Genomic DNA, 230686 nt, shown 5'->3' with positions numbered 1-230686 from the left:
AGCTGAATCCGTGGACGGTGCGCAATGAGCTCGATCGATTCTCCGCGCGGTACAAGTATGAGGATCGCGTTCGATTTCCCGGCGAGGAGAAGGAATATCCTGGCGGCATCAGCTTCACTCATGATATGGGCGTGGCCAATACCTTTTCGCGTCCGGGCTTCTCTTCCTATGAGCTGTACGGCTTGGACGGCTGTTTCTCCCACATGACGCATGAGCAGCTTGTGAACTGGGTGCTCTGCGCCGCCGTTTATACCGAACAAACGGGAGATCGGCAGTGGCTGGCAGGGAATCTTGACATTCTGGCCGAATGTCTAACCAGCATGATGAACCGGGATCATCCCGAATCTAGCAAGCGCAATGGCGTTATGGGACTGGATAGCACGCGGGCGATGGGCGGAGCGGAGATCACGACCTATGACAGCTTGGATGTCTCGCTCGGGCAAGCCCGCAACAATCTGTATCTTGCCGGGAAATGCTGGGCCGCTTACGTCGCACTAGAGAAGCTGTTCCGCGAGAATGGCAAGTCGGAGCTCTCCAATGCTGCAGGCGGGCAGGCGGAAAAATGCGCTGCGACCATCCTGTCCTATCAGACGGCAGAGGGCTTCATTCCGGCGGTAATGGGAGAAGGCAACGACTCCCGGATCATTCCGGCTATCGAAGGACTCGTCTTCCCGTATTATGCCGGCTGCCGGGAGGCGCTGGACGAGAATGGGCGCTATGGCCGTTATCTTCAAGGGCTCAAGCAGCATGTGCAGGCGGTTCTGAAGGAGGGTGTCTGTTTGTTCCCTGACGGAGGCTGGAAGCTCTCCTCAACCAGCAACAATTCCTGGCTCAGCAAGATCTACCTCTGCCAGTTCATCGCCCGCCACTTGCTCGGCTTTCATTGGGAGGCTGCCGGAGCAGCGGCGGACCGCGCACATGTCAAGTGGCTGACGCACGAGTCACTGTCGGTCTGGAGCTGGAGCGATCAGATCATCGCCGGAGAGATAGCCGGCAGCAAATACTATCCGCGCGGGGTGACCGCAATCCTGTGGCTGGATGAATCGGAGGTTGAGCGATGAATAGGGACACGGATCAAGCACGAGCGCTGAAGGAGCTGTTTGAAGATGATTTTCTCATCGGGGCGGCGGTGAATCCGCGAACGATTGGTACCCAGGAAAACCTGCTAACCCGTCACTTCAACTGCATTACCGCAGAAAATGAAATGAAATTCATCAACGTGCATCCGGAGGAAGACCGCTATACCTTCGGGGATGCGGACCGGCTCGCCGACTTCGCCCGCAAACATGGAATGAAGATGCGCGGGCATACGCTGGTGTGGCATAACCAGACCAGCGACTGGCTGTTTCGGAGCAAGTCGGGTGAGTTGGTGGACAAAGCGACCTTGTTCAGTCGGTTGAAGGCTCATATCGACACGGTCGTAAAGAGATACAAGAACGACATCTATGCCTGGGATGTCGTTAATGAAGCCATAGCGGATGAAGGGGAATCGCGATTGCGCTCATCGTTGTGGACGGAGATCGCGGGAACCGAGTTCATTGCGGAAGCGTTCCGATACGCTCATGAAGCTGATCCGAATGCGCTCCTGTTCTACAACGATTACAACGAATCGCACCCGCACAAGCGGGATAAGATAGTCGCGCTGCTTCGCTCCCTCTTGGAGCAAGGGGTGCCGATTCATGGGGTTGGCTTGCAGGCTCACTGGAATCTTTATGATCCGGGACTCGACGACATCCGTGCCGCCATCGAGAAATACGCTTCCCTTGGGCTCAGGCTTCAACTGACGGAGCTGGATCTCTCGTTGTTTCGCTTCGACGACAGGCGAACGGACCTGACGAGCCCTCCGGCCGAGCTGCTGGAGCTGCAGGCCGAGCGGTATGAGGCGATCTTCCGCCTGCTACAGGAATACCGGGCTTCCATTGATTCCGTGACGTTCTGGGGAGCGGCGGACGATTACACGTGGCTTGACGATTTTCCGGTTAGAGGACGTAAAAATTGGCCCTTTTTGTTCGATGAGCGCCATCAACAGAAGCCTGCCTTTCACCGGATCGCCGGGGCGTTTGCGGCAGCCGATTGAAAGCAGGGATAGAGACAAGGCACGGGAAAGGGAACGGGACGAATCAAGCATCAAGCGTCAAGGAGGGGCCAACACGAGTGAATACCTCATATTACGCGTGGCTTCAACATGAGCCCATTGAGGAAGCGAGCCTGCGCGATGCCTGGCGCAGCCTTATCGGAACCGTATGGCTGGAAGAGCCGGTTACCGCTGTTTTGGATACGGCTCTTCGAGAATGGGAGGCCCTCTGCCGGGATTTGCTGGATTTTAAAGGCAGCCATGCCGAGCGGGAGCCGGAAGGGCTGCATCTGCGAATTCGGATATACCCGGAGGTTCTGAATTTCGAAGGCTTCCGGCTCCGGCATCTTCGGACGGGTGAACGCGATGTGCTTGAACTGGCCGGCGGATCGGAGACCGGCATCTTGTACGGCATCTATCATCTCCGCCGTTTAATCTCCGCCGGGATCCGCCCGGAAGACATCGATTTGCGGGAAGAGCCGAAGAACCGGCTGCGGATGATCAATCAATGGGATAATGCGGACGGTACGGTAGAACGGGGCTATGCGGGGCGTTCCATTTTTTATGAGAAAGGCAGATTTGCAGGCCGTTTCGGACGAATTCGAGATTACGCCCGGCTGCTCGCATCGGTCGGGATCAACGCCATCTCCATCAACAATGTCAACGTTCACGAAACGGAAACTCGCTTCATAACCGAGGAAGGGCTTCCGGACGTCGCGAAAGTTGCGGACATTCTCCGCGCTTATGGGATCCGTCTGTTTCTGAGCGTGAACTTTGCCGCGCCGCTGCAGATCGGAGGCTTGCCGACCGCCGATCCGCTCGATGAAGGCGTGATCCGTTGGTGGCGGGAAACGGCGGAAACGGTGTACCGTCATATTCCCGACTTCGGCGGGGTCCTGGTGAAGGCTGATTCAGAGCACCGTCCGGGACCGTTTGCCTATGGCCGCGATCATGCGGACGGAGCCAATCTGCTGGCCGACGCTCTCTTGCCGCACGGCGGGCTCGTGATCTGGCGCTGCTTCGTGTACAACTGCATGCAGGACTGGCGCGACCGCTCGACCGATCGCGCGCGGGCGGCGTATGACCATTTCACGCCGCTCGACGGGCGTTTCCGCGACAACGTGCTGCTGCAAATCAAGAACGGGCCGATGGATTTCCAGGTGCGCGAGCCGGTGTCTCCGCTGTTCGGCGGGCTTGCCCGGACGAATCAGGTTCTGGAGTTCCAGATTGCGCAGGAATATACGGGCCAGCAGCGCCATGTCTGCTTTCTCGTTCCCCAGTGGAAGGAAGTGCTTGACTTCGACAGCTTCGCATGCGGACCTGGTTCAACGGTTAAGGAGATCGTAAGCGGCTCTCTCTTCGGTATGAAGCACAGCGGGATCGCAGCCGTCTCCAACATCGGGATGGATGAGAACTGGACCGGACATCTTCTCGCTCAGGCGAATCTGTACGGCTACGGACGGTTGATCTGGAACCCGGAGTTGACCTCCGAGGAGATCGCCTTGGAATGGTGCCGACTGACCTTTGGGAGCGATGAAGAGACGGTCGCGGCCGTATGCCGCATCCTTCTTAAATCTTGGCCAATCTATGAAAGCTATACAGCGCCGCTTGGGGTGGGCTGGATGGTGACCCCTCATACGCATTACGGTCCGGATGTGGACGGCTACGAATATTCCCGATGGGGGACTTATCATTTTGCCGACCGGGATGGAATCGGCGTGGATCGAACACGAGCAACCGGAACAGGATACACGGCCCAGTATAAAAGGGAGAACGCGGATCGCTACGAATCGCTCGAAACTTGCCCGGATGAACTGCTGCTCTTCTTCCATCACGTACCTTACCGCCATGTGCTGAAATCAGGCAAGACGGTGATCCAGCATATCTATGACACCCATTTCAAGGGAGCTGCCGATGCATATCGCCTGTGTGAAGAGTGGGCTGCGCTTGAAGGTCGAATCGATGAAGAGCGGTTTCGGCAAATTGCGGGACGGCTGGAGGAACAGGCTGAGCATGCGGAGCAGTGGCGGGACGTGATCAACACGTACTTTTACCGGAAATCGGGAATAGCCGATGTTGAGGGACGAACGATCTATTAGCGCATGGTAAAAGACAAAAGAGAAGCTTCTACCTCTGACTAGGCGCAGAGGTGGAAGCTTCATTCGGTTTGCCCAACACAGCTAACTCAGAACGATTACTTGTTCAACTGAACCTGATTATCTTCGACTCCCTCAAGATGAATATAGCTGTGTTCCACCAACTGGTCGATGCTGGTCGTTTCCTTCAGCAGCCCGAGGCTTTGCAGATCCTTGGCGGTGACGGCGAGGGCATCCTTTGCGCCGCTCCCGGACGGACGGAAGTCGTAGGTGGCGAGCACTTCACCGTTCAGCTTCGGATCTCCCGGAACCCATTTCTTGTCGATTTGGATTTGAGCGGCTTCATCGGGATGCTCGGCAACCCAATGCGCTGCCTTTTGGATGGCGCGAGCATACTTTGCGGCCGCTTCCGGATGGTCTTGAATGATGTCCCGGCGAAGGTACGCCACGCAGCAGTATTCGTTCTTGAAGAAGGGATCTGTGGCGGTATTCAAGAGCTCCGTCAGGTTCTGATCCTTCTCGGCGACAACGGCTTGGGGATCGCTGTGAGCGATGGCGTCCACAGCTCCGTTCTTCAGGGCTAGCGGCAGATCGGCCGCCGTATAGTTGACGAGTTCGACTTCCATATTCTTCTCGGTGACGCCGACCCCGACTTTCGCCAGGGCGCGGCGGGCGACTACAGCAGGACTTGAAGCGAGACCGGGAACGCCGATGCGTTTGCCCTTCAGGTCGGCCAGGCTCTTGATCGGGCTGCCCGCAGGAACCAAGATGCGTATGCACCCGGTATGGACGCCGGTGACGAATTGGATATCGAGGCCATTCTCGATCGGCTGGATCATTTTGGCGAGCAGTCCGAAGCTGGCATCGATCTTCTTAGTGGAGATGAGCTCAAGCGAAGTGGTGGAGTCCACCTTGGTCGTCGTGTACTTCAGTCCTTCCTCGGCGAAGAACCCTTTCTCGATGGCAATATGCAGAGCGGCTTCGCACAGCCCGCCGCCAAAGCCGATCTGCAGGACATAATCGTCCGCTTTCGCCGCAACGTTGGTGGCTTGCCCCGCCGAGGCGGATGGTGAGGCGGCGGGTGACGCCGAACTGCTCGCCGAAGCGGAAGGAGCTGCGGAGGATGAGGTTTTGGAGCTTTGAGCGCATCCGGCGAGGCCGGAGGCAAGCAGGGTTAAGGCGAGGCCGAGGGTAGCCGCTTTGCGGATTTTGCGCGCTCGCTTGACTTTCTTGTCTGTCACTGGCGAATCACTCCTTGGTATTTTTGGATGAAAAAAGCTAGAAAGCGGGAATGCGTGAAAGCGAAAATGTGGGAAAAGCGAGTACCCCCCTAAGATGTTTTCGAAATGATTGGCCGGGCCTGGATACTAGCTCAGGCAAACAGCTTACACTTGCCGGCGTATCTCGCCGGTACCTCTCGCAGACAAACTTGGCAGCAGGTTTATCAGTGGCAATCTTCTTTCTCCGTCGCAGCGGCAGCACCAGCAGAATGACTGTCGGTAGAAGGGCTGGAATGGGCGGCATCTGCGGAAGAGGAGCCCGTCGAATCGCTGGAATCGGCTGAGCTGGCATCCGGCAATGAAGTGAACAGCCCACTCGTTGGATCGGTAGAACGGATCGCCGATCCGAAGGATCCTTCCGAAGAAGAGGTACCGGGCGAGGCTGTAACGGCAGGATGATGCCCGTTTGAACTTGTGTCTGTTGCTTTCTTTGGGCCGCAGCCGGAGAGACCGACTGCGGCTGCGACCAAAGTCAGAACGAGGCAGATGACAGCCGACTTACGGACCCTTTGAGTAGGCTTATGCCACTGGGCCGTGCTCATAAGTAGTAAGCCGGTTCTTCCACTTTGCCGGCAAAATCGAGAATTTCCAGAATGCGTGAACGAAGCTGCAGGAATTCTGGGTTTCCTCTTGCTCGTGGGCGGGCGAGCTCCACGGTGATGGAGGTCTCGATCTTTGCGGGCCGGGTGGTCATGACGAGGATGCGGTCTGACAAATAGATGGCTTCGTCCACATCATGGGTGACCATGACCATGGTGGTACCGCGCTCCTTCCAGATGCGGAGCAGCTCTTCCTGCATGTTCATGCGGGTGAAGGCGTCGAGCGCACCGAACGGTTCATCCAGCAGAAGCACCTTCGGATGATTGATCAGCGCTCGGGCGAGAGACGCTCGCTGAGCCATCCCTCCCGACAGCTGGTGAGGATACGACTTGCCGAAGCCTCCCAGCCCAACCAGGCCGAGGAACGTTTGCACCTCTCCTTTCTTCTTCTTGTAGATCCCTCGTGCTTTCAGCCCGAAGGCCACATTGTCTTCGACCGTGAGCCAAGGGAAGAGAGTCGGATCCTGAAAGACGAGGCCGCGTTCGAAGTGGGGAGCCTGGATGGGACTCTCGTCCAACGTGAGCGTTCCTTCATCCGGCTGAAGCAAGCCGGCGATCAACCGCAGCAGCGTGGATTTGCCGCAGCCGGAGGGACCGATCAGAGTGACGAACTCTCCCGGCCGGATCGTCGTGTTCACCCGGCTGAGTGCGGTGATCGTCTCTCCAGACGGCTGGACGAACGTCTTTTTCACATCGCGGATGAGGATTTCACCTTGTACGGCTGACCCGCTTTGGCTGGAGAGCTCGCCCATGGTAGCGATCTTTGCGGCGGATTTGTTAGCAATATCCCGAACTACCATTTGATCACTCCCTTTTGCCAGAGAAGCACGCGGTCGCGGAACTTGAACAGCAGGGTGATGAGCACGGAGAAGCTAATGGCGATGAGCAGCAGTCCGGCATAGACGTTTGCGTAAGCAAGCATCTCCTTCTGCCAGTTGATGTACCAGCCGATCCCGTATTTGACACCAAGCATCTCCGCCGTCATGAGGGCGATGAAGGAAGCGCAAGCTCCATTGAAGATGCCGATGAACATGCTCGGCATGGCGGCGGGAACCCCGACGCGGAAAATTTGATAGCGGGAGCTGGCGCCAAGCGTGCTGGATACCTCAAAATAGGAATTTTGCACATTCGATACGCCGCTGCTTGTCATGACGGTCGTCGGAAACCATACAGCGAACGCGATCATGAAGACACTGGCGGAATAGCTGGTCGGAAAGACGACCAGTACGACCGGAATCCAGGCGGTTGCAGGAATTGGACCGAGCGCTTTGATGATCGGATTGATCCAATACGCCCATTTTCGGCTGAAGCCGACGCTGATCCCTGTTGCCAGTCCGGCTAAGGCTCCGAAGAAGAATCCGGTGAAGAGGAGCTTGGCGGAATGGCCGATGCAGGTTGCAAGGAAGCCGGAATCCTCGACGATCACCGCGAGAATCTTATCGAGCGGCGGAAAATACAGGGCCGGAAGCAGAGTAGTCTTGAGCGTGAAAGCATTGAGCACATTTAGGAAGGTGATGGCGACCGCCAGAAAAAGCGATTGATGGCGATAAGAGGACGTTGGTTTGCGGCGCACCGTGTCCGTAACCGCAAGCCCCAGGGTGATCGCTCCGACCAGAATCAAAAAGTACAGAAAGTAAGGATGCTCTGGCACGAAGATGCTCTTCGACGGCAGCAGCAGGTGAACCAAGAGCGCGGCGGCGGCAGCCAGAGGAGGCAACCAGGACCGCCAGGTCTGCAGGCGGGTCAACTGAGCCGGCCGGGCGAACGCTTCTTCCGCTTCATCGAGCTCCTTCACGCTCACGGACTGAAGAGAGGATGGTCGTTTGCCGGGGTTATCCTTGACGGCTTTCGTTCTCTCTTCCAAGGGAATCGTTTCCGTTAAGTCAGCCAAGTGAAGATCTTCGACTGAACCAGCCGTCGTCTCTGTTGAATGACTCGAACGGGCCGCTCCGGCCGCCGCTTCGGCGGGAACAAACAGGGGAGACTTCGAGTTGCCCATGTCTTCTTGCTCCTTTCTCCGATCAGGCGAACTGGGCGGAAGGGGAATCTTCCTCCAGAAGAGCGGCCTGATCGATATAATGGAAGGGATTTTCTGAATACCAGGATTGTCGATAAGGTAACTTGGTATTATGGCCCAAATTGACGTTGTACGCCGGATTTCTCATCATTCGGGCAACGCGGGTCGCGACTTCGAAGACGCCTTGATAGCCGAGATAATCGTTGCTTTGCCCAAACAGCGGGAAGATCGGAAAGCCCTGCTTGGCGGCGGAGCTGTTGCAGCCGTTATGCCCTACAAACAGATCCGGCTGCAGCCGATTGAGGAGATTAGCCTGCTCAAATACTTGGCCCGCCCCAATGTTGAAGACGGCTTCCTTCGCTTCCGGTACGTCCTCCAGGAACTCATCGAGCAGGATTTCCCCGAATTTGTCAAAATGGTATCCCCTAAGCCCGATCACTTCCATTCCGAGGTTGTGAAGCAGCTCGGCTGTGGTCATGATGCGGATTTCGCCGCCGGTGAGAAACACCTTTTTGCCGCTGAGCTGACGCCGATAAGGCTCAAGAGCTTCGTTCAACTCCCGAGTCTCCGCCGCGATGAACCGTTCGGCCCGCTCCTCGATGCCAAAGAAGGAGGCGATGTCGCGAATCCATTTGTTCGTGTTGGCGATTCCGATGGGAATGGTGCGGAGGACGAAAGGAACGTTGTATTTCTCCAGGAAATGCTCTACGAAATAGTCGTCATGGGTCGCGCAAATGCTGACGTTGAGAGCTGCCTCGTACGAGTCGGCGAAATCGTCTGGATGGCTGAAGCAGGGGAGAATCCGCACGTTCAAATCCAGGGCATTCAGGATGCGGACCAGTTCCACCTCGTCCAGCCGGCTCATGGAGCCGACATTGAGCAGGTTGACGGTGCGGCTGATCCTGGCTTGCCGTTCGGCCTCCACCAGTGGATCTTCGCCTCGTACTGAAACAGGAAGTTCGGCTTTCCGTTTGTCTTCGCCGACCAGATTGCGAAGAATTCCGTGATAGACGGCATCATACGCCGTCGCCTGGATCTTGGTCCGGAAGCCCTCGCAGTGAATCGGCACGATTCTCGCGTTCACCTGCCGCTGCAAGTCATCCAATACGCTGTCGATATCGTCGCCGATGAGAGCTGGCACGCAGGAATTCATCACGAGGATCGCTTCCGGACGGAATTCCTTCTCGGCGAGAAGAACGGCTTCGCGGAGCTTCTTCTCTCCGCCCTGGATAACGTCCACCTCGTCGAGATTGGTGTTGATCCAGCGCAGTCCGCGCGCCGAGGTGCTGCGCAGTTGTTGGAACACCTTGTTGATGCCGGCCATCTGCAGCATGTTCGCCCCGCAGCCGCCCGGACTGTGCACGATGACGACGGAATCGCGCATGGAGGCGACCATGCCGAGGCTCAGGCTGAGCTGGCAGCCTTGGGTCTGCGAGAAGGTGCGCTTCGTGTTGAACAGGCAGCCGCCTTTCTTCGACTGGCCGGACAGATCGCAGCAGGAGCCTCCATATGCTCCGCAAGCGGCGAGCCGGTCTTCGCGGATCGGCGGAGCTTTTTGATCGAGATAATCCATGGTGGAAATCACTCCTTATCGGATGGTCTGAGATACGGATGGAAGTCGCGACGAGCGTCAGCGGTGAGCGACAACGAGGCTGATGAGGTCCTCGGCCAGCGTCAGCCCTCCCTTGAAGCCGGTATAGGCGCGATTCAGCACGACACGGTTGGTGATCGGATAACTGACGGCGAGAAGCGGCACCTTGAACTGCTCGGCGACATCTCTCTCCATGACGCTGCCGACGATGAAACCCGGGGTAAAGCCCTCATAATATCTCTGGGCATTCGATTGAGGCCAGTGACGGTTGATATGCTTGGGAACGTTCGCGCCGTTCGGATCGAAGACGACCTCGGGCTGCAGACCGGATCGGTAGGCGGTAAAGTTGCCGCGCACACGTTCCACCTGATCGTCCTGGAGCGTGTCGGTCACGATGGCGAGCTCCGGCAGCCAGCCGAGATCGTCGGCAAGAAAGCGCGTGACGGCCTGGGCGTAGTTGACATCACCGACCACGGTGGCGTAGCGTTGAAAATCCAGGTCGTTATACGAGTCGGACAATCTCTGCAGGTAATCGTAGTAAAACCTGCGCTCTTCGGAGATCACCTTGTCGACCTGCACCGGATCAAGTCCGAGCGCAAGGCCTACAGCAAGCAGGAAAGCCGTCGTTGCATGATCGCCGATCGGGAGCGGCACCGTCAGAAAGGGAACGCCATGGACTTCCTCGAAGGTCTCTGCGGACGCTTGCCCGTATACCTCAGAGACGACAATATTAAGGGAAGCCGACGCAGAATAACGCAGGTTGTCGATCGTTTCCCCCGTTCCGAAAAAGGTATTGACGCGAAGACCGAGCTTCTCCAACAGGCCCTTCAGGGCATCGATATTGCCTTTCCAGAACACGTCCTGGAGAGGAACGATGCCGAAGAGGTTTACCGTCGCCGCGTCCTTGACTTCTGCCGGTTCGACAAAGTCGCGGATGAGCGCCTGGAGGACATCGTCATAGCCTTTATAAGAGTTTCCCTTGAAGCTGGTCGTTTCCGTTCCGAATACGGGATGCTCGCTGCCTGCGAATCTTTTCACAACCGCATGCACATCATCGCCGATCATCTCCACCATGCAGCCGGTGACGACAAAATAGAGATCCCCGTCCATGACCTTGATCGTATTCTCAATCTGCTCAGCCAGCCGCTCCTCGCCTCCGAAGACGATGTCTCGCTCCGAGACGTTGGAGCTCGGCAGGGTATTGCCTCCGCAGTAGCTGCCCCCGTGATAACCGGAGGCTCCGCTGAGAGCCCCGGCCAGATTGCCTCCGCAGCCCGGCGAGCTGTGCAGGATGGGAATGGCCCGGGGCAGCGCCTGTACGGTGCCGATGGCTCCGCCCAAGGCGCAGGTAAACCGCGGTCTTTCTACGACTTGACTCATGTTCTCCTACTCCTTTCCGCCTTGCGATGTCTTATCAGGAGGTACCGATGAATACCGATCAACTCAAGCTCGAATGCTGAACGTTTGTTGATCGGATGCTTATGGGATGGGGGGGAGACTACTGATTGAATAAGGACTGCTGATTGAATATGGACTGTTGATTGAATAGGTGGAGACTCTTGCGACAGGCATTAAGCTCGTGCCGGCTCCTGAAAAAGCACAGTCGACAGATAGCGCTCTCCGGTATCCGGCAGCAAGACGATGATCGTCTTCCCGGCGTTCTCCGGCCGTTTGGCTACTTGCACCGCAGCGAAGGCAGCCGCTCCCGAGGAGATGCCGACGAGCAGCCCTTCCAGTCGGGCCAGTTCCCGCGAGGTCTCCAAGGCTTCCTCGTTCTTGACCTTGTAAATTTCATCGATGACTTCGGGATTGAAGGTCTTCGGCACGAATCCCGCTCCGAGGCCTTGAATTCGATGCGATCCTGAAGCGCCACCTGATAGAACGGGGGAGTCGAAGGGCTCGACGGCGACGATCTGCACATCGGATTTGCGTCCCTTGAGCACTTCGCCGACGCCGCTGACCGTGCCGCCAGTACCGACGCCTGCTACGAAGAGGTCCACGGTACCGTCCGTATCCCGCCAAATTTCCTCCGCCGTTGTCCGGCGGTGAACTTCCGGATTGGCTGGATTGTTAAATTGCTGCGGCAGGAACGCATTCGGAATCTCCGCCGCGATCTCTTCGGCTCGGCGCACCGCGCCTCTCATGCCTTCCGCACCGGGCGTCAGGACCAGTTCGGCTCCCAGCGCCTTGAGGAGATTCCGTCGTTCGGTGCTCATCGTCTCCGGCATGGTCAGGATGAGCCGGTATCCGCGTGAGGCCGAAACGAAGGCTAGCGCGATGCCCGTGTTGCCGCTCGTCGGCTCGACGATGACGGAATCGGGATGCAGGAGCCCTTGCTCCTCGGCCGCCTGGATCATGGCGAGGCCAATGCGGTCCTTGACGCTGCCCGCCGGATTGAAATATTCCAACTTGGCGATGATTCGTGCCTTTACGCCCTGCGCTTTGTTGAAGGCCTTCAGCTCAAGCAGAGGGGTGTTGCCGATCAGATCCGTTAAACTAGCGGCGATCTTAGCCATCTCCAAGACACTTCCTTTCCTGTTTTAAGAGGGGCAGCGGCAAGTCGCTCATATACCTCTACCACCAACACTCCAACACTCGCCTAGCGCCAAACAGCTTACAGATTGCCCGCCGCCTGCGGGGTGAGAATCCCGCTTTCCAGCTGTACAAGCTGCTCACCCCATTTGGCTGCCCATTCTCTCAGCTCGCTCACTTCCATCGGAGCCGGAACGCGGGAAACCTCGTGCTCGTCGATTTTTCGGGCGAGTTCGCGGTAGATACGGGCTTGATGAGAGTCCGGAGCCGCCTCGATGGTCGTTTTTCCTTGCAGCTCGCTTTGGGTTACGGTCACGGAGCGCGGGACGTATTCCACAACCTGGGTATGAGTGCGGCGGACAAAATCGTCGATGATATCCTTGGAATAAGGAGCGTTGATCGAGTTGGCGATCACGCCGCCAAGGAGGGCGCCTCCGGCGTTGGAATATTTGTGGATGCCCTTAAACAGGTTGTTCGCGGCGTAAACGGCCATGAAATCGGCTGAGGAAACCGTGAAGACATGCTCGGCGATCCCTTCCCGGACCGGGACGGCGAAGCCTCCGCAAACCACATCGCCCAATACATCGTAGATGACGTAGTCGAGATCGAGCTCCTCGAACACCCGCTGCTGCTTGAAGAGCTGAACGGCGGTGATGATGCCCCGGCCTGCGCAGCCGACGCCGGGAGCGGGACCGCCGGCTTCCACGCAGTAGATGCCGTTGAAGCCTTGGAAGATGACATCATGCGCATTGATCTTCGTCCTCTCCCGCAGGGTGTCGAGAACGGTGGGAATATACTGGCCGTCGCGCAGGGTATTCGTCGAATCGCTCTTGGGATCGCAGCCGAACTGCATCACCTTGTAGCCGGCGACGGACAGGGCGGCGCTGATATTCGAGGTGGTGGTGGACTTGCCGATGCCTCCTTTTCCGTAGATGGCGATTTGTTTGACTTTTTTGGGCATGTTAGTCACTCCTGTTCGTTTGGTCGTGATTGTTTGTACAAGAAACTCGATTGACGAGAGCGGGAAGCGGACATGAAGCGCGGCAGTTACGTCCGTTCCCGAACCCGATCGAGGTAACGAACGAGCTTCTCCAGGGCATTCGGAATGGAGTCGGCAATTTCAAACGCCTTGACTCCTTGTTTGGCGAGGATTTTCTCTGCTCCCGGACCGATCCGCGCCACCAGAGCGAAGCTGCAATCCGCAAGTGCGGCTGCAGAAGCAAGCAGGGAGTCTTCTTCATGCGAGCCGTAACCGCAGGCTCGCTTGACCTCTCGTTCTTCGATGCATGCCGCCTGGCCAGAGCCGTCAATCTGGTAAATAAGAAACCGTTCCGCCCGGCCGAAATGCTGGTTGATGCGCACCCCGTCCAGACTGGCAACGGCGACTTGATAAGTCATGGAAGCTTACCCCCTCCTTTATTCTCTAGTGCGCTGTCAGCTTGAAAACCGTGGTCTCCGCACAACTTCCCATATCGAATGACAACGATTCATATTCATACGATTAGGGCTGACAGCGTACTAACCCGATTATTTCGCAATCAGCCGTGGGAGAAGGTCTCCTCCAGAGGATGATCATAGAGAGCGGAGGCCAAATCTCGCCCCGCTCCCGGAATGCCGCAGGCGTCGGCCCGGCATTGCTGGCAGTGCCGGAAGACGGGAAGGTAACGTTCCGCCGCTTCCCGGGCTTCGCTCAATTGGAAGCAGTCGGGAGCGGGAATGTGGATCATCTCATGCTGTGGAATGAGCGGGATGATATTGATCAGGGAAGCTCCTTCCGCGGCCGTCCGGCGAGCGATCTCTTCGACATGCCACTCGTTCACACCCGGGATCAGCACGGTGTTGATCTTGATGACCAATCCGGCGTCCGAAGCGCGCCGGATACCCTGGAGCTGAGCGTCGATCAAGGCTTCCACCGCTTCCCTTCCTTCAAGCAGCCTCCCGTCCAGCACGATGCGCGAACAGATCTGCTCCAGGATGACCGGATCTACTGCATTGACGGTCACGGTTACCGTCGCGACGCCGGCTTGAACGATCCGTTCAACCGAACGGGCGAGAAGCAGTCCGTTTGTGCTCAGGCAGTGGATTAGGCCGGGATGCTCCTGCCGGATCCGTTCGAAGGCCTCAAGCGCATGAGGCGTGGCGAGGGTATCGCCTGGCCCGGCGATGCCGGCTACGGTGAGCTCCGGACAAAGCTTCAAAGCCTTCCTCACCACATCGGCCGCCTTCTCGGGAGAGAGAAGGCTTCGGGCTACTCCCGGACGCTTCTCTTCTTTGTGAAAAGCGCGTTTGCAGAACTTGCAGGAGATGTTGCAAGCCGGGCTGACCGGCAGGTGAAGGCGACCGTGCTTGAAATGACCTTCGGCGCTGAAGCAGGGATGTCTGCGTACCAGGTGGCCGAAGGGGTCATCCGCGGTGCGTGCGGTGCTCGTCGACGAGTCCATGAGGCTGCTCCTTTCCTTCGGCAAACGGATTACGCAAAAAGGCCGGACTCGCCGCTTGGTCGAAAGCGGTAGGAGTCCGGCCTCTGGTGATCCAGTCGGCTCGGTGTAGGTTTAATTCTTACTTATCCAATGAGATTTAATGGGATAATCGTAGGGCATAGACCTATTCCTGTCAATGAGAGAAGCCAAGTTGTCACGAGTCTGTAAAATTGAAAATTAAAGGGAGAAGTGTGAGACAATTATCATTGACGAGTGGCTGGATTGACGCATTGATGCATCATTGAGTTAACGTGTCGAAGAATGGAGCCGAGTCTTTTCGGAGAAAGGCTGCTCCTGAGGGTACAGAGAGACTGGAGAACCGTAATCCAAAGACTCACGAGAATGCGGAGGGCGGGCTCTGAAACGTGTAACGGGCGCTCTAAGGCACAGAGGGCATTGCATGTCATCGGTCAAGACTATGATCATTTACACGGGGCAATACTAGCCAAGAACATGTCGACTCAAACGTTGGTTTCTGCAATCGGTTTATACGAGCATTGTCCCAGGTTCATTCCGAATTCGCAGCGAAACTCTATCGAAGGAGGCCCTCTCCTATGAAAATCATTTGGCTCTATGGAGTTCTGTTGTTGCTCGCATCCGCCATGGTCGTCTTCATCGATTTGCTGTCCGGGATGAGTTGGTTTTCGGTGTTTCACCCTATTCTCTATCTCTTTCGCACCACATCGATCCAAGAGTCCATCGCCATCGTTTGCTTTCTGGTCGCTCCACTTGTGGCTGCCTGGGCAGATACGCGCAAGAAAAAGCACAATCGGAGGACGAAAGGCTAATCCGTTGTTATCTTCGTATCGGCATGGGTACGATCGACATTACGGCTTCACCGGTAAAGTCCGAATTTCGTCCGTACCCGGTCGACCACAGCCAGAATGGCTGGTATAAGCACATTCGTAACCGGCAAAATGTAGGCCATGGCCACTTTTCCTTCATCCAGATGGATGACGTAATTTTCGGCACTGATGAGAGAGGTAAACAGAAGAACCACGCCGATCGGAACCGCCAACATCCGGAAATCCTGAACGTGAAATAGGTCTGCCGCCAGGATGCAGGCGCCAAAACAATAAGCCGTCGCCTTAAAAAAGACACAAATGATCATGGCCAGCATAACGAATGCATCGAGGCGCTGAATGAAATTCGCTACATTCACGAGCGAAATGGTGGTGAACAGAGGAAACGTCGTTCGTCCGTAGATGTCCTCGCCGAGTACGGATATTTCGATCGCATGCGTGAAGCTGAGGAGCAAACCGCTTGTCAACATCGCAAGCAAACCCGTTTTCCTCGCGGATTTCGATTTCGATAGATAGGGCAGCAGGATTGAGAAGAGGAGGGTCTCCCCAAAGGGGAACAACCAGATATCGGGGTAGGCCGAACTCAGCGCTCCTTTCCAGTCCTGCATATGCAGAGGGAACAGGTTGTGCAGCTTCACCAGACCGGATGCGATCACGACAAAATTGCAGATGATTCCAATCATAGCGATGACGAAAAGATAGATTTCAGATGTTCTTCCGAAGACGTTGACCCCCTTCCTCATGAAATAAACAATCGCGATAACCATTATCGCGTTCATGAACAGGATCGGTGTTTGGTCGTAATAGGCGGATAGCAGGAGATTTCCCGATTCCCGTAAATTTCGGGAACCGTTCAGCAAAAAAAATGAAATGTACAACAGACTCAGCGCAAAACCGATCCACTTGCCCATTATCTTTTGCATGCAGCTGCTGAAGCTTGCACCCGGATGCCGGCGATGTAAATCGCTGAAAATCAAAAATAACAGCAAACCACCGGGAAGTGCGAGCAAAATGGACAACCAGATGGCGTGCCCGCTCTCCAGTCCGATTGGAACCACAAGCGCCGTCCCGAGTTCAAACAAGATCATCAAGGCGAAAAGCTGTTTGGGGCTGATCGTTTCATTTGTCATCCGTCAGAACACTCCAGACGAGAGCGGAAAGCCGCTCGCGGTTATTTTGCGGAATAGGGATTTAATCTCATTCCGGTGGTGCGGATATGCGCTTCGACAGCGACATCGAGTACTCCGCTTGCGAAGGCGGAATCCCAATTCTCCCCAACCTTTTTCCACTCTGCCGGATGAGCTCGTTTCAATTCGTTGCCGAACTTAAAGGGATCGCTCTCTTTCTCCTGAGCGGCTTGAATCGTCCGGATAACCTCGTCTTTCGTCTTCTTTTCCAGCTTTCTCTCCAGGATGGCGATGGTTTTCCGGTCGCTCAGGTTTACATCGAGCTTGGTTTCCGTTATATTCCCTTCCTCCAGGATGCTTACTTGAAAATGGGGAACGCCTCCCCGCATGCTCACCTTGACGTTTGTCTTCGAAGAGAAAATGTTGACGGCAATTGCTTCTGCTTGATCTTGATTGTCGATGTTTACAACGGTTTCCTTCAGCTTGTCCAAAACCGTCAAGGTTCCTCTGGCCTCATGACCGTCGACCCAGCGCGTCAATTTCCCTTTTTTAAACACACCCATACCGCTCATGACGACGACGGAAGGCAGCTCCGTTTGTTCCAAGTCCTTTTTTTTCTTGCCACCTTCTTTGTCTCCGATAATCCGGACGCCGCTTATGATCGTGTCCCCTTCTCCCGTAAGCTGCTGGATGACCTCCATGACGTCGACACTGTTGTTTTCTCCCCAAACCTTGGATGTGATCTGGTTTTTTTTTACTACTCCAATCGAAGGAACATTGTCCGCCGGAAGCAAAATCTTTAAGATAGACGCGGCATCCGTTCCCCTTGAAACAAGTACGGCCGTGTTCAGCCGGAGTTCATGCGAGCGTTCGAAAATGTCAAAAACGGTTCCCAGACCGTCCTTTGCTAACTCTTCTCCAAGGATCACGAGCTGGCAGTGAGCAAAGAAAAGCTGCCGGGATGTTTTCTTCGAGGCTTTGCGCAAAGCTCCAAACAACGTTTTGTCGGTGGCGGTGTTTATGATGATTCCCGCCCCTCCCACGGAGCTTTCCGGCTTGGATGAAGTGGACGATGGAAGTACGATTTGGAACGAGACGCGATATCCCTCTTGATTGTCCAGCTTGTCGATTCCGAGGCCGCTCACGATCGCGAGGGTATTCAACTCCCTGCTGTTCCAGCAACCCGTGAGCAGGAGAGATAGGCATAGGAAAAGGACAAATCCGCGCCTCCATCGGGCCTTCATCTGGGACCACCTTTTCCCGTACCGTTCTTCGTCCCTTGGTTAGCCGATTTCGATAACGCCTTATGGGAGCGAATTAGCGTATCCGATTGGCCCTTTGAAGAGAAGGGAGCTAGCGGAGACAGATAGGGGGTTCCCAAGAATTGAAGGCTGCACAGATGGGCGCTCAGAATCAAGCCAGCGATAACAATCCCGAAAAGTCCCATAAAACCGGCGGCAAACATGATGAAAAACCGAAGCATTCGCACAGATAAAGCCATGTTGAACGCTGGGGTTGCAAAGCTAGAGATGCCCGTTACGGAAACGACAATGACCATGGCCGAGGATACGATTCCTGCCTGAACCGCGGCCTGCCCGAGCACCAAGCCCCCAATGATGGACACCGTTTGTCCGATGGAGGAAGGCAAACGAATACCGGCCTCGCGGATGACCTCAAATGTGATTTCCATCAGCAGGGCCTCGATGAAGATGGGAAAAGGAACACCCTCCCGCTGTGAGGCCAAGCTGATCAAGAGCGGAGTAGGGATCATCTCCTGGTGATAATTGAGCGCGGCAATGAAAAGGGCGGGTCCGAATAACGAAATAAACAGGCAGATGATCCGCAGCAGCCGAAGCAGGGAAGAGATGTCGTAACGCTGATAGTAATCCTCAACGGTATGAAAAAACATGAAGAACGTCGTCGGTGCAATCAGCACAAAGGGGGTTCCGTTTACAAAAATAGCGATTCGCCCCTCCAGCAGATTTCCGGCTACACTATCCGGCCGCTCGGTATTGAACATCGTCGGGAACGGGGAGTATTTGTTTTCTTCAATCAATTGTTCAATGTAGCCGGATTCAAGAATGGAGTCGGTACGGATCGCTTCCAGCTTGGTTTTCAAGTCCCGCACCTGCTTTTCGTCTGCAATTCCATGAATGTACATGATGGACACATCGGTTTGGGTTACCGAGCCGATCTTCATCGATTCCAGCCATAAAGCAGGATTCTTGATGCGTTTGCGCACTAGCGCAATATTCGTTCCGATCGATTCCGTGAAGGCTTCCTTGGGGCCACGAATCGCAACCTGAGTGGACGCTTCGGTGACCGCTCTTTCTTCCATCCCACTTGTATCGGCACCGATGGCTTGGCTCATTCCATCAACAAGGACTACCGTTAATCCGCCAAGTAGAGCTTCACCTAATTCCGTGAAATTCGAAATGACGACTTCCTTGCCATAACGGAACGCCGCTGCTTTCACTTGACGAAAAACAGGCGCACCCGCTTCCGATTCGGTGGATTCTTTGAGAATCGTTTCGGAGGCTAGAGCTTGCCCCACAAAGGAATCGATCAGCTGCTTGTTCGTAACACCCGCGATGTATACTACTGCGACTTGGACAGGGAGGCTCATCCCATCCTGACTCCGAATGATCAGATCGGAGCTATTCCCAAATGCAGACTTGAGCTGCGCGATAGTTGCATCGAGATCTGAGGAGAGAGGAAGGTGTCGAATGCTCTCTGGATTCGCTGTAGGATGTTCCATCTCTGTCACCTCTTGGGCATACTATTTGCTGCTGGCCCATTTTTATTCAAACTCTGGGAAAAAGACCCACACATCGGCAAGTAAAGGTACACATTTGTTCGTGAAAATCGGAGAATTCTCTAGCATTTTGCAGAAAAACGCTGACAAGCTTTACATATCTTTAAGAATTTGTGGGCAAATGCTTGCGAAACCCGAAATAATCCCGGTATTTGTCCGAATTTATTGCTATTGCATACCATTATAGGTATAATCAATTTTGTTTGTTGGAAAGCAAAGCCCTATTGAACTGGAGGAATGCTATTTTGGGAAAGGCGTTGATTATTGGCGCTGGCGGCGTAGCGAGTGTAGTCGTACACAAATGCTGCCAGAATCCGGACGTATTTGAGGAAATTTGCATCGCGAGCAGGACGAAGGAGAAGTGCGACGCCCTGAAAGCCAAGCTTGACGGAGGACGCACGAAGATCCAAACTGCTCAACTGGACGCCGATAACACGGATGAGGTCATCGCCCTGATCCGCAGCTTTCAGCCGGATGTGGTCATCAATGTCGCTCTTCCTTATCAGGATCTGAGCATCATGGACGCCTGCCTGGCAACCAAAGTCCACTATGTGGACACGGCCAATTACGAACCGCCCGATACGCCGAAATTCGAATACAAATGGCAATGGGCTTACCGGGAAAAGTTCGAGCAAGCGGGAATCACCGCTCTTCTTGGCAGCGGCTTCGACCCGGGGGTAACCGGCGTTTTTTGCGCGTATGCTCAAAAGCATCATTTTGACGAAATTCATTCCATCGATATTCTGGACGCCAACGGCGGCGATCACGGCTATCCCTTCGCCACGAATTTCAACCCGGAGATCAACATCCGCGAAATTACGGCGAACGGCCGCTATTATGAAGACGGCAAATGGATCGAAACCGCTCCGCTGTCCGTCAAGCAGACGTACGATTTCGACCAGATCGGTCCGAAGAATATTTACCTTTTGTATCATGAAGAGCTTGAATCGCTTGCGGTTAACATAAAAGGTCTGAAACGCATCCGCTTCTGGATGACGTTCTCGGACAACTACCTGAATCACTTGAAGGTGTTGGAAAATGTCGGCATGACCTCCATTGAGCCGATTAAGTTCGAGGGTCAAGAGATCATCCCGCTGCATTTCCTGAAAGCGATCCTGCCGGACCCGGCGTCCCTCGGACCGCGCACGAAGGGCAAGACCAACATCGGCTGCATCATTCGCGGCGTGAAGGACGGCAAGGAAAAGACCTACTACGTCTACAACGTCTGCGACCATCAGGAAGCTTACGCAGAAGTCGGCTCCCAGGCCATCTCCTATACGACCGGCGTCCCGGCCATGATCGGCGCGATGCTGATTCTCCAAGGCGTTTGGAAGAAGCCCGGCGTCTACAACGTGGAAGAGTTCGATCCGGACCCGTATATGGACGCTCTGAACAAGCACGGACTGCCTTGGCAGGAAGAACTCTCGCCCGTCATGCTTGACGAGGTGAAATAATGGACATCGACATCCGTTCGCTGCCTTCACCTAGCTACCTCGTTGACGAACGGCTGATTCGCCGCAACCTGGAGATTTTGAAGTCTGTGCAGGACCGCACGGGCGCGAGCATTTTGCTCGCCCAAAAAGGCTTCTCGATGTTCGAGCTCTATCCGCTTATCGGGGAATACCTGAAGGGCGTCACGTCCAGCTCCCTGTTCGAAGCTCGCCTCGGCTACGAGGAGATGAGCAAGGAGGTTCACGTCTACGCTCCCGCATATGTGGACAGTGAATTCGACGAGATCCTGACGTATTCCGATCACATCGTCTTCAATTCGTTTGACCAATGGAATCGGTTCAAGGATAAGGTACAAGCGCATCCGAAGAAGATCTCCTGCGGCATCCGCGTCAATCCGGAATATTCGGAGGTGGCGACGCCGCTGTATGATCCGTGCTATGCCTTTTCCCGGCTCGGCGTCACGCGGGCCAATTTCCGTCCGGAGGAGCTGGAGGGGCTCGACGGCCTTCACTTCCATGCCCTCTGCGAGCAGAACTCCGATACGCTGGAGCGGACGCTTGCCGCGGTGGAGGAGAAGTTCGGGGAGTTCCTACCCGGCATGAAATGGCTGAACTTCGGCGGCGGGCATCACATCACCCGCCCGGATTACGATATCGAGCGGCTCATCCGCTGCATCACGCATATCCAGGATAAGTACGGCGTACATGTCTATCTGGAGCCGGGAGAGGCGATCGCGCTGAACACCGGGTACCTGGTGACGACGGTGCTGGATACGATCGACAACGGCATGAACCTGGCCATTCTCGACACCTCCGCCACCTGCCACATGCCGGATGTGCTGGAGATGCCGTATCGCCCGACCATCATCGGTGCGGGCGCGGCCGGCGAATTCGCCCATACGTACCGCCTCGGCGGGCTGACCTGCCTGGCCGGCGACGTGATCGGCGACTATTCGTTCCCGGAGCCGCTGAAAGCCGGTGACAAGCTCGTCTTCACGGATATGGCGCATTACACGATGGTCAAGAATCACATGTTCAACGGCGTGAACCTGCCGTCCATCGCCCTCTATCAAGAGGGGAAGGGCATCAAGGTCGTCCGCAGCTTCCAGTACGAAGATTACCGTAACCGGCTGTCCTGAACAGGTGGTCGAACATAACGAAGCGCCTTCCCGAATCGATCGGGAAGGCGCTTTTTTTGGATTATTCCTCTTTGTTTGATCCTTCATTTATCCACAGTTCAAGGGTTTCAGCTAACGCCAGCTGTTGAGATAAGATGCTTTTTCCCGTTTGAGGAATATGAGGTTTCAAAGCGATGTTTTCAACGATTTGCTCTTTTAAAATCGTAATCTTGTCTTTGATTTGGGATAGGTAGTGATCCTTCGTTTCCTCAGGGACTAAATCAAGATTCATGATGACGGAATTAAAATCCAAAAAAAGATTTACGGGTTGCTCCGACATCTTCCTCATTAGATTCAGGAAGTATTCTTCTCCTTTCGCCGTGATGCTGTAAACGGCCTTTTCCGGCATTTTTCCCGCTTTCATCACATCACCTTCGATGTATCCCTTATCCTCCAATTGAATAACCTTCTTGTAAATGGAAGGAGTGCTGACTTTGATGAAGCTGGAAAGGTTTCGATGGGCTAATTCCTTTTGGATATCATAAGCCCCCTGTGGTTGCTGTTTAACGAGACCTAAAACGACCAAATCAATGGCTGACATGATGTACCCCTCCGAGCATTGCTATCATTAAAATTAGTATAAAAGGTATTCGTGTCATTGACAAAATACTATAAATTATACTAGTGTAAAATATAGCAAAAATCAATGTGAAATTCTCCATTCTTCACATGAAGCTTGGAACCACAAGGAGGATAAACCATGAAACGGTACGACAATTTTTTTCTGGGTGTTGATAACCTCGGAGAAGCACAGGAATTCTATGGACAGGTTTTAGGTTTGGAGCTGAAATTTAATTTTGCTGAAAAAAGAATGGCAGCTTTCAATGTGGGAGAAGAAGAACCCGCGATCATTCTAAAGGAAAAAAGCGTTTATAAGGATGTAAAGCCCACCATTTGGTTTGTCGTTGAAGATGTACATACCGAATGCAAAAAATTAGCGGATAGGGGCGTAGAATTTTTATCAGAGCCCTTTAGCATCATGACTGGAATGGCCGTGGAATTTGAAGACCCATTTGGAAATCGACTGGGAATAACCGATTATTCTAAGCAGATTCAGAAGTAACGAAAGCCGGTTGCGACCTCCTTTACATGAAGAGTGAAAAGGAGGTATAATCAAACTCATAATTAGTACCAGATACTAATACCAACTACTAAAAAGGCGGTGGCAGAGATGGGGGACGGCGCCAGAGTAACCGCGATCGGCACCTACGTGCCCAAGCGGGTGCTGAGCAACTTTGACTTGGAACAGCTGGTGGAGACGAACGACGAATGGATCGTCCAGCGGACGGGAATCCGGGAGCGGCGAATCAGTCGGCCGGACGAATTCACGAGTGATATGGGCGTGGTCGCCGTGCAGGATCTCATGCGGCGGTACGGAAAGGAGATCCGCGATGTCGACCTCGTGCTTGTAGCCACGAGCACGGCGGACTTTCCCTTCCCGTCGACGGCGGCCATTCTCCAGCATCGGCTGGAGATATCGCCTGCGGCCGGAGCAATCGATCTCAGTGCGGCCTGCGCCGGCTTCGTCTATGCCCTGCACATGGCTCATGCGCAGGTGGCGTCCGGCCTGCATCGTAAAGTGCTGGTCGTGGGAGCGGACGCTCTGTCCAAGATCACGGATTATCAGGACCGCAGCACCTGCATTCTGTTCGGCGACGGAGCGGGGGCGGTGCTGGTAGAGAGCGACGAGACCGATCATTTTCTGGCCCATCATCTGGGCAGCGACGGCGGCGGAGCCCATCATGTGTACCGCGCCGGTTTGGCCGCGAAGGTAAATGAAATTGAGCTGTCGAACAGCGGTCGGTTGGTGCAGAACGGTCGCGAGGTGTTCCGCTGGGCGGTTCGAACGGTGCCGCAAGGGGTTCAGGAGCTTTTGCGAAAGGCGAATGTCTCTATGGAGCAGGTGGACTGGTTCATTCCGCACAGCGCCAATCTGCGGATGATCGAACCCATCTGCGAGCGTCTGAACTATCCGCTGGAGAGGGCGCTGTACAGCCTCGTCGAGTTTGGCAACACCTCCGCCGCGAGCATTCCATTGGCACTCGATCTCGGCATTCGCGCGGGGAAAGTTCGGAACGGAGACACGGCGCTTCTCTATGGCTTCGGCAGCGGGCTGACGCATGCCAGCCAACTGCTCAAGCTGGATCTGGACCCCATGGTAGGAGCGCCCAGCCCCTTGTAATCGGAACCGGAGTGGAACGTCTGTTAGTTCGATGAACCTTCTATAAAGACAAACAGGAAGAATCCCCACCTTGTGTGAAGGAACATGGTGGGGATTTTTTCCGTAAACCTTTTAAAAAACGAGGATAACGCCTTCTACCCGAACTCCTCCCGTTCCAATATTGGAGATTCTGAGCCGGAAGGACCCGGCAGGAAGAACGAATGGCAGGACGACGATGCGGGTCCCCGTCACGGTAATGCTGTTCGTCACTGGCAAGCCGGTCACCGCATTGACGAATTGATACCGGACGACAGGAGTGGCGGTACTGCCGGCCGCCCGGCTTTGGGATACGATCACTTCACCTGTGTTTACGAGTCGTGTTAACCGGAAGGATCGGGTAACGACCGAAGTCCCTGGGAAAATCGTAACGAATAGAAATGTGATCAGCTGACGGATGGTGGTGGTGCTCTGTTTCAGGGCCAATCGAAGGGAACCTTTCATGGTTTCACCTCCGTTCAGTTGGTATAGGGATTCGACAACGTTTTTACGTTCTCAACATGATCGTTATTAGGTTGCGGACTCCCCTATTGAAAAGGATATGTGAAATCATCTATTTGGCTTAGACTTACGAGAAAGATAGTTGAATGATCGGTGATGGAAAAGATAGTCCAAAGGGTACGCTTATCTTGTGAGACATAAGCTTAGTTGAAATGCGAATATTGTTGAAGTCGTAGGAGAATCGTTGTCTTTTCGCCTCTTGGATTTGTAGGTAAAATGGGGATTGTAACCCGCTTCAATCAATCCGAATCCGAGGTGCGACATGCCGAAAAAATTAAGCTATACCCCGCCGGAGAACGGTTATCCTGAATGGAACAACAATCCGGACATCTTCCAGATCGGTCGGATGGATGCTCATGCGTTCTTCCTGCCCTATCCCACGGAGGAAGAGGCGCGGAAGAACGACCGGGCCGCGACGCCATTCGTCCATTCGCTGAACGGCGATTGGAAATTCCATTTCTCCGAGAATCCGGACAGCCGACCTGTTGATTTTTACAAGGAAGGCTTCGACGCTTCCGCTTGGAGCACCATCCCGGTGCCTTCCCATTGGCAGCTGCAGGGTTACGATTTCCCGCAGTACACCAATATTATTTACCCTTGGGTGGGGCATGAGGATCTAAAGCCGCCTTTCGCGCCGACCCGATACAACCCAGTCGGGTCTTACCTCCGCACCTTTACGGTTCCACATGAGTGGAACGGCCAGCCGGTCTTTATCAGCTTCCAGGGAGTGGAATCAGCCTTTTATGTCTGGTTGAATGGAGATCTTGTCGGCTACAGCGAGGATACGTTCACGCCTGCCGAATTTGACCTGACGCCTTATCTGGTGGAAGGGGAGAACAAGCTCGCCGTTGAAGTATACCGCTGGTGCGACGCGAGCTGGCTGGAGGATCAAGACTTTTGGCGTCTGTCCGGGATCTTCCGCGACGTGTACCTCTACACGCGGAAGAATGTTCATCTCTATGACTTCTTCGCCGTCCCTGCACTCGATTCGGAGTATCGGGACGGTACGCTCCGAATCAAAGCACAGGTGCGCAATTATGACGAAACGGATCACGGCTTCGTTCAGCTCGCATGTACCCTCTATGACGGCAAGGGCATTCCGGTTGAGGAAGCTCGGGTCTCTCATAAATTCCGGGCAGCCGGCAAAGGCAAGCAGGAATTCGAGCTTTCCATCGCCGTGGAGAATCCGTTGAAGTGGAGTGCCGAACAGCCGAATCTGTACACACTCGCCTTCGCGTTGAGTGATGAACAAGGCGCTTTGATCGAGGCGGCTTCTCAGCGCGTCGGGTTCCGCACCTTCGAGATCAAGGACGGCCTCATGCGCATCAACGGGGAGAGGATCGTGTTCAAGGGCGTTAACCGGCATGAATTCAGCTGCGACAAGGGTCGCTCGGTAGGGCCGGAAGACATGCTGCGCGATATTCGGCTGATGAAGCGCCATAACATCAACGCGGTCCGCACATCCCATTACCCGAATCATCCGCGTTGGTACGACCTGTGCGATCAATATGGCCTCTACGTGATCGACGAGACGAATTTGGAGACGCACGGAAGCTGGGCGTACGGCCAGCCGGAGCAGGATGAACGCGATACGGTGCCGGGCAGCAAACCGGAATGGACGGCCAATGTCCTTGACCGTTGTAACTCGATGCTCCAGCGGGACAAAAACCACCCGTCCATCGTCATCTGGTCGCTCGGCAACGAATCGTGGGGCGGGCACAACTTCATCCGCATGCACGATTTCCTTAAGGTGGCGGACCCGAGCCGGATCGTCCACTACGAAGGCGTGGGCCAACATCGGGCGAGCGAGGCGGCAAGCGACATGGAGAGCCATATGTACACCTCGCCCGCCAATGTGGAACAGTACGCGCAAATGGAGCGTTTCAATCCGATGCTGCGTCACCTGGGCAACGGCGCCGTCCGCAAGCCGTTCATCCTCTGCGAGTACAGCCATGCGATGGGAAACTCGGTAGGCGGCTTGTTCAAATATGCCGAGCTGTTCGACAAGTATCCGATTCTGCAAGGAGGCTTTATCTGGGACTGGATTGATCAGGCGATCCGCACCAAGACTCCGGATGGAATCGAATACTTGGCTTATGGCGGCGATTTCGGCGAGACGCCGAACGACGGCAACTTTTGCGGGAACGGACTGATCTTTGCCGACGGCACTCCTTCCCCTAAGCTCGCGGAAGTGAAGGCGGTCTATCAGAACATTCGGTTCCAAGCAGTTGATTTGAAGAAGGGAGCCGTGCGGGTGACCAATCGCTTCCTGTTCACCGATCTGGACGAGTTCGAGTTCGTCTGCACCCTGGAACGAAACGGGGAGCTCGTGGAGGAGCGAAGCGGCAGCTATTCTCTGGCTCCACAAGAGGAGGAGACCCTTTTCTTCTCCTGGCCGCAGCCGGAAGCCGCAAAGCCGGGAGATGAATACGTGGTTACGCTGAAGGTCGTCCAGAAGGAAGATACGCTTTGGGCGCTTAAGGGTCACGCGGTTGCCGTCGGTCAATTCGTGCTGCCGGTGCCTGTGGCTGCGAAGCAAGCTGCGGAGGGGCTTCATAACACGGCAAACACGACAGCAGAGGCAAAGCTTGAGATGGGCAGTAAAGGCGGGCGAAGAACTGTACAAGGAGAAGACTTCTTCCTTGCCTTCGACGAAGCGACAGGCGAGCTTGAATCCTTCCAGGTGCAAGGAACCGAGCTGCTTGCCGATGGAGAGGGACCGACTCCTTATTTCTGGCGTCCCTATACCGACAATGACCGCGGCAACGGGCACCATGAGCGCTGTGCGGTCTGGAGGAACGCCGGGGCGGAACGCCTGCCGGTCAGCGTCCAATTCGACGCTTCCGGCGCGGCACTCACCGTCCGTCAGGAGTTTCTTCTGCCGGAGGCCGCGCAATCGCAGGTACGGGTGACCTACACCGTTACCCCCGATGGTCTTGTCCGAGTTCGCCAGGAGCTCACACCCGGACCGGGGCTGCCGGAGATTCCGGCCGTCGGGATGAGATTCCATCTGGATGGGAGCTTCGATCGACTGGAATGGTATGGCCGAGGTCCGGAGGAGAATTACTGGGACCGGAACACTGGAACGTTTATCGGCAAATACGCCTCAACCGTGGCGGAGCAGGTCACCCCGTATCTTCGACCTCAAGAGTGCGGGAACAAGACCGATGTTCGGTATGCCCGGCTCACGAACGCGGCCGGAATCGGTTTGGACATCCACGGCTGCCCTTACGTTGAGCTGTCGGCATTGCCCTACACACCGGAAGAGCTGGAGTCGCACGACCACGCCTACAAGCTACCGGTCAGCAGCCGGACGGTCGTCCGGGTGAACGACAAGCAGATGGGAGTGGGGGGCGATGATTCCTGGGGAGCGCGGACTCATCCGGAATTTACTCTCCATGCCAATCGGACTTATGTGTATGAATACACGCTGAAAGGGATTGCCCGCTAACTAGCGCGGGTTTACAGCCCTCTAGCCATCGAGACAACCGAGCTGAATCGGCCGAAAATCCGGTTGCAGACATGCCTCGGGTTAAGAGCATCGGGCCTTCTGAACCGCTTAACGTCGTGGAGACGCGACATAAGCCGGACAGAAGGCCCTTTTTGTTAGACGAAAATTCGACAAGATTCTGATCTATTCCCGTCGACCATATTTTGCTAGACTTGAGAGAACCACGAAACTAAGGAGAAGATTATGCGCCGTCGTCCTATTTTGTCGATTACTCGATTCATGACCATCCTGATCATTAGCGCTCTGCTGGGCCAACTCCTGCCTCCAAGCCGTGTTCACGCGGAAGGAGTGATCTTTGGAGATTCACTCGTGGAGCAGGTGGTACGCCAGAATTTAGCTAAGGAAGAAGGTCCGATCACCGAAGCCGATCTTCGGCAGCTGGACTATTTGACCATTCCGACCACGGACCACAAGGTGAAGTCGCTGAAAGGGCTGGAGGGAGCCGTAAACATCCAATCTCTGGATCTGGACAACGGCGAGATATCGGATCTCAGCCCCCTGTCCGGAATGAAGAAGCTGGTCCGCATCTCCTTGCACAGCAATCAAGTCACGAATTTGTCTCCGCTGGCTTCGCTAACGGATTTGAAGCACATTGATCTCTATGAGAATAAGGTCAAGGATCTCACTCCACTGAAGGGACTCGTGAAGCTAAAGAGCCTTTCGCTCAGCCTGAATCAGGTCTCGGATCTGTCTCCTCTGGCTTCGCTAACCGAATTGACGAGCCTGGAACTATACAGCAATCCCTACAAGACGATCGCTCCTCTTGGAGGGTTGGTGAAGCTGGAGACGCTTGTCCTGGGAGGCAGCGAGATTTCTGATCTGACGCCGTTGTCCTCGTTGACAGCACTCAAGAAACTGAACCTGTATAACAGCAAGATTAAGGATGTGTCGCCGCTCGGCAGCCTTGGCAAGCTGGAATGGCTGTCGCTTTCCACGAACCTCATCCAAAGCATAGAGCCCTTGCGTTCCCTTGTATCGTTGAAAGAAGTCCGTATGGATGGCAACGAAATCCGGGACCTTTCACCAATCGTTGATCTTCCGCAGCTTACCTATGTCGCGGCGAGCAACAACTACCTGGATTTGAACGCCAAGGAAACGAAGGCGGTCCTGGATTCCCTGCGCAAACGGGGCGTCGATGTCTCGGAGGTTTCCTCCAAGCAAAAAGAGGACATGACCAACCCCGCCAATCAGCATGCTCTCCGTCTGGACTGGTCCTCGCTCGATAACCTGTATGAACGGTATATCAACACGTTTGCTTATGGGAACGGCATCTACGTCATGCCGGTCTCCGGCGGGTACGTGAAGACATCCAAGGATGGGCTCAATTGGAAGCAAACGTACACCGGGATCAATGATTCGTTTATCACGATCATTTGGGGAAACAACATGTTCATGGGCTTCCGCGAAGCGGGACTCAGCACAAGTGTGTGGACTTCCAAGGACGGAGTCACCTGGACAAAGAATGAGAAGGATATTCCGGCACGCTTCCTCCACAGCGCGGTTTGGAACGGCAAGAGGTATGTCATGACCGGCGGGACAATGTCCAGAGGAATTATCGTCAGCTCGGAAGATGGATTAACCTGGACCGAGCGCAAATCGAATGTGGACATGGATTTGAAGGCGGTCGCGTGGGGAAATGGCACGTTTGTGGCTCAAGCCTATGAAGGAGGGCTAGCTGCGGTATCCAAGGACGGCATCACCTGGAAAAAGGTGAAGACCAACCAGCCCAACTACGAGCAGATGTGGTCGATGGCCTATGGCGGCGGCAATTTCGTAGCAGTAGGGGAAGCCACCATCATGATCTCGAAGGATGGGGTGAAGTGGACCAGCGTTCCGACGAAGACGTTTTGGAACAAAATCTTCTGGGCGAAAGACCGCTTCTACGCCTATGGCTTTGAATACATCAACTATGCCACCGATGAAACCAAGCTGATCAACAGCACCTCCAAGGACGGGAAAACCTGGAGCGCAGCCGGGTTCATGAATTCCCCTGTGCAGACTCCGTTCGTCACCCTGCACAACGGCAAGCAGTATATCACCGTGACCGCGAAGGGCATTCAAGCTTCCACGGACGGCATGAACTGGAAGCAAACGTTGAAATATCCCTTCGAGATGCCCAGCGCTTTGATGGACAGTGCGGTCGGAAACGGCAAGCTGGTCATGGTGGGAGGGTACCACGATACTCTTGGCTATGTGAATGCCAGCAACCAGGCGTCTGTTCAACTGAATGCTTCCGGCAAATGGACGTCGGCTAGCGTCAAGAAGACGTTCCCGCTCAACAATGTCGTTTGGACGGGGAAGGACTTTTTCGCAGTCGGTGATTCCGGTAAAATGATGACTTCCACGGACGGGCTGAACTGGACCGCCCTGGTCTCCCCGACCAAGGTTGACTTGACCAAGGCTTTGCTAACGAGTAATGGTACGTATTACGTAACCGGCGAGGAGGGGCTGATCATGACCTCCAAGGATCGCAAAAAATGGACCGTGCTCAAAACGGGTGTAACCAAGACGATCAACTCGATCGAAACAAACGGAAAAACGTTCGTTGCGGTCGGAAAAGAGGGGCTTATCCTCACCTCGGACGATGGGGTGAAGTGGAGCCAGGTCAAGGCCGTGCATAAGGGAGACAATTATGACGTGGTATGGGGGAATGGCAAATTCGTCATTTCGACCTCCAGCCTCTACGTGAATGTCGATTATTCGGTCGCTCTCTATTCCACGGACGGAAAGAAATGGAAAGCCGTTTCGTTTATCGATGGCTATCGCTATCGCGGAGCAGGCAGCGCGCAGTTCGGGGTATCTTTTATCGACAACCTGTTTGTTGCGGTCGGAAGCGAAGGGTCCATCTTCCTGTCGGATGATGCCGAGCATTGGACGAAGCAGACGGTTATGACGAATGAAAGGTGGTTCTATGCAGCCGAGTTCCAGGGTAAGGTCTACGTCTTCGGCGACGCGGGCAAAATCATTGTGGCCGATCTCAAGTCCCTTCGCCGCAGCGCAGAGTAAAGGAGGAGCCTAGCAGTAGATTCGTTTAGGCTAAGGCTCATAAACAACCAAAATGCAGTCCGCTTCTGATGATGGAGCGGCTGCATTTTATTATGCGTATCGAGTACTCTGTCGGCCTTAATCGTGTGGATACGAAGCGGCGCTAATCGGAATGGGAAGGGGAGCGAAAGCCACGGCTTTTGAGTTCACAACGGACTGGTTAGGAAAGGGTAAGGTCATTTCTTGTTCTTGGCCAGGCTGCGGCGGAGGATGCGGTATCCAAGCGGGTCGAGCGGAATGGAAAGCTTGCCTTGATAGGTGGTAACCTTCTCGCCGGAGAGGGCGTCCACCCAATCGTTGGTCTCAATGGGATGGTCGAGGGTGGTCGGCCCGATCGTGTTGTTCATCCAGATCAGAAAATGGCTCTCCTCGTCGATCCGCTCATATACGATCCGCATGTCGTTCATGTCCGCCTTCAGAAAGCGGAAGCGTCCGTCGCGCAGCACCTTGTTCCCCTTGCGGAGGTTGATCAACAGCTTGTAGAAGTCGTACAGCTCGTTGTCCTGCTTCTTCGGGTCCCATTCCATACAGACGCGGCAGGCGGGGTCCGCGCCGCCCTTCAGGCCGACTTCATCTCCATAGAAAATGCAGGGCGTGCCGATGTACGTCATCAGGAATACGATAGCCAGCTTCAGCTTGCGCTTGTCCTCGTTGCAGATCGTAAGCGCCCTCGGCGTATCATGGCTGCACAGGAGATTGAAGATGACTTCATTGGCTTGCTGCGGGTAGCGCATCAGAAGACAGCCCATGTTGTTCGCAAACGTGAAGCCGTCGACCTGGCCGGAGACAAAGAACTCCAGCACCCGGTTGGAGAACGGGTAGTTCATGACCGAATCGAATTGATCGCCGAGCAGCCAGTTGATGGAATCATTCCAGACTTCTCCGATGATATAGGCTTCCGGATTGGCCTCCTTCACCACTCGGCGGAACGAGCGCCAGAAATGGTGATCGATTTCGTTGGCGACATCGAGCCGCCAGCCGTCCAGCTTGATCTCCTCGATCCAAAAACGAGCGACATCGAGCAGGTATTCCTTCACCTCGCGATTCGCCGTGTTGAATTTAGGCATATTGCCATAAAAGCCGAAGGTATCATAACTGGGAATGCCCTCCTTGACCGCGATGGGAAATTCCCGTACGTAGAACCAGTCCGCGAATTTGGAGTCCTTGCCCTTCTCCCGGACATCCTTGAAGGCGAAGAAGTTTTCGCCGCAGTGATTGAACACGGCATCCAGAACGACGCGGATTCCCCGTTTGTGGCATTCTTCCACCAGCTTTTTGAGCAGCTCATTAGTACCAAAATGCGGATCGACGTTCTTATAATCCACCGTGTCATATTTATGGTTGGATGGCGCTTCGAAGAGCGGAGTGAAATAGATGGCGTTGACGCCGAGGTCGAGCAAGTAGTCGAGCTTGTTCAGGACACCCTGCAGGTCTCCGCCCATGCGGTTGCCGTAATCGGGTGCCGTTCCCCATGGCTGCACTTCCTTGGGATCGTTCGACGGGTCTCCATTGCAGAAGCGGTCGGGGAAGATTTGATAGAAGATCGCATCCTTGGCCCATTCCGGCGGAGTAAAGACATCCACCTCGTGGATGTAGGAGTATTCGAAATACCCCCCCGGCGGAGTCGGCTCATTGTGGGTGATGCCGTTCTCGATCATCCAGACGGTTTCGTTTCCGGCGGTGATTTTGAAGCCATAGTTCATCCGTTTGAACAGGGGACGGAATCGACCTTCCCAATAATCGAACAGGGCATCCGAGGCTGTTTTTTGCAGGGGCTCCGTCTTCACCGTTCGGCCCCATGCGTATTTGTCGCCGGTGATGGCATAGACCTGCTCCACATCATTCCGTTTCGTTCGGAATCGCAGGTGAATGGTGCGGCTATCGTAGGCGTAAGCCCAGTTGTTTTTGGTGCCGTGATAAAAAGCCTCTAAGTGCATAATGGGTCATCTCCTCGAACAGGTATGCTGAGCGGATGGGTGAGTTGGCGGCCTTGATCATCGTGTCGTGCAAGTACGAATCAGCCCGAATCATGCGGATAAGTGCAATTTCGGAATCGGACACGCGGCGTATGTAGGAAGGACTTCGCTCGCAGATTGGGCTGTCTCTTAAGTACCTATACCCGCATTGGACAAGTTCAGAATCAGCGGTCGGATTGCACAGAAACAGCGACAAACGTACAATAGGAAAAAGAATCAGGTGGACGAAGAGGAGAAATGGATGATGGCGGAAGCATGGTATGAGAAAAGCTTTGGACAGGATTACCTGCTCGTTTATAAGCATCGTGATATGATGGGCGCTCAAGCAGAGGCGAGCCGGATGACGGGCTGGCTGCATTTAGACCCTGGGTCTCATGTATTCGATCTGTGCTGCGGCATGGGCAGGCATTCGCTTGCCTTAGCCGAGGAAGGCTACCGGGTAACCGGGATGGATCTGTCGGACGTGCTGCTTGAGGAAGCGCGGCGTTTGGATGTCCGTCATCAGGTTGAATGGGTAAAGGGCGACATGCGCGCGGTTCCACTGGAAGGCCCGTTCGATGCGGTGGTGAACCTGTTCACTTCATTCGGTTACTTTGAGACCGATGCGGAGAACGGAGCCGTTCTGCGAGAAATCGGACGCCTCTTGCGTCCAGGAGGTCGATTTCTGCTCGACTTCATGAACGCGCGATATGTAGAACGGAATCTGGTTCCCTACTCGGAGCGGCAGGACGGAGCGGTCACCATCCGGGAAAGCCGCTCGATCGAGAGCGGATTCGTCTTCAAGCGGATCGTCTTGTCCGAACCGGGGAAACCGGAGCGGAACTATCTGGAACGGGTGAGGCTCTATGGAAAGGATGACTTTGAGCGGCTGCTGGCCGGAACGGGTCTCATCCTCGATCAAGTCCACGGCGATTATGAGAGCGGAGCTTACTCCGAAGAGGACTCCAAGCGGCTGATTCTGGTCGGAACGCGGGAGGACAAGTAGATGGCGGGGAGAGCCCTCTATGATCGCCCCGGCGACGAATCGATTATCCGCGTCCGCATCCCGCTGCCGTTTCCGCTGCGCTGGGTCAACAGCTATGTGCTGCCGGATGCGGCCGGGACCGGCTGGTCGTTGATCGATCCCGGTTTAAACACTCCGGAAGCGCGCAGCTTATGGGATCAAATCTTGAGTGAGCTGGGCTTAGCTGTGGATCGTCTCTCGCAGGTGGTGCTGACCCATCATCACCCGGATCATTACGGGCTGGCCGGGTGGTTTCAAGAGAAGAGCGGCGCGCCGGTCTTCTTATCGCCGGAAGGGCGAAGGCAGACCGAGCGGCTCTGGAGAGGCGATGCTCCGCTGACGGAAGAGACGCTTCGACTCTTCGAGAGGCACGGGCTTGCGAAGGCGAAGCTCCCGGAGCTTCGGGATCACCTGGATAGCTTCATCCCGCAGGTTTCCCCGCAGCCGACGATTACGGAGCTTGGCGCGGGGGAGATGATCCGCATGGGCGGCTGGGAGTGGGAGGCGATCCATACTCCCGGTCATGCATTCGGGCATCTGTGTTTCTATCAGGTGGAGGAACAATTGCTGTTCGCAGGAGATCATGTGCTGCCGCGTATATCGCCTAATATCAGCTATATCCCCGGTGAGGACGCGAATCCGCTGGACTCCTACTTGAAGGCGCTGCAGGATATTGCCGAGCGGCCAGTGCGGCTCGTCTACCCGGGCCATCGCGATCCGTTTGCGAATTTGGCGGAGCGGGCAGGCGAATTGATCCTCCATCATGAAGAGCGACTTCGGAAGATGACTGCGATGATGGATGAACCGAAAACAGCTTATGAGCTGAGCGAAGCTTACTTCGGCCGCGAACTGACGATCCATACGCTCCGGTTTGCCCTTTCGGAGACGATCGCTCACTTGAACTACCTGGAAGCTCAAGGGAACGTCCGAAAGGAAGAGCGAGCAGGAAAGCTGATTTACCATGCGGCAAAAGCCCGGACTTAACCGGGCTTTTGCCTATTAGCGTGTCACACGGTGGAATCCGGAACGGTCTTCTTGTCCGGTCAATCCGTAGAAGCCGTGAGAGTGGGGACAGCTGCATCTCCGCTGCGCTCTTGTTCCGCCTTCGCCTGCTGCCGGTGAGCGATGTAGCTGCAGGCCGATGCGGCGATGGCGCCGACGAGATCGTCGAGGAAGGTGTGGCATTCGTTATCCGTCTTGTCGTTCAGCTTGGCGAGAATACCCGGCTTCAGCTTATCCAGGTAACCGTAATTGGTAAACCCGATGCTGCCATATACGTTGACGATGGACAAGGCCAGCACCTCGTCGCAGCCGAACAGCTTCTCGTCGTTCTCGATGAGCTCCTGAAGCGGCGATTCGAGCGTTCCCGCTTCGGCAAGCCGATCCAGCTGAATGCCGAGAAGAACGGCGTTCTGCACCTCGCGCTTGGAGAGGACTCTATTCACGGCAGCCAAGCATTCCTCCTCCGTGAGCTGCGGGTAGTATTCCCTCTGTGCGTCCAGCACGAGCTTTGCGATCTGTTCCAGCTTGACCCCCCGTTCCGAAAGCCATTCTCTCGCCGCTTTCTCCACCTTCGCACTGTCCAGATTGTATTTGACCGCCATTCCGATTCCTCCTTGTGCGGACGTTCTTCGTGCGTGCAATCCCCCTTACATTGTGAGCCAAATCCGGTTATAAAATGCGCCGGGGCTCGTATACATAGAAGGGAAACAAGCACGATATCATGGATCCAAGGAGGAATTATCCGATGAAATTCGGCAAACCCGTCTGCATCCTCTCCGCCGCATTCGCGCTCAGCTTGGCCGCAAGCGGCTGCTCGTTCCGCACCGATGAGTCCCAAGCCATCGATCCGCCTCCGAATGAGGCGGCCGTCATGATGAACCAAACGGAGAATGCCACGTCAGGGGGACAAGCCCTCGCTGCCGGAACGGCCGCCGAGCTGTATGTGAAGGATTCCGGAGGCTTCGTCATTCCGGTCAGCGTACCGCTTCCGGACACGGGCAATCGTCCGCTCACTGCGGTTCAATACCTGATCGATGGCGGGCCGGGAACGGCTCTACTCCCGAAGGGATTTACCTCCCTCCTTCCGAAGGGAACGAAGGTGCTCGGCTTGTCCGTGGACAAAAAGAGTACAGCGACGGTCAACCTGTCGGCGGAATTCACCCATTACAACGCCGTCGATGAACGCAGAATCCTGGAGGCGTTAACCTGGACGTTGACCGGCTTTCCCGGCATCGAGAAGGTCAAGCTGCTGGTGGAAGGCCAACCCATGCCGGAGATGCCCGAGCAGGCTACTCCGCTCGACCAGCCTCTTGACCGCAGTATGGGTATCAACCTGGAAATCGCGCCAGGTGTGAACCCGGGGAGATCCTCGGCGGTGGTGCTGTATTTTACCAACCGGACAGAGGACCAATTCGGCTATTATGTTCCGGTGACGAGGCTCACAAACCGAACGAACGATATCGCCAAAGCGACGCTGGAGGAGTTGGTTAAGGGGCCGGATGTTGCAACCGGACTCATGACCGCACTATCCGCGGATACGAAGGTTCTTGGCGTGAATGAGGCCGATGACCGGTCTGTCATCAGCGCTGACCTCGGGAGCGCCTTCCTTGACAAGGATCAGAAGGCGTCGCCGGAGGCGGTGGAGGCGGTCGTGCTTTCGCTCACGGAGAACACGAAGGCCAAGCAGGTTCAGCTGTCCGTAAACGGGAAGCCGGCGGTGAGCGCAGCAGATAACAAGGCGTATACGGAACCGGTCGAACGGCCGGAGACGATTAATCCCTACAAGAGCTGAGCTTGAAGAGCGAGGGCGCTGACAAAGCGTTAGTCTTACACCTTGATCGTGTGGATACGAAACGGAATTGATCAGCAGGGGAGCCGGATGCAGATCCCTTCGGTTAAGAGTTGTTGAGTACTGCTGAATAATTGGCGGCCTTGGCTGTAAACTAGTTGGTACAGCCTGTCGGGAACGGGCTTTCGATCGGGAGGAGAGGCGGATTCCCATCCGGGGATGCTTTTCCTCCCTTGCTTTGGTAAAATAGCGAATGAAGCGCGGCGCGTCTCCTTACGACGTGCCAGGAAAGATGGAGGATTAAGCATGAGACATGACGGAAGAGAGCAGAATCAAGTCCGGCCGGTGAGCCTTACGCCGAACTTCAACAAACATGCAGAAGGCTCGGTACTGATTGAAGTCGGAGACACGAAGGTCATCTGCACCGCAACGGTCGAAGAGCGGGTGCCCCCCTTTATGAAGGGACAGGGCAAGGGCTGGGTGACAGCGGAATATTCGATGCTGCCCCGCGCCACTCAGACCCGCAACCAGCGGGAAGCGGCCAAAGGCAAGCTGGGCGGCCGCACAATGGAAATTCAACGGCTGATCGGCCGCGCGCTTCGCTCGGTCGTCGATTTGGAGAAACTCGGCGAGCGGACACTGACACTTGATTGCGATGTCATTCAAGCCGATGGCGGTACGCGGACGACCTCGATCACGGGAGCGTTCGTCGCGATGGTCCAGGCCATTCATAAATTGCACGAGGTGAAGCCGTTCGCCAAGTTCCCAGTGACGGATTTCCTCGCATCCATCAGCGTGGGCATCGTCAGCGAAACCCCGCTGCTTGATTTGAACTACGAGGAGGATTCCAAGGCCAAGGTCGATATGAACGTCGTCATGACCGGCAGCGGCAAATTCGTCGAAGTTCAGGGAACCGGCGAGGAGTCGCCATTCAGCCGACAGGAGCTGGAAGAGCTGCTGAAGCTCGCCGAGCATGGAATTCTGTCGGTGATTGAAGAACAGAAGAAGGCGCTGGGAGCTCTGGCGGATCTGATCGGAGGTTGATTCGCGTGTTGGAGCATCCGAAAGTAGCAGGTGGAGATCATCCGCAGAAGATCATCCTCGTCGCCACGCGCAACAAAGGCAAGGTAGGCGAATTCACCGCCCTATTCGGCGAATTGGGCTATACAGTCCGAAGCCTCCTCGACTATGAAGAGCTGCCGGATGTGGTGGAGGATCAAGATACCTTCCTTGGCAACGCGTTGAAGAAGGCTCGAGAAATCGCGGAACGATTGCGCATTTCCGTATTGGCGGATGACTCAGGCCTAGAGGTCGATGCGCTGGACGGAGAGCCTGGCGTCTATTCCGCGCGGTATGCGGGCGAGCCGTGTGACGATGGGGCGAATAACGATAAGCTGCTCCGCGAATTGGCGAAGAGGGCTGACGCGACGCCACTGGATGTCGAGAATACTCCCCATACGTCCGTCTCCGTCTACAGCCAAGCGCGGTTTGTCTCGGTGCTCGTTCTCTACGATCCGGCGAACGGCACCTGGATTCACGCCGAAGGAACCTGCTCGGGATACATCCTCGCCGAGCGGCGCGGCGAAGGCGGCTTCGGCTATGATCCGCTCTTCTACATGCCGGAGTTCGGCAAGACGCTGGCCGAGATGACGATGGCCGAGAAGAACCGCGTCAGCCACCGGGCGAACGCCCTTGCAAAGCTGATCGGGCAATTGAAAGAGAACTAATCCCCCTGCCCATGCCATACATCATGGATGCCCATGAGCAGGTCATCTAAAAAAAGTCTTGGACGCCTTCATCCGCTCGTTCCATAATGGAATTGAACGGAGAGATAGGAGGTTCAAGACTTTTTTGACGTTTCCTGCCTCTGTGCCCGCACATATGCAACCCGCAATGGAAGGGAGATTCATCATCCATGAAGACTCTAGTGATCATCGATGACGAGCCGTCGGTAATAAACGGTCTCACCCGTTACGTGGATTGGCCGACGCTCGGCATTGAGCTGATCGGAACGGCTGATGACGGGGATTCGGGCCTTGCACTCATTCTGGAGCGCAAGCCGGACATCGTCCTGACCGATGTGAAGATGCCGAAGCTGGATGGAACGGAGATGGCGATTCGGCTGAGGAGCTTATTGCCCGCTGCCAAGATTGTCTTCATCAGCGGGCACAACGATACCGATTATTTGAAATCGGCTTTGCAGGTACAGGCTGTCGATTATATCTTCAAGCCGATCAGCCGCAAGGAGCTATCGGAGGTGTTGGGCAAGGTCGTGGCTGAGCTCGACGCCGAATTCCGGGAGCGGGAGCTGGTTAACGTTATGCAGGTAAAGCTGACCCAGAGCATGCCTCTTCTGCGCGAGAAGTTTCTGCTGTCGGCGATCAGCGACGGCATCCACATGGCTCATCCGGAGGAAAAGCTGTCCTTCCTGGAGCTGTCCTTTCTGCAAGCGGAACGCTATCTCGTTCTGGTTGTGCTGCTGGACGATCTCGCGGATACGATGGAAACCCGCTCGGAGCGGGACAAACAGCTGCTCTCTTATGCGGTTCTGAACATCATTCAGGAGCTGATTCATCAGGAAACGGGAGGAATCGCCTTTGAGAAGACGCTCGGCGAATATACGGCCATCTTGACGATCAAGGAAGAGGACGAGACCGCAGAGGACTCTCCTTCGACCGAAAACAGGCTGTTTAGTTTGGCGGAGGCGATTCGGGAGAATCTCGGACGATGGCTGAAGCTGAGCGTCACCATTGGAGTCGGTGAGGAAACGAATCGGCTGGTCGATCTGCCACAGTCCTACAAGCAGGCACGCGAGGCTGCCAATCAGAAATGGTACCTCGGGAAGAATCGCATTCTAACGGTCGACAGCATGGAGGTGTCCGATAGCGGTCGGTATCGTTTGGGAGCGCATTCAGAGGAAGATGTGCTCTCCTTGCTCAAGGCCGGCGATTCCGAAGGGCTGCAAACCCTCTTGGACGATATCTTCAGTCGCTTGGCTCATAACCGCTCCCCGGGCTTTTCCTATGAACGGAATGTCGGCATTCACCTGGTGCTGCTGTCGAGCCGGGTACTCCTTGAAGGGAACCTGCTATCATCCGAATGGGAAAACAAAGAGCTGCAGGTATGGGAACGGGCGCTGAAGCTGGAGACGCTTCAGGAATTAAAAGCCTTGATTGAAGCTTATCTTCTGGATTTGTGCTCGGCCGTTCAGTTGAAACGGCGGGGAAGAACCGGAAGCGTGATCGAACGGATCGAGCGCTTGATCGACGAACGATTCAAGGAAAATCTCACCGCGGCCGACATTGCGGCGGGGGTCTATCTGAGCCCGACTTACGTCAGCCTGCTGTTCAAGCAGGAGACAGGGGAGACCCTCTTCGAATACTTGACGAAGGTGAGGGTCGAGCAGGCGAAAGAACTGCTGAAGGATCCGCAGATCAAGTTTTATGAGATATGCGAAGCGGTGGGCTATTCGGACCCGAGCCATTTCAGCAAGGTATTCAAGAAGATGACCGGACTCACGCCAAGCGCTTATCGGGACCGCCAAATCTAGGAGGATGAAGGGATGTTTACCTTGTCGCATACACTCCACCGTCTGAAGACCTTTTTAAAGGAGCTGGCCCAAGGGCTTTTCGCCGCAAAAAAGTGGATTATCGCTTATCTGCTGCTGATCTTCTTGCCCTCTTCCGTCATTCTCTTCTCCTTCTATCAGCGTTCCTCGGACATTCTCGAGGAGGAGGTCACCCAATCGATGCAGCAGACCCTCAAGCAGGCCTCTCTCAATCTTACCTACAAGCTGGAGCACATCCGGGATACCTCGAACTCCGTGTTCATGAACCAAACTCTCTATAAGAATCTGATGAAGCAGGACCAGATCGTAGCCCAGCTCGATCAATTGGAGAACCTGCGCAATCTCGCCGATACGGCCAAAGCGAACACGGATATTTACCGGCTGAGGTTCTTCGTCGACCCCTCGCGGCTCTATGCGCGGGATAATATCAACGTGTTTCCGTTCGATACGCTCGACAGCTACAAGTGGTATCCAGCCGTGAAGGAAGCAAATGGAACGATCGTATGGACGGGGGTCTACCGCCAGGCTTATACCGATAGCGGGGAACAGAGCGTCTTCTCCGCTGTTCGCCTCCTGCGCAATCCGCAGCAGTTTGACGAACAGGTCGGGGTGCTCTCCGTCGATGTTCCGGAATCGGTGCTCGGCTCCATTCTGGACGAGATGCGTTTCTCTGCTCGCTATTCTCCCTTCCTGCTGGATGCGGATAACCGTGTCGTCTACCGGTCATCCTCCTTGGAAGAGAATCGGTCGGAGAAACAATCCGCGAAGCCTGCTGAATCCGGTGCAGTTGGGGAAGCGGGAAATGCCGAACAGACCAAGCAAACCGTAGATGAGCTGCCGGCCGATGCCCTCCAGACCATCCGGGGCATGCAGGAAGGCATCGTTCCGTTCGGACAAGACGAGAACCGCGGGTATCTGATCTTCTCCACGGTGGGAACGACGAACTGGAAGCTTGTCGCTCCGGTCACAAAGGCGGAGCTGTCCCACCGATCGGCCTCGCAAGGGCAGGCGATGGGGATCGTTACGATCATCGGCATGACGGTCTTATACTTGCTGCTCGCTTTTCTCCTGCTCATGTTCACCGTTCAGGGGATGAAGAAGCGAGTGCAGACGATCATCGGCACCATTCGACTGGAAGGGGTAGAGTGGCTAGAAGAGCGGCGCAGCCTGCCTCCCGGAGATTTCCGTCTGTTGGAGCGGAGCGTAGACCGATTGGTCCGGCGCGTCAACGGGCTGATGGAAGAATCCTATAAGGCCAAGGTCCACGAACGGGAGGCGCAGCTGAAGGCGCTTCAAGCCCAGATCAATCCGCATTTCCTCTACAATGCGCTCGATATGATCAATTGGTCGGCGATCGCTCACGACGCGGAGGATACGAGCCAGATGATCGAAGCGCTCGCCCGCTATTTCCGGCTCAGTCTGAACAAGGGACAGGATACCGTCAGCATTGCAGACGAGCTTGAACTCGCGCAGGTCTATTTGGATATCCAACAGAATCGGTTTCCGTCTACCTTTACCTATGAGATTGAAGAGGGGGCGGGTCTTGAAGGTTATCGCATTCCGAAGCTGACACTTCAACCTCTGGTCGAGAACGCACTTCTGCACGGCATCCGTAAATCATCCGAGAGGCAAGGAGCGATTCGAATCCGAGCCTGGCTTGAAGAGGAGGAGATCCGGCTCGCCGTCTCGGACGACGGAATGGGGATGGAGCCGGAATTCGCCCGCAGGCTCCTGATGGAGCCGCGTCCCGAAAAGCGCGCGGACGGCACGGGAATCTCATATGGCCTGTTCAATGTGAACGAGCGGATTCGCTTCTTCTGCGGCGAAGGATACGGCTTGTCCATCGAGACCGGTCCGGGTGCAGGAACGACGGTTTCGGTTCGAATGAAAGCGATCTCTTTCTTCAATGAAGAAGCAGTAGCCAGAGACCAGAAATAGTAGGTTTACCCTCTACAGGCGCTTAGACGGCTTTCGTATAATGAGGCCATAAGCAAGCGGAGGTGTGACCCGATGAATGCGGAAGTGCAACCCATAACAGAAAGCGGTGTCAGAGAGCTAGGCCGCAAACGCGCGGGCAAGCGAGAGAGCAGGTGGAGATTTGCTTGGCGAAATCGCGACTACTACCTGTTATTGATCCCCGGACTCGTCTTCCTGCTCCTGTTCAAATATGCTCCGATGTACGGCATTGTGATCGCCTTTCAGGATTTCAATATTTTCGACGGAGTGCGCGGTAGCGACTGGGTGGGACTTCAGCATTTTCAGAGGCTGCTGCACTCGGAGGAATTTGCTGCTGTTTTCACCAATACGCTCTTGATCAGCGTCTACAAAATCGTCATTCTCTTCCCGATCCCGATCTTCATCGCCCTCATCCTGAACGAGGTCCGAATGATGATCTTCAAGAGGACGATACAGACGATCATCTATCTCCCTCACTTTCTCTCGTGGGTCATCATATCCGGCTTGTTCGTCACGATCTTGTCTCCCTCCGGCGGACTCGTCAACCACTTGATCGAAGGTCTCGGCGGTAAGTCGATCAACTTCTTCATGAGTAATGATTATTTCCGCAGCCTGGTCGTCTTCACAGCCGGCTGGAAAGAGGTAGGCTGGAACGCGATCGTGTTCATCGCCGCCATCGCCGGCATCGAGCAGGAGCAGTACGAGGCTGCGGCCATCGACGGAGCGGGAAGAATCCGCCGGATGTTCCATATCACGCTGCCGGGTATTCTGCCTACCATCGCCCTGATGTTCATCCTGCGACTCGGCTCCGTTCTGGATGCAGGAACCGAGCAGATTCTCACCATGTACAACCCGGTCGTCTATAAGACAGGCGATGTCATCGGAACGTACGTCTACCGAATCGGGCTCGGCAAGATGGATTACAGCTTCAGCACCGCCGTCGGCCTGTTCAATTCGGTGGTCGGATTCATCCTCGTCATCTCGGGGAATTTCATAAGCCGCAAGCTGCTGAACCGCAGCATCTGGTAGGGAGGGATCGACATCATGAAACGTACGGCTGGAGATTGGCTGCTGGATTCATTTGCTTATATCTTCCTCTTGGTCATGAGCTTGATGATGCTGTTGCCGATTCTGAACGTCTTCTCAAAAGCGGTGAGCGAGGAATGGGCGATCATATCCGGCAAAGTCGGGATTTTTCCGGTGGGCTTTCAATTAGATACGCTGCGGGAGGTCGTCACCTCGACCACCTTCAGCCATGCCTTCCTCCTGTCGGTGGGCATCACCTTCGTCGGCACGATTCTCTCGATTCTTTTTACCGCGGTGACCGCTTATCCGCTGTCCAAACGGTTCCTGCCCGGAATCTCCTTCGTGATGGTGCTGTTCGTTTTCACCATGCTGTTCAGCGGCGGTCTGATTCCGAATTACCTGCTGATGCGCGAGCTGCATCTGATCAATAACCTGTGGGTGCTCATCCTGCCCGGCCTCATCGGCGTCTTCAATCTTCTCGTCATCAAGAGCTATTACGAGAGCTTGCCCGAAGCGTTGGAGGAATCCGCCCGGATCGACGGCGCGAAGACCTATACCATCCTGTTCCGCATCATTCTTCCGCTCTCCATGCCGGTGATCGCGACCATCGCCCTGTTCTATGCGGTCGGCTATTGGAACGATTATTTTGGCCCGATGATCTACATCAACGACACCGCCAAGCAGACCCTTCAGCTTTATCTGCAGAGCGTGGTCATGGAAGCCAATACTTCGACGGCGCTCAACAAGAGCGTAGAAGATATGATGAACATGTCGCCGGAAGGCATCCGCTCCGCTACTGTCATCGCCTCCACCGTACCGATTCTGGTCGTGTATCCTTTCTTGCAAAAGTACTTTATCAAAGGCGTATTGATCGGTTCGGTTAAAGGCTGAACGCTTATGAGACCGCCAAAGCTTCGCCTAAGGTTTACCGAAGGTTCGATTAAGATCCATCCAATGCTTGTCTAAGATCCATCCAAGATCCATTCAAGGCTCGTCTATGGTTTATCTTCGGCGCATCAGAAGTTCCTTAAAAGTCTGCTTGTTCATCCAAATGATGAAATCGCTTCCGCGGGGCGTTTCATAGATAAGCGATTTGGCAAAAAGATTTTACAATGGTAACGATACCTATGGAATGATATGGGAGGGGTAAAAAGAATGGCAATCGCAAACAAGAAGTGGCTGACCTCGCTCTTGTGTTTGGGCTTGGCCGTATCCGTAAGCGCATGCGGATCGTCCAAGGAAAAAGGTTCATCCGCAGATCCGTCGGCATCAACGGGAACGGCTACCTCATCTGCAACGGCATCTGGAAGCGAAGCGAAACCGCAGCTTCACGTCCTCAACATTTGGATGAACGACGATTATAATACGTACCCGGTCGCGAAGCTGATCGAAGAGAAAACCGGGTATAAAGTCAAATACGACATGCTGCCCCAAGACAAGGTGAATGACAAGCTCAATCTTCTGATATCCTCGGGCGAACCTTATGACCTCGTAACCATCGCTGGTGACCGCTCTCTCTATGGCGATTATGCCAAGAAAGGCGCGCTTGTGGATCTTGGGCCGCTCATCGACCAATATGGGCCGAACATCAAAGCCAAGATGTCGCAGGAATCGTTGGATGCTCTGAAAATTGACGGCAAAATCTACGGAATCGGCAATCGCTCCTCGGCATTCGCCAGCTATGGGCTGATGATCCGCACCGACTGGTTGGAAAAGGTCGGCTTGTCCGCTCCCACCACGATCGACGAGTTCACCGCCGTTTTGAAAGCGTTTAAAGAGAAGGATCCCGGTGGCAACGGAGACAAGGGCTACCCCTTTACCATTACCGGCGAGAGCCCGATGGTGGCGGACCTGATGGGCGCCTTCAATCTGGCCAATTACTGGACGGATGTGGACGGCAAGCTGGTTCAACCGCCGCTGAATCCCGGGTTTGAGGGATACTTGACCTACATGTCCAGTCTGTATAAGGATGGCTTGCTGGATAAGGAGTTCGCTGTCAACAAGGATGCCACCATGAAAGAGAAGTTTACGAGTGGACGAATCGGTGTTGCTCCTCTCGCATGGTGGGATATTCCGACGGTGACGGACGCCCTGCAAAAGAACTTCCCGGACGCCAAAATCGCCTTCCTGCCAGCTCTGAAGGGTCCGGACGGCAAGCTCGGGTTAGGCATGGGCGGAGGGTTCGACCGCATCTCCTTCATCCCGAAATCCTCGAAGAATCCGGAAGATACGATCAAGTGGATCAACGCCAAGCTGGAGGACAATTTGTTCAAGGAGATCGCCATCGGCGAAGAAGGCAAGCATTATACGTACAAGGATGGGGTATACAGCCCGATTCTCCCGACGTTTACCGATGAGCGCAATCAAGCCAACAACTATTTGACCGGCATCGACGAGAAGAACTACCCGACCTACTGGCAAGCTCGGGTGCAGAAAGACATGAGGTTGTTCGAAGGCTTTAACTACTTGAACAATGTGCTTCCTGCCGAAGCTCGGCTGGTCGATCCCGTCGCACTCGCTCCTTCCATGCCGATCAACTCAAAGAACAGCGCAGCGATTGGGCAATTGCTAAACGATTATTTGGTCAAGGTCTTCGTAGGCGAGGAGCCGGTTTCAAGTCTGCCGAATTTCGTGAAGAAGTTTAACGCCGAAGGCGGTCAGGACAACTACGACGAAATGAACGCTTGGTATACGACCTTAAAGAAATAACGACATCAGGACAGGAATGCGAATAACGAGCTTCCAAGGCATGGACGGCTGCCGTCGCATGCCTTGGAAGTCTACACTCGGCAAGAGGAAGGAACGGTTGCCCATGAGCAGCTACGCCATGAAAACCAAAGAGATCCCGCTTCACGATTCCTATGAAGTCATCGTCGTCGGGGGAGGACCTGCCGGCTGCACGGCCGCTGCCGCAGCGGCTCGGGAAGGGGCGCGGACGCTTCTGATCGAAGCCACCGGCAGCCTCGGAGGAATGGGGACGAATGGCCTCATTCCAGCTTGGTGTCCTTTTTCGGACAAGGAGAGAGTCATCTATCAGGGGCTTGCCCTTCGGGTATTCGATTCGTTGAAGGCGGTCATGCCCCATGTCAAGAAAGAGGATGTCGATTGGGTGCCGATCGATCCGGAGAAGCTGAAGCGGATCTACGACGACTTGGTCACGGACGCGGGTTCGGACGTTCTCTTCCAAACGTCTCTGGCGGGTGTAGACACGGATGGAAGCGGGAGTGTAGAAGCGCTGATCGTTCTGAACAAGGGCGGTCTGCAGGCTTATCGGGCCGATGTCTATGTGGACTGCACAGGCGATGGCGATGTGGCATCTTGGGCCGGTGCGGAGTACCAGATGGGCGACGAAGTAACTGGTGATTTGCAGCCGGCCACCCACTGCTTCGTGCTCGGCAACGTTGATGAGTATTCGTATTTGAATGGCCCGGTTCTGCACGGCGATAACCCGCAGAGCCCGATCTATGAGATTCTGCGTTCGGGCAAGTTCCCGCTGATCCCGGATTCGCATCTATGCAATAATCTGATCGCGCCGCGAGCGGTCGGCTTCAATGCCGGCCATCTGTGGAAGATCAATAATACCGATCCTCATTCGGTATCGCAGGCCTTGATCCAAGGCAGAAGGATGGCCGAACAGTACCGCGACGCGCTGGCTGAAACTCAGCCGGCGTCCTTTGGGGCTTCCTATGTGGCCAGCACGGGGACGCTGATGGGAACGCGAGAGTCGCGACGGATCATCGGCGATTATGTTTTGACGGTGGAGGACTACGTCGAGCGCCGCAGCTTTGCCGATGAAATCTGCCGCAACAGCTATTTCATCGACGTCCACGGTACGGAGGAGATGGAGAAGCATTCCGACCGGGCTACGCTGCATATCCGGCACTATGGCCCGGGCGAATCCCATGGCATTCCGTACCGCTGCCTCACCCCGCGCTCGCTGCGTAACGTGCTTGTGGCCGGGCGCTCCGTTTCGTGCGAGCGGAGAGTTCTCGGCAGCGTGCGGGTGATGCCGGTCTGCCTGGCGATGGGCGAAGCGGCAGGCCTTGCGGCGGCGCTGGCGGCGAAGCTGCCGGACCATGATGTCCACGCCGTCGACGTGCAGCAGCTGCGCAGCCGTCTGCAAGAAGAGGGCGCCTATCTGCCCGATGTGCAAGCAGCGGAGCCGGCTGGCCGGTAGCGGACGGCGTCTCGGGCCATAGTCAGCCCGAACAGGTGAAGCTTGGCTATCCTTGGCTATTCTTGGCTATCCTTGGCTCTTGCGTTTGAGCTCATCCGTGAGGGTAACTATCTGGAACAACCATATGAGGCAGAACCAAGCAGCTGGGTTGTTCCGCTTTATCCACAAGGGCCGTACTCCAAGGAGGTGAAAACCTGCTGGGTACGGCCCTTGATAATTTTTCGGTGTAAAATGAGAAGCGATTCAAGCGGGGGGAGGTTGAACAGCTTGATTCGCTCTCTTATGTGATCGACCGCAGCCTTTTCGAACACGTGGTAGGGTAGGCGAGAGAAAGTCTAACGGTTGCCACGGACGCTATTTTCATCGATAGGTAGGGTTTGAAAATCTAACGGAGCTCCACGCAGCTATTTGGGGGCAATCGCGACTATTTGCTCCGAAATTATCAAATAACTGCGTCCATTTCCGTTACATTAATAAAGGTGCTATTTTGGGCTAAGTAAGTGCTGCTGGTTCCGTTAGAAAAAATCCACTGTGTAATTCGTCAATGCAGCTCGCTAAGGTAAGTAATCAAAACCGTTCCCCGCGCGTACTCCCCAACGCCTATGGTCAATCCCCATCTGCTGAAGACCCCCATCGCTTTGGTCAATCCCAATAGGAGCAGCTTTCCATGCCAGGGGCAGCTCCATAAGCTGTCGCATGAAAGAGGAAATCCCATGTTATGCACGATTGGTTGATCTCTGCCGCTCTGTCGCTTGTCTGTTGTTGGGTGCCCCACCCCCTTGTTCGTCCCCTTGTCGATGAAGTCCCAATCGATTAACTCCTCGTGTCAGCGCTGTCCGCTGCCTTGTCTGTCGCGTCACCGATGATGAGGGCGGCATCCTGATCCAGTCCTGTTTTTCATCCAACCCTCCATTAAAACACCAGACTTGGCTCGTATGGTATTCTGAGAGTGATTGGAGGCAGGTCAGAATGAGTACCTATAAAACTTCAGAAGTTGCAAGACTCATCGGAATCCATCCAAACACGGTGCGACTGTATGAGGAATGGAGATTAATTCCGAAACCGATCCGTCAGGCGAATGGCTATCGGGTTTTTACGGATTTTCATATCGAGCAATTCAAGCTAGCCCGGCTTGCTTTTCAAATCGAAGTGCTGCAAAACGGCTTGCGGAAAAAGACCGTGGACATGGTCAAAACGGCAGCGGCTGGTGATTTTGATGAAGCGCTATTACTCGCCAACGAGTATTTAGCGCAAGTCCAACAGGAACAGAACCATGCGGAAGAAGCGATAGAAATGGTTCATCAGCTTTTGTCCAGCAGCGGTCCGCAAGAAAATACGTTGACGCTGAAAAGGAAAGAGATATCCGAAGCTCTGGATGTTTCGATGGACGCCCTTAGAAATTGGGAAATGAACGGGTTGTTATCGGTCAAGCGGAGAGAAAACGGGTATCGTGTCTATACCGAGGAGGACATCCGGCGATTAAAAATCATTCGATCGCTGCGTTGCGCAAACTACTCGCTTGAAGCGATTTTGCGCATGCTAAAGGAATTATCCTCAAATCCAAACACGAATATTGAAAAGGCATTAAATACACCAAAGCCGGACCAAGACATCCTATCCGTGTGTGACAGGCTGATCGGCTCCTTACAAGCGGCTGAAAGCAACGCAAAGACGATGATCCTCATGCTGCAAGCTATGAAAATCAGATTTACCTAAACGCTCCACTTTACCACCAGCCCTTCTTGCTGGTGTATTTTTTATTTCAGAGGAAAAGGAGGTTAGATCTGGGATGAATGAAATTCGAGTCGAGGGGCTTGTCAAATGCTACGGGGAGCTGCGTGCCGTAGAAAACGTAACCCTCTACGTAGAGCGAGGGATGGTGTTCGGTTTGCTCGGCGCAAACGGCGCGGGGAAAAGCACAACGATGGAATGCTTGTTAGGCACGAAGAAGCCGGATGGCGGAACTGTAACCCTTCTGGGAATGGATCCGCAAGCCGAGCGAAAGAGGCTGTTCGAAAAGGTAGGCGTTCAATTTCAAGAAGCGAATTATCAAGACAACATTACCGTGGGCGAGCTTTGCGAGGTTACAGCGTCGCTTTATCAAGAGCCGGCAAATGGTCTTGACCTGTTAAAGCAATTTGGGATTGCTGACAGGATCAAAAGCCCAGTCAAGCACCTTTCCGGTGGTCAACGGCAACGGCTGTTTATCGTGCTTGCTCTTATCCCGAGTCCAGAGGTAGTGCTTTTGGATGAATTGACTACAGGGCTCGATGCAAAGGCGAGACGGGACGTGTGGAAAATCCTTTCCGATCTCAAAGCAAAGGGACTGACCATCCTGCTGACCTCGCACTTTATGGACGAGGTGGAGGCTCTGTGCGACGGCATCTGCATCTTGAAGCACGGGCGGACGGCTTTCTATGGAACCGTCGCCGAGGCCATCGCTGCAAGTCCTTATGAAACCTTTGAGGAGGCTTACCTTTGGTACACGGAGGAGGAACAAGGTGATGAAACCTTTTCGCACCATGCTTAAAACCGAGCTGAAACTATCCTTGAGGGGGATGGATATGCTCATATTTGCAATCGGTATGCCCCTCGTTGTTTTGATCCTTCTCGGCATCATCTATGGAAACAAGCCGGCATTCGAAGGTGCAAGCTATACCTTTTTGGAGCAATCCTTTGGCGCGCTTGCCACCATTTCGATTTGTGCCGGGGGGGTTATGGGACTGCCGTTGGTCGTATCCGACTATCGCAGCAAAAAAATCTTGAAGCGCTTCAAGGTTACGCCCGTTCGCCCGGTCATGATTTTATCGGTGCAAGTAGTCATCTATGCGCTGTATGCAGGAGTCTCTTTACTGCTGCTTACTCTCACTGCAACGATTTTCTTTGGATTTCACCTGCACGGATCGCTGCTGTACTTCCTGGGCGGCTACCTGTTGGTCATGCTGTCCATGTTCAGCATAGGGATCATGGTGGGAGGAATTGCTCCGAACACCAAAATCGCAAGCGTGATTGCGAGCCTCTTGTACTTTCCGATGTTGATTTTTTCAGGTGCAACGCTGCCTTATGAGGTCATGCCCCCGGCACTTCAAACAGGCGTTGATGTTCTGCCGCTGACACAGGGGATCAAGCTTTTAAAAGCAGCGTCACTCGGGTTACCGGTAGACGGCGTCCTGCTGCCCCTCGTTGGAATGGCGGTTCTGGCTGCCATCTGCACGGGCGTTTCTCTCAAGTTCTTCAAGTGGGAGTGAATGGTACGGTATCATTAAGGGCCGCGCATCAGTCGTCGGATAGGTGCGACCTTCTCTCAGAACGAGATAAACGCCTGTGCAGGAACAGTCTGCACAGGCGTTTGTTGATGACGGACAAGTTATGAAGTTCTGGGTGCAATCCAATCCGTACTCAGACGATCCGGACCTTGTAGGTGCGCAGCCAGGTGTCCATCTGGCCGAGATAGGCGAAGAGCTGCGGGCCGCTCATCAGCTGGCCGAACCAGGGAATATGGATCGCCGTGTCGGACGATTCGGCGAGGGAGCGCACATGCTTCACGTCGATCAGGGGCAGGAGGGGCGAGGAAGCATCGCTCAGGATCTCCAGCACCCACTTTTTCACGGCGGCTGTGTACGAAGGGTTGTGGGTCTTGGGATAAGGGCTCTTCTTGCGGTACAGCACATCGTCCGGCAGCACGCCGGTGAGGGCTTTGCGCAGGATGCCCTTCTCGCGTTCGCCGGCCGTCTTGATCTCCCACGGGATGTTGAACACATAGTCGACCAGGCGGTGGTCGCAGTACGGAACCCGCACCTCCAGGCCGGCCGCCATGCTCATTCGGTCTTTGCGGTCGAGCAGAGTCGGCATGAACCGGGTGATGTTCAGGTACGACATTTCCCTCATCCGGTTCTGCTTGTCATCCTCTCCCGCGAGGCGGGGAACTTCTTCGATCGCCTGCCGGTAGCGCTCGAGCACATACTCGCGGGGGTTGATGGCCGCTGCCAGCTCGGGGTTCAACACGAAGACGCGGGTATCCATTTGGAGCGACCACGGAAAGGTTCCCGCGTTCAGTGCTTCCTCCCGGTGAAACCAAGGATAGCCGCCGAAGATTTCGTCGGCGGCTTCCCCGGAGACGGCCACCGTGGCGTGTTTCTTGATCTCGCGGCAGAAGAGCAAGAGTGAGCCGTCCACATCCGCCATGCCGGGTAGGTCGCGAGCGAAGACACCCGCCTTCAGAGCTTCCACCAGCTCCGGAGTATCGAATTCGACATTGTGATGATCGGTGCCGAGATGCGCGCTAATTCGCTTGATCCAGGGAGCGTCCGGGTTCGGCTGGAAGGCACTCGCCTGAAAGTGCTTGTCGTTGTCGACATAATCGACGGAGAAGGTCGGCACGATGCCCTGCCCTGTACTCTCGTAATAAGAGACGGCGAGGGAGGTGAGGGCGCTGGAGTCGAGCCCGCCGGACAAGAGGGTGCAGACCGGCACATCGGAGAGCAGCTGCCTCTCGAGGGTATCCTTTAGAAGCTCGCGGATGCGGGCGGCTGTCGCGTCTACGTCATCCTCATGCGGGCGGCTCTCCAGCTTCCAGTAGGCCGAGCGGGTGATTCCGTTCCGGTTCACCGTCATGCAGTGGCCCGGCTTCAGCTCATTCATCCCGCGATAGACGCCGTGGCCGGGCGTTCGCGCCGGTCCGATGGCGAATACCTCCGCCAAGCCCTCCGTGTCGACTTCCGCCGGAAAGTCCGGGTGAGCGAGGATGGCCTTCGGCTCGGACCCAAAGAGGAAGAAGTCGCCTCGATCCGCATAGAAAAGCGGCTTCACGCCGAGCCGGTCGCGAACGAGAAACAGCTCCTCGTTCTCCTCATCCCAGATCGCAAACGCGAAGATCCCGTTGAATCGGTCCACGCACGCTTTGCCCCATTCGACGAACGCGAGGAGCAGCACTTCGGTGTCGCAATTGGTGCGGAAGCGGTGGCCCCGGGACTCCAGCTCTCTCTTAAGCTCCGGCGCATTGTACAGCTCTCCGTTATAAACCACGATGCAGTCCTTGTCGCCCTTCGGCCGGATCATCGGCTGCGCGCCGTTCTCCGGGTCCATGACGCTGAGCCTCCGGTGGCCGAAGGCGCAATGGGGACTGATCCAAACGCCGTCGGCATCCGGACCGCGTGGTGCCAGCGTCTCCGTCATCGCGGCCATGATGTCAGGGAACCGGGTCAAATCGCGCTGCCAATCCACCCATCCCGTGATTCCGCACATGAGCTTCATTCCTTTCCGCCAAGCTGATTTTTCCATGAAAACAGCCGTAAACCTCCGAATCGGGCGTCTCGGCGGTTCTGCTCTTTAACGTATGCGGAAATTGGGCGAAACTTGTCTGTCCCATCGGGCGTGAGGCACGATTCTTATTCATAGGGAATGGTAAGCAGAACCTGTGTTCCGTGTCCGATCCTGCTGATGATCGTCAGTCCGTATGGCTCGCCGTACATTAAGACAGCTCGATCATTCACATTTTTCAGTCCATACCCTTTGGATTGAGATTTCAGCAGGAGGGCAAGTCGTTCTTGCTCGATCCCCACTCCATTGTCCGTTACCTGAAAAACGAGGCATCTGTCTTCTTTCTTGCCGGAGAGCTGGATGCATCCGCCACCGTCTTCCCGGTTTTCGATTCCGTGAATAATCGCATTCTCGATCAAGGGCTGAAGCATTAAATTGGGCATACGGCAAGATAGAATGGACTCTTCAATCTCGTAGTCCACCTTGAAGCTGTTGCTATGCATGATCAGCTGGATCGTCGTATAGGATTGCACATTAAGGATTTCGTCCGAAACGAGAATCAGATTCTCGCTCTTATTGAGAGTCGTTCGGTAGAAGGTCGATAAGAGCTGCGCCATTTCGCTAATATCCGTCGCATGAATTCGAATGGCTCTCCAATTGATGAGGGAGAGAGAGTTGTATAGAAAATGAGGATTAATCTGGGCCTGCAAAGCCTTCATCTCCGCTTCCTTGCGAGCAATCTCCCCCACATAGATGGTATCAATGAGATTCTTGGTGTTTTCCACCATATAGCCAAACCCTCTGATCAGGTCTCCAATCTCATCCTTGGATTCGCTGAAAACCTTGATTTCCAAATTTCCTTCTCCGACGACCTTCATGTTTTTGTGCAGGCGGTGAATAGGCAGCATGATTTTACGAGAAAAAAGGGTGCCCGCGATAGCTACGGCGATCATGCAGGCTGCAATCATCAGCAGGACGGTCAAAGCAATCCACCATGCGGAATTCGTGATCAATCTTGTCGGCTTAAACAAATAGACCTTCCATCCCGTAATCGGGATAGCCGATTCCAGCACGGTGTATTTCTTTCCCTTTCCATGCAGATCATCGAAGGTCTTCTCCCCAACCGGAGGAGTCCGTTTTTTCTCCATGGCTTCCGAAGTATAAATGAAATGTCCGGTTGTGTCGGTGATAACGATCTCCGCTCCCTGAGCGTGAAGGGATTCAAACGTCTTGAACAGTCCAGGGTAGTCCACATGCATCAATAAAATATTATCCTTGGGTTCACTTTGTTTCGTGCTGAGGATTCGACGGACACTGAAAAGGCTGGTATCTTCGGTAAACCATAGGATATCGACCGACTTCATGATAAGGGGGTACCAAGAGGTTCCCTTTACGTCCGAGATCGGAATCACGGTGGTTCCATGCTGCGGCAAATTGGTTCCCGTGTACAAAATGATTTGTTCCACACCCGGATTGAAATAGCGAGCCGTAAAAAAACTCGGGTCGATGACGTTATTTAACTGATCGTACATATCATAAGCGCTGGTATACGTGGTGTTGGACGCATACACGATCTCCTGGTTGAAGCTTAGAAAGTTAATCAATTTATTATAAACGTCCAGTTGGTTGTTCACCGTCTGCACGCTTTGATTTAATGCGGCCTTTAAATCGGCTTTTGACTGCTGCATTAACAGGGAGCGGGTTTCGAAGAAGCAAAAGCTCCCGAGAACAAGAACCGGAATCATACTGACCAGCAAAAACGAAAGCTTGATTTTGGTTTGAAATCGAAGGTCGCCGATCTTCTGTTGATAAGCCCGCCACGCTTGCATGCTGTTCCTCCCAGGCTGCGATTATTTCGGATGGAATTGTCGGAATTTCTCAGGAGTTTGTCCGAAGAAATCTCGGTAATTCTGGCAAAAATAAGATACATTTTGAAACCCGACCTGATAGCAGATATCCGAAACCTTAAGATGGGTTTGCTCCAGCATGTCTCTCGCTTTGTTCATGCGAACGTTTTTAATGTACTTATTCAAGCCGCAACCCGTGTTTTTCTTGAAAATGGAGCTCAAATAATGAGGGGACAAATGCACCTTGGCGGCAAGCAGCTCCAAACTCAAATCCTCTCCATAATGATCCTCTATGTATTGCTTTACGGCGGCGATATCGCGACTTAGGAATTCCGAATTGCTATGCTCCTGTTCAAGACGAGCAATCCCTGTGATCATGATTTCGTGGATTTCCTTCAGCTCTTCGGACAGGTAGATGGTTTCGATTCCTCGGCGCCATTCGCTTTCGGATAGGGGGGCGGCATGCGATGAGATTTCCTGATACAAGGTGGCAAACATATGCTTGACGTACAATTGAGAGAACTGAACTTGCTTCGAGTATTTTTGATACAACAGATCCGAATTTGCTCGAAGACTGAACAGGTCCCGTTCCTTCAAATTGAGCTTGATTTGCTGGATAAGATCGTTATCCGATAAATCGGGCAGCAGCTCATCGGAACCATAACCGACCGTGGTCTTATCAAACAGGTAATGATCCGGCGTGAAAAATCGGTATTCCATCAGTTGATCCAATTGGACCACCGCGGCATTTAGCTCCTGTGGCTTTGTTGGCTCTTCATGGACAGCGAGATAGCCATTTACTCTATATTTTTCAAGTATCTTGTCGTGTATAATCATGCCTAGCTCCCGAGACGAACAAGAAGCGCTTGTTTGAAGGTTGGGGAACAACAGCAGGCTTTGACAACCGTTTAAGTTTAAATAATCAACGGGGCCTTTTACGATGGACAAGATAAAATCCTCAAATTCCGGTTCGGCATTTTCAAAAAAGTTCTTCTCAAATTCTAGTAAAATCATTCCTTGATAATGATCGGGAAGCTCCAAGGAGGCATCCTTCATAGAAGTCGGGATCCCCAAGCCGTTCACCAGTTGAAATAGCACATGCTTTCTCACATATCCTTGTATAATCCGTGATGCGATCGTTTCCTGTTTTTGTTCGGTGAGTTGGAGCATTACTTTTTGCATGATGGTTTGAAAAGCTTCCACATTGATCGGCTTTAGAAGATAATCAGACACGCCGAGAGAGATGGCTCTTTTTGCATATTCGAATTCGGCGAAGCCGCTAAACAGAATGACCTTCAATTCGGGCTGAAGGGCCAATGCCTTCATCGTCAGCTGCAAGCCATCCATGATCGGCATTCGAACATCCGTGAAGAGGATGTCAATAGACTGCCGTTCCAGTACCTCGAGAGCTTTACGGCCGTTTTCTGCGGTCTCGATCTGGAGGGAAAAGCCTAATTCGTGAATGAGAAATTCAATGCCTTCTCGCTCTTCTCTTTGGTCATCTGCGATTAATATGGTCAACACAACAGTCGCCCTCTCCTTGCATGAGAATCCATTCCTGACAGTTTTTTATTGTACCATGTTTTCGCTGAGCTCATTGTGCAAGCTGGACGTTTTTGCGCAAATGAGGTAAATATTTGTGCAAAGCTTAATATATTTGCATTTACGATCAAAAGAAGAGAGTCCTACAATAGAGAAGCATACTGATTGCGCTTTCAAAGCAAGCCGGCGCTTTGGAACCGTAAATCTGAACCATGGGCCTTACCTACATGTTAAGGGGGAAATTTGGATGTCTTCTAAGCTAGCAAAGTCCTGCTCCATTCTATTGATGGCAGCTTTAGCCGTTTCCATTACAGGCTGTACGAGTTCCAAAGAAAGCGCCAAGGATGACGGTCCTAATTTAAATGATTCGTCATGGAAGGAAGCCATGGCAAAGCCCTATGTGGCGTATCCTGAAACCGTTACCTACACGGTTGGACAGATTGCCTCCAACTTCTCTCAGCTTGCGGGAACACCGTATGAGAAGGACAATGCGAGCGATAACGTGTGGACGAGATATTTGAAAAACAAGCTCAACGTGGAAGCAAAAGCGGCGTTTGATGCGAATGACGGCACGGACTATAACCAGAAGGTTTCGATGGCCATTGTAGGCGGCACGATTCCGGATATTATGGTGGTCCCCGACAAAGCGACTCTGCAGCAGCTCTACGAGAATGATCTCATTGCGGATCTGACAGACGTTTATAAGAATTGTGCCAGCGACCGAATCAAGGAGATCTACGACTCCTATAACGGGCAGGTTTTGGATGCCGCAACTTTTGACGGAAAGCTGATGGCGCTGCCGACGACCGAAATCTCTCATGGCCCCGGCGTGCTGTGGCTGCGAAAAGACTGGATGGATAAATTGGGACTCGCCGAGCCCAAAACGATGGATGATGTGGAGAACATCATCACCCAGTTTATTAAACAGGATCCCGGTGGCAACGGAGCCGGAAAAACGGTCGGTCTGGTTGTCGACAATGAGAACATTGCCGGTGTCTCGGGCGGTCAATATGAAGTGAACAATATCTTCGCTCTGTATAACGCATTCCCGAAGCAGTGGATGAAGGATGAAAAAGGCAAGGCGGTGTACGGGTCGGTGCAGCCCGAAATGAAGCCAGCTCTTACTAAGATCGCGGATATGTACAAGAAAGGGTTGATCGACCGGCAGTTTGCCGTCCGTACCGCCGACGACCGAAAAGCTCTGCTTACCAGCGGAAAGAGCGGCTCGTTCATGGACAACTGGTGGGGAAGCTGGACGGTGGCCGATACGCTTAAACTGAATCCGGATGCCAAGTGGGTTTCTTATGTGGCTCCGCAATCGGAGGACGGCTCCGTCACCATGTTTACCGGCAATCCGGCTAGCAGCTACCTTGTCGTTCGAAAAGGGTATGAGCATCCGGAAGCGGCAATCAAGATCGCTAGCCTTCAGTTCGATTATCAGCGGTATGAAGAAAAGGACGCAGACGTCTTGAAGGTATTCGAGGACTACAGCAGCAAAGGCGTTGGGGGAACCCCGCTTGCGATTAATATCGATTATTATGACGCCTTCTATCGCAATGTCGGGATTATGGAGGAAGCCCTCCAAACCGGAGACAGCAGCAAGCTGCTCAGCAGCTTCGAGAAAAATTCCTATGTCTCGTACAAGAAATACCTGGATAGCCTAAAGAACGGAGAAAAGCCCGATTCGCTCTCCTGGGCTGGGTATACCTCAAGCATTACGACCGCCAACTTGGTCAAGAATTCCAAGATCAAGGAAGTGAATCCTGTCTTTTTCGGAACGACTCCCTCCATGGCGTTGAAGTGGCCGACCTTGACGAAGATGGAGCTGGAAATGTACTTGAAGATCATTACGGGAGAGCAATCCCCGGATGCATTTGATAGCTTCGTGAGCAGCTGGAAGAAAGCCGGCGGCGATGAAATCACGAAGGAAGTCAACGAAGCAATCGCATCCAAATGATGCTGAAAGAGATGGTTCTTGATGAACAATAAGAAGGATCAGGTTGCCTTCCACCTCATGCTCGCGCCGAGCCTACTCTTTTTGATTATCTTCACGTTCATCCCCATGTTCGGCATTGCGATGGCGTTCCAAAAATACATTCCGGCTAAAGGCATCAGCGGATCGCCATGGGTGGGATTAGACAATTTCAAATTCATGTTTCAAATTCCCGACAGCAAGCAGATCTTAATCAACACGGTGGTTATTGCCGTCTGGAAAATTATTGTAGGGACGTTTGTATCCATTGTGTTCGCTTTACTGCTGAATGAAATTCGCGTTCGCATGGCCAAGAAGTTTATGCAGACCGTCGTTTACCTGCCGAATTTTCTGTCCTGGGCCGTACTCGCTACCGTCGTCATGAACATCTTCTCTTTCGAAGGTCCCGTGAACACCTTTTTGGGATGGCTTGGCTTCGATCCGATTTTATTTATGGCCAGCAATGACTGGTTCAGACCCATGCTGGTACTAACCGATGTATGGAAAGGCTTTGGCTACGGCTCGATCATCTATTTGGCCTCACTAACGTCAATTGATCCCGGGCTTTATGAGGCGTCCTCCATCGACGGGGCCAATCGATTCAAACAGCTGTGGTATATCACGCTCCCTGGCTTAATGCCAACCATCCTGCTGGTGACAACCTTAAATCTGCCCAATGTGCTCAACGCTGGGTTTGACCAGATTTTCAATCTTTATAATCCTTTGGTTTACGCAACATCCGATATTATCGACACCTATGTATACCGAGTGGGCCTGGTCGAGAGGCAATACAGCTTGGGAACGGCAGTAGGACTCCTGCGGTCGGTTGTCGGAATCGTTCTCATTCTGTCCGCCAATAAGTTGGCTCAAAAATTGACAGATTATCGGATTTTCTGAAAAAGAAGGTGTTTTCCATTCACGATCATTCCATTAAGAGCCGAATTGCGGACATCATCATCTGGGTGTTGGTACTCACCCTCACGTTGTCCTGTCTCATTCCTTTGATGAATCTGGTTGCGATTTCGTTCAGTGACAACGCAGCGGCTTCCGCGAACATGGTAAGCATTTATCCCGTTCATTTTACGTTAAGCTCTTATGACAAACTGTTATCGGATAGCCAGTTTTGGCGCTCCTTCCTGATCTCGGTGGAACGGGTTGTTCTTGGCTTGTTCGTCAACATGGCGCTGATGATTCTCGCCGCCTATCCGTTGTCCAAGAGCTCGAAGCAGTTCCGGGCGCAGAAGGTATACATGAATCTCGTGATATTCGCGATGCTGTTCTCCGGCGGGCTCATCCCAACCTTCATGGTCGTCAAAGAGCTTAACCTTCTGGATTCCATCTGGGCCTTGATTCTTCCGGGAGCCGTACCGATCGGCAATGTCATCTTATTGATGAATGCATTCCGTGGCGTACCGAAATCGTTAGAGGAAGCCGCGACGATTGATGGCGCTTCGCAATGGAGAATCCTCTCCACCATCTTCGTGCCGGTCGTACTGCCCACCCTTGCTACGGTCATGCTGTTCACGATTGTCGGACATTGGAATGACTACTTCGGCGCTTTGGTCTATATCAACAAAGCTTCAAATTATCCTTTGCAGACATATATCCAGCAGCTTAGCGTAGATTTGCAGAATATTACGGATCCTCAGAAGCTTATCGAATATTCCAAGATCTCGAACCGGACGCTGAACGCAGCCAAAATTGTTGTCTCCACGCTGCCGCTGCTCCTCATTTACCCGTTCATGCAAAAGTATTTCGTTACAGGAATAGTCGTAGGTTCTGTGAAAGAGTAATGGATAGGAGATAACCAAATCTATCGGCTTGGGGGCTGCGCGATGCTCGTTTTGTGCAGCCCCTTATGCTTAAATGAGGATAATGAATGATGCTTTGGGAGGAATACAATCGTGAATCAATCCACTCATTATGCCAAGCTGCAATCCGAGATTTTGGATGAAATGAAGGTATTCGTGCCGCGCGAGGACAATCGGGCAATCTCCTTCACGAATAAGGAAGCCGCGTATTACTATACGCAATCCCATCTGAACGATCATGTGGAGCATGCCTTTTTTGAAGGGCTGAACATCTCGAAAAATCGGATTTTTAGCGGCTACACTTTATTTGCAGATCATCGGAAGCTGGATAATCAAGAGGCTGAAGTGTGCGTGTATCCTTATAAAATGGTGCGCGTGCATGGAAGCATGACGGAAGAGCTGTGGATGCTTGACTATAAAAATGTGCTGGCGATTGGTCTTTCGGGCGCTCAGGAAACAATCGGGATCGAGCTGAAGGGAGAAGCGCTCCGCTCATTAAGCCTACATGAAAGCATTGCTTTTTTTCGCTCAATCGAAGGCGATTGGGTGATTGCTGTAGGGGCGGCAAGCCATCAGCCGGTAGAGTGCAAGGACCGCATTGTATATGCCGATGCTGCTGCCGGCGGCTTTTATATTGCGGTAGCCAAAACGGCCGCTGAAGCGGGACAATGGATTCGGGATTCGAGACGAGACATCACCTCGCTGAAAAATGAGCGAGTGAAGCGAATGGAGAGTTTCTTGCAGGAGAATGTACCGATTACCAGCAGTAGCGACTCACTCCCCTTGGCTTTGAATTGGCTGAACCTTACCATGGACCAATTGGTAACGAGACAGCAGGGAGACGGGATTTATGCCGGCCTGCCTTGGTTCAATGAGTATTGGGGACGAGACCAATTTATTGCTCTTCCAGGGGCCGTATTGGTCACTGGGCAATTCGAAACAGCTAAACAGATCCTGCTGTCCTTTGCCAAATTTCAGAATACCGATGAAACATCCAAATTCTTCGGCAGGGTACCCAATATTCTTGCTATGGAGAATGTGGACTATCACACAACCGACGGCACCCCGCGCTTTATTATCCAATTGCAGGATTACGTCAAGTATTCGGGTGATACGGCTATCATTACCGAGCTTTATCCGGCGGTGCAAGCCAGCATCGAAGGCTCTATTAAGCATTGGGTGGATGAGAAGGGCTACCTGATGCATGATGATAACGAAACCTGGATGGACGCGCGCGATGCCAATCACAAGTCCTACTCTCCCAGAGATACCCGAGCGAATGACATTCAAGCTCTGTGGTACCATCAGCTCCGGGCCGGCGTTTACTTTGCCGAGTACATGAACGACACGAACAGCGTGATGAAATGGAGCCATATTGCTGACAAACTCAAACGGAACTTCGATGAGGATTATCGGGATCAAGCGCATACCTATCTAGCGGACCGGCTGAACGCGAAGGATGAGCCGGAATTCTCCCTACGACCGAATCAGCTGTTTGCCTTGGATATGATCGATGATGAGTTCTTTAAATGGAAGGCTACTCGAACGGCATGGGAAGAACTCGTTTATCCTTGGGGAGTCGCTTCCTTGGATCGGAAGCATCCGTTTTTCCATCCCTATCACTTGACCAGCCAGTATCATAAGGATGAAGCCTACCACAATGGCGCGGTTTGGCTTTGGTTAAATGGGATCGCCATGCAGCGGATGATCGAAGCCGGACAGGAAGAAACGGCATATACCCTTTTCAAGAATATGAACGAGCAAGCCTTGAATCGGGGAGTAGTCGGCGGACTGAGCGAGAATATGGATGCTTACCCGCAGGAAGGCCAATCCTGGGCCAAGCTGACGGGAGCTTACCTGCAAGCCTGGTCTAATGCCGAGCAGCTGCGCGTGTGGTATCAATATTTTATCGGCATCCGCCCGGATTTGATCAATCGTTCGCTCGTGCTGGCTCCTCGAATTCCCGCGGAGATCGAGGACTTACAAGCTCGTGTGAAGGTTGGAAATGGGACGATCGACGTAACCTATCAAGCAGCCGAAACCGAACAAACGTATCTATACAGCTTTAAAGGGATGGAACTTACAGTAACGATTGATATGGCTCCTTTTGAGGTCCTGCAAGTGGAAGTGGAATCGGACTCCGAATTGCGGATCACCCGGACAGAACAGGTAGTGATAGCTACGTTGAGCGATAAAACGGGCAGCATTATCAAAGAGATGATTGCAGCCCAAGTGTCCTTGCGTGTCGAACAGCAAATGAAGGCTGATCAGATCTTTCGGAATGTGAAGTTTGCTGAGCCGCTGGGGTTGGAGAATCACCCGGTCATGAACCGATGAGCCGTTCCGAATAAATAGAAAGACACCTCTTCGTGGGGAAAGTGAAGGGTTGAGCTTCACTCCCCTTCACAGAAGAGGTGTTTTCTTGTTTTCGCCTGATTCGCCTGAAAGGAGATCTACCATTCAGGATCAAAGAATATGAAATTCGCAGTCTCTGCGAGAATAATCGATCCCGTTTACTCTCACCCAATCCGGGTCAAATCGTTCTACCATACCGGGATAGACGAGAGTGACCTGATTGCGGTGCTGAAGGACGAGAACCTTCCAATCCAGAAGGGCGGCGGCAAAAAGCTCGGAATCGGTTACGAGCAGATGAGGAGAAGAATGCATGACGGACCTCCAAAATAACCTTTGTTTTACCCTATTCTAGCGGAGTCGAAACAAAAAAAGAACCATTTTGGTGAATTATTCACAAATTAGAGACGAGCTGTCGGAATATTTCACGGGATACCGGGACCGGAATCGCTAGCTAGGCGGGAGCAAATCGTGATATGATCGGACATGGAAAAAGAATGGGAAGGGGAGTGGGCGGGTGGCCCGCAATCAAAAACGGACATCGACGAACGGAAAATGGTTTATCCCGCTGTTTCTGGGAGGACTGGTGGTTCTTCTGGGGGTGCTGATCTTTTTAAACCGATATACGGAATCGCAGGACAAACAGGCTCAAGCGGATCTCCTCAAGGACATGCCCAACTGGACGCAGATTCGGGGAGACATCGACACTTCGAAAGGGATCGAATACGACAAGCAACCCTCTCTCGGCAGTCCCGATGCGAAGGTGAAGGTTGTGGAAGTGGCGGATTTCAAGTGTCCGGCCTGCATGAAATGGTCGACCGGAGATATGAAGCTGTTTAAGGAGAAGTACATCGATACGGGCAAGGTTCAGTTCTTTTTCATGAATTATCCGTTCATCGACCGGGATTCCATCCTCGCAGCGAGCGCCGGCGAAGCGCTCTTCCATCAAAGCAACGAGGCCTTCTGGCAATTCGCGGACAAGCTGTATGAGCAGCAAGGAGACGAGGAGACGATTTGGGCGACCCGCGATTTCCTGAGCGACTTCGTCAAGAAGAATGTGACGGGGATCGATTATGACAAGTTCGCGGAGGATTTCAAGAACGATACGTACATGCTCGACGTGAAATTGGATTACAAAGTCGGCGGCAGCCTCGGAGTTAACGGAACCCCGCAGTTTTTCATAAATGGCGTTCATCAGGCTGCGCCTCAAAAAGGGGAAACCCGAACAACCTATGAACGGCTTACGGAAGCCGTTGAGGCCGAATTGGCTAAGTGATCGAGAAGCTGTAGGAGTATGTATAGATAGAGCGAATGGATTCAGGCCGGAGCCGAAGGGCTTCGGCTTTATTGCGTTCCTGTTTTCCGCGAAGTCGCCGGAACCGATTCTAAAAGCATGCGTATAAAAGTCAAAAAAGGTCAAACGGCTTGTCCAGCCAACTTCGACGAGAAGATTGTGCCGAATTGGCCAACAATAAGCTGGAAATCGCCTGTAAGCGGCTTTGTTTCAGCTGGATGATTCTTCTATAATGGATACGAAAGGTCAGTCAAGGTCAAATGATCGGGAGGCTGATGGATAATCCTGCTTGCTGATACCCAAATGATATCGATCGGAACTCCCGCAAGAGCAGGAATGAGAAGGTAGCTCGATTACGAGCAAACCCCAGGAGGGAATGGATATGGACTTCAACAAATACACCCAAAAGCTTCAGGAAGCCGTCGCTGCCGCTCAGTCTGCCGCCGCATCGGGCGGACACCCGGAGATTGACAGCCTTCATCTGCTCAAGGCTCTCCTCGTTCAGAATGATGGGCTGCTTCCCCGCTTGCTGCAAAAGTTGGAGGTATCGCCGGCTGAAACCGCTCGTAAGACCGATATACTGCTCGGTCGCAAGCCGCAAGTGAATGGCTCCGGAGCGGAATCGGTCCGCCGGTACGCCTCCGCTTCGCTGATCCGCGTTCTTGAACGGGCGGAGAAGGAAGCGGCGGACATGAACGACGAGTACGTCGCCGTCGAGCATGCCGTGCTCGCCATGCTTGGCGAGTCGGCCGTCGACAACCGGGAGCTGCATGATCTGTTTGCTGAGCAAGGCATCACTCGCCGCAAGCTGTTGACCGCACTCGGTGACATTCGCGGCCATCAGCGAGTGACCAGCCGGGAGCCCGAAGCCACCTACGAGGTGCTGGAAAAGTACGGGCGCGATCTGGTCGCGGAGGTTCGGGCCGGCAAGGTGGACCCGGTCATCGGGCGCGACAGTGAAATTCGCCGCGTCATCCGCATCCTCTCCCGCAAGACGAAGAACAATCCGGTTCTGATTGGTGAGCCTGGAGTCGGGAAAACCGCCATCGTGGAAGGGCTGGCTCACCGAATCGTGAGGAGAGACGTGCCCGAGGGCTTGAAGGACAAAACGATCTTCTCGCTTGATCTGTCCGCGCTTGTGGCAGGGGCGAAGTATCGCGGGGAGTTTGAGGAACGGCTGCAGGCCGTATTGAAAGAGATACGGGAGAGCGACGGCCGCATCATCCTGTTCATCGACGAACTTCACACCATCGTCGGAGCCGGGAAAACCGAAGGCGCGATGGACGCCGGGAATATGCTGAAGCCGATGCTCGCTCGTGGGGAACTGCACTGCATTGGGGCGACGACACTCGATGAATACCGCACCTATATCGAGAAGGACCCTGCTCTTGAGCGCCGGTTCCAGCAGGTGCTGGTCGTCGAGCCGGATGTGGAGGATACCATCTCCATTCTTCGCGGCCTGAAAGAACGCTTCGAGGTTCATCACGGCGTCAAGATTCACGACAACGCCTTGGTCGCCGCAGGCGTACTGTCCAACCGCTACATCACCGACCGCTTCTTGCCGGATAAAGCGATCGATCTCGTGGACGAAGCCTGCGCGATGATCCGCACGGAGATCGACTCGATGCCGGCTGAGATGGATGAAGTGACGCGGCGGATGATGCAGATGGAGATCGAGGAGGCCGCGCTGAAGAAGGAGACCGACGAAGCGAGCAAGCGCCGCCTCGAGGCGCTGCAGCGGGAGCTGGCGGACTTGAAGGAGAAGCATCTCGGCATGAAGGCCCGCTGGGAGAAGGAGAAATCCGCCATCCAGGGTGTTCGCGGCATCAAGCAAAGGCTGGAGCAGGCCCGCAAGAATCTGGCCGACGCGGAAGATCGTTATGATCTGGAAAAGTCTGCAGAGCTGAGTTATGGCATCATTCCCGGACTGGAAAAGGAGCTGAAGCAAGCTGAGGAAGCCGTCCAGCAGGAACAGGACAATCGGCTGTTGCGCGAGGCCGTGACGGAGGAGGAGATTGCCGATATCGTCTCCAAATGGACGGGAATCCCGGTCAGCCGCCTTGTCGAAGGCGAACGCGATAAGCTGCTGAAGCTGGATGAGCATCTTCACGAGCGCGTGATCGGCCAGGATGAGGCAGTGAGCCTCGTGGCGGATGCGGTGCTCCGGGCTCGGGCAGGCATCAAAGACCCGAACCGACCGATCGGGTCCTTCCTGTTCCTCGGACCGACCGGAGTCGGCAAGACGGAGCTGGCCAAAGCGCTGTCCGCCGCCCTCTTCGACCGCGAAGAGAACATGATCCGCATCGACATGTCCGAGTATATGGAGAAGCACAGTGTATCCCGGCTGGTCGGTGCGCCTCCCGGATATATCGGGTACGAGGAAGGCGGTCAATTGACCGAGGCGGTCCGCCGCCAGCCTTATTCGGTTGTCTTGCTGGATGAGGTGGAGAAGGCTCATCCCGATGTGTTCAACATCCTGCTGCAGCTGCTCGATGACGGTCGTTTGACCGATTCCCAAGGGCGCGTCGTCAACTTCAAGAATACGATCATCATCATGACGTCGAACATCGGCTCCGCTTTCCTGATCCAAGGAGCCGATGCATCCGGGCAGATTCCGGAGGAATCGCGGGAGCTGGTCATGCGCGAGCTTCAGGCGCGGTTCCGGCCGGAATTGCTCAATCGCATCGATGACATCGTGATGTTCAAGCCGCTTAGCTTGAATGAGATCGAACAGATCGTCGGCAAGCTTGTGGAGCAGCTGGATGCCCGCCTTGCGGACCGGCAGATCCGGCTCATCCTCGAAGACAGCGCGCGCCGCTTTATCGCGGAAGAGGGCTTTGATCCGGTCTATGGAGCACGGCCGCTCAAACGGTTTATTCAGCGGCATTTAGAAACCCGAGTCGCCCGCGCGTTGATTGCCGGTGAAGCCGCAGAGGGTTCGACTTTGCTGGTCGGAGTGAAAGACGGCGCACTCACCGTGGACATCGAGAAGAGCTAAGCCGAGTCGGTAATGTCGAATAAGGAAGCGCGATGAGCAGAGCGGTCCAGACTCCGGGCGTTTACGTTTCCGCAGGATAGCCTTTGGAGGCAAACAAAGCTTCTGTCGATGCGATCAATGAACAACCAATTGCCGGTGTCTTCGGTGTGTTGAAAATGATCGAAATTTGACACGGATTATTATTGAAGCGAATAGTAAAATAAGGGAGTCTCGCTATCTTCTCGTAGAATAATCAAACCATGAGAATTTAGCGGGACTTTTGCTTATAACAGGTGGGTAGACGAAAGATATATGTAAGCGCGTAGGTAGAATTACCTGCGAGTTTGCATGATGAGATATCCAGGTTAGATAGTGGGGACTACCCAGTGCCGAAATATGCAATTGATCATGAATTTTAGCGAGGTGTAAATATGACAAAAATACTTGTGTTAGTGGAACGGGACAGTAATCATAACAAGTACTTGCCAATCATTAAAAAAACAACCAACCTAGGACTTTCTGAAATTAAAAATAGAATTGATCACGATATCCCAATTTTAGAGACGGTTTTGTTTAAAGATGAAGATGGGGATGAAAGACTAAAGGAACTAATAAATGGACTGACGAAATTAGCGGCAAGGGTAAAACTGTTTGATGGAGAAATAGATCAAAATCATGAAGTCACCATCGATTATTTAATGAATAGGTTTGACAGGTTCAGTGAAATCCAACAGCAAAATGAAAGGATAGATGATTTCATGAATGGTGATGATGTCTAATTCGTTGGGGCTACCCAGTGCCGAGTGAATCCACTATTCAGCCAATAACACGTATAAACCAGGTGCGGCACATGAAAGGGAGGAACGGCGTTAATAGACCGTAGGAATTGGAGGAGAGGCTTGCAGGAGAACATCATTCGGGGTGAAATGAAAAAAGCCACTCGCGAGGAGCAGCCGGAAGTGATTGTACTTTCAATTACTCGATGATTTCCAACTTCTCTAAGATTTTGATCGTCGTCAGCGCCGACAATTCTATGGAGAGCTTGAGCGTTTCGGTTACTAACTCTCGATTCTGAAACCGTTTCTCGTTCTGTTCAAAAACTTCTTCCGTTGCTTCGGCAATGAGCGCTTGAATTTGTTCTTTGTTCATCAAGAATACCTCCTTCAGAAATTAGAGTGACACCCTATATTTCGACAAGTACGAGTTTTTTTTTAACAGGGTCTCGCTGAAATCAATTCGTCTTGTTCGGTCCTAGAGGGTTGTGCAGTAAATAACAATGCTGCCTTACCGTTGCGAAAGAACTACCAGCGATGCTAGAAAACCATTGTTGGTTGGGACGATTTAGGTATTCACTACGACAAATTACGACCAATGATGGAGGGCTTTTGGAGGGATTTGATGATAAATGTCATAGACTGGGGGAAGAGACAAACCTATTATGAGGGGGTGTGAACTACATACTAATTCAGTCGGAGGTAGTAATATGAAAAGAAGGACTACGGTTTCCTTGGCTCTGATGCTTTCAGTCTTCATGGTAGTATTCACGGCAATTCCTGCATTTGCTTCAGCGGTTCCCACGGAGAAGTACACCTACTCCTTGTCTGGTGAAACCGGTAATCAGACGAAAAAAATCGAACTTGAAGACTATGATGATAACCAAACGTTTCGAGATATTCTTGCCGAACAGAACTATAAAATTGTTCTCGTAAAAGATGGCGCTGAAATCAAATTTACTCCCAAGGAAAAAATGCGTGCGGTCGTAAGCTACTATACGGTTGATGGGAGCTACGGCGGCGCTCTGACTTGGACAATCGATGGTTCCGAATATATGGGAAGCGAACTTGAGGCGAATAAAACCGCAACCGTAAAGCTTAACAAGAGATACGGCGGCTATACTTGTGACCTTTATTACGTATTTAGCTTTGGCAATGGGGACAATACCACGAAAATCATTTACACCGTTTCCGCTGGCACAGGCGCATCGACTTCAGAACCCGCTGAACCTACTACGCCCACAGAGCCTAGTAAGCCCACTGAGCCGGCTACGACGCCTGTTGTAAAACCGCTAGAAACGGCAACGGCCACTCCTTCCGTATCGAAGGTTCTCGTGAACGGCAAGCAAGTTTCTTTTGAAGCCTATAGCATTAACAATAGCACCTATTTTAAGCTTCGGGACATTGCTAAGGCCGTAAACGGGACCGATAAGAACTTTGAAGTGGGCTGGGACGGCGAGCATAATGCCATTAGTCTGACATCGGGGGAAGCTTATACCGCTGTAGGAGGAGAGTTGGCGGTATCTGCCAATCTCAAAGCGAAGAAGGCAACCTTATCGACTGCTAAAGTTTACCTGGATGATGAGGAAATTAAACTGACCGCCTATACCATTGGCGGAAACAACTACTTCAAGCTTCGCGATCTCGCGCAAGAGCTTGGCTTTACGATCACCTTTGATTCGAAAACGAACACGATCGGCATCGGTTCAAGCAATTAAAATGATGCGATAGAAATATCATTTTTCGTGAGTGGCTTGTGAGTCGATTTTGGGCTCGCAAGCCACTTGTTTTTTATTATCGGTGAAGTAATGCTTAACGAAACGGAAGCTTGACACATTAGGCTGTTTCCATTAGTATAAGTCTAGTTCGGGCAAGTGAAGCAAAATGCCTAAGCTTGAGGCACGGGTTTGAGACGCTTCACCCGTCGCAACTTATTAGCCATTATCAAATTGTCCCAGTAGCTCAGTTGGATAGAGCACACGCCTTCTAAGCGTGTTGTCGGGGGTTCGAATCCCTCCTGGGACGCCATTTCCATAAAACGGATCATGCTTGAACTCTACATATAGTTTGCAAACAAACAGGGAGCCTTTCGTAGGCTCCCTGTTTGTTTGCTGACCAACTCTCCGACCAAGGAATCGGCTTTCACTCAGCGATCCGCTGCTGAACGGAAAATAGATGATTGCCCCGGTGTAAACACCCAGTACAGTGCCGTCCTTGTGCATACCCTATATCATCATTTGTGTGGGGAGATGGGATGACATGGGGTATGTTGCAGGCGGTTCTTTTGGAAAGATGTCCGCGTTTGTACTGGTTTTATTCATTTTGTTAGTGATTATTCTGCTGATCCCTGTTTGCTAATTGGGTAAGAGGCCTTGAATAGCAGACAGATAAAGTTGCGTTGAAGTTCAGCCCAAGAAGTTGGGAATGGAGCATCCTTACTAGTTCGGCAGAACGCAAGATTCTCCCCCACGCCTTCAGGTGATGGGGATTTTTTTTAGCGGCGATACATAGGATAGACCTCATGGCATCATGCTTATTGTTATAACCATGTAGTGACGAACCAAGTTGAGTCTGCAGTGAGGTATTGGATTCCATCTTCCGGAATAAATAGAAAAAAGCCCTGATTTCACAAGGCTTTGAGCTGTATAAGTCTGGAGCGGGTGATGGGAATCGAACCCACGCCTCAAGCTTGGGAAGCTGGCGTTCTACCATTGAACTACACCCGCGAATTTCTAAGCGAAACAGGAATATCATAGCACAATCCCCTGCACATAATCAACCAGAAATTTTTACGGTGTATAGATCTTTAGGAATCTTTGCATTTTGCCGCACAAACCGCTACCATCTTTCTAGGATATGCTTGCTGGCATTAGGCTTCCGGCAAGAAATGAGGTGAGGACTATCGCAGACGGAAGGAAAGAAGGCGGGGATACGGCCCCGTCCCAAGGCAAGCTGGATAATGTCATCCTGTTTCCTCGGACCGTGGATTATTATCAAATCGAGCTGACGAAGCTCTTGGAGACGGAACGCTACCAGGAGGCTGCCGAGCTTCTTCGATTTCTTCTAAAGGTCGACAGCGGCGATCCCCGCAATCATGAGGAATGGGAAACCTTGCTTGACTGGATTACCACCATTATGAACGAAGCGGACGACGGAGCCGGAGTCATCAGCCAAGAAGACGAGGGGGACGTCACGGAGGAAGAGTTGCTGCGCAAGGAGACCGAACGCAAAAAGGCAGCGGATGAAGGCTATGTATCGCGCCTTCTTGAAGCGCTGACCTCTGCGAGCTCTCCCGATCAAATTCTGCTCTCACTCGGACAGCTTACCTATGTACAGCATCCGGATATCGAACCCGCGATGGTTCGGTGGCTGGAGAGCACACGGCTCCACCCTTATCTGCTGTTTAAGGCTTTGCAGACCCTGAAAAGGCGCGGAGCGTCCGGCCCCGTTTCCATCCCTTATCAAGGGGAGACGCGCCAATTGGAGATTGAGGACACGCCGCTTGGGATCTGGGATTTCCCGGAGGCGATCACCATGATTCTTCGACGGGTGCAAGAGCAGTGCGAGATCAGCGAGCCGGCGCTCGGCTTTTTTGCAGAGGAGACTTGGGCGGAGTTTCTCGCATTTGTCTATGCATCGCCGCTCTTCAACCGCTTGGCCGAGCTGGAGGAGCGAAGCAGAGACGCGTGGTCAGCCGCGCTTCACGGGTCGCTTCGGAAAGCCATGGAGAACGGAGCGGAGGATCGGGACATGCTAGTCCTCTACGCCGTGACGGAAGCACAGAACATGGAATACAAGCAGGCCGGACAGGCGCTGGATGCGTTTATGCGGCTGCAAAGTCGGCCTTTGGCCTAGCGGTTGGCAAAAAAATGCGGGTTCTCCCGCTTTTTGAATTTCTCCTGTCTTGAAATGGCAGAGGGATATGTTTATAATGGAATGGTTAAAGACCAAAGTGAATACCGAACGCAGGTACATTTTTTGGAGGGGAAAGCATAAAATGAAAGCAAGCTGGGAAAAAATAGAGAAGAATCAAGGCGTACTGACCGTTGAAGTCGAAGCGGATCGCGTTGCCGTAGCTTTAGACAAAGCATTTAAGAAAGTTGCTCCGAAAGTATCCATTCCAGGCTTCCGCAAAGGCAAGGTTCCGCGGGCGATGTTCGAATCTCGCTACGGAGTAGAAAGCCTGTACCAAGACGCTCTCGACATTCTGCTTCCGGAAGTATACGTGGAAGCGATTGAAGAAACGAAGATCGACCCGGTCGACCGTCCGGAGATCGACGTTCAAGAGATGGCGAAGGGACAAGCCCTTAAGTTCACCGCCAAAGTTACGGTGAAGCCGGAAGTTGAACTCGGCGAGTACAAAGGCATCGAAGTGGAAGAAAGGGCTGCGGACGTAACGGCAGAAGAAGTCGAAGCCGAACTGAAGCGCCTGCAAGAACGCCATGCTGAGCTGGTCGTTGCAGAAGAAGGCGAAGAAGCGAAGAATGGCGATATCGCCATCCTCGATTTCGAAGGGTTTGTCGACGGAGTCGCTTTCGAAGGCGGCAAAGCCGAAAAGCATTCCCTGGAGCTTGGATCCGGAAGCTTCATCCCGGGCTTCGAAGAACAAGTCGTCGGCATGAAGAAGAACGAAGAGAAGGACGTCAACGTAACGTTCCCGGAAGAATACCACTCCGAAGACCTCAAAGGCAAAGCAGCCATCTTCAAGGTTCTGCTTCATGACCTCAAGCGCAAGAACCTGCCGGAGCTTGACGACGAGTTCGCCAAGGACGTCAGCGAGTTCGATACGCTTGACGAGTACAAAGCCGACATCGAGAAGAACCTGAAGGAACAGAAGGAACAAAACAATAAGAGTGACAAAGAAAACGCCGTTGTCGCCAAGGTAGCCGAGAACGCCCAAGTGGAAATTCCGGAGATCATGGTGGAGAACGAAGTGGATAACATGTTCAAGGAATTTGCCAACCGCCTGCAAAGCCAAGGCATGAACATGGAGCTGTACACCCAATTCACCGGTCAAACGGAAGAAGTCCTGAAGGGCCAAATGCGTGAAGAGGCTGAGCGTCGCGTCCGCAGCAACCTGGTTCTGGAAGCCGTAGCAAAAGTCGAAGCGATCGAAGCGAGCGACGAAGATCTGGAAGCGGAACTGAGCCGCATGGCGGACATGTACCAACGCAGCATCGAAGAAATTCGTTCGATCTTCACGGCAAACGGAATGCTGGACAGCATCAAGACGGATTTGGCGATCCGCAAGACGGTTGACTTCCTGGTGGAAAACAGCAAGTCGGTTGTAGCCTAAGGAGGAATCCTTACTCAATTGAATCACTTTCGGGGTTTCGGTTGAGGCCCTTACGGGAAAGGCGTCGCTAATCGGCGCCTTTCTTTCAAAGAGAGAGGTTTTCACCCGGTCCTTTGTTTATTTGGAGGGACATCGGGTAAGAATGACAGAGGCATCTAAACATGGTAAGATGAAGGTGTGAAGTCGCCAAAATTCGGAATATCAGAGAGGGAGAGAGATCTCCTGTCACCTCGATATTCCGTGGGCATTCGCTCGGCGAAGCAAGATGCCGAATGACGTTATCCTGGTATGAAGGGGTTGCTGTCGGATATGAGTCTGATTCCTATGGTTGTGGAACAAGAGGCCCGCGGCGAGCGGTCCTACGACATTTATTCACGTCTCTTGAAAGACCGGATTATCTTTATCGGGGACGCCATTGACGACAATGTCGCCAATTTGGTCATCGCGCAGCTGCTGTTCTTGCAAGCCTCCGATCCCGAGAAGGATATCAGCCTGTACATTAATTCCCCGGGCGGCTCGGTAACGGCCGGCATGGGGATTTATGACACCATGCAATTTATTAAGCCGGACGTATCGACGATTTGTGTGGGAATGGCCGCCAGTATGGCGTCTCTGCTCCTCACGGCCGGTGCGAAAGGCAAGCGCTATGCACTCCCGAACAGCGAAGTGATGATTCACCAGCCTCTCGGCGGCGTGCGCGGCCAGGCAACCGATATCAAGATTCACGCGGACTGGATCATCAAGACGAAACAGAAGCTCAACCAGATCTATGTCACACATACGGGTCAGCCCTATGAGAAGATTGATCGGGATACCGATCGCGACAACTTCATGTCTGCTGAGGATGCCAAGGCTTACGGGTTGATCGATGAGGTCATCACCCGAACAGAGTCAGTTTAACAAGGGGTGATCCAATGTTTAAGTTTAACGAAGAGAAAGGCCAGCTGAAGTGCTCGTTCTGCGGCAAGTCCCAAGATCAAGTGCGCAAGCTGGTAGCAGGACCTGGCGTCTACATCTGCGACGAGTGCATTGAGCTCTGCACCGAAATCGTAGAGGAAGAGCTTGGTCACGACGAAGAGCTCGATTTGAAGGATGTTCCGAAACCGAAGGATATCCGAAACATACTCGATCAGTATGTAATCGGGCAGGATACCGCCAAGAAGTCCCTGTCCGTTGCTGTATACAATCACTACAAGCGCATCAATACTCAGGGCAACAAGGATGAAGTGGAGCTTGCGAAGAGCAATATTCTTCTGCTAGGCCCTACGGGCAGCGGAAAGACGCTCCTTGCCCAGACGCTTGCAAAGATCCTCAACGTTCCCTTCGCGATTGCTGACGCCACTTCCCTTACGGAAGCTGGCTATGTCGGGGAGGATGTTGAGAACATTCTGCTCAAGCTGATTCAAGCCGCCGATTACGATGTAGAGAAGGCCGAACGCGGCATCATCTACATCGACGAAATCGATAAGGTTGCCCGCAAGTCGGAGAACCCGTCGATTACGCGCGATGTTTCCGGCGAAGGCGTGCAGCAGGCTTTGCTGAAGATTCTGGAAGGTACGGTCGCTTCGGTTCCCCCGCAAGGCGGACGGAAGCATCCGCATCAGGAGTTCATTCAGATCGACACGACGAATATTCTGTTCATCGTCGGCGGTGCATTTGACGGACTCGAATCGATCATCAAGCGCCGGATTGGCAAGAAGGTAATCGGCTTCGGCACGGACGGTCACAAAGCCGATCTAAAGCCGGGGGAATACCTCTCGATGGTTCTTCCGGAGGACTTGCTCAAATTCGGGCTGATTCCCGAATTCGTCGGACGGATTCCGGTCATCTCCACCCTGGAGCCGCTCGATGAAACGGCGCTTGTTCGCATCCTGACCGAGCCGAAGAACGCGCTCGTGAAGCAGTATCAAAAGCTGCTGGAGATGGATAACGTGAGCCTGGAGTTCACGGCGGAAGCGCTCGACTGCATTGCCAAGGAAGCGATCAAGCGGAACACCGGCGCTCGCGGTCTTCGTGCCATCATCGAGAGCATCATGCTCGACGTGATGTTCGATGTGCCGTCCCGCACCGACGTCTCCAAATGCGTCGTGACGAAAGAAACGGTGCAGGAGAAGGTTTCTCCGCTCATCACCACCAAGGATACGAAGAAAAAGGAAGAGAGCGCGTAACGGCGCTTTCCTCACCATAACAAGCCATTCGCACCCTCCGTTTCGGTTCAGACCCTTCACACGGGCCTCCGGAGCGGAGGATGTTTGGCATAAGGGGAGATGGACCCATGTTTCATCGCAAGGATACGTTGCCTGTCAAGGTCGGAGGACTCACGATCGGCGGCAGCGACCAAGTTGTGATTCAAAGCATGTGCACAACCAAGACGGCGGATGTCGAAGCGACGGTCGCCGAGATTCTTCGGCTGGAAGAAGCGGGCTGCCAGCTGGTTCGCGTGACCGTGAACAACGAAGAAGCGGCGGAAGCGATCAAGGAGATCAAGAAGCGGATCCACATTCCGCTCGTTTCGGATATCCATTTTGATTATCGGCTGGCCCTGAAAGCCATTGAGAACGGAATCGACAAGGTGAGGATCAATCCGGGGAATATTGGCAAGCGGGAAAAGGTCGAGGCGGTGGTGAAAGCGTGCAAGGAACGCGGGATTCCGATCCGGATCGGAGTCAATGCCGGTTCCTTGGAGAAGCATCTCCTGGACAAGTATGGGTATCCCACGGCGGATGCCATGGTCGAAAGCGCTTTGTTTCACATCGGGATTTTGGAGGAGCTGGATTTTCACGATATCATCGTCTCTCTTAAAGCCTCCGACGTTCCGATGGCCATCGAAGCCTACACCAAAGCGGCGTCTGCCTTTCGTTATCCGCTTCACCTCGGCATTACAGAGTCGGGAACGCTCTTCTCGGGAACCATCAAGAGCTCTGCCGGTCTTGGCGCTCTGCTCTCGCTTGGAATCGGTTCGACAGTTCGCGTCTCATTAAGTGCCGATCCGGTAGAAGAGGTCAAGGTTGCGAGAGAGCTGCTGAAGGTGTTCGGCCTCGTCTCCGACGCGCCAACGCTCATCTCCTGCCCAACCTGCGGGAGGCTCGATATCGACCTGTTCGCCATTGCTAACGAGGTGGAGGCGTACCTCGCCAACATCCGGGTGCCGATCAAGGTGTCGGTGCTTGGCTGCGCGGTCAATGGTCCGGGAGAAGCCCGCGAAGCGGATATCGGCATCGCCGGAGCGCGTGGAGAAGGCATGCTGTTCCGATATGGTGAAATGATTCGCAAGGTTCCGGAAGCGGAGCTGGTAACGGAGCTCAAACGCGAGATTGACAAGATCGTGAAGGAATACGAAGAGACCGGAGAAATCTCCGGCAGGCGGCACGGCAAAGAAGCCGCCGCATCTGCTCAATCGTAATTAATCACAGAACCCGAGAGCGTTCTTTGTGATCTTTTAAGGAGAGGGCGCCGGCGACTCCTTAGGCATGGAATCGGGCAAACAGCGCTCAAGCATCAAATAGTCGGCTATCGCGGAAGCTAACGCTTCTGCGATTTTTTTTTGTTCGGCGGGATCGGTCAGCTTGCGGCGATCCGAAGCATTTGAAAGGAAGCCCATTTCCACGATGACGGTTGGCGCATCGATTCGCCTGAGCAAATAATACGTTTTTCCGGGGAAGGGGGTATTGCTAGTCCCCGCATTGCGGTTTAGAGCGTCTTGCAGAACGCGGGCTAGCAGGTGACTCTTCGGATTGTTCGGCTGGTAGAGGACGATGGGACCGAGGCGCTTCGGGTTCCGCGTCCAATTCACGTGGAGGCTCACAACGGCAGATGGCTCCAAAACCGTCGTTAAGCCATATCGCTGACCCAAGTCGCGTAGATGGCGGGAACGGGCTCCCTGCCAACGGTTTTCTTCACTTAGCGCATAGTCTCCGCTGCGATTCAGAACGCAGTCGACTTTCCGAGCGATCAATTCCTTGCGGAGCAGGAGAGCTACCTTCAGATTGATGTCCTTCTCCAGAATATCCCCCTCAAACGTCCCGCCGTCGATTCCCCCGTGGCCCGCATCGAGAAGCACATCCGCGGAAGGCAGATGCGGATCTCCTGTTGAAGGAAGAGTCTCCGTCTGGGTAGGGGATAGGAGAGCATGTGTGGCGTTACCCGCGAATAACGAGGCAAATGCAAGTACGAATGAACAGAGCACAGACCTAAAGAGCATATGGGTTCCTCCTTACTGGAATCAAGAACGGCCAACCCCCTCGGTCGGCTGGTCGGGGATTCTTAGTTTGTCCGATTCTGCATGGGTTACTCCGGTTCTCTCCATTTGAGGGTTATCCGGGAAAGTACCGGGAAATACTAGCCCTATAAGCCCTGACGTGTACAGGCAGGGAACAGGCAATCGAAGGAGGAAGCTCGATGGGACTCAGTGTGGCGCTTATGATTATTCAGGTGTTTTTTGCCGTTGTTATCGGCTTGTATTTCTGGAATTTGCTGCGGGGTCAGCAGTCGAACCGAACGGCAGTGGACCGAGAGTCCAAGAAGGAGCTGGAGAAGCTGCGTAAGCTGAGGTCGATCTCGCTCTCCAAACCGCTCTCGGAGAAGACGCGGCCAAGCTCTCTGGATGAAATCATCGGGCAAAAAGAAGGATTGCGCGCGTTAAAAGCGGCATTATGCGGACCGAATCCTCAGCATGTGCTCATCTATGGCCCTCCCGGCGTCGGCAAGACGGCTGCAGCGCGGGTCATCCTGGAGGAAGCGAAGAAAAATGCTTTTTCTCCCTTCCGCCAAGATGCCAAGTTCATCGAAACGGACGCAACGGTAGCACGCTTCGACGAGCGCGGGATTGCCGATCCGTTGATCGGCTCCGTTCATGATCCGATCTACCAAGGGGCGGGAGCGATGGGCGTGGCGGGAATTCCGCAGCCGAAGCCGGGAGCCGTCTCCAAGGCACATGGCGGAATTCTGTTTATCGACGAAATCGGCGAACTGCATCCCGTGCAGATGAATAAACTGCTCAAGGTGCTGGAAGACCGCAAGGTCTTCCTCGAGAGCGCCTATTACAATTCGGAGGACCCGAATATTCCAGGGCATATCCATGATATCTTTCAAAATGGACTTCCAGCTGATTTTCGGCTCGTTGGTGCCACCACCCGGACTCCACAGGATATTCCTCCGGCGATCCGCTCGCGGTGCATGGAGATCTTCTTCCGTCCGCTCCTGCCGGATGAAATTGGGGTAATCGCCGAAAATGCCATCCGCAAGATCGGCTTTCCCGACCGGCCGGATGCGGTCGAAGTGGTGAAGCGTTATGCTACGAACGGGCGGGAAGCGGTCAATGTGATTCAATTGTCCGCCGGGCTCGCTCTCACCGACAAGCGCACCGAGATCACATCAGCTGATGTCGAATGGGTCGTGAATAGCTGCCAGATTCCGCCCCGGCCCGAGCGGAAGGTTCCCGGTTCTCCCCGGGTGGGATTCGTGAACGGCTTGGCTGTCTACGGGCCTAACCTCGGTACATTGCTTGAGATCGAGGTCACGGCGGTGAAGGCATCCGCTTCCGGCACGGGAACCTGGAACGTGACCGGCGTGGTCGATGAAGAAGAGTTGGGCGGCGGTTCCCGTACCTTGCGGCGCAAGAGCATGGCCCGCGGATCGGTGGATAACGTGCTGACCGTTCTGCGCAGCCTGGAATTCCGGCCGCAGGATTACGACCTGCATATCAATTTCCCGGGCGGAACGCCGATTGACGGACCGTCCGCCGGTATCTCGATGGCGACGGCGATCGTCTCTGCGATGCTGGACATTCCGGTCGACAATCGCCTGGCGATGACCGGGGAGATGAGCATTCACGGCAAGGTGAAGCCGATTGGGGGCGTTGTGCCCAAGGTTGAAGCGGCCTTTCAGGCGGGGGCTGACAAGGTGATCATCCCGAAGGAGAATTGGCAGGAGCTGTTCAGCGGACTGGAAGGCGTGCGCGTGATCGCGGTCGACTCCATCCAGGAGGTATTGGAGTACGCGCTTGGGCTCACCGTTCATACGGAAAAGACAGCCGGGTACTCCCTGTTTCCAGAGCAAGTCGTTCCGGCAGCTTTGCCCTTCCTGCAGGTGGAACGCTTGAACGGCCGCAGCCGTGGGATCGACAGCCCGTCCGGGTGAAGGAGATTCATCTCAAACTGTTCAAGGCGGAGCACGGAACGGACAGGAACGGGAACAGGAACAGGAACAAGAACCGAAGAGTGTACCTTTCACCTGGCTTTTCCTTCGGTCACGCCGCGCGGCGTTGCAAGTATTCCGGACAGGTGTGAATTGGTGTTTTACCGGGACATCTGATAAAATAATCCTACATTGAGGCCATGCGCGTCTCTCAGCCCACTCGAGCAGACTTAAGCAGTGGGGTGGAGCGCCGAATCTGGTCCTCTCTGATCTACCGATACGCGAGATGTTCGGTGGATGGGACTGATCATTTAATGGAATGACACGCCTTAGACCACTGGAGGTGTAGCATGGGGCAGAACAAGTCGAAAGAGAAACGAATGCCTTTGCTGCCTTTGCGGGGGCTCTTGGTATACCCGAGCATGGTCCTGCATTTGGACGTCGGGCGGGAAAAGTCGGTGAAGGCGCTGGAACAGGCGATGGTGGAAGAGAGCCTGATCCTCTTGTCCTCCCAGTCGGAGATCAACATCGAGGATCCTACCCAGGAGGATATTTACCGCATCGGGACCGTTTCGAAGGTGCGCCAGATGCTCAAGCTGCCGAACGGCACGATCCGCGTGCTGGTCGAGGGGCTTGTCCGCGCGGAAGTGCTGGAATATCTGGACAACGAGGACTATTATGAGGTTCTGCTGAAGGAGCTGCCGGAGGAGACGACGGTCGATTCCGAGATTGACGCTCTCATGCGGACCGTTCTTACTCAGTTTGAGCACTATATCAATTTGTCCAAAAAGGTTACCCCCGAGACGCTGGCAGCTGTGTCCGACATCGATGAGCCAGGGCGGCTAGCGGATGTTATCACCAGCCATCTGTCTTTGAAGATTAAAGACAAGCAGGAAATCCTCGAAACCGTGGACGCCAAAGAGCGCCTCGGCAAGCTACTCGATATACTCGGCAACGAGCGCGAGGTTCTGGAGCTGGAACGCAAGATCGGCCAACGCGTCAAGAAGCAGATGGAGAAGACCCAGAAGGAATATTACCTGCGCGAGCAGATGAAGGCCATTCAGAAGGAATTGGGCGAAAAGGAAGGCCGCGCGGGCGAGGTGGAAGAGCTGCGCAGCCAATTGGAGAGCGCTGATCTTCCGGATAAGGTCCGCGAGAAGATCGAGAAGGAAATCGACCGCCTGGAGAAAATGCCCGCCGCATCTGCTGAAGGCGGGGTGATCCGCAGCTATATCGACTGGCTGCTGGCTTTACCCTGGTCGAAGGCGACCGAGGATGATCTCGATCTTGCGAGAGCGGAAGAGATCCTGAACGAGGATCACTACGGACTTGAGAAGCCGAAGGAGCGCGTGCTGGAATATCTCGCCGTGCAGAAGCTGGTCAAGAAGCTGAAGGGCCCGATTCTGTGCCTCGTCGGACCACCTGGCGTCGGCAAGACGTCGATCGCCCGTTCCATCGCCCGGTCGCTCGGGCGGCCTTTCATCCGCGTATCGCTCGGCGGTGTCCGGGATGAAGCCGAAATTCGTGGACACCGGCGCACCTATGTCGGGGCGATGCCAGGGCGCATCCTCCAAGGGATGAAGAATGCTGGCGCATCCAATCCGGTTTTCTTGCTCGATGAGATCGACAAGATGGCGATGGATTTCCGCGGTGATCCCGCGGCCGCTCTCCTGGAGGTGCTCGATCCGGAGCAGAACAATACGTTCAGCGACCACTACATCGAGCTGCCGTTCGACCTGTCGAATGTCATGTTCGTGACGACGGCGAATGCGGTGCATAACATTCCGCGCCCTCTGCTCGACCGGATGGAGATGTTATACATCCCCGGTTACACCGAGGTGGAGAAGCTGCACATCGCGAGCCGTTACCTGTTGCCGAAACAGAAGAAGGCTCACGGTCTCGAGCCAGAGCAGCTCGATATCGGCGAGGATACGCTGCTTACTGTCATTCGCAGCTACACGCGGGAAGCGGGCGTGCGCAACCTGGAGCAGCAGCTCGCAAGCCTTTGCCGCAAGACGGCCAAAGAAATTGTATCAAACGGCGGCGTGTCTATCGCGATCAAGCCTGCGGATCTCAAGAAGTATCTCGGAGCGTCCAAATTCCGCTACGGCATGGCGGAAGCCGAGGATCAGGTGGGAGCCGTCACCGGCCTCGCTTGGACGGAAGTGGGCGGCGATACGATGGTGATTGAAGTCAGTGTCATGCCAGGTGCCGGGAAACTGACGCTGACGGGACAGCTCGGCGATGTCATGAAGGAGTCGGCGCAGGCGGCTTTCACCTATACGCGCTCCCATGCGGCGGATCTGCATTTGTCTGCTGACTTCCATGAGAAGAACGATGTGCACATTCACGTTCCAGAGGGAGCGATTCCGAAGGATGGACCTTCCGCCGGGATTACGATGGCGACGGCGCTTATCTCGGCCTTGACGCAGGTTCCCGTATCGAGGGAGGTCGCCATGACCGGAGAGATTACCTTGCGCGGCCGGGTGCTCCCGATCGGAGGCTTGAAGGAAAAATCGCTTGCCGCCCACCGGGCTGGAATCAAAACGATCCTGTTTCCGAAAGACAACGAGAAGGATCTGGAGGAAATTCCGGAGAGCGTAAGGGAAGAGATCACCTTCATTCCGGTCAGCCAATTGAGTCAAGTGCTGGAGCATGCCCTTGTTCATAAGGTTCGCGTCCATTAGGGCATGGAGTATGCGCTCAAAGAAGTGAAAAACAAACCGAAGTTGTGAAAGAGGGACTTGCATGAAGGTCAAACAGGCGGAATTCATCATCAGCGCCGTTGGACCGGGCCAATATCCTGAGGATGCCCTGCCGGAGATCGCCCTGGCGGGGCGTTCGAACGTAGGCAAGTCTTCGCTGATCAACCGGCTCATCAGCCGGAAGAATCTGGCGAGGACGAGCTCTCAGCCCGGAAAGACGCAGACGCTCAATTATTACCGGATTAATGATTTCTTTTATTTTGTCGATGTACCTGGATACGGATATGCCAAAGTATCGCGCACGGAGAGAGCGGCTTGGGGGCGCTTCATCGAACGGTATCTCACAGACCGGGAGCCGCTTCGCAAGGTGATGCTCATCATCGACGTTCGGCATCCCCCGTCCAAGGACGATCAAGCGATGTACGATTGGCTTCGTCACAACGGCCTCCCCATTGCGGTCATCGCCACCAAAGCGGACAAGATCCCGCGCAGCCAGTGGCAGAAGAACATCAAGATCGTCCGCGAAACCTTGGGAATGCCCAAAGGTGACCCAGTCATCCTCTTCTCTGCGGAGACGGGCCAGGGGTTGGACGAGTTATGGCAGCTGCTGGATGAAACCGTAGAATGGATAGGGGAAGAAAAGCCAGAGATTCCGCAGGAATAAGCCATTCCGTCATGAAAACGGCTGGTTCCCGCTCCTCACGGTCCTGCAACCGCTGTCGGTGTGCGGTATAATAAAGCCAATGACTCACGAGAGAGGGATCGGTATGGCGGAAGGAATCACCGCGGTATACGTTCGCACCCGACTTGAAGTGACAGAGGCGGAATTATCGGGTTTGATCAAGCTTTTTCGGGAACGGAGAACCTTCCCGGAAGTTCGGGTGCTGGAGAACGGCAGCCAGGAGATCGCCTTTCCGCACGAATCGAATGAAGCGCCTGTCCTCGAATTTACCAAGCAGGATAATCGGTATGTGTGCCAGGCCTCGTGCCGGATCGTAAACTCGCGGCTTGCCGGAGCGCTGCGGCTGGCAGTGGCGAGGTACAAGGGAAACGCGATCTTTCACCGGTATGGAGACGGTTTCATCATGGCGTACGAATACCGCAAAGGGACCGTTGTGAAGATCACGGAGATCAAGGACGGGGAAACCACTGTTCTCTATCAGTATCATGCGATCCTGCGAGAACTGGAGGAGCTTTTCCAAAAAGATTCCGTCGAGCAGGAAATTTCCGGTTTGAAGGCGGAGATCGACCGCTTGCTCGATGAGCGCAATACATCGGAGGAAGCGGATCGGGTAGCATCGATCGATAGCGAGCTGCGCAGTTTATCGATCCGTTTGAGTGTACTGGACGGATAGCGGCAGGTCAGTTATCTTGTATGTCCATCCTTTGAAAATGAAAAGAGAGCAAAAAAACGAACCCAGCGAGGGTTCGTTTTTTTGCTCTCTCTGTACAAGAGTATAAATTGCTGTAGAGAGTTCAATTACGATTGCTTTCGCAGGCCGCTCAAATAGGTCTCCACGATAAAATGGAGGGTACGATCGGTTTCATAGGGCAACCCGAATCCGCCTATGCTCTCCAGGTACACAAAACCGTGCAGCAGGCTGCGCAGACCGCGTACGGCGTGAATGGCTTCTTCTTCCGTAAGCCCGTAGCCGGAGAGAGCGGTAAGGGCGAAGTGAACGACTTGCCCGCCTGCCTCGGCCAAGAGCTCATCCTGTGGCTCGGGGGCCCGTTGGACCGCTTCGTACAAACCGGGATGCTGTCTGGCGAACCGAACATAGGACAGGCAAAAGGTGGTGGCGGCATCCGAGTCGGTCCCATCGTTCAGCGCGCTCGATAGCAGCTCGGTCAACTGCTTCAAGCCGTCCAAAGCGAGCAGCCGCTTCAGTTCTGGCAGGCCGGCTACATGGTTGTATAGCGAAGGCGTACGGATGTTCAGCTTCTGCGCGAGAGAAGCGAGAGTAACCGCATCGAAGCCTTGCGTGTCGGCCAGCTCGGCAGCCGATGAGAGCACCGCTTTTTGATCAAGACCGATTCGAGGTGACATGTTCTTTCCCTCCTATTGCCGCCTGAGCGGTCCGAATGGCTTGCTCCATTGCCGCTGTCGGCTGTTCAAGCAGCGAGCCATGCCCGACCGCGAGCAGGGTTGGCTGTAGATCGGCTAGCTTGCGCGCGGTGGCGAGAGCGCGATCCGCATTCCAGGTAGCCATGGCGGGAAAAGGGAACGTGATGCGCAATTGCCCGCTGACCGCGATCCCGCCCCGCAGTTGGAAGGCGTCCCCGGCAATCAGCGTTTGGTTCCGTGTGTCCAGAAACGCCATGGAGCCGGGGGTGTGTCCCGGAGCGGACACGGTGAGCAGCGATCCGAGCCGGTCTCCATCATGCAGCAGAACATCAGGGCGTGTCTGCAGCTTCTTCGGGATATCCCCGCGGATGGGGGTTCCGGGCTCGTCAGCGTCAAGTGAAAGATCGCCGTCCAGCAGCCGCACGTCCCTAGCTGACAAATAAACGGGGACATGGGGAAGCTGGAGCTTAAGGGCGTCAAGCGCTCCGAGGTGATCGCCGTGAGCATGGGTCAGAACGATCCGGCTGATCGGCTTGCCTATGTGTTCGGCAGCTCTCAGGATGCCCTTGGCGCTGTAAGGCAAAGCGGCGTCGATCAACGTTAGCCCATCCGCTTCTTCCACGAAATAGGAATTGACGGGAAAGAAGCGGGGAAGAAACGTCAGTTGATACAGGGAATGCTTGTGCCGAATTCTCATCAGGAAGCCTCCTCTTTTCATAAACTAATGATATTAGTTTTATTATAACTAACGCCATTAGTTTTGTAAAGCGACCCATTTGCCCGAATCTCTTCTGGTTGCTTGTCTTGCCCCCCTTTTATAAAGACAGCGTACTAGCGCTTTCTTCTTCAACATATGGAGATAGAGAACGCAGGACAGGAGGGGTTTCATTGTATCCAAGACGGGCAAGGAAGAGCTGGGTATTGGCATGGCTGCTGCTTCTGGTGCTGGCGGTGTGGACGGTTCTGCGCATTTATGAATGGTCGGGGATGGGGAGCCGCGAGACGAAGGCGGTAGTCGATCTGCTGCAGGTTGCTACTTTTCAGCAGAAGATGCTGATCGGCGCTCTTGCTGACAGCCAAGATGCATCGGAGACGGCTCAGCTGAATGTGCTGGTGCGAGCTGCCTATTCCGCTCAGTTCAGCCATGAACACCTGCTCCACGCGGCGGAATCCGATGTTGTTCCTGTACTTGATGCTTATCGAGAACTGCTATCAAGCCTCACGGGGCTACAATTGTCCGGCAACCGGCCTTTATCCAACTCGGAAAAAGCACTGTTGAAGGAAACGACCGAACGGTTTCAGGAGTTTGCTCAGACGTATTCCGAGATTTTGGAGACGGGGAGAGAATGGAATCGGAAGGAAATTGAAAAACTGAAAAAGCAGGATTCGGATATCGTAAAGCTTTTGCAGGAGAAGCAATGGATTGAGAAAGACGCTTCATAGATATTCAAAATAGTCAATGACTTTGGACACAGGTTCTTCAAAAAGTCTGTCTCCTGGAGCAAACTTTGCTTTTGGGACTATGATATAATCGAGAAGACTTCAATGAAAGCAGGTGATGAGCGGATTGCATATCTTGGCGGTTGGACTTCATTATCGGACAGCCCCCGTAGAATTGCGGGAGAAGTTCGCCCTGTCCGCCTCTGATCTGCCCGAGGCGCTGCGGGAACTGAAAGAGACGACCAGCGTGCTGGAATGCGTCATCGTCTCGACCTGCAATCGGACAGAATTATTCCTTGTAGTGGACCGCAAGAAAATGTGCGGCAATTATATACGCTCCTATCTGGAGCAGCGATTCGGCGTGAGCCGGGAAGAGTTTAACCCTCACCTGTTTTTCCTGGAGGAAGAGGAGGCGGTGAAGCATCTCTTCCGCGTCGCGTGCGGACTCGATTCGATGGTGATCGGCGAGACCCAGATTCTAGGACAAGTCCGCAATGCCTTTTTGTGCGCGCAAGCGGAGAAGACGACGGGCACCCTCTTCAACATGCTGTTCAAGCAGGCGGTCACACTTGCGAAACGGGCGCGAACGGAGACCTCGATCGCGGATAACCCGGTATCGGTCAGCTATGCCGCCGTAGAGCTCGGCCGCCGATTCTTCGGATCATTCGCCGGCAAGCGCGTGCTGATCATCGGCGCCGGAAAAATGGGGGAGCTCACAGCCAAACATCTGCATAGCGGAGGTGCGGCGGAGCTGGTTGTCATGAACCGGACGTATGAGAAGGCTGAGGAGCTTGCGCTGCGCTTCGGCGGACAAGCCGTACCGTTCGCATTGTTATCGGAAGAACTGGCAGCGGCGGATATCGTGATCAGCTCGACCGGTTCGTCCGAGACGGTGCTTGCTAAGCGGGATGTCGAGGCAATTTTGCCGGGACGTGCGGGTCGCCCGCTGTTCTTGATCGACATCGCTGTTCCGCGCGACCTGGACCCGCAGATCGCCGAGCTTCCCGGTGTGCATCTATCCAACATCGATGATCTGGAATCGATTGTCGAATCCAATCTGGAGGAACGCCGTAAAGCGGCTTCGCGAATTGAAGAGATCATCGAGGAAGAACACGGCCTGTTTGCCCATTGGCTCAAAACCCTTGGCGTCGGTCCGGTCATCCATGCCCTGCAGGAGAAATCGTCACGTATTCATGAGGATACGATGGACAGCCTGATGAAGAAGCTCCCGCATTTGAGCGATCGGGACAAGACGGTGATTCATCGCTTGACCAAGAGCATCGTGAATCAAATGCTGCGGGATCCGATCATCCGGGTTAAGGAGTTGGCCGGCGAGGATAATGGCAGCGAAGCGGTTGAGCAGTTCGTCAAGCTGTTTGCCTTGGAAGAATGGGTGAAGGGAGCTGCTGAACCGGAGCATGCGACTCAGCCAGAGCCGGAGCTTGCGCTGGAGGTATCCCGGAATGAACCCGAACCGCTGGCAAGCCGCATGGTGACAGCGTAGCTTACATGACAAAGGAGCGGTACCAAGCAGGTTATCGCCTGCTTGGGTACCGCTCCTAATAGATAGGACGAAAGATAGGGAACGAATCAAGCCGGACAAATGGTCCGAGCTTGATTCGTTCCCTTTTGTGATCGTTGTGTTCGATCGCTAAACGCGTTCCATTCGTCTCTCCAAATGCAGCACGTAACGGGAGCGGACGATGAGGAAATAGAGCAACTGTGCAGCCGCGAAAAAGATGGACGCTGTCAACACCGGAGGTAGAGAGATCGGAATGTCGATGCTCTTCAAGATAGGCCTCAGGACTACAAAGGTTTGAATGGTGGAGATGGCGGTCGGCAAGAAGAACAGCAGCGCGATCTGGGTCGTAACCGAACGCTTCATCTCCCGGACGGTCAATCCGATCCGCGACAGAGAGCGGTAATTTTGACCGTCCCGGGTCAGCTCCGCAAACAGCTTGAAGTAGAGGAAGCTGGCCGAGGAGACGGAGAAGATCGCCGAGATGAAGAAACAGATGAAGCCGATCATCGACGTCGATTCCTTGACCCAGCGGTATTTGTCTGCGCGCATGCTCAGGTAGCCGTCCGGATTCATCTTTTTTTCCTGCCAATGGTCCATTAGCTTTTTGCTGAATACGGCTTCCGGGTTATCGCCGTCTGGGTAGCCGAGGTTGTCCCAAGCTGGAACCCGATATTTTGTAACCGGAATGGTTTGAAACCGGCCGTTCTTTTGCAGATTGACGAGCTTCGTAAACACACTGTCTTCCACAATGAGCGTATTTGTCATGGACAGGTAGCCGCCGAGTCGTTTCATTGACGCTTCATCTAACTGCAGGGTCAAGGAGAGGTCCTTCAGCTCAACTCGACTTGTGTTTAGCTCGCCGTTATTGCTTCCTTTGATGGACAAGCCTTTCTCGGTGGTCCAGCCTCCGGAAGGTTCAGGAGGAGCGGGATCCGTCTGGCTCGCCGGAAGGAGGGGGTACAGCTTCTCGAAGTCGCTGCGGGACATGAAATCGACATAGCGGGATTTATCGGTCGCTTGGATTTGATACGTAAACGACTTGACCGTTGCTTTTTCAAAAGGGATGTTTTCCTTGGCCAAAAAGGCATCGATCTCTTCCAGCTCAGCTGCGGTTTTCTTGGTCTGCGAATACTCAGCATAGGTGAGTGCGAAGGGGGTGTTTCGGTAAAGCTGCTCATTCTCATGTCGGGCCGAGAGGACCAAGCCTATGCTCATGCAGGCGATCGAGATGGCGACCGTTACCATGAACAGCATCCGCGCGTTGTCCTTCAGCTTGTACGTAAATTCCGAAATCCACAGCAGGTTCGTCCGCTTCCAGAACAGGCGACGGTTTTTGCGAAGCAAGCGGAAGACCAGGACGGAGAGCTGCGTGTAAAAGAAATACGTACCGGTGATTCCGAGAAACGCAGCCGCCAACACCGCTTCAGGAGCAAATCCTTCCTTGTACAGGAGGAAAAGCGCAGATCCCAGCAAAAGGACCGTGAGCAAGGAAAGAAGAATGGAAGCGCGCGGTTCTTTTTTGGGTCGGCTCGTTCCCGTCAAAAGCTCCAATACCCGGCTTTTACGAATGAACATGAGGTTAAACAAGGACAGGAACAGGAAGAGCGCGAGAAAAGCTCCCGAGGTGAGCAGAATTGCCTGTCCCGGCCAATAGAACGGCATCTCACTCAAGCCGATGAATCGGGAGCTGAAGAGCAGAAACAGCTTGGAGAGCAGAAGCCCGGCGGCCATGCCGGTGATGATGGAAGTGACGCCGATGATCATATTCTCTAGAAAAATCAATCGATTCAGTTGACTAGATGAAGCGCCTAGAATGGTGAGGAGTCCGAATTCCCGGTTGCGCGCCTTGAGGAACACGCTGATCGAATACAGGACAAACAGAAACGAGAAAACAAAGATGATGTATTCTGCGATCCGAATGCCGGTTTGCGACATCTTCCCCAGCTCGGAGACCGCTACGTCGGGATGATACAGAAACACGGCGTAGGAGAAGAAGATCATGACCATGAAGGCGCTGCTCAGAAAATAGGCGATATACGCACGGCTGTTGCGTCGGACGTTATTAAAGGCGAATTGAGGAAAGTTCATTTGCATTCCCTCCCCAAAACGACAGCATGTCGATGATGTTCTGGAAAAAGGCCTGGCGGCTGTCTCCCCGGTAAATCTCTCCCGCCAGCTTGCCGTCCTTGATGAAGACGACGCGGTGGCAGTAGCTGGCTGCAAGCGGGTCATGGGTAACCAGCATGAGGGTTGTTCCATCGGTGCGGTTTATGTCCTCCAGAACCTCCATGACCGTTCGGGAAGCATTGGAATCGAGCGAGCCAGTCGGCTCATCGGCCAGGACAAGTGAGGGTCTGGCGATGATGGCACGAGCGATAGCGGTGCGCTGGCGCTGCCCGCCGGACAATTCATAGGGGCGCTTATTCAGCATCTCTTCGATTCCGAGCCGCTTGGCCACTTGCTTCAACCTCACGTCCATCTCCGCGAGCTTTTTCCCTTCCAGGGTGAGAGGCAGGACGATATTTTCGGCAACGGTGAGGGTGTCCAGCAAATTAAAGTCCTGGAAGACGAAACCGAGCTCTTTGCGGCGGAAAACGGCCAGCTCCTTACGTTTCATACGGTGCGGATTCTGCCCGTTGATGAGGATTTCGCCGGCGCTGGGCGTGTCGATGGTGGAGACCATGTTGAGAAGAGTCGTCTTGCCGCTGCCGGACGGTCCCATGATGCCGACGAATTCGCCCGGATCGATGGACATGTGAATATCGGTTAGCGCCTGGGTAGCTACTTTTCCCGGATAGACTTTGCCTACTGCTGTTACTTTCAAGATTTCCATAGGGTAACGCATCCTTTCGCAAGCCGTTCATGACGGGACGGCTGATGTCCTGTTCAGTGTACAAAACCGCTCTACGGCCTGCTATGGAATTAGCTTACGTTTTCCTTACAGCTTTGTAAGGTTAACATCCGTTTGCCTGGATTGGATTCATGGTGGATTCATTTGCCGGGTGGAGCGGGAGGGCGAGGAAAGCAGAGGGTTACCGTGGTTCCGACTTCGGGCTGTGAAGTGATGGACACCTCGTGTCCGAGCCGTGTGCAGATCTCTTTGACCAAATAGAGGCCCATTCCGGTCGATTCCGTATACTCGCGTCCCCGCTCTCCGGTGAAAGAGGGGGCAAAGACTCGACGCAAATCTTCCTTGACGATGCCGATCCCTTCATCCTGCACCGTCAACTCGGTGACTTCGCCAGGATGAGCCGCTCTTTTCGCGCCGATCGTAATGGTTTTGCCTGGACCTCCGGAATAATTGACGGCATTCGTGACGATCTGTCCGAGGACAAACAGCAGCCATTTCTCGTCGCTGTAAACTTGAATTCCTTCGTCGATCTGCAGCTCCGCTTGAATTCCTTTGCGGATGAAGAGCCTGCGGTTTTCTTTCACGGCATGGGCAGCCACTTCACGAAGTGGCACCGGGCGAATGGCGATGTCCTGCTCAAAGCGCTCGAGGCGTGCGGTATACAGCACCATTTCGAGGCCCTTCTTGATTCGCTCCAGCTCCTCTTGAATGCTGTCTCCGGCCTCATCGTCCAGTTCGCGGGCGGTCAATTGGAGCACGGAGACGGGAGTTTTCATCTGGTGGACCCATCGATTAACAAAGGTCAAGTGCATGTCCATGCGATTTTTCTCGCGAGTCAGCTCGTCCCGGTAATGCTTTTCTTGAAGGAGGAGGAGTCGGTTCAACGCTTCGGACAAAGGAGCGGCCTCTTCCTCCCGGAAAAGGGCGCTGTTCCAGTCCTCCGGAAGTGTTTCAGAGGCAAGCTGGCGGTAGAAGCTCCGATGAGTGAGATAACGGAAGACGAGATAGACGACAAGCACTGCTAGACTGAGCAGGAACCCATAGAGGACGAGCGTCTCATTAAAGCGAACGTCAAGCAGCGAGTAGAGCAGCGGGATCAGGAGCGCTTGCAGCGCATAGAAAGCGAGAAGAGGGGTTTGCTCCTTCCAAAACAGTTTCATGTTACTCCTCCTTACCCGGCAGCTCCGCCTGAAAAAGATACCCGGCTCCCCGCACCGTTTCAACGGAATGCTCCCGTCCGAGCTCCTTCAGCTTCTTGCGGATGCGAGTTACATAGACGTTAAGCGTGTTATCGTCGACAAAATGCTGATCCTCCCAGAGGAGATCCAGCAGCTTCTCTCGGCTGACTACGCGCCCGGCCCGCTCCATGAGGGCGAGCAGGAGAAGGGTTTCCTTCTGGCCGAGCTCGATTTCTCCCTCCGCTCCCTTAACGAGAAGCCGCTCGGGATATAGCTCCAGACCTGCGGCTTGCACCGAACGCTCTTCCTGTCGAGCGGAGAGGGAGCCGTAAGCGCGGCGGAGATGGCTTCCGACCTTGGCGGTCACAAGTTCGTAATGAAAAGGCTTGATCAAATAATCGTCAGCCCCGTTCTCCAGCGCCATCACCTGATCGAGATGGCCATCCCGGGCGGAGATGAACAGGATCGGACAGGTCGATTCGGCCCTGATTTGGCGGCACCAGTAGAAGCCGTCGAAGCGGGGCAGATTGACATCGAGCAGCACGAGGTGGGGAGACACCGCGCGGAACGTCTCCATCACCTTGCCGAAGTCTTCGACCTGTTCGACCTGATACCGGTATTTTTCCAGATGCTTCTGCAGCATCGCTGCGAGCTTTTTATCGTCTTCGACGATGAGCAGGGTAAACATGGAGTCCTCTCCTTAGGCGAGTTTTCTTATCATAAGGACGAGCTAAAGAGCGAGGTGGTTCAACCCGATGAGTTCTTGAGTTCTCTTGGGGCCGAAGACCGGGTTTGCGAACACGCTCTAGGCAGTACATAAATCGAGTAATACTCAACCTACAGGGTACACGATCTCGCCTGAAAGCAAAAGCTTGTCTTGTTCCGGCTGCGAGGCTTACTAGAGGGCTGCACAGGAGAGGGAGGCTGTTCGTATGGGCAGCTTTGTCGGCAGGACTGTTGGCTCCGATGAAATCGGATGGGGGGAGGACGTGCAACGGGAGAATCGTTTGTGGTATCGTTATCCCAAAGAATGGGAGGTTTCGAGATGACGGAGAGTTCAGCCTATCCCCTGATCCTGAAGCTGGACGGCAAGCGCTGCCTGGTGGTCGGAGGCGGGTCGGTTGCGGAGCGAAAAACCGCTTCTCTGCTCGCATCAGGAGCGTCGGTGAAGGTGATTTCACCGGAGGTTCGTCCAGCATTTGCATTTTGGGCCGAGGAAGGCGTCATTACTCTCGTGCAGAGGGAATACCGGCCGGGAGATGCTGCGGAGAGCGGAGCGCTGCTTGTATTCGCCGCAACTGGGGACCGGGAGGTCAACCGCCGGGTATGCGCGGAAGCGGAAGAAGCCGGGCAACTGTGCAATAGCGCGGATGATCCGCAGGCGGGCAGTTTTACCGTCCCGGCCTCTGTTCGGCGCGGCGAGCTCTTGATCGCCGTATCCACGTCGGGGGCGAGTCCAACGGCCGCCCGAAGCCTCGCAGCCGAAATTGCGGAACGATACGGCGATGAATATGCCGAATATATGAAATTTCTCCGCGAGGTACGCGAGCGGGTGCTGGCGGGGACGAGCGACCCTGCGCTGCGAAGCCAGCTGTTGAAGGAGGCTTCCGATGAAGCAGCGCTGGCTGCGATTCGTTCCGGGGCATTCGAAAAGTACCGGGAAGAAGCGTTTGCCCGGCTCAAAGAGAGGCTGGAGATTTAGAAGGAGCTTCTTGATGCTGGTTGTGCCATTAAAATGGGTCTTGCTGGTTGTGCCATAAAAAAGGGTCTTCTGTGGCGATTTGTGCCTATAAGCCAGGTGGAGGAGCCGGAGCAGGATACCACTTTTCTGGAGCTTGGGGTGCGAGTCATTCGGTTTTCCAGGCGGAATCGTTTATAATGGAATTATTCTTAAGAAGGCAAGGTGTTCTGAACGGAACCTGTGACCAGGTATGCTTTCAACCCTAATCGTGTGATCACGAACAGCTTAATGGGGATGGGAACAGGTACATAAACCATGTTGTTGAGTGGAAAGCGTACGAAAGCGCGTCTTAGCCCCAGTTTGACTAAATTGGCTCGAGAACGGGTTTGAAGACACGCTCTACCAGTACGAGAAAGGAAGTCGACCATGCGGACCATCAAGGTGGGGACGCGGCAGAGTGCGCTCGCGCTCACCCAAACCGGGCAAGTCGTTGACAGGCTGAAACAGCTTGCGGAGGCTTCCGGAATCGAATGCCGCTTCGAAATCGTGAAAATCGTAACAAAAGGCGACCGCATCCTGGATGTCACCTTATCGAAGGTTGGCGGCAAAGGCTTGTTCGTGAAAGAGATCGAGCAGGCGCTGCTCTCCGGAGAAATCGATATGGCGGTGCACAGCATGAAGGATGTACCGTCGGTGCGTCAGAACGGGCTTGTGCTTGGCGCCGTTCCGAAGCGCGCTGATGCACGCGATTGTCTGATAGCAAGGAAAGCGAGCAGCCTGGAAGAGCTGCCCCAAGGAGCGCGCGTCGGAACCAGCAGTCTTCGCCGACAGGCGCAGCTGCTCGCGCATCGGCCCGATCTTCGCGTGGAGCCCGTCCGCGGCAACATCGATTCCCGGCTGCGCAAGTTGGAGTCGGAAGGCTTCGATGCGATCCTGCTCGCAGCGGCAGGACTCATCCGCATGGGCTGGACGGATCGGATCAGCGGCTATTTGCCGCCGGACGTGAGCATTCCGGCCGTCGGCCAAGGTGCGCTCGGCATCGAATGCCGCGTAGACGACGGCTTCATGCGGGAGCTGCTGGCGCTGCTTCAGCACGAGCCGACCGCGCTCGCGGTCCGTGCCGAGCGATCCTTCCTCGGACGGCTGAACGGCGGCTGCCAGGTTCCTATCGGAGCTTATGCGGTTCTCGCTGATGAAGGTGAAGGTTCAACAACCGGCGGCGATATGTCGGACCAAGCTCCGAACGGATTACCACCTTTGTCGGTCGATACCGCTCCGCTCATCCGCCTCACTGGCGTGATCGGACGACCCGACGGCAGCGAGCTCTTCACCGAAACCGCAAGCGGCACCGATCCGGAGCGGCTGGGCCGCGAGGTAGCCGAGACGCTGCTCATCAGAGGAGGAGACCGGATACTTGCCGATTATCAGAAGGAAGTATCCGGATTCGAGGAGGACCCATGATGGCAGGGAACGGATCCTTGAACAACGCGGAGGAGAATCGGCAGGGCCAGAGCCTGAAGGCGGGGAGTCCGAGATCCGAAGATAGGATGGATCCCATAACGCCCGGCAAGGTCTACCTTGTCGGCGCCGGACCCGGCGATCCGAAGCTGATTACGGTACGCGGACTTGAAGCCATCGGCAAAGCGGATGCGGTGGTCTATGACCGGCTTGCAAATCCAGCCCTGCTCAAGCATATGAAGCCGGGTGCCGAACGCGTATATGTCGGCAAGCTTCCGGACCGTCACACCCTTCGGCAGGAAGCGATCAACCAGCTGCTCGTCGACCTTGCGCTCGAGGGCAAGACGGTTACCCGGTTGAAGGGAGGGGATCCCTCCGTCTTCGGGCGAGTGGGGGAGGAAGCCGAGCTGCTCAAGGAGCACGATATCTCCTTCGAGATCATCCCCGGCATCACATCAGCGATCGCCGTTCCGGCTTATGCCGGCATTCCCGTCACTCACCGCGATTTTACTTCGTCGCTTGCCATTGTAACCGGCCACGAATGTAAGAAGCTGTCTGATACGAACATCGACTGGTCCAAGCTGTCGACGGCGACGGGTACGCTGATCTTTCTCATGGGCGTCGCGAGTCTCGGGCTGATCTGCGATACGCTTATCGGCCACGGCAAGTCTGAGGATACTCCGGTGGCCGTGATTCGATGGGGGACTCGTCCGGAGCAGCGGACCTTGACCGGAACGCTTGCGACCATCGTCCGCCAAGTCGAGGAGGCCCGGTTGGAATCACCGGCGATTATCATCGTGGGGGAGGTCGTTACCTTGCGCGAGAAGCTAGCCTGGTACGAAAAGAAGCCGTTGTTCGGCAAACGCATTCTCGTCACCCGCTCCCGCACCCAATCGAGCGGACTCGCCGATCAGATCGACGAATGGGGCGGAGAAGCTTTGGAGCTTCCCGTGCTTCGGCTGGAAGCGCCGACCGATCCCGCCCTGCTGGCCGAGCTGGATGCGGCTTGCTCACGACTAGGCGAATACAATTGGGTGTTCTTCACGAGCGCGAATGCCGTCGAGTTCTTCTTCGAGCGGATCGCTTATCTCGGTCTCGACATTCGCCGAATGGCGGGAGCCCGTATCGCGGCGGTCGGCTCCAAGACGGCGGACGCGCTGCGGACGCGCGGGATTGTTGCGGATTTGACACCGGACAAATTTCAGGCGGAGACGCTGCTGGAAACGGCCCGACCGTACCTGCTTCCGGGCCAGAAAGCGTTTTTGCCCCGATCCGGACTCGCCCGTCGCGTCTTGCCGGAAGGTTTGGCGGCGCTTGGTCTTGAGGTGGTTGAGGCCGACCTCTATCATCCGGTTCCGGCTGAAGAAAGTGCGGACGATCTGCTGCGCGTGCTGGCTGAAGGCCAACTGAGCGCGATCACGTTTACCAGCTCTTCAACGGTAACGAGCTTCATCCATTTGGTGAAGGCTGCGGGCAATGACGAGATTTTAGCAGCAGCTCTCCAGGTTCCGGCCGTCTGTATCGGACCGGTCACCGAGAAAACAGCGTGCGAGGCAGGCTTCGTAACCCGCGTCACTTCTAAGGAAGCGACCATTGAATCACTCTCCGAAGCTTTGCAGACGCTATAAAGAGGGAGGGAAGAGCTTCCTGCGAAAGGCAGACCGGTTGTCCGACGAAGGAACTTCCCTCTCATGCAAGAAAGAATTCAGTCGATGATTGACGAAAATACACCTATGACAAATGACCCTTTCTAAGGATTCCATGAGGTTGGGGATCCTTGTCCGATATCAAGGAGGTTATCCAAGTGAGCTTTCCCATTGTCCGCCACCGCCGACTCCGCACTTCCGCAGCGCTTCGCAATCTGGTTCGCGAGTATGCTTTTTCGGCGCACGATCTGATCTATCCGATCTTCATAACCGAGGGCACCGGCGTGAAAAATGAAATTTCGTCCATGCCCGGCATCTATCACTTCTCTCTCGATACGCTTGAGGATGAAATCAACGAAGTTGTAGCTCTTGGCATTCCGGCGGTGCTGCTGTTCGGCATTCCCGCCACGAAGGATGCGGTCGGCTCTTCCGCCTTTGACGACGAAGGAATCGTCCAACGGGCCACCCGCCAAATCAAACAAAATCATCCTGAGCTTCTGGTCATTGCAGATACTTGCCTATGCGAGTTCACCGATCATGGCCACTGCGGGATCGTTCATGTGGATGAATGCACGCATCAAGCTGTCATCGACAACGACGAATCGCTTGAATTTCTGGCCCGGACCGCCGTCTCCCAGGCTAAAGCGGGAGCCGACATCATCGCTCCCTCGAACATGATGGACGGCTTTGTCCAGGCGATCCGCACCGCTCTGGATGATGCGGGCTTCACGCATATCCCGATCATGTCCTATGCGGTGAAGTACGCTTCCGCTTATTACGGTCCGTTCCGGGAAGCAGCCGGATCGGCTCCTCAATTCGGCGACCGCAAGTCGTACCAGATGGACCCGGCCAATGCCCGGGAAGCGCTGCGCGAAGCCGAATCCGACATCCTGGAAGGAGCGGACATGTTGATTGTGAAGCCGGCGCTCGCCTACATGGACATCATCAAGAGCGTGCGCGAGAACTTCGATCTGCCGATCGTGGCGTATAACGTGAGCGCCGAATATGCGATGGTGAAAGCCGCCGCCATCAACGGCTGGATCAACGAACGCGCCATTGTCATGGAGACGCTGACCGGCATGAAACGGGCTGGGGCCGACATGATCATTACGTATTTCGCCAAGGATGCGGTCCGCTGGCTGAAGGAAGGCTGAGCCATGGCCTTCGACGATACGTTTTTGCGGGCTTGCCGCAAGGAGCGGACCGGCCGCGTTCCGGTCTGGTACATGCGGCAGGCTGGTCGCTACGATCCGGAATACCGCGAGATCAAGGAGCGCTACAGCCTGCTTGAAATCTGCCGCCAGCCGGAGCTTGCCGCTCGTGTCACCCTGATGCCGGTGAGGAAGCTCGGTGTGGATGCGGCGATTTTGTACTCCGACATCATGAATCCCGTCGCTTCCCTTGGCATCGATTTCGATATCATGAAGAATGTCGGGCCGGTCGTCCACAATCCAATCCGCAGCAAGGCGGATGTGGAGAAGCTTCGCCCGATCGACGTGGAGGGCGATCTCGGCCATATTCTCCGCACGATAGAGCTCCTGGATGAGGAGCTTGAGGTGCCGCTTATTTCCTTTGCCGGCGCTCCGTTCACCATCGCCAGCTATCTCATTGAAGGCCAACCCTCCAAAGGCTACCGCCGCACCAAGGAAATGATGTACAGCGCGCCGGATGTCTGGTTCGCCTTGATGGAGAAGCTGGGGGATATGGCGATCGCTTACCTGCGTGCCCATGTCGCCTCGGGAGCCAAGGCGTTCCAGCTGTTCGACAGCTGGGTCGGTTCGCTTGCACCAGAGGATTTCCGGGTGTTTGTCCGTCCGACCGTCGAACGGATCTTCTCCGAGCTGGCGGATCTCTCCGTGCCAAAGATCTATTTTCCCGGGGTGAGCTCAGGGGAGCTTCTGCCTGCCATGCAGGGGCTCGCAGCAGATGTGATCGGACTGGATTGGCGCGTTTCCATTGCGGAGGGGCGGAAGCGGACTGGCAACGTTTTTGCTATCCAAGGGAATCTGGACCCGTATGTTCTCACTGCGCCCATGAACGTCATTGAGGAGCGAGCAAAAGCGATTCTCGATGAGGGCATGCAAGAAGCGGGGTATATCTTCAATCTCGGACACGGCCTCTATCCGGAAGCCGATCTTGGCAAGCTGAAAGAACTGACCACCTTTGTTCATGAGTATTCCAAAGGACGCCTATCGGCGGAAGCCGGAGTCCTGCCGGAAAAACGGATGGTGACCGAATGACCAGACGACGCATCGGGGTCCTCGTGATGTCCTATGGAACCCCGGAAAGCATGGATCAGATTGAGGCGTATTATACACATATTCGCCATGGACATGCCCCAACTCCGGAACAGCTCGCCGAGCTGACCGCTCGGTATGCGGCGATTGTCGGAGGTGTTTTTCCTCTCCGGGAAAACACGAATCGCCAGGTCTCCGAGCTTGAACGGCTGCTGAACGAAAACGCCGGTGATACGGAGTTTGTGTGCAAGCAAGGCCTTAAGCACGCTTTTCCCTTCGTGGCGGACGGAGTGGAAGCCCTGCACCGGGAAGGGGTGGAGGAAGCGGTCGGCATCGTGCTCGCTCCCCACTATTCCCGCATGAGCATCGGCGGCTATATTCGGGAAGCCCGCGAGAAGGCGGACCAACTGGGTCTTCCGATTCGGTTCGTGGAAAGCTACCACACACATCCGCTGTTCATCCGTGCGCTGACGGAGCGGGTTGAAGCGAAGCTGAACGACTTCGCGAAAGCGGGCTATGCCCGGGAGGAGGTCCGAGTGCTGTTTACGGCACACAGCCTGCCGGCCTCCATCCTAGAGACAGGCGACCCCTACCCCGACCAGCTTCTGGAGACTTCTCGTCTCGTTGCCGGACAGACAGGCGTGACCGGGTGGTCGTTCGTCTGGCAGAGCGCGGGACGGACAGCCGTTCCTTGGCTGGGGCCGGATATTCTAGAGGTGCTTCCGAAGCTGGCGGAGGAAGGTGTCCGCGCCGTGCTCACTTGTCCAGTTGGATTCGTATCCGATCATCTGGAGGTACTGTACGACCTCGATATCGAATGCGTGCAGGCGGCAGAACGGCTCGGGCTGATGTTTGCACGAACGGAGTCTCTGAATACGGACCCGCTTTATCTCGGAACACTCAAAGATAAGATCGAAGAGGTCGTTCAAGCGGATGTCAATAAGAGCCGGTAATACGCAGAGGAGGAAGCACAAGTGAGTCGACCGATTCGACAAGTCGTCATCATTGGCGGAGGGATCACCGGTTTGACGGCGGCGTACTATGCCAATCGCTATGCATCGGATGCTGAGATTCCCATGCAAATTACCATATTGGAAAAAAGCAGCCGCTTGGGCGGCAAAGTCCACACGCTGCATAAGAACGGGTTCACCATCGAGAAGGGAGCCGACTCCTTTCTCACGCGGAAACAGCCGATGATCGAACTCACCCGCGAGCTTGGGCTGGAGGACCGGTTTGTCGGACAGGGCAGCCGCGGCAAGCGCTCGTATTTCCTGCATCACGGCCAATTTTATCCCGCTCCTTCCGGTATGGTTCTGGGCATCCCGACGGATCTCTCAGCCTTTATGGAGACGGGGCTCGTCTCGCCAGACGGCAAAGCCCGCGCTTTGGAAGATCTGTCCCTTCCCAAAAAAGACGGGGAAGGGGACGAATCGCTCGGCGGCTTTCTCGAGCGAAGGCTCGGTCCCGAGATGGTGGCGAATGTAGCGGAGCCGCTGCTCGCGGGGATCTATGCGGGCGATCTGTACAAGCTGAGCCTGGAAGCGACCTTCCCGCAGTTCAAAGAAGCGGAGCGGCAATACGGCAGCGTCATTCAGGGCATGCAGGTATCGCAGGCTGAGAGGAAAGCGCAGATGGCCCCTACCCCGAAAGCGGCGGCGGGAAGCGCCTTTCTCTCGTACCGGGACGGACTCAGCACGGTGATCGAGGGCTTGGAACGGGCGGCAGCGGAAACGGGGACAAAGGTCCTGCGCGAAACCTACGCCGTCCGCATCGACCGGGCTCCGGGCAAGGGAGATGAGCCAGGCTACCGCGTTCACTTGAACCGGGGAGATTATCTCGAAGCCGACGCAGTGATCGTCACGCTCCCGACCTATGAGTACCCAAGCTTGCTTCCGCATCTTCCCGGCTTGGTCAAGCTCTCGGAAATGCCTTACGTCTCGGTGGCGAATGTCGTCCTCGCTTATGAGGAAGCCGATGTACCTGTTGATTTTGACGGCTCGGGCTTCGTCATCTCCCGCAAGGAAGGACGGTTTATCACGGCCTGCACCCGTACCTCGCTGAAATGGGAAAGCACAGCTCCTCCCGGTAAAGTGCTGCTTCGCTGCTACGTGGGACGCGCCGGTGATCAGGATTGGGTCAAGCTGACGGATGAAGAGATCGTGGCCAAGGTTCGTCAAGAAGTAAAGGAGCTGCTTCGGATCGAAGCGGAACCGCTGTTCCACGAGCTCACTCGCTTATACCGCTCGATGCCGAACTATCCGGTCGGGCATCTGGAGCATATCCAGGCGGCGCGCAAGGAGCTTGCCGCTGTCATGCCCGGCGTGTACCTGACCGGAGCCGCCTTCGACGGCGTCGGCTTGCCGGATTGCGTCCGCCAAGGCCGCGAGACCGCCGAAGCGGTCGTCATGCGGCTGAAGAAGCAATCTGCCGCAGCCGAAGCAAGTGAAAGGGAAGCTTAGCGAGTGGTGGAAGGTAAGCTTGCCGCACGGTGCGCGGCAGAACATCGTTGGGTCGACAAACCAGATTAATTCTAGGGCAAACCGGCTATATGAAGCGAAAATGATGCACTTCGTGCAACAATTAGAGGGAAATCCCCTGTAAAAAGCGAAAATGATGCATGAAATGCAACTTTCCAAAGGCAAACCGGCTGAATGAAGCGAAAATGATGCACTTCATGCAACAATTTAAGGGCAAGCACGCAATAGGAACGGGGGAAATGCGTGTGGCTTTCTTTCTCACCTCTAGCTGAGCGAAAGAGTGTTGCTCTTTCGCTCAGTAGAGCTTAAGAATGCTCCCCTATCGATAACACATAAAAACACTAGCTTAAGGAGGTAGACACCCATGGCGAACAAACGCATCGATACCAAGTCGCGCGCCGCTTTTGAGGAAGCGAAGCGCTACATCCCCGGCGGCGTCAACAGCCCGGTTCGGGCGTACAAGGCCGTCGGCCTCACGCCCGTCTTCGTAGAGCGGGCCGAAGGCAGCCGCATCCATGACATCGATGGAAATACGTTTATCGATTATATCTGCTCCTGGGGACCGTTGATCATGGGCCATGCTCATCCGGAGGTGGTTGCTGCCCTGCAGCGGACTGCGGCGAACGGAACGAGCTTCGGAGCTCCAACGGAGCTGGAGACCGCGATGGCCAAGCTCGTGGCCGAGCGTGTGCCATCCGTCGATATCGTGCGCATGGTAAACAGCGGCACGGAAGCGACGATGAGCGCGATCCGGCTCGCCCGGGGCTACACGGGACGAAATAAAATTCTCAAATTCGAAGGCAGCTACCACGGGCATGGCGATTCGCTGCTCATCAAGGCCGGCTCCGGCGTAGCGACTCTGGGCCTTCCGGACAGCCCCGGTGTGCCTGAGGGAATTGCGGCGAACACCATCGCCGTACCCTACAACGATCTGGAAGCCGCGCGGCTTGTCTTTGAGAAATACGGGGAAGAGCTCGCCGCCGTCATCGTGGAGCCGATTGCAGGCAACATGGGCGTGGTCCCTCCGCTCCCCGGCTTCCTGGAAGGGCTGCGGGAGCTGACGACGCAGTACGGAACGCTGCTCATCTTCGATGAAGTGATGACCGGGTTCCGCGTGCACCGCAGCTGCGCCCAAGGGCTCTTCGGCATCACGCCTGACCTGACCACCTTCGGGAAGGTGATCGGCGGTGGCCTGCCGGTCGGCGCCTACGGCGGACGGAGGGAGATTGTGGAGCGGATGGCTCCAGGCGGCCCCATCTACCAAGCGGGCACGCTGTCCGGCAATCCCCTCGCTATGGCAGCCGGATATGCCACGCTTCGATTGCTCACGCCTGAGGTGTACGAGCGATTGGAGCAGGCTTCCGCGCGACTTGAGGCCGGACTGCGGAAGAATGCCGAGGAAGCGGGCATCCCGCTCACGGTCAACCGTGTCGGCTCCATGGTGTGCCCCTTTTACTCGGAAGGGCCGGTAACGAACTACACGTCTGCCAAAGCGTCGAACACGGCGATGTTCGTTAAGGTCTTCGGCGGCTTGCTCGACCGGGGGATCAGCGTCGCTCCTTCGCCCTTTGAAGGAATGTTCGTGTCCGCCGTTCATAGCGATGAAGATATTGATACCACGATACAAGCTCACCGCGAAGCTTTGGCCGAGCTGTAGGCCTGTAACCCGCAGACCTTCCCGGTCTGCTTGTTCAACGAGATGCTGTCACAGCATAGAAAAGGATGGACCGCGATGAATAAATACAATCTGTTCGGCTTGCCGCTCGGCCTGCTGCTCCTCATGACCGTCTTTGGGGCGGCTCTGCTCGCGATCGCATTCCGCAAGGAGAAACGGTCATGAGCGGGTATGGAAGAAGGGCGGGAGAATGGCTGGAGCTGCCGAAGCCTCTTCCGTCGGACCAGGAAATCGGCGTATGGCTGTCCGCTTCCTTTGGGCTGAGTCCGCAGGAGCTGAAAACCTTCGCGACACCGGGCTCGATTCGCGTGAAGGGCAGCAAGGTGCTCCTTTATCTTTTCCCGGAGGAAGAATCGCAGTTTGAGCCGGAGTGGGAGCTGCCGGAGCTGGAGCTCTTGTTTGAGGATGATTTTTGCCTGGTGGTCAACAAACCCGCCGGAAGCGGGAGTGAAGGGCTCTCTCGCGGGCGCAGTTGCGGCTTATTACTTGGCGAACGGTCAAGCAAACCGAATCCGACACATCCATCGCTTGGATGCGGATACGACGGGACCGGTGCTCTATGCCAAGAACTCCTTTGCCCAGCGACGTCTGGATGAGGACATGCGGTCGAAAGCGGTCGAGCGGTTCTATCTGGCGCTTGTTCAGGGCATTCCGCGCAAACCGCAAGGAACCATCGACGCTCCGATCGGCCGAGACCGCCATCGTTCCGGGCTGCGAAGGGTCAGCCCTACGGGAGAAAAGGCGGTGACCCATTACGAGGTCATGGAATCGTTTGATGACGCAGCGCTGGTTAAGCTTAAGCTGGAGACGGGACGCACTCATCAGATCCGGGTTCATCTCACGTCCATCGGCCATCCTCTCCTCGGCGATAAGCCGTACGGAGGAAGACCGGTCGCCATGAACCGGCAGGCGCTGCATGGCTCGGAGCTTGTTTTCAGGCACCCTTTTACAAGAGACATCATCCGTCTGAACGCGCCTCTTCCCTCGGAATTTTCCTTGCTGCTTGAGGATCTGCGCCACTCACGTTCCTGAAAAAGTTGGCATGCTCCCTTCCAGTCATCCATATAATGGGTAGGGAAATGATAGCTTGATTCGGGAGGGAGGAGGAACGGATGACGGAACAAGGTTCCGGACTGCGTTTCGATATCTATGAGAGGGTGCATCTGCCGGAGGGGCTGGACGGCATCGAGGAATTGGAGGAAGCCGAGCTCGTTCCCCACATCCAGGTGGTAGAGGAAGAGGATTACGCGGTGATAAAAGGAAATCTGTGGCTAAGTGGAGCCTACCGCGGAGACAGCGGCGCGCCCGGACAAACCTTGGAGCATTTGATTCCGGTTGAAATCACCATGCCCCAAAACCGAATCAGCCGGCTGGAGGATGTTCGGGTGGAGATCGACCAGTTTGATGTGGAGCTGCTCTCGAACCGCAGCCTGAACGTGACGGGCGTCCTGTCTCTCCACGGGCTGGAGATGCTTCCTTACTCAGGCGGTGCCGATGAGAAGGCCTTAAGCGAAGAAACGGTATTCATCTACGACATACCGGCAGTGGAGCCGGACTTCTATGCGGCTGTTCGTTCGGAGGAGCTGCCTGCCGCAAAAGAAGAAGAGGTTTCGGAGGCGGCAGAGCCCGCGAAGACGGAGAAAGCTGAGAAGGAAGAACAGGCGGAAAACGTGGAGAAGGCGGCAAAAGGAAAGGAAAACGAGGAAAACGTCGGCTTCGAAGGAACTGAGGTTAATCCCGAAGTGCAGGAGCTTGAAGAGCCGGACAACTTGTATCCCGTCATCGTCAAGCCCGAAGCGACGTCGACCAAATCTCCTTCCTCTGAGAACAAGCCCGAAGCTACCAGCGGATCCTACCCTTATCCCGCCGCAGGCATTGTTGAAGAGCAAGCGGTTCCGCTGTTTCACGGCGCAAGCAATAAAGCGGAGAACGATTCGGATTTGGACGATCGGCAAGACATACAAGAGATCAAGGTGGCGTTTTCGCCCAAAACCGAGCTTTCTCATCTGCATTCCCTCGTCCGTCCAGCGGCGAATCGTTTACCGGAAGGCGAATCTGCGGAGGTTCCATTTAAGTCAGCGGAATCCGTAGAATGGAAAAAGCTGTTCATCCGGGAATCGGAAGGGAATGCGTTCAAGAAAATCCGCATCTGCATCGTGCAAAAGGAAGAGACGATCGAAGAGATCGCGGAGCGGTACCGGTTGAGCGCCCGCGAGATCGCTTTCTATAACCAACTGGGCGGTCAGCAGGTCGGCGAAGGGCAAGTTCTCATCATCCCTTCCTGAGATCATGACCGCAATGACTGGTATCGGCACAATAAAGGAGCTATCCCCACGCCAATCCTGAATGGCGCGGGCTAGCTCCTTTTTGGTTTAGGCGTGCAGCGTGAGCGTTTCTCTCGCCTGCCGCGTCGCTTGTACCATATTGCGAAGAGAGGCGACGGTTTCTTCCCGGCCGCGGGTCTTCAAGCCGCAATCGGGGTTGATCCAGAACAGGGAAGGATCCAGTACGGCAAGAGCCTGCTTCACTTGCTCTTCCATCTCCCGAATGGAAGGGACGCGAGGGCTGTGAATGTCGTAGACGCCGAGGCCGATTCCTTTGTCGTACGTATGCTCCTTGAAGCAATCGACAATTTCGCCGTGACTGCGTGAATTTTCAATGGAAATGACATCGGCATCCAGCTTCCCGATGGAGTCGATCATGTCATGATACTCGCAGTAGCACATATGCGTGTGAATCTGCGTATCGTCTCTCACCGTGGAGGTGGCGATGCGGAACGCGCGAACAGCCCAAGCCAGGTAATCGTCAGCAAGTGTTTTTTTGAGCGGCAGCCCTTCCCGGATGGCAGGCTCGTCTACCTGGATCATCCCGATGCCGGCAGCTTCTAGCGCCTCCACTTCTTGACGAAGAGCGAGCGCAATCTGATAGGCAACCTGTTCCTGGGGAAGATCCTGCCGCACGAACGACCAGTTAAGGATGGTGACCGGGCCGGTCAGCATTCCCTTCACCGGATGGTTGGTCAACGATTGGGCATATACCGTTTCGGTTACCGTCATCGGCCCTTCATAATCGACGTCGCCATAGATGACAGGGGGCTTGACGCAGCGGGAGCCGTAGGATTGAACCCAGCCGTTTGCTGTAAAAGCGAACCCAGCGAGCTTCTCCCCGAAGTATTCCACCATGTCCGTCCTCTCGAACTCCCCGTGTACCAGGACATCGAGTCCGATCTCCTCCTGAAGTCCGATCCAGGTTTCGATCTGCTCCCGGATGAAGGCTTCATAATGCTCGGGGCTCCATACTCCCTTGCGCCATTTGGTCCGGGCCTGACGGATCTCGGCTGTTTGCGGGAAGCTGCCGATGGTGGTGGTGGGTAGAAGGGGGAGACGGAATCTCTCCTGCTGAAGCTTGCGGCGCTCGGAGAACGGCGCATGGCGGGCAGGCTCTGACGCAGATGCTGCCAGCGAGGCGGATGCTTCCTGCACCTGCTTGCGGTTAAGGGCAGGTGAAGCAGCGAGGCGCTCAAGAGCTTGACGGCTCGGAAGCAGTACGTCCGCGGACGATTCCCCATTAACGACTTTGCACAGGAGAACCAGCTCGTCCAGCTTTTCATCGGCGAAGGCGAGAGCTTCCTTCAACACCGGCTCCAGCTTGGTTTCTCGTTCCACCGTTACGGGGACGTGCAGCAGGCTGCAGGAGGGCTGGAGGAGAAGGCTTCCGGGCGATACGAGACTGCTTAGCCGATCGACTTTCTCCTTCAAGGCGGCGAGATCGGTCCGCCAGATGGAGCGACCGTCGATGACCCCGGCCGCCAGCAGCTTGTCCGCAGGAAAGCCTTGTTCAGCTAGAGCGGCCCAGTTATCACCACGATCGTGGACGAGGTCGAGTCCGATGCCATGAACCGGAAGAGCGATGACGGCCTTATACGCATCCACGGATTCGAAATAGGTTTGCAGGAGCAGCTTCAAGCCGAACACCGATTGACTCAACACGCTATAGATGTGGTAAATCCGTCCCAAGTCCTGTACCGAGAGAGAGGTGCATAGAATCGGCTCATCGATCTGAATCCAGCGGACGCCTTCTTGCTCCAGTTCGGTCAAGATCTTCACGTACAGGGGGAGTAGGCGTTCGATCCATTCATCCAACTGCTCCGGGTCATACCCTTTGGAGAGCTTCAGGAAGGTGAGCAAGCCGAGCAGGACCGGTCGGCCCTCCAAGCCCAACTCGGCTTTGGCTTCTCGATAAGCCTCAAGCGGTCGGTTGACGGTGAGCTCCGGCTCTCGTCCGCTCAACTCGGGAACGATGTAGTGATAATTGGTATTGAACCATTTGGTCATCTCGCAGGCGGCGGCATCCGCATTTCCCCGCGCCATGGCATAATACACGTCCAGGGGGACTGCTCCGCCGCTATACGCAAACCGTTCCGGTACAAGCCCGAACATGGCCGCGGTGTCCAGTACCTGATCGTAATAGCTGAAATCACCGACGGGGACCACGGTGATCCCCTTGTCCCGCTGCTTTCGCAGATGCCCCAGGCGGATGCTTTTCAGCCTCTCTTCGAATTCCTCTGCCGGAAGCTTGCCGGACCAGTAGCTTTCCAACGTTCTTTTCCATTCGCGATCGGCTCCGATGCGCGGATATCCGATGCTGCCGCTAGCTATTCTCATCAAGTGTAACGCCTCCAAGGATAGAAGATGAATGGTTAGAATCCTACCGGAATACCCGGCTTCCTAATGACGGAAACGACACAAACCGACCTTCTCTCGGACAATCCCGGTGGGATTCATCCGATCGAACGATCCGCCGCACAAAGGTACGAATCACAAGAAACATAAAAAAGCCTCTTTATCCGGTAAGCGAGTAGGATAAAGAGGCTCTCCGTATGGTCTTCACGCAGGCAGCCACTCTAACACCTCCCTATCTTCCGTAGGTAAAAACAGTGTTGTCAGAACAGGCAGGTCTCCTGGCTCACGGAATCTAGCGCCCATCCGGCGGCCTTCCCAGTCTTGCGACCAGTGGCGGTGTTGCCTGGACTCTTCCGTTCACAGTGGCGGGACCGCGCCGGTTTTTCACCGGCTTCCCTTTTAAGCTCCGGTTAAACGTACCGGAGCACCTGTTCCCACAGGATTCAGTTTGGTATGATTATACAGGAGAGCGGAATGCAGGCGCAATAGAAATCGAGCATGAGGGCTTGCTCTTTCTTAATAGACATGAAACAGAAAGCCCAGATAGGCGAGGAAGAAGACAAAGAGAAGGAACACATCGAGCGGATTCGGCAGCAACAGCGTTCGGACAAATTGGATGCAGATGATCGGAAACAGGGCGGCTTGCAGGGTAAACCGGAACTTCCACCACCATCTTCGCATAGAGCACCTCTTCTTTTGGGCATACTGAGACTTAGGGGCGGCCGCAACATTGACTCCTCTCACAAATATGTATATGATAAGAAAGTCAGATAGACCTTATCATGAAATCTGCATGGAACGGGAAGAGTAGGCAGGAGTAAAGCCCTTCAGAGAGCGGACCGGCATCGGCTGGGAGGTCCGCAGGGAGTTGCCGCCGAAGGTCGCCCGGGAGCTGCGGGGAGGATCACCAAACCGCCGGCGGCAGCCGTTATCTGCTTTGAGCGCCGCGTCTTTGCCTGAACAGGCGGATGCGGAATGAAGGTGGTACCACGGAGAGCGTAAAGCGCTTCGTCCTTTTCACGAGGATGAGGCGCTTTTTTATTTTTTCTCATAAGGAACAGGAGGCAATCGCGATGACCGACAATCAGCAAACGGCAGCTCCCGGAATCGCTCCGGATGAAATGCCAACGACGTACGACCCGAAGCTCGCCGAGCAAAAATGGTATGACATTTGGGTGAGCGAGGGCTATTTTGAAGCGGGCAAGCGCCCCGAAGCGAAGCCCTACACCATTGTGATCCCGCCCCCGAACGTGACGGGGATGCTGCACATCGGCCATGCGCTCGATCTGACGCTGCAGGACATCCTCATCCGCACGAAGCGGATGCAAGGCTTTGATGCTCTCTGGGTTCCGGGCATGGACCACGCGGGAATCGCCACGCAGACGAAGGTGGAACAAAAGCTGCGCGAGGAAGGCGTAACCCGCTATGACCTCGGACGCGAGAAATTCCTCGAAGAGGTCTGGAGCTGGAAGGACAAATACGCCGGCCGCATTCGCGAGCAATGGGCGAAGGTTGGCGCTTCCCTTGATTATTCGCGGGAACGGTTCACCTTGGACGAGGGATTGTCCGAAGCCGTGCGGGAAGTATTCGTTCGGCTGTACGAGAAAGGCCTCATCTACCGCGGCAAATACATCATCAACTGGGACCCGGCCGCCAAGACGGCGCTGTCGGATATCGAAGTGGAATACAAGGAAGTTCAAGGCGCGCTCTATCACCTGCGCTATCCCTTGAAGGACGGAAGCGGCTCGATTACGGTTGCCACCACCCGTCCCGAGACGATGCTGGGCGATACGGCAGTCGCGGTCCATCCGGAGGATGAACGCTACAAGCACCTGATCGGCAAGCTGCTCGTCCTGCCGGTTACTGGCCGCGAAATTCCGATCATCGCCGACGAATACGTCGAGAAGGAATTCGGCAGCGGTGCCGTCAAGATCACGCCCGCCCACGACCCGAACGACTTTGAAGTTGGCAAACGCCATAACCTGGAACAAATTCTCGTCATGGACGAATCGGCTGTGATGAATGGGAATGCGGGCAAGTATCAGGGCCTGGACCGCTTCGCCTGCCGCAAGCAGCTGGTTGAGGATCTGAAGGAAGCGGGCGTGCTGGTCAAGATTGAGGAGCATCTTCACCAGGTCGGCCACAGTGAGCGCTCCGGCGCGGTTGTCGAGCCGTATCTGTCCACGCAGTGGTTCGTCAAGATGAAGCCGCTGGCGGATGCCGCCATCGCCGCCCAGACTTCGGGCAACGGGCCGGTCTTCTACCCCGACCGCTTCGAGCGGACTTTCCTGCACTGGATGGAAAATATTCGCGACTGGTGCATCTCCCGTCAGCTGTGGTGGGGACACCGCGTTCCAGCTTGGTATTGTGAGGAATGCGGCGACATGCACGTTTCCCGTGAAGATCTGACAACTTGTCCGAAATGCGGCAGCGCAAAGCTTCGGCAGGATGAGGATGTCCTGGACACCTGGTTCAGCTCCGCGCTCTGGCCGTTCTCTACGCTCGGCTGGCCGAAGCAAACGGCGGACCTGAACCGATATTTCCCTACTCAGGCGCTGGTGACGGGCTACGACATCATCCCGTTCTGGGTATCCCGGATGATCTTCAGTTCGATCGAGTTCACCGGCCAAAAGCCGTTTGAGCACGCGCTCATCCACGGGCTCGTTCGCGATTCCGAGGGCCGCAAAATGTCCAAATCCCTTGGCAACGGCGTCGATCCACTCGAGGTCATCGAGCAGTACGGAGCCGATGCGATGCGCTACATGCTATCGACCGGAATCACGCCCGGGCAAGATCTGCGCTTCCGCATCGAGCGCGTAGAGCAGGCCCGCAACTTCGCCAACAAGATCTGGAATGCCTCCCGCTTCGTGCGGATGAACCTGGGCGACCTCAAGGCAGAGGAAATCTCCTTGACCGGGAAGCTCGGAACCGCCGACCGCTGGATTCTGCATCGCCTGAACGAGACAGCTAGCGATGTGACCCGATTGATCGATGCCTATGAGTTTGGTGAAACCGGCCGCGTCCTGTATAATTTTATCTGGGATGACCTGTGTGACTGGTACATCGAATTCAGCAAGCTTTCTCTGTACGGCCAGGACGAGGAAGCAAAAGCGGCGACCCGTTCCGTCCTTGCCTATGTGCTCGATCGCACCCTCCGGCTTCTGCATCCCTTCATGCCGTTCCTCACAGAGGAAATTTGGCAGCACCTGCCGCATGAAGGAGAGACCCTTACTCTCGCAGCATGGCCGGTTTACGATCCGGCTTTTGTTGCGGACGATGCGGTTCGCGAGATGGAGCTGCTCATGGGAGCCATTCGCGCCGTCCGCAATATCCGGGCGGAAGTGAACGTGCCGATGAGCAAGAAGATCGACCTGCTCGTTCGTCCGGCCGACGCCGACAATGCGGACATTCTGGAGCGCAACGCTGATTATCTGCGCCGCTTCTGCGGGACGAATACCTTCGAGATCGGCCTATCGCTCTCCGCTCCAGACAAGGCGATGAGCGCTGTCGTTACGGGGGCTGAGCTTTATCTGCCGCTGTCGGGTCTGATCGACATCGCGCAGGAAGTCGCGCGCCTTACGAAGGAGCTCGCCACGCTGCAAGGAGAAGTCGAGCGAATCGAGAAGAAGCTGGCGAACGAAGGCTTTGTCTCCAAGGCGCCGGCCAAAGTGATCGACGAGGAAAAAGCCAAGCTGGCGGACTACGCCGAGAAACGCGGCAAGGTCGCCGCAAGGCTCGAAGAGCTTCAAGCGTAAGGAGCAGTCGCTCCGAGTGATTTCCGTTTGATCGCTCTTGAAAAAACGGACCGAACTCAGGGAAAGCTTCATATATATAAAAAGGATGCGACGGATGATGACCGGATCTAGATTGGATGCGCCGGACAGGATCGATAACGGCGGCTCTCCCTTGGAAAAGTCCGGGGAAGCCGCTCCGTTCAAGACCTACGAGGAGGCTGTCGACTGGATCAACAGCCAGGTGCCTCTTCACGGCATACGCCAAGGACTTGGGAGAATGGAACGGTTGATGGAGCTCCTGGACCATCCCGAGCGCCGGCTGCGCTTCATTCATGTGGCCGGTACGAACGGCAAGGGCTCCACTTGCGCTTTCTTAACGGAAGCGCTCCTGCGAAACGGGTATGATGTGGGCACGTTCACATCGCCTTATATCGTGAAATTTACGAACCGCCTGCAGTACAACGGACGCGATATCCCGGAGGAAGTTCTCCTTCGGCTCACCAATCTGGTGAAGCCTCTCGCCGACGAAATGGAGGAAACGGAGCAAGGCGCTCCAACCATGTTTGAGCTGGTGACGACGATTGCCATTCTGTATTTTGCCCGCGTGGTGTTCCCGGACTATGTCGTCTGGGAAGCCGGGCTCGGGGGCAGAAGAGACTGCACGAACATCGTGACGCCGGTCCTCTCCATCATTACGAACATCGGTCACGATCACATGGAGATTATCGGCGACACGATCGCCGCCATTGCTGAAGAGAAAGCCGGGATTGTCAAGCCCGGCGTTCCGTTGGTCAGTGCAGTGGAGCAAAGGGAAGCGCTGGACGTCATCGAAGGCGTATGCCGCGAAAAGCGCTCCACTCTGTACCTGCTCGGGCGGGAGTATCAGTTTCGGCCGGAAGAAGCCGCGGCAGGGAAGCAAAGCATGTCGTTTCAGGGGCCTTTTCGAGCCTACGAATCGGTTCCCGTATCCCTCAACGGACCGCATCAATTCAAAAACGCTTCGGTTGCGCTGATGGCCCTGGAGGTTCTGCGGCAGTACGGCGCTGTTCAGCTGGAGGAAGAGCTGCTCTATGCGGCCTTCCGTCATACTCGCTGGCCTGGACGCCTGGAGCTGGTCCGAGAGGAACCGCGGCTGCTGCTGGATGGGGCGCATAATCCCGAAGGAGGCGAAGCGCTGGCTTCGGCTCTTCGGGAGTCTTTTCGCTACCGCAAGCTTCACCTTATGATCGGAATGATCGCCAGCAAGGATCATAGCGGATTCTTGCGCCATGTCCTCCCCTTGGCGGATTCCGTGATCTTCACGGAGCCCGATTATCATAAGAAGCTGGATGCGGCCGAGCTTACCGCGAAGGCCCGGAGCCTGATGGAGGAGCTTCATTTGTCGCTCGAGGTTTCCGTTCAACCGGAATGGAAGCTCGCACTTGAACGCTTGACGGAACAGTCCGGGGAAGGCGATCTTGCCGTCGTGTCGGGGACGCTTTATCTCATCTCCGATGTGCGCAGCTGGGTGCTGAATCGGTCCGAATCAGAAAAAGGTTGGTGAACTCACTTGAATCCATTAGAGCATGTTCATTTTATCGGTATCGGCGGGTACGGTATGAGCGCCATCGCAAAGGTGATGCTGGAGATGGGGTATGAAGTATCCGGATCGGACTTGGTCCAGCAGGAGCTGACCGAGAAGCTTGCCGCCAAAGGCGCTCGTGTGTATATCGGCCATGAAGCCGAAAATGTGCGCGGAGCTGACCTGGTTGTGTACTCCACCGCTCTATCGAACGATAACGTTGAGAAGAGGGAGGCGGAGGAACGGCACATTCCGATTCTGCACCGTTCACAGATGCTGGCCAGGCTGATGAATGAGCGCAAGGGTGTCGCCGTCGCCGGGGCGCACGGCAAGACGACGACGTCTTCCATGATGGCGCTGGTACTGGAATTGTGCGGCCAAGACCCGACCTACATTATCGGCGGAGAGGTCATGAACCTGGGCAGCAATGCGAAGGCAGGCAAGGGCGACTATGTCGTAGCCGAAGCGGATGAGAGCGATGGCTCCTTCCTCCAGTATCATCCTCAATTGGCGGTCGTTCTTAACATCGAAGCCGACCATTTGGAGCATTACGACGGAGACTTTGAAAATCTGAAACAAGCCTATCGCAAATTCCTCAGCCAGGTCAAAGACGGCGGCAAGGCGGTCGTTTGCGCGGATGATGTCCATCTGCAAGCGCTCCTGCCGGAGCTGGGAGAGAAGGCCATCACCTATGGAATCGACCATGACGCCGAATATACTGCTCATGAGCTTGAGCTTGGAGACCGCAAAAGCTCATTCGAGGTTCGCCATAACGGACAACGGCTCGGGACGATCGTCTTATCGGTTCCGGGAAAACATAATGTATACAATGCACTCGCCACGCTCATTGTCTGTCAGCAGGCAGGCCTGACGTTCGAACAAGTCGCGGATGCCATTGTTGACTTCCGTGGCGCTAAGCGGCGGTTTCAGGTGTTGGGCGATACCGACGGAATATTGGTGATCGATGACTACGCTCACCACCCGACGGAAATCCAGGCGACGATCAGCGCCGCCAAAGCGACCGGCAAGCGGATCGTGGCGGTGTTTCAACCGCAGCGCTACACGCGCACGTACTTTCTCTTCGAGCAATTTAGCCGTGCGTTTCCCGAAGCGGATGAGGTGATCATCACCGACATCTACAGCCCTGCCGGAGAGAAGCAGATCGAAGGCATTACCTCCGCCAAGCTGGTGGAGCTGATCCGTCAGAACAGCAACGCCAATGCGCGGCATATCCCGACGAAGGAAGGCGTGCTGGAATACTTGAAGGAGCATGTCGAAAGCGGCGATCTGGTGCTGACGATGGGAGCAGGAGATATCTGGAAGGCGGCGGACGGCCTCGCGTCCTGGCTGCGCAACAAATAACCGAGCTATGCATGTCGAGAAGAAGGATGCCCTCCAGCCGAAAGGCTGCGAGGAGCATCCTTTTTTTGGATAGAGACACGGTTCGTCACGAATCATTCCAATTTTGCGCTCTCTGTCGATTTGGAGGGGAATTATGGTAGGATAGAGATACCAAAATATTGAAAAGGAATTTGCGACCATGAAACGCAGACTGGGCCGCACGGCAGGCTTTCTCATCGTCACACTGGCAATCGGGTTATCGGGCTGCTCTCCGAAATCGAATCTATCCGGGAAGCCTCTCGCTTCGCTTACCGCCTTCTATCCAGGGGGGAAGGGCGCCATTTGGGCGGCGGATGAAGAGGGACGCTTGCTTCGCTCAACGGACAAGGGTAAGCATTTCTTTAAGGTGATGCCGAAGGGGCTTGTATCCGTAAGTGTTTCCAGTTTATTTGCCTTGAATGCCAAGCAGGCCTGGATCGTGGACCAAGCGGGAAAGGTATATCGGACGATGAACGGCGGTCGAAATTGGAAAAAATCCAATGAATTCCTCATCGCCCCGAATCGGGACGATATGAATCTGGTCTTCAGCGACGTCCTGCACGGGTGGCTGCGGAATGGGTCGAGCTTGTATCGAAGCGAAGACGGAGGCATGACTTGGACGCTTATCAATCCGGACCTGCCTGCTGGATATGCGCTTAACTTCACATCGCCGATGATCGGCTGGCAATCCCGATTTGACGGAATTTACAAAACCGAAGACGGAGGGCGCCAATGGAAATCGGTGAAGAAGACCCGTGCGGATTCCTTGGTCGAGCAAGCTTTGTTTTTCGATGAGAAGAACGGGATGCTCCTACGATTCGCTCCCGATATGAACCAACAACTGGCCTTCACCTCCGATGGCGGGATCACCTGGACTCCTCTCTCCTCCGTTCCAACCGCCCGTATGGAGGGCTGCCATTCGACCTTGTCCTTTTCCGTCGCGGCTGATGACCATTTGATTGCGTACTACCAGGAATCGGGGCGGTTGATTGAAGCCTATTACACCCATGATCAGGGGCGTTCCTGGAGAACGCTTCCCTTAAGCTCCAATAAAGAATGGGGCACTCCAATCGTTTTGAAAGACGGGCCTCTGCTCCTGCTGGATAGGAAAGAGGAGGGGGTTGAAGTGAAGTCTTTTGCTCTAAGCAGGAATAATGGAGAATGGGAAACTTACCGGCCTATTGTGGTCGATTAACCTTTGTCGGCGGCATTCATTTCAGAGAAAAGACCAAATGGGATCGAGCAAGGGGGAGCGGATCGAGATGAAGAGAATTCATGTTCTGGCGAGCATCATCGTACTTGTTTTCGTGATGTCGATATCAGGCTGCACGAAGGGGGAACCGAAGGGGGAGCCTCTCGACATCAGCAGTCTGGCTTTAATCGGCAAGGGGCCATCCACCATCTGGGCGATACGGCAGGATGAGAAGGGGAACCTGCTTCGATCTTCCGATCAAGGCAAAACATTTCGCGATATCATTCCCAAGGACATCCACACAAAGGGATGGATGGGGAATTTTTTCCTGAACGCGAAGCAGGCTTGGATCATCGATTCCTCTTATTCGCTTTATCAGACTTTGAATGGTGGCCGGGATTGGAAGAAGATCGCCAGTCTCAGCGACGTGGAGCAGACCTCGGGGGTTCTGCAGATCCTTTTCCACGATGTTCTTCACGGGTGGCTGCGGATGAATGACAACCTGTACAGCACGGAAGACGGCGGGACCACCTGGAAACGGGTCGCAGAAAAAATCCCTAACGGTTCTCTCGATTTCACCACCTTGGAGATCGGCTGGAGCAACACGATGGATGGCGTGTACAAGACGGAGGATGGCGGCAGAACTTGGAACCTCGCGATCGCGAAGAAAACTACTTTTCTTTTCGTCAATTTTGTTGATAAGAATTTTGGATTCCAGCGGACATTGTCGCAAACAGCGAATGGTATATTATCCGGAGACTATCGTATCACTAGCGATGGCGGTTCGACGTGGAGAGACATACCCAGTGTCCCTTTCCCCAAGGAAGTATTGGCAAAGGAAATGTATTGGTATGATTTCGTGAGTAAGTATGGGATTGCAGTCAGTTATGGAGAAAAGAGTATTGAAAGCCTCTATTCTACGATGGATCAAGGGCGTACCTGGCGATCCCTTCCGCTTGCCAAGGATAGCGATTTTACTACTCCCTATCTATTGGAGGGAGGAACGCTTTTGCTAGTTGGTGGGGACAAGGGAGGACTCATTCATTCGATCTCGCTCACCAAGAAGAATAGCGAGTGGAAAACCTATCAGCCCCTTATCGTGGACTAACATATCCGGCAAGCTTGTTTCATATAATGAGCCTATATGAGACAAGGGAGCGAGAAAGATGAACAAGGCGAGACTTACCTACCGCTTTGACCGGACGGGCTTGAAGGAAGAAGAAACCGGAGCCGTTGCTCCCAAGGAGCCCTGGAACCGGGATGGCAAGCTGACGGAAGCTCGCGCATCGGAGCATGCGCCTGAGCTTGCTTCTGATCGCGAAACGGAACGTGCCTACGAGAGAATGCAGGAGAATGGATATCGCACCGGAATGCAGGGGAGCGATGCTCCCTCCTATGCAAGCTGGGAAATACCCGATGAAGCGGAAGTACGGGAGGAGCGCAAGCGCCGCGAACGAGAAGCGGCCTTACGGAGCGCGCAGTTGGAGCCATGGGCGTGGACGGACGAAGCTTCCCGGAGCCGGGAAGCCGGGCGCAGTAAGCCGGACCGCTATGGCAGCGGCTTCGACCATGGAGATCGGTCGAAAGGCAATTCCACTTACGGAGATCGGGGGAGCGACAAGGTCGTCCCCCTCTATGAGGACGAATGGCGCGGGTTGAATATCGATCGGGATTGGAGTAACGGCTACGAGAGCGACGGGCCTGCCAGAGACCATTCGATTCATGACGACACCATCCGTATCGAGAGCCTGATTCGGAAGTCGGATAACCGCTCCCGTCATGAACGAAACCGCGATCCCTATGAAGAGTGGAATGACCATTCCGTACGGTCTGCGACTCGTCCTCATTCGAGCCCTTCGTCTCGCTGGGAAACCGCGCGGTATTCCGACGACTACGACGGTGGGGCAGACCGGGACGATCTTCGGCGAAATCCTCGCGGCGCGGCTACTCGTTACGATTCGGGCAGCATCTATAGCGGGTATGAAGCCGGCTCTCGAGGGCCGGAAATCGAAGAGTCGCTGCTCTATCCGGAAGGGAGGAGAACGAATCGCCGCAGCCTTGGCTGGCTGAAGGTCGCCGGCTCGCTCCTGGGTGCGCTCGTTCTCGGCGGAATGCTCGGGTACTACGTGCTTACTCTCTTCAACGGGTCATCGACTGCGGATACAAAGACGCCCACAGATGGAAGCGGAACCTCCATTGTTCAATCCAATCAAGGGGACAATGGCAATGCTGCCGGAGCGGATTCAACGGGTTCGGGAGAAGCGGCTCCCGTCACCGCCGAAGCGAATATCACCTTGCCGGAGCAAGCTTTCGTTCTTCTCCAGAACGGCAAGTTTAGCAGTGCGGAAGCGGCGGCGGCCGCCGCAGGAGCGCTCGATGATTCCGGATATGCGGCTGCCACGGAGCCGGGGGATTTCTATTTCGTGTACGCGGGAATAGCGTCCGATCGGGAAAGTGCACGAACGCTGGAAGAGAAGCTGAAGGCAAACCAATTCGAGGTGTACGCCAAGGAATTTAAGCTCCCGGCCGTAAGCCGCGTGGAATGGAGCGGGGATACCCTCCCACTGCAAAATTATTTGGAGGAGACCAACCGTCTTACCAAAATCATGGCGGGAATCACCCTCGTCCATCTGGAAGAGGATTCGGTTACCCCTCTGGACGCGGAGTCGCTGAGCTCGATCAAGAAGGCTCATCAAGCTTGGACCGAGCAAGCTTCTGCCGTCAAGGGAGAAGCGCCTGCAAGTGTGAAGACACTGCTGCAAAAGATGGACAACGCCATCAATACAGCGGAGAAGTCCCTCGAAGCATACGTGAAGAACCCTTCCGCCTCTCTCCTGAATCAAGCTCAGTCCAACCTCATCCAATGCCTGCTCGCCCAGAAGCAGTTGCTTGGGACCCTCGCAAGCAATTAACCTGAGCGGGTAATGAGTCGCCGATGGGGACGATAAGAGCTCGGCCAGGCATGAACGGATCAAAATTTCAATCCCTTGCAAGAAGAGCCGTACCCCGATAAGCGGGTGCGGCTCTTCCTTTTCGATTCATTGTCAGAACCTTGATTCGTCCGTATAATATACTTTGATCGACATTTACATACCTTATCAGGTGGGGCCAACTCATGAAGAAGACGAATCTTACCTTGACGCTGTTTCTAATCCTCGGTCTCATGACCGGACTCATTTTGACGGAGCTTCTCGCTTCGGTGAAAGGCATCGGCTTCTTGACGAATGCAGCGGAGATTTATTGGCATCCGAAAGCGGATTTCCAAGTGCTGAAATACGATATCAACTTAACGATCCGACTTAACCTGCTGTGCATAGCCGGTATGGTGGGCGCTTTTCTCATCTATCGGAAACTCTAATCGGGAGGCTCGACATGTCCATCAACAAGACGCTTTATCTTGCATCCTCCTCCCCCCGCCGCCAGGAATTGGTTCGCATGCTCGGTCTGCCTTATGAAGTGCGGGTCAGCGATGCGGATGAATCGACGGAGCCCGCTCTCTCTCCCGCGAGCATCGTCGCCGCTCTTGCCATGCGGAAGGCACTGGCCGTACTTCAATGCGGAGTCCCCGCTCCAGGGGTCATCCTCGGCGCTGATACCATCGTGGTCGTGGATGGAACCGTGCTCGGCAAGCCGCGTGACGAGAACGACGCCGTTCGGATGCTGACAGCGCTGCAGGGTCGGACGCATGAAGTATTCAGCGGAGTGGCTTGCGTGGATGCCGATTATTCGGGCAATCCGGCGGCAATGGAGAAAGCGACGCATTTGAATGCCGATCACTTGGACAATGCGGTTGTGCAGACGATTCCGGGTGCCGATTCCACCTTTGCCATCGGCGGTCTTGCAAGTTACCGGATACTGGCGGAAGCTGATGGACAAGCAGAGGTGCTGTCCGGGTATTCGTTCAGCAAGGTGACGTTCCGCCCGATGAGCGAAAGAGAAATCCGCGCTTACGTGGCAACCGGCGAGCCGATGGACAAAGCCGGCGCGTACGCGGTCCAAGGGATCGGGGCTGTCTCCATCGAGAAGATTGAAGGTGATTTTTTTAGCATTATGGGGTTGCCGCTCAATCTGCTCTATCCAATGCTACAGAAATTGGGTATCTCCATATGGAGATAGTCTCTGACAAGTCAGCATCAGTTTCGGGATGATTCGCCGATTCGCCGATTGAATTCATGAAGCTGTTTCACGGGTACGGCATGACGCGAGCCAGGACTTTAATCAAAGTCTTGGCTCTTTTTCGTACAGCAATCGTGAGCTGCATCAAGGACCGGAATCAATTCTAAAGGAATCAGCAGCAGCTATTTAGCTCGAAAAGGCACTTTTGAAAATCTTACGGAACTGTACGCAGCTATTTAGCTCACTTTGGAGTGAATACCGCGATTGGCCCACATTAGCTGCGTGTATCTCCGTTAGATTTTCCAAACCGTAAATATCGAGTAAATAGCGGCTGTGGCAACCGTTAGAATTCATCGGGGAGGCACATCGGTTGGATGTGTGAAAGGGTGAAGATAGTTTCGTAAATCGATTGAAGTCGTGAAGGCCGGTAAACGGTACCGTATATGGGCGAAAACGGTGATATGAGTCGGTTTGGCGAGGTTATTCTGATTATTCGGATGGGATATATTTTCTTTTTCACTTTCAATTTTGTATAATTGGGGAGAGCCATCAGAATACTTACCAGAAAATAAGGAGATGAACCCTCATGGCTGAAAAAATAAAGCTTGGACGTACGGAATTGAATGTGACTCCAATTGGCCTTGGTGCCAATGCCGTTGGCGGACATAATCTGTTCCCCAATCTGAACGACGAAACGGGGAAAGGCGTTGTACGCTCCGCATTGGAGAATGGAATCAATTTTATCGACACCGCATTTATATACGGTCCGGAACGCTCGGAAGAATTGATTGGAGAAGTGTTGAAGGAGAATGGCAAGCGGAGCGAAGTCGTCATTGCCACGAAGGGCGCTCATAAATTTGTGGACGGCCAGGTCGTTTTCGACAACTCTCCGGCCTTTCTGGAGGCTTCGGTCCATGACAGCCTGAAACGTCTGCAAACCGATTACATCGACTTGTATTACATCCATTTTCCGGACAAGGAAACCCCCAAGGACGAAGCGGTCGGAGCGCTCAAACGTCTGAAGGACGCCGGTAAGATTCGTGCGATCGGCGTATCCAACTTCTCTCTGGAGCAATTGCGCGAAGCGAATAAGGATGGCTATGTAGACGTTCTGCAATCGGAGTACAATCTGCTGAGACGCCAAGCCGAACAGGAGCTTCTTCCTTATGCGCATCAACATACCATTTCCTTCATCCCTTATTTCCCGCTCGCTTCCGGCTTGCTGAGCGGCAAATACAAGCGGGATACCGTGTTTGGAGCAGGTGACATCCGCGGGAATAACCCGCTATTCACTGGTGACGCTTATCTGCGTAACTTGGAGAAAGTGGACAAGCTGCGCGACATCGCTGCAGCCAAAGGCTATGAAGTTGCCCATGTCGTACTTGCCTGGTACCTTACCCGCGATGCCATTGACGCGCTCATCCCCGGCGCGAAGCGGCCGGAGCAGATCGCCAGCAACCTGAAGGCGCTGGATATCAAGCTGACCGCGGCTGAAATCGCTGCGATCGACGCCATTTTCAAGGAGTAACAGGAATCCCCATACGCTATCCGCTAAGAAGGCTGTTCCTCTGGTCGTTGACCAAGGAACGGTCTTCTTCTTTATCTTGACGCGGCCAACCCAACCACGAATTATAAATCCCCTTCCTTCTTGGGACGCACGAAACGGCCGACGATTGCGGTCGATTCCACCATGTTGATGAAAGCGGCCGGATCGATGCTCAGTACCTGCCGTTTCAGTTCCGCCACCTCGTACCGGGTGGTGACCGTCATGAACATATAATTGCTCTCCTCGCTGTAGCCGCCTACGGTTTCCATACAGGTGATCCCGTGAGGAAGCTTGCGTAGGCAGTTGAGCATGTGATCCTTTTTCTTCGTGATGATGAAGCAGGTCATCTTGATGTGCCGGACGTGAATCAGGTCAACGAACTTGCCTTTCACATATGTGGACAGCATCGAGAACAAAGCCAGATCCCAATTTTTATAAAACCCGAGAATGAGAATGACGACTCCGTTTAGCAAGAGCATGACCGTTCCCATCGGGAAATCGCGCCTGCGGGTCACCACCGAGCCGATGATGTCGAAGCCCCCGGTGGAACCGCCCGCGCGAAGGGAAAATCCGATGCCCACCGCCGTGACGATCCCACCGAAGACCGCGCCAAGCAGAGGGTACTTCGTCAACGAATAAGCGGGGATGAGCTCCATAAACCAGGTTGTGGATAGGATAGACACGAGGCTGAGGATGATGTATCGGCGGCCAACCGCTCTCCATCCCCAAACGACGAGTGGGATGTTCAAGACAAAATAGAGGGCGGAAATATTCCAATTCGTTAAATAACCGATGATCGAAGCGAGACCGGCGACTCCTCCGGACAACAGCTGATGGGGAATGAGGAAGAGTTCAAGCCCGGCTGCGAGCAGCAGCGAGGAGAGGAGGACGATGAGGACTTCCCGGATATAGACCCAATGGCTTTCTTTTGCGAATGTCCGAGCATCAGCTTTCATGAACGGGCTCCTTCCTTGTTCGACGGACTTTCGATGAGGCGGAGGGCGGAGCATAGACAGACGGCTCCTGGCTCCGCTTCTTTAGTGTGGACGGGAGAGGAAGGGTATATCCGGTCCAGAGGCATTTCACAGCAGGCTTTGCCCGCGGAAATGTGCTGTTTGACGCTTGATTTGCATTGTCGCGGTCTGGACGATTTTGGGATTTGTAACCTTCCCATATCATGCTATAATAAGTAGATGTTTTCACGTTGTTGGTCTGCCAGCTCACACGGAAAGAGGGCTTTCATGGACAACCTTTCTGCCAAGCATACTACGCTTCGCGAGGCTCCGCCTGACGAACAGCCGCGTGAGAAGATGCTGGACCTTGGACCCGATTCGCTCAGCAATGCCGAGCTGCTCGCCATTCTGCTGAGAACCGGCACCGCTCGTGAAACGGCGGTCGGCTTAGCCGGCAGAATCCTCAAGGAGTCCGGTTCTCTCGGCAGCCTGGTGGAGATGAGCATCGAGCAACTGACAACGATCAAAGGCATCGGTCCGGCCAAAGCCGTCCAAATTAAAGCGGGCATCGAGCTTGGCAAACGCTTAGCCCGCACCTCGATCCGCGATGAGATCATCATCCGGTCGCCTAAGGACGTGGCGGATTTTCTGATGGAAGACATGAGGTATCTGCAGAAGGAGCATTTTGTCTGTCTGTTTCTCAACACCAAAAACCGTGTCATCGCCCGAGAGACGCTTTCCATGGGAAGCTTGAACGCATCCATCGTGCATCCGCGTGAAGTTTTCCTTGCCGCCATCAAGCGGAGCAGCGCCTCCATCATCTGCGTACATAATCATCCGAGCGGAGATCCCACACCGAGTCCAGAAGACATCGAGCTGACGGACCGGCTGAAAGAGGCGGGAGACATCATCGGAATCGATGTACTGGACCATATCGTGCTGGGTGATCGAACTTTTGTAAGTTTGAAGGAAAAAGGGTACCTGTAATATAATGAGACTAGCAACCGCCTGAAAAGGCGCGAAGGGAGTTTACTGTTCATGTTTTCAACGAAAGATCTCGGAATCGATTTGGGTACAGCCAATACCCTTGTATATGCAAAAGGAAAAGGAATTGTCGTGAGGGAACCTTCGGTGGTCGCCCTGCGTACGGATACAAAAACGATCGAAGCGGTGGGGGAAGCGGCGAAGAAGATGATCGGCCGCACGCCCGGAAACATCCGCGCCGTTCGCCCGATGAAGGACGGCGTCATCGCCGACTTCGAAACGACGGCGATCATGATCAAATACTTCATCCGCCAAGCCCAGAAGCAGAGGGGAATGTTCAGCCGTCTGCCGCATGTCATGGTCTGCGTGCCTTCGGGCATCACCGCGGTAGAGAAACGCGCGGTTGAAGACGCCACCAAGCAAGCGGGCGCCCGCGAAGCTTATACCATCGAAGAACCGTTCGCGGCTGCCATCGGCGCCGATCTTCCGGTCTGGGAGCCGACGGGCAGCATGGTCGTCGACATCGGCGGCGGAACGACGGAAGTGGCCGTCATCTCGCTCGGCGGCATCGTCACCTGCAAATCGATCCGCATCGCCGGCGATGAAATGGACGAAGCGATCACCCAATACATCAAGCGGATGTACAACCTGATGATCGGGGAGCGCACATCCGAGCAGATGAAGATCGAAATCGGCTCCGCACTGCCGATGGACAAAGGAGAAACGATGGAAATCCGCGGCCGCGACCTGGTCACCGGACTGCCGAAGACGATGTCGATCACCTCGGATGAAGTGACCGAAGCGCTGGCCGACACCGTAAACGCGATCGTCGATGCCGTGAAGGTCACGCTGGAGAAATGCCCACCGGAGCTCGCGGCCGATATCATGGACCGCGGAATTGTGCTGACCGGCGGCGGCGGTTTGCTGCGCAACCTGGACAAGCTGCTTGCCCGTGAGACCGGGATGCCTGTGATGGTTGCGGACAACCCGCTCGATTGCGTTGCGATCGGCACCGGCCGGGCGCTCGACAACATTCACCTGTTCAAAAACAAAGGCAACTCCTCCACCAAGTCCCGCCGCTAATGCCAGTTCGTTATCTGCCTTACCGTTATCGGCAACGTACTAGGAAGTAGAGGGTGACCGTTTTGTACAAGCTTATGGGGAATAAGAAGCTGCTCGTGCTGATGGTCTCCCTGATCATCTTCATCGCCTTGTTCGGCGTTACGCTATCAAGGGAGAAGGCAACAGCGCCGGAGCGCTTTTTACGGGATACCGTGTCCTGGACACAAACGATTTTCAACCGGCCCGCCCGCTTTGTGGCGAACCTGGTTCAAGACATTCGCGATATTCGTACCATCTACGCGGAGAACAAAACTCTTCGGCTGACCCTGACACAATATTCCCGGGATACGATGAAGCTGAATGAGCTGGAAGCACAAAATCTCCGCCTGAAGGATCTTCTCGGGTTTACCGAGAAGCAGAAGGCGGCAAACAACTATCGGTACCATCCGGCCGAAGTCATTGCATACAGCTCAGACCCCTACAGCAAGGTGATCACGGTTAACGTCGGAGCGAGGGACGGCGTCAAGAAAGACATGGCTGTCATCTCGGTGGAGGGACTGGTGGGCCGGGTGATGGATGCCTCGGACTTCACCTCCAACGTTCAATTGCTGACCGCCATCGACTCCTTGAACGCCACGGACAGCGAATCCGATAAAGCCTCCGCCACCACGCCGACCAAGGGAATCTCGGCGACAGTGAAGGGCAAGGAATCGGATTCCTTCGGGGTCGTCAGCTACGATCCGGAGACGGGCCTGCTCATCATGTCCAAGATCAGCCCGAGCGATCCCGTAGCCAAGGGCGACACGATCGTCACATCCGGCATCGGAGGGGTGTTTCCGAAGGGAATCGTGATCGGCACCGTGCTGTCCAAGGAAGTGGACAAGCTCGGCCTAAATTATATCGCTTACGTTCAACCGGCTGCGGATTTCGTCCATCTCCGGGAAGTCCTCATCGTTGAGAAGCCGGAGTAAGGAGGTACCATGCGGCGAAGTCTGCTTGTGGTCATCATGCTGTTGATCTTTCTGATCGAGGGGACCTGGATGAATTGGTTTCTCCCTGCCGATTGGCAGTCGAGGATTCTCGTTTCCCCTCATCTCGTCCTTATCGTGATTCTATTTATCGGGATTTACTGGAACCGGCACTACGGGCTTTTTTTCGGCCTGGGGTTCGGTCTTTTGCATGATATCATCTTTTACGGTCCGATGATCGGAACCTTCTGTCTCGGATATGGGTTGGTCGGTTATGCGGCCGGACTCTTGCCGTTTCGCTCCGAGCGGAATATCCTCACGACTCTATTTATTGTGGCTGCGGGAATCTTCGGATTTGAATGGTTGATCTATGCGATCTATAGGCTGATGGACGTCATTCACACCAGTCCGGAATGGTCGTTTCTCCACCATATCTTCCCCAGTGTCGTAGCCAACCTGCTGCTGGCGCTCGCCTTCTACGTTCCCCTGCGCAAGCTGATGGAACGGGTACGAATGCCTCAGCGGGTAAAGGAGCAGGAATGAACAAACCGATGAAAGGCAAACCGCGAAAAGATTCGGCCGGTCCCTCGGGAGCGTCCCGAAGCCGGGTGACCATCAAAGGTGTTAAGGATGGCCTGATCTTTCAAATGGACGATTCTTGCCGGTATACGGAGCTGATCGAGGAGCTTCGCCACAAGCTGAGCAAAACCCATGACCAGATCTTAAGCGGGCCACCCATTCATATTCAGGTGAAGCTGGGAACACGTCGGATTAACGAAGCGGAGAAAACGGAGATTCTCGAGATCATCGCTAGCCGGGAAAACCTGCTTGTCCAGTCTGTGGAGACGGATCCCGAAGTTCCGAAGCCATCCGATCCCATGAGCGAGCTCAAGATCATCAAGGGCGTTATCCGCTCCGGCCAAACCGTCGAGCATGACGGAAATCTGATGCTGCTGGGCGATGTGAACCCCGGGGGAACGGTGCTGGCGGCAGGAGATATTTACATCCTCGGCTCGCTTCGCGGGATGGCTCACGCCGGGTACTTGGGAGAGCGGGGAGCCATTGTGGCGGCGTCTCATCTGAGACCGACCCAGCTGCGGATCGCCGGCATCATCAGCCGTCCTCCGGATGAATGGGGCATTGATAAAGACTCCTATATGGAGTTCGCCTATATTCGCGAAGATGCGATGGTGATCGACAGGATCAACCAACTGCACCGACTGAGGCCGGATGCGCAAAACATGTTTTTAAATGGGGAGTGAGCATATGGGAGAAGCGATCGTTGTCACTTCGGGTAAAGGAGGCGTCGGCAAAACGACGACCTCGGCCAATCTGGGTACGGCGCTAGCTCTGATGGGCAAAAAGGTGTGCATGGTGGACACGGATATCGGCCTGCGCAATCTGGATGTCGTCATGGGACTCGAAAACCGCATCATCTATGATCTGGTCGATGTTGTCGAAGGACGCTGCCGCTTGCCGCAAGCGCTCATCAAGGATAAGCGATTCGATGAGCTCTATCTGCTTCCGGCTGCCCAAACCAAAGACAAGAATGCCGTTTCTCCGGAGAGCGTCCGCACGATCATCCTTGACCTCAAGAAGGATTTCGACTATATCGTCATCGATTGCCCTGCCGGGATTGAGCAAGGCTTTCGGAATGCCGTAGCAGGAGCCGACAAAGCGATTGTCGTGACCACTCCAGAAAATGCGGCGGTTCGGGATGCCGACCGCATCATCGGTCTCCTGGAAAAGGAGCGCCAGATCGAATCTCCCAAGCTGATCGTCAACCGCATCCGACCGAATATGGTCAAGAGCGGAGATATGCTCAGCATTGATGATATTTGCCAGGTGCTTGCGATCGATCTGCTCGGCATCGTTCCGGATGACGAGTACGTCATCAAGGCGGCCAATTCGGGCGAACCGACGGTCATGAATCCGAATTCACGCGCCGCGATCGCTTACCGCAATATTGCAAGGCGAATTCTGGGCGACACGGTGCCCTTGATCTCCCTGAGCGATAAGGAAGGCGTCCTGACCAAAGTGAAGAAATTTTTTGGGATCGGGTAAACCAGTATGACCCTCTTAAACAAGCTTAAACGAATCGATTGGACCATCCTGTTCATTCTTTCTCTGTTTTTGATTCTCGGAACGATGATCATCTTTAGTGCCACCATGGACAGTCCGAAGTTTCAGAACGGCAATTTTCCCAAGAAAAATGTTGTTTTCTTCTCGCTTGGACTCGTGGTGATGATTGCGGTTTCCTTATTCAATTACCGCTATCTCTTGAAATTCGCTTGGCCGTTGTACGGTCTGACGATCCTTCTGCTTGTGGGCATCTACCCGTTTGGGACCCCACACAACAACGCGCTGGGCTGGTATGACCTCAAGGTGGTGGAGTTTCAACCAGCGGAATTGGCCAAGGTCGTGGTGATTATAACCATCGCTGCCTTTTTGGTGAAGCGCCGTGGAGCTCAACTGGGCTTTTTTCGAGATGTTGTTCCCATAGGCCTCGTCGGGGGGATACCCTTTGTAATCATCGTCTCCTTTCCGGATCTGGGGAATGCGGTGATCCTGCTTGTCATCATGATCGGCCTCTATTGGGTAGGCAACATCAAGCTTTCCCACGTCCTGATTGGGGTGACCGCCCTTTCGGTTTTTGCCGGAGGATTTCTCTATCTGTTTACAAATTATCACGATCAGGTCGCCAAGGTCATGACTGATATGAATGGTGCTCACTGGGTAAAGCGGATCGATACTTTCCTCAATCCTGATGATACGGCGAAAGATCAGGATCAAAGCTATCAGTTCAAAAATTCGAAGAAGGCAATCGGTTCGGGAGGACTTACAGGCGACGGGTACACAAAGGGGAAAATGGTTCACGGTAACAGTATACCCTTTGCGTATACGGACACTGTCTTCGTCGTTGTGGCGGAAGAATTCGGTTTTGTGGGTTCTTCCGTGCTTCTGATGTTATATTTTGTCCTGCTCTACCGAATGATCATGGTCGCCATGGAATGCAAAGACCTCGGAGGCAAATACCTGATCATCGGGATTGTGTCCTTCTTCGTCTTTCAAATTTTCCAGCATGTCGGAATGCTGATGGGGCTGATGCCATTGACGGGCATTACGCTCCCTTTCATCAGCTACGGCGGCACCTCTCTCTTGATCTACCTGATATCCATCGGACTCGTTCTCAGCGTTCGCATCCACCAGGATCAACCGCTGGAAGAGTAGCGGTAGCACGACCCGACTTATCCCTATAGCGCAGGTACGCTTATCGAGCGTACCTGCGCTTTTGATATTTCGAGCTTGTCTTGTCTGCTCCACTAGCCGCACGAATGCACCGTATTGAACCATAAAACGTCATTGTTGAACCGCGAAACAGCAATTGTCATTCCCGCCGGACGGGCTTCATAGGATATAGAAACAAGCCCGGTTGGGGAGGGATCACGTTGACGAGGAAGAACGATTCGGACCGGTATAGGGAATCTTCGGAGCCGGAACGCAGACGGAATGGATTGTGGAGGCTAGAAGAGGAGCGGAGCGGCAGAGATGCCGAGAACTTGGACTACGCTCGCGAGAGGAGGGCTTGGACGGACGAGGAAATCCGTCAGGCCGTGCCCATTCAGGAACGCTTGCGGGACAATCTTCTGCGGGAGGAAGGGTTTTGGGTCGCCCAGGAGCCGCAGGAGAGAGACCCGGAGGAAGTATGGAAGGAGAAGGAACGGCTGCTGTTCGGACAGGCCGGCGGTAGAGGCTTGCTCGAAGCGGGTGGTCAACAGGAGGAAAATCGATTTTTTCACATCGGCCGAACTTTGCGGATTCAGCTTGCGGCGAGCATTCTCTTGTTTGCGGCCGTTTGGGCTGTATTTCATACGAATACGGCTAAGACGGAGCCGGTGCGCCAGGCCGTGCGCGAGGTCATGACGAACGAATGGAATTTCAAGGCGGTTTCGGTCTGGTACGAAAAGCGGTTTGGAACGCTTCCTTCCTTTCTCCCTGCCTACCATTCTAGCGGGGAAGCTGCTACGGAGGTCGGAGCTAATCGAGCAGAGCCATACGCCGTGCCCGTGAGGGGGACGATCTCCTCTTCTTTTACCGATTCGACGCCTTGGATCGGATTAGCGACAGCGGCCGGAGCTCCCGTCTCTGCGATGGACGGAGGCATGGTCACCTATTCGGGAGAACAGACCGACGGTGGCCTGACCCTTACCATTCGTCATTCGGGGGGAATGGAATCGACCTATGCGGGATTTGCAGAGCTAACACTGCAGAAGGGAGATTGGGTACAGAAGGGAGAGGCGCTCGGCCGCGTTTCTCGTCACGAAGACAATGGCCGGGGCCAATTTCGGTTCGCCGTCATGAAGGATGGGCTTTACGTCAATCCGGTGGAGTGGGTTAAATTTGATTAAGTGCTTTGGTACGGAGTACCGCTTCCATCCGTTGTTCGTGCTGCTCATGCTGCTGTCTGCCATGACCGGGTATTTTCTTGAACTGCTGACGTTATTCGGCGTCGTCCTGATTCACGAGCTCGGGCATGTGGCAGCGGCGAAATCGTTCGGCTGGCGGATCCGGGAAGTCAAGCTGCTGCCATTCGGCGGGGTAGCTGTTACGGAGGAGGGAGCGAACGTTCCCGCCCGGGAAGAACTGATCGTCGCCATAGCAGGGCCGCTTCAAAACGCGATCATGATCGCGTTCGCGCTGCTATGCTCCCGGATGGGATTCGGTGAATCCGGGTGGTGGGATTATTTCCTGCGGGCCAATCTGCTCATCGGGCTGTTCAATCTGCTCCCGATCCATCCCTTGGACGGAGGGCGAGTGTTGTTTGTCGCCTTGGGGAGGCTGTTCACCTATCATCGGTCTCTTGTTCTCGGAACGAGGATCAGCCTTGCGCTCAGCGCCTTCCTCGCTCTCGGGGCATTGGTGCCGAGCTTGTCGGGGGGCTTGAATTTGAACGTACTGGCGGTGGGGCTCTTTTTGTTTGCGACCAATTGGTACGGGTACCGGCAGCTCCCTTTTCAATTCCTCCGCTATTTAATGGGAAGAGAGGCAGCCGCTCGGCGATTCTTGAAGGAAGGCGCCGAGATCAGGCGGCTTGACGTGGAGAAGAGGAATACCCTTCAGGAAGTGGCCAAGCTCTTCATGCGCGACAAGTATCACCTCATCTGCATTCGCGGGAGCCGGGGATCGGTGGAGCGGATCGTGCCGGAGCAGGCGCTCTTGCAAGTTTTTTTCGATGGCAATAAAACCGACCGTGCGGTTTCCGAGGTGTTCCTGTAGAATATAGGGAGATCAGCACTGAGGTGAAATGATGAATAAACTAGTCGTGGAATGGGATAAGGGAATCAGCCGGGTCGCCCTTGTGGAAGACGGAAGGCTGTCCGAATTCTATCTGGAGGGACCCGAAGAGAAGGAACGCGCCGGCAATGTGTTCAAGGGCCGCATCGTCAATGTGCTCCCCGGGATGGACGCCGCCTTTGTCGATATCGGACAAAGCCGCAACGCCTTTCTCTATCGGGACGACCTGCTGCCTCCCCATCACGATGGAACGGACGGGCGCAAGCCGGGGATCGAGCAATTGGTTCGGATCGGCCAGGACATCCTCGTTCAGATTAAGAAAGAAGCGCAGGAAGGCAAAGGAGCGCGTGTGACGACCCGCTTTACCATCCCCGGCCGGGCGCTCGTCTATATGCCAGATGCGGACTATACTGCGGTCTCCCGGAGAATCGGCTCCTCCGAAGAGAAGCAGCGGTTGAAGGCGGTGGGGGATCGTCTGCGACGGGATGGCGACGGTATCATCCTGCGTACGGCGGCAGAGGGAATATCGGAAGACCGGCTGGAGCGGGAATGGGGGCTTTTGCGGAATCTGTGGCGAACCGCACTTGCAAAGGCCAAGCCATTGACCGCACCTTGCCTCGTCTATCGAGACCTTGATCTCATTCCCCGGCTCGTTCGCGATCTCTTCACGGACCGGGTCGATGAGCTCGTGCTGGACAACGCAAGCCTTGCCCAACACATTATCGCGCTGCTTCGAACCATGGCTCCCGAGCTCGCCTCGAAGATTGTTATCCATCGGGAGAAGAGGCCTTTGTTCGAAGCCTACCCCATTCACCGCGAGCTTGAGCATGCGCTTCGCCGCAAGATACCTCTTGCCAGCGGGGGCTACCTCATTTTCGATAAAACAGAAGCGATGACGGTCATCGATGTCAACACCGGCGGGTTTACCGGACACGCCGATCTGGAGGAAACCGTCTTTCGCACCAATCTGGAGGCGGCGGAAGAGATTCCGCGCCTGCTTCGGCTGCGCGACAGCGGAGGCATGATTCTGGTCGATTTCATCGACATGAAGCTGGAAGAGCATCGTCAGGCTGTAAAGAGCAAGCTGGAGGAGTCCGCCAAGCATGACCGGGGAAAGCTGCAGCTGCTCGGCTGGACCCGGCTCGGGTTGTTCGAGCTAACCCGGCGCAAGCGGCGGCAGGGGCTGGAGACGCTGTTCTATGAAGCCTGCTCCACCTGCGAGGGAACCGGCCGCATCTACATCGGGCGAGCAGAGGCTGCCCCAAGTTCCTCGTGAACAAACGAAAGGAGCAGCCGTTTTCATCGGTTTGGGTACAGTGCCTTGATCGTTGGAATGATAAGGTAGAGGGGCGAATCAAGCGGTGAGAGTCAACAGGCTAGGTTCGTTTTTTTTTCAGATCGATTGTCTCCTTCTCGAACCCTTTTTGGGTGGCTTTCCAATAGCAATTCCAAGGGGTTATTCCGAGGTCGCTCGGGTGCTGTTTATCTAATGGCGGTCACGGCCGCTATTTCGTCAATAGGTAGGGTTTTGAAATTCTAATGGAACTGCACGCCGCTAATGGGGACAATCGCCGATTATCACGCCGAAGGAAGTCAACTAGCTGCATCCATTTCCGCTAGATGAAGAAGAGTGTCATTTCGAGCTGATTAACGACTGCTGCTTCCGTTAAAGTCAAATCGGTCGGAGAGAGGCTTGAGCGGTTCCTGTTTCAGGCTTACCGGACGTAAGTCTGGAGATTGGAGAGCTTTGCCATACCTGCATCTGCTCATGAAGGCAGAGGTAGACACCAAGAAACCTAGTAGCTAAGCGGCCTGTTCGCGCTTAGTTACTAGGTTTCCTTTCAAATATCATCGTATAGAGATCTCATAGGTGCTCCAAAAGGTTTCCTTTTGGAACACCTTCTTCGCCTTGGACCCATCGGGGCGCGTATGGCGTGCGCTTACAGAGTCTCTTGCGCCTTGCGATGGCGGATCCTCCAGATTTCCTGAAGGAGCTGCTGCTCCTCTCGGGCATTCCATTCCCGGATCATGCGCGGGATGAGGAAGATATCCACGATGACCCACACGGAGAGCCCGAGGGCGGAGAGGAAGAACAAGACCAGGAAGATCACCAGCACGACGTCGCTTTCGGCGATGTCGGCAACAACCAATCCGATGTACATGGCAATGGTGAAGAGAAACAAGAACAGCTGAGCCACCGCGGAAGCGATGCGCTTCACGTAAAACCGATGCAGGCCAAGATGGCCGCCTAATAGCATGAGATAGCACAAGCCGAGGGACTTTTCCCGGTTCCTCAGCTCGGAATTCAACAGCATCAACTCTTGGATGTCAAGCTCTTGTTTTGTCAGCATGCTAGAACTGCACGGGCGAGTACCCGCGGGAGGACCAAAGCTGGTCGATCAGCCGGTTTTCTACGGCGGCGTTGCGTTCTTTCACCCAGGTGTGGATGAGGAAGGCGTCGACAATCCACCAGATCGCCGTCACGATAAGACCGATTACGGTTAAGGTCAAGATGAGCTGGGCAACGGCCGAACCCGTCTTTCCCATGTAAAAGCGATGGGCTCCGAACATCCCGAGAAAATACCAAAGAACATAGGCGACCACCATGTTCTTCCCTTGGTTTTTCAATTCGGATTCGAGAAGCAGCAGTTCTCGTGCATCAAGCTGGCTCTTGCGGTAAAGATTGTCCAATCGTACAACCCCCATAATCATTGGTAAAGTGCTTCCCCAGTATAGCAAGGGAGACCTCAACCGACAATGGGTCTAAATCGAAAGAATCGACAGCATCTCGCCGACGGCTTCTCAAATAAAGGCGTTGCATGGCAATAGGCAGTGTGGTATCATAGATCAGTGTGTTGCAAAACATGCCCCAACCGCACGAAACGGGTTTAAGCGCGGCACGCGGGAAACCGCAATCCGCCACCTGTCCATTAGGCGAGTCTTAGACATGAGGAGGTGCAACAAATGTACGCTATTATCGAAACCGGCGGCAAACAGTACAAAGTCCAAGAGGGCGATGTGCTTTTCATCGAAAAGCTGACGGCAGGCGAAGGCGAATCCGTTACGTTTGACCGCGTTCTGGCCGTATCCGGCGAAGCTGGTCTCACGATCGGCGCTCCGCTCGTAGCCGGCGCTTCCGTCTCCGCGAAAGTGGAGAAGCACGGCAAGGGTAAGAAAATCCTGGTTTTCAAATACAAAGCCAAGAAGAACTACCGTCGCAAGCAAGGTCATCGTCAGCCTTACACCAAAGTTGTGATCGACAAGATCCAAGCGTAAGGTCGGGCCGACTATGATTCAGATACGAATTGAACGCAAGCCGGTTACCGGCGCCATCCTCTCCTTTCGGATCAAGGGACACGCCTTGTACGCCGATCCCGGAAACGACATCGTCTGCTCCGCCATCTCCGCCATCACGGTGGGGACGGTTAACGCGATTGAGAAGCTGACGGGAACGGTTGCGAATGCCCGAATGAAAGATGGCTTCCTGTCCGCCCGCTATTCGCCCGAGCTCTTCGAGCCGGGGAATGAGAAAGGGCAGCAGGTCCAGCTCCTGCTGGAATCGATGGTGGTTATGCTCCGGGGGATTGAAGAATCCTACGGGAAGCATATCGCGATCACACAAAACCCTCGTAAGAAGGAGGTAGACCCAAATGTTGAAACTTGATCTTCAGTTGTTCGCATCCAAAAAAGGGGTAGGTTCCACGAAGAACGGCCGTGACAGCATTGCGAAGCGCCTTGGCGTGAAGCGTGCGGACGGTCAAACCGTAACCGCCGGCAGCATTCTGGTGCGTCAGCGCGGAACGAAAGTTCACCCGGGCAACAACGTGGGCATCGGTTCCGATGACACCCTGTTCGCTAAAGTGGAAGGCGTTGTGAAATTTGAACGCTGGGGCCGCGACCGCAAAAAAGTGAGCGTCTACCCGGCAGCAGCAGCTCCGGTTGCCGCTTCCGTAGAGCGTTAATTGAACCAACGAGCGCCTCGGCTGAAGAGCCGGGGCGTTTTTTGTACCGATTGACAGCTGCCGAGGCGGATAATGCCTAGAACGCTGTCAGCCCTAATCGTGTGGATATGAATCGGCGTCAATGGGTATGAGAAGTTATGCGGAGACCACGGTTTTTAAGCTGGCAGCGTACTATCTATTCCAAATTCCCCTATGGTGGTATACTTTGGTAAGCAATGAAGACGATCTTCATGTATCGGGAGAGAGACTATGGGGAACGGAAAGGATAAGTTGTGGCTGCCTGCGGCAATCGTGATCGGAGGGCTGTCACTGACGGCCGGGCTTCCGTCGTTAGTCGGAAGGTTGGCTGCGGCGCTTGCTTCGGCAGCGGCATTCGGGTGGTTTTTCCGTCAGTCGAAGATGGCGAATCAAGGGAAGCAGGATTCCAGGCTGCTTCGGATTTTGTCGATCTACCGACACGACTGGATGAACCATATTCAGGTGCTCATGGGGTATATCCAGCTCGGCAAGTATGAACGTTTGGCCGATTATGTGGACAAAATAAACGGACAGGTCTTTCAGGAAAGCTATCTTGTCAAAATGGGCGTACCGGAGCTCGCCGTCTACTACTACAATTTTCGGGCGGACAAGCGCAGCCTGGAGCTTGAATTTGAAATCGAGCAGGAAATATCGTTGTCCCGTCTTCCTGCGGAAGGCCGGAAAGCGGTTCGCTTCATTCGCGAAACCGTGGAACTGTTTGCCGATCAGAACGGAACCGGGAGCGGAGAAATCGGTTCGCTCAGCCTTGCCTTTGGTGAGGAAGAGGATTCGATGCTGCTTGATTTTGTCTATTCGGGACCGTTCATGGAGGAAGCGCCCAAGCGGTTGAATACGATCCTGAATGCTCATAAGCGCGACGGGGTTCAAGCTGAACAGGAATGGAACGAGAAGGGAGCGGCGATTGCCGTCCGGTTTCCCTTTCAGAGGAAATGAGGAGATAACATGTTTGTCGATAAAGCGAAAATCTATGTAAAGGGCGGCGACGGCGGCGACGGAGTAGTGGCGTTCCGCCGCGAAAAGTATGTTCCCGAGGGCGGCCCTGCAGGCGGCGACGGCGGACGCGGCGGCGATGTGATCTTCGTGGTGGACGAAGGCTTGCGGACCTTGATGGACTTCCGCTATCAGCGCCATTTCAAAGCGGATCGCGGCGTTAAAGGGCGGAACAAGAGCATGCATGGAGCCAATGCCGAGCATATGATCGTTCGCGTTCCGCCGGGTACTCTCGTCCTCGATGAGGATTCCGGAGAGATGATCGCCGATTTGACCCGCCAAGGGCAGCGGGTTGTCGTAGCGAAGGGAGGACGTGGCGGAAGGGGCAACACTCGGTTCGTCACAACCGCCAACACGGCTCCCGAAATTGCCGAGAAAGGCGAAGATGGCGAAGAGCGCAACCTGATTTTGGAGCTGAAGGTGATGGCCGATGTCGGGCTTGTCGGCTTTCCGAGCGTCGGCAAATCCACGCTTTTGTCCGTGGTATCGGCGGCGCAACCGAAGATCGGCGCTTATCACTTCACGACGATCACCCCGAACCTCGGAGTCGTCGATGTCGGCGATGGCCGCAGCTTCGTCATGGCGGATCTTCCCGGCTTGATTGAGGGCGCTCATACGGGGATTGGACTCGGCCATGAGTTCCTGCGGCATGTGGAGCGGACGCGCGTCATCGTCCACGTGGTGGACATGTCCGGTTCCGAAGGGCGCGATCCGTTTGAGGACTGGGTAAAGATCAACGAGGAGCTTTCCCTCTACAACGAGAAGCTGAAGGACCGGCCGCAAATCGTTGCGGCCAACAAGATGGATATCCCCGAAGCAGAGGAGAATTTGCGGGAATTCCGGGAAAAGCTGAAGCAGGCGGGCAAGGAAGAGATGTTGATCTTGCCGATTTCGGCCGCTTCCCGTGAAGGCATTCAAGAGCTGCTCTACAAGGCGGTGGATGTCCTCGACTCCATCCCGGATGAGCCCATTCTCGAACCGACTCCGGATGAGGAAGACCGCAAGGTTTACCGGTACAGCCACAAGGACGAGGAAGATGACATCGTCATCCGTCGGGAGAACGATCTCTTCATCGTCGAAAGCCCCAGTCTGGAACGGGTGCTGAAGCGCATGCAGCTGCATACTCAGGACGCCTTGCTTCGCTTCGACCGCATTCTTCGGAACCGCGGGGTCAATGAAGCGTTGCGCAAAAAAGGAGCAGAAGACGGTCATTTCGTAAGAATCGGCGATTTCGAATTTGAATTCGTGGAGCACGATTAATGGATCAGCCAAGCAACGAAGCCTCCGACCTTGATCAGGTCGGGAGGCTTTTTCTTTTCGATCGATCGAGATGACGGGGCATTGACGCCCTGGATTTTTCCATGTTAATATTGACACAAAAGACCCAAGAACACCGTGGGCAGTTAAATGCAGACCGGATAAGGGGGAGAAGGATGGCACTGACGAAGCGACGCTTGCAGTTTCTGGGCAAGCTGACGGAGCTATACCGGCGGACGAATCTGCCGATTCATTATGAAACACTTGCAAACTCCCTGGGCGTAAGCAAATGGACCGCTTACGATATGCTGAAAGAAATCGAAAAGCTCGGGTTCGTATCCCGCAGCTATGAAGTCAACCCGAACGAGACGGGCCGATCCCAGGTCGTCTTTGCCCCTACGGACGAAACCCTCCGCTTGTTTCCTTTGTCTCGCACCGAGAACACAGAGGGAAGCGATTGGAAACGGACCGTCAGCAAGCTGACCGGCATGCTCAAAAGCTTGAAGCACGTCGGGATGAACGAAGCGATCCGCAAGCTTCTGGATGAACTCCCCGACAAGTCGAACGGTATGGAGTTCTGCGGCTATATCATCGGATTGATGCTGGTCTACCTGAAAAAGCTTGGAGGTCGAACAGAGACCTTCATCCGTCTGGTCTTGCAAAAGACGCAAAATCAGGAAGCCAGGATGCTTTTATTTGCCGGATCAATCCTCGGCACAGTCATAGGAACCCTAAATGATGAGCTCGGGGGAAGGCTGACAGAGCTTATTGCCGATTTCTCGAAGGCGATCAACGAACTGACAGTGAAGGAAAAGGAAATGCTGGCTGACCTGCTGACAGAAGCGTTGGCATGAGTACCGAATGTGAGCTGACCGTTGACAGAAACGTTGGCATAAGAACCGAATGTGAGCGGATCGCTGACCGAAGCGTTGGCGTAAGTACCAAATGTGGGCGGATCGCTGACCGAAGCGTTGGCATATGTACCGGATGCGAGCGTATCAACACGGCGTTGCCGGAAGCGACGATGAAAGCTGTCTCTTCCTGCTTTATTTTTGGGTCTTTTGTGTATTATTACGGTTGCGATCAACAGAGTGGTGAAGAACAGATAACGATCAGTTTTTGGGTCTTTTGTGATTATTCATTTTCTTGATGAACTTGGCTCTACGATACCGGAGGAGGCGGAGAGATGGGATACGGCTTGAACGAATGGGTTGTGATCTTTGCGATATATGCGTTCGGAGGGTGGCTGCTGGAAAGCGTTTATGCAAGCATGAAACGGAAAAGGTTTGTAAAACGCGGATTCTTGACCGGTGTGATCTGTCCGATCTATGGATTCGGTGCGGTCCTGATTCTCGGATTATTCGAATGGATTCAGAGAACGACTCCCGATCCTGGATGGGGGCTGGTGCTGCTGTTCATCCTGTCCGCGATCGCGGTCACTGTGCTTGAATTTGCCGCCGGATGGATGCTGGAAAAGCTATTTCAGCGGAAGTGGTGGGATTACAGCCAGAACCGCTGGAATCTCTACGGCTACATCTGCCCGGGCTTTTCCTTGCTGTGGGGAGGATTCGCTCTGATTCTCGTCGGAGTGCTTCATCCTGCCGTGGAGAAGCTTATCAGCTCCTGGCCGGCATTTGATTATCGAATCGCGGCCTGGTTGTTCATGATCGATCTTGTGTTGGATACCACCTATACCGCCCGCGCTCATCTGCGTGACCGGCACGTCATATGCGGGCTCGCGGAAGAGATGGAGGAAGAATACCAACGATGCGTGAAGGAGCTCTTGGAGCATGAACAGGTGCTGCGGATGGCGGATTTCATCCAGCATGGCCGCACGACTTGCTTGGATCATTCCCTATCGGTGTCATATGGCAGTTATCGGATATGTAAGCGGCTTGGACTGGATTATCGTTCGGCGGCGCGAGGAGGGCTCCTGCATGACATGTTCTTGTATGATTGGCATGAGCGGGAACCCAAGCGGAGATGGCACGGCTTCACGCATCCGCGGACTGCTCTCACCCATGCCGAAGCCTGCTTTTGCTTAAACCCGGTGGAGAGGGATATGATTCTTCGGCACATGTGGCCGCTTACGCCGGCTTTTCCACGTTATCCGGAATCCTATGTGATCACCTTGGTCGATAAATACGTCTCGCTGAAGGAGGTTTTCCAAGGCTTCCGGTTGGTGAACCGGCTGCCTTCCTGACTTACCGTTAGGCCGATTCAGATCAGAGCACAAGGGGATCCAATAGCGGCGTCCAGATGACGGAAGGCCGCTCCTGTCCTTGCGACTCCAAGTCGGGCCATCCCGCGGTTCCGACCCACGGGTTAGATGAAGGTCCGTTAGCGAAAAAATGTGTCAGCAGCGAGCGAAAGACAAAGGCCATTTCGCGTTCTTCCTTCAGCACCTCTTCGCGCGGAATCCAATGGAGAGTGCCTTCACGGGTATCGGTAAAATCTCGGCGGTCCGTGTACGAGGTGAAGAAAAACTGCTGACGCAGCTCATCCTCTTTTTGACGAAGGAGGATATACTGCAGGCGGATATCTCGCAGATCGGTGGCGCGGAAGCCGGTTTCCTCCTCCGTCTCCCGGAGGCAGGCCGCGAGTGGGTCGCAAAGCTCCTGAGGTTCCACATGGCCCCCGACCGCTCCCCACATTCCGGGAAGGAGAAGGCGTTCCGGCGCACGTTTCATAAGCAGCAGATCGTTTCCTTGAAATAACAAATTGACGGCCATCAGCCGAAGCCTCATCGTCAGCCTTCCTCTCGTTTCATCGATAATCGGAGCGATTGCTCGAATCCAAATCGGACTCCCATCGACTCGTCATCCACTTTCTCCCGATCGAATAGATCATCAAGATTCCCCGCTTGGAATCGGACTTCCCCCCGTCGGTTCCCCCTGTACTATAAGTCGTAACCCCCTTGTGCGCAAGCCCGTTTGTCAGCTGACAAAGAAAAAGTGATTGCAGCGCCGCTCCTTCATCCGCTATAATGTCCTCTAAGTATAAACAAGAGTCTTTTTGAGGAGGACGCTAAGACGGTGGAGCCGCAGGGAAAGGAACGCTATTATCTTGTGAAAGAAGACATTCTGCCCGAAGCCCTGCTCAAGACGATTCAGGCCAAGGAGCTGCTGGTGAGGGGAAAGGTGAAGACCGTAGGCGAAGCGGTGGACCAGGTATCCCTGAGCCGCAGTGCGTACTACAAGTACAAGGACGGCATTCATTCGCTCAGCCAGCTGGACCGGGAAAATCTGGTGACGCTGTCTTTGGATCTGGAGCATCGCTCGGGCATCCTGTCTCGGGTGCTCGGCATGATCGCGGGGAGGGAAGCCAACGTGCTGACAATCCATCAGTCGATTCCGCTTCAAGGAATGGCAAATGCGGTCATCACGGCGGACATTTCCCAGATGAAGGGAGAGCTGGACGACCTGCTCGCAGCCGTCCGGGAAATCGACGGAGTGAAGGGTTCCGCGGTGATCGGCAGAGGGTAAAACATTCGTACAGCCGTTCGTCTGCCAGTCATGCGGCGATCCAAGGAACATCTGTAGACGATTCGGATAACCGATCGATAAACGTTTGAGGCCGAAGTCTCCGGCACAGGCGGTTATCTTTGATGATAAGGGGGAACCAGGGCTTCATGAAACCGATAAAAGTTGGACTGCTCGGACTCGGCACCGTAGGAACGGGCGTGGTCCGGATTGTGGAAGGCCATCAGGAGGATCTGGTCCGTCAAGTCGGAACCTCCATCGAAATCAGCCGCATTCTTGTGAATGACGTCACGAAGAATCGTTCGATCCCGATTCCTCAGGACCGGTTGACCGAACGCGCGGAGGATATTTTGCAGGACCCGGAAATCGACGTCATCGTGGAGGTCATGGGCGGGCTTGAGCCGACCAAGGACTATGTGCTTGAAGCGCTCGCTTCCGGCAAGCATATCGTCACGGCGAACAAAGATCTCCTGGCTCTCTATGGCACCGAGATCTTGGCCCAGGCAGAACAGTACAAGCGCGATATCATGTACGAAGCGAGCGTAGCGGGCGGTATTCCGATCATCCGGACGTTGACCGAGGGCTTCTCGTCCGATCGGATCCTCAAGATCATGGGGATCGTGAACGGAACGACCAACTATATCCTCAGCAAGATGAGCCGGGAAGGAGCGGCTTATGCGGATGTGCTAAAGGAGGCGCAAACGCTCGGGTATGCCGAGTCGGACCCGACTTCCGATGTGGAAGGGCTTGATGCGGCTCGGAAAATGACCATTCTCTCCCGCCTCGGCTTCCATGTCAACGTGGAGCTGGCGGACGTATCCGTCAAAGGAATTTCCCAGGTCACGCGGGAAGATATCGCCTACGGCAAGACGCTCGGCTATGAAGTGAAGCTGCTCGGGATCGCGGAACGGACCGAAGATGGCGTCAGCATTAGCGTCGAACCGACGATGGTGCGGCTGAATCACCCCCTTGCCAGCGTGAGCGGCGTGTTCAATGCCGTCTATGTCTATGGAGAGTCAGTCGGTGAAACCATGTTTTACGGTCCTGGAGCGGGTGAGCTCCCGACGGCTACCTCCATCGTCGCGGATCTGGTGTCGGTTGCGAAGAATTTGCGCCTTGACGTGAACGGTGGCCAGTTGCCTCCTCGCTACCAGGAGAAACGGCTGCGCACACCGGAGCAGATCGTTTCGAAGTATTTTCTGCTGCTCCAGGTGGCTGACCGCGCGGGAGTACTTGCCCGGATCACCCAAATCTTCGCGGAATTCGAGGTGAGCCTGGAGTCGGTCTTCCAGCATCCGAATGCGACGACCCCGCACGCCGAAATCATTGTGATCACGCATAACGCGACGAAAGCGGGCATGCTGCAGGTGCTGGCGGAATTCGATAAGCTAGATGTCGTTCATGAAATCCGCAGCGTCTATCGCGTGGAAGGATAAGGGGCTGCTTCTCATGACAACACACGATAGGATTGACAAGAACGCGGGAACGCTACCCGAAACAACAGTTGTCGTCAAGGTGCCGGCGAGCACCGCGAACCTGGGTCCTGGCTTTGATTCACTCGGCATGGCGCTTGAGCTATACACCTGGATCGCGATGAGCATCGCCGAGAAGACGGTTGTTCATCTTCATGGGGAGCAGACGGAAGGGCTGCCGGACGGGAAAGACAATCTGCTATATGAAGTCGCAGTGAAGGTGTTCGAGCGAGCTGGCCTGGCGGCACCGGAGCTGGAAATCTCCAACTACAGCGAAATCCCGCTGACGCGGGGACTTGGCAGCAGCGCGGCTGCGATCGTAGGCGCTCTCGCGGCTGCAAACGCACTGCTGCCTGAACCGCTGCCTGTGGAAGAGCTGTTCCGCTTGGCATGCACCCTGGAGCATCATCCGGATAACGTCGGGGCTTCTCTCTTCGGCGGCATTGTTGTCGCCTATTGGGACGGAACCGAGGCGCGGCACATCGGTGTACAACCGCTCGAGCACCTGGAGTCGTTCGTTGCCATTCCCGACTTTGAGCTGTCCACCCGCAAGGCGCGTGAAGTGCTGCCGCAGAGCTTGCCGCTGAAGGACGCGGTGTTCAACATTGGCCACTCTAACCTGCTGGTGGCGGCTTTTTGCTCCGGGCGCTACGAGCTGATCGCGGACGCCATGCAGGATGCGCTGCACCAGCCGTACCGGGCGCGGCTGATTCCTGGGATGCCGGAGGTGCTAGCCGGAGCCGCCAGCCACGGAGCGCTTGGAGCCGCGTTATCGGGAGCGGGGCCGACGCTCATCGCGCTTGCAGATGCCCGCGAAGAGCAGGGGGAGGAATTGACCGATTTCCTTAAGAACACGATGGCCGAACATGGAATCGACGTTTCCATCCGGCGCTTGAAGCCGAGCCGCGAAGGGGTTCGTGTGTTGACTCTCGCGGGTAATCATCGTACATTTATGGAAACCGTTCGGAAGGAGTAACAGGGAATGAAGCGCATTGCCGTTTTAGGGCCGTATGGCACCGTAACCGACGAATCGGCCCGGTATTTTTTCCGGGATGCGGGAGGGGAGTATGAATTTATTCCCTACAAGCAAATTGCCGAGGTCTTTCGGGCGACGGCTAACGGAGAAACCGACTGGAGCGTCATTCCGATCGAGAATGCGATCGACGGCTCCGTGAGTCTCCATATGGACTATCTGATTCATGAAAATCAATTGCCGATCCAGGCGGAGTGGGTTTATCCTTCCATTCAAAACCTGATCGGAAGACGGCCTTCTGGCTGGCAAGAGGAGAATTCGTCCCAGGCGGCTGAAGACAATGGGGAAAAACCTTACGATCATGTCCGCAAAGTCATTTCGATTCCGGTGGCGATCGCTCAATGCCGCAAGTTTCTGGGAGCGGAGTTGCCGGAAGTGGAGCTGGAGCATGTGGCCAGTACCGCGGAGGGGGTCCGATTGGTGAGTGCGGGAGCGGACGAAGCCGTAGCTGCTATCGGCACCCAGCTTGCAGCCAAGCTCTATGGGCTGGAGGTTCTCGCTCCGAATATCACGGATCACCAGAACAACTATACACGTTTTGTACTCGTGGGTGAACAGCGGCCGGAGCTGGCGGAGAGCGAGCTTCACAAGACGACGATTATTGTGACTCTGCCGGAGGATTTTCCCGGCGCTCTCCATCAAGTGCTTGCCACCTTCGCTTGGCGGCGAATCAACATGACCAAGATCGAATCGCGGCCGACCAAGCTGAAGCTGGGCACCTATTACTTTTACATCGATGTGGAGGAATCGCTCGATTCCGTGCTTCTGCAGGCGGCGCTTGCCGAGATCGAAGCGTTGCGCTGCCAGGTGCGCGTGATGGGCTCGTACCCGACCTATCCTTATGAGTTTTCTCAACACGAAGTCGTTCGGTAATGGATTCGAATGCCGACCAAGCGGTTTGATGAACACCATGTCCATGTATACCGTTCCTCAACGGGGCATACCCGATTTTAGCGTGAGCTGCTACAACCTAAAAACTGATGTCGGACTTACCGGCGTCAGTTTTTTGTTCTCTTTGCAGGTTCATTTTTTTAAGACCCATTTGCCATTTTGCTTGTCTAGATAAATCGTTAGATTTGATCCCGTTCGGATTTCCTCGTTTTCTTCGTCTCCTTCTCCATTTGTTTCGATATAGATCACTTCTATGTATGCTGTCGTTTCTTGTTCGAAATGGGCATAGGCAAGTACAGCAAATTGATTTTCCTTCAAGGGAACGAGTTTAGTAATATCCTGTACAGCATCAAAAATGGGCTTCTTCAACGGGTCGTCATAATCCACCCGGGCGGGAAGGATTTCCGGGTGGTATTTGACCGCTTTAAGCAGCGCCTTGTAACTATACGTTAACATCCTGTATCTATCATCTAACGACGCCCATTTCTCCGCTGCGGGCCTTACTTTCTCATCGGATTCTTTACCCTTCTCGATTTCCTCGGTTAGACGTGAATTCTCGGTTTTCAACCGTTCGATTTCTTGGGTTAATTGGTTGATGTTCTTTTCATTACCTGAATTTGAATTTCTGCAAGCGGCAACTATCAAAACCGCACTTACCAGTACAATCAAACAAGCCGCTTTCTTCATCGGGAACATCGTCCTCCCTATCATGGCATTTGATAAAATAATCCAAAAGCTGAAAGCATTTCGTTTTTCGGTTGGGTGGAAGCGCAGTACAAACCTCTTACCCATATTCCGCCTCAATTACTTACTATATGAATAGACGCACTTATGAATGGAGCGGTTACCATAAATTTTAGAAAATGTTTAAAATACACCAAATTGAGGCTGTGTGGATGCGATTCATTGCACCTTTTTTGGAGAATTCATTTGGATGAACGCTTCGCAGCTTGAATAAATTCGGCCAAGCTCGGCGAAATTCCGGCAGAAAAGGAATGTTTTTTTCGCAGCGGGATGTCAAATGCCCAGTTCCGTGCATAGACTGTAATGAAAATCTGGGCAGGAACCCGTAAGCAAGCTGGACCGAACGCGCCGGCCTCCGCCTGAATGCTGACCGACGTTCCATAACCGAAGGAGGGAACTGTATTGAAAATTCATGTGGTGAAAGCCGGGGATACGCTGTTTGAGCTGGCCAAAAAATACAACGTGAACCTCGACAAGCTCATCGCCGCGAATCCCGGGTTGGCCGATCCCGATAAGCTCGAGATTGGCATGAAGATTAAGATTCCATCGGGATCGGTGCCGGTCACGCCGGAAGGCATGCACGCTCATACGGTAAAGCAGGGAGATACGATGTGGAAGCTGTCGAAGGCGTGGGGGGTTCCTCTCAAAACGTTGATCGACGCTAATCCTCACATCACCAACCCCAATATTTTGATGACGAATCAAGTGGTGTACATCCCGAAACAAACGGGTGTGAGCGGAAGCCATTCGATGGGATACACGACAGCCGCAACCGCAAACCCGAAGGCGAATACGGCTCCGGTTGCTCAAGCACCGAAGGCAAATACAGCGCCGGTTGCTCAGACGCCGAAGGCGAGCACAGCACCGGTTGCCCAGACGCCGAAGGCGAATACGGCGCCAGTGGCGGAAACGCCGAAGGCGAATACGGCGCCGGTGGTAGAAACACCGAAGGCGAATACGGCTCCGGTGGTGGAGAAGCCTGTGGAGAATGTGAAACCAGTCGAAAAAGAAAAGCCTGCTGAAGTTAGTCCGGTGGAAAATGTAAAACCGGCTGAAAAGGCGAAACCTGTTGAGAATGAAAAGCCGCAGGTGAAACCGATCGAACAGGCGAAGCCTCAGGCAGAGGCGATACAACCGAGCAAGCCTATGCAGCCGTCCGTGTCTCCAAGCTCAGTCAAACCGTCCGGGAAGCCCAACTATCCACAGATCCCTACGATCTCAGATATTCCTGATTATCCACAAACTTCACCCTATTTTACTCCGACTGCTGTTTCGCCGAGTTCACCTGAAGGTAATCCATACACCTCCGAGCATTTGTTTATGCAATATCAAGTTCCGGCGGTGGAGGCGTTCTCGAACCAAGGGAACGCGGCAGCTCCCGTTAGCGCGGGAAACACCAACTGGCCTGGCTATTCGCCGCTCGCCAGCAACAACGTAAATCCATTGGCAGCGGGACCGTCGGCATCCAAGGACAATGCGGGCTTCTTGCCTTACTCTTATGGGCAGCAACCGCTCTATTCTGCCGATCAAACCCCCGCACAAGGGTACGGGACTTATCCAGCTGCAAGTTCTCCTTATGTGGGAACCCAGTCAACCTGCGGATGCCACTCCGCCGACAGCAACTATTCTCCTTATGGCTATCCTCAAGGCAGTGCAGTATCTCCCTATGGGTACTACCCGTGGACAGATGGAGGAAATGCACCGATTTCGCCGCAAGCGGTGGCTGGTACGGAGAACGCCATGATCTCCCCATATTCCATGGGGGGCACCGAGAACACTGCGTTCTCCCCGTACTCGACGGGTACTGAGAACACCGCGTTCTCCCCGTACTCGACGGGTACTGAGAACACCGGGTTCTCTCCGTATTCGACGGGCACCGAGAACATTGCGTTCTCCCCGTACTCGACGGGCACCGAGAACACCGGGTTCTCTCCGTATTCGACGGGCACCGAGAACACTGCGTTCTCCCCGTACTCGACGGGCACCGAGAACACCGGGTTCTCTCCGTATTCGACGGGCACTGAGAACACCGCGTTCTCCCCGTATTCCACGGGGGGCGCGGAGAACGCCATGATCTCCCCATACTCGGGTACCGAGAATGCTCCATTTTCACCGTACTCAGCCACTCCATATCCCACAGGAAAACCCGGAGCGATCGACCCCATGTACAGCTACCCTCAAACGGGATGGGGTGGTATGCCGACTGGCTATCCCGCTCGATACCCCGAAGTGGCTCCTTGGGCAGACGGGGGAGCTTATGGAGGAGGTTTGTTCCCATCAGGAGTTCCCGGTGTTTATAATCCAGCCTCAGGTCCGATTCCTTATCCGACGGGGTTATACGGATTTCAACCGGAATATCGGGATGATGTAGCCGTTCCCGCAGCAGCCTTACCCCCACAAGCCGAAGTGTTCACAGATGAAGAAGAGATTCCCGTGAAGAGTGCGGCTGCGAAGAAAAGGAAATCATCGGCCAAAGCGACTCTGCACACCCTCGCACGGCGCAGCAAAAAGCCGACCCCGAAGGGGGAGCGAATCAATAATCCCTGGATCAACCAATACCGCTAAAGAAAGGCGTTCGGGTGCCACATTAACCGAATAAGCTCCCCTTCTTCCGGGAAAAGCTAAAGAAAACACCGGAAGAAGGGGAATCGCCATGCGGATGTCCAGCCTGATGAAGAAACTGAAGAAGCAGCTGCGTTCCCGCAAGCGTTGGATTTCACTTGCCGTCTTTTATTTGTTGATCGGCCTGTCCGTCAGTCCCGGTCCCGTTTCGGCGGAGGCGCAGACAATCACAGCAACGATGGAAGCAACAGGTCTCTGTAAAACCAGCATGACTTGTTCAACAGGTCTCTGTACCGTCGCCGCAAACGAAACAGCAGGCTTCTGTACAACCGGCGCGGTCGTATCAGAGCCTAATCGGAGAACGATCCACGCTGTGCTGGCCCTTGATAAGAGATTAGCCAAACCATTGCCATCCCCTGCAAGCCAACCCACAACGGAGGATGAGGCTATTGAATCCATTGCCCAAGGGGCAGAGATTCGTCAGGTCTACCTCAAGCGGATATATGTCTGCGGCGAAGAGGTGGAGGCGCTTGGCGAGATGACGAATCAAGAGCTGATGAAATACGCCTCCAGCCATCCCGGACTTAAGCCGACGCAAGCGCCTGATGGCCATGTCATTTTTACCGAGTCCATCGAAGATTTATCTCCTGGCTGCAAACAAAATGCCTTTTTCGGCGTGGATGCGAACGGCAATCTCAGTCTGTTCGACGGCATACCGGAAGAGCAGCGGGTGATTCGAACTTTTTTCCAATTGAATGTGGAAGATTTGAAGAGCAGCCTCCCTCCGGATGCATGGAATCAGTTGAACGCGGGGATTCGGGTCAAGGATCTGGAGGAGTTCAACAGCGTGCTTTCAACGTTCAGCGACTTTATGGCAGCGGGTTTACCCACTTCTTCGTGAAGGGAAAGCTCGCAAATCACCTAGTTAATGAGGCCTGACCCGCAGTTCTGGAGAGACAGGATGAATAAAAATCGCGTAACGATTTGCAGATGATCACTGACACGCAGCTGCTCCTTCATGGAGCGGCTGTTTGTTGTTCGCATGATCCTTTACGATCAGAAGGATGCGGTATTCGCACTGAAGGGATTGGGCATGTCCATCAAGATAGGAATCTGATATAATGAGGGATACATATGTTCGCTTCAGGAATGGGAGAGAAGGGCTTTGCGCATATTGGGTATCGATCCGGGCATCGCGATCGTTGGGTTCGGATTCATCGACAAGAACGGAAGTCGGCTAACGCCGGTGCAATACGGAAGCATACAGACCGAGGCTCATACCGATCCTGGACAGCGGTTGAAGGATGTCTATGAATCGGTGGTCCATCTGATTGAGAAATACGAACCGGAAGCCCTTGCCATCGAGAAGCTGTTCTTCAACCGGAACGTCACGACGGCGTTTACAGTGGCGGAATCGCGGGGAGTGACGATATTGGCGGCGGTGCAGAAGGGCCTGACCGTTGCGGAATATACTCCGATGCAGGTGAAGCAGGCGATCGTCGGCTATGGCAAGGCCGAGAAAAAGCAGGTGCAGGAGATGACGCGGATGTTCCTGAACCTCTCACAGGTCCCAAAACCCGACGATGTGGCGGATGCGCTTGCCATTGCCATCTGCCATGCCCATTCTTCGGTGCTGACCGATAAAATAAACGGGGTGCTCAAACGATGATCGATTATCTAAAAGGGTCCTTGGCCCATCGCGAAAATGATTATGTCGTTGTGGACGTGAACGGAGTCGGCTACCGGGTATTTTGCGCGAATCCATACGGCATCGAGCCGGGAAGCGATTCCCGCGTGACGTTATACATACACTATCACGTCCGCGAGGATGCCGTCCTGTTGTTCGGTTTTGCGAGCCGGGAGGAGCAAGCGCTGTTCCGCAAGCTGCTTGACGTGAGCGGCGTCGGTCCGCGCGTCGCGCTTGGCATTTTGTCAGCGGGGCAGCCGGCGGCGATCATCTCGGCCATCTATCAGGAGGATTTGACGTTCCTGACTCGGCTCCCCGGCATCGGCAAGAAGACGGCTCAGCGGATCATCCTCGATCTGAAGGATAAGCTGTCCGATCTGTCTCCCGGCGGGCTGGAGACTTTGGGTGCCCCTGCCGCTTCGGCGGGAAGACCGACTGCCGGTCCTTGGGGTGAAGCGAAGCAAGCTCTCATGGCTCTCGGATATACAGAAGCGGAAGTGGATCGCGTGCGTCCCGTCGTCATGCAAAACGCCACTGGCGAGGAGACGGTTGACGCATTGATCAAGCTGGCGCTCACTGCGCTGTTTCGGGGATAATCGGTGGATGAAGGAGGAATCGTGATGGAAGACCGAATTATATCCGCCAATTTGATGATGGAAGATCAGGGAATGGAGCTCAGCCTGCGCCCTCGCTACCTGGCCGAGTACATCGGTCAACAGCAGGCGAAGGAGAACTTGAAGATTTATATCGAAGCGGCCAAGCAGCGAAAGGAAGCACTCGACCATGTGCTGCTGTATGGACCGCCAGGTCTCGGCAAGACCACACTGTCCAACATCATCGCCAACGAGCTTGGAGTGAACGTTCGCACGACCTCGGGGCCTGCGATTGAGCGACCGGGCGATCTCGCGGCGATTCTCACCAACTTGCAAAGCGGAGATGTGCTGTTCATCGACGAAATTCACCGCCTGCACCGGACGGTGGAAGAAGTGCTGTATCCGGCGATGGAGGATTTCGCTCTCGATATCATCATCGGCAAAGGGCCGAGCGCCCGTTCCGTGCGGCTGGATCTGCCGCCGTTTACGCTCATCGGGGCGACGACGCGCGCAGGCCTCCTCTCAGCGCCGCTTCGTGATCGTTTCGGCGTCGTCTGCCGCCTGGAATATTATACGAATGACGAGCTGGAGTTCATCGTGAGCCGCTCGGCGGATATTTTGCAGGTGGAGATCGTAGGGGAAGCGGCGAGAGAGATCGGCATGCGCTCGCGTGGGACGCCGCGGATCGCCAATCGCCTGCTCAAACGGGTGCGGGACTATGCTCAAGTCATGGGAGATGGCATCATCACCCTCGACATTGCCCAGAATGCCTTGAAGCTGATTCAAGTGGATCAGCTCGGTCTCGATCAGATCGACCATAAGATGCTGCGTTCGATCATACAGAACTTCAAGGGCGGGCCCGTCGGTCTGGATACCATCGCCGCTACCATCGGGGAAGAGAGTCAGACGATTGAGGACGTCTATGAGCCGTATCTCCTGCAGATCGGCTTTCTTCAGCGGACGCCGCGTGGCAGGGCGGTTACGCCGCTCGCTTATCAACATCTCGGCCTGAAGCCCCCGCAGCAGCCTGGCGGGCAAGCCACATGGGAACTCTGACGCTGTTCTACGACGGCCGCTGCCGGCTGTGCCGCAGAACGGTTGCCACCTTATCTTCCATGAGGCTCAAAGTGACCCTGAATCCTGTCCCGCTCCAGCAAGCGCTACCCGAGGAGCTTCCGGCAGGCGTCGATCCGAACGCGCTGCTCGTCGAGCTGCATGTTGTCGACGAAGAGGGCTGTCTGTTCCGGGGGGGCCGATGCGGTGGCGCGAATTGTTCGCGAGGCTCGCGGCCTCGGCTGGCTTGCTCTCTTCAGCCGGCTGCCCCTGCTGAAGCCGATTGCGGATGCCGCTTATCGTTGGATTGCACGGCATCGCTACCGGTTGTTCGGTACCGTTGAGGATTGCACGGACGGTTCATGCGAGCTCCACGCGCAGAAAGAGAAGGATGCGAAATGACTTTCTCATGAATGAAATACCCGATGAAATAGCGGGTTAACGACCGCACGATGGACGGCTCCGAGCGCAATCGGGGCCGTTTTAGGGTTGTCGGTTATCCAGATTTTTTGAAGGCGGATGCAACTTTTCCCGTCGGTTTGAGTCTAACCATGGGGGAGCCTGTTGGATAAGCCTGCCTTTTTCCTGCTCCGCTCCGAGAAATAGTAAACCAGACATCATTAGCAGGAGGAATGCCAAGCATGATGATTCCGCGTAAATGGACCGCGAATGGGCGAAAGAAAAGCCGCAGCTGGATCGTCGCAGGAGTTCTTGCGATCAGCCTGATCGGCTCTGCTGCCGGCTCCGGCCCGTTGTCTCCTCAACCGGTGGTCGCCGCCAGCTCGGATGACCTGTTCCGCGTTGCCCTCTATATCGATTCCGGCAAATTCCATACAACCGTTCCGACGGCAGGGTTTTCAGCCGACAAAGGGCTGAAGATCAGCGTTTCGGCAGGAACCTCCGCTCCGTCGCTGCTCGCCGTTTCCGGTGGGGCGATCTTCCGCGCTGGCCTGGATCAATACCGGGTATCCGTGCTGGAAACGGCTGATTTTAACCAGGCAAAAGCTCTTTATTCCGCACTGGCGAGCAAATATTCTCCCTCCATCTATCGAAACGGGACGGCTGCAGCCCCCGTTTATCAGGTGGTAACGGGAGGTTATGCAACTGCGGCAGCGGCTCAAACGGCGCTTGCCGAAATTAGTAAGCTTCCGGCTGCGTCCACTTACAAAGCAGGCGCTCTGGTCACCGGGCCGCTTCGCTTGAGCGCTGGATCCTTCAAGACCGAGAAGGAAGCTCGTGACAACGCCCAAGCGCTGCGCGGCTCTGGCCTCCCCGTCGATGTCGTGATCTCGGCGGATACGGCTGGGAAGCTGTCCTATTCTCTCTGGGCTAGCAACGCTTCCGCTGCGGATGCAGCAGCTCAGGCCGCCCTGAAGAGCGGACTCGAAGCTGCCGTTCCGGGCGTTTCGCTTACGGCGGTCGATTCTTCGTCGCTCTCCTATCTCGCCGAGAAGGAAGAGGTGAGTGGAACCGCAGCGGGATCCGGCGGAACCGCGCTCTATCTCTTTAATCCGAATGCTCAGAAGGTCATGATCAGCTCTGCGGGCGGGAAGATCACCGTCAAGGAGAAGAGCCTTTCCTATAACGGCACATTTGAATTGTCCCAACTGAACGGCAAACTGGCCGTCATTAACGAGCTGCCGTTCGAACAATATTTGAACTCGGTCGTTCACGCCGAGCTTGGACCGGGCAACCCGATCGAAGCGCTCAAGGCTCAAGCGGTCGCGGCGAGGACTTATTCCGTCAAGGCCGGCATGAAGTATGAGATCGCCAACTTGACCGATACGACGCTGGACCAAGCCTACTACGGCAAGGAAGCGGACGATGTGACCAAGGCGGTGGAAGCGACTCGCGGCGAGGTGCTGGTGAGCGGCGGCAAGCTGATCGACGCGCTGTTCTCGTCCAACGCCGGCGGCCAAACCGCAGAAGGCACCGAAGTCTGGGGGAACAGCGTCAGTTATCTAAAAAGCGTTTCGAGTCCGGATACCTATCCGACGCGTGGTAAGCTTCCCTGGTACCGGATTTATACGGACAGCGGGCTGACGGGGTACGTGCGCTCCGATCTGCTTACGGCAACCGGAGCGAAGACGGCTGCGGGCATACCGCTCTATTCCGCTACGGATGCGGCCAATATCCGGATGATTCCTTTGGCTACGGATTCGCTCAGTCCGGTGCTCGGTAAGCTCGCTGTCGGCGAACGGGTCGCTGTCATCGATCAGACGGTAGAGTCGACGGCTTATGCTTGGACGAGGCTCATGACAGCAACCCAGCTCGCCCCTAAGATTAACGCCTATTCTCCGCTGACTGTTCTGAACACCTTGCAGGTGAACAAGAAGGGAGCGTCAGGGCGGGTTACATCCCTGATGATCAACGGCTCCGAAGTAGCGCTGAAAACACCGGACAGCTACCGTTCCATGCTAGGCGGCCTTCCGTCAACCCTGTTTGAAATTGAAGAGACGGGACGATATACTGTAATAGGCGCAAACGGGGCACGCACCGAATATACCGGAACAGGCGCAAGCCTTACGGCTCTGAACGGACAAGGCACCAAGACGTCAGCCGGCTCCCAGTTCCTCGTCCTGAATGGGCAGGGCAAGGCAAGGCTGGCGACAAGCGATGCCCAATTCCTCTTTACCGGCAAAGGATATGGCCACGGCCTAGGCATGTCGCAATACGGTGCGATTGGTCTGGCTCTTGACGGGAAAGACTACAAGTATATTCTCGCCTATTATTACGACGGCGCCACAATTGTCAAGCAATAAGGAAGGAAGCAAATGAACGTCGACCTCTTTGATTACGAACTGCCCGAAGAGCTGATCGCCCAGACTCCGCTCGCCAATCGGACGGAGTCCCGGCTCATGACGCTGAACCGGAAGACCGGCGAAATCGGGCATCACCACTTCCATGAACTGGATCAATTTTTGAAAGCCGGGGATTTGCTCGTGTTGAACGATACACGGGTGATTCCAGCCCGGCTTTTTGGTTTGAAGGCCGATACGGGAGCGAAAGCGGAGGTGCTTCTCCTCCGCGAGCTCGGAGAAAACCGATGGGAAGCTCTCGTTCGTCCAGGCAAAAAGCTGAAGATCGGGACACGCATCGTCTTCGGTGTCGAGCGGGAAGAGCTTGGCTTGGAAGAAGCAAACGAAAGGCACGATTCGTCTCGAACGTCTGATGCGGATGCAGAACTTGTGTCGTCCGCGGCGACTTCGACTTCCGGTCGGAAACCCCCTCTTGCTGCGGTTATCGAGGAAGAAGGCGAAATGGGCGGACGGATCATTCGGTTTGAATACGAAGGGATCTTTCCCGAAATTCTCGATCGATTGGGGCAGATGCCGCTTCCTCCTTATATCAAGGAACGGCTCGAAGACAAGGAGCGTTACCAGACGGTGTATGCCAAGCATGAAGGCTCGGCGGCTGCGCCGACCGCCGGTCTGCATTTTACGAAGGAATATTTGGAGCATCTTCGAAACAGAGGCGTTGAGATCGCTTTTCTAACCCTCCATGTCGGTCTTGGAACATTCCGGCCGGTTGCCGTGGACAAAATCGAGGAGCATGAAATGCACGCGGAATACTACGTTCTTCCGCAGGAAACGGCGGACGCCTTCAACCGGACGAAGGCGGCAGGCGGGCGCGTCGTAGCGGTGGGGACGACTTCGGCCCGGACGCTGGAGACCGCTGCAAGGGATGCGGCCGGTCTGGAAGACGAGGGCGAGATCAGGCTGAAGGCTATTTCCGGTTGGACGGATATCTTCTTGTACCCGGGGGTCCCGATTCGTGCTATCGATGCGCTAATCACCAATTTCCATCTGCCGAAATCAACCTTGCTCATGCTGATCAGCGCGTTGGCCGGGAGAGAGAACGTCTTGCATGCCTACGAACAAGCGGTGAAGGAACGCTATCGCTTCTTCAGCTTCGGAGATGCGATGTTCCTCTATTGACCGACTGCACTCCGGCTCGTCCGATGCAATTCATGAAAATATGATCCAAGATGAGGGATACCATGGCAGCTGTAACCTATGAACTGATCAAGACCTGCAAACAAACCGGCGCACGACTCGGCCGCGTTCACACTCCGCATGGAGTGATCGAAACGCCTTGCTTCATGCCGGTCGGCACTCAGGCCACCGTGAAGACGATGAGCCCTGAAGAGCTCAAAGAGATGGGAGCAGGCATCATCCTGAGCAACACCTACCATCTCTTCCTCAGGCCTGGACATGAATTGATCCGCCAAGCGGGCGGCCTGCACAAATTCATGAACTGGGACCGAGCCATCCTCACCGACAGCGGCGGCTTCCAGGTGTTCAGCTTAAGCGACAACCGCAAGATTATGGAGGAAGGCGTAAATTTCCGCTCTCACCTGAACGGGGACAAGCTGTTCATCTCTCCGGAGGTTGCGATGGAGATTCAGAACGCGCTCGGCTCCGACATCATGATGGCGTTTGACGAATGCGCGCCGTATCCGGCGGAATACGAGTACGTCAAACCGTCGATGGAGCGGACGACCCGCTGGGCGGAGCGCTGCCTGAAAAGCCATGCCCGTCCGCATGATCAAGCCTTGTTCGGGATCGTCCAAGGGGGAATGTTTGAAGACCTGCGCAAACAGAGCGCACGGGATTTGACTTCCCTGGATTTTCCGGGGTATGCTATTGGTGGTCTCAGTGTGGGCGAACCGAAACCGATCATGTATGAAGTTCTGGAATACACCGTGCCGCTCTTGCCGACAGGCAAACCACGGTATCTGATGGGAGTCGGCTCTCCGGATGCTTTGATTGAAGGAGCGATGCGCGGGATCGATATGTTCGATTGCGTGCTGCCGACGCGGATCGCCCGCAACGGAACGGTCATGACGAGCGAAGGCCGGCTGAATATCAAGAATGCCAAGCATTTCGATGACTTCGGACCTCTGGATCCGGAATGCGACTGCTACACCTGCCGCACTTATTCCCGCGCGTACATTCGGCATCTGATCAAAGCGGACGAGACCTTCGGCATCCGCCTGACCACCTACCACAACCTGCATTTCCTGCTGAACCTGATGAAGAAGGTGCGGCAGGCTATCATGGAGGATCGGCTGCGGGATTTCCGGGACGAGTTTTTTGAACAGTACGGTATGAAGGACAACGACAAAGGCTTTTAACGACATCGACGAAAAAGGAGGGGATTTCTATGTATTTGGCTAGTGGCACTGCCGGTACGGCCGGATATTGGTCCATTGTGTACATCGTGATTATGTTTGCCGTATTGTATTTTCTCATGATTCGTCCGCAGCAGAAGAGGCAGAAGAAAACGGCTTCCATGCTGAACAGCATCAAGAAAGGCGATAAGGTGGTCACGATCGGCGGCCTTCATGGTACGGTGATGGAGTTGACGGACGACACGGTTATTGTGCGCGTGAATGACGCGACGAAGCTGACGTTTGATCGGTCCGCCATCCGAACGATCACCTCTACTCCCGAAGAGGGCAAATGATCCGCATTCGTTAAGGAACAGCAAAGACGGCACCGAGCTGCTGAAGCCTCGGTGCCGTCTTTGCTGTTGGCTCGTCCGCAGAATCCCGAATCCGCATCACTTTCTCAAGTTGACTCCGATCATTCCTCCGACGGCTCCGACCGCGAAAGCGACGGCAGCCGCAAGCAGGGCGGACAAGTGGAAGGAACGATCGAAGCCGAGAAACCCGATCAGGTACAAGAGCAGCGCGTACAGAAGACCGGTCGCGCCCCCCGTGTACCAGCCTTTGCTTCCGGAACGCTTGCCCGCTGCCGCACCGCCGATGAATGCGGCAAGCAGGTGGACGACAATGGCGGCGGAAGGCAGGGAGCTTTCCTTCTGTCCGGTAAACGCGAGGGTGAGCGACAGAACGAGCGCTCCGACTGCCATCAGCCCAAACGCCCAGATGAGCCCTCCCAGAATGGGAAAGCCGAAGCGGGTTTTTTCGCTATGGGACATATTCATCGAACTAACCTCCCCGAATGCCGCATCATGCGGCGAACAATCCTATCCCTACATCCTATGGCCAAGCTAGGCGCGATATGCCTGCCAGTGAAGGTGAGAAGAACACGATTGCATGTGAGGAAGCAGAGCAGCCGAGAGGAAGCTGAATAAACCAACAAGCCCGTGAGACGATGCGCGAGAGGAAGTCACTCAAGCCTGCGAGAAGGAGCACAGCCCTGAGAAAGCTGCACAACACAAGCAGAAGCTTAATGCGGCCCTCTTTTATTCAAGAAGGGGAGCTTCTGTAGGTCTACCCGGTTGACGAGCCCCAACAGTGGGAGGCCGAGCACATAAACCGTCGTCCCTGCGGTTAAGGAGAGCAGGAATCGCGTGAAGGCTCCCTCGACGGGAGCATGGTTCATGACCCACATGCAAGCGGCGCCTGTTAGAGGAATCAGCAGGCAGATTTTAAGAAAGTCCCCGGACGGCATCGTAAAACGAAGCAGACGGGTTACGCTGTTCCAGTGAAGAACCGTAACCAGCATCATGTTGAAGCTGATGGCCAGGACGGCTCCCAGAATTCCAAACTCCGGTTTGGAGGCGAGCAGGAAAATAAGGCTGAGCTTGATTAGAGAACCGATCAAGGTGTTGAGCAGAGCCTTGCCCGGTTGGTTAAGCGCCTGCAGAGAAGCTTGCAGCGGACCTTGGCAGTACTGGAAGAGGGCTGCAGGGGCTAGCATTTTGAGCATGACGCCGATTTCACTGTTTCCATAGAGGTAATAACAGATCGGATCGGCTAGCACGTACAAAAAGACGGCGAACGGCGCTCCGCTGATCAACGCGAGCTTAATGGACTGATGCAGCCTGGTGTGGATGGTCTTCAAATCTCCCTTGGCGTTCGCTTCCGAGAGAGAGGGGACGAGCGAGACGGACAAGCTGTACGTCAGCACTCCAGGCAAGAACAGGACGGGCATCACCATGCCCTGCAAGGCTCCGTACTGCATGGTGGCGACGGCTGTCGCGACTCCGGCGAGTGCAAGGCTTTGGACGATTAAGACGGATTCGATAAAGTAGGAAAAGGAGCCGACCAAACGGCTGGCCGTGACGGGAACCGAAACCTGGATGAGCCGTTTCAACAGGCTTTTCGTGGTATCGGGACGCGTCTTGCCATAGGGTTTTGCCAAAGGGGGCGAGGGGAAGTCGCCTGCGATAACTGGCTGTTTCGACTTATAGTGGCGGTATTGAAGCAGCAGAACAGCCAGGCCGGCGATTTCTCCCGCCAGCATGCCGACCATCGCTCCCCCTGCGGCATACTCCAAGCCATATGGCAGCATGGCAAAGGAGAATACCAGCATCCCGATGATGCGGGTGATTGTCTCCATAAGCTGGGAGGCTGCGGTGGGGATCATGTTTTGTCTCCCTTGGAAGTAACCACGGAATACCGACGAGATCGCAGCGATTGGAATCACCGGACACATCCAGAGAAGCGGATACCCCACCCTAGGATCGGTAAAGAGAATTCGCGATAGCGCGGGAATCGCTGCGAGACATGCGAGCGTTACCGTAACTCCCAAGACCAGCGTAAATAATACGGATAGGTGAAGGATGCGTACGACGCGCTTCGAATCTCGTTTCGATTCGGCTTCCGCCACCAGCTTGGCTACGGCGAGAGGGATTCCCCCGGTTACCAATGTGAGAACGAGCATGAGGAAGGGGAAGCCCATTTGAAACAAGCCGACGCCTTCCGCTCCAATCACCCGAGGAAGGATGATGCGTGGAATGAAGCCGAGCAGCCGGTTGACAATGCCCGCCGCGAGCAGAATGATCGTTCCTTGAATAAAGGATTGTTTATACTTTTCCACGAGATTCTCTTCCTCCCACCCGCGATTTAGAGTATAGTGGGATGGGGACCAAGAGCGGATGCTCATGGCTTATCCCTTCCGGATAGTAAAGCGTATGCGGGACCTGTCCCTCCTCATGCCCGATTATTCGGGCCCAGGGGAGGAATCCGACGGTCTTTCGTCGAAATGGAATTCTCAAAGACGACCGTGCTCCGTTTCCGTTTTTTCAGTTGGATGAGCGCTTTCGAATTGCCAGGAACTTGAATGAAATGGAGGGATACTAGCTTGGAAGCGGATGAGCGGGAGCAAGAATTCGGTGTTGATGAGTTTTTGACGGTAGCGAGGAACTTGTGCGAGATGAAAGCCTCGGAATTCGCCTTGCTTGGATATGATCAAGTTACCTCGGATGATATCTGGAGCTGCGTCAGCGCCCGATACCAAAAAACCGGGTTTCCTATGCTTCATCGACTGACCAATGACATTTTGTCGCTCAAAGCTACCGAGTTTATGAATTGGATGACCATGCAGGCTTTCAAAGGGGCTTTTCTTTAGACGAATCCCGGCCTTCTCCGGCATGGACGCTGTAAGAGAGCCCGTTATCGACAGGAGTATGCGCCGATCCGTTCGGCCGAGCACCCCGCCGAGGGGTCTTTTTTTTGGCGAGATAACGCTTTCATGAGAAATTGACGGGTTTTTCACAGGTGAGTATAATAGGAATATTGGATATCGAAGGGAGACCGAACCGTAGAACATGGATAAGAAAAAGTTTGTCACATTTCTCGCGCTAATTGTTCTCATACTGGCCGCCGTTGGCGTCTCCAGTCCGTTCATCGTGAAAGAAGTTCGACTTGGCTTGGACCTGAAGGGCGGATTTGAAATCTTGTATCAGGCCACTCCGCTCGAAGAGGGGCAAAAGGTCACGAAGGAAAGCCTGAAAGAAACCGCGCACAGCTTGGAAGATCGGGTTAACGCAGCGGGCGTTGCCGAGCCTGAGATCACGACCGAAGGCTCCGACCGCATCCGCGTCCGGATCGCCGGCGTCGTCGATCAGTCGGAGGTCCGCAAAACGCTGAAAGAGCCAGCACGGCTAACGTTCCGAAATTCAGCCGGAGACATTGTCATGGACGGCAGCGACTTCGTGCCGAACGCGGCCAAGGTTGTCTTCGACCAATACAACCAACCGATCATCACGATCGAAGTGAAAGACAAAAGCAAATTTGCTGATGTCACGAAGAAGCTGACCGGTCAGCCCATGTCGATCAATCTGGACGACAAGAGCCTTGGCGCGCCAGTCGTTTCAGGTGAAATGACCGAAGGAAAGGCGCAGATTAGCGGTTATTCCTTGGATGAATCCAAAAATATCCGGGACACGATCAACCTTGGCGCGCTTCCCCTGCAACTGACCGAAAAATACACGAATGCGGTGGATGCGACCCTCGGTCAGAAATCGATGAACAACACGCTGCTTGCCGGCGGAATCGCCCTCGTATTGATTCTGTTGTTTATGGCGTTCTATTATCGGGTTCCCGGCTTGATTTCCTGTGTGACCTTGATTGTCTTTACCTGGCTCCTCCTCGTGGTCTATGTGCTCCTGAACGCAACTTTGACGCTGCCCGGCATCGCGGCATTTATTCTCGGGGTCGGGATGGCGGTTGATGCCAACATCATCACGGCAGAGCGGATCAAAGAAGAAATTCGTTCCGGCAAGTCGATCATGTCGGGCTTCCGCTCCGGTTCGAAGGTCTCGTTCCGCACCATTATAGATTCGCACGTAACCACGATCGTCGCGGCTGGCGTTCTGTTTACGCTTGGGATCGGCACGATTAAAGGCTTCGCACTGACGCTGATTTTCAGTATCCTCTTGAGCCTGTTCACGAACGTCTTCCTGTCGCGTCTTCTGATACAGATGCTTGTTAAGAGCGGCGCCGTCAAAAAAACGACTTACTTCGGCGTTAAGGAGGATGAAATCCATGCACTTTAAGTACAATATCCACTTCAATTTCATGAAGCATAGCAAGAAATTCATGCTGTTCTCCATCATCGTGACCTTGCTTGGCGTGGTCTTCCTGTTTACGGAAGGACTCAACCGCGGCGTCGATTTCAAAGCAGGCACCACACTTGACATCAATGCGGGGAAAACGATCGAAAAGGCGAAGAGCGAAGAGATCATTACGACGGCTGGACTCTCCCACGGGATCATAACCCCCGGCGGCGAGCGCGTCTCCATCCGCTTTGACAAAGTGCTTAACGAAGCCGAAGTAGCCAAAGTGAAAGCCGGCTTCATCGATGCGTACGGGAAGGATGTCAGCCTGGAAGAAAACACGGTTGATACTTCGCTCGCGCAGGAGCTGGCCCAAAAGGCAATCATTGCGGTCTTGGTCGCCAGTGTGTTCATTTGCATTTACGTAGCGATTCGCTTTGAATGGCGGTTTGCCATTTCCGCTATTGTTTCGCTGTTCCACGATGCATTCTTCACGATCAGCATATTCTCGATCTTCCATCTAGAAGTCAACTTGACCTTTGTCGCTGCGATCTTGACGATCGTCGGGTATTCCATCAACGATACGATTGTTATCTTCGACCGAATCCGGGAAAACATGAGATTTGCCAAAGTCAAAAATTACGATGACCTTACCCACTTGGTCGATGCCAGCGTATCTCAAACGCTGACGCGTTCCATCAACACGGTTGTCACCGTATTCGTCGGCGCATTGCTGCTGTTTCTTCTCGGAGGCGAATCGATTCGCCATTTCTCGCTGGCCATGATGGTCGGCCTGCTCTGCGGAGCCTATTCGTCCATCTTCATTGCGGCTCCTCTGTGGGCGATGATGAAGAAAAGTTCGCTTCAGAAACCCCGCAAAGCTGCTGTTGCCAAGCCGTAAGCTCTTTTTGGAAAGGAAGGGGTGCAGGGAGGAGGTTCCTGTCTGCGCCCCTTCCTGTTCCTATCTGATCCGATAGGACTCAAATGAATCAACGGAAATGAAGAGGTGCATGATGGCTTTACAACGGAACCATCTTCGGAATCGAACAACGCGTTCGACAGCGGTTCGAACGGTTGCGCTCGCCGGCTGTAAAGCGGCGGCCGGAATCGTCGCCGGAAGCACGTCGCTCGTTATTGACGGTCTGTCCTCTCTGTCGCAGGGCCTTGGTCCGGTTGCCCGATTGGTCTTTCGCAAAAAGGAACTGACGCGGTCCGATTCCCAACTTGTGCAGAAAGCCTATCCCATTCCTCATTTGATCGCTATATCCTTCTATCTGTTTCTCGGTTTCGAGGGCGCAGCCTTGTCCTTAAAGGAACTGTTATCGGATGCTCCGGAAGGACGTCCTTTTCCTTACCCGATCGTCGGGCTTGCCGCTGCCGTCCTATTTGCGGGTCTGCACGTAGCTGCACGGTTGAGAGGACGGGACAAAGCGGGCGAATTTCGGAAGATGATGCGCTCCGGCGCGATTCCTTCCCTGCTTGCGTTAGTCGGAAGCCTGAACGTAGCTCTATCGGGATTGTGGGGCATGGGGGTGGCTCATCGTCTGGATGCCGCCGCCGGTCTTGCCATCGGTGCGCTCATGATCCGAAATGGATGGAAGCTGGCTGTCGGGCAGGCACCTAGTCAGTCCCATCCAGGACGAGGTCACCGTGATGTAGAGGAATTGATAAAGGCAGCCCAAGAGGTTAGGGGAATCATTATGGTGGATGCTCTCGAAGCTTGCGAGCAGGGCCACTATGTCGCTGTGACCGTCACCGTTAGCGTGAATCCGCACATTTCGGTAGCCGAAGGTCAAGAGATCGCGAGGTCTCTAAGCAGTCACCTTCTTCATGAGTTTTTGCATCTGTCGGATGTGTTGGTCATCGTTCATCCATACGACAGAGGCTATCCTTACAATAACGGCATCGGATCGGAGCATCCTGTCTTTCCTCCGATGGTGCATTAGAGAGTTGGGTCAGCATGGTACCGTCAAGAGCAAGATGGAAGATCGGGCAGGCGGAAGAAGCCGCTGCGAACGAGCTGTCCGCCCGCCTTGGCGTAGATCGGATTGTCGGGCTCTTGCTTGTCTCCCGGGGAATCGTCGATAGGGAGGAAGCCTCTCGCTTTCTGAACGCCGATGTGAATGACCTGCATGACCCGTATGAATTGGACGGGATGAGAGAAGCGGTTCAGCGTATTCGCGAGGGCCTTGCAAAGGGCGAGAAAATCCGGATCTATGGTGATTATGATGCAGATGGAGTGAGCAGCACCGCTCTCATGTCCCGGCTGTTTCGGAGCCTGGGCGCGAATTTCGACACCTATATTCCGCATCGGGCGACCGAAGGGTATGGACTCAATCGCGCTGCTATGGACCGCGCAGCCGAAGCGGGAGTTTCCCTGATCGTAACAGTAGATACGGGGATCAGCGCTCGGGAAGAGATCGCATATGCGCGTGAGCTTGGCATGGATGTGGTCGTAACCGATCATCACGAACCTCCTGCAGAATTGCCGGAAGCGATCGCGGTGGTGAATCCGAAGAAGCCCGGCTGCCCTTATCCATACAAGCAGCTGGCGGGAGCAGGGGTCGCATTCAAGCTCGCTCAAGCGCTCCTCGATCGAATTCCGGCCGAGCTGTTTGACATTGCGGCAATCGGGACGGTAGGCGATTTGATGCCGCTCACGGACGAGAACCGCATCATCGTTAAGCAGGGAATCGAACGGATGCGAACCGGATCTTACGCCGGGATCAAAGCTCTGTTCGATGTGGCGGACGTCGACAAAAGAACGATGAACGCCGGCCACATCGGTTTCGCTCTCGCTCCTCGCATCAATGCGAGCGGTCGTCTGGATGCCGCGGATCCAGCGCTTCAGTTGTTGACGACCGATGATCCGGAAGAGGCGGCGGAGCTTGCCCTCCGCTTGGACCTGCTCAACCGGGAGCGTCAGCGGATTGTCGATGAGATCGCCGCAGAGGCGCTCCTGCTGGCCGCAGAGCAGAAGACGGTCAGTGGCGGCGTGCTAGTCGTCGCTAAGGAAGGCTGGAATGTCGGTGTCATCGGCATTGTCGCTTCCAAGCTGTTGGAGCGGTTTTATTGCCCGACAGTAGTTCTCAGCATCGACCCTGAGACAGGGCTTGCCAAAGGCTCGGCCCGCTCGATTGCAGGATTCGATATGTATGAGGCATTGACCGGCTGCGGCGATCTTATGGAGCATTACGGGGGTCATCAAGCCGCGGCTGGAATGACACTGGAAGCCGGGAACATCTCCGAATTCCGCGAGCGGCTCGGCAAGTTCGCTGACGAATGGTTGACCGAAGCGGATTATCAGCCAATTCTGAATGCCGATTTGGAATGCGCTCTCGACGGCTCTCCTCTCGGCTGGATCAAGGAGCTGGAGCAGCTTGCTCCCTTTGGAGCGGGCAATCCCGCCCCACGTTTCGTCTTTCGCGATCTGAGAATCATGGACATGAAGACGATGGGCAAGGATAACCGACATATGAAGCTGCAGGTCGCTCCGTGGACGGCGACCGAGAATCGCAAGCCGATCGTGCTCGATGCCGTAGGTTTCAGCAAAGGCTCCATGCTGAACACGATCTCCTCCACGGATCGAATCGAACTGCTCGGGGAATTGACTTTGAATGAATGGAACGGTTCGGTGAAGCCGCAAATTCTCATTCAGGATCTGTCGATTCCCGAGATGCAGGTCTTCGACTTCCGAGGAGCCGGCCTAACGGATTCCCGCTGGAAAAGTCTTGCCTTACCGGATGCATCCCTCGGCGTGGTGCTGTTCACGCCTGAAGATGCCGACAAAGTCCCTGCCGAGCTGAAAGAAGCGGCAACGCTTTGGCTCTGGGAGGGGAATCGGGAGCCGAAGCTGCTGCAGGAACCCGTTAAGGGAAAGGCAGCTTCCTCCGGCCTGTCCTATGAGGAGCTTCAAAGCCTCGTTCTCCTTACCCTGCCGCCCTCGCTAGAGGCTTTGCGAGCTGCTCTGCGGCAGGCACGAGAGGCGGGGCGCTTGTATCCGGTCTTTCTTGCTCCGACTGATGAAGCAGGGATGCCGTCTCGCGATATGTTCGTTCAGATCTACTCGACCCTGCGCAAGGAGGGGACTGCCGGACAACGAGGAATTGACCCGGTTCATTATTTAAGCAGAAGGGCTGGTTTGTCGGCTTCTCATGTCCGTTTCATTCTGGATGTGTTTGAGGAACTGGAGCTGGTGGAACAGGCGAGCGGAGACTATCGGTGTACCGTATCTCCTGCGAAACGCGATTTGACGGAATCGGGCCGTTATCAGGATCGCCTAAGATTCCGGCAGGTCGAGGAAGAACTGCTGTACAGTACAGCCAAAGATTTAACCCGCCTCCTTAAGGAGCTGCGGGACCGCAAGGAAACGAAGGTCATTCAGGGGAATCGAATCGATACCCCATAACGGAGGGAACTCTCATGGATTTCAAAGAGTATATTCGCAACATCCCCGACTTTCCCCAGCCGGGCATTCAGTTCAAGGACATCACCACGCTGCTTAAGGACGGCGCTGCATATCGCGAGGCGATTGACCAGTTCCGTGACCTTTACAAGGACAAAGACATCGAGCTGGTAGCCGGTCCGGAAGCTCGCGGTTTCGTCGTTGGCGCACCGCTCGCCTATGCGCTGGGTGCGGGCTTCATTCCGATCCGCAAGAGCGGCAAGCTGCCTTATGAGTGCATTGAAGCGGAGTACTCGCTGGAATATGGCAAGGATAAGCTCGCCATGCACGTCGATGCCATCAAGCCCGGACAAAAGGTGCTGATCGCCGACGATCTTCTGGCGACGGGTGGAACCATTGCCACCACGATCGAACTCATCCGTAAGCTTGGCGGAGAGATCGTCGGAGCCGCGTTCCTCATCGAGCTGGAATTCTTGAATGGCCGAGAGAAGCTGGACGGCATTGAAGTGTTCTCGTTGATGAAGTATTAAACGGATAAGGTTATCAAATAGCAGGTCTGTTGCCCGCTTAGGGTACTGGACCTGCTTTCTTTTTCGGAGACTGATCTTTCTTTATAGTGAATCTTGGGTTTGCTGTCCGGAAGCGATCGTCCTATAATGGAACGAGGAAGGGGGTCGGTATCCATGGCAAAACAGTTTGCTGGAGTTCGCATCGGCTCATGCAAAGCCTAATTCAGGGCGATCCTTTGCGTGGGCGATCCTAATTGATTGATGGTCGCTCGATTTGGGGAACAAGGATCCCCTGCCATGGCTTTGCCCCCATTGGACGAAATTGACTATCCAAATAGGAGTGAATCCCATGTGCGAACCTTTCCTCTATAATCACCAATACAATGCTCTCCGCAAGCAAGTGACGGCCCTTCATCGAGCCTGCAGCACCGTCTCGGACCCGAAAGTGGTGGAATCCGTACGGCTCGGTGCGATGGCCTGGGTCCGTGAAGCTTTTCCGGAGGCAACCGATGAACAGCTTCCGCTTCTGAATGCTTTTACCGACATGACCCAGTCGGAGCAGTTCCAACAGTACCTGCTCACGCTGGAAGCATATCGAGCAACAGACCTGCAGGCGACGGAAAAGCAGATCTCGAAGCTGTATCCAAAGATCAAGAAGCTCAAGGTACCCGATCTCAGTTTGATCGACACGCGCAAGCTGACCTACCTCGGTTGGATCGACATCGCGGCGAACCGGATGTTCATGGTCTACCGATGGAATGGAGAGTTGGTCGGTATCGAAGGCCGCTACACCCCGGCGAACAAAGGCGTCTGTTTCCTCTGCAACCGTATCGAGAATGTAGCCTTATTCTCAACCGTTGCCAAGTACCGTCCGCCGGGCTCCTCGCCGGATTACTACAAAGCGATCGGGCAGTACATGTGTCTTGATCACGATGTCTGTAACCATAACATCACCGACGTCGCACCTTTGGAAAGGTTTCTAAAGGAAGCGTTGAAGCCGCAGTGAGGTAATGGCTCCCTATAAAACAGCAAGCCCCGGCTTGGAAGAGCGCTCGCTCCTCTAAGACCGGGGCTTTTCTATTATTGGAAACTTGAACGGGATCATGGTTTCACCAAGGATGATGCGTTAACATAGTGAAAGATAATAAGATGATGATGAACGGCCAATAGATAATAAACGTGCGCTTTTGCTCTTTAAGATAACCCCTCCTGAATGAATTGGGTTGATTCCGTCTACTTCTATAGACACCCGTCCAACATCCTCTTGTTAAACGCTCTTTCTTTTTCCAGAAAAGGTTGAGATTTGGTTGATTCTGGAGTAATTTTAAGGAAGGATTTCTAGTATGCACTTAGTTGCCGCGAGCCGCCGAAACACATGCTCCTGATGGAGGAAGCCATATGCCTGCTGCCAATCGAAAGAAAGCGATCACGGTTTGGCTCCTGATCGTGATTCTCTTGGGGTCCTCAGCTCTGCTTGTTCTCAATATGAATCATAGAAGACCGATTCACTCTGCAGAGAGGGAGCATTCGACTCCTTCTGCAGAAGTCCTGCCTGTACAGACGCGGTCGAGTGTTGTAGGACTGCTTAGCGATCAGAAGAACGGAAGCGATATGGTGAGCTACGATACGTCCACCTGGGAGCCGACGGTTCTGCTTCATTTGCCCGCAGTTACGCCGGATAATTATGCCGCGTTATCTTCGGACGGGAAATACGCCGCTTATACCACTTGGGACGATCAGGTTGAGAGAAGGTATCTGAATATTTACACCTTTGCTACGGGGAAGACCGAATCCTTTTATCAGGATATGCCGCTGCGGAACGAAATCATAAAGCTATCATGGCTTCCGGACAATCAGACGCTGGTGTTCATCCAGAATGATGCAACGACTAGCTCGTATCAGGAGATCAAGACGTTTGATATTGCGACAAGGGAAGAAAAGGTGCTGGTAAGAGGAGAGGTTTGGCGTGTACGGACGGTTGAAGATAAAGGGAAAACCGCCGATCGCTTTTATTTGAAAGGGAAACAAGCTTATTTGTCCGTTAAGGAAAAGAAGGACGCTGCTTCGTATCAGAAAGATGATCCGATCCAAGAGGAAGAATGGAATTATTACCTGAATCAGACGGACCTAGATGAAATCTATCACGAATTCGGTGGAAAGGGCAAGTTTGACATCGAGAAGGTTCCTACGATGATGAATGTTGGTTTCTCAGCCCCTCGGGTGTCCGATGACGGGACCAAGCTCATCTACAGCGCGGTTTTGGATCGGAGCAGCGCCCCGGGTGCACAGACTCCTCTATGGATGTGCGCGTCAATTTGGCTGTATGATTTGAAAAGCGGTCAAACCTCAATCGTGTATTCGCAGGAAGACGGCGGCTCCATAGGGCGAGTGGACTGGTTGAGCGATGACGAAATTTGCTTTATTTCCTATTACGACTTCCAAGGCAGCCGGGATTCCGTTAATACTTTACGTCTATCTACCCAAGAGCATCGAGTGGTATTTCCTTATTCGGACGAGCATTATAATAATACGACGCTCCTGCCGGTGGGGAATCGGCAGATCACCTTTACTAGCTCCCAAAAGGGTGACATCTATGAACAATCAAAAACAATTCTGTTGAATGCTGATACCGGCTCTTATCGGGAGCTTGATGTGAAGATGGGCGAGAGACAAGTCTTATTGGACAAATTCATTCACGTTAAAAAGGAACGATAGAAAGGATTCGCATACTTCCGTCGTTATGCAAAAAAAGCGGCCGCTCCCCGATGAAAGTCGGGGGACGGCCGCTGCTGCTTGTCCTAATGTCAAAACGCTTACCGTTCTTCGTTGTCGATCTTCAGCACTTCGAACAGCTTGAACAGCAGGCTCAGGATAATGGCGACGACTGTGGCGAGCGCCATGCCCTTGAGCTCGAAGTTGCCCCAGGTAAACTTGGTGCCGCTGATTCCGATGACGAGTACGACGGCGGTGAGGATCATGTTGATTGGCTTGTTGTAATCCACCTTCGATTCCACCAACATGCGGATACCGGAGACGGCGATGATGCCGAAGAGCAGAATGGAAACGCCGCCCATGACGGCTCCCGGAATCGCTGCGATCAGTGCAGCAAGCTTGCCGCAGAAAGCGAGGATGACCGAGAAAATGGCCGCGCCGCCGATAACCCAGGTCGAGTATACCTTCGTCATGGCGAGCACGCCAATGTTTTCCCCATAGGTGGTGTTAGGCGTCGAACCAAACAGGCTGGAGAGGACCGTGGAAATCCCGTTGCCGAGAAGCGAACGGTGCAGACCCGGATCCTTAGTCAAGTCCTTGCCGACGATGTTGCTGGTGACGACCAAGTGGCCGATGTGCTCGGCGATGACGACGAGAGCGGCCGGAAGGATGATCAGGAAGCTGGATAGATCGAAATGCGGAGTATAATGAGTAGGGAGATCGAACCATTTGGCTTCTCGCACCATATCCCATTTCACCAGATTGAAGAAGGCGGGAGCGGAGATGACGTAGCCGACGATGATCGCGATAAGAATCGGGATGATCTTCATGAAGCCGCGGAAGAGAACGTTACCGAAGATGATGATCGCCATCGTGATGACCGCGACGATGACTGTGTTGGTGTCGACTTGGAACGTATTGGGGTCAACGCCTTCGGCTGGGATAAAGCCTGCCATACGAGCTGCAACCGGGACAAGCTCCAGGCCGATGACGGCGACGATGGCGCCCATGGCTGCTGGCGGGAATACGACATCGATCCAGCCAATGCCTACTTTTCCGACGAGGAGTGCTACGATGATGAAGATGACCCCAACGCCCATGAATCCGAATAGCGCCTGTTCGTACGAACCGCCGCTAGTAGCGAGAATGACGAAGACAGGTGAGAGGAACGCGAAGCTGGAACCGAGGTACGCCGGAATCTTGCCTTTGCAAATGAAGAGATAAAGCAGGGTGCCGATGCCGTTCATCAGCAGGATCGTAGCGGGGTTGACGCCAAACAGGTTTGGAACGAGGACGTTCGAAGCAAACATGGCGAACAGATGCTGCAGGCTGAGCGGGATGCTCTCGATGAGCGGAGGCCGCTCATTCACTTGGATAACGCGCGACAAATGGGTTCCTCCTCGAGTGGAATTTTGTTGAATGGTACCGAAAATATGCCTCGACTATCGTAGCAGAAAACCATTCTTGTGCCTAGTAGCTCATCAACTCTTTTTTTATCCCAAGAGTTGATGAACTGCCTCGTGTCTAAATTATGCCCGTTTTTTGGCGACAAACCGCTGCTATTCTTGACGAAGTGACGCGGCAAGGGCATAATTGAAGTCAAACCAGTAACCGGGAAAGGGTCTCAGCATGGGCATTGAGCAACTGATACAGAAGGCATCCGCCTATATCAAGGAATCCGATCTCGTCCGCATTCGGGAAGCCTATGAATTTGCCGATCAGGCTCATCAAGGCCAGCTCCGCAAATCGGGCGAGCCTTATATTCTACATCCGCTGGCGGTCGCCGATATCCTGATCAACATGCAAATGGATGCAACTTCGATCATTGCAGCGCTTCTCCATGATGTGGTGGAGGATACGACCGTTTCTCTCGATGCCGTGCGTCAGCAGTTCGGCCCGACTTGTGCGTCGATCGTGGATGGTCTGACCAAGCTGGAGAAGATCAAGTTCAAATCGAAGGAAGAGCACCAGAACGAGAATTACCGGAAAATGTTCGTGGCGATGGCTCAGGACATTCGGGTGATTCTGATCAAGCTGGCCGATCGCCTTCACAACATGCGCACCTTGAAGTACCAGTCCGAGGAGAGCCAGCGGCGGATCGCTGAGGAGACGTTGGAGATCTTTTGTCCAATCGCCCATCGGCTCGGGATCTCTGCGATCAAGTGGGAGATGGAGGACATCGCTCTCCGCTACTTAAACCCGCAGCAGTATTACCGGATCGCCAACCTCATGCAGAAGAAACGGACCGAGCGCGAGCAATACATCGACAACGTCATCCGGATGATTCGCGAAAAGGTCGGCGAAATGGGCATTGAAGGCGACATCTCCGGACGGCCGAAGCACATCTATAGCATCTATAAGAAAATGTCCGAGAAGGGTAAGCAGTTCAACGAGATCTACGACCTACTGGCCATTCGTGTGATCGTGGACAACATCAAGGATTGTTACGCGACTCTCGGAATCATTCATACTCTTTGGAAGCCGATGCCTGGGCGTTTCAAGGATTATATTGCTATGCCCAAGGCGAACATGTACCAGTCGCTGCATACGACCGTGATCGGACCGAACGGGGAGCCGCTTGAGGTTCAGATCCGCACATGGGAAATGCATCGGACGGCGGAATACGGGATCGCGGCGCATTGGGCCTATAAGGAAGGGACAGTCGTACCCGACGGAACGTTTGAGGAGAAGATGAATTGGGTCCGGGAAATTCTCGAGCTTCAGAGCGAAGCGAAGGATGCTTCAGAATTCATGGAGTCTCTGAAAATGGACTTTTTCTCGGACCTTGTCTTTGTGTTTACCCCAAAAGGCGAGGTGATTGAGCTGCCTGCCGGCTCGGTGCCGCTTGATTTTGCCTACCGGATTCATACGGAGGTCGGCAACCGGACTATCGGAGCGAAGGTAAACGGGCGCATTGAACCGCTCGATTACAAGCTGAAGAACGGCGATATCGTCGAGATTCTCACGTCCAAGCATTCCTACGGACCGAGCCAGGACTGGATTAAGCTGGCCGGGTCTTCCCATACCCGCAGCAAGATTAAGCAGTATTTCAAGAAGGAGAAGCGCGAGGAAAACGTCGAAAAAGGGCGTGAAGCGGTCGAACGCGAGCTGAAGCGGCTGGGCTTCGAGTCGAGCGCGCTCATGACGGACGAGAAGCTCCTGGAAGTGGCGGCCAAGTTCAGCTTCAACGATATCGACGACATGCTGTCCGCCGCCGGATTCGGAGGCATTACGCCGGCACAGATCACGACCCGTCTGACGGAGAAGCTGCGCAGGGAATCGGAAGCGGACAATCTTCTTCAGCTGACGAATGAGCTGAAGGAAGTCAAGTCCGCTCCCGAGAAAGAGAAGAAGAGCCGGCCTATGCATGGGGTTCGGGTGAAAGGCGTGGACAACCTGCTCGTCCGGTTCGCCCGCTGCTGCAATCCGGTGCCGGGAGACGAGATCGTTGGCTACATCACACGCGGCCGGGGAGTTTCTGTCCACCGCACGGACTGTACCAATCTGCCCTCCACGACCGACGAAGAGAACCGTCTGATCGAGGTGGAATGGGCAGAGGATGCCGAAGCCAATTATACGGTTGAAATCGAGATCACCGGTCATGACCGCCGCGATCTGCTGCGGGAAGTGCTTCAAGCCGTCTCTGAGACGAAGACGACGATCTCGGCCGTATCCGGCCGCTCGGACAAGAACAAGCTGGCGCTCATTCACATGACCATTCTGATCCACAACATTGATCACTTGGAGTCCGTGGTAGACAAGATCAAGCGTATCCGCGACGTCTATTCGGTGCAGCGGATCATGCAGACGTAACAGACATAACAAGTGATACGGATCGCAGCGCGACGCAGAAAAATGGGATGCGGCGCTGCGATCCCTCTTTATATAAGTGGAAGCTAAGTGGAGGAAACGAAACATGAAGGTAGTTATTCAACGCTGCAAGCGGGCGAAGGTAACGGTAGAGGGGAAAGTTACAGGGGAGATCGGGCAAGGGCTGATGGTTCTGGTCGGAGTCACTCATGAGGATACGGAGAAGGATGCGAAGTTTCTTGCCGACAAGGTGACGGGTCTCCGCATCTTCGAAGATGAGGAGGGCAAGATGAATCGGTCCGTGCAGGATATCGGCGGCAAGGTTCTTTCTGTCTCTCAGTTCACTTTATACGGAGATGCGCGCAAGGGACGCCGCCCGAGCTTTGTGGAGGCGGCTCGTCCCGAGCTAGCGGAGGTTCTGTACGAGAAATTCAACGAACTCGTGCGAGCGAACGGGCTCGAGGTTCAGACCGGCATCTTCGGCGCCGATATGGATGTGGAGCTGGTCAACGCAGGACCGGTGACGATCTTGCTGGACAGCCGCAGTTAGGCGAGGATTACCAGCTGGAATTCGGACGCACAACCATGGGGTTGCCCCGCCGTCATGCGACGCCTCATCATGCACGGGGAGCCACGTACGGTGCGAAAAGTCGAGTCCGGGAAGCCAGCCTCCCTATCATCCTCATCGCATCGTAACTCTTCATAGCTTTTGCATCAGGTCGTTCAGCCGGCGCATCACTCGTCTGCTGGGCGGCCATTTTTGGTTTAGCGTGGAAACAGGGAATGGCTGAGTATGCTTGATCGGTCATTTCGAGAAATCCGAACATTTTCGGGAACTTTTGCCATGGCTATCTTGTCTAGGTAAGGGGGAGGGAGTCACTTGAACGAATACGCTCATTTGCTTCACACCCGGGAGATGGATTCCGTCACGTTCGACCGCCTGATGAAAGAGTTCGGGCAGGATGTGTGGAACTATGCGTTCTTCCTCACCCGGGATTATCACTTTGCGAACGATATTTCGCAGGAGGTCTTTTTGCGGGTATACCGGAATTTCACCTCCTTCCGTGGGGAGAGCTCGATTCGGACGTGGCTGATGAAGATCACCCGGAACCTCAGCTTGAACTATCGCCGGACAGCCTTCTTTCGTCGGGTGCGCGTGCAATCGGAGGTGGACACCGCAGTAAGGGCGCGCTCCGCGGAAGCCGATTTCCTCGACCGGGAAGTTCGCGATGAAATCTGGCGGATGATTTTGAAGCTCCCCGCTCCTTTTCGGGAGGTCCTGGTGCTGGACATTCGCTATGATTTCAGCTTGAAGGAGATCGCTGAACTGACAGGAGTCACAGAAGGAACCGTAAAGTCGCGTTTGTACCGGGCGCGGCAAAAAGTGACAGCGGCTCTGATGGAATCCGCTGCAGAACGGGAGGAACCGAGATGAACCAAGAGAAACCGGAGTGGTATGAACAAATCGCGCCGGAGCCCTTTACCCGACCGATGTTTTCGGATAGCTTGGCGAGGGAAGTAAAGGCGATGGCCTCCAATCGCAGATGGAAGAGGAGAGGCGGGATGAGGGTTGGTCGGTATGCAGCTATCGGAGCGGCTGCTCTGCTGACGATAGGGATCCTCTTGTTTCGTTACATCGACATGCCCAACTTGTTGCCGGAGAAAGCTAAATCCGCGTTGGCTGATCCTGGGAGCGGAGATGATTCGGACGTCGGGAGCGTAGGAGACCGAATGGGGAGGTCCGCAGTTGATTATGTTCGAAGCCGCTTGCATCAGGGCCAAACGATCCGTCAATTAACGGATATCGTCGGCAGCCGGTATCAGGTGATCAGTCAAGTCGTTGCGACCGAGCAAGGCTCTTCCCAGCAAAAGGCTGGGTCTAAGCTTTTATCGGGTGGCACTTATCGGTTTGATTTCGGGATCTATGCGGGCTATGCCCCCAAAGGGCCGGATAAGGCAACCTGGTATGACTGGAACGGACTGATGTCCGGTAAATTGGCCGGTTCTCTACTGGTTAAACTGGATGGAAACCGAGTGCACTATGTAAGCTTTGCATATGGCATTCCTGAAAATTACGTCGTTTCTCTGGATGATTTGACGGATATTCCATCTGTGGAGGACTTGCCCTCTTCTGCCATCACAGCTGAGTTGAATTCAGATGACGACGCTGAAGACCTTTTTACCGCATCCTTGAGCTGGAAGCTGGGTGTCGAGTACGCCGCCAAGGATTTTCCGGATCGATTGAAAGGAATTCGGATGTTCGATCAAGAGAGGGGATGGGCTATCGGCATGTCCCTTTGGACCACGGAGGACGGGGGAGAGCACTGGACGAAACGGGCGCCCGGTTTGGATTTTACCATGGTATCGCTGCAGGCGGAGGCTTTTACCTTTCTCGATGCGAAACGAGCCTGGTACGTTAACCGTAATCCTTTGACCGAATCCCGTATGCCAACTTTGGTTGTTTATCGGACAGTCGATGGTGGGAAGGAATGGGCGAGCAGCGATCTGCCTATTGATGGAGGGTGGGAGATGTACGCCGATCCCCGGATCACCTTCCTCGATGAGAGTCACGGGTGGGTGCTGCTGACGGATAGTCATGCGAGTGTAGAGGACCAGTCCAAGAATAAATCGCTGTACCTGACAACCGATGGAGGCGCAACGTGGGTGAAATCGGGTCAAGGTACAGGAAGCTCCGACAGCCTTACCGACACTACCGGTACTCCAAACGGACTCGTCTTCCGCACACCGGAGGAAGGGTATGTGACGGCTCGGGGTACAGGTGTGCCTTTGATCTTCCGGACAATGGACGGAGGACGGACCTGGTCCCGATATGCTTTAACAGAAAGCGACGTTCTCGGAGAGATTACACCGCCGCAGTTCTTCGGCAAGGACCGCAAGAATGGCATTCTGGCTCTGTGCCAGTACGGACAGACGATCTTCTATCACACGAGCGATGGGGGAAAGACCTGGAGCGCCGTACCATCGGACATTGTCCTTTCCTCGTCGAACCCAGAACGACTACTCTTCGTGGACGAAGACAACGGGTTTGTCCTGGGGGAAGGAAACGCGATCCGCCGAACCAAGGATGGCGGGCGAACATGGCTGGATAGCTATGTAAGCATCATTGGGGATGCTCCTACTCTCAGTTTTATTTCCCCGGAAATGGGTTGGGCATCAAGCGACTCCTCTCTGCTTGGATTAACGCATGGGGGCTTAGCCAAGAAGACTTATTGGCAGCGGTGATCGTCCAAAACGCATCTGCCGATGGGATTCAAGCGTTTTTGGTTGTAGCGGAGGGTGATGGCAACACTCTTTCTGGAACGCGGCTCCTGCGTTTAAATCCGTTTGATGACACATTTTTAGTGGGAAGTGTGGAGTGAGGCAAGGGGAAGCGATTGGGAGTGCTCGATTGAAACGTGGTTGGTGACAGACGATTGGTCACGCCGGGATTGGGGCATACTGATGCTTGAACAGAAGCAGAAGGAGGAACCGGTCCCGTGCATCGTTCTCCGAAAGAGCGAACCATCATTGCCGCACAGCAGCGGTCTCCCGGAATCAGTCCGCATGAGGCGCATTCCGCGGAAGCCTCGGATGATTTCGGAGCCTTGGGCGAGCCTGATTTGAAGAGGATAAAGCCCAAAGGCGATGGACCCCATCACCGGAAGTAAACAAGGATCAGTTCGCTCCTTTCTGAGGAGGCGGACTGATCTTTTTCGATTTCGGCGTTTTCTTTGACCGGGGGACGGCAGTCCGCTACAATGGATAGCGATATTTACAGACCTTGCTTTTTGGATGTGGAGGGGACCCCATGAAGATTATCGTAAGAAGGACCGGCTTTGCCGATCATCATATGGAATTATTTCACCTGGTTAAACAATTTTATGAGGACGCGGAATTATTTTATGACCCAGAGCCGGAAATGGAACCCTCGGAAGGGGATCTGGAGCTGCGCTTTCACGTGCATACGGCAAAGGGGCAAGTGGAGGTACAAGCCGAATTGCTCGTCCTCTTGGATCATGCGGAAGCGAGTGTCAACCGAACGAACGCGAACGCGGCCGATCGCGCTCGAAGCAAAGTGAGCGACGGCGAAGAGACAACGGAAATGAGATCCTTCACTACTGACCACAATCGTCCTTTCCTCGGTGAGGAGGAAGAGGACATTCGGAGAACCGTGAAACGAGCTATCGGCTTCACCGCGGCCAAGCTGCTTCAGGAAGCAACTGGCATTCGGCTGCCTTGGGGGACGCTGACCGGCGTACGCCCGACGAAGCTGCTGCACAATCTGCTGAGGCAGCATGAGCGCGAGGAATGCATCCGCATCCTGCGGGAGGATTATCTGGTCACAGAGGAGAAAGCGGAATTGGTTACCGGAATCGCCGAGCTTCAGCTGCAGGTCATTCCTGACCTCTTTTACCTGGATAACGAGGTGAGCGTGTACATTGGCATCCCCTTTTGCCCGACGAAATGCGCCTATTGCACTTTCCCCGCTTATGACATCCGTGGCAATACCGGCTCGGTGGAAGGGTTTTTGGAAGGGCTGCAATACGAAATCCGCGAGACCGGCGAATGGCTGAAAAAGCGGGGGCTCACGGTCACCACCCTCTATTTTGGCGGAGGGACGCCTACGAGCATCGAAGCCGAGCAGATGGATGCACTCTTTGAAGAACTTCATCGATCTTTTCCGGATATGGACCGGATACGGGAGCTTACGGTGGAGGCAGGGCGCCCGGACACCATTACCCCGGACAAGCTCGCCGTTTTGAACAAATGGGGCGTCGACCGGATAAGCATCAACCCGCAGAGCTTCACTCAGGCGACGCTCGATACGATCGGCCGTCATCATACGGTCAAGGAGACGGAGGAGAAATTCATCCTGGCCCGTGACCTCGGCATGTCCAACATCAACATGGACTTGATCATCGGACTGCCGAATGAAGGGGTGGACGATTACCGGGCTTCCCTTGCCAAGACGGAGGAGCTGCTGCCCGAATCGCTCACCGTGCACACCCTCTCCTACAAGCGGGCCTCACGCATGACCCAGAATAAGGACGATTACCGTGTTGCTTCTCGCGATGATGTACAGGCCATGATGGACCTGACTACCGCATGGACAGCGGATCATGGGTACGTGCCGTACTATCTGTACCGTCAGAAGAACATTCTTGGCAGTATGGAAAACGTCGGGTATTCGTTTCCCGGAATGGAGAGCCTCTATAACATCCTCATGATGGAGGATCGACAGACGATTGTCGGACTCGGCTGTGGAGCGGTCAGCAAGCTGCTGTATCCTGCGAGTGCGGACGAAGAGCGGGGGCATGAGAAAATTGAACGATTTCCGAATCCAAAGGAGCCGAACGCCTACATCGAGCATTACCGCGACTATACGGCGAGGAAGCTGAAGCTTTTGGATGAGGTATACGGGAAGTAATTTGTAATGCAATTGTAATCCGCTTTTCATGTTCCTTTAATGTCCGCTGCCTATACTAAACCCATGACCCCCTTTTGATATAGTACGACGTTAGGCCGGCGATTCTTCGCCGGCCATTTTTTTGCTTGGCAACGGAATCATCCTTGACTTTCTTGGAAGCTTACGTATACAATCGTATACAATAACCATAAACACGCAATCGACGATTCGATGATGGGACAAAGTACTCCGGACCCGGCCTCTCCAGAGAGGAAGCCTAGGCTGCAAGCTTCCGTGGCGCACCCGTGATGAAAGACCTCCCGTAGAACCGTCGGCGAACACCGGAGACGACTACCCACCTGCGTTGAAGCGGAGGAAGCGTCTGGAGGACAAGTAGCCGAACGGCGCATAACCGGGCGTTAACCGGATCATGAGGGAACCAGGCTTTGCTTCCGTAGTAACGGTGGACATAAGCAGCTTTGCCAGCTATGGCGAGGCGGGGTTCCGAACGAAGGTGGTACCACGGGTGACTGTATACAAGTCCTCGTCCTTGACGCGAATGTCAAGGGCGAGGACTTTTCATTTCTGCCGGTGAGCCAGTCGATGAGCGAGATGAAGGCAAGCGGATCAAGGGAAGAATGGATTGAAATGGATTGAAATGGTTTGGAGGGAGTCGACATGAATTTTCAAAAGCCAAAAGGTACTCCGGATTTTCTGCCGGGTACCGTAGAGAAGTGGCAATACCTGGAGAACACGGCCCGAGAGCTGACGGCCCTGTACCGTTACCGGGAAGTGCGGACCCCGATTTTTGAGCACACGGAGCTGTTCAAACGAGGGGTTGGCGAGACGACGGACGTAGTCGAGAAAGAAATGTACACGTTCGCTGATAAAGCCGATCGCAGCATCACCCTTCGGCCGGAGGGTACCGCCGGAACTGTCCGAGCGTATGCGGAAAATAAGCTGTACGCCGATCCGGATGTGACCAAGCTGTATTACGTCGGCCCGATGTTCCGTTACGAGCAGCCGCAGGCCGGCCGCATGCGCCAGTTTCATCAGTTCGGCATCGAAGCGCTCGGTTCTTCCTCTCCCGCGCTCGACGCGGAGGTCATCGCCTTCGGCTACGATTATTGCCGCAAGCTCGGGCTGAAGGATGTCCGCGTGGAGGTCAATTCGGTCGGGACGGCTGAGATTCGCGCGAATTTCCGGGCGAAGCTGCTCGCGTTCCTCGAACCGATGAAGGAGGAGCTGTGCCGCGACTGCCGAAGCCGGATGGAGCGCAATCCGCTGCGCGTGCTCGACTGCAAGATCGATCAGCATCGCTTCGATGGGGCGCCATCGATTCTCGATGAACTCGATGAGGAATGCCGAACGCATTTCGAACAGGTGCGCGGGTATCTGGACGCGATGGGCGTACCGTATGAAATCAATCCCCGCCTCGTTCGGGGACTTGATTATTACACGCACACCGCTTTCGAATACAAGGCGGCTGGGATCGGCGCTATCGATACGATCGGAGGCGGCGGCCGCTACAATGGGCTCGTCGGCCAGATCGGCGGCGAGGAGCATGACCAGCCGGGCGTCGGCATGGCCCTCGGGCTGGAGCGGGTGCTCATCATTCTGGAAGCGCAGGGAGTCTCCATTCCCGAGTATGCCCCGCTCGATCTCTATCTGATCGGTCTTGGGGATCGCGCAGAAGCGGAAACCGTCCGGCTCGTCCACGCGGCGAGAGCGGCTGGACTGACGGCGGAGAAGGATTACCAGGGCCGGAAGATGAAGTCGGCGATGAAGTCGGCGGACCGGTCGGCCGCGCGCGAAGTCGCGATACTCGGCGATGACGAGCTGGATGCAGGAGTGATCAGCATCAAAACGATGGCAACCGGCGAGCAGCGTAAGCTGCCCTTGGGAGACTTCATCCGTATGCTGGCGGAGGAGAAGGCGGGCAGGCAGGCTTAAACGAACCGATCCTTTGCATATACAGGTATAAGTACAAGCGATGTCTCGAAGAGCGCGATGCCGAAAACGAAGCTGGATGAAGCAAGCACTCTGGACATGGAAATTCACTGAGATGAGATCGATGAGGAAGCAAGAGGAAGCTATTTATTTTTGAAGACGAGGAGAATGAATCATGACACTGGCAAGAACGCATCAATGCGGCTTACTCGAAAAAGGGCATATCGGCCAGGAAGTAACGCTTAACGGATGGGTGCAGCGCCGTCGCGACCTGGGAGGCGTGCTGTTCATTGACCTGCGCGACCGCAGCGGCATCGTGCAGATCGTCTTCAATCCGGATTACTCCGGCGAAGCCTTGAAAATCGCCGACCGCGCTCGTACCGAGTACGTTTTGGCAGTCAAAGGGAAGGTAGTCGAACGCAGCGCCGATACGATCAACCCGAATCTCGCGACCGGCGAGCTTGAAGTGCGCATCACCGAAATCGAAATTCTCAATGCGGCGAAGACGCCTCCCTTCTTCATCGAGGACGGGATTGAGATCGACGAATCGCTGCGCTTGAAATACCGCTATCTCGACCTGCGCCGTCCGGAAATGCAGCAGACGCTCTACTTGCGCTCCAAAGCGGCTAAGGTATTCCGCGATTATCTGGATGAGAATGGCTTCCTCGAGGTGGAGACGCCGATCCTGACGAAGAGCTCGCCGGAAGGCGCTCGCGATTATCTGGTTCCGAGCCGCGTACATGAAGGGGAATTCTATGCGCTGCCGCAGTCGCCGCAAATCTTCAAGCAGCTGTTGATGGTAGGCGGAGTTGAACGCTATTACCAGATCGCCCGCTGCTTCCGTGACGAGGATCTGCGCGCCGACCGTCAGCCGGAGTTCACCCAAGTGGACATTGAGACATCCTTTCTCGACGATCGCAAGCTCCAAGAGATGATGGAAGAGCTCATGGTTCGCTTGTTCCAAGAAACGAAGGGCATCGAGATCCCGCGTCCGTTCCAGCGCCTGACCTGGGCGGAAGCGATGGACAAGTACGGCTCGGACAAGCCGGACCTGCGCTTCGGGCTGGAGCTGGCCGACGTCTCCGATCTCGTGAAGGACAGCGGCGTCAAGGTGTTTGCCTCCATTGTTGCCGGTGGCGGCATCGTCAAGGCGTTGAACGCGAAGGGCTGCGGCTCCTGGAGCCGCAAGGAGCTCGATGATCTCGCCCCGTTTGCTTCCCGCTATGGCGGTAAAGGCCTCGCTTGGGTTCAAGTGAAGGAAGGCGAGTGGAAAGGCCCTATCGTTAAATTCTTGACGGAAGCGGAAATCACCGCACTTGGCGAACGCCTCGGAGCGGAAGAAGGTGACGTGCTCATCTTCTCCGCCGATACCTTTAAGGTCGTCAACGATGTCCTTGGCAACCTGCGCCTCAAGATCGGCCGCGACCTCGGACTGATCGACGATGCGGCCTATAAGTTTGCTTGGGTCGTCGATTTCCCGCTGTTCAGCTATGACGAAGAAGCTGGACGCTATATCGCCGAGCACCATCCGTTCACCCGTCCGAAGGACGAGGATCTGCACTTCTTCGAGACCGATCCGCTGCAAATCCGCGCCCAAGCGTATGATATCGTGCTGAACGGCTATGAAGTCGGCGGCGGCTCGCAGCGGATTTACAAGCGCGAGGTACAGGAGCAAATGTTCAAAGCCCTCGGCTTCACGAAGGAACAGGCTTATGAGAGCTTCGGCTATCTGATGGATGCCTTCGAATACGGCACCCCGCCGCACGGCGGCATCGCCTTCGGGTTCGACCGGCTGATTATGCTGCTTGCCGGACGCACCAACCTGCGGGAGACGATTGCGTTCCCGAAGACGGCGAGCGCTACTTGCCTCTTGACCAATGCCCCGTCTCCGGTCGACGACAAACAGCTGGAGGAGCTGTCCATTCGGGTCGCTCTGAAGCAGCCGGCGGGCAAACCGGCCACTAACTGATCGGTACACTTGAGACGCGGGGGTTATGTTCCGCATAAAAGGGACGAACTTCCGCGTCCGTAAAGGCGCTGGCTGCCGCGCAAGAAGCGCAGCAAGGAGGATGCAAATCAATGCTGCACCAATTTTCCCGCAATGAACTCTCCATGGGGCCGGAAGGGTTGGATGTGCTGAAGAATGCGACCGTCGCGGTGCTGGGCATCGGCGGAGTTGGTTCATTTTCCGTAGAAGCCCTGGCTCGCAGCGGAGTGGGCCGGATCATTATGATCGACAAGGACGTTGTCGACATCACGAACGTCAACCGGCAAATTCACGCTCTTCTGTCCACGGTCGGCCAGCCGAAGGCCAAGCTGATGCAGGATCGCATCCGCGATATCAATCCGGAATGCGATGCCATCGCTCTGCAGATGTTTTATAATGAGGAGACCTATGAGCAGCTGTTTGAATACCCGCTGGATTATGTTATCGATGCCTCGGACACCATCGAGTTCAAGATTCACCTGATTAAACAATGCCTCGCTCGGAAAATCCCCGTGATCTCCAGCATGGGCGCCGCGAATAAGATGGACCCGACCCGTTTCCAGGTGGCGGACATCTCCAAGACGACGGTCGATCCGATCGCCCGCGTCATTCGCACCCGGCTGCGGAAGGATGGGATCAAGAAAGGGGTAAAGGTCGTTTTCTCCACCGAGGAGCCGATCATCCCTCGCGAGGATATCACCCAGCAGATCGCTCCGGCGAACGCCAAAACCCGCAAGGCCAAAATGCCTCCGGCAAGCAACGCCTTCGTACCCTCGACAGCCGGTTTGATCATGGCGAGCGTCGTGGTCCGCGAGCTGCTCGCCAAGGCAGGCGGCAGTTGGATGGCCGAACGCAAGGGCATCACCCGCGACTAGGGAGTCAGGTTAGCGCGATTAGCGAGTACGCTGTCAACCCTAATCGAGTGGGTACGAAGCGGCGTCAATCGCTACGAGAAGTGGTGCGAACACCACGGTTTTTGAGGTGACAGCTTTCTAGTTGCGATAAGCTCGAGGTAGACCGGGTTCTCTGGCCCTTGCGTCGCACGCTTTTCTCAAGGGACAAGCAGACTGGACGAAACGGAACATGGTATAATGAGAGCATGCTGCGGTCAGCGGAATACGCGCCGTCAGCATGCTTTTTTCATGAACGCTTGTTTTTGGAAAGTGGGAGATTGGTATGGATTTGTTCAGCTATCAAGCGGAACAGGAGCCTGCGGGCAAGCTGCTTGCCGACCGCATGCGCCCGGAGACGCTGGAAGAATATATCGGGCAGGAGCATCTCGTGGGCAGCGGTAAGCTGCTCAGACGGATGATCGAAGCGGATCGCATCTCGTCGATCCTGCTGTACGGACCGCCGGGAACGGGGAAGACGACGCTCGCGAATATCATCTCGCGTCGCACCAACAGCGATTTCGTGAAGCTCAATGCGGTGGATGCTTCGGTGAAGGACGTTCGCGAGGTGATCGAGTCCGCACAGGCGAATAAAGCGATGTACGGGCGCAAAACGATCCTCTTCCTCGATGAGGTTCATCGCTTCAATACAGCTCGGCAGGATGCGCTGCTTCCGGCGGTGGAGCAGGGAACGATCGTCTTCATCGGCGCGACGACCGAGAATCCGTTCCATCACGTGAACGGGGCGTTGCTGTCCCGTTCGACGTTGTTTCAGCTTCATGCGCTCACGCATGAGCATGCGTTTATCGCCCTTCAGCATGCGCTCGCCGACAAGGAGAAGGGCCTCGGTTCGCTGCCCATTCAGGCGGACGAAGACGCCTTGCAGCATATCGCGCGCATGGCGAACGGAGACATCCGACGCGCACTGAACGCGCTGGAGATCGCGGCCCTCACGACCCCGCCGGATACGAGCGGGACCGTGCACATCACGCTGGAGGCTGCGGAGGAATCCGTCCGCAAGCCTACGGTGAAGGCGGACCCGTCCACGCAATACGACGTGCTGTCCGCCTTTCACAAAAGCGTGCGCGGCTCAAGCGACGCCGCGCTGTTCTGGTTTCTCTATGCCGTCGAGAAGCTCGGCATGGACCCGATGACCTTCCTGAGGCGGCTGATCGTCGCCTGCAGTGAGGATATCGGCCTCGCCAATCCTCAGGCGATGATTCAGGCTGTGACGGCGATGGACGCCTATCACAAGATCGGCTGGCCGGAGGCGAAATACAACATCGCGCAGGCCATCCTCTTCGCGGTGGAGAGTCCGAAGTCCAACAGCGTCGCCGTGACCATCGGCAAGATCGAATCCACCTTCGAGCGGGTCGGCACCGCAGAAGTGCCGCTGCACCTGCGGGATGCCCATTACCGGGGCGCGGAGAAGCTTGGACACACCGGCTACAAGTATCCCCATGACTTTCCTGGTCATTACGTGGAGCAGCAGTATTTGCCGGAGCCGCTCCACAACTTCGTTTTCTTTGAAGCGAGCAGTCAGGGAACCGAAGAGAAAATGAAGCAGAATCAAGAGCGGCGGCGAAAAAGGTAATAGCTCACGGATGCGAAATGGCGACAGCGCGGATGGCATTATGAGTGTCGGGAGGCAAAGAATGATTCGACTGGTTGTGGCTAAACCCGAAGATGCGGCTAAGCTTGCATCGATTCAACAGGAGGCATTCGACCGAGAGTGCAAGCAATACGGACGCGAAGCCGTAGGCGGCCCTACTGGGTATGCAGATGAGGAATGGCAGAAGAGCATGATGGCGGAAGGCCACTATTTCATCATCTCAGAGGTGAAAGAAGCGGTTGGAGCTCAAACGGACAGCATCATCGGCGGGGCAATCGTTTTTCCCGATCGGGAGAGATTGTCTTGTCATGTGGGCCGTATTTTCTTGCATCCCGATAAGCAAAATCACGGCTACGGGCTCACGGCCATGCTCGCCTTGGAGCACGAGTTCCCTTGGGCGGTTCGTTGGGATCTGGACACGCCGGACTGGGAGCTGAAGAATCATCGGTTCTATCTGCGCTGCGGATATCAAAAAATCCGAGAGACTAACGGCTTTTACTATTACGAAAAGCGAATAGAGAGCTCCATCTAGAACGCTGTCAGCTCAAATCGTGTGAATATGAATCGGCGTCAATTAGTCTGCCGACTTGACTCGTGCTCTATCGTGATAGGATCATTTCTTTCCCCTAACGAAGGAGTGGGATCCAAAAAAGCCTTCTCCGCCATTTGGCGGGGAAGGCTTTGCTGATTCAAGTTGATCATCCCAAAAGCAGCGAGAGGGTCGAAACGAATCGATAACCTCTGACGGTTCTAGCCTCGCTTGCGCGAGCACAAGCGCATCCTCACTTCAGCTTGACGATCCCATCGATGGTGCCGCCACCGAGGCAAACGTCTCCGTCGTAAAAGACGACGGCCTGTCCCGGAGTGATGGCCTTTTGAGGCTGGGCAAAGACGACGCGAGCCGCTCCGTCCGGGAGAACCTCGACGTTGACCTGCTGGTCCGGCTGACGGTACCGGAACTTGGCGGTGCAAGCGAAGCTGTCTCCCGGGGCGTGTCCGCTGATCCAGTTGACGCCGGTTGCGGTAAGCGACGTGGAATAGAGGCGGTCATCCTGTTCGCCTTGCACGACATAGAGCACATTGTGCTCCAGGTCCTTGTCGGCCACAAACCAAGGCTCTCCGGTACCGGAGCCTCCGATCCCTAGGCCTTGGCGCTGTCCGAGAGTATAATACATGAGTCCGTCATGACGCCCCTTGACTTCTCCTTCGAACGTGCGCATTTCGCCCGGCTGAGCGGGAAGGTAATGGCTCAGGAACTCCCGGAAGTTGCGTTCGCCGATGAAGCAGACTCCGGTGGAGTCTTTCTTCTTAGCGGTGGCGAGACCTGCTTTCTCAGCGATCTCCCGGACCTTCGGCTTCGGCAGATGCCCGATCGGGAACATCGCCTTCGACAGTTGGTACTGATTCAGCGCATTCAGGAAATAGGTCTGATCCTTATTCCCGTCTACACCTCGCAGCAACTGGAAGCGGCCATCAGCTGTTTGCTCCACTCGCGCATAGTGGCCGGTTGCGATGTAATCCGCTCCGAGCTCAAGCGCCTTTTGCAGAAATTCACCGAACTTGATTTCCCGGTTGCACATGACATCGGGGTTCGGGGTACGGCCATTTCGGTATTCGTCAAGGAAATAGGAGAAGACCTTGTCGTAATATTCCTTCTCAAAATTGACCGTATAGCAGGGAATGCCGATCTGGGCGCACACCCGACGCACGTCCGATGCGTCTTCTTCGGCGGTGCAGACCCCGAATTCATCGGTGTCGTCCCAATTCTTCATATAGATGCCAATGACCTCGTAGCCTTGTTCTTTGAGCAGGAGAGCGGCGACGGAAGAATCCACTCCGCCCGACATGCCGAGAACGACACGGGTCTTGCTGTTATCTGTCGTCATCGTTTCATCAACCTTTCGCGGTAGAACTCGCTTCATTGTACCACAATCGGAACAAAAAGTTAGGAAGGGCACTTTTTCTCCATGGGGTGTTTATGGTAACATATCCGATAGGGATTATGGACGTTCGAAAGATCAAGTCTGCGCGCTTGCGTTAGAATCGTGATTTTTCGGCAAGAATGGGGAGGAGCGGATCATCCCCGATTCCCTTTCCACTACTTTGAATGAGGTGTCTTTTTTTGAAAATATCAACCAAAGGACGTTATGGTCTCACCATTATGATGGAGCTTGCGGCACGTACCGGCGATGGCCCGACCTCCCTGAAGAGCATCGCGGAGAAGAACAATCTCTCCGAGCATTACCTGGAGCAATTGATTGCGCCCCTGAGAAATGCGGGATTGGTGAAGAGCATCCGCGGGGCATATGGCGGATACGTGTTGTCGCGTCCGGCGAGCGAGATTACGGCAGGAGATATCATCCGCGTTCTGGAGGGCCCGATCAGCCCGGTGGATTTCACCGACGAGGACGATCCAGCGAAACGGGATCTGTGGATGCGCATTCGCGACAGCATTGCGGACGTGCTCGACTCCACAACGCTGCATTCCCTTGTCAACTACCACGACGAAGGCAAATACAACAACTACATGTTTTATATTTAACGAGTGCAGCAAATTTGTTGAATTCAAAGATTTTTTTATAAAGCATCAAATTATCCCGGCCACGGATTACCCACAATCCACTATACAGCATAGGGAGGCTGTGAAGTCGTTATGACTTTGCGGCCTCTTTTTTTCTAACCGTTTTTTCTTGCCAAAAAATGATAATATGGAGAAGAATGGATGATCGAGCTTTTGGAGGACATGAAGTGGCTAACAGGAAATCAATATCAGGGTCAGAGAAGAATTAGGGGATCTGTTACTTATCTATGCCGCTGATTGTGAAGAGATGTTCTTATTGGCTAGTCTTTTTCAACATACAAAGGACAGTCATGATGTCATCTAATTAAAGCGAGAAGACACGAGCTGTACAGATTTATTTATCTTTAATGGCGCCATACATCCTTTAACACAGAAGGACTTAAGAAAAATTGCAACTAGAATAAAAAGTGGACACCGGCTAACAGACTGCGGATAATGAAGCCAACGGAGGTGTCCCCATGGGCGAACAACGACAACGGTACAACGAGGAATTCAAAAAGCAGACCGTGCGGTTCATTCAGGAACAAACAAAAACAGTAGCGGATCTAGCAGAGGAACTCAACATTCCAAGAGGCACCCTCCACCAATGGATGGGCCAGTACCGTGAACTGAAATATGAACCGGCAGCTAGCGGAGATCGGGTACGTGAACTGGAAGCGAAGTTGAGCGAACTAAACCGGCAACTCCATGAAAAAGAGCAAAAACTCTCCGATGTGGAAGAAGAGCTCGCCATCGTAAAAAAAGCAGTGCACATCTTCAGCAAACCAAAGAACTGAGATTCCGGTTTATTGAGGATCATCGCTCCGAGTTCCGCTTGGAGAAGATGTGCACAACCCTACGGGTTTCACGGAGCGGGTATTACAAGTGGAGAGTCGAGCGGTCGAGTAAACAGAAGCGACGCAAAGCGATTGTGCTCAAGCGCATTCAATATCACTTCGCCGACCATCAGAAGCGGTACGGAAGCCCGAAGATTACCCGACTGCTTCGTCAAGAGGGACATACGATCTCTGAGCGTACCGTGAGCGTATACATGCGAGAGATGAGCCTCCGCTCGGTTGTGTCCAGAAAATACCGGGTACAGACAACCTGCTCCAATCCCGACCATCCCGTTTCCCCCAACCACCTCAATCAACAATTCAGGGTGCCGAAGCCGAATATGGTATGGGTGACGGACATCACCTCGATTCCTTGTCGAGAAGGGCGCTTGTACTTGGCCAGCGTCATGGATCTATGTACGCGTGAGATTGTTGGATGGCGTCTGGATCACCACATGGAAACGAGCCTCGTACTCGGTGCTTTACAAGATGCATATGCAGCCAAGCGACCCGAAAAAGGCTTGATTCACCACTCCGACCGAGGTTCGCAATACACCTCTCAAGACTACCGAAATCAGTTGTGCCTCTATCACATGAAACCCAGCATGAGCCGAAAGGGCAATTGCTATGACAACGCCTGCATCGAGTCGTGGCACAGCATCTTGAAGAAAGAGCTCATTTACTGCAACCCCCGTTTCAAGAACAAGGACCAGGCTTACCATTCCCTTTTCCAATACATCGAGTTTTACTACAACCGCAAACGAATCCACAGCACCTTAGGCTATCTCTCTCCTGTTCGTTTTGCAGCTCTTTTTTCTACTCATTCCGCTTCCTGACCGTCCACTTTCTTGACAGAGGTCCAAATCAAATCTTCTTTCGACCAGAATTGATTATTCGAAATATGACCGCGCAATTCAGATAATATGAGTGATAACGTTAGGAGTGTCGAAAATGCGAAAGGCAATGATATTGATGTTCGTCTTATTGGTGCTTGGAGGATGTAGCCTAGTACCCGGTAATCAAGAACGCGTCGAACAGGGAACTGGAGAAGAGAACGAAGAGATCGTGATCATCGGAAACCCAACAGCGGATGATATGCTAAGGTTGGATTCAAACGCAAATATTTTCATGTATAAGGACATCATTTTTTGCGCAGGGATCGATTGGGTAAATGAAGTAAAGCTTTCCAAAGAAAAAGAGATATTCGAGATTACGAAGCAGATGGAAGATGGAAAAGAATTCGAGAATGGAACGGCAAGCAAATTATTGCCAGGAACGAAGATATTTACGACAAAAGAACGAAATGACATTCTTATAGCAGAAACCAAAGATGGTGATATTCGATTCTATAATTTGGTTGAAGGATAGTCGTTTGGCCTGATGGGTGAGAAGGATTAGTGGAGGAAAAATGAATGGATATATTTTGGCTCAAAACCGAAATCAGATCTTGACGCTTGGCTCAAGGCGCTAACGGCGGCCACAGCCGTTAATCCCCCGTTTTTGACCGTTTAAAAATCTAACGGAACTGAGCGCCGCTATTTGGGGCTGGGCAGCCCTTTTTGGCACCGAAAAATGGTAATAGCGATCGTGGGCGCCGTTAGAGCAGAAAAACCACCGATTTCCGTGAAATAACGGCTGTAACCGCCGTTAAAAATCTCAACCACTGGTTTTCCCTTCAAAACGTGAATAAACGGATCATGCGCCATTGGAGAACGCTTTCGAGGAAACCAGCAACCCCCTACAGCGAAGGTTTCCTTCTGGCATGCAATCATCAGCGTTCGCCGCATGATTCGTCAAGCACTGATTTTGAGGTTGAGCTTATATTTTGGGTTATTATTCTAATCATTGTTTAGAAAGACAAATGGATTTCTTAATTCGTGAAAAACAAGATGGACAGGATGATCATCATGTTTGAGATTAGGGTCGAAGATGTTTTTATGTTAACAGGTAGGGGGTACATCATTGCGGGAGAAATCATAAGTAACGAAGAGGTTTTGAGAATTGGTGATACATTACGGAGCAAAGATAATACAGAACAAAAGATAGATGTGAAAGCAATTGAAATGATGAACTATGGGACAAGAGTGGTGAAGTCTAAACATATTGGATTATTAACGGTTATTAGTGAAGAAGAAGCAAAAGGGTTGATAGGAAAGATATTGTTTAAAGAATAAAGCTACGTACTCGAAATTGATTGTCCAGCAATTCCAAGAGGTTACCCATAATGCGAGAAGAATGATGGCTATTTGTAATGGGTGCATGTTATGCAATAATTACCTGCTGATAGAAGGTTGATACGATGGGGAACAATCCAATGGAAGAACTTTTTCTTGTCGAACCGCAAGAAGGATATAAGGAAGCGTTCGTAAAGATGGTTGAGGAGTATGGAGCGGTTGGTGAAGAGTATTATTTCGAAATGTATAAAAAAGCTCTAAGTGATTTTAAGGGGTATATTCAGAAATTGATTGAAGATCGTCAGGGGTGTGAGGGGTGGGTGCCTACGAATACCTTTTGGTTAACCAATACAAGTGGGGAGATAGCAGGAGTTGTACGAATACGGATGTCTTTAGAGCACGATTATGTCAAGAAGTATGCAGGTCATATCGGGTATGACATTGCCCCACTATCCAGAAAAAAAGGGTACGGATTCACTTTGCTTAAGCTTGCTCTTGAAAAAGCGAAAAGGCTTCAATTCGATAAAGTATTGCTTACGTGTGATGATGACAATGTTGCCTCGAGACGAATTATCGAGAAGAATAAAGGTATATTTGAATCCACGATCATGTTGAATGAAAAAAATAAAGTGCTGAGAAGATACTGGATCACATTGTCCGATTAAGAGAGGCATCAACCAGGCAATAGCGATCAAAGAGACTACTTCGAGAAAGAAGGTTCATCCGGATGGAATTACTGGCTATTCCGGGAGTGGGCGGTATTATTGAAAAGGTTTTAAATGGAGAACATTATATCTTGATCCAAGAAAGGTCTAAGGATGATGCTTTAGTTGAGCAGGGATTAATTGAAATACCTGCTGGGAAAATTCGTCAGTTTGAAAATGTATTTGATTGCTTGCGAAGAGAAATCAAAGAGGAGACCGGTCTTGATGTAATTGAAATTGATGGTGAGAATGATTCGGAAGTCATGGAAATTAACGGATACAAGGTAATCAACTACTCCCCTTTTAATTGTGCACAGAACATTCAGGGGTATTATCCCGTGATGGTCCAAATTTTTATATGCAGGGTTACTGGACAATTATTAAATCGTTCAAATGAATCCAAAAATATTAGGTGGATTTCTATAAATGAATTAGAGAAAAAACTAATAAATTCCCAAGAACAGTTCTATCCGATGCACTTAGTAACACTTAGAAAATATCTAAATTCAATAAAAGAAAATAGAATATCATCATAAAGGAAGAAGCATATTTACTTAGGACGTTACAAACTAAGGCCGAAAATCGATGCTGGCAATTGGATCAAGGTGGTCAAACCCGATCACTCTTTTGTATTGCCTCTTGGTTCCCTAAGCTATTAAAAAGCTCGCTGGCTTTGATCCATCACTTCGCGGATTTGAGTAGAAGAGGACCCGAAATGTGAACAAACGCAGAAAGAAGTGAGGTGGGGTTGTAAAAGGACGCACTTTTTTCACTTGATAAGATGCGGCCGACGAGAGCTGTCAAGCGAGCCCCCTCTCGATCGGGTGCAACTCTATCACTACCGTGAGGTGAAAAAAGGATGTATACCAGTTCAACCTTTCAGACGAAGGAAAGTGGCCGGTACAGCTACAATGCGTTCGTGATCCTGAACAAAAGTCCGCAATATTTAACTGGAAACACCGACCCGGCTTATCAAGCCAGCGTCATTTCGTCCAACTTCGCCACCCTCCGCAACGCGTTCAAGGAACAACTGACCCAGCGCCAATACGATGCGATCGGTACTGTTCTTACTTATGTCATGTCCCTGAACGCGGCGGACCGCATGAAGCTCCTCGAATACCGATTCGAGGGCTCGGGGGTTTACCAGGGCGGCGATCCCGCCAACCCTTCCTCGATCGATGCTAATGTTAGCCGGATCTCGGTAGATTTCCGACAAAAAAACGGGCAGCATAATACGGCCTGGGGGACCTTTGTTCCCGCCGCTAAATTTCACGAAGGGAACGGGCTCTACGGAGCGATGAGTGTGATCTACCGGAATGGCGACATCATCGGCATTTTCCAACGGGCCAGCACCTTACCTGACAAGATGGAAGTGGCCGATACCTTGAAGCCTGGCTCTTACAAATTCGTGGTCGGCATTCACCCCATGAGCGGCGGAAGCAGTGCCTACAAAGCGTTGAATCTTTACAAGCTCGGTACTACCGACCGGACCTTACCCGCCTTGATCGACAACACGCCCGACGGGGCTTCCGGTACGGTCAGCGGCATCAATTCCCACAAGGGCTTTAACTATGAGCGCGGCTCTGAAGGCTGCCAGACCATTACCCAATTGGATTACGATGCCTATATCGCTCTGTTTACCACGGGCGAGTCGGGAACCTTCATCATCCAGCATCAGGTCAGCATCAACCCCGCCGACTATTGATCAGTTGAAACGCGAAAACGAGGCCATCGCCCATTTCCCGTTCACCTTTTGCATGTGCAGGAACATGACCTGGATCGGGCCAACGTCGCTTAAGGTCGACGCCTTCCGATAAACCGTCAGTTCCACCACCGCTTCTGTCTGGTTCGCTTCAATCGGAGCCGTTCCCGCTGACAGGATGAGCTCGTCACTGTTTAGCGCCAGCATCGGGTTCGAATAGTCCACGGCCTTCAGAATCTGCTCCTCCCGGCTATCCTTCGGCTTCGTAATCGGCAGCGAGGACTTGAGCTCCTTCATCACGTCGAAGAGCAAACCGCTGCTGTCGAACAGTTGAGTCGACTTATCCTGGAGGAGCAAAAGGTCGCTCCGTGTCTGCTCCAGCTCGGCAAGCTGCGCCTTTAAATCGGCAATCTCCTTGTTCAGTTCCGCGACCTGCTGCTCCCCTTGATTCGGAGCGACCGCAGAGGAAGCCGTCGTTTGCACAGTCGGTGAAACTGACTCGGTACGGTAGGGCTGCTTCTCTTCACAAGCAACCAACACAAAACACAGTGCAGCCAAAGCACACCAAACCAAACTTCCCTTACCCCTCATTTCCTTCCCCACCTTTTGGTACTGATATCAAGTAAACGTCATTCGAACTCAAAAAGTTACCATTATATAAGAGAAGGCCCAAAAATATCACCAAATTATTTTTTTATTCCAGTTAGCCTCGCGCAAAACAAGAGACCTTTCGCCGGGGGGCGACGCAAGGTCTCTTGTCCATTTTATGAAGATGGAATCGGCATAACCCAATTCATTATGAAAGGCGTTCTTTCGTATCCTCTTGAGCGACAGGAGGGAATGAAAGAGGTATCGGGGCTATCGCCCTTCGTTTATCAGATGTATAATCATGGAAGATGACTCAGACAACACAAGACCCAGCCTCAGATAGGAGCTATCTAAGGCTGGGTTTTGTCGTGAATACGAGTAAGGGCAGCAGAATTTCCTGCTTGTATGATTTTGCAACTCAGGAGGTTGAACTAGTTGAGTGGGTTTTTATTGTGGGATTTTGATGGAACTTTAGGGTACAGAATAGATGGCCATCACGGTCGAGCTTGGAGCATGTCGATGCTTGAAGCAATCAAAGATAAAGATCCAGAGACAGAAATAACACTTGAAGACATTGGTGCCTTTCTGAGAAGTGGTTTTCCATGGCATGAACCGGATGTTGAGCATACTCATTTACATACATCTGAACGATGGTGGGCACCTATTAGGGGGCTGTTCCAGAGGGGTTATCAAAAACTCGGTTATTCCGAATCACAGTCGGAACAATTAGCTGTAGATGCCCAATCGAGATATCTAGATCTTAAAACTTGGCAGCTATTCGATGATTCACTGCCGACATTAAAAGTCCTGAAGGATTTTGGTTGGAATCACATCATCGTTTCAAACCATGTTCCAGAACTCAGAAGGATTACAGATTATCTGGGATTAGGGAATTTCGTTTCTGATATCATAAATTCTTCTGAAGTTGGTTATGAGAAGCCAAATCCTGCGATCTATAAGCTGGCTTTGGAAAAAACTTCGAGGAGCAATCCTGTGTGGATGATTGGAGACAACATTCATGCGGATGTTTTAGGGGCCGAACAAGTAGGGATTAAAGGCATATTAGTCAGACACAGCGATAGCAGAGCCAAGTATCAATTTGATAACTTGAATGAATTAAAGGACTTTCTTGTAGCAAATTCATAGAGGACAGGAATTTCGGCTAACACCGTCAGAAACATTCGTTAAGAAGGTGAAATTAATGAATAGCATGGATGAAATCAAAGCGATATTGATGAATACTATCATTCTCGCAAGAGACGCCGAACAATACGTACCAGGCCAACCGGGGGTTTATTGTATAGCAATCAGCGATGTAAATCTGCTGACAGATCCATTTCGAACGGAATTAATCACTCGAAACCATAAAATCCTATATGTGGGTCAAGCATCAAACAGCTTACTCGAAAGACTTGTTCATCAAGACTTAAGACATAAAAGTCCAGCATCCTTTTTTAGAAGTATTGGAGCTGTAATCGGATATCGACCAGTAAAGGGTTTTTCAAAGAATTACAAATTCTCAGTGGAAGACACAATGAAAATAATTAATTGGATTAACGTAAATTTATTTGTCAGTTGGCATATTGTGGATAAGGAGTTACTTGATGTGACAGAAAGAGCTTTGATAAATGATTTGAAGCCAATAATGAATATTAAAGACAATCCATATAAATTAAAGGAACTTCAAGATTTGCGAAAGCAATGCAGGCAGTTTGCATCTCAATAATGGCGATGAAGGGTTTCACCTCTTGGTAGCTAGATGGATAAACACAGAGGATAGGTGATTAATTGAAAAATCGAATTTTTACTGTAATATCTGTTGCTCTAAATGTTCTTTTAATCACATACGTATTTTTGAAGGCGGATCGATTAGCAGATTTCTATTCGAATTCTACTCTTGAAGTTCAGAACAATTTAGTTCAATTAGAAAGTGCTCTTGATTATCAGATGAAAAATAAATGGGAAGATGAAAATCATGTAGTCGAAAAAATCGAAGATGTAAGAGAAAGTATCCATAATCTGATGGTTACAGGAAAAGATTTGGGAGTAATATCAAAGAATCAAGAAGACGATTTATGGAATTTGTATTGGTATTTTACGAATTATCCAACGTATACAGGCTTTCCTGATCAAAAGGTAACGGATAAAGAAGTGAATGAATTAATAGATTTAAGGGATCATCTGAGATCAGCTGGGTGGGGAGCGAATATTAGCTATAGTAGTGACTGGGAGAGCTTTTCAGAGAAAATAGGTACCTTACTTAAGAATTAATGCCATATAACCTCTCGGGTTATGAATACATTGAATTGTTCGCCGCAAGAAGCATTATTTGTTGGAGACAGTCATGCAGATATCGAAGCTGGCAAAAGAGCTAACGTATTAACAGCTGGAGTAAATTGGTTGGATCATTCGCATGGCAGTGAATTCTTGATGAAACCTGATTATGAATTCTCGAGAATCATTGATTTTATTAATGACGTGATTGAAAGCTAATCGAAGGAAGGATTTTTTAAGGAGAAGAACAAATGACAGTTCACGAGACTATTAAACAACGGGAACGTGAAGACGAAACAAAGATCATTTCGGAAGCGAAAGAATATGGTTTTCGTGAAATGGATACAAAGCCAATAGGTATTCATTTTGGAGAAGGTTCATAGCAAGTACTATCTGGATAAAGGCGGGATAAAATTTGAAGAGTTGGAAACAGCTCCGATAATAAATTTGATGAAGATGTAATCAGATAAGAAAGAAGGTGAGGTTCATTCATGGGAATTACGATAAACCTGGTATCATCCAATGAGATCGGTTCCGTTATAAAACTTGTTAAGGATTCGTTTGATACACAGGTCTCACCTAACTACGCTCCTGAAGGTATTCATGAATTTTATAAATACATAGATTTGAATGCAACGAATGAAAGACTATCCAATGGTCATCAGATTTATGTTGCATCTTCGGATGAGTTAATGGTTGGCATAATCGAAGTGAGAAATATGAATCACATTTCTATGTTGTTTATTCATAATGACTTTAGAGGTCTTGGAATAGGAACTGCTCTGATTAAGTACATTGTCGATCGTTTTCGAATTCAGAACGTTAAGACCATCACAGTCAATTCTGCACCCAATTCAGTGGACTTTTATAGAAAACAGGGATTGCGCTGTATGGAGGAGGAGAAGACAATAAACGGCATTAGATTTACAAGAATGATGATAGAGATTATGTAGGGAGCGAACAAGGTATGAAAGCGGGCTTTTGGATTCGACTCGGAGCAATGCTGCTAGATGCGATTATTATCGGTATACCCTTGAGCATTCTTTCTTCTGTAATGACTGGCGGTTATTCAAGTGATGAATACTTAACAGATCTCTTGTCCTTTTTGTACTCTTTGCTGGTTCCGATTATGTGGGATGGATACACCATTGGAAAGCGCATCTGTGGGATCAAAATCAGAAAAGTCTTTGACCATTCCTCACCAGGGTTCGGAACCATGTTATTACGCAACGTAATTGGAGGAATTATATATGGACTAACCTTTGGGATTGCTGTAATCATCAGTGCGTTTATGGTTGGACTTCGAGAAGATAAACGATCGATTCATGATTTTATTGCGGGAACGGAAGTCGTTTACGACAAATAAGGGATCCCGTGCATCCTTAATGAAAATTTATTCCGGAAACTAGCTGTCCAAACTGCAAGTTATGGCAGTATCATTATCCTGTCATCAGCGACGACTATGCTACGGAATGGTTTGCTAGTCATTAACGATAAACAGCTTACTATTCCATGGTGGAAGTCATGGTAAGTCATAATCTGGAGGAATCCTTGTATGCTTAACGTTACACTGACGAATTTACCAGGGGTCCTGATACTCGAGTATGAAAAGCATGTGGATACGAGAGGTGGCTCCTATCCCCCTTTTTTCAGATCGAGAGCTACATGAAGCGGGAATTGATACGCATTTTGTTGAGGAGAATGTATATTGTCCTGTAAAGGCGGGCACCTTATACGGCATTCACTATCAAAACCATCCAATGGCACAAACAAAGCTAATATATTGTACCAAAGGAAGCGGACTCGATTATGCCATTGATTTAAGGAAAGATTCAGCCACTTATAAGCAGTGGGCATGTGTGGAATTATCCGCGGAGAATCGGAAGCAGTTCTACATTCCCACAGGATTTGGTCATGCCTTTCTCTCGTTGGAAGATCATACGAATGTCGTAATGAAAATTGACCACTATTTTCACCAGGATTATAGAAGAGGAATCGCATGGAATGACCCGGATCTATGCATCCCGTTCCCGATCGACAAGCCTTTGCTCGCACAGCATGATCTAGAAGCCCCCTTTTTGAAAGAGAGTGATTGTAATCTGTAATTCTTAATGCCAACCCTACACGTTGAAGCTCACCCGGCCAGCAGTCGCGGTGAGCTTTTTTCGTGAGAGAGGGGAAAGAAGAATTTAGGGAAAGGTTTCGCAAGAAAGTGGATAGAGCTTTTGGACGGCTGCTTGACTATCAGGTGGAATTACCTCCTACCCTAGCGGAAGCCAAAAGGTTTGCTGAAGAGTATGCCGATTTTTCAAGGAATCACGAGAGAATCATCTTTACCATTGAAAATTTGAATGGGGATAACGTTGGGGGGATCAACCTTAGCGGTATCTATCATAATGAACTTCTCTTTGGGTTGACGAAAGAAGAATTTGAACACTCCGTTTATGGAGAATAGGGATTTAAGCTATGAACTGTCGATGAAAGTTGTGCAATTGATCATGGCCCATGTTACCTTTTTATTGATTTTGGGAAAAAATGATGAAATCGTACTTGATTGGGGTTCCGGAAAAGGAGTATCATAAAATTCAATCTGACACAATTCAATTTCGGAGGTATTTCTTGATGGGAACGACCATTTACCTTGACCATGCGGCTGCTACGCCTATGCATCCAGAGGCGCTCGCACGCATGCTTCCTTATATGACAGAACAGTACGGAAATCCTTCGAGCATCCATTCCTATGGCCGTGACGCCTTAGCCGCCGTCACGGAAGCCAGAGAGACCCTTGGCGCCGCCCTGAATGTTTCGGGACGGCGCATCCTATTTACAAGTGGAGGCACGGAAAGCGACAACCTCGCCATTCTCGGCCTTGCGGCCCGCAACCAGAATGCGGGTCATGTCATTACGACCGGCACGGAGCACCATGCGGTGCTTCATGCCTGCGAGCGCCTCGAACAGCTGGGCGTTCAGGTGACGTATCTGCCGGTGGACAAGACCGGCCGGGTAAACCCGGAGGAGGTCCGCCGGGCCATCCGGCCGGACACCTTCCTGATCACGATCATGCTCGCCAATAACGAGACCGGGACGCTTCAGCCCATTGAGGAGATCGGAGCGATTGCGCAGGAGGCGGGGGTTCTCTTCCACACGGACGCCGTACAAGCCTTCGGCACCGTCCCTCTGGATATGCGTCGGCTGCCAGTTGATCTCATGAGCTTATCCTCCCACAAGATCGGAGGGCCTAAGGGAGTCGGAGCCTTGTATGTCGGAGATAAGGTGCTGCTCCAGCCGCTGCTTTACGGCGGAACTCAGGAGCGGAATCGACGGGCGGGGACGGAGAATGTTCCCGGAATCGTCGGCTTTGGAGCAGCCGCTGCGCTCACGGCTTCTCGACTTGCCGAGAAACGTGCTTATTTGGAGAGCCTCCGCGAGCTTCTGCTTGGAGAGCTGAGCCGGTTGCTTCCGACGGGAGCCTTTCTCATAAACGGACATGAAACCGAGCGGCTGCCGCATATCCTGAACGTCAGCTTTCCCGGGGTATCGGCGGAGACGCTGCTCATGAATCTGGATCTCGCCAGCGTCTGCGCGGCGAGTGGTTCCGCTTGCACCTCCGGTTCGCTGGAGCCTTCCCATGTGCTGACTGCCATGGGCATGGACAAGTCCTGTGTAAGCTCGGCCATCCGTTTCAGCTTCGCTCCGGTGACAACGAAAGAAGAAATCGTCCGTGCGGCAGAAATTGTTGCAACCTTTGTCTGCCGATAAACGTAAGTAAATAAAACGGCTCTTTTTTTGGTACAGGAATGAAATCCCGGCGAGTTGGCTAAGCTAGAGGGAGAATTCTCCAGCCATTCGCTTAGGGAGGGATACCGGTTGTTCAAGGGTCGCGATCTGGTCGGTCTTCCCGTCATCGAGGTGGCGACAGGGCAAAAAATCGGAACCGTGCAGGACCTCATGTTTGATCATTGGACCACCTGCTGCTTGCTCCTCGAAACGCGCGTCTGGTTTAAAGCGCCGAGGGCGGTCGAATGGGTGGAAGGGGTCTCCGTAGGCGAGGATGCCGTTATCCTGCCGCGCGGGATGGTCGTGAAGGAATGTCCGGAAGGCTCGGATACCACATTCTTTCTCTTAAGGGACCGTAAAATCACCGGCCTTCCCGTTCTGTCAAGAAATGGACAAGAATTAGGTGTCATTGAAGATGTTTACATTGCATCGGAATTGGATAAAAGAATACTAGGCTTCGAATTGTCGGAAGGGTTTCTGTCCGATGTGAAGGAAGGGCGCAAGTGGCTGCCTTTTCCGAACAAGATCACATTCGGCAAAGATGCTGTAATCGTCCCGGTGCAGAGTCACGGGGAACTTAAACCGCTCACTACTCAGGAGATAGGGTGATCCAGGAATGCGTTGTCCAAATTGCAATTCCAAAGATATCGGCAAGATTGGCTCCCATCAATTTTATTGCTGGGGATGCTTTATTGAATTGACGGTTAACGGAGAAAAAATGTCGGTGTATCAGGTTGAGGAAGACGGAACCCTCAGCTCTCTGGATGACCTGTTCTTCGAAGACGTCCAAATCCTGCCTCAGATGCAGGCCAACGGTTGATTGAACCGAAGGGAAGAAAACCATTGAAACGCCAAGCGCTCGGTTTCTGAAAGATGGCTTGCCTTCGTGCAAACCGGTTTTCAGAATCCGGGCGTTTTTGGATTTGCGAACGATTCCACTTTGCCAGAGATCGGGATTAACCGGACAAGATTCCACATATACTGTAAAGCAGGCCAGTCTGTCTGCCGGAGGTGGGAATGTGGATTCTTTTTTTAACAACCGTTGGTTCAAAGCCTTTGTGATGATTCTGCTCGGGCTGCTCATCGTCTTCATGCTCGTGCAGATCAAACCCCTGCTCATGTCCATTTATCATTTTCTAAGCGCCGTCTTGGCGCCTTTCCTGGTGGCGATGATCATCTCCTATGTGCTCAATCCGATCGTCTGCCTGCTGAATGAGCGCTCCAAGGTCCCACGCAGCATCGCGGTCCTGTTGATCTATGCCCTCTTCATCACCTCGTTTGCCGTCATTATGGCCAACCTCATTCCGATGTTCGTCCGGCAGTTGACGGAGCTGAACGAGCATCTTCCGCAATTCACGGCCAAAACTCAAAATTTGATCGCCCAATACAACGATAACCGCTACATTCCAGAAAGCGTTCGCGCCGGGATCAACCGTTCTCTCACAAAGCTGGAATCGGGCATCTCCACCGGGATATCCGGGTACATCGACCGCATCGGGACGACCTTGAACACCGTGTTTCTCGTGTTCATCATCCCGTTCCTGGCGTTCTACATCTTGAAGGATTTCCAAGGAATTCAACGGGGCATTCTCACCTTCGTCCCCAAGAACCATCGTCGTCTAACCATCCGTCTTCTCTCGGAAGTGGATGATGCGCTCGGCAGCTATGTGCGCGGCCAGTTCCTCGTCTGCATCATCGTCGGAGTTCTATCTTGGCTTGGCTATTGGCTCGTGGGGATGCCGTATCCGTTGCTTTTTGCCTCTGCGGTCGCCTTGACCAACATCATTCCTTATCTCGGGCCTTATTTCGGCGCGGCTCCGGCCATCCTGTTCGCCCTGACCCTCTCCTGGAAAATGGTGCTGTACGTCGTCATCGTCAACTGGCTCGTTCAGCTCCTGGAAGGCAATATCATCTCTCCTCAAGTGGTCGGGCGCACGCTTCACATGCATCCACTGACGATTATTCTGGTACTCCTTGCAGGCGGTGAAGTGGCAGGCGTGCTCGGCTTGATCCTGGCCGTTCCGTTCTACGCGGCAGTGAAGGTGCTGGTTCAATATTTATTTCAATATTACATCCGCAGAAGAACGGTTTAGTCCGCCAGCGAATAAGGTGATAAGGCGAACGCTTGGAGTAGCCCGAGCTGCTGCAGATGGGATAAATTCATCGAAAAAGCTTTGATAACTAATATCATTACAATAAAATAATTTTAAGTATTTTTTTGCTTTAAGGAAAAATAGTGTTGTACAGGCAAAAAACATTTGATAAGATCATAGTGTAGAAATGGGCACGGAAATTACGATTATTGGAATTAACCGCATTAGGATGTCCGGTGGCGAATCTTGGTTTTTTTTAGGCAAAATGTTTCCCTAGGTAAAAATTTTATCTGTCCAGAAAAATAAATGGAAGGAAGTGGACGAATCTTGTATTTATCAGCAGAAGCAACAAAACTGTCCTCCGCGATTACCGGACAACGATTTCGCATAACCGGAATGTCGGTTGAGGGGGTCCTGCGGCGCAGGCTGCTTGATCTCGGATTCGTTCCCGGGGCGATCGTGGAGGTATTGCAGAAGAGCCCGTTAGGAGATCCGGTGGCATACCGGGTGCGAATGATGACCGTCGCGCTGCGAAGGGAAGAAAGTGACCGAATTTACGGCACCGTCGAAGAGGGGGGAGAAGCATGAACCGTTACTTGATCGCGCTCGCCGGCAATCCGAATACCGGCAAGAGCACGCTGTTCAATGCGCTTACCGGCATGAGGCAACATACCGGGAACTGGGCCGGGAAAACCGTCGTCCGAGCAGAAGGAACCTTCACCTTCGGGGATTCGGAGTTTCGCTTGGTGGATCTGCCGGGAACCTATTCGCTGTTCTCCAATTCAACAGATGAAGAGGTGGCGCGCGACTCGATCATCCTGGAAAAGCCGGACGCTACCATCGTGGTCGCGGACGCCACCTCTCTGGAACGGCATATGAACCTCGCTCTGCAGGTGATGGAGATGACAAATCGGGTGGTGCTCGCAGTCAACCTCCTAGACGAAGCGGAGAAGCTCGGCATCACCGTCGATATCGGCAAGCTGGAGGGCCGGCTCGGAATACCGGTAGCCGGGATATCGGCTCGGAAGAAGAAGGGGCTGAACGAGCTGCTGCATAAGGTGGAGGGGGTCGCATCCGGCCGAATCGTTCCTGTGCCGCGCCAGGTCTCCTATAGCGCAGAAATCGAGAAAGCCATCGAAAAGCTCGTGCCGAAGGTGAGAGAACTGCTTGGAGACGAATATCCGGCTCGTTGGCTCGCTCTGCGGATTCTAGACGGGGATCACGGCCTGTTGGATACCCTCGTTCGGGAAAAGCCCGAAAGGAAACGTTCCGGGGAGGTGCTGACCCATGCCGAATCCGTCTGCCATTAAGATGGAGCAGTTGAAGGATTTCGCGAAAGAAGCCGTTCCGGAAGGACAGGAGCCGTTTCGGGACCGGCTCGTCGGGGATATCTATGCCGATGCGAATGCCATCTGTGAGGGAGCGGTTACCGTCCGCGACCGCAGCAAGCTCTCCGAGACTTACCGGCTTGACCGAATCGTTACGTCGCCTATATGGGGTTATCCGATCATGTTCGTCATGCTCGGGATCGTCTTCTGGATTACGATCGCAGGCGCCAATGTTCCCTCCGCTCTGATCGCGGACGGGTTCGGATGGCTGGAAGGCTACATCACCTCCGGCTTTCAGGCACTTCATGCTCCCGATTGGCTGCATGGGATACTGGTGCTCGGCTTTTACCGGGGAACCTCCTGGGTGGTCAGCGTCATGCTGCCGCCGATGGCGATCTTTTTTCCCGTCTTCGCCTTATTGGAGAACTTCGGGTATCTCCCGCGCGTGGCGTTCAACATGGACCGGCTGTTCAAGAAATCAGGGGGGCATGGCAAGCAGGCGCTGACGATGTCGATGGGCTTCGGCTGCAATGCGGCGGCCATCATGTCGACACGGATTATCGAATCTCCCCGCGAACGGATTCTCGCCATCCTGACCAACAACTTCGTGCCCTGCAACGGGCGCTGGCCTACCCTGATCCTGCTCGCCTCGCTCTTCATGGCGGCCGGAGCCTCTGGGGGAGGAGCCAGTCTTCTGACGGCAGCCGTAGTCATGGGGATGGTTCTCCTGGGCATTGCCGTGACGCTTGGCGTATCCTGGACACTCTCTCGGACGGCACTGAAAGGCATCCCGACCCACTATACCCTGGAGCTTCCGCCTTACCGGAGACCGCAGATTCTGAAGACGATCCTGCTCTCCTCCCGCGACAAGTCCTGGGCGGTACTGAAGCGCGCTGTCATCGTAGCGGCCCCTGCGGGCGTTCTGACCTGGATTCTCGGCAACGTGATGGTAGGCGGGACCAGTGTTCTCGATCACATGGCGGCTTTTTTCGATCCGTTCGCTCATCTGATCGGACTGGACGGCTACATCCTCATGGCGTTTATTCTCGGTCTGCCGGCCAATGAAATTGTGCTGCCGATCCTGCTCATGGGGTACCTGTCCTCAAGTGCGATGGTCGATGTCGACGGGCTGTCCGGAATCAAGGAGATCTTCGTCGCGCATGGCTGGACGTGGCTGACCGCGCTCAACATGATGCTGTTTTCCCTCCTGCATTATCCTTGTGGGACGACGCTGTTCAACATCTACAAGGAGACCAAGAGCGCGAAATGGACCACCTTGTCCGCTCTCATTCCGACCGGGATCGCCGTAGTGGTCACCTTCCTGGTGGCTCAGGCCGCTAGACTTTTTGGATGGGTGTGATTTCGGCAATTGACTGTCTGCCGTAATGATCCGTATAATAAAGAGTGGAGAATTTTCTCTCGGAGAGGAAGGAGACCGGTTATGGGCCAATCCGTCAAAGACAGTTCCTATAAATTCATCGTAACAGGGGATTCCATCTCCAAGGGAGTCATTTACGACGACATCAAGGGCAAGTACCGAGTGCTCGAGAACAATTACGTCTCGATTCTTCAGAACAAGCTGAAGGGCATGGTGCGCAATACGGCCCGGTTCGGCAATACCCTGATCAAGGGAGCTGGACGCCTCAAATCCGATGTACAGAGCGAGAATCCGGATATTGTACTGATCGAATACGGAGGCAACGACTGCGATTTCAATTGGAGTGAAATTGCGGATGACCCCGGACGGGATCACAGCCCGAAGACGGACTTCCATCTCTTCGAACAGATGCTGAAGGAAACGATCAGCTATCTGAAGAGCAACAAAATCATTCCGGTCCTCATGACCCTCCCGCCGCTCAATGCCGAGCGCTATTTCAAGTGGGTTAGCAACAACAACCCGCTGGCGGAGAAGAATATCATGGAATGGCTCGGAAGCGTAACGAAGATCTACTGGTGGCAGGAGCGGTACAACTCCATGGTCATCAAAGTCGCTGAGGAGACTCGGACCAAGTGGATCGATATTCGCGGAGCGTTCCTGCAGGATCCGGATTACAGCAAATACCTGTGCGTGGACGGCATTCATCCGAATGAAGAAGGACATCGCATCATTGCCGACAAGGTACTGGAATATGTGGGCAGCCGCTACTCCTTCCTGCTGAAGGATGGCTCGGGTCTGGAACCGGCGTGATCCCTAAGATTGACATTTATCCGGCGGACCGCTATAATTTTATCATTCATGCCATACCTGAAATCGCAGATGAAACCCATGTGGTCATTGCCCGTCCGGCAGAGAGAAAGCCTCGGCCCGGAATACGGATAGCGGTTGTCCTCCCAGGAAGTGAAGGAGGAGCTGCAAGTTCGTCCGGCCGGCTGAAAAGGCTTTTCGGCGAAGAATGCCCGCGCCAGTTTTGGAGTGTGAATTCCCTTCACCGGGTGGACCCGTTAACGTCCTCATAAGGAGACCGGACTGACGTCGCACCGAAGGGTGACGGCCGATGAACCGGTAACCAGGGTGGTACCGCGATTAACTCGTCCCTGCTAACTAGCAGGGGCGTTTTCTGTTTTAGTCGAGCATTTCGAATTCCTAAGGAGGAACGATTTCACATGAAAGCCAGCGTCATTCGTCAAAAATGGGTAGACTTTTTCGCCGAGAAGGGCCACAAGATCGAGCCGAGCGCACCGCTCGTGCCGCATAACGATCCGTCGCTTCTGTGGATCAACGCAGGCATGGCGCCGCTTAAGCCGTACTTCGACGGCCGCGTCAAGCCGGAGAACCCGCGTATCGCGAACGCCCAAAAGTGCATCCGCACCAACGACATCGAGAACGTCGGCAAAACCCGCCGCCACCATACGTTCTTCGAAATGCTCGGCAACTTCTCCATCGGCGACTACTTCAAGCTGGAGGCGATCAATTGGGCATGGGAATTCCTGACGAGTCCGAAATGGCTCGGCCTTGACCCGAATCGGATCTCCGTCACCGTCTATAAGGAAGACGAAGAAGCTTACGAGGAGTGGAACAAGAAGATCGGCATTCCGGCGGAACGCATCTACAAGCTGGAAGACGACAACTTCTGGGATATCGGAGAAGGCCCATGCGGTCCTTGCACCGAGATCTTCTATGACCGCGGCGACAAGTACGGCGACTTGAATGATCCGGAATGCTGGCCGGGAGGAGAGAACGAACGCTTCCTCGAAGTGTGGAACCTCGTCTTCTCGCAGTTCAATCACAACAAAGACGGCAGCTACACACCGCTGCCAAACAAGAATATTGATACCGGTGCAGGGCTGGAACGCTTCGCATCCGTCCTTCAGGATGTGGATTCCAACTTCGACACCGACCTGTTCCTGCCGATCATCGAGGAAACCTGCCGCCTGGCCGGCGTCCGCTACAAGGAATCGGAGAAGACGGATGTCGCGCTCAAGGTCATTGCTGACCACATCCGCTCCGTATCCTTTGCCGTCGGAGATGGCGTGCTGCCGTCCAACGAGGGACGCGGCTATATCATCCGTCGTCTACTGCGCCGCGCCGTTCGCTACGGCAAGACCATCGGGCTGGACCGGCCGTTCCTGTATCAATTGACCGGCAAGGTTGCCGAGATCATGGGCGTTTACTACTCCGAGGTCGTGGACAAACAGGAATTCATCGCGAAGGTGATCCGCGGCGAAGAGGAACGCTTCCACGAAACGCTCAGCGACGGCCTCGTGCTGCTCACGAGCCTGGCCGAGCAAGCGAAGAAGGATGGCCTGAGCGCTATCTCCGGTCAGGAAGCCTTTAAGCTGTACGACACTTACGGCTTCCCGTTCGACCTGACGGAGGATTTTGCCCAGGAGCACGGGCTGACCGTCGACCGCGAGGGCTTCGACCAAGCGATGGCCGAGCAGCGCGAACGCGCCCGTTCCGCCCGTCAAGAAACGGAGAGCATGAAGGTTCAAGGCGGCCCGCTTGCCGATTATACGAAGAAATCCGAATTCGTCGGCTATGGGGAATGGAGCACCCAGTCGGAGGTGCAAGCGATCGTTTGGAAGGGCGAGCTAGTCGACCGGGTGCCGGCCGGCGAAGAATGCGCCGTCATTCTGGACAAGACGCCGTTCTACGCCGAAAGCGGAGGCCAAGTGAGCGACCGCGGAACGATTCAGAACGATTCGGTCAAGGCAGAGGTCACAGACGTGTCCAAGGCGCCCCACGGCCAGCATGTCATGACCGTGAAGGTCTTGAGCGGAATGCTTCGCGCAGGCGATAAGGTTGCGGCTGAGCTTGACCGCACGAGCCGCGAGGACATCGTGAAGAATCATACCGCGACTCACCTGCTGCACAAGGCCTTGAAGGAAGTGCTTGGCGATCATGTCAACCAAGCCGGTTCTCTGGTCGCACCGGAACGGCTGCGCTTTGACTTCTCGCACTTCGGCAGCCTGACCGCCGAAGAGCTGAAGGACATTGAAGAGCGCGTGAACCGCCAGGTTTGGCAGAACACGGCGCTCGACATCTCCCAGAAAGCCATCGAGGAAGCGAAGGCAATGGGAGCCATGGCCCTGTTCGGTGAAAAATACGGCGACGTCGTCCGTGTCGTCCGCATCGGCGATTACAGCCTGGAGCTGTGCGGCGGCTGCCATGTGGTGTCGACCGCTGAGATCGGTCTGTTCAAGATCGTCAGCGAAGGCGGCATCGGCTCCGGCGTTCGCCGGATCGAAGCGGTAACCGGCCGTCATGCCTACCGCTACATGGAGGATCAGCTGAGCCTGCTGGAGCAGGCCGCCGGGCTGCTGAAGGCGAACGTGCTGGATGTTCCGAAGCGCATCGAAGGGCTGCAAGGCCAAATTCGCGAGCTGAACCGCGAGAACGAATCCTTGAAAGGCAAGCTGATGAGCGCCGAAGCCGGGTCGCTGACGGATCAGGTCAAGGAGATCGCCGGGATTCCGGTGCTGGCCGCGCGGGTTGACGCACCCGACATGGATGCGCTCCGGACGCTAGCCGACCAGCTCAAGGCGAAGCTCGCCTCCGGCATCCTGGTGCTCGGGGCAGGCAGCGCAGACAAGGTGAACCTTGTCGCACTCGTGACGGCGGACCTTACGGAGAAGGGCTTCCATGCCGGCAAAATCGTCAAGGAAGCGGCAGCTGTCTGCGGCGGAGGCGGAGGCGGTCGCCCGGATATGGCGCAAGCCGGAGGCAAGGACGCTTCGAAGCTTGCGGATGCTCTTCGCAAAGCCGAAGAGACGATTGCAGCCCAAGCGACGGTTCAAAAATAAGCGCAAGGCAGCGTTGATCAGCCGGCGGAGGAGTTTCACTCCGCCGGCCCCTGTTTTTCGGAAAAAGGGACCGATTTCCATAAAATTGTGCCTTTTTGCGCTGTTGAGGGTAGTTTTTTATGGATATAACGAGAATATATGCTTTAATATAGTCGTAAGGATCTTTCCTTTGTCTAACCGATTATCAAATTCTCCGGGAGGTGCCGGTGATGAGCTCTATGGATAAGACAATGAAATTCGATGTGAAGGCGGATGCAGTCGAAACCTCTCCCCGGGAAGTGCTGCTGTCCGTATATGAGGCTCTCCAAGAGAAAGGCTACAATCCGATCAATCAGATTGTCGGGTACTTGCTGTCTGGTGACCCCGCTTACATCCCGCGGCACAACAACGCCCGTAGTTTGATTCGCAAAAGGGAGAGAGACGAGCTCATCGAAGAGCTGGTCCGCTCTTACCTGAAACAGGAGAAATAAACCGACGTGAGAATAATGGGTTTGGATTATGGGGATAAGACCATTGGTGTTGCGATTAGCGACGAGCTTGGCTGGACGGCCCAAGGAGTCGAAGTCATCCGCAGGAAGGGCCTGGAGGATGATCGGGAAAGGCTCGCGCAGCTGATTCGGGAGTACGGCATGGACGAGATCGTTGTCGGTATGCCGAAGAACATGAACGGAACGATCGGCCCCCGAGGCGAAGCGAGCCGGGAATTTGCCGATCGACTGCGAGAATGGTTCGGCCTTCCGGTCCAACTGTGGGATGAACGATTGACTACTGTGGCTGCACAGCGTACATTAATAGAAGCGGATGTAAGCCGCAAAAAGCGTAAAGGCGTCATCGACAAGATGGCTGCCCAGCTGATCCTGCAAGGCTTTCTCGATTCCAAGACGAAGAGGTGACGTTCACGATGGAAAACGACGACCTGAAAAATGCCGTACCCGCAGGCGACAGCTCCGATGAACCGGAAATCATCTACATTCCGGATGAGGACGGCAATGAAGAAGAATTTGAAGTCATCATGAAATTCGAGGTCGACGGTTCCGACCGCCAGTACATGATGGTCGTGCCCGTGGATTCGGCCGACGACGAAGAAGCAGAGGAAGTCTATGCCTTCCGGTACGAGGAAGACGGGGATGATCTGAAGCTGTTCACCATCGACGATGAAGAGGAATGGGACATCGTGGAGGAAACCTTCAATACGCTGATGGCGGAGCTGGAGGAAGAGGAGAACGGATGACCGAATACCGCGTGGAAGAGGTTCGGCATATCAGTCTGGTCAAGGATGCCTTCGGCGACGAAATCGAGCTGGAGGATGCCGAGGGTCGCGGCAGGATCTACGTTCTGCTGAATGAATTCTCGGTAGGCGGCACCTCTTATGCCATTGTTCAGGACGACCCCATGCGCCGGGAGGGCGAAATCGATGTGTTCCGCATCGTATCGAATCCGGACGGCAGCCTGGAGCTTGAAAGTGTCGAAGATGATGAGGAATGGGAGAATATCGCCGAGCTCTACGATGAGATGACGGTATCCTTTGAAGACTAACGACGCCCCTTTCGGAAAACGCTATCAAGGAATCGCGGAAAGAGCGGCTGCTGCCGCTCTTTCTTTCGCATTAGCGCTACAGACTTCATATGGAGGAATGTTATGGCCAGTTCACCAAAACCGCGGCGCAAACGGCGCATTGCCGGAATCGTTGTGTCGCTGCTCTTCTTTTTCTTATTGATCGCCGGGGCGGGTGCGCTCTATCTGTGGAACGGACTGCAGCCGACGAAGAAGGGGGAACCCGTTCGCATCGAAATTCCGTCCGGTACGGGAACGATTCGAATCGCGGAGATTCTGGAGGAGAAGGGCATCATCCGCAGCAAGGAAATCTTCACGGCTTATCTCAAGTACAAAGGAGAGGGCAGCCGGTTTCAAGCCGGAACCTACGACGTAACCCCGGGCTCCACCATTGACGAAGTCATCGCCAAGCTGAACGCGGGGGAGACGGTGAAGGCGGAGATGATCCGGTTTACCATCCCGGAGGGCTACACCGTCAAGCAGATTGCCGATAAGCTTGCCGAGGCGGGCTATGTGAAGGCGGACGAGTTCCTCTCCCTCGAGAAGCAAGCACAGAAGTTTGCGCAGAACCTTCCGGCAGGAGCCGAAGTAACGGGAGATCAGCTCGCGTATAACCTGGAAGGGTATCTCTTCCCGGAGACGTACGAGATGAAGAAGGGAAGCACGGCGGAGGAGATTCTGGAGCGAATGACGAAGGAGACGGCGGACAAGCTGGCGACGATTCCGAATCTGAACGAGCAGCTGAAATCGCGGAAAATGACGCTGCATCAGCTCCTGACCGTCGCTTCCCTAGTGGAGAAGGAAGCGGCCGTTCCCGCGGAGCGGCCCCTCATCGCAGGTGTCATCTACAACCGGCTGAAGGCGGACATGAAGCTCGAAATCGACGCCACCGTGCAGTATGCGCTTGGGGAGACGAAGGATCGGCTGTTCGAAAAGGATTTGCAGGTCGATAGCCCGTACAATACGTACCGGAATAAGGGGCTCCCTCCCGGACCGATCGCATCGCCTGGCCTCGCTTCCATTCAAGCTGCGCTCGAGCCGAAAGCGTCCGAGTACCTCTTCTATGTGACGAAGAAGGACGGTTCCCGCGAGCACCTCTTTGCGAAGACGTATGCGGAGCATTTGAAGAACATCGAAGCAAGCAAGAAGGAAGCCAGCAAATAACTGGTATGCGGTCAACTGAAAAGACGTGGTGTCCGCACTTTTTCTCATTCCGATTGACGATGCTTCCTATCCACACGAGTATCGTTGATCGCGTATCGGCTGCAACCGCCTGCCTTACGGCTTAGGCGGTTTTTTCCTTCTGGCGATAGTCTGGCATGAAGGTGTGACATTTGTTATAGTAGAAAGGATATGTTTTCGAATAAGGGGGAAAACCAGTGGCGAATAAACCGGAGCTGATAACGACAGCGGCTAATCTGGATGAGCTGGAGCGGGTGCTCCGTGCAGGCGCGGATGCGGTAGCCGTTGGAGAAGAACGGTTCGGGATGCGATTGCCGGGAAGCTTTGACATAGAGGATATCCAAAAAGGAGTAAAGCTGGCCCATGAACGGGGAGCGAAGCTCTATGTGATCGCGAACGCCCTCTTCACCAATGAGGTAGCGGATGAACTGCCGGATTATCTTCGCCGGGTGGCCGCGGCGGGAGCCGATGCGTTGGCATTCGGAGATCCGGCGCTCATTCCGGCTATGAGAGAAGCGGGAGTTACCCTTCCGCTGCATTGGCACGGAGAAACGCTATCCACGAATTATGAGACAGCCAACTATTGGGGTCGGCGAGGAGCGGTCCGCGTCTTTGCCGCCCGGGAGCTGAGCTTGGACGAGCTGATTGCCTTCAAACAGGACTGCGCACTCCAGGTCCAGGTTCAGGTGCATGGCATGACGAATATTTACCATTCGAAGCGGCCGCTTGTCGGGCTGTATCGGGAACACCAGGGGAAGCGAGGGGAAGCCGAAAGCTATGGGCTTCACACCGGGTTATCTCTTGTGGAAGCAGAGAGGCCGGACGAACGCTTTCCGGTCTACGAGGACGCCAATGGTACGCATATCATGAGCTCGGACGATCTCTGCTACCTGGAAGTTCTGAATGAGCTGATGGCGGCAGGCATCGACAGCTTGTACGTGGAAGGGCTCTTGAAAGGGACGGCCTATCAAGAAAAGGTGATCGGCATCTACCGGCAAGCGATTGACGCATGGGCGGAGAATCCGACGGATTGGTTCAAGGAGGAATGGCTGGAGGAGCTGGAGGCCATGCAACCGGACGACCGACCGCTCTGCTTCGGATTTCTCTACAAGCAGCAGGTTTACTAAAGGAATAAAGGCTCAACGTGGAAAATAGTTCTTGACTGAAATAGGGAGCTAAGCGGAGGGGCAGAGGGATTCTGGAGAAACGATAGTGGTCGCCTTTAAAGGACGATTCCCACCATGAACGTCTCCATTCAATAAGGAATCGGGCTTTAACAGCGATCGGAAGAACCCTCTGTTCCGCAGTGGCTCCCCTCGCCATAAGTCAGGTATTGATTTTCACAATGAGCCGGAATAAAGGAGGGACAACCGTGACAACCGTTCAACCGGAATTGGAAAAAGGCGCTGCGAAGCCGTTCGGGCTGCGCAGACCGGAACTCCTGGCTCCGGCCGGAAATTTGGAAAAGCTGAAGTTTGCTATCCGTTATGGAGCGGATGCCGTCTATATTGGGGGTCAAAAGTACGGGCTCCGTTCGAACGCCGACAATTTCTCGCTGGAGGAGATGAAGGAGGCTGTCGAATTCGCCAAGCCCTACGGGGCGAGGATTTTCGTCACCACGAACATCATCGCCCACAATGAAGATATTGCTGGTGTAGAGGAATACCTGCGGGGATTAGAGGAAGCGGGCATATCGGCGATTATCGTCGCCGATCCGATGATCATTGAAACTTGCCGCCGTGCTGCTCCGAAGCTGGAGGTTCATCTCAGCACCCAGCAATCGACCCTGAATTGGCGTTCCGTTCAATACTGGAAGGACGAAGGGGCGGACCGGGTCGTTCTCGCCCGGGAAGCGAGCTTCGCCGAAATTGCCGAGATCAAAAGCCATGTCGACATCGAGATCGAAACGTTTATCCACGGGGCGATGTGCAGCTCGTTTTCCGGCCGGTGCGTGCTGTCCAATCACTTCACGGGGCGTGACTCCAACCGAGGCGGATGCTGCCAGTCGTGCCGCTGGAAGTACGATCTCTATTCCGGCGAGCAAGCTCTTTTTGACGAAAGCGACAATCCCTTTGCCATGGGAGCGAAGGATCTGTGCATGCTGGAGCACATCCCACAGCTGATCCGCTCCGGCGTGGACAGCTTCAAGATCGAAGGGCGCATGCGCAGCATTCATTATGTCGCAACGGTGGTGAATGTGTACCGTCAGGCCATTGATGCCTATCTGGCGGACCCTGACGGGTACCGAACCGATCCAAGACTGGTCGAAGAGATCGCCAAGGCAGCCAACCGTCCGGTTAACACCGGATTTTACTTCGAAGATCCGGGTCATGAGGACCATATTTACACTCCGGAGGAAAAGTCAGTTCCCTTCGACTTCGCCGGACTTGTCCTGGACTATGATCCCGCTACCGGCGTTGCTCTGATCGAGCAGCGCAATCATTTTAAGCCCGGCCAAGAAATCGAATTTGTCGGCCCGGGAGGCGTCTTTTTCCAGCAAAAGGCGGGAGAGCTTACAGATGAGGAAGGCAACCCGCTGGATGCGGCTCGGCACCCCCTGCAAAAGGTTAAGATGAAGGTAAATCAGGAAGTTCACCGGTTCGACATGATGCGCAAACGAAACGTTTCGTAATACCTAAAGCCCCTTAGGGGGCTTTTTCTGTTTTTGTTAAGATTTTTTGGAAAGGAAAGAGGGGAAAGGAAGGGAATCCGTGAAGTTTGTCGAATTCACATGTTAGATAGAGGAAAATCGGACGCAATTGGAAGCAGTTGGTTGCGAGTCGATCACATTCCAGAGACCTAAGAGTAGGACGGTGGCACTCATGAACCCCAAAGAAAAGAAGATCAAGCCCAAGGCTGAGCCGAAAGCAGGAGCTGAACGGAAAGCGCTTTCTATTAAGGAAAGGCGCAAGCTGACCTTTAATCCGGCTCGTTCGGTCGGAATTCAATTGTTTCTTGCCTTCTTCTGCGCGATCTTTATTCTCGTGTTGGGTGTAGGTCTGTTTTCCTACAGTCAGTCCCGGCAAATCATCCAGCAAAAGGTGGATGACGCTACTCAAGAAACGATCACTCAAGTGGGCGACAAGCTTGAGCTTGGCCTTGGCATGTTCGAGAGTGAATCCATGAAGATCATCGCGGACAGCGATATGAGTTCGCTGCTCGCCTCCTGGAAGAAGACCAGTACGGCTAACGGCGACAATGATATGCTGTATGAGCAACTGACAGCTGTTCAGAATATCACGAAGAAGCTCTCAACATTTACGCTCGGCAACAGCGGAATCGGCAGCATTCACATCTTGCCGATCGCCCAGATTACGCCGGTCAGCACCACCTCCTTCGGTGGGGCAACCGATTCGGGGGATTACCGCGAGGAAGCATGGTTCAAGAAGGCCCTCGAAGCGGGAGGGAGAGTCGTCTGGCTGGACACGAAGGAAAAGGGGTATTCCAACACCGCGAACAAACCGTCCATCGGCATGGCTCGTCAGCTCACGATCACCAGTACAGGCGACCGTGAACAGGTGCTGCTGTTTGATATCCCCCTGTCTTCGCTGGGGGAATACATGACTCATATTTCGATCGGAAGCACCAGTTCCACGATTATTGTCAACGACAGTGGAACGATCATCTATTCCGAAAAGCCGGATGAGGTCGGACAAGCTTCTCCTGCGACGATATCGGCAGATGAATTGGCGAAATCGGAGGAATCGGCAAGCAGCAAAACGATGACGATTAACGGTCAGAAACAATTAGTCATCTACAAGAAGATGACGGATAGCAACTGGTCGATCGTCACGCTCGTACCGGTCTCCGAGCTCTTGAAGGACGCGAATGCCATTCGTAATGTCATGTGGATTTCCGTTCTGGTCTCGGTTCTGGTTGCAATCGGCGTTGGCTTCCTGGTGGCGAACATGATCGGGAAACCGTTGCGAGTCTTGCGCAACCTGATGCACCGGGGAGAACAAGGCGATCTCACCGTTCGCGCCAAATTCAAGGGGAAAGATGAAATCGGCCAACTCGGACTCAGCTTTAACCAGATGATGACGCAGATCACGAACCTAGTCGATCAAACCAACCGATCCGCCTCACAGGTGCTGTCCACCGCCGGAGAGCTACTTAACGCCGCGAAGCAGACGACGACCTCCGCCAAGGAAATCGCCATCGCGACAGAGGAAATTGCGAACGGCGCCTCCAGCCTCGCTACGGAAGCGGAGCGGGGGAACAATTTGACCCACACGATTGGAGACCGAATGAAGGATGCGGTCGCTTCGAATACCCAGATGGGTACGGCCGCCGCAGATATCCAGCATTCTAGCGAGCAGGGTATGCTCTATATGAATGAACTGACCGCGAAGACCGGATCGACGGAAACGATGACCCGCTCGATGGTGGAGAAGGTCGAGAAGCTGAAGGACAGCACGGCGTCCATCCGCAAAATTCTCGATGTTCTCGGCAACATGACTAAGCAGACGAACATCCTTTCGCTCAATGCGACGATTGAAGCGGCGCGCGCCGGTGCAGCGGGTAAGGGCTTCATGGTTGTAGCCGACGAAATCCGCAAGCTTGCCGAGCAGTCGAAGACAAACATCGGTGTTGTAGCGGAGATCACCGAAACGATTCAAATGGAAATCGATGAGACCGTGAACGTTCTCCTCGAGGCGTATCCGCTCTTCCAGGAGCAAATCCATTCCGTGAAGGATGCGGACGAAATCTTTAAGAGTGTCAATCAGCACATGACAAACTTCGTCTCTCAGTTGGCTGAAGTTACCGAATCGATTCACATTCTCGAATCGAATCAGCGGGAGCTTACCGAAGCGATGAGCAATGTCAGCGCCGTCTCGGAGGAATCGTCGGCGACCTCGGAAGAGGTAGCCTCTCTTAGCAACGAGCAGCTTAGCGTTAGCGAAGGCTTGACGAGACTGGCTGAGAACCTTGATGGGCTCGCTCGAGATCTGCAGGAAAGTTTGACGAAATTCAGAATTTAGGATCAGATGCGAATCGCATGTGAGAAAGAAGTCGATCGCTGGGGCAGCCGCTCCGGTGGTCGACTTTTTGCTGTTCCCTTATTCCATTAGGCAGCGTATACCAACAATGTCCGATAAGGAGTTATTTGCAAAACTTAGCATATCATTGTTTTTAATAACATGAAATACATAAAAACAAAAATAATAAACAAGTATAAAAAAGTTGCGAACAAAACGTGAATAATAACTAAAAATATTTTGATTGATGTTGATTTTAGGTAGGAGAATGAAGATTTATGTAGAAATTTTTGATATATAGAAGGTGATAGCGTTACCAATAGGCAAAATACATAAAAAGGTAACCTAACAAAACAACCTAACTTTTAGGAAGGTGGAAATCATGAAGGGGAAGGAAAAGAAGAATAAACCAGAAAAAACAAAGAAGCCAACAACAAAAAAGAAAGCGCTTCCTAAAGCGAAGGAGCGTGAAGAAGGCTCGAATTTGTTTCAAACCGTCGGAATGAAGCTGTTTCTGATTTTTTTCTGCGCGACCTTGCTTCTCGTGGCCTCCGTAGGGTGGTACTCCTACACCAGTTCCAAAGCGATCATCAAAAAGAACGCCGAAATATCGATGACACAAACCGTCAACCAGGCCTCGGAAAAGCTTCAGCTCGGCTTGAAAATTTTTGAGAGCGAATCACTCAAGATTGTGAAGGACAATGACATCTTGTCTCTGTTGGCCGATTGGAAAATCAGTGCATCAGGCAAAGCGGTCAATCCCAAGCTCGATCAGGCGGCGGTTCTGGCAGCGATCGACAACAAGCTGTCTGCGATCAAGCTGAATAGCGTCAGTGAAATTGCAGCGATCCATGTTCTGCCGACAAATGCGCTGAAACCGATCAGCACGAACTCTTTTGAGGCGCTTCCCGATAAAAAGGATTACCGCAAGGAGGATTGGTTCACGAAAACGCTGGAAGCAAGCGGGCAGACCGTGTGGCTGGATTCGAGGGAGAAGGGATACACCAAATCCATATCGAAGCTTTCGATCGGGATGGCCCGCCAGTTGACGCTTTCCTCGATCGGTGACAGCGATCAGGTTCTCTTATTTGAAATTCCGCTGACCTCCGTCGCGGGGTACATGTCCCATATTCAGATCGGCAAAACCGGAAGGATGCTCGTCGTCAACGAAGAGGGGAACGTCATCTATTCGGAAGTGTCTGATCAGGTCGGTAAAGCTGCTCCGATTCTTCTGACGCCCGAAGAGCAACAGGAAGCCGCAAGTACGTCCATAAGCCAAATTCGATCAATTAACGGAGAGGACAACCTGGTTGTCTACAAGAAATTGGCGCTCAGCGATTGGACGGTCCTCTCGACCGTTCCGATCGCCGAGCTTGTCAAGGATACGGACACCATCCGCAGCGCCATGTGGCTGTCGATTCTGATCGCCGGATTAGTAGCTCTTGGCGTTGGCATCCTGGTCGCGAATATGATCGGCAAACCCCTGCGCAATCTAAGCAAGCTGATGCACAAGGCGGAGCTTGGAGATCTGACCGTGTCCACCACTAGGACGTATAAAGGGAAGGATGAGATCGCCCGGCTCGGTTTTAGCTTTAACCGGATGATGACGCAGATCAAATCTCTCGTCGAACAGACCAACCGGTCGGCCGCACAAGTATTTTCCACTGCCGGAGAGCTGCTTAACGCCGCCAAGCAGACGACGACCTCCGCCAAGGAGATCGCCATCGCGACGGAGGAAATCGCAAACGGCGCCTCCAGCCTCGCCATGGAAGCGGAGCGGGGGAACAACCTGACCCACACCATCGGGGATCGGATGAAGGAGGCCGTCGCCTCGAATAGCCAAATGGGAGCCGTCGCCGCGGATATTCATAGCTCCAGCGAGCAAGGCATGCTCTATATGAACGAACTGACCGCGAAGACCGGATCAACGGAAACGATGACCCGTACGATGGTAGAGAAGGTCGAGAAGCTGAAGGACAGCACGGCGTCTATCCGCAAAGTTCTCGATGTTCTCGGAAATATGACGAAGCAGACCAATATCCTTTCGCTCAATGCGACGATCGAAGCGGCGCGTGCCGGCGCAGCCGGTAAAGGCTTCATGGTCGTGGCTGACGAAATCCGCAAGCTTGCCGAACAATCGAAGATGAACATCGGCGTCGTGGCGGAGATCACGGAGGCTATTCAGATGGAAATGGAGGAGACCGTGAACGTTCTTCTTGAGGCGTACCCCCTCTTCCAGGAGCAGATTCGTTCGGTGAGGGGAGCGGATGACATTTTCCAAAGCGTCAATCGCCACATGACGAGCTTCGTGTCCCAGCTGTCCGAGGTTACGGAATCGATTCACATTCTCGAAGCGAACCAATTGGAGCTTACCGAAGCGATGAGCAACGTCAGCGCAGTTTCGGAGGAATCCTCGGCGACCTCGGAAGAGGTGGCCTCCCTCAGCAATGAGCAGCTCAGCGTCAGCGAAGGCTTGACGAGGCTGGCCGAGAGCTTGGAGACCCTTTCTAAAGGGCTGCAAGAGAGCCTTTCGAAGTTTCGGGTCTAAGCCGAAGCCTACCAAAAAGAAGCCGGCTGTTTACGGAGCTATTGGCTCCGGACAGTCGGCTTTTCCTATGCTTTCCCTTTTCCTGCTAATACGCTGTCAGCCTAAACCGTGTGGATATAAAACGGCATCGATTGGAAGGAGGTCGAGCGATGTGCTCATTGCCCGCTTACGGCGGTTAGATATTCTGCTTTTACCCGCGCAAGCAGCTCCGGTTGGGTAAGAACATCATACGCGGTTAAAGCGAGGGCTTTCGCCCCCTGCCTCATCCCTTCAAGCGCGCGCGGAAGCATGGCGGCATCGCGGAACTCGGCCGTGTGCAGCAGATAAGGCTCCTCGGTCACCTTCACATACGGATGAATGGTCGGACATTGCCGGGAGACATTGCCGAGATCGAGAGAACCAGTGTCTTTGCCGTCCTGCACTTCTTTCTCCTCAATCCCGAGAGCCAGCAGGTTTGCCGTAAAGCTGGCGGACAACGTCTGGTTGGTAATGAGCTCGTCATAGGAATACTCGTAATTGGAGATGTCTAGTGTACAGCCTGTTTGCATTGCGGCCCCTTCGGCGCAGCAGCGGACCTTCTCGACGACTTCATCCGTTACCGGTCGATGGGCGGAGCGGAGATAGAAACGGGCTTCGGCCCGCTCGGGGATGATGTTCGGCGCCTTGCCGCCGTCCGAGATGATCCCGTGAATCCGGACGTGATCGGGCAATTGCTGGCGCAGCATGGAGATGGAATTGAACAGCAGAAGAACCGCGTCGAGCGCATTGACGCCTTCATGCGGGCTGGCGGCGGCATGGGCCGCTTTACCGTGATAAGTGAACTGCAAGGCATCCATGGCGAGCGAATGGCCGGATTTGACATGGGAATGATAAGGGTGCGCCATCAATGCGGCATCGACATCCCGGAACAGACCGGCTGCGGCCATGTCGACCTTGGCTCCCATCGTTTCTTCGGCGGGGGTACCGTAGACGCGCAGCGTTCCGCCGGTTTCCTCAAGTACAGCAGCCAACCCGATGGCCGCCCCAAGGCTCATCCCCGATATGAGGTGATGGCCGCAGGCATGTCCAAGCTCGGGCAGGGCATCGTATTCGCAGAGCAGGGCGATGACCGGACCGGGTTTCTTGGAGGAATACGAGGCGATGAACGCAGTGGAGATGGCGAGCGGAGCGGGCTCGACTTGAAAGCCCGCCTTACCAAACTCTTCCATTAAACGGGCGGAGGCCAACACCTCTTCATGGCCAAGCTCCGGATGACGGCCTATGTATAGCGCCGTATCGGTCAAGGAATCGAAGCAATCGTCGATGGCGCGGCAGATTGTAGTTTTCATGGGAATTTCGTCTCTCCTCTCAGGTACCTTCTCTCATTATAAGCCTTCTTCACCGGATTCATCATCCGAAACGAAAAGCGGTTGTTTATGTATTTCCATGTATAAAAATTCAGTGAACAATGGTTAAAACCCATTGATTTATAGGAGACGAGCTTATATAATGGCAACATTGTGTTTAAATATCTATCACGGATAAACAAAAGGGAGGCTTCATTGGTTATGAAAAAATTCACGGTGCTGCTGGCATCCGTTCTGGTATTGACCACGATTCTGTCGGGCTGCGGCAAAAAGGATGCCAAGCTCGGAGAGATTCAAAAAGCGGGTAAGATCGTTCTCGGAACGAATGCCACTTACCCACCCTACGAATTCCATAAGAAGATCGACGGCAAGGACACGATCATCGGCTTTGACATCGCCATCGGACAAGCGGTTGCCGATGAGCTCGGCGTTAAGCTGGAAATCAAAGACATGGACTTCAACGGTCTGCTGCCCGCCCTCACGGCCGGTAAAATTGACATGATCGTTGCGGGGATGACCCCGACCGATGAGCGCAAGAAGAGCGTAGACTTCTCCAAGATCTACTACACGGCTGCCCAAGGCGTCATCGTTCGTGCCGAAGATAAGGACAAGTTCACCACGATGGAAAGCTTGGACAACCAGAAGATCGGAGTTCAAACCGGTTCGATCCAAGAGGATATTGCGAAAGAGCAAGTGAAGAATGCGGATATCAAAGGTCTTGGCTCCGTGGCTGACCTGATCCTCCAGCTTCAAACGAAGAAGGTCGATGCTCTGATCGTGGAGCTTCCGGTAGCCCAGGCTTATATCGCAAACGCCAAGGATCTGGTCCTTGCCGATGCCAAGCCGCAGGATGATGTAGGCGGCTCCGCCATCGCCGTTCAGAAGAACAATCCTTCGCTCGTAGCCGAGATCGACAAGGTGATCGACAAGCTGATTGAAGAGAAGAAGCTTGATCAATATGTCCAAGACGCCGCCGATCAAATGGCGAAAGAATAAGGTGAGGCCAAGTGGACTTTTCTTTCCTGCCTGATTATATCGATTATTTCCTCCGAGGAGCTGGGATCACCGTATCCCTCTCCTTCTTTACGGTTTTATTTGGAGTGATCCTGGGGATCTTCGTCGCCCTCATGCGGATGTCGAAGATCGCGCCTTTACGCTGGCTGGGTACGGCCTATGTGGAGTTCATCCGGGGAACCCCTCTGCTGGTTCAGGTATTTATCATCACCTACGGCATTCCCCAGCTTACTCAAATCAACATTCCCGACTTCACCTCGGGGGTCATCGCTCTGTCGATCAACAGCTCGGCTTATATCGCCGAGATCTTCCGTGCTGGCATTCAATCCATCGACAAGGGCCAGATGGAAGCCGCCCGGTCGCTCGGAATGACGAATGGCCTCGCCACGCGGCGGATCATTCTTCCGCAAGCGGTCAAAAACATCCTGCCTGCGCTCGGCAACGAGTTTATCGTGGTGATCAAGGAGTCCTCGATCGTCATGGTCATCGGCATCGCCGACTTGATGTACAATGCCAATGTGGTGCGCGGCATGACGTTCAAGTCGTTTGAAACGCTGATTGCCGCAGCGATGGTCTATTTCATTCTCACCTTCACCTTGTCGAAGGTTCTCGGTGTAACCGAAAGGAGGCTGAAAGCCAGTGATTGAGGTTAATGGACTTCAGAAATCCTTCGGCAAGCTGAACGTCCTGAACGGAATTGACCTTCAGGTGAACAAGGGCGAGGTTGTCGTCGTCATCGGTCCGAGCGGCTCCGGCAAGAGCACGTTTCTCCGCTGCTTGAATCTCCTTGAGGTTCCGACGAGCGGAGACGTGATCTTTGAAGGAAACCGCATAACAGACCCGAAGCAGGATATCAACAAGCTTCGGCAAAAGATGGGCATGGTGTTTCAACAGTTCAATCTGTTCCCGCACCTGTCGGTTCTGGGTAATATTACAATCGCGCCTCTCAAGGTCCTTGGCCAGAGCAAGGTGGATGCAGAGGATAACGCCAAGCGTCTGCTTCGCATAGTCGGACTGGAGGAGAAGGCAAGCAGCTATCCGAATCAGCTGTCCGGCGGTCAAAAGCAGCGGATCGCCATCGCACGGGCGCTCGCCATGTCTCCGGACGTCATGCTGTTTGACGAGCCGACCTCGGCGCTCGATCCCGAGATGGTCGGCGAGGTGCTGGACGTCATGAAGAAGCTTGCGGCCGGTGGGATGACGATGGTCGTCGTCACCCACGAGATGGGCTTTGCCCGTGAAGTGGGCGACCGCATCATCTTCATGGACGGAGGAGTCATCGTGGAGCAGGGGACGCCCGAAGAGGTTTTCGGAAACCCGCAGCATCCGCGGACCAAGGATTTCCTCGCCAAAGTTTTATAAGATTAACTCGCAGCTGATAAGAACACGGCCGGAGCGCTCCCTTCGATGGGGGGCCTCCGGTTTTTTTGGAATTCCCACGGTGGATGGCTTGGGGGGATCGATTAGCTGAAGAGCGATATCGAGATGGAGCCGCTTCCTGAACGGATGCGGAGAGGGCTAGCGTGTGTTTTTGAACGAGGTAAAGTATAATTGGTAGAAGAAGCTGCCGGAAGGAGAAGAAGGACGTGGAGCAAGTCATCATCATCGGAGCCGGCCCCTGCGGCTTGTCTGCTGCGGCAGAGCTGAAGGAGGCAGGCCTGGATCCGCTCGTCATTGAAAAGGGTTCCATTGTGCACTCCATCTACCGTTATCCAACCTACCTCACCTTTCACAGCACTCCGGAGCTGCTCGAAATCGGAGGCATTCCTTTTGTGACGCCCAATGAGAAGCCTACCCGCTTGGAAGGGTTGAATTACTACCGGATGGTAGCCGAACGGAAGAAGCTGCGGATTCGCACCTATGAAGAAGTAACTGCCATCCACAGGACGGATCAAGGCTTTAGGCTGTCGTTAACTGACCGCCTGGGCCGGGAGAGCTGCTGCGAAGCACAGCATGTGGTGATCGCTACAGGGTATTTCGATCACCCGAACGAGCTTAACATTCCCGGCGAAGAGCTGGCTAAAGTTAGCCACTATTATACCGAAGCCCATCCCTACGCAGGACTTAAGATCGTCATCGTCGGAGGCAACAATTCCGCCATGGACGCCGCTCTGGAATTGGTCAGGGTTGGCGCGGAGGTCACGATCGTGTATCGAGGAGCCGAATTGTCCCCTTACATAAAAGCGTGGACCCGCCCGGTTATCGAGAGCATGATGGAGAAGAAGCGCATCCGCATGCTTTTTGAGAGTGAGCTGAAAGAAATCCGCGAGGATGCGGTACGAATCGCTGTTGACGGGCAAGAGATTTGGATCGATAACGATTTTGTACTGGCCTTGACCGGGTTTAAGCCCAATCGCGAGCCTCTGGTGCAGGCTGGGGTGACCGTGAATGAACAGACGGGCGCGCCGCTCTATGATCCGGAGACGATGAGAACGAATGTCCCGGGACTCTATATCGCGGGAGTGGTTGCGGCCGGGAACCGCGCGAATGATATTTTCATTGAAACAGGACGCCATCACGGCCGCCTGATCGCCCGTGACTTGACTTCGCATTAAGCAGGCAAAGGAGAATCGGTTAACCATGATCGTACGTCATTTGGAGAAGGCCTACCCCGACCATCCGGTCTTGAAGGGGCTTAGCTTTCAAGCGGATCCCGGTGAATTCATCGCGATCGTCGGAGCAAGCGGAAGCGGCAAGACGACGCTGCTTCGCTGCTTGACCCTGCAGGAATCGTGGGACAAAGGCGAGTACATTTACGATGGGAACAACGTGTTGGAGGGCAACCCGCTCAGCCGTCTGAAGATTCGGCGCAAATGGGTGTTTCTGAAGGAGGACCCGGGCCTCACTCCGAAGAAGACCGCCATTGAGAGCGTGTTGGAAGCTCGGTGGAGTCATATGCCGCTCTGGCGCAAAGTGATTCGCAAGTCATCGATGGACGAGCATGTCTATTCGAATGACTTTCTCGAGAAGGTGGGTCTGCTGGATAAAGGCAGCGAGAAGGTGGAGAAGCTGAGCGGAGGAGAGAAGCAGCGCGTAGCTCTTGCTCGCGCGCTCATTCAAGAGGCGAAGATGATTGCCGCAGATGATCCCGTGAAAGGGTTGGACCCCCAGTCGGTCAACCGGGTGATGGAGGATTTCCGGAATGTCGCCAAACGGGAAAAGGTTTTACTGGTCTGCGCCATGCAGCAGCTTGATCTCGCGGAACGGTATGCGACCCGCATCATCGGCTTGTCCGAAGGCCGGATCGTGATGGACATACCGGCCCGCAAGCTGACCGCGAAGGAGAAGGAGCTCATCTTGTAAAAGAGAGAGCGGCTATTGGAACAGCCGACGGCAGGCGGGCTTTACCGGATTAAACCTGGAGTTAAGGGAATCCCATCGGTTCCGTTCGGCAGTTAAGGTTATCCGCATTTATTTTGAAGGAGTTGGATTTTCAATGGCTTTGATTCAATGCGATTTTTACTCAGATGCCCTTGGGCTGAGCACCTCGATGAACGTCATTCTTCCCCAGAAATCCTATACCCAGATTGGAATGGCTTCATCCGGCGGGAAGGAAAAATATCCGGTGCTGTACCTGCTGCACGGCTTGTCCGATGACCACACCATCTGGCTTCGTCGTACCTCTGTGGAACGTTATGCCGCTTCGCTCGGACTGGCTATCATCATGCCGGCCGTTCATCGCAGCTTTTATACAGATATGGACAAGGGCTTGAAGTACTGGACGTTCATCAGCGATGAGCTGCCGCAGATCGTCCGTTCCTTCTTCCCAATCTCCGATGCTCGCGAGGACACCTTCGCAGCGGGGCTCTCGATGGGAGGCTACGGCGCCTTCAAGCTGGCTCTATCGCATCCTGAACGGTATGCGGCGGCAGCCAGTCTGTCCGGTGCTGTCGATATGGCAAGCTCGGTCAAGACAAATCGTTTGAACCTCGACGAGCTCAAGCTTATCTATGGAGACCTCGACAAGCTTTCGGGCAGCCGCAACGATCTACTGACGCTTGCCAGCGAGGTTGCCGCGTCGACGGGGCCAAAGCCGCTCTTGTACCAATGCTGCGGAACGGAGGATTTCCTCTATGAGGAAAATCAGAATTTCCGCGAGCATGCTTCGCGCCTGAATTTGGATCTGCTGTATGAAGAAGGTCCGGGCGAGCATGAATGGGGCTATTGGGATCAGCAGATTCAGCGCGTTCTGAAATGGCTTCCGTTGTAAGCGAGGCATAGACACTCTGTCGGATGGCACGAAGCAATCATTCAAGGAAATCACCTCCCGCATCCACAAACTTCTGGTAGAATAGAGCCAGAAGTTTGTAGATGATTCGGAGGTGTTTTTCATAGGAAACCGGTATTTCGACGTGTTCGATTCCCCGGATTTTGTTGCATTTACGCCCCAACACTTCGCAGCGCTCGGAGGCTGTGTCCTGATTGTCGGCTTGCTGTACCTTTTGCGACGCCCGCTTCAGCAGGGCAGTCGCCCCCGCTACATGAGATGGTTTCTGGCGAGCATGCTGATCCTCTGCGAGGTTTCTTTGAATGTCTGGTACGTAAGCGAAGGTATTTTCCAGGCGAAGGACACCCTTCCGTTTGAGCTGTGCAGCGTGACCCTGTATGTGGCCGTCATCATGCTTCTTACAGGCAACCGCCGGCTGTTCCCCTTCGTTTATTTCGCCGGGATCGGTGGAGCTCTTCAAGCGATCCTTACTCCGGTACTGGGGTACGGCTTTCCCCATTATCGCTATCTCGAATTTTTCATCGGTCATCTGCTCATCATTCTATCGGCCCTCTACATGGTATGGGTGGAAGGGCTGAGGCCTACGCTCGGCTCCTTGTTCGCGGCATTTGGCTGGCTTAATGTGCTGCTCGTCCCGGTGTGGATCGTCAACCGTTTGACCGGCGGCAATTACATGTTCATTTCCCGCAAGCCGGATACCGCCTCTCTACTCGACATACTCGGCCCTTACCCCTGGTACCTGCTTTCGCTGGAAGGGGTTGCGCTGCTCTTGTTCGCGCTGCTCTATCTGCCCTTCGGGTTACGAAGCGTGAAGAGAGCGAAGACGGGGCATTAGCCGTTGTATCGATTGACGCCGCCGCTTCGTATCCACACGATTAAGGTTGTCAGTGTACTACCTGTTGTTCTCTTCCCCTACGATGTTCACACCGGCGAGCAAAATTTTCCAAAGAGCATCCTGAGAGGTCCATCCGCTTACGACGGGAAGCCGGATTCCACATACCCGTTCCAGCGGCCAAAAGCAATCGGTGATGCCGTTTGACCCTCCGTAATTCACCACGAGAAGCCGATAATCATAGGTCAAGCGTTCATCGAGCAGCTTTACGAAGTGAACGGTTTGCTCCCAGGTGGCGCCGGTTCGGATGAACAGGCTCATCCGGCTTCGTTCCAGCTCATACAGAAAATGTTGAGCGCGGGTGTGCAGGCGACGAGCGAATGCCGGATAGTCGGGAAGCTGTCCGTCCGGATCATGATGAATGGAAAAATCCTGCGCGGATATGACCCGATAGAGGGAGTCTTGAACAAGGTGGAAGAGCTCGTTTTGGTCCTTGCCGATGATTCTAAGGCGATTTCGGTCCATAAACCCTTCAAAACGGTTTTCAAGGAGACGTCCGACATCCGGCAAATCGGAAAGCATCCAATCGAGCGGACCGGGATTCGCATAAAGCCGATTTTTGATCCGCTGAATGGAAGGCTGGCCATTGTAGCCGATGCTAAAGACGGCATCATAGGTCCCGGCAAGTCCCTGCAGGTCCATACCGCTTGAACACTCCTTTTCATCCGTGAGCGAATGTCTTATTCTCATATACAATGCAGGAGCGTTGGGGTTTGACTCCGCTTGGTGGCGGCACACCCCACGACAAGAGAAGATAACGGTTACGATTAGAAAGGGTGAAGGTTCGTGGAATCGGAAGCAACCAACAGACAAACGCAATTCGGCATCGATCATTCGAACAGAGACGAAGAGCAAACCGAGCGCGAATGCGGAGAAGAGCAGCCCGGTGGGGAAGCGATTGAATACAAGCACAAGTCGGGCACCTGCCGAATGGACGAGCTAGAGGAGGACATTCGGTCCATCCTGGAGAAGCATCAGGTTGTCGGTCTTGCAGCAGCGGCGATCGATCGGAACGGCGTGGTGTGGAGCGGAGAATGGGGATGGAGGAATCTGGAGAAGGGCCTTCCGGTTACGGAGGACACGGTGTTTCGGATCGCTTCCGTCTCCAAAACCGTAGTGGCAGCGGCTTTCCTCCAGCAGGTGGAACGGGGATGCTGCCGCCTGGAGCAAGATATCGGGGACATTCTCGGTTATCCTGTACGGAATCCGCGCTATCCGGACAAGCCGATCACCGCGCTCCATCTGATGACGCACACATCGGGGATTCAAGATCATTATGCGGATTTCGTTGTCGCCACCCGTTCGGAATCACCTCCAAGGCTGAAGCTGGAGGAGCTGCTTCTACCCGCTGGCAGGTATTACACCGATGCCTTATGGGGCGAGCACGAGCCAGGAAGTCCACATGGCTTTACCTATTCCAACGTGGGAGCCATCATCCTGGCTACAATGGTAGAGAAGCTGACATTTCAACGGTTTGATCTCTATTGCCTGGAGCAACTATTCGATCCGCTCGGAATGCTGAAATCCTCTTTTTCGTTGGACCACTTTGACAATTTGCAGGAAATATCGGTACTCTATGAATATTCCGTAAAAGAAAATCGCTTTCAACCCGCTCTTGATGATTATTCGAACGGCAGGCCGGCTTTACCTGATCTAGAGGGATATCGTCCGGGAACAAATGCGGGCCTGTTCAGCCCGCAAGGGGGGCTGCGAACGACCATGCGAGACTTGATCCGGTTCCTCGATGCGTTTCTGTTCGAGGGAGCCTGGGAAGGAGCGCGCATTCTGAGCGAGGAGAGCATTCGCCGGATGCGCCAGGCGGAATGGACGGGCTGGCGCAACGATGGCTTTTTTCGAAACAGCGGGCTGCAGCTTCACTTGACGGACGATCTACTTCCGGGAATCCGGCTGTACGGCCACGCGGGAGACGCTTACGGACTGCTCAGTGATTTCTATTATGAACCGGAGGAGGGATGGGGGTTCTGCTTCGCCATGAACGGGCTCGTTCAAGCAAAAACAGGAGGCGTTTATTACGCCGCCGAGGAGGAGATTGCCCGCCTTCTCTATGAAAAAATCCTTTCACCTCGATAAAGTTATTATGGATTTACAAAGCGAAAGGCTCGATGTTAGAATATTTAACATATTAACGGGGAGAGACTGCAGTGGAGTACGATAAATCTACCGTGTATGTGATCGGGGACGCCCAAGCGTCCGTGAACAATCCGATCACTCAGCAGTACAACGCTTTTTTCATCGGACTCGTGGTGGATTCCAAGGATCACACCATCGTGGATGCGGGTTGTTCCAGCACGATCGAGCTGACTTCGGATTTTGTGAAATCGATCTTTACCGGGCACAGTATTCTGAACCTTGAGCCAGTCGCCGAGGAGATTCGCCGGAGGTATCACGGTTCTTCACAGAAAGCGCTCATTGTTGCGTTTAAGGACGCCCAAAAAAAATACAAGAATGCCCTTGGCCTTCGGGATTAAGCTTCCGGATCATCCGGCGCATCCGATGCGGGCAAGCTGCTTTATTTATTCGTATGGCGACATACAACGTAGATAAAATCCAGCCGATGATGCTGAACGAAACGTTTGGCGGCATGGGCTGGATTTTGTTCTTTTACGGGGAGAGAAGGAAGAGAATCAGCGGAACAGGGAGGAATTGCCGATGAAATTGTACGTATCCGTCGACATGGAAGGCATCACGGGGCTTGTGGACAACACGTATGTGGACTCCAGACAGTACCAATACGCACGCGGCCAGCAGCTCATGACCGATGAAGCCAACCACGTGATCTACACGGCTTTTGACGAAGGCTGCACGGAGGTCGTGGTCAACGACAGCCACTCCAAGATGAACAATCTCCTGATCGAGAAGCTTCACCCCGAGACTCAGCTGATCTCGGGCGATGTCAAGCCCTTTTCGATGGTCCAAGGCTTGGATGCCAGCTTCGCCGGAGCGGCCTTCCTCGGCTATCACACGAAAGCCGCTCGCCCCGGGGTCATGAGCCACAGCATGATCTTCGGGGTGCGGGATATGCTCATCAACGGTCGGTCAGTCGGTGAGCTTGGCTTTAATGCCTATGTAGCCGGCTATTACGGCGTTCCCGTTCTGCTCGTGGCAGGCGACGACGAGACGGCAGTGGAAGCGGAGGAGTTGATCCCTGGAGTTGCAACGGCCGTGGTGAAGAAGCGGATATCCCGAACCTCCGCTCTCTGCCTGACACCGGAGAAGAGCGGTCAGCTGCTGAGGGAGAAGACCCGGGAAGCCCTTGCCAATCACGGAAAAGTGAAGCCGCTCGTTCCGCCGGACCAACCGCTCTTAACGATCGAATTCGCCAATTACGGTCAAGCGGAATGGGCGAATCTGATGCCGGGTACGAGCATCGACCCGAACGCGCCCTTTGTCAGCTACCAGGCCAAGACCATCCTCGAAGCCTATCAGGCGATGCTCGTCATGACCGAGCTTGCGATGCGTACGGCTTTTTGCTAGTACGCTGTCAGTTTAAAACCGTGGTCTCCGCACTACTTTCCATACCAATTGACGCCGATTCCTATCCAGACGATTAGGGCTGACAGCGTGCTAGAGCGTGATTTCAATTCGTGCGTGTTTGCCTAAGGAGGCTTCAGATGGCTCGATACATCCTGCAACGTTTTCTGTCCATGCTCGTTACTCTTTGGCTGATCGTGACGGCGACCTTCTTCCTGATGCATGCGGTTCCGGGCTCTCCCTTTGACAAAGAGGGCAAGAACATGAACCCGAACGTACTGGAGAACATGATGGCCCGTTACAATCTGGACCAGCCGCTTCCTCTGCAATATTTGTCTTACTTGAAATCGATCTTGACCCTCGATTTCGGCCCTTCCATTTCTCACTACCCCGATTCCGTTGCGAGTATGATCGAGCGCGGGTTTCCTGTTTCGCTGAAGCTTGGGATCGTCGCGATCTTATTCGCTGTCCTATCCGGCGTTGCCATCGGAACCGTAGCGGCCTTGAAGCAGAACAGTATTATTGATTACGCAGCCATGATCCTGGCCGTCATCGGCATCGCGGTTCCAAATTTCGTGTTCGCGACGCTCCTGATCAAGTATTTTGCCGTAGAGTGGAAGCTGCTCCCGGTAGCCACTTGGGGCACTTGGAAGCATATGGTGCTGCCCGTTGCCGCTTTGTCGGCGGGGCCGATCGCCATCATCGCTCGTCTCACGCGGGCCAATATGATCGAGGTGCTCACGGAGGATTACATCGAAACGGCGGAATCCAAGGGCATTCCCCCCTGGCGTGTCATACTGAAGCATGCGCTGCGAAATGCAGTCCTTCCCGTCATCACTCTGCTCGGGACGCTCGTTGCAAATGTGCTGACCGGAAGTTTTGTCATCGAGAAGATCTTTGCCATCCCCGGGATGGGCAAATATTTCGTGGACAGCATCAACAACCGGGATTACTCCGTCATCATGGGCACTACGGTGTTCTACAGCGCTCTTCTCATCTTCATGATGTTCCTGGTCGATATCGCTTACGGCCTCATTGATCCGCGCATCAAGCTGCATCGGAAGGAGGGAGAGGCATGAGCGTACCCGATCATCTCTTCGTTCCGCTGCGCAAGGAGGCATCCGCTGCAGAGTCGCTCGTTCGTCCGCAGCTCGGCTATTGGCAGGAGGCCTGGATCCGCCTCGCCCGCAACAAGCTGGCTCTAACCGGCCTCATCGTCATCGTTCTGCTCGCCCTGCTCGCGGCTTTCGGTCCGCTTCTGACGGATCAGAGCTATTCGAAGCAGCAGCTTACCCTCGCGAATCATGCTCCGAACGGGACGCACTGGTTCGGCACGGATGAGCTGGGACGCGATGTGTTCGCTCGCATACTCTACGGAGCCCGCATCTCCCTATTCGTCGGGATCGCCGCCGCGATCATCGATCTGGTGATCGGTATGCTCTACGGTGGAATCGCCGGCTACTTAGGCGGCCGCATCGACAATCTCATGATGCGCTTTGTCGATATTCTGTACGGCATCCCGTATCTGCTCGTCGTGATCCTGATGATGGTGGTGCTCGGCCCCGGACTCGGCACCATCTTGATCGCGTTGACGATCACCGGATGGATCGGCATGGCCCGGATCGTCCGCGGCCAGGTGCTCAAGCTGAAGAACGCGGAATATGTGCTGGCCGCCCGCACCCTCGGAGCCGGAGCATCCTATATCATCTTCAAGCATCTGCTGCCCAACACGATCAGCATTATCATCGTCCAGGTGACCTTCTCGATTCCCTCCGCGATTTTCGCGGAAGCCTTCTTGAGCTTTCTTGGACTCGGCATCCAACCGCCTCTTGCCAGCTGGGGTGTGATGGCGAACGACGGACTGCCGACGATTCTATCTGGACATTGGTGGCGGCTGTTCTATCCGTCCTTCTTCATCTCCATCACCCTTCTCGCCTTCAACCTGCTCGGCGACGGCTTGCAGGATGCCTTCAACCCCAAACAGAGGAGGTAAGCCCATGACGATACGATTCTGGCGTCCCGCTCCGAGTGCAGCTTTGCACGCTGCTGACCAAGCGGTGAACCGTGTGAGCCTGACCCATTCGCCGTCGGCTCTCCGAAACGACATTGACGAAGAGGGACAGGGTCGCTTCGGCGCTCAAGCGCAAGCCGTGAGAGATACGGCTGCGGAACCCGATCCGCTCTTAGAGGTGCGCAATCTCCGTGTATCGTTCTCCGCTTTTCGGGGGGAAGTCAAGGCGGTGCAAGGCGTCTCGTTTATCTTGAACCGGGGAGAAACTCTCGCCATCGTTGGAGAATCCGGCAGCGGCAAGAGTGTCACCGCCCGCAGCCTCATGCGGCTGCTGCCAAAGCGAACTACTCGCCAGACAACGGGAAGCATTCGCTTTAAGGGGAGAGAGATCCTCACCCTGGACGCGAAGGAACTGCGCCGGATTCGCGGAGCGGAGATCGGGATGATCTTTCAGGATGCCTTGAGCGCCCTCAACCCAACGATGACGATCGGCGAGCAGCTCATGGAGGGGCTGCTCTACCACAAGCACTTGTCGAAGAGAGAAGCTCGTGCGATCGCCATCAAGATGCTCGTACGGGTCGGCATCCCGCAGCCGGAGCTTCGCTTGAAGCAGCATCTGCACGAGTTCAGCGGCGGGATGCGGCAGCGCATCATGATCGCGATGGCCGCGGTTTGCGGACCGGATATTCTCATCGCCGATGAGCCGACCACCGCGCTGGATGTGACGATCCAAGCTCAGATCATTGAGCTGTTTCAGGAGCTGCAGCGAGAGCTTGGCGTCGCGATCGTCCTCATCACCCACGACCTCGGGGTGGTAGCCAAAATCGCCGACCGCGTCAACATCATGTATGCCGGACAAATTGTGGAGTCGGGAACGGTGGACGAGATCTTTTACCGCCCGCAGCATCCGTATACCTTGGGGCTGCTCGCCTCCATGCCGCGTCTCGACCAGAACAAAGATGAGCCGCTTGAGCCGATTCCCGGTTCTCCGCCGGATTTGTTCGCTCCTCCGGCCGGCTGTCCCTTTGCCGCCCGCTGCGAACGGGCCATGGAAGTTTGCTCCGCCTATCCGCCGCAGATGACACCGGTAGCGGATGGCCATCAGGTTGCCTGCTGGCTTCAGGACCCGCGTTCGTTGCGCGCTGCTCAGCCGAGCGTTAAGACGGTTATACGCTAATGTTTCCATAAACCCGCTTATGAAGGAGATGTGTCCATGTCCATGAAGAAACGTTCCATCCTGCTGCTCGTATTCGTACTCGTCCTAAGTTCCGCTCTCGCCGCTTGTTCGAAAGACAAGGACTCGGCTAGCGGAGGTAGCAAGATTCTGCTGTACAACAACCTGCGAGAACCGACCTCGCTCGATCCGCCTGTGGGCTTTGACCAGGTATCCTATGACATCCTGAACAACTTCATGGAAGGCTTGACGCGGCTCGGCAAGGAGCAGCTCCCCGAAGCGGCGATGGCCAAGGAATGGAAGATCTCCGATGATGGCAGAACCTACACGTTCACTCTGCGGGATGGCTTGAAATGGTCGAACGGAGATGACCTTAAAGCCTCCGACTTCGAGTTTGCCTGGAAGCGGCTGCTCGCCCCGGAGACGGCATCCCAAGCGGCGCCTCTCGCATACATTATTCAAGGAGCGGAAGCGTATAACTCCGGCAAGGGATCTGCGGATGACGTGAAGATCAAGGCGACGGACGATAAGACTCTGGAAATCACGCTGAACGAGCCTGCCTCCTGGGTGCTCAGCATGGTCTCCAACCCGGCTTTCTTCCCGGTGAATCAGAAGGTCGTGGAAGGCAATGACAAGTGGGCTGGTGAAGCGGCTACCCTCGTCAGCAACGGGCCGTTCAAGCTTACCGAGTGGAAGCATGACTCG

At 54.2% G+C, this 230686-nt stretch carries 205 protein-coding genes, 2 tRNA genes, 2 pseudogenes, 1 riboswitch and 2 other annotated features (2 of these 212 running past the window's edge); of the genes and pseudogenes, 165 read left to right on the top strand and 44 right to left on the bottom strand.

The window, feature by feature from the left end:
* From BN2684_RS11545 to BN2684_RS11535, 3 genes are all read left to right on the top strand, one after another.
* Positions 1-1061, top strand: partial view of a glycoside hydrolase family 52 protein gene (locus BN2684_RS11545; protein WP_058302295.1) — the end only. 1069 nt of this gene lie to the left of the window's left edge; 1061 of the gene's 2130 nt are visible here — the last part of the coding sequence; its start codon lies beyond the left edge, outside the window; it ends in the stop codon at positions 1059-1061.
* The gene (locus BN2684_RS11540; protein WP_058302294.1) at positions 1058-2077 is read left to right on the top strand and encodes an endo-1,4-beta-xylanase; all 1020 of its coding nucleotides are present in this window, start codon (positions 1058-1060) and stop codon (positions 2075-2077) included. The genes BN2684_RS11545 and BN2684_RS11540 overlap by 4 nt, the downstream gene beginning before the upstream one ends.
* A 77-nt stretch (positions 2078-2154) precedes the next feature.
* The gene (locus BN2684_RS11535) at positions 2155-4173 is read left to right on the top strand and encodes an alpha-glucuronidase family glycosyl hydrolase (protein ID WP_058302293.1); all 2019 of its coding nucleotides are present in this window, start codon (positions 2155-2157) and stop codon (positions 4171-4173) included.
* A 95-nt stretch (positions 4174-4268) separates the two neighbouring features.
* Here BN2684_RS11535 and BN2684_RS11530 read toward each other — a convergent pair whose 3' ends face one another.
* From BN2684_RS11530 to BN2684_RS11490, 10 genes are all read right to left on the bottom strand, one after another.
* Positions 4269-5411, bottom strand: coding sequence for an ABC transporter substrate-binding protein (locus BN2684_RS11530; RefSeq protein WP_058302292.1), 1143 nt, complete (start codon positions 5409-5411; stop codon positions 4269-4271).
* A 203-nt stretch (positions 5412-5614) separates the two neighbouring features.
* Positions 5615-5992: a hypothetical protein gene (locus BN2684_RS24515; protein WP_148449949.1), complete on the bottom strand. Its 378-nt coding sequence runs from the start codon at positions 5990-5992 to the stop codon at positions 5615-5617.
* Positions 5989-6849: an ABC transporter ATP-binding protein gene (locus tag BN2684_RS11525; RefSeq protein ID WP_234340221.1), complete on the bottom strand. Its 861-nt coding sequence runs from the start codon at positions 6847-6849 to the stop codon at positions 5989-5991. Before BN2684_RS11525 ends, BN2684_RS24515 begins: the two co-directional genes overlap by 4 nt.
* Positions 6843-8048, bottom strand: coding sequence for an ABC transporter permease (locus BN2684_RS11520; RefSeq protein ID WP_187385767.1), 1206 nt, complete (start codon positions 8046-8048; stop codon positions 6843-6845). Before BN2684_RS11520 ends, BN2684_RS11525 begins: the two co-directional genes overlap by 7 nt.
* A gap of 22 nt (positions 8049-8070) precedes the next feature.
* Positions 8071-9639: a nitrogenase component 1 gene (locus BN2684_RS11515; RefSeq protein WP_058302291.1), complete on the bottom strand. Its 1569-nt coding sequence runs from the start codon at positions 9637-9639 to the stop codon at positions 8071-8073.
* Positions 9640-9696: 57 nt separating this feature from the next.
* The gene (locus BN2684_RS11510) at positions 9697-11037 is read right to left on the bottom strand and encodes a nitrogenase component 1 (protein ID WP_058302290.1); all 1341 of its coding nucleotides are present in this window, start codon (positions 11035-11037) and stop codon (positions 9697-9699) included.
* Between the two features lie 191 nt (positions 11038-11228).
* The gene (gene cysK, locus BN2684_RS11505) at positions 11229-12173 is read right to left on the bottom strand and encodes a cysteine synthase A (protein ID WP_058302289.1); all 945 of its coding nucleotides are present in this window, start codon (positions 12171-12173) and stop codon (positions 11229-11231) included.
* 98 nt (positions 12174-12271) lie between these two features.
* Entirely contained in the window at positions 12272-13150 is an 879-nt protein-coding gene (nifH, locus tag BN2684_RS11500) for a nitrogenase iron protein (protein ID WP_058302288.1), read from the bottom strand.
* An 86-nt stretch (positions 13151-13236) separates the two neighbouring features.
* On the bottom strand, positions 13237-13587 hold the full coding sequence (locus tag BN2684_RS11495) for a NifB/NifX family molybdenum-iron cluster-binding protein (protein ID WP_058302287.1): 351 nt from the start codon (positions 13585-13587) through the stop codon (positions 13237-13239).
* 140 nt (positions 13588-13727) lie between these two features.
* Positions 13728-14630, bottom strand: a complete 903-nt coding sequence (locus BN2684_RS11490) for a radical SAM protein (protein WP_058302286.1) — start codon at positions 14628-14630, stop codon at positions 13728-13730.
* A 593-nt stretch (positions 14631-15223) separates the two neighbouring features.
* On the opposite strand from BN2684_RS11490, the gene BN2684_RS11485 reads away from it, so the two are divergent.
* On the top strand, positions 15224-15457 hold the full coding sequence (locus BN2684_RS11485) for a YczF family membrane protein (RefSeq protein WP_058302285.1): 234 nt from the start codon (positions 15224-15226) through the stop codon (positions 15455-15457).
* A 47-nt stretch (positions 15458-15504) separates the two neighbouring features.
* Here BN2684_RS11485 and BN2684_RS11480 read toward each other — a convergent pair whose 3' ends face one another.
* From BN2684_RS11480 to BN2684_RS11470, 3 genes are read right to left on the bottom strand one after another with little or no spacing between them, the layout of a single operon-like run.
* A complete protein-coding gene (locus BN2684_RS11480; protein WP_058302284.1) occupies positions 15505-16602 on the bottom strand; it encodes a GerAB/ArcD/ProY family transporter in 1098 nt (365 codons plus the stop codon).
* Positions 16603-16643: 41 nt separating this feature from the next.
* Positions 16644-17843: a Ger(x)C family spore germination protein gene (locus BN2684_RS11475; RefSeq protein WP_058302283.1), complete on the bottom strand. Its 1200-nt coding sequence runs from the start codon at positions 17841-17843 to the stop codon at positions 16644-16646.
* Positions 17840-19357, bottom strand: a complete 1518-nt coding sequence (locus BN2684_RS11470; RefSeq protein WP_058302282.1) for a spore germination protein — start codon at positions 19355-19357, stop codon at positions 17840-17842. Before BN2684_RS11470 ends, BN2684_RS11475 begins: the two co-directional genes overlap by 4 nt.
* 302 nt (positions 19358-19659) lie before the next feature.
* On the opposite strand from BN2684_RS11470, the gene BN2684_RS11465 reads away from it, so the two are divergent.
* Together BN2684_RS11465 and nspC are read left to right on the top strand one after the other, a co-directional pair.
* Positions 19660-20868 carry a saccharopine dehydrogenase family protein gene (locus BN2684_RS11465; protein ID WP_058302281.1) on the top strand — a complete coding sequence of 403 codons (1209 nt, stop codon included), beginning with the start codon at positions 19660-19662 and terminating at the stop codon, positions 20866-20868.
* Complete coding sequence (nspC, locus tag BN2684_RS11460) at positions 20868-22004, top strand: carboxynorspermidine decarboxylase (RefSeq protein WP_058302280.1); 1137 nt, start codon at positions 20868-20870, stop codon at positions 22002-22004. The genes BN2684_RS11465 and nspC overlap by 1 nt, the downstream gene beginning before the upstream one ends.
* 61 nt (positions 22005-22065) lie before the next feature.
* Here nspC and BN2684_RS11455 read toward each other — a convergent pair whose 3' ends face one another.
* Entirely contained in the window at positions 22066-22584 is a 519-nt protein-coding gene (locus tag BN2684_RS11455; RefSeq protein ID WP_058302279.1) for a PadR family transcriptional regulator, read from the bottom strand.
* Positions 22585-22743: 159 nt separating this feature from the next.
* On the opposite strand from BN2684_RS11455, the gene BN2684_RS11450 reads away from it, so the two are divergent.
* Complete coding sequence (locus tag BN2684_RS11450; RefSeq protein ID WP_058302278.1) at positions 22744-23106, top strand: VOC family protein; 363 nt, start codon at positions 22744-22746, stop codon at positions 23104-23106.
* 108 nt (positions 23107-23214) lie between these two features.
* A complete protein-coding gene (locus BN2684_RS11445) occupies positions 23215-24225 on the top strand; it encodes a ketoacyl-ACP synthase III (protein WP_058302277.1) in 1011 nt (336 codons plus the stop codon).
* A 111-nt stretch (positions 24226-24336) separates the two neighbouring features.
* Here the strand turns inward: BN2684_RS11445 and BN2684_RS11440 are convergent, their stop codons facing one another.
* The gene (locus BN2684_RS11440) at positions 24337-24705 is read right to left on the bottom strand and encodes a hypothetical protein (RefSeq protein ID WP_058302276.1); all 369 of its coding nucleotides are present in this window, start codon (positions 24703-24705) and stop codon (positions 24337-24339) included.
* Positions 24706-25024: 319 nt separating this feature from the next.
* Between BN2684_RS11440 and BN2684_RS11435 the strand changes: the two genes are divergently transcribed.
* Both BN2684_RS11435 and BN2684_RS11430 read left to right on the top strand, forming a co-directional pair.
* Positions 25025-28213: a beta-galactosidase, LacZ type gene (locus BN2684_RS11435; protein ID WP_058302275.1), complete on the top strand. Its 3189-nt coding sequence runs from the start codon at positions 25025-25027 to the stop codon at positions 28211-28213.
* A 243-nt stretch (positions 28214-28456) separates the two neighbouring features.
* Complete coding sequence (locus BN2684_RS11430) at positions 28457-31279, top strand: leucine-rich repeat domain-containing protein (protein ID WP_058302274.1); 2823 nt, start codon at positions 28457-28459, stop codon at positions 31277-31279.
* Positions 31280-31494: 215 nt separating this feature from the next.
* On the opposite strand, the gene BN2684_RS11425 is transcribed toward BN2684_RS11430, so the two are convergent.
* On the bottom strand, positions 31495-33255 hold the full coding sequence (locus BN2684_RS11425) for an alpha-glycosidase (RefSeq protein ID WP_058302273.1): 1761 nt from the start codon (positions 33253-33255) through the stop codon (positions 31495-31497).
* 283 nt (positions 33256-33538) lie between these two features.
* On the opposite strand from BN2684_RS11425, the gene BN2684_RS11420 reads away from it, so the two are divergent.
* Together BN2684_RS11420 and BN2684_RS11415 are read left to right on the top strand one after the other, a co-directional pair.
* Positions 33539-34279 (top strand): SAM-dependent methyltransferase, encoded by a 741-nt coding sequence (locus BN2684_RS11420; RefSeq protein ID WP_058302272.1) that lies wholly within the window; start codon positions 33539-33541, stop codon positions 34277-34279.
* Positions 34280-35281 (top strand): MBL fold metallo-hydrolase, encoded by a 1002-nt coding sequence (locus tag BN2684_RS11415; protein WP_058302271.1) that lies wholly within the window; start codon positions 34280-34282, stop codon positions 35279-35281.
* A gap of 59 nt (positions 35282-35340) precedes the next feature.
* On the opposite strand, the gene BN2684_RS11410 is transcribed toward BN2684_RS11415, so the two are convergent.
* Entirely contained in the window at positions 35341-35901 is a 561-nt protein-coding gene (locus BN2684_RS11410; RefSeq protein ID WP_058302270.1) for a phosphatidylglycerophosphatase A family protein, read from the bottom strand.
* Between the two features lie 143 nt (positions 35902-36044).
* Between BN2684_RS11410 and BN2684_RS11405 the strand changes: the two genes are divergently transcribed.
* From BN2684_RS11405 to BN2684_RS11350, 13 genes and pseudogenes are all read left to right on the top strand, one after another.
* Positions 36045-37091 (top strand): GerMN domain-containing protein, encoded by a 1047-nt coding sequence (locus BN2684_RS11405; protein ID WP_058302269.1) that lies wholly within the window; start codon positions 36045-36047, stop codon positions 37089-37091.
* Positions 37092-37394: 303 nt separating this feature from the next.
* Positions 37395-38132 carry a ribonuclease PH gene (rph, locus tag BN2684_RS11400; protein ID WP_058302268.1) on the top strand — a complete coding sequence of 246 codons (738 nt, stop codon included), beginning with the start codon at positions 37395-37397 and terminating at the stop codon, positions 38130-38132.
* A 5-nt stretch (positions 38133-38137) separates the two neighbouring features.
* Positions 38138-38815 (top strand): RdgB/HAM1 family non-canonical purine NTP pyrophosphatase, encoded by a 678-nt coding sequence (gene rdgB, locus BN2684_RS11395; RefSeq protein ID WP_234340220.1) that lies wholly within the window; start codon positions 38138-38140, stop codon positions 38813-38815.
* A 188-nt stretch (positions 38816-39003) separates the two neighbouring features.
* On the top strand, positions 39004-40638 hold the full coding sequence (locus BN2684_RS11390) for a response regulator (protein WP_058302267.1): 1635 nt from the start codon (positions 39004-39006) through the stop codon (positions 40636-40638).
* A gap of 12 nt (positions 40639-40650) precedes the next feature.
* Positions 40651-42594 carry a cache domain-containing sensor histidine kinase gene (locus BN2684_RS11385; protein ID WP_058302266.1) on the top strand — a complete coding sequence of 648 codons (1944 nt, stop codon included), beginning with the start codon at positions 40651-40653 and terminating at the stop codon, positions 42592-42594.
* A 72-nt stretch (positions 42595-42666) separates the two neighbouring features.
* Entirely contained in the window at positions 42667-43641 is a 975-nt protein-coding gene (locus BN2684_RS11380) for an ABC transporter permease (protein ID WP_058302265.1), read from the top strand.
* Between the two features lie 15 nt (positions 43642-43656).
* Entirely contained in the window at positions 43657-44529 is an 873-nt protein-coding gene (locus tag BN2684_RS11375; RefSeq protein ID WP_058302264.1) for a carbohydrate ABC transporter permease, read from the top strand.
* Positions 44530-44793: 264 nt separating this feature from the next.
* Positions 44794-46347: an extracellular solute-binding protein gene (locus BN2684_RS11370; RefSeq protein ID WP_058302263.1), complete on the top strand. Its 1554-nt coding sequence runs from the start codon at positions 44794-44796 to the stop codon at positions 46345-46347.
* 16 nt (positions 46348-46363) lie between these two features.
* Positions 46364-47815 carry an FAD-dependent oxidoreductase gene (locus BN2684_RS11365; protein ID WP_234340219.1) on the top strand — a complete coding sequence of 484 codons (1452 nt, stop codon included), beginning with the start codon at positions 46364-46366 and terminating at the stop codon, positions 47813-47815.
* 969 nt (positions 47816-48784) lie between these two features.
* A pseudogene (locus tag BN2684_RS24950) lies at positions 48785-48934 on the top strand (MerR family DNA-binding transcriptional regulator); the annotation flags it as partial.
* Between the two features lie 66 nt (positions 48935-49000).
* Complete coding sequence (locus BN2684_RS11360; protein ID WP_234340232.1) at positions 49001-49531, top strand: MerR family transcriptional regulator; 531 nt, start codon at positions 49001-49003, stop codon at positions 49529-49531.
* Between the two features lie 73 nt (positions 49532-49604).
* The gene (locus BN2684_RS11355) at positions 49605-50345 is read left to right on the top strand and encodes an ABC transporter ATP-binding protein (protein WP_058302260.1); all 741 of its coding nucleotides are present in this window, start codon (positions 49605-49607) and stop codon (positions 50343-50345) included.
* Positions 50320-51063: an ABC transporter permease gene (locus BN2684_RS11350; protein ID WP_058302259.1), complete on the top strand. Its 744-nt coding sequence runs from the start codon at positions 50320-50322 to the stop codon at positions 51061-51063. Before BN2684_RS11355 ends, BN2684_RS11350 begins: the two co-directional genes overlap by 26 nt.
* Before the next feature lie 151 nt (positions 51064-51214).
* Here the strand turns inward: BN2684_RS11350 and asnB are convergent, their stop codons facing one another.
* From asnB to BN2684_RS11335, 3 genes are all read right to left on the bottom strand, one after another.
* Entirely contained in the window at positions 51215-53059 is a 1845-nt protein-coding gene (gene asnB, locus BN2684_RS11345) for an asparagine synthase (glutamine-hydrolyzing) (RefSeq protein WP_058302553.1), read from the bottom strand.
* 143 nt (positions 53060-53202) lie between these two features.
* Positions 53203-54903, bottom strand: coding sequence for a histidine kinase (locus BN2684_RS11340; RefSeq protein ID WP_058302258.1), 1701 nt, complete (start codon positions 54901-54903; stop codon positions 53203-53205).
* A 21-nt stretch (positions 54904-54924) separates the two neighbouring features.
* A complete protein-coding gene (locus tag BN2684_RS11335; RefSeq protein ID WP_058302257.1) occupies positions 54925-56445 on the bottom strand; it encodes a response regulator in 1521 nt (506 codons plus the stop codon).
* Positions 56446-56710: 265 nt separating this feature from the next.
* Here BN2684_RS11335 and BN2684_RS11330 point away from each other — a divergent pair, with 265 nt between their 5' ends.
* The 4 genes from BN2684_RS11330 to BN2684_RS11315 all read left to right on the top strand — a co-directional run bounded on the left by BN2684_RS11330 (position 56711) and on the right by BN2684_RS11315 (position 62583).
* On the top strand, positions 56711-58420 hold the full coding sequence (locus tag BN2684_RS11330) for a type 2 periplasmic-binding domain-containing protein (protein ID WP_058302256.1): 1710 nt from the start codon (positions 56711-56713) through the stop codon (positions 58418-58420).
* Between the two features lie 21 nt (positions 58421-58441).
* Positions 58442-59332, top strand: a complete 891-nt coding sequence (locus BN2684_RS11325; protein WP_058302255.1) for an ABC transporter permease — start codon at positions 58442-58444, stop codon at positions 59330-59332.
* A gap of 8 nt (positions 59333-59340) precedes the next feature.
* Positions 59341-60228: a carbohydrate ABC transporter permease gene (locus BN2684_RS11320; RefSeq protein WP_392389008.1), complete on the top strand. Its 888-nt coding sequence runs from the start codon at positions 59341-59343 to the stop codon at positions 60226-60228.
* Positions 60229-60339: 111 nt separating this feature from the next.
* Positions 60340-62583 carry an amylo-alpha-1,6-glucosidase gene (locus BN2684_RS11315; RefSeq protein WP_058302254.1) on the top strand — a complete coding sequence of 748 codons (2244 nt, stop codon included), beginning with the start codon at positions 60340-60342 and terminating at the stop codon, positions 62581-62583.
* Positions 62584-62712: 129 nt separating this feature from the next.
* On the opposite strand, the gene BN2684_RS11310 is transcribed toward BN2684_RS11315, so the two are convergent.
* Positions 62713-62913: a hypothetical protein gene (locus tag BN2684_RS11310; protein WP_058302253.1), complete on the bottom strand. Its 201-nt coding sequence runs from the start codon at positions 62911-62913 to the stop codon at positions 62713-62715.
* Positions 62914-63115: 202 nt separating this feature from the next.
* Between BN2684_RS11310 and BN2684_RS11305 the strand changes: the two genes are divergently transcribed.
* The 3 genes from BN2684_RS11305 to BN2684_RS11295 all read left to right on the top strand — a co-directional run bounded on the left by BN2684_RS11305 (position 63116) and on the right by BN2684_RS11295 (position 67648).
* Entirely contained in the window at positions 63116-63874 is a 759-nt protein-coding gene (locus BN2684_RS11305; protein WP_058302252.1) for a DsbA family protein, read from the top strand.
* Positions 63875-64274: 400 nt separating this feature from the next.
* A complete protein-coding gene (gene clpB, locus BN2684_RS11300; protein ID WP_058302251.1) occupies positions 64275-66890 on the top strand; it encodes an ATP-dependent chaperone ClpB in 2616 nt (871 codons plus the stop codon).
* Positions 66891-67300: 410 nt separating this feature from the next.
* Complete coding sequence (locus tag BN2684_RS11295; RefSeq protein WP_058302250.1) at positions 67301-67648, top strand: hypothetical protein; 348 nt, start codon at positions 67301-67303, stop codon at positions 67646-67648.
* Positions 67649-67844: 196 nt separating this feature from the next.
* Here the strand turns inward: BN2684_RS11295 and BN2684_RS24510 are convergent, their stop codons facing one another.
* The gene (locus tag BN2684_RS24510) at positions 67845-68018 is read right to left on the bottom strand and encodes a hypothetical protein (protein ID WP_159065787.1); all 174 of its coding nucleotides are present in this window, start codon (positions 68016-68018) and stop codon (positions 67845-67847) included.
* A gap of 334 nt (positions 68019-68352) precedes the next feature.
* On the opposite strand from BN2684_RS24510, the gene BN2684_RS11290 reads away from it, so the two are divergent.
* A complete protein-coding gene (locus tag BN2684_RS11290) occupies positions 68353-69360 on the top strand; it encodes a stalk domain-containing protein (RefSeq protein ID WP_058302249.1) in 1008 nt (335 codons plus the stop codon).
* Positions 69361-69593: 233 nt separating this feature from the next.
* A tRNA-Arg gene (locus BN2684_RS11285) sits at positions 69594-69670 on the top strand.
* Positions 69671-70294: 624 nt separating this feature from the next.
* On the opposite strand, the gene BN2684_RS11280 is transcribed toward BN2684_RS11285, so the two are convergent.
* Positions 70295-70368, bottom strand: a tRNA-Gly gene (locus tag BN2684_RS11280).
* 166 nt (positions 70369-70534) lie between these two features.
* On the opposite strand from BN2684_RS11280, the gene BN2684_RS11275 reads away from it, so the two are divergent.
* From BN2684_RS11275 to ispG, 5 genes are all read left to right on the top strand, one after another.
* A complete protein-coding gene (locus BN2684_RS11275) occupies positions 70535-71497 on the top strand; it encodes a hypothetical protein (protein ID WP_058302248.1) in 963 nt (320 codons plus the stop codon).
* 142 nt (positions 71498-71639) lie between these two features.
* Positions 71640-72938 carry a trigger factor gene (gene tig / locus BN2684_RS11270; protein ID WP_058302247.1) on the top strand — a complete coding sequence of 433 codons (1299 nt, stop codon included), beginning with the start codon at positions 71640-71642 and terminating at the stop codon, positions 72936-72938.
* Between the two features lie 309 nt (positions 72939-73247).
* The gene (gene clpP, locus BN2684_RS11265; protein WP_058302246.1) at positions 73248-73838 is read left to right on the top strand and encodes an ATP-dependent Clp endopeptidase proteolytic subunit ClpP; all 591 of its coding nucleotides are present in this window, start codon (positions 73248-73250) and stop codon (positions 73836-73838) included.
* A gap of 14 nt (positions 73839-73852) precedes the next feature.
* Positions 73853-75106, top strand: a complete 1254-nt coding sequence (gene clpX / locus BN2684_RS11260) for an ATP-dependent protease ATP-binding subunit ClpX (protein ID WP_058302245.1) — start codon at positions 73853-73855, stop codon at positions 75104-75106.
* 107 nt (positions 75107-75213) lie between these two features.
* Positions 75214-76341: a flavodoxin-dependent (E)-4-hydroxy-3-methylbut-2-enyl-diphosphate synthase gene (gene ispG, locus BN2684_RS11255; protein WP_058302244.1), complete on the top strand. Its 1128-nt coding sequence runs from the start codon at positions 75214-75216 to the stop codon at positions 76339-76341.
* A gap of 36 nt (positions 76342-76377) precedes the next feature.
* Here ispG and BN2684_RS11250 read toward each other — a convergent pair whose 3' ends face one another.
* A complete protein-coding gene (locus BN2684_RS11250) occupies positions 76378-77139 on the bottom strand; it encodes an N-acetylmuramoyl-L-alanine amidase family protein (RefSeq protein WP_058302243.1) in 762 nt (253 codons plus the stop codon).
* Positions 77140-77336: 197 nt separating this feature from the next.
* On the opposite strand from BN2684_RS11250, the gene lonB reads away from it, so the two are divergent.
* The 4 genes from lonB (at position 77337) to BN2684_RS11230 (ending at position 83133) form a co-directional block, all read left to right on the top strand.
* Positions 77337-79076, top strand: a complete 1740-nt coding sequence (lonB, locus tag BN2684_RS11245) for an ATP-dependent protease LonB (RefSeq protein ID WP_058302242.1) — start codon at positions 77337-77339, stop codon at positions 79074-79076.
* Positions 79077-79423: 347 nt separating this feature from the next.
* The gene (lon, locus tag BN2684_RS11240) at positions 79424-81760 is read left to right on the top strand and encodes an endopeptidase La (RefSeq protein WP_058302241.1); all 2337 of its coding nucleotides are present in this window, start codon (positions 79424-79426) and stop codon (positions 81758-81760) included.
* A gap of 61 nt (positions 81761-81821) precedes the next feature.
* Positions 81822-82442, top strand: a complete 621-nt coding sequence (yihA, locus tag BN2684_RS11235) for a ribosome biogenesis GTP-binding protein YihA/YsxC (protein WP_058302240.1) — start codon at positions 81822-81824, stop codon at positions 82440-82442.
* 103 nt (positions 82443-82545) lie between these two features.
* On the top strand, positions 82546-83133 hold the full coding sequence (locus tag BN2684_RS11230) for a hypothetical protein (protein ID WP_058302239.1): 588 nt from the start codon (positions 82546-82548) through the stop codon (positions 83131-83133).
* A 125-nt stretch (positions 83134-83258) separates the two neighbouring features.
* Here BN2684_RS11230 and BN2684_RS11225 read toward each other — a convergent pair whose 3' ends face one another.
* A complete protein-coding gene (locus BN2684_RS11225) occupies positions 83259-83825 on the bottom strand; it encodes a TetR/AcrR family transcriptional regulator (protein ID WP_058302238.1) in 567 nt (188 codons plus the stop codon).
* Positions 83803-84540, bottom strand: a complete 738-nt coding sequence (locus BN2684_RS11220; protein WP_058302237.1) for an MBL fold metallo-hydrolase — start codon at positions 84538-84540, stop codon at positions 83803-83805. Before BN2684_RS11220 ends, BN2684_RS11225 begins: the two co-directional genes overlap by 23 nt.
* 191 nt (positions 84541-84731) lie before the next feature.
* On the opposite strand from BN2684_RS11220, the gene BN2684_RS11215 reads away from it, so the two are divergent.
* Together BN2684_RS11215 and hemA are read left to right on the top strand one after the other, a co-directional pair.
* Positions 84732-85286, top strand: a complete 555-nt coding sequence (locus tag BN2684_RS11215; RefSeq protein WP_148449947.1) for a hypothetical protein — start codon at positions 84732-84734, stop codon at positions 85284-85286.
* Between the two features lie 124 nt (positions 85287-85410).
* Positions 85411-86787 carry a glutamyl-tRNA reductase gene (gene hemA / locus BN2684_RS11210; protein ID WP_058302551.1) on the top strand — a complete coding sequence of 459 codons (1377 nt, stop codon included), beginning with the start codon at positions 85411-85413 and terminating at the stop codon, positions 86785-86787.
* A gap of 147 nt (positions 86788-86934) precedes the next feature.
* On the opposite strand, the gene BN2684_RS11205 is transcribed toward hemA, so the two are convergent.
* The 4 genes from BN2684_RS11205 to BN2684_RS11190 form a co-directional block, all read right to left on the bottom strand.
* Complete coding sequence (locus BN2684_RS11205) at positions 86935-88893, bottom strand: FtsX-like permease family protein (protein ID WP_058302235.1); 1959 nt, start codon at positions 88891-88893, stop codon at positions 86935-86937.
* Entirely contained in the window at positions 88868-89638 is a 771-nt protein-coding gene (locus BN2684_RS11200) for an ABC transporter ATP-binding protein (RefSeq protein ID WP_058302234.1), read from the bottom strand. Before BN2684_RS11200 ends, BN2684_RS11205 begins: the two co-directional genes overlap by 26 nt.
* A 158-nt stretch (positions 89639-89796) precedes the next feature.
* Positions 89797-90816, bottom strand: coding sequence for a sensor histidine kinase (locus BN2684_RS11195; RefSeq protein ID WP_058302233.1), 1020 nt, complete (start codon positions 90814-90816; stop codon positions 89797-89799).
* Position 90817: 1 nt separating this feature from the next.
* Complete coding sequence (locus BN2684_RS11190; protein WP_058302232.1) at positions 90818-91522, bottom strand: response regulator transcription factor; 705 nt, start codon at positions 91520-91522, stop codon at positions 90818-90820.
* Between the two features lie 357 nt (positions 91523-91879).
* Here BN2684_RS11190 and BN2684_RS11185 point away from each other — a divergent pair, with 357 nt between their 5' ends.
* The 11 genes from BN2684_RS11185 to BN2684_RS11140 all read left to right on the top strand — a co-directional run bounded on the left by BN2684_RS11185 (position 91880) and on the right by BN2684_RS11140 (position 104293).
* A complete protein-coding gene (locus tag BN2684_RS11185) occupies positions 91880-92536 on the top strand; it encodes a precorrin-2 dehydrogenase/sirohydrochlorin ferrochelatase family protein (protein WP_058302231.1) in 657 nt (218 codons plus the stop codon).
* 405 nt (positions 92537-92941) lie between these two features.
* Complete coding sequence (hemC, locus tag BN2684_RS11180; RefSeq protein WP_058302230.1) at positions 92942-93976, top strand: hydroxymethylbilane synthase; 1035 nt, start codon at positions 92942-92944, stop codon at positions 93974-93976.
* A gap of 86 nt (positions 93977-94062) precedes the next feature.
* On the top strand, positions 94063-95601 hold the full coding sequence (gene cobA / locus BN2684_RS11175; protein WP_058302550.1) for a uroporphyrinogen-III C-methyltransferase: 1539 nt from the start codon (positions 94063-94065) through the stop codon (positions 95599-95601).
* 176 nt (positions 95602-95777) lie between these two features.
* Positions 95778-96773: a porphobilinogen synthase gene (gene hemB, locus BN2684_RS11170; protein WP_058302229.1), complete on the top strand. Its 996-nt coding sequence runs from the start codon at positions 95778-95780 to the stop codon at positions 96771-96773.
* Positions 96774-96776: 3 nt separating this feature from the next.
* Complete coding sequence (gene hemE / locus BN2684_RS11165; protein ID WP_058302228.1) at positions 96777-97859, top strand: uroporphyrinogen decarboxylase; 1083 nt, start codon at positions 96777-96779, stop codon at positions 97857-97859.
* Positions 97856-98809 (top strand): ferrochelatase, encoded by a 954-nt coding sequence (hemH, locus tag BN2684_RS11160; RefSeq protein WP_058302227.1) that lies wholly within the window; start codon positions 97856-97858, stop codon positions 98807-98809. Before hemE ends, hemH begins: the two co-directional genes overlap by 4 nt.
* A gap of 21 nt (positions 98810-98830) precedes the next feature.
* Positions 98831-100315 carry a protoporphyrinogen oxidase gene (gene hemG / locus BN2684_RS11155; RefSeq protein WP_058302226.1) on the top strand — a complete coding sequence of 495 codons (1485 nt, stop codon included), beginning with the start codon at positions 98831-98833 and terminating at the stop codon, positions 100313-100315.
* A gap of 382 nt (positions 100316-100697) precedes the next feature.
* A complete protein-coding gene (hemL, locus tag BN2684_RS11150) occupies positions 100698-101990 on the top strand; it encodes a glutamate-1-semialdehyde 2,1-aminomutase (protein ID WP_058302225.1) in 1293 nt (430 codons plus the stop codon).
* Positions 101991-102169: 179 nt separating this feature from the next.
* Complete coding sequence (locus BN2684_RS25255; protein ID WP_316245513.1) at positions 102170-102604, top strand: hypothetical protein; 435 nt, start codon at positions 102170-102172, stop codon at positions 102602-102604.
* A complete protein-coding gene (locus BN2684_RS25250) occupies positions 102495-103040 on the top strand; it encodes an RluA family pseudouridine synthase (protein ID WP_316245512.1) in 546 nt (181 codons plus the stop codon). The genes BN2684_RS25255 and BN2684_RS25250 overlap by 110 nt, the downstream gene beginning before the upstream one ends.
* Before the next feature lie 80 nt (positions 103041-103120).
* A complete protein-coding gene (locus tag BN2684_RS11140) occupies positions 103121-104293 on the top strand; it encodes a LysM peptidoglycan-binding domain-containing protein (RefSeq protein ID WP_058302224.1) in 1173 nt (390 codons plus the stop codon).
* 87 nt (positions 104294-104380) lie between these two features.
* Here BN2684_RS11140 and metE read toward each other — a convergent pair whose 3' ends face one another.
* Together metE and BN2684_RS24725 are read right to left on the bottom strand one after the other, a co-directional pair.
* Complete coding sequence (metE, locus tag BN2684_RS11135; protein ID WP_058302223.1) at positions 104381-106672, bottom strand: 5-methyltetrahydropteroyltriglutamate--homocysteine S-methyltransferase; 2292 nt, start codon at positions 106670-106672, stop codon at positions 104381-104383.
* A 269-nt stretch (positions 106673-106941) separates the two neighbouring features.
* Positions 106942-107137: riboswitch (cobalamin riboswitch) on the bottom strand.
* 69 nt (positions 107138-107206) lie between these two features.
* The gene (locus BN2684_RS24725) at positions 107207-107371 is read right to left on the bottom strand and encodes a hypothetical protein (protein WP_187385766.1); all 165 of its coding nucleotides are present in this window, start codon (positions 107369-107371) and stop codon (positions 107207-107209) included.
* Positions 107372-107475: 104 nt separating this feature from the next.
* Positions 107476-107709, top strand: a binding site (T-box leader).
* 54 nt (positions 107710-107763) lie between these two features.
* On the opposite strand from BN2684_RS24725, the gene BN2684_RS11130 reads away from it, so the two are divergent.
* The 9 genes from BN2684_RS11130 (at position 107764) to BN2684_RS11090 (ending at position 120201) form a co-directional block, all read left to right on the top strand.
* Complete coding sequence (locus tag BN2684_RS11130; RefSeq protein ID WP_058302222.1) at positions 107764-110445, top strand: valine--tRNA ligase; 2682 nt, start codon at positions 107764-107766, stop codon at positions 110443-110445.
* A gap of 97 nt (positions 110446-110542) precedes the next feature.
* Positions 110543-111967: a bifunctional folylpolyglutamate synthase/dihydrofolate synthase gene (locus tag BN2684_RS11125; RefSeq protein WP_058302549.1), complete on the top strand. Its 1425-nt coding sequence runs from the start codon at positions 110543-110545 to the stop codon at positions 111965-111967.
* Between the two features lie 6 nt (positions 111968-111973).
* Positions 111974-113347: a UDP-N-acetylmuramate--L-alanine ligase gene (murC, locus tag BN2684_RS11120; protein WP_058302221.1), complete on the top strand. Its 1374-nt coding sequence runs from the start codon at positions 111974-111976 to the stop codon at positions 113345-113347.
* Positions 113348-113525: 178 nt separating this feature from the next.
* Positions 113526-114560: a WD40/YVTN/BNR-like repeat-containing protein gene (locus BN2684_RS11115; RefSeq protein ID WP_058302220.1), complete on the top strand. Its 1035-nt coding sequence runs from the start codon at positions 113526-113528 to the stop codon at positions 114558-114560.
* A gap of 67 nt (positions 114561-114627) precedes the next feature.
* Positions 114628-115665, top strand: coding sequence for a WD40/YVTN/BNR-like repeat-containing protein (locus BN2684_RS11110; RefSeq protein ID WP_159065786.1), 1038 nt, complete (start codon positions 114628-114630; stop codon positions 115663-115665).
* A 58-nt stretch (positions 115666-115723) separates the two neighbouring features.
* Positions 115724-117469, top strand: a complete 1746-nt coding sequence (locus BN2684_RS11105) for a hypothetical protein (RefSeq protein ID WP_058302218.1) — start codon at positions 115724-115726, stop codon at positions 117467-117469.
* 203 nt (positions 117470-117672) lie between these two features.
* A complete protein-coding gene (locus BN2684_RS11100) occupies positions 117673-117915 on the top strand; it encodes a DUF4321 domain-containing protein (RefSeq protein ID WP_058302217.1) in 243 nt (80 codons plus the stop codon).
* Between the two features lie 14 nt (positions 117916-117929).
* Positions 117930-118673, top strand: a complete 744-nt coding sequence (locus BN2684_RS11095) for a Maf family protein (protein WP_058302216.1) — start codon at positions 117930-117932, stop codon at positions 118671-118673.
* 586 nt (positions 118674-119259) lie between these two features.
* Positions 119260-120201 (top strand): aldo/keto reductase, encoded by a 942-nt coding sequence (locus tag BN2684_RS11090; RefSeq protein WP_058302215.1) that lies wholly within the window; start codon positions 119260-119262, stop codon positions 120199-120201.
* Between the two features lie 101 nt (positions 120202-120302).
* Here BN2684_RS11090 and BN2684_RS11085 read toward each other — a convergent pair whose 3' ends face one another.
* Positions 120303-121175 carry a YitT family protein gene (locus BN2684_RS11085; protein WP_058302214.1) on the bottom strand — a complete coding sequence of 291 codons (873 nt, stop codon included), beginning with the start codon at positions 121173-121175 and terminating at the stop codon, positions 120303-120305.
* A gap of 285 nt (positions 121176-121460) precedes the next feature.
* On the opposite strand from BN2684_RS11085, the gene radC reads away from it, so the two are divergent.
* From radC to BN2684_RS11035, 10 genes are all read left to right on the top strand, one after another.
* Positions 121461-122159 (top strand): RadC family protein, encoded by a 699-nt coding sequence (radC, locus tag BN2684_RS11080; RefSeq protein ID WP_058302213.1) that lies wholly within the window; start codon positions 121461-121463, stop codon positions 122157-122159.
* A gap of 51 nt (positions 122160-122210) precedes the next feature.
* Complete coding sequence (locus BN2684_RS11075) at positions 122211-123239, top strand: rod shape-determining protein (RefSeq protein ID WP_187385765.1); 1029 nt, start codon at positions 122211-122213, stop codon at positions 123237-123239.
* A gap of 53 nt (positions 123240-123292) precedes the next feature.
* Positions 123293-124189, top strand: a complete 897-nt coding sequence (gene mreC / locus BN2684_RS11070; protein WP_234340218.1) for a rod shape-determining protein MreC — start codon at positions 123293-123295, stop codon at positions 124187-124189.
* A 9-nt stretch (positions 124190-124198) separates the two neighbouring features.
* Positions 124199-124729: a rod shape-determining protein MreD gene (mreD, locus tag BN2684_RS11065; protein WP_058302211.1), complete on the top strand. Its 531-nt coding sequence runs from the start codon at positions 124199-124201 to the stop codon at positions 124727-124729.
* Positions 124726-125448, top strand: a complete 723-nt coding sequence (gene minC, locus BN2684_RS11060; RefSeq protein ID WP_392389007.1) for a septum site-determining protein MinC — start codon at positions 124726-124728, stop codon at positions 125446-125448. The genes mreD and minC overlap by 4 nt, the downstream gene beginning before the upstream one ends.
* 4 nt (positions 125449-125452) lie before the next feature.
* The gene (gene minD / locus BN2684_RS11055) at positions 125453-126250 is read left to right on the top strand and encodes a septum site-determining protein MinD (protein WP_058302210.1); all 798 of its coding nucleotides are present in this window, start codon (positions 125453-125455) and stop codon (positions 126248-126250) included.
* A gap of 6 nt (positions 126251-126256) precedes the next feature.
* The gene (locus BN2684_RS11050; RefSeq protein ID WP_058302209.1) at positions 126257-127417 is read left to right on the top strand and encodes an FtsW/RodA/SpoVE family cell cycle protein; all 1161 of its coding nucleotides are present in this window, start codon (positions 126257-126259) and stop codon (positions 127415-127417) included.
* A gap of 218 nt (positions 127418-127635) precedes the next feature.
* Complete coding sequence (locus tag BN2684_RS11045; RefSeq protein ID WP_058302208.1) at positions 127636-128595, top strand: M23 family metallopeptidase; 960 nt, start codon at positions 127636-127638, stop codon at positions 128593-128595.
* The gene (locus BN2684_RS11040) at positions 128588-129463 is read left to right on the top strand and encodes a M50 family metallopeptidase (RefSeq protein WP_159065785.1); all 876 of its coding nucleotides are present in this window, start codon (positions 128588-128590) and stop codon (positions 129461-129463) included. The genes BN2684_RS11045 and BN2684_RS11040 overlap by 8 nt, the downstream gene beginning before the upstream one ends.
* A 31-nt stretch (positions 129464-129494) precedes the next feature.
* Positions 129495-130757, top strand: coding sequence for an Rne/Rng family ribonuclease (locus BN2684_RS11035; RefSeq protein WP_058302546.1), 1263 nt, complete (start codon positions 129495-129497; stop codon positions 130755-130757).
* A 664-nt stretch (positions 130758-131421) separates the two neighbouring features.
* Here the strand turns inward: BN2684_RS11035 and BN2684_RS11030 are convergent.
* Together BN2684_RS11030 and BN2684_RS11025 are read right to left on the bottom strand one after the other, a co-directional pair.
* Positions 131422-131832, bottom strand: a complete 411-nt coding sequence (locus BN2684_RS11030) for an NINE protein (protein WP_058302206.1) — start codon at positions 131830-131832, stop codon at positions 131422-131424.
* A 1-nt stretch (position 131833) separates the two neighbouring features.
* Entirely contained in the window at positions 131834-132187 is a 354-nt protein-coding gene (locus BN2684_RS11025; protein ID WP_058302545.1) for a TM2 domain-containing protein, read from the bottom strand.
* A gap of 155 nt (positions 132188-132342) precedes the next feature.
* Positions 132343-132433, top strand: a sequence feature (ribosomal protein L21 leader region).
* Between the two features lie 12 nt (positions 132434-132445).
* Here BN2684_RS11025 and rplU point away from each other — a divergent pair.
* The 7 genes from rplU (at position 132446) to BN2684_RS23905 (ending at position 137932) form a co-directional block, all read left to right on the top strand.
* Positions 132446-132757, top strand: coding sequence for a 50S ribosomal protein L21 (rplU, locus tag BN2684_RS11020; RefSeq protein WP_058302205.1), 312 nt, complete (start codon positions 132446-132448; stop codon positions 132755-132757).
* Between the two features lie 13 nt (positions 132758-132770).
* Positions 132771-133145 (top strand): ribosomal-processing cysteine protease Prp, encoded by a 375-nt coding sequence (locus BN2684_RS11015; protein WP_058302204.1) that lies wholly within the window; start codon positions 132771-132773, stop codon positions 133143-133145.
* A complete protein-coding gene (gene rpmA, locus BN2684_RS11010) occupies positions 133132-133443 on the top strand; it encodes a 50S ribosomal protein L27 (protein ID WP_058302203.1) in 312 nt (103 codons plus the stop codon). Before BN2684_RS11015 ends, rpmA begins: the two co-directional genes overlap by 14 nt.
* Positions 133444-133692: 249 nt before the next feature.
* Complete coding sequence (locus BN2684_RS11005; protein WP_058302202.1) at positions 133693-134415, top strand: Spo0B domain-containing protein; 723 nt, start codon at positions 133693-133695, stop codon at positions 134413-134415.
* A gap of 9 nt (positions 134416-134424) precedes the next feature.
* Positions 134425-135732, top strand: a complete 1308-nt coding sequence (gene obgE, locus BN2684_RS11000) for a GTPase ObgE (RefSeq protein WP_058302201.1) — start codon at positions 134425-134427, stop codon at positions 135730-135732.
* Positions 135733-135905: 173 nt separating this feature from the next.
* Entirely contained in the window at positions 135906-136583 is a 678-nt protein-coding gene (locus tag BN2684_RS10995) for a LexA family transcriptional regulator (RefSeq protein ID WP_058302200.1), read from the top strand.
* Between the two features lie 332 nt (positions 136584-136915).
* On the top strand, positions 136916-137932 hold the full coding sequence (locus BN2684_RS23905; protein ID WP_082651893.1) for a putative ABC transporter permease: 1017 nt from the start codon (positions 136916-136918) through the stop codon (positions 137930-137932).
* A 22-nt stretch (positions 137933-137954) separates the two neighbouring features.
* Here the strand turns inward: BN2684_RS23905 and BN2684_RS10985 are convergent, their stop codons facing one another.
* Complete coding sequence (locus BN2684_RS10985) at positions 137955-138476, bottom strand: NUDIX domain-containing protein (RefSeq protein ID WP_058302199.1); 522 nt, start codon at positions 138474-138476, stop codon at positions 137955-137957.
* A 288-nt stretch (positions 138477-138764) separates the two neighbouring features.
* Between BN2684_RS10985 and BN2684_RS10980 the strand changes: the two genes are divergently transcribed.
* The 4 genes from BN2684_RS10980 to pheA all read left to right on the top strand — a co-directional run bounded on the left by BN2684_RS10980 (position 138765) and on the right by pheA (position 142589).
* A complete protein-coding gene (locus tag BN2684_RS10980) occupies positions 138765-139214 on the top strand; it encodes an ACT domain-containing protein (protein WP_058302198.1) in 450 nt (149 codons plus the stop codon).
* A gap of 146 nt (positions 139215-139360) precedes the next feature.
* A complete protein-coding gene (locus tag BN2684_RS10975; protein WP_058302197.1) occupies positions 139361-140647 on the top strand; it encodes a homoserine dehydrogenase in 1287 nt (428 codons plus the stop codon).
* Positions 140648-140660: 13 nt separating this feature from the next.
* Positions 140661-141659, top strand: coding sequence for a homoserine kinase (gene thrB, locus BN2684_RS10970; protein WP_058302196.1), 999 nt, complete (start codon positions 140661-140663; stop codon positions 141657-141659).
* 6 nt (positions 141660-141665) lie between these two features.
* Positions 141666-142589, top strand: a complete 924-nt coding sequence (pheA, locus tag BN2684_RS10965) for a prephenate dehydratase (protein ID WP_058302195.1) — start codon at positions 141666-141668, stop codon at positions 142587-142589.
* 150 nt (positions 142590-142739) lie between these two features.
* Here pheA and BN2684_RS10960 read toward each other — a convergent pair whose 3' ends face one another.
* Positions 142740-143294 carry a hypothetical protein gene (locus BN2684_RS10960; RefSeq protein ID WP_148449945.1) on the bottom strand — a complete coding sequence of 185 codons (555 nt, stop codon included), beginning with the start codon at positions 143292-143294 and terminating at the stop codon, positions 142740-142742.
* A gap of 459 nt (positions 143295-143753) precedes the next feature.
* Between BN2684_RS10960 and BN2684_RS10955 the strand changes: the two genes are divergently transcribed.
* The 11 genes and pseudogenes from BN2684_RS10955 to yajC all read left to right on the top strand — a co-directional run bounded on the left by BN2684_RS10955 (position 143754) and on the right by yajC (position 154715).
* Positions 143754-145916, top strand: coding sequence for a LysM peptidoglycan-binding domain-containing protein (locus BN2684_RS10955; RefSeq protein WP_058302193.1), 2163 nt, complete (start codon positions 143754-143756; stop codon positions 145914-145916).
* A gap of 88 nt (positions 145917-146004) precedes the next feature.
* Positions 146005-146814: a BofC C-terminal domain-containing protein gene (locus BN2684_RS10950; RefSeq protein WP_058302192.1), complete on the top strand. Its 810-nt coding sequence runs from the start codon at positions 146005-146007 to the stop codon at positions 146812-146814.
* Between the two features lie 264 nt (positions 146815-147078).
* Positions 147079-147582, top strand: coding sequence for a crossover junction endodeoxyribonuclease RuvC (ruvC, locus tag BN2684_RS10945; protein WP_058302191.1), 504 nt, complete (start codon positions 147079-147081; stop codon positions 147580-147582).
* Entirely contained in the window at positions 147579-148196 is a 618-nt protein-coding gene (gene ruvA / locus BN2684_RS10940; RefSeq protein WP_058302190.1) for a Holliday junction branch migration protein RuvA, read from the top strand. The genes ruvC and ruvA overlap by 4 nt, the downstream gene beginning before the upstream one ends.
* 24 nt (positions 148197-148220) lie before the next feature.
* On the top strand, positions 148221-149249 hold the full coding sequence (ruvB, locus tag BN2684_RS10935; RefSeq protein WP_058302189.1) for a Holliday junction branch migration DNA helicase RuvB: 1029 nt from the start codon (positions 148221-148223) through the stop codon (positions 149247-149249).
* A pseudogene (locus BN2684_RS25380) lies at positions 149237-149431 on the top strand (DCC1-like thiol-disulfide oxidoreductase family protein); the annotation flags it as partial. The gene ruvB and the pseudogene BN2684_RS25380, both read left to right, overlap by 13 nt.
* A gap of 22 nt (positions 149432-149453) precedes the next feature.
* Positions 149454-149648, top strand: coding sequence for a thiol-disulfide oxidoreductase DCC family protein (locus BN2684_RS25375; RefSeq protein WP_058302188.1), 195 nt, complete (start codon positions 149454-149456; stop codon positions 149646-149648).
* A 239-nt stretch (positions 149649-149887) separates the two neighbouring features.
* Positions 149888-152008, top strand: coding sequence for a SpoIID/LytB domain-containing protein (locus tag BN2684_RS10925; protein WP_058302187.1), 2121 nt, complete (start codon positions 149888-149890; stop codon positions 152006-152008).
* A gap of 12 nt (positions 152009-152020) precedes the next feature.
* Positions 152021-153184 (top strand): tRNA preQ1(34) S-adenosylmethionine ribosyltransferase-isomerase QueA, encoded by a 1164-nt coding sequence (gene queA, locus BN2684_RS10920; protein WP_058302186.1) that lies wholly within the window; start codon positions 152021-152023, stop codon positions 153182-153184.
* Positions 153185-153246: 62 nt separating this feature from the next.
* On the top strand, positions 153247-154383 hold the full coding sequence (gene tgt / locus BN2684_RS10915) for a tRNA guanosine(34) transglycosylase Tgt (RefSeq protein WP_058302185.1): 1137 nt from the start codon (positions 153247-153249) through the stop codon (positions 154381-154383).
* A gap of 29 nt (positions 154384-154412) precedes the next feature.
* Positions 154413-154715 carry a preprotein translocase subunit YajC gene (gene yajC, locus BN2684_RS10910; RefSeq protein ID WP_058302184.1) on the top strand — a complete coding sequence of 101 codons (303 nt, stop codon included), beginning with the start codon at positions 154413-154415 and terminating at the stop codon, positions 154713-154715.
* Between the two features lie 96 nt (positions 154716-154811).
* On the opposite strand, the gene BN2684_RS10905 is transcribed toward yajC, so the two are convergent.
* Positions 154812-155198, bottom strand: coding sequence for a TIGR04086 family membrane protein (locus BN2684_RS10905; protein WP_058302183.1), 387 nt, complete (start codon positions 155196-155198; stop codon positions 154812-154814).
* 245 nt (positions 155199-155443) lie between these two features.
* The gene (spoVB, locus tag BN2684_RS10900; protein WP_058302182.1) at positions 155444-157039 is read right to left on the bottom strand and encodes a stage V sporulation protein B; all 1596 of its coding nucleotides are present in this window, start codon (positions 157037-157039) and stop codon (positions 155444-155446) included.
* A gap of 336 nt (positions 157040-157375) precedes the next feature.
* Here spoVB and BN2684_RS10895 point away from each other — a divergent pair, with 336 nt between their 5' ends.
* The 8 genes from BN2684_RS10895 to BN2684_RS10865 all read left to right on the top strand — a co-directional run bounded on the left by BN2684_RS10895 (position 157376) and on the right by BN2684_RS10865 (position 166628).
* A complete protein-coding gene (locus tag BN2684_RS10895; protein WP_058302543.1) occupies positions 157376-157570 on the top strand; it encodes a post-transcriptional regulator in 195 nt (64 codons plus the stop codon).
* Between the two features lie 199 nt (positions 157571-157769).
* Positions 157770-158999: a protein translocase subunit SecD gene (gene secD / locus BN2684_RS23900; RefSeq protein WP_082651888.1), complete on the top strand. Its 1230-nt coding sequence runs from the start codon at positions 157770-157772 to the stop codon at positions 158997-158999.
* Positions 158989-159900, top strand: a complete 912-nt coding sequence (secF, locus tag BN2684_RS23895) for a protein translocase subunit SecF (RefSeq protein ID WP_082651887.1) — start codon at positions 158989-158991, stop codon at positions 159898-159900. The genes secD and secF overlap by 11 nt, the downstream gene beginning before the upstream one ends.
* Positions 159901-160012: 112 nt before the next feature.
* Positions 160013-160945 carry a cation transporter dimerization domain-containing protein gene (locus BN2684_RS10885; RefSeq protein WP_058302181.1) on the top strand — a complete coding sequence of 311 codons (933 nt, stop codon included), beginning with the start codon at positions 160013-160015 and terminating at the stop codon, positions 160943-160945.
* Positions 160946-160959: 14 nt separating this feature from the next.
* Positions 160960-163407 carry a single-stranded-DNA-specific exonuclease RecJ gene (gene recJ, locus BN2684_RS10880; RefSeq protein ID WP_058302180.1) on the top strand — a complete coding sequence of 816 codons (2448 nt, stop codon included), beginning with the start codon at positions 160960-160962 and terminating at the stop codon, positions 163405-163407.
* A gap of 14 nt (positions 163408-163421) precedes the next feature.
* Entirely contained in the window at positions 163422-163934 is a 513-nt protein-coding gene (locus tag BN2684_RS10875) for an adenine phosphoribosyltransferase (protein WP_058302179.1), read from the top strand.
* A 328-nt stretch (positions 163935-164262) separates the two neighbouring features.
* On the top strand, positions 164263-164919 hold the full coding sequence (locus BN2684_RS10870) for a FusB/FusC family EF-G-binding protein (protein ID WP_058302178.1): 657 nt from the start codon (positions 164263-164265) through the stop codon (positions 164917-164919).
* Positions 164920-165311: 392 nt separating this feature from the next.
* Entirely contained in the window at positions 165312-166628 is a 1317-nt protein-coding gene (locus tag BN2684_RS10865) for a WD40 repeat domain-containing protein (RefSeq protein WP_058302177.1), read from the top strand.
* 98 nt (positions 166629-166726) lie between these two features.
* Here the strand turns inward: BN2684_RS10865 and uraA are convergent, their stop codons facing one another.
* On the bottom strand, positions 166727-168013 hold the full coding sequence (gene uraA / locus BN2684_RS10860; RefSeq protein WP_058302176.1) for a uracil permease: 1287 nt from the start codon (positions 168011-168013) through the stop codon (positions 166727-166729).
* Positions 168014-168254: 241 nt separating this feature from the next.
* Here uraA and BN2684_RS10855 point away from each other — a divergent pair, with 241 nt between their 5' ends.
* The 11 genes from BN2684_RS10855 (at position 168255) to BN2684_RS10805 (ending at position 182813) form a co-directional block, all read left to right on the top strand.
* Positions 168255-170438 carry a RelA/SpoT family protein gene (locus BN2684_RS10855; protein ID WP_058302175.1) on the top strand — a complete coding sequence of 728 codons (2184 nt, stop codon included), beginning with the start codon at positions 168255-168257 and terminating at the stop codon, positions 170436-170438.
* 103 nt (positions 170439-170541) lie between these two features.
* Positions 170542-170985, top strand: coding sequence for a D-aminoacyl-tRNA deacylase (gene dtd, locus BN2684_RS10850; RefSeq protein WP_058302174.1), 444 nt, complete (start codon positions 170542-170544; stop codon positions 170983-170985).
* Positions 170986-171315: 330 nt separating this feature from the next.
* Entirely contained in the window at positions 171316-171870 is a 555-nt protein-coding gene (locus BN2684_RS10840) for an RNA polymerase sigma factor (RefSeq protein ID WP_234340217.1), read from the top strand.
* Positions 171867-173678 carry a WD40/YVTN/BNR-like repeat-containing protein gene (locus tag BN2684_RS24505; protein WP_058302172.1) on the top strand — a complete coding sequence of 604 codons (1812 nt, stop codon included), beginning with the start codon at positions 171867-171869 and terminating at the stop codon, positions 173676-173678. The genes BN2684_RS10840 and BN2684_RS24505 overlap by 4 nt, the downstream gene beginning before the upstream one ends.
* A 254-nt stretch (positions 173679-173932) precedes the next feature.
* Positions 173933-174103 (top strand): hypothetical protein, encoded by a 171-nt coding sequence (locus BN2684_RS24500; RefSeq protein WP_159065784.1) that lies wholly within the window; start codon positions 173933-173935, stop codon positions 174101-174103.
* 140 nt (positions 174104-174243) lie between these two features.
* Positions 174244-175863, top strand: a complete 1620-nt coding sequence (locus BN2684_RS10830; RefSeq protein ID WP_058302171.1) for a coproporphyrinogen III oxidase — start codon at positions 174244-174246, stop codon at positions 175861-175863.
* 657 nt (positions 175864-176520) lie between these two features.
* A complete protein-coding gene (hisS, locus tag BN2684_RS10825) occupies positions 176521-177795 on the top strand; it encodes a histidine--tRNA ligase (protein WP_058302170.1) in 1275 nt (424 codons plus the stop codon).
* 172 nt (positions 177796-177967) lie between these two features.
* The gene (gene aspS / locus BN2684_RS10820) at positions 177968-179761 is read left to right on the top strand and encodes an aspartate--tRNA ligase (protein WP_058302169.1); all 1794 of its coding nucleotides are present in this window, start codon (positions 177968-177970) and stop codon (positions 179759-179761) included.
* A gap of 110 nt (positions 179762-179871) precedes the next feature.
* Entirely contained in the window at positions 179872-180654 is a 783-nt protein-coding gene (locus BN2684_RS10815; protein WP_058302168.1) for a tRNA threonylcarbamoyladenosine dehydratase, read from the top strand.
* A 301-nt stretch (positions 180655-180955) separates the two neighbouring features.
* Complete coding sequence (locus tag BN2684_RS10810; RefSeq protein ID WP_058302167.1) at positions 180956-182263, top strand: replication-associated recombination protein A; 1308 nt, start codon at positions 180956-180958, stop codon at positions 182261-182263.
* Between the two features lie 61 nt (positions 182264-182324).
* The gene (locus tag BN2684_RS10805) at positions 182325-182813 is read left to right on the top strand and encodes a GNAT family N-acetyltransferase (protein WP_058302166.1); all 489 of its coding nucleotides are present in this window, start codon (positions 182325-182327) and stop codon (positions 182811-182813) included.
* Between the two features lie 250 nt (positions 182814-183063).
* Here the strand turns inward: BN2684_RS10805 and mnmA are convergent, their stop codons facing one another.
* Positions 183064-184167: a tRNA 2-thiouridine(34) synthase MnmA gene (gene mnmA, locus BN2684_RS10800; RefSeq protein WP_058302165.1), complete on the bottom strand. Its 1104-nt coding sequence runs from the start codon at positions 184165-184167 to the stop codon at positions 183064-183066.
* 236 nt (positions 184168-184403) lie between these two features.
* Here mnmA and cymR point away from each other — a divergent pair, with 236 nt between their 5' ends.
* The 8 genes from cymR to BN2684_RS10760 all read left to right on the top strand — a co-directional run bounded on the left by cymR (position 184404) and on the right by BN2684_RS10760 (position 190260).
* Entirely contained in the window at positions 184404-184823 is a 420-nt protein-coding gene (cymR, locus tag BN2684_RS10795; RefSeq protein ID WP_058302164.1) for a cysteine metabolism transcriptional regulator CymR, read from the top strand.
* A 497-nt stretch (positions 184824-185320) separates the two neighbouring features.
* Positions 185321-185638: an LA_3659 family protein gene (locus BN2684_RS10790; RefSeq protein ID WP_058301425.1), complete on the top strand. Its 318-nt coding sequence runs from the start codon at positions 185321-185323 to the stop codon at positions 185636-185638.
* Complete coding sequence (locus BN2684_RS10785) at positions 185635-186513, top strand: IS3 family transposase (RefSeq protein ID WP_108722159.1); 879 nt, start codon at positions 185635-185637, stop codon at positions 186511-186513. The genes BN2684_RS10790 and BN2684_RS10785 overlap by 4 nt, the downstream gene beginning before the upstream one ends.
* Before the next feature lie 115 nt (positions 186514-186628).
* The gene (locus tag BN2684_RS10780; RefSeq protein WP_058302163.1) at positions 186629-187045 is read left to right on the top strand and encodes a hypothetical protein; all 417 of its coding nucleotides are present in this window, start codon (positions 186629-186631) and stop codon (positions 187043-187045) included.
* A gap of 539 nt (positions 187046-187584) precedes the next feature.
* Entirely contained in the window at positions 187585-187851 is a 267-nt protein-coding gene (locus tag BN2684_RS10775; protein ID WP_058302162.1) for a hypothetical protein, read from the top strand.
* A 125-nt stretch (positions 187852-187976) separates the two neighbouring features.
* Positions 187977-188516: a GNAT family N-acetyltransferase gene (locus tag BN2684_RS10770; protein WP_058302161.1), complete on the top strand. Its 540-nt coding sequence runs from the start codon at positions 187977-187979 to the stop codon at positions 188514-188516.
* A 62-nt stretch (positions 188517-188578) separates the two neighbouring features.
* Positions 188579-189091 (top strand): NUDIX hydrolase, encoded by a 513-nt coding sequence (locus BN2684_RS10765; RefSeq protein ID WP_058302160.1) that lies wholly within the window; start codon positions 188579-188581, stop codon positions 189089-189091.
* Positions 189092-189414: 323 nt separating this feature from the next.
* A complete protein-coding gene (locus BN2684_RS10760) occupies positions 189415-190260 on the top strand; it encodes a hypothetical protein (RefSeq protein ID WP_058302159.1) in 846 nt (281 codons plus the stop codon).
* Here the strand turns inward: BN2684_RS10760 and BN2684_RS10755 are convergent, their stop codons facing one another.
* Positions 190261-190848 (bottom strand): hypothetical protein, encoded by a 588-nt coding sequence (locus BN2684_RS10755; RefSeq protein WP_148449943.1) that lies wholly within the window; start codon positions 190846-190848, stop codon positions 190261-190263.
* 432 nt (positions 190849-191280) lie between these two features.
* Here BN2684_RS10755 and BN2684_RS10750 point away from each other — a divergent pair, with 432 nt between their 5' ends.
* From BN2684_RS10750 to BN2684_RS10630, 27 genes are all read left to right on the top strand, one after another.
* Positions 191281-191991 carry an HAD family hydrolase gene (locus tag BN2684_RS10750; RefSeq protein ID WP_058302157.1) on the top strand — a complete coding sequence of 237 codons (711 nt, stop codon included), beginning with the start codon at positions 191281-191283 and terminating at the stop codon, positions 191989-191991.
* A gap of 55 nt (positions 191992-192046) precedes the next feature.
* On the top strand, positions 192047-192571 hold the full coding sequence (locus BN2684_RS10745) for a GIY-YIG nuclease family protein (RefSeq protein ID WP_058302156.1): 525 nt from the start codon (positions 192047-192049) through the stop codon (positions 192569-192571).
* Positions 192572-192633: 62 nt separating this feature from the next.
* Entirely contained in the window at positions 192634-193116 is a 483-nt protein-coding gene (locus BN2684_RS10740; RefSeq protein WP_058302155.1) for a hypothetical protein, read from the top strand.
* Positions 193117-193137: 21 nt separating this feature from the next.
* Complete coding sequence (locus BN2684_RS23890; protein WP_082651884.1) at positions 193138-193338, top strand: HAD hydrolase-like protein; 201 nt, start codon at positions 193138-193140, stop codon at positions 193336-193338.
* 32 nt (positions 193339-193370) lie between these two features.
* On the top strand, positions 193371-193502 hold the full coding sequence (locus BN2684_RS25185) for a hypothetical protein (protein WP_262360920.1): 132 nt from the start codon (positions 193371-193373) through the stop codon (positions 193500-193502).
* 108 nt (positions 193503-193610) lie between these two features.
* Entirely contained in the window at positions 193611-194072 is a 462-nt protein-coding gene (locus BN2684_RS10735) for a GNAT family N-acetyltransferase (RefSeq protein ID WP_058302154.1), read from the top strand.
* A 14-nt stretch (positions 194073-194086) separates the two neighbouring features.
* On the top strand, positions 194087-194485 hold the full coding sequence (locus tag BN2684_RS10730; RefSeq protein WP_058302153.1) for an RDD family protein: 399 nt from the start codon (positions 194087-194089) through the stop codon (positions 194483-194485).
* Positions 194486-194723: 238 nt separating this feature from the next.
* On the top strand, positions 194724-195224 hold the full coding sequence (gene rfbC / locus BN2684_RS10725; RefSeq protein ID WP_199825313.1) for a dTDP-4-dehydrorhamnose 3,5-epimerase: 501 nt from the start codon (positions 194724-194726) through the stop codon (positions 195222-195224).
* Between the two features lie 62 nt (positions 195225-195286).
* Positions 195287-195574: a hypothetical protein gene (locus BN2684_RS10720; RefSeq protein WP_058302152.1), complete on the top strand. Its 288-nt coding sequence runs from the start codon at positions 195287-195289 to the stop codon at positions 195572-195574.
* Between the two features lie 167 nt (positions 195575-195741).
* Positions 195742-196878: a cysteine desulfurase family protein gene (locus tag BN2684_RS10715; RefSeq protein WP_058302151.1), complete on the top strand. Its 1137-nt coding sequence runs from the start codon at positions 195742-195744 to the stop codon at positions 196876-196878.
* Between the two features lie 108 nt (positions 196879-196986).
* Entirely contained in the window at positions 196987-197505 is a 519-nt protein-coding gene (locus BN2684_RS10710) for a PRC-barrel domain-containing protein (RefSeq protein ID WP_058302150.1), read from the top strand.
* 7 nt (positions 197506-197512) lie between these two features.
* Complete coding sequence (locus BN2684_RS10705) at positions 197513-197716, top strand: hypothetical protein (RefSeq protein ID WP_058302149.1); 204 nt, start codon at positions 197513-197515, stop codon at positions 197714-197716.
* Between the two features lie 199 nt (positions 197717-197915).
* Positions 197916-198989, top strand: a complete 1074-nt coding sequence (locus BN2684_RS10700; protein ID WP_234340216.1) for an AI-2E family transporter — start codon at positions 197916-197918, stop codon at positions 198987-198989.
* Positions 198990-199316: 327 nt separating this feature from the next.
* Positions 199317-199577, top strand: a complete 261-nt coding sequence (locus BN2684_RS10695) for a FeoA family protein (protein WP_262360916.1) — start codon at positions 199317-199319, stop codon at positions 199575-199577.
* A complete protein-coding gene (locus BN2684_RS10690) occupies positions 199574-200299 on the top strand; it encodes a FeoB small GTPase domain-containing protein (RefSeq protein WP_058302147.1) in 726 nt (241 codons plus the stop codon). Before BN2684_RS10695 ends, BN2684_RS10690 begins: the two co-directional genes overlap by 4 nt.
* Before the next feature lies 1 nt (position 200300).
* Complete coding sequence (locus BN2684_RS10685) at positions 200301-201677, top strand: nucleoside recognition domain-containing protein (protein ID WP_058302540.1); 1377 nt, start codon at positions 200301-200303, stop codon at positions 201675-201677.
* Positions 201678-201758: 81 nt separating this feature from the next.
* Positions 201759-202505 carry an SGNH/GDSL hydrolase family protein gene (locus BN2684_RS10680; RefSeq protein WP_058302146.1) on the top strand — a complete coding sequence of 249 codons (747 nt, stop codon included), beginning with the start codon at positions 201759-201761 and terminating at the stop codon, positions 202503-202505.
* Between the two features lie 416 nt (positions 202506-202921).
* Complete coding sequence (gene alaS, locus BN2684_RS10675) at positions 202922-205561, top strand: alanine--tRNA ligase (RefSeq protein ID WP_058302145.1); 2640 nt, start codon at positions 202922-202924, stop codon at positions 205559-205561.
* 209 nt (positions 205562-205770) lie between these two features.
* The gene (locus BN2684_RS10670) at positions 205771-206031 is read left to right on the top strand and encodes an IreB family regulatory phosphoprotein (RefSeq protein ID WP_058302144.1); all 261 of its coding nucleotides are present in this window, start codon (positions 205771-205773) and stop codon (positions 206029-206031) included.
* A 6-nt stretch (positions 206032-206037) separates the two neighbouring features.
* Entirely contained in the window at positions 206038-206454 is a 417-nt protein-coding gene (gene ruvX, locus BN2684_RS10665; RefSeq protein ID WP_058302143.1) for a Holliday junction resolvase RuvX, read from the top strand.
* Positions 206455-206462: 8 nt separating this feature from the next.
* Complete coding sequence (locus BN2684_RS10660) at positions 206463-206792, top strand: DUF1292 domain-containing protein (protein ID WP_058302142.1); 330 nt, start codon at positions 206463-206465, stop codon at positions 206790-206792.
* Positions 206789-207097 (top strand): DUF1292 domain-containing protein, encoded by a 309-nt coding sequence (locus BN2684_RS10655; protein WP_058302141.1) that lies wholly within the window; start codon positions 206789-206791, stop codon positions 207095-207097. Before BN2684_RS10660 ends, BN2684_RS10655 begins: the two co-directional genes overlap by 4 nt.
* Positions 207098-207199: 102 nt before the next feature.
* Positions 207200-208279, top strand: a complete 1080-nt coding sequence (gene mltG, locus BN2684_RS10650) for an endolytic transglycosylase MltG (RefSeq protein ID WP_058302140.1) — start codon at positions 207200-207202, stop codon at positions 208277-208279.
* A gap of 215 nt (positions 208280-208494) precedes the next feature.
* Positions 208495-209424, top strand: coding sequence for a peptidase U32 family protein (locus BN2684_RS10645; protein WP_058302139.1), 930 nt, complete (start codon positions 208495-208497; stop codon positions 209422-209424).
* Positions 209425-209669: 245 nt separating this feature from the next.
* On the top strand, positions 209670-210929 hold the full coding sequence (locus BN2684_RS10640) for a peptidase U32 family protein (protein ID WP_234340215.1): 1260 nt from the start codon (positions 209670-209672) through the stop codon (positions 210927-210929).
* Between the two features lie 190 nt (positions 210930-211119).
* Positions 211120-213279 carry a methyl-accepting chemotaxis protein gene (locus BN2684_RS10635; RefSeq protein WP_082651880.1) on the top strand — a complete coding sequence of 720 codons (2160 nt, stop codon included), beginning with the start codon at positions 211120-211122 and terminating at the stop codon, positions 213277-213279.
* A 379-nt stretch (positions 213280-213658) separates the two neighbouring features.
* Entirely contained in the window at positions 213659-215824 is a 2166-nt protein-coding gene (locus BN2684_RS10630) for a methyl-accepting chemotaxis protein (protein WP_058302138.1), read from the top strand.
* Between the two features lie 155 nt (positions 215825-215979).
* On the opposite strand, the gene BN2684_RS10625 is transcribed toward BN2684_RS10630, so the two are convergent.
* Positions 215980-217152: a M20 family metallopeptidase gene (locus BN2684_RS10625; protein ID WP_058302137.1), complete on the bottom strand. Its 1173-nt coding sequence runs from the start codon at positions 217150-217152 to the stop codon at positions 215980-215982.
* Between the two features lie 219 nt (positions 217153-217371).
* On the opposite strand from BN2684_RS10625, the gene BN2684_RS10620 reads away from it, so the two are divergent.
* The 7 genes from BN2684_RS10620 to BN2684_RS10590 all read left to right on the top strand — a co-directional run bounded on the left by BN2684_RS10620 (position 217372) and on the right by BN2684_RS10590 (position 223247).
* Complete coding sequence (locus tag BN2684_RS10620) at positions 217372-218166, top strand: transporter substrate-binding domain-containing protein (protein WP_058302136.1); 795 nt, start codon at positions 217372-217374, stop codon at positions 218164-218166.
* Between the two features lie 11 nt (positions 218167-218177).
* Positions 218178-218831 (top strand): amino acid ABC transporter permease, encoded by a 654-nt coding sequence (locus BN2684_RS10615; protein WP_058302135.1) that lies wholly within the window; start codon positions 218178-218180, stop codon positions 218829-218831.
* Complete coding sequence (locus BN2684_RS10610) at positions 218824-219546, top strand: amino acid ABC transporter ATP-binding protein (RefSeq protein WP_058302134.1); 723 nt, start codon at positions 218824-218826, stop codon at positions 219544-219546. The genes BN2684_RS10615 and BN2684_RS10610 overlap by 8 nt, the downstream gene beginning before the upstream one ends.
* Before the next feature lie 224 nt (positions 219547-219770).
* Entirely contained in the window at positions 219771-220739 is a 969-nt protein-coding gene (locus tag BN2684_RS10605; protein WP_058302133.1) for a YpdA family putative bacillithiol disulfide reductase, read from the top strand.
* Positions 220740-220764: 25 nt separating this feature from the next.
* The gene (locus tag BN2684_RS10600) at positions 220765-221487 is read left to right on the top strand and encodes a phosphonate ABC transporter ATP-binding protein (protein WP_058302132.1); all 723 of its coding nucleotides are present in this window, start codon (positions 220765-220767) and stop codon (positions 221485-221487) included.
* 133 nt (positions 221488-221620) lie between these two features.
* The gene (locus BN2684_RS10595) at positions 221621-222394 is read left to right on the top strand and encodes an alpha/beta hydrolase (RefSeq protein ID WP_058302131.1); all 774 of its coding nucleotides are present in this window, start codon (positions 221621-221623) and stop codon (positions 222392-222394) included.
* Positions 222395-222506: 112 nt separating this feature from the next.
* The gene (locus BN2684_RS10590; RefSeq protein WP_234340214.1) at positions 222507-223247 is read left to right on the top strand and encodes a YwaF family protein; all 741 of its coding nucleotides are present in this window, start codon (positions 222507-222509) and stop codon (positions 223245-223247) included.
* 57 nt (positions 223248-223304) lie between these two features.
* Here the strand turns inward: BN2684_RS10590 and BN2684_RS10585 are convergent, their stop codons facing one another.
* Positions 223305-223946 (bottom strand): DUF1796 family putative cysteine peptidase, encoded by a 642-nt coding sequence (locus tag BN2684_RS10585; protein WP_058302130.1) that lies wholly within the window; start codon positions 223944-223946, stop codon positions 223305-223307.
* 144 nt (positions 223947-224090) lie between these two features.
* On the opposite strand from BN2684_RS10585, the gene BN2684_RS10580 reads away from it, so the two are divergent.
* From BN2684_RS10580 to BN2684_RS10550, 7 genes are all read left to right on the top strand, one after another.
* Entirely contained in the window at positions 224091-225395 is a 1305-nt protein-coding gene (locus BN2684_RS10580; protein WP_058302129.1) for a serine hydrolase domain-containing protein, read from the top strand.
* 71 nt (positions 225396-225466) lie between these two features.
* On the top strand, positions 225467-225793 hold the full coding sequence (locus tag BN2684_RS10575; RefSeq protein WP_058302128.1) for a DUF3870 domain-containing protein: 327 nt from the start codon (positions 225467-225469) through the stop codon (positions 225791-225793).
* Between the two features lie 181 nt (positions 225794-225974).
* Positions 225975-226799: a M55 family metallopeptidase gene (locus BN2684_RS10570; protein ID WP_058302127.1), complete on the top strand. Its 825-nt coding sequence runs from the start codon at positions 225975-225977 to the stop codon at positions 226797-226799.
* A 137-nt stretch (positions 226800-226936) separates the two neighbouring features.
* The gene (locus BN2684_RS10565; RefSeq protein ID WP_058302126.1) at positions 226937-227875 is read left to right on the top strand and encodes an ABC transporter permease; all 939 of its coding nucleotides are present in this window, start codon (positions 226937-226939) and stop codon (positions 227873-227875) included.
* On the top strand, positions 227872-228789 hold the full coding sequence (locus tag BN2684_RS10560) for an ABC transporter permease (RefSeq protein WP_058302125.1): 918 nt from the start codon (positions 227872-227874) through the stop codon (positions 228787-228789). The genes BN2684_RS10565 and BN2684_RS10560 overlap by 4 nt, the downstream gene beginning before the upstream one ends.
* A gap of 4 nt (positions 228790-228793) precedes the next feature.
* The gene (locus BN2684_RS10555) at positions 228794-229984 is read left to right on the top strand and encodes an ABC transporter ATP-binding protein (RefSeq protein WP_082651877.1); all 1191 of its coding nucleotides are present in this window, start codon (positions 228794-228796) and stop codon (positions 229982-229984) included.
* Between the two features lie 42 nt (positions 229985-230026).
* Positions 230027-230686 carry the 5' portion of a peptide ABC transporter substrate-binding protein gene (locus BN2684_RS10550; protein ID WP_058302535.1) on the top strand. Its footprint extends 942 nt past the window's final position, so 660 of the gene's 1602 nt are visible here — the first part of the coding sequence; it begins with the start codon at positions 230027-230029; its stop codon lies beyond the right edge, outside the window.

This window comes from Gorillibacterium timonense (assembly GCF_001457415.1).
GTDB classification, from domain to species: domain Bacteria; phylum Bacillota; class Bacilli; order Paenibacillales; family NBRC-103111; genus Gorillibacterium; species Gorillibacterium timonense.
The sequence above is the reverse complement of the archived record's forward strand: the minus strand, read 5'-3'. Positions and strand labels throughout refer to the sequence as shown.

Bases quoted from the DNA above. Each gene is read 5' to 3' on its own strand.
- BN2684_RS10865 (WP_058302177.1), top strand. From the start codon at position 165,312: ATGCCTGCTGCCAATCGAAAGAAAGCGATCACGGTTTGGCTCCTGATC.
- BN2684_RS10985 (WP_058302199.1), bottom strand. From the start codon at position 138,476: ATGAGGCTTCGGCTGATGGCCGTCAATTTGTTATTTCAAGGAAACGAT.
- BN2684_RS11110 (WP_159065786.1), top strand. From the start codon at position 114,628: ATGAAGAGAATTCATGTTCTGGCGAGCATCATCGTACTTGTTTTCGTG.
- BN2684_RS10855 (WP_058302175.1), top strand. From the start codon at position 168,255: ATGGGCATTGAGCAACTGATACAGAAGGCATCCGCCTATATCAAGGAA.
- asnB (WP_058302553.1), bottom strand. From the start codon at position 53,059: ATGTGCGGAATCACGGGATGGGTGGATTGGCAGCGCGATTTGACCCGG.
- BN2684_RS23890 (WP_082651884.1), top strand. From the start codon at position 193,138: ATGAATACATTGAATTGTTCGCCGCAAGAAGCATTATTTGTTGGAGAC.
- BN2684_RS11100 (WP_058302217.1), top strand. From the start codon at position 117,673: ATGAAGAAGACGAATCTTACCTTGACGCTGTTTCTAATCCTCGGTCTC.
- tig (WP_058302247.1), top strand. From the start codon at position 71,640: ATGAAAGCAAGCTGGGAAAAAATAGAGAAGAATCAAGGCGTACTGACC.
- mreD (WP_058302211.1), top strand. From the start codon at position 124,199: ATGCGGCGAAGTCTGCTTGTGGTCATCATGCTGTTGATCTTTCTGATC.
- mnmA (WP_058302165.1), bottom strand. From the start codon at position 184,167: ATGACGACAGATAACAGCAAGACCCGTGTCGTTCTCGGCATGTCGGGC.
- hemH (WP_058302227.1), top strand. From the start codon at position 97,856: ATGACCAGACGACGCATCGGGGTCCTCGTGATGTCCTATGGAACCCCG.
- BN2684_RS11190 (WP_058302232.1), bottom strand. From the start codon at position 91,522: ATGTTTACCCTGCTCATCGTCGAAGACGATAAAAAGCTCGCAGCGATG.
- BN2684_RS11290 (WP_058302249.1), top strand. From the start codon at position 68,353: ATGAAAAGAAGGACTACGGTTTCCTTGGCTCTGATGCTTTCAGTCTTC.
- BN2684_RS11410 (WP_058302270.1), bottom strand. From the start codon at position 35,901: ATGGCGGTCAAATACAATCTGGACAGTGCGAAGGTGGAGAAAGCGGCG.
- BN2684_RS10830 (WP_058302171.1), top strand. From the start codon at position 174,244: ATGAAGATTATCGTAAGAAGGACCGGCTTTGCCGATCATCATATGGAA.
- BN2684_RS10560 (WP_058302125.1), top strand. From the start codon at position 227,872: ATGAGCGTACCCGATCATCTCTTCGTTCCGCTGCGCAAGGAGGCATCC.
- alaS (WP_058302145.1), top strand. From the start codon at position 202,922: ATGAAAGCCAGCGTCATTCGTCAAAAATGGGTAGACTTTTTCGCCGAG.
- BN2684_RS24505 (WP_058302172.1), top strand. From the start codon at position 171,867: ATGAACCAAGAGAAACCGGAGTGGTATGAACAAATCGCGCCGGAGCCC.
- BN2684_RS11390 (WP_058302267.1), top strand. From the start codon at position 39,004: ATGAAGACTCTAGTGATCATCGATGACGAGCCGTCGGTAATAAACGGT.
- secD (WP_082651888.1), top strand. From the start codon at position 157,770: ATGGATAAGAAAAAGTTTGTCACATTTCTCGCGCTAATTGTTCTCATA.
- hemL (WP_058302225.1), top strand. From the start codon at position 100,698: ATGGCGAACAAACGCATCGATACCAAGTCGCGCGCCGCTTTTGAGGAA.
- BN2684_RS11360 (WP_234340232.1), top strand. From the start codon at position 49,001: ATGGTCAAAACGGCAGCGGCTGGTGATTTTGATGAAGCGCTATTACTC.
- metE (WP_058302223.1), bottom strand. From the start codon at position 106,672: ATGAGAATAGCTAGCGGCAGCATCGGATATCCGCGCATCGGAGCCGAT.
- BN2684_RS10870 (WP_058302178.1), top strand. From the start codon at position 164,263: ATGTGCGAACCTTTCCTCTATAATCACCAATACAATGCTCTCCGCAAG.
- rph (WP_058302268.1), top strand. From the start codon at position 37,395: ATGAGACATGACGGAAGAGAGCAGAATCAAGTCCGGCCGGTGAGCCTT.
- BN2684_RS11015 (WP_058302204.1), top strand. From the start codon at position 132,771: ATGATTCAGATACGAATTGAACGCAAGCCGGTTACCGGCGCCATCCTC.
- BN2684_RS10735 (WP_058302154.1), top strand. From the start codon at position 193,611: ATGGGAATTACGATAAACCTGGTATCATCCAATGAGATCGGTTCCGTT.
- BN2684_RS11130 (WP_058302222.1), top strand. From the start codon at position 107,764: ATGACCGACAATCAGCAAACGGCAGCTCCCGGAATCGCTCCGGATGAA.
- BN2684_RS10620 (WP_058302136.1), top strand. From the start codon at position 217,372: ATGAAAAAATTCACGGTGCTGCTGGCATCCGTTCTGGTATTGACCACG.
- yihA (WP_058302240.1), top strand. From the start codon at position 81,822: ATGAAGGTCAAACAGGCGGAATTCATCATCAGCGCCGTTGGACCGGGC.
- rplU (WP_058302205.1), top strand. From the start codon at position 132,446: ATGTACGCTATTATCGAAACCGGCGGCAAACAGTACAAAGTCCAAGAG.
- BN2684_RS11370 (WP_058302263.1), top strand. From the start codon at position 44,794: ATGGCAATCGCAAACAAGAAGTGGCTGACCTCGCTCTTGTGTTTGGGC.
- BN2684_RS10925 (WP_058302187.1), top strand. From the start codon at position 149,888: ATGATGATTCCGCGTAAATGGACCGCGAATGGGCGAAAGAAAAGCCGC.
- tgt (WP_058302185.1), top strand. From the start codon at position 153,247: ATGGCAGCTGTAACCTATGAACTGATCAAGACCTGCAAACAAACCGGC.
- BN2684_RS10600 (WP_058302132.1), top strand. From the start codon at position 220,765: ATGATCGTACGTCATTTGGAGAAGGCCTACCCCGACCATCCGGTCTTG.
- BN2684_RS11480 (WP_058302284.1), bottom strand. From the start codon at position 16,602: ATGACAAATGAAACGATCAGCCCCAAACAGCTTTTCGCCTTGATGATC.
- mltG (WP_058302140.1), top strand. From the start codon at position 207,200: ATGGCCAGTTCACCAAAACCGCGGCGCAAACGGCGCATTGCCGGAATC.
- thrB (WP_058302196.1), top strand. From the start codon at position 140,661: ATGACAACACACGATAGGATTGACAAGAACGCGGGAACGCTACCCGAA.
- BN2684_RS11525 (WP_234340221.1), bottom strand. From the start codon at position 6,849: ATGGTAGTTCGGGATATTGCTAACAAATCCGCCGCAAAGATCGCTACC.
- BN2684_RS10670 (WP_058302144.1), top strand. From the start codon at position 205,771: ATGAGCTCTATGGATAAGACAATGAAATTCGATGTGAAGGCGGATGCA.
- BN2684_RS10765 (WP_058302160.1), top strand. From the start codon at position 188,579: ATGGAATTACTGGCTATTCCGGGAGTGGGCGGTATTATTGAAAAGGTT.
- BN2684_RS10660 (WP_058302142.1), top strand. From the start codon at position 206,463: ATGGAAAACGACGACCTGAAAAATGCCGTACCCGCAGGCGACAGCTCC.
- BN2684_RS11200 (WP_058302234.1), bottom strand. From the start codon at position 89,638: ATGGAAATCTTGAAAGTAACAGCAGTAGGCAAAGTCTATCCGGGAAAA.
- nifH (WP_058302288.1), bottom strand. From the start codon at position 13,150: ATGCCCAAAAAAGTCAAACAAATCGCCATCTACGGAAAAGGAGGCATC.
- BN2684_RS11250 (WP_058302243.1), bottom strand. From the start codon at position 77,139: ATGCTCTTTAGGTCTGTGCTCTGTTCATTCGTACTTGCATTTGCCTCG.
- secF (WP_082651887.1), top strand. From the start codon at position 158,989: ATGCACTTTAAGTACAATATCCACTTCAATTTCATGAAGCATAGCAAG.
- BN2684_RS25185 (WP_262360920.1), top strand. From the start codon at position 193,371: ATGACAGTTCACGAGACTATTAAACAACGGGAACGTGAAGACGAAACA.
- BN2684_RS24515 (WP_148449949.1), bottom strand. From the start codon at position 5,992: ATGAGCACGGCCCAGTGGCATAAGCCTACTCAAAGGGTCCGTAAGTCG.
- ruvA (WP_058302190.1), top strand. From the start codon at position 147,579: ATGATCGATTATCTAAAAGGGTCCTTGGCCCATCGCGAAAATGATTAT.
- BN2684_RS11075 (WP_187385765.1), top strand. From the start codon at position 122,211: ATGTTTTCAACGAAAGATCTCGGAATCGATTTGGGTACAGCCAATACC.
- radC (WP_058302213.1), top strand. From the start codon at position 121,461: ATGGACAACCTTTCTGCCAAGCATACTACGCTTCGCGAGGCTCCGCCT.
- BN2684_RS11225 (WP_058302238.1), bottom strand. From the start codon at position 83,825: ATGTCACCTCGAATCGGTCTTGATCAAAAAGCGGTGCTCTCATCGGCT.
- hemC (WP_058302230.1), top strand. From the start codon at position 92,942: ATGCGGACCATCAAGGTGGGGACGCGGCAGAGTGCGCTCGCGCTCACC.
- clpP (WP_058302246.1), top strand. From the start codon at position 73,248: ATGAGTCTGATTCCTATGGTTGTGGAACAAGAGGCCCGCGGCGAGCGG.
- BN2684_RS11385 (WP_058302266.1), top strand. From the start codon at position 40,651: ATGTTTACCTTGTCGCATACACTCCACCGTCTGAAGACCTTTTTAAAG.
- BN2684_RS11365 (WP_234340219.1), top strand. From the start codon at position 46,364: ATGCGAATAACGAGCTTCCAAGGCATGGACGGCTGCCGTCGCATGCCT.
- rpmA (WP_058302203.1), top strand. From the start codon at position 133,132: ATGTTGAAACTTGATCTTCAGTTGTTCGCATCCAAAAAAGGGGTAGGT.
- BN2684_RS10810 (WP_058302167.1), top strand. From the start codon at position 180,956: ATGGATTTGTTCAGCTATCAAGCGGAACAGGAGCCTGCGGGCAAGCTG.
- lon (WP_058302241.1), top strand. From the start codon at position 79,424: ATGGGGCAGAACAAGTCGAAAGAGAAACGAATGCCTTTGCTGCCTTTG.
- minD (WP_058302210.1), top strand. From the start codon at position 125,453: ATGGGAGAAGCGATCGTTGTCACTTCGGGTAAAGGAGGCGTCGGCAAA.
- BN2684_RS11435 (WP_058302275.1), top strand. From the start codon at position 25,025: ATGCCGAAAAAATTAAGCTATACCCCGCCGGAGAACGGTTATCCTGAA.
- BN2684_RS11005 (WP_058302202.1), top strand. From the start codon at position 133,693: ATGGGGAACGGAAAGGATAAGTTGTGGCTGCCTGCGGCAATCGTGATC.
- BN2684_RS11475 (WP_058302283.1), bottom strand. From the start codon at position 17,843: ATGAAGGCCCGATGGAGGCGCGGATTTGTCCTTTTCCTATGCCTATCT.
- BN2684_RS11220 (WP_058302237.1), bottom strand. From the start codon at position 84,540: ATGAGAATTCGGCACAAGCATTCCCTGTATCAACTGACGTTTCTTCCC.
- BN2684_RS11125 (WP_058302549.1), top strand. From the start codon at position 110,543: ATGACCGGATCTAGATTGGATGCGCCGGACAGGATCGATAACGGCGGC.
- BN2684_RS11085 (WP_058302214.1), bottom strand. From the start codon at position 121,175: ATGAAAGCTGATGCTCGGACATTCGCAAAAGAAAGCCATTGGGTCTAT.
- BN2684_RS11205 (WP_058302235.1), bottom strand. From the start codon at position 88,893: ATGAACTTTCCTCAATTCGCCTTTAATAACGTCCGACGCAACAGCCGT.
- BN2684_RS10885 (WP_058302181.1), top strand. From the start codon at position 160,013: ATGGCTTTACAACGGAACCATCTTCGGAATCGAACAACGCGTTCGACA.
- BN2684_RS10570 (WP_058302127.1), top strand. From the start codon at position 225,975: ATGAAATTGTACGTATCCGTCGACATGGAAGGCATCACGGGGCTTGTG.
- BN2684_RS23905 (WP_082651893.1), top strand. From the start codon at position 136,916: ATGGGATACGGCTTGAACGAATGGGTTGTGATCTTTGCGATATATGCG.
- BN2684_RS10780 (WP_058302163.1), top strand. From the start codon at position 186,629: ATGCGAAAGGCAATGATATTGATGTTCGTCTTATTGGTGCTTGGAGGA.
- BN2684_RS10595 (WP_058302131.1), top strand. From the start codon at position 221,621: ATGGCTTTGATTCAATGCGATTTTTACTCAGATGCCCTTGGGCTGAGC.
- BN2684_RS10690 (WP_058302147.1), top strand. From the start codon at position 199,574: ATGAACCGTTACTTGATCGCGCTCGCCGGCAATCCGAATACCGGCAAG.
- BN2684_RS11310 (WP_058302253.1), bottom strand. From the start codon at position 62,913: ATGCATTCTTCTCCTCATCTGCTCGTAACCGATTCCGAGCTTTTTGCC.
- rfbC (WP_199825313.1), top strand. From the start codon at position 194,724: ATGAAAAGCATGTGGATACGAGAGGTGGCTCCTATCCCCCTTTTTTCA.
- BN2684_RS10960 (WP_148449945.1), bottom strand. From the start codon at position 143,294: ATGAAGAAAGCGGCTTGTTTGATTGTACTGGTAAGTGCGGTTTTGATA.
- BN2684_RS10715 (WP_058302151.1), top strand. From the start codon at position 195,742: ATGGGAACGACCATTTACCTTGACCATGCGGCTGCTACGCCTATGCAT.
- BN2684_RS10995 (WP_058302200.1), top strand. From the start codon at position 135,906: ATGGCACTGACGAAGCGACGCTTGCAGTTTCTGGGCAAGCTGACGGAG.
- BN2684_RS10895 (WP_058302543.1), top strand. From the start codon at position 157,376: ATGAAAGCCTCGGAATTCGCCTTGCTTGGATATGATCAAGTTACCTCG.
- BN2684_RS10805 (WP_058302166.1), top strand. From the start codon at position 182,325: ATGATTCGACTGGTTGTGGCTAAACCCGAAGATGCGGCTAAGCTTGCA.
- BN2684_RS11340 (WP_058302258.1), bottom strand. From the start codon at position 54,903: ATGCAAGCGTGGCGGGCTTATCAACAGAAGATCGGCGACCTTCGATTT.
- BN2684_RS10555 (WP_082651877.1), top strand. From the start codon at position 228,794: ATGACGATACGATTCTGGCGTCCCGCTCCGAGTGCAGCTTTGCACGCT.
- BN2684_RS11050 (WP_058302209.1), top strand. From the start codon at position 126,257: ATGACCCTCTTAAACAAGCTTAAACGAATCGATTGGACCATCCTGTTC.
- BN2684_RS10705 (WP_058302149.1), top strand. From the start codon at position 197,513: ATGCGTTGTCCAAATTGCAATTCCAAAGATATCGGCAAGATTGGCTCC.
- BN2684_RS10730 (WP_058302153.1), top strand. From the start codon at position 194,087: ATGAAAGCGGGCTTTTGGATTCGACTCGGAGCAATGCTGCTAGATGCG.
- BN2684_RS11405 (WP_058302269.1), top strand. From the start codon at position 36,045: ATGAAATTCGGCAAACCCGTCTGCATCCTCTCCGCCGCATTCGCGCTC.
- BN2684_RS11350 (WP_058302259.1), top strand. From the start codon at position 50,320: ATGAAACCTTTTCGCACCATGCTTAAAACCGAGCTGAAACTATCCTTG.
- BN2684_RS10680 (WP_058302146.1), top strand. From the start codon at position 201,759: ATGGGCCAATCCGTCAAAGACAGTTCCTATAAATTCATCGTAACAGGG.
- BN2684_RS11540 (WP_058302294.1), top strand. From the start codon at position 1,058: ATGAATAGGGACACGGATCAAGCACGAGCGCTGAAGGAGCTGTTTGAA.
- BN2684_RS11495 (WP_058302287.1), bottom strand. From the start codon at position 13,587: ATGACTTATCAAGTCGCCGTTGCCAGTCTGGACGGGGTGCGCATCAAC.
- queA (WP_058302186.1), top strand. From the start codon at position 152,021: ATGAACGTCGACCTCTTTGATTACGAACTGCCCGAAGAGCTGATCGCC.
- BN2684_RS24725 (WP_187385766.1), bottom strand. From the start codon at position 107,371: ATGCGAAGATGGTGGTGGAAGTTCCGGTTTACCCTGCAAGCCGCCCTG.
- BN2684_RS10790 (WP_058301425.1), top strand. From the start codon at position 185,321: ATGGGCGAACAACGACAACGGTACAACGAGGAATTCAAAAAGCAGACC.
- BN2684_RS11330 (WP_058302256.1), top strand. From the start codon at position 56,711: ATGTCTTCTAAGCTAGCAAAGTCCTGCTCCATTCTATTGATGGCAGCT.
- BN2684_RS10635 (WP_082651880.1), top strand. From the start codon at position 211,120: ATGAACCCCAAAGAAAAGAAGATCAAGCCCAAGGCTGAGCCGAAAGCA.
- BN2684_RS11455 (WP_058302279.1), bottom strand. From the start codon at position 22,584: ATGTCAGCCATTGATTTGGTCGTTTTAGGTCTCGTTAAACAGCAACCA.
- BN2684_RS11140 (WP_058302224.1), top strand. From the start codon at position 103,121: ATGACGGAACAAGGTTCCGGACTGCGTTTCGATATCTATGAGAGGGTG.
- recJ (WP_058302180.1), top strand. From the start codon at position 160,960: ATGGTACCGTCAAGAGCAAGATGGAAGATCGGGCAGGCGGAAGAAGCC.
- ruvB (WP_058302189.1), top strand. From the start codon at position 148,221: ATGGAAGACCGAATTATATCCGCCAATTTGATGATGGAAGATCAGGGA.
- BN2684_RS10905 (WP_058302183.1), bottom strand. From the start codon at position 155,198: ATGAATATGTCCCATAGCGAAAAAACCCGCTTCGGCTTTCCCATTCTG.
- ispG (WP_058302244.1), top strand. From the start codon at position 75,214: ATGTTTCATCGCAAGGATACGTTGCCTGTCAAGGTCGGAGGACTCACG.
- yajC (WP_058302184.1), top strand. From the start codon at position 154,413: ATGTATTTGGCTAGTGGCACTGCCGGTACGGCCGGATATTGGTCCATT.
- pheA (WP_058302195.1), top strand. From the start codon at position 141,666: ATGAAGCGCATTGCCGTTTTAGGGCCGTATGGCACCGTAACCGACGAA.
- BN2684_RS11440 (WP_058302276.1), bottom strand. From the start codon at position 24,705: ATGAAAGGTTCCCTTCGATTGGCCCTGAAACAGAGCACCACCACCATC.
- BN2684_RS11375 (WP_058302264.1), top strand. From the start codon at position 43,657: ATGAAACGTACGGCTGGAGATTGGCTGCTGGATTCATTTGCTTATATC.
- cysK (WP_058302289.1), bottom strand. From the start codon at position 12,173: ATGGCTAAGATCGCCGCTAGTTTAACGGATCTGATCGGCAACACCCCT.
- BN2684_RS10745 (WP_058302156.1), top strand. From the start codon at position 192,047: ATGAATAGCATGGATGAAATCAAAGCGATATTGATGAATACTATCATT.
- BN2684_RS11115 (WP_058302220.1), top strand. From the start codon at position 113,526: ATGAAACGCAGACTGGGCCGCACGGCAGGCTTTCTCATCGTCACACTG.
- BN2684_RS10630 (WP_058302138.1), top strand. From the start codon at position 213,659: ATGAAGGGGAAGGAAAAGAAGAATAAACCAGAAAAAACAAAGAAGCCA.
- BN2684_RS10625 (WP_058302137.1), bottom strand. From the start codon at position 217,152: ATGAAAACTACAATCTGCCGCGCCATCGACGATTGCTTCGATTCCTTG.
- BN2684_RS11325 (WP_058302255.1), top strand. From the start codon at position 58,442: ATGAACAATAAGAAGGATCAGGTTGCCTTCCACCTCATGCTCGCGCCG.
- cobA (WP_058302550.1), top strand. From the start codon at position 94,063: ATGGATCCCATAACGCCCGGCAAGGTCTACCTTGTCGGCGCCGGACCC.
- BN2684_RS11445 (WP_058302277.1), top strand. From the start codon at position 23,215: ATGGGGGACGGCGCCAGAGTAACCGCGATCGGCACCTACGTGCCCAAG.
- BN2684_RS11490 (WP_058302286.1), bottom strand. From the start codon at position 14,630: ATGGACTCGTCGACGAGCACCGCACGCACCGCGGATGACCCCTTCGGC.
- BN2684_RS10775 (WP_058302162.1), top strand. From the start codon at position 187,585: ATGTTTGAGATTAGGGTCGAAGATGTTTTTATGTTAACAGGTAGGGGG.
- BN2684_RS11025 (WP_058302545.1), bottom strand. From the start codon at position 132,187: ATGGGGGTTGTACGATTGGACAATCTTTACCGCAAGAGCCAGCTTGAT.
- BN2684_RS11420 (WP_058302272.1), top strand. From the start codon at position 33,539: ATGGCGGAAGCATGGTATGAGAAAAGCTTTGGACAGGATTACCTGCTC.
- BN2684_RS25255 (WP_316245513.1), top strand. From the start codon at position 102,170: ATGAGCGGGTATGGAAGAAGGGCGGGAGAATGGCTGGAGCTGCCGAAG.
- BN2684_RS10585 (WP_058302130.1), bottom strand. From the start codon at position 223,946: ATGGACCTGCAGGGACTTGCCGGGACCTATGATGCCGTCTTTAGCATC.
- BN2684_RS11415 (WP_058302271.1), top strand. From the start codon at position 34,280: ATGGCGGGGAGAGCCCTCTATGATCGCCCCGGCGACGAATCGATTATC.
- BN2684_RS10565 (WP_058302126.1), top strand. From the start codon at position 226,937: ATGGCTCGATACATCCTGCAACGTTTTCTGTCCATGCTCGTTACTCTT.
- BN2684_RS11355 (WP_058302260.1), top strand. From the start codon at position 49,605: ATGAATGAAATTCGAGTCGAGGGGCTTGTCAAATGCTACGGGGAGCTG.
- BN2684_RS24510 (WP_159065787.1), bottom strand. From the start codon at position 68,018: ATGAACAAAGAACAAATTCAAGCGCTCATTGCCGAAGCAACGGAAGAA.
- BN2684_RS11470 (WP_058302282.1), bottom strand. From the start codon at position 19,357: ATGGAACATCCTACAGCGAATCCAGAGAGCATTCGACACCTTCCTCTC.
- BN2684_RS11485 (WP_058302285.1), top strand. From the start codon at position 15,224: ATGAAAATCATTTGGCTCTATGGAGTTCTGTTGTTGCTCGCATCCGCC.
- BN2684_RS11515 (WP_058302291.1), bottom strand. From the start codon at position 9,639: ATGGATTATCTCGATCAAAAAGCTCCGCCGATCCGCGAAGACCGGCTC.
- clpX (WP_058302245.1), top strand. From the start codon at position 73,853: ATGTTTAAGTTTAACGAAGAGAAAGGCCAGCTGAAGTGCTCGTTCTGC.
- BN2684_RS11430 (WP_058302274.1), top strand. From the start codon at position 28,457: ATGCGCCGTCGTCCTATTTTGTCGATTACTCGATTCATGACCATCCTG.
- nspC (WP_058302280.1), top strand. From the start codon at position 20,868: ATGGACATCGACATCCGTTCGCTGCCTTCACCTAGCTACCTCGTTGAC.
- obgE (WP_058302201.1), top strand. From the start codon at position 134,425: ATGTTTGTCGATAAAGCGAAAATCTATGTAAAGGGCGGCGACGGCGGC.
- BN2684_RS11450 (WP_058302278.1), top strand. From the start codon at position 22,744: ATGAAACGGTACGACAATTTTTTTCTGGGTGTTGATAACCTCGGAGAA.
- BN2684_RS10975 (WP_058302197.1), top strand. From the start codon at position 139,361: ATGAAACCGATAAAAGTTGGACTGCTCGGACTCGGCACCGTAGGAACG.
- hisS (WP_058302170.1), top strand. From the start codon at position 176,521: ATGAATTTTCAAAAGCCAAAAGGTACTCCGGATTTTCTGCCGGGTACC.
- BN2684_RS11295 (WP_058302250.1), top strand. From the start codon at position 67,301: ATGACAAAAATACTTGTGTTAGTGGAACGGGACAGTAATCATAACAAG.
- BN2684_RS11510 (WP_058302290.1), bottom strand. From the start codon at position 11,037: ATGAGTCAAGTCGTAGAAAGACCGCGGTTTACCTGCGCCTTGGGCGGA.
- BN2684_RS10760 (WP_058302159.1), top strand. From the start codon at position 189,415: ATGTATACCAGTTCAACCTTTCAGACGAAGGAAAGTGGCCGGTACAGC.
- BN2684_RS11195 (WP_058302233.1), bottom strand. From the start codon at position 90,816: ATGAAACTGTTTTGGAAGGAGCAAACCCCTCTTCTCGCTTTCTATGCG.
- BN2684_RS11230 (WP_058302239.1), top strand. From the start codon at position 82,546: ATGGCGGAAGGAATCACCGCGGTATACGTTCGCACCCGACTTGAAGTG.
- BN2684_RS11095 (WP_058302216.1), top strand. From the start codon at position 117,930: ATGTCCATCAACAAGACGCTTTATCTTGCATCCTCCTCCCCCCGCCGC.
- BN2684_RS10770 (WP_058302161.1), top strand. From the start codon at position 187,977: ATGGGGAACAATCCAATGGAAGAACTTTTTCTTGTCGAACCGCAAGAA.
- BN2684_RS11425 (WP_058302273.1), bottom strand. From the start codon at position 33,255: ATGCACTTAGAGGCTTTTTATCACGGCACCAAAAACAACTGGGCTTAC.
- dtd (WP_058302174.1), top strand. From the start codon at position 170,542: ATGAAGGTAGTTATTCAACGCTGCAAGCGGGCGAAGGTAACGGTAGAG.
- BN2684_RS11030 (WP_058302206.1), bottom strand. From the start codon at position 131,832: ATGCTGACAAAACAAGAGCTTGACATCCAAGAGTTGATGCTGTTGAAT.
- BN2684_RS10685 (WP_058302540.1), top strand. From the start codon at position 200,301: ATGGAGCAGTTGAAGGATTTCGCGAAAGAAGCCGTTCCGGAAGGACAG.
- BN2684_RS11090 (WP_058302215.1), top strand. From the start codon at position 119,260: ATGGCTGAAAAAATAAAGCTTGGACGTACGGAATTGAATGTGACTCCA.
- hemE (WP_058302228.1), top strand. From the start codon at position 96,777: ATGGCCTTCGACGATACGTTTTTGCGGGCTTGCCGCAAGGAGCGGACC.
- BN2684_RS10655 (WP_058302141.1), top strand. From the start codon at position 206,789: ATGACCGAATACCGCGTGGAAGAGGTTCGGCATATCAGTCTGGTCAAG.
- minC (WP_392389007.1), top strand. From the start codon at position 124,726: ATGAACAAACCGATGAAAGGCAAACCGCGAAAAGATTCGGCCGGTCCC.
- BN2684_RS10755 (WP_148449943.1), bottom strand. From the start codon at position 190,848: ATGAGGGGTAAGGGAAGTTTGGTTTGGTGTGCTTTGGCTGCACTGTGT.
- BN2684_RS11520 (WP_187385767.1), bottom strand. From the start codon at position 8,048: ATGGGCAACTCGAAGTCTCCCCTGTTTGTTCCCGCCGAAGCGGCGGCC.
- BN2684_RS11380 (WP_058302265.1), top strand. From the start codon at position 42,667: ATGAATGCGGAAGTGCAACCCATAACAGAAAGCGGTGTCAGAGAGCTA.
- clpB (WP_058302251.1), top strand. From the start codon at position 64,275: ATGGACTTCAACAAATACACCCAAAAGCTTCAGGAAGCCGTCGCTGCC.
- BN2684_RS10815 (WP_058302168.1), top strand. From the start codon at position 179,872: ATGCTGCACCAATTTTCCCGCAATGAACTCTCCATGGGGCCGGAAGGG.
- BN2684_RS11035 (WP_058302546.1), top strand. From the start codon at position 129,495: ATGAATAAACTAGTCGTGGAATGGGATAAGGGAATCAGCCGGGTCGCC.
- BN2684_RS10875 (WP_058302179.1), top strand. From the start codon at position 163,422: ATGGATTTCAAAGAGTATATTCGCAACATCCCCGACTTTCCCCAGCCG.
- BN2684_RS11105 (WP_058302218.1), top strand. From the start codon at position 115,724: ATGAACAAGGCGAGACTTACCTACCGCTTTGACCGGACGGGCTTGAAG.
- BN2684_RS10950 (WP_058302192.1), top strand. From the start codon at position 146,005: ATGCGGATGTCCAGCCTGATGAAGAAACTGAAGAAGCAGCTGCGTTCC.
- aspS (WP_058302169.1), top strand. From the start codon at position 177,968: ATGACACTGGCAAGAACGCATCAATGCGGCTTACTCGAAAAAGGGCAT.
- lonB (WP_058302242.1), top strand. From the start codon at position 77,337: ATGGGACTCAGTGTGGCGCTTATGATTATTCAGGTGTTTTTTGCCGTT.
- BN2684_RS11185 (WP_058302231.1), top strand. From the start codon at position 91,880: ATGACGGAGAGTTCAGCCTATCCCCTGATCCTGAAGCTGGACGGCAAG.